Genomic DNA, 224969 nt, shown 5'->3' on the forward strand with positions numbered 1-224969 from the left:
CGGGTGAGATTGTATTGCATTGCCAAAGCCTCATTGTTTCGACTTCGCCTGTCGCTCACGACGGCTCGCAGGCGCCCAATCGAGCGCTCCGATTCGCCACAGGTAGACAAGACCCGCCAACAGAATTGCTATGAAAATGGAGGCTTCCACGAAGCCGGCCCATCCCGATTCACGGATGGAGACCGACCAGGCGAAGAGAAAGAGGGCTTCGACATCGAAGATCACGAAGAGCATCGCGACCAGGTAGAACTTGGCAGAGAGACGGAGACGGGCACCCCCGGTGGGGACGATGCCGGACTCGAAGGGATCGTTCTTGCTACGACCTACGGCTTTGCTGCCGAGGAGGCTCGAGACTCCAAGCATGAAGGCGATCAGACCGACCACGCCCAGGAGGAATACCGCAAAGCTCCAGTTGTGGGTCAGTAGGCTGATCGGCTCAGACATGCTTTGAATCCTTAATTATGGGTATCAGGCGCTATCAGTGCGACACGGTGTCGCAAGACAGACAGATTTTATGCTCTATCGATTCATTCTGTAAATTTATTGGCTTAAAAAGATTCTATTGGACTGCTTTGAATCAAACTAAACAGAACTTCAAAGTTATTTGAGAATGAATATAAGAATTATTCTCAAATAACTTTTCATTGTCTGGTGAAACCTAGATTGCCAGGCGCCGCGAGAGTTCTCCCGTTCGCCGGTTGGTTAGTCGATGAGATCGGCGCGAATGCTCAACTGACGGTCGTCACGACCCTCGGTCGAGTAGTAGCGGGTGAGACCACTCTGGTCGCCTTCGATCTGTTGACGAAATCCTCCCAGGTCAAGCCACTGCCCCAGGGGGCCACTGATCCGGGTCGCGGCGCTCTGGGTCTGTAACGTGCCCGGATGGTGGGCAGCCGCGCGGTCGTCGACGCTGTTTATGTCCAGATGCACCAGATTGCCGCTCAGACGGGCGGTGACCTGGAAGCCGCGTTCGAGGCGGCGATAGTCGGTCTGGGCATAGCTCTGGCCATAGGGCGAGGTCTGGTAGGTGGTCACGGGGACGTCTTCGCCGAAGCGAATGAAGGCAGGGTAGCCCTCGGTGACCTGAACGCGTTGGGCGCCATCCTCGTGCCGGTCGGTGCTGTCCTCGATGATGCGCACCTGGGGTGAACGCACGTTGCCGCCTGCGGAATAATCCTGGCTGGCCCCTGAACTGCCTGCGCGGGTCGCCAGGGTGATAAGCAGGCGCCGCGGCTGGGTATCCAGCTGGGTCAGCAGATTCTTGATCTCGGTCAGCTTGGCCGGCTCGGCGTTGACGATCAGCTGGTTGCCGTAGACGTTGACCTTGCCTTCGCCGCCGAGCACGGATTGCAGGGTGGGCAGGAGGTCCTCGGCCGTGCGGTACTGCAGCGGGATGACTTCGGTTCTGGGGGTGGCCCAGGTGGTGGCGGTCAGTAGCAGCAGCAGCCCAAGCAATCGTCTCACAGCACCATCCTCCGTAGTTCCTGATCCGGCTGGCTGATGGCCCAGAGGCGATCGAAACGCTGTTGCTGGACCTTGACCGCTGCACGGTCGCCATAACGGACGAAGCCATTGGGGGCGTTGCCCGATCGGCGCAGCAGGGCCTGGTCGTCGACGATCAGGCAGGCGCCTTCCGGTTGCTGGTCGGCTGGTGGTCGCCGGATCAGCAGGTTACTGGTCAGGCGCTGCGCCAGGGCGATGAGGCGATGGCCCTGGCGCACGGCGAGGGCGCTGTCGTTGATCAGAATGCGTACCTGATGTCGCGGATTGCCCAGCAGCAGGCGCTTGATCGCCGCCTCGACGTCGAAGTTGTCGTAGAAGGGCGCTTCCAGGTTAGGGGTCTGGATACACAACTGGCGGCTGGCTTGAGCGATGAGGCGGACACCGTGCTCACGCAGGGCGTCCAGGCCTTCGAGGCGCAGGGCGAGGTCCTGGCCGAGCTGGGGTTCGGGCAGGGCGCCCAGGGTCAGATCGGCAAAGGACTCGTCCACGGCGGCTCCCTATCACTCGTCGTCGTCTTCTCCGGCGAAGATCAGGCTGCCCTGCTGGAGCAGTTCGCGGATCAGGCGCATGGCATCGTCGTCCTGCAGCCAGGTCGCGAGATTGGCCTCGTGCAAGACGTCCGCCGAGCATAGCAGGTCGAGCAGCGGTTGCAGCCGTATGGGCAGCAGGCGGCTCTGGCCGCTGGCAAAGACCATCACCTCGTCCTCCAGGCGGCTCCAGGCGATGCGGCCACTGGGGTTGCGCATCAGCAGCGCGCCTTCATCGAGTTCCTTGCGCAGCTGCTTGGCGCTGAGGTTTTCCCCAGCGACTCGCTCGGGATAGCGCGGCTCGGTCATGTGCTGGCCGAACCAGGCCAGCAGCAGACGATCGTCACTTAGATGGCGCTCCATCAGCCCGCGCACGCGCTCGATGGCTTCGGGCGGGATCTCGGCGGGGTGCTCGCTGGCCGGCGCGCAGCCGGCATCGCTGTAGCGCTCGTCCTCGGGGATGAACTGGGCGAGGAAGTCGGTGAAGTGGGTGAGCACCTCGCCGGCACTGGGGGCGCGGAAGCCGATGGAGTAGGTCATGCACTCGTCTTCGGCGATGCCGTCATGGGCCAGGCCCGGCGGCAGATAGAGCATGTCTCCCGGCTCCAGCACCCATTCGTCGGTCTGCTGGAAATCGGCGAGGATCTTCAGCTCCAGGCCGTCGATCAGCGGGCTGTCGGCGGTGCATTGCTGGCCGATGCGCCAGCGGCGGCGGCCATGGCCCTGCAGCAGGAAGACGTCGTAGTGATCGTAGTGGGGGCCGACACCGCCACCGGGGGCGGCATAGCTGACCATGATGTCGTCGACGCGCCAGTTGGGCAGGAAGCGGAAGGATTCCAGCACCTCGGCCACCTCGGGAACGAACTGATCGACCGACTGCACCAGCAGGGTCCAGTCCCGCTCGGGCAGCCCGGCGAAGGTATCTTCCGGCAGGGGGCCGCGGCGCAGCTCCCAGGTCTGGTCCTGGCCGATGATCAGGCGGGATTCGATTTCCTCTTCCAGCGAAAGGCCGGCCAGTTCGTCGGGTTCCAGGGGATTCTGGAAGTCCGGGAGGGCCTGGCGGATCAGCAGCGGTTTGCGCTGCCAGTAGTCGCGCAGGAATTCACGGGCGGTCAGGCCGCCGAGTAGTTGCAGGGGTTGATCCGGGTTCATGCACACCTCGCGCAATGAAAAACGCCCGGCGAGGCCGGGCGTAGAAAAAGGATGATCTTCAGACCCGACGGGCCTGTTCGGCAGCGTTGCCGATATAGCCGGCCGGGGTCAGCTGGCGCAGTTCGGCCTTGGCGGCCTCGGGGATCTCCAGGCCGTCGATGAAATCCTGCAGGGCGCTGGCGCTGATGCCCTTGCCACGGGTCAGCTCCTTGAGCTTCTCGTAGGGGTTGGCCACGCCATAGCGGCGCATCACGGTCTGCACCGGCTCGGCCAGGACTTCCCAGCAGGCGTCCAGGTCTTCGGCGATGCGGGCGGCGTTGAGTTCCAGTTTGCCGATGCCCTTGAGGGTGGCTTCATAGGCGATCACGCCGTGGGCCAGGCCGGTGCCCAGGTTGCGCAGCACGGTGGAGTCGGTCAGGTCGCGCTGCCAGCGGGAGATCGGCAGCTTGCTGGCGAGGTGCTGGAGGATGGCGTTGGCGATGCCCAGGTTGCCTTCGGAGTTCTCGAAGTCGATGGGGTTGACCTTGTGCGGCATGGTCGAGGAGCCGATCTCGCCGGCCACGGTCTTCTGCTTGAAGTAGCCGAGGGAGATGTAGCCCCAGATGTCCCGGTCGAAGTCGATCAGGATGGTGTTGAAGCGGGCGATGGCATCGAACAGCTCGGCGATGTAGTCATGCGGCTCGATCTGGGTGGTGTAGGGATTCAGGGTCAGGCCGAGGTCGTCTTCGATGAAGGTACGCGCATTGGCTTCCCAATCGACGTCCGGGTAGGCGGACAGGTGAGCGTTGTAGTTGCCCACGGCGCCGTTAATCTTGCCCAGCGGGCGGATGGCGGCGATCTGCTCGATCTGGCGCTCCAGGCGATAGACCACGTTGGCCAGTTCCTTGCCCAGGCTGGTGGGGGAGGCGGGCTGGCCATGGGTGCGCGAGAGCATGGGCACGTCGGCGAAGCGATGAGCCAGCGCACGGATCTCGCCGGCGATCTGGCGCATCAGCGGCAGCAGCACCTGGTCACGGCCTTCGCGCAGCATCAGCGCATGGGACAGGTTGTTGATGTCCTCGGAGGTGCAGGCGAAGTGGATGAATTCGCTCACCGCAGCCAGTTCCGGCAGGTCGGCGACCTCTTCCTTGAGCAGGTACTCGATGGCCTTGACGTCGTGGTTGGTGGTGCGCTCGATGTCCTTGACCCGCTGGGCTTGCTCGACGCTGAACTCGGTGGCCAGCTTGTCCAGCAGGGCATTGGCCTCGGCGGAGAAGGGTGCGACCTCGGGAATGCCCGCGTGGGCGGCCAGGCGCTGCAGCCAGCGGACCTCGACCTGGGCGCGGAAACGGATCAGGCCGAATTCGCTGAAGATGGGGCGCAGGGCGGCGGTCTTGCCGGCGTAACGGCCGTCGATGGGCGATACGGCGGTGAGCGAGGAGAGCTGCATGGGCATTCTCTTGGTAGCGGGGGAGAAAGGGGCGGAATTCTACACGCAAAGGCCGGCGCTGTAGTACCGCCGCCGGCCTGGGATCAGACGTTGCGCAAGGGGTAGAGGTTGTCGAGCAGCTTGCGACGATTGAGCACCAGCTGCCAGCGGTGGCCGCCGAGCTGCCGCCAGAGGCGTGCGGAGCGAATGCCGGCCAGCAGCAGGGCGCGCACCCGCGAGGCGGTGGCGGACTGCTGCAGGTAGCGCATTTCGCCGTGCACCTGGATGCGCTGCTTGAAGGTGCTCAGGGTGTCCTCATAGAGGCCGCCGCAGGCGGCGATGACGTTCTCGTGGGCCACGCCGAAGTGCTCGACCTGGGACTGGATCTGGGTGAGGCGGCGACCGATGAGATCGAGCAGGTCGCCACGCTTCTCCAGCTTGCGCTCCAGGGCGGTCATCGCCAGGGCATAGCGCAGGGGTTCGCGCTGCAGGCTGTTGGGATTGCGCTCCAGGGTGCTGGACAGGGCGCCCAGGCCCTCGCGCAGCGGCTCGACGCTGCCGCCATAGACCTCCAGGGTGCTGCCCGGATCGCGTACCAGCAGGCTACCGAGCAGACAGGCCAGAGGTTCTTCCGCGACTTGCCCGGTACGCGCCAGCTGGTCCACCAGCAGGGCGGCCTGGAAGACGCCGCCCAGGGCGATGAGTTGTTCCTGGGTAGGGTTCATGCGGCGGGCGCCTCGGCGCAGGCGGGTTGGTAGTGTTCGATCACGCCGCCGCCCAGGCAGACGTCGCCATCATAGAAGACCACCGATTGACCCGGGGTCACGGCGCGCTGGGGTTCGTCGAAGACCACCCGGTAGCCGGCGCCCTGGCGTTCGATCTGGCAGGGCTGATCCTGCTGGCGATAGCGGACCTTGGCGGTGAGACGGCGCGGCTGGGTGAGGTCCAGGTCGTTGACCCAGAACATCTCGCTGACGGTCAGGGACTCGGCGAACAGCCAGGGGTGGGCATTGCCCTGGCCAACGATCAGGACGTTGCGGGTCAGGTCCTTGCTCAGTACGTACCAGGGATCGTCACCGGCATCCTTCATGCCGCCAATGCCCAGGCCCTGGCGCTGGCCAATGGTGTGGTACATCAGGCCGTGGTGGCGACCGATGACCTCGCCGGTGGTGGTCTCGATGTCACCTGGCTGGGCCGGCAGGTATTGCTTGAGGAAGTCGCTGAAGCGGCGTTCGCCGATAAAGCAGATGCCGGTGGAGTCCTTCTTGCGCGCGGTGGCCAGGCCGTGCAGTTCGGCGATGGCGCGGACTTCGGGCTTTTCCAGTTCGCCCACCGGGAAGAGGGTGCGGGCCAGCTGCTCACCGCCCACGGCGTGGAGGAAGTAGCTCTGGTCCTTGTTGGCATCCAGGCCCTTGAGGAGCAAGGTCTGGCCGTCGACGTCGCGACGGCGCACATAATGGCCGGTGGCGATCAGGTCGGCGCCCAGGGCCAGGGCATAGTCGAGGAAGGCCTTGAACTTGATCTCGCGGTTGCAGAGGATGTCCGGATTGGGCGTGCGGCCAGCCTTGTATTCAGCGAGGAAGTGCTCGAATACATGGTCCCAGTACTCCGCGGCGAAGTTGGCCGTGTGCAGGGTGATGCCGATGCGGTCGCAGACCGCCTGGGCGTCGGCCAAGTCCTCCTTGGCGGTACAGTACTCGGTACCGTCATCCTCGTCCCAGTTCTTCATGAACAGGCCCTCGACCTGATAGCCCTGCTCCTTGAGCAAGAGGGCGGAGACCGAGGAATCCACTCCGCCGGACATGCCGACGATGACGCGGGTGCCGTTCACTTCAAAAACCTCTCATATCTACGATCATCGACAGGGGATAGCGGTGTCCATCCAGGTACTTTTCGATGGCATCGAGTACCAGGGGGCTGCGTAGCCGAGCCTGCTCGGCGCGGATCTCGTCGAGCGTCAGCCAGACCGCGCGGGTGATGTCGGCGTCCAGGGGACGCTCGCTTTCATGGACCAAGGGCCGGGCATGAAAGGCGGTGCGGTAGTAGGTGACGCCATTGCCCGGCGCGACATAGAGGCCGATGCCGATCACGCCCTGGATCTCCACCTGCCAGGCGGTTTCTTCCAGGGTCTCGCGGCGTGCCGCCTCGATCAGGCTCTCGCCCGGTTCCAGATGCCCGGCCGGCTGGTTGAGGACCAGGCGACCCTGTTTCTCTTCCTCGACCAGCAGGAAGCGGCCGGCGTCTTCCACTACGGTGGCCACGGTGACGTGGGCGTGCCAATCCATCTCGGACTCCGCTATCGGTAATCGCGCAGTATACGCCTTAAGCTTTGTCGGTCCCAAATGCAGCGAACCCCGGCCGGGGCCGGGGTTCGCGGTCAACGCAGGAGCTGATCTCAGCCCTTGAGCTGGGCCAGGGCGGCATTGAGCGTGGCGCTCGGACGCATCGCCTGGCTGGTCTTGGCCTGGTCAGGGTGGTAGTAGCCACCGATGTCCACCGCCTGGCCCTGGACGCCGTTCAGCTCGGCGACCACCTTGGCCTCATCGGCGCTCAGCGACTTGGCCACCGGTTCGAACTGGGCCTTGAGCTGGGCGTCTTCGCTCTGCTCGGCCAGGGCCTGGATCCAGTACAGTGCCAGATAGAAGTGGCTGCCACGGTTATCCAGTTCACCCGTCTTGCGCGACGGCGACTTGTTGCTGTCGAGGAACTTGCCGTTGGCCTGGTCCAGAGTCTTGGCCAGGATCTTGGCCTTGGCGTTACCGGTGGTCTCACCCAGGTGGTTCAGGGATTCGGCCAGGGCCAGGAATTCGCCCAGGGAGTCCCAGCGCAGGTGGTTTTCCTGCACCAACTGCTGGACGTGCTTGGGCGCGGAGCCGCCGGCACCGGTTTCGAACAGGCCGCCGCCGTTCATCAGCGGGACGATGGACAGCATCTTGGCACTGGTACCCAGTTCCATGATGGGGAAGAGGTCGGTCAGGTAGTCGCGCAGGACGTTGCCGGTCACCGAGATGGTGTCCTCGCCCTTGCGGATGCGCTCCAGGGACACGCGAGTGGCTTCCTCGGGCGACAGGACGCGGATGTCCAGGCCGTTGGTGTCATGGTCCTTGAGGTAGCGCTCGACCTTGGCGATGACCTGGGCGTCGTGGGCGCGGTTCTGGTCCAGCCAGAAGATCGCTGGGGTGCCGCTGGCGCGGGCACGGTTGACGGCGAGCTTGACCCAGTCCTGGATCGGCGCGTCCTTGGTCTGGCACATGCGCCAGATGTCACCGGCCTCGACCGGGTGCTCGAAGACCACCTTGCCCTGGTCGTCGGTCACGCGCACGGTACCGTCGGTGGGGATCTGGAAGGTCTTGTCGTGGGAACCGTATTCCTCGGCCTTCTGCGCCATCAGGCCAACGTTGGGTACGCTGCCCATGGTGCTGGGATTGAAGGCGCCGTTCTTCTTGCAGTCCTCGATCACCACCTGGTAGACGCCGGCATAGCAGCGGTCGGGGATGATGGCCTTGGTGTCCTGCAGGTTGCCTTCGGCGTTCCACATCTTGCCGGAGTCACGGATCATGGCTGGCATGGAGGCGTCGACGATGACGTCGCTCGGCACATGCAGGTTGGTGATGCCCTTGTCGGAGTTGACCATGGCCAGCGCCGGGCGCTCGGCGTACTGGGCGTCGAAGTCGGCCTTGATGGCGGCCTGGGTGGCTTCCGGCAGGCTGGACAGGCGGGCATAGAGGTCGCCGATGCCGTTGTTGCGGTCGAAGCCGGCTTCCTTCAGGGCGGTTTCGTGCTTGGCCAGCAGGTCCTTGTAGAACTCGCCGACGATGATGCCGAACATGATGGGGTCGGAGACCTTCATCATGGTGGCCTTCAGGTGCACGGAGAACAGCACGCCCTTGGCCTTGGCGTCTTCGATCTGGGCGGCGATGAAGCTCTGCAGGGCCTTGCGGCTCATGGTCGAGGCATCGACGATCTCGCCGGCCTTGACCGCGGTCTTCTCTTTCAGGACCTTGCTGCTGCCGTCCTTGCCGATCAGTTCGATCTTCAGGCTGCCGGCGTTCTCGACGGTGGCCGAGCGCTCGCTGCCATAGAAGTCATGGGCGTCCATGTGGGCGACGTGGGACTTGGAGTCGGCGCTCCAGGCACCCATGCGATGGGGATGCTTGCGGGCGTAGTTCTTGACCGACAGCGGGGCGCGGCGGTCGGAGTTGCCTTCGCGCAGGACCGGGTTCACAGCGCTGCCCTTGACCTTGTCGTAGCGCGCCTTGACGTCCTTTTCCTTGTCATCCTTGGGCTCATCCGGGTAGTCCGGCAGGGCGTAGCCCTGACCCTGCAGTTCCTTGATCGCGGCCTTGAGCTGCGGAACCGAGGCGCTGATGTTGGGCAGCTTGATGATGTTGGCTTCGGGAGTGGTGGCCAGTTCGCCGAGTTCGGCGAGGTGGTCGGAGATACGCTGCTCTTCCTTCAGGTACTCGGGGAAGAGGGCGATGATGCGGCCGGCAAGGGAGATGTCACGGGTTTCGAGGGCGACGCCGGAGGAGGCGGTGATGGCCTCGACGATGGGGAGCAGCGAATAGGTCGCCAGGGCGGGCGCTTCGTCGGTCAGGGTGTAGATGATCTTCGACGTGGTGGACATGTCTTGCTTTAACTCCTCTTTATCACAGCTGTGGCGCGAAGCCGGGCGAGCGAGGATCGACCCTTGAGTCGATAGACGCCCCAAGAAGGCGTTATCGGGCCGCGCGACAGGCGCGGCGGCGATGGACGTGCGATGCGACAAAGCGTCGCTGCGGAAATTGCGGGATCGGCCGATACAGCCAGCGGAACCGGCAGGGTCCGCAGCGACCCGTCAGTCGCGGGAGTATACCAGCGCGGCGCCAGGCGTGCATTCGTGCCGCCGCAGGTTGGCGATGGCGAGGTGCTGGCGACCCGGGTAGGCCTCTAGATGAGAAGCCCCTGGGTACCGAAGTCAGGTCAATGGAGTTGACCAATCGACGACTGGCCCTGCACGGGACTTGCTTAAGGGACTAAACTATTGCCCCTCTAAATTTCACGAGGTCGTTATGAAAACCAAGGACAATGCGTCCAAGAGTCGGTCCTGGGCTATCGTCGGGCTGGAAACGCTCGTCATCGTCGCCCTGTCGCTGTACGTCGCCTTTGGCGCCGGGCTGTTCATCAAGCACCACTGCTGGGACACCCTGACCCCGCAGCAGCAAGACCAGATCCTCGAGCAGATGAGCCGCAGCGCTCAGGAAAATACCCTGCTCACCTGATTCGCTCGAATCACGTCCCTTCAAATAACGATAAGAATCCTCTCTTTTCTTCCGCGCGCTCCCTGAGTGTCGAGGTGGCCTCGTCACGTCCGGCCAATCAGCACGCCAGGTGTTTGCGCGTGCTCACGGGGGAGGCCGGCGTCGCTCTGGGTAGCAATCTGGTCGAAGGCGTCGCCAAAGGGCGAGCGCGGCGTGCCAGACGTAGCATTGCCCAGAGTATGGCTAGCGACAGGGCCAGCCAGCCAAGTACAAGAAGAAGGATATAGGTCGCAGGAGTCATTGACGTTCACCGTACGGCTGTCTCGGAAAAAGTGTCGCTGCTGGACACATTTCACTAGACACGTCAATAGCTATCCTGTTCAGGCTTTCCCGACGAGGGGCTTGCCCGGGCGACGTCTGAGCATCGCCCGGGTGGCAGGGATTACAGGAACAGGTGGGCCAGCCAGAACAGGCCGGCGGAAAGGGCCATGGAGGCGGGCAGGGTGAGTACCCAGGCCATGAGGATGTTGCGCACCGTACTGCCTTGCAGGCCGCTGCGGTTGGCGACCATGGTGCCCGCTACGCCCGAAGACAGCACGTGGGTCGTGGAGACGGGCAGGGCGAAGACGTTGGCCATGCCGATGGCGGCCACGGCCGTCACCTGGGCACTGACGCCCTGCGCATAGGTCATGCCCTGGCGGCCGATCTTCTCGCCCACGGTGAGAACCACGCGACGCCAGCCGACCATGGTGCCGATGCCCAGGGCCAGGGCGACGGCGATGATGACCCAGAAGGGCGCGTATTCGGTGGTGCTGGTGAGGTCCTTGCGCAGCCGGCTGAGATCGTCACGGTCGCGCGCGGTCAGTACCGGCAGCTTGCTGACTTTCTTGGCGGTGTCGTCCAGGCACAGCAGGTAGCGACGCACCTGCTGGCGATGATCGTCACTCATGGCGCGGTAGTCGGTGATGCCTTCCAGGTCGGCCAGCAGGGCCTGCAGGGTGGGCAGGGTCATGTGCGGGGCGCAGCGGAATTCCTGGGGCAGGTCGCGATTGCCGCGCACTTCGGCGAGGAAGTCCTTCAGGTTGTCGCCCTGGCGCTCGTAGAACTGGCCCAGGTGGATGGCGGCGTCGCGGGTGCGCTCGATCTGGTAGGTCGTGCTGTCCAGGTCCAGGACGAACTTGGCCGGGACGATGCCGATCAGCACCAGCATGATCAGGCCAATGCCTTTCTGGCCGTCGTTGGAGCCATGCACGAAGCTCATGCCCATGGCCGAGAGAACCAGCATCAGACGATTCCAGAAGGGCGGATGCTTCTTGGCGTCCACCTCACGGCGCTGCTCGGGGGTCTTGTGCATCTTGGACAGCGGCCGCCAGCGCTTGAGGGCGAGCAGCAGCAGGCCGGCGACGGCGAAGCCGGCCAGCGGCGAGAAGATCAGCGACAGGCCGATGTCGATCGCCTTCTGCCAATTGACGCCTTCGCTCATCGGAATGCCGGTCAGCAGGGCGTTGGTCACGCCGACGCCGAGGATGGAACCGATCAGCGTATGGGAACTGGAGGCGGGGATGCCGAAGTACCAGGTGCCCAGGTTCCAGGTGATGGCCGCGGCGAGCAGGGAGAACACCATGGCCAGCCCGTGGCCGGTGTTGACGTTGATCAGCAGTTCCACCGGCAAGAGGTGGACGATGGCATAGGCAACGCCAACGCCGCCGAGCAGCACGCCGAGGAAGTTGAAGATGCCAGAGAAGAGCACTGCGAGGTGCGGTGGCATCGCCTTGGTGTAGATCACCGTGGCGACGGCATTGGCGGTGTCGTGGAAGCCATTGATGAATTCAAAGGCCAGCACAAAGGCCAGGGCCAAGACGAGGCTGATGGCGACCCAGGCGTGGAGTCCGCTGAAAAGTTCGAACATGGGGATACGTCGACAGTTGGCAGGCGCGAATTATGGCAGAAAAATGACTGCCACCATCGCCGCCTTGAATGGGAGAGGCGAATTAGTCGCCGCGGTAGATGCAGCCACAGGTACAGGTCTCATGGACGCGAACCTGGCTGAGCTCGGGCAGGAGCGGCTTGAGCTGTTGCCAGATCCAGCGCGCGAGGACTTCGCTGGTCGGGTTCTCAAGGCCCGGGATGTCATTCAGATAATGGTGGTCGAGACGCTCGTACAGGGGTTTGAAGGCGGCCTTTATATCGGCGAAATCCCGTACCCAGCCGGTATGAGGGTCGACGGCGCCCTCGATATGCAGGCCTACCTTGAAGGAATGCCCATGGAGACGCCCGCACTTGTGGCCCGGCGGAACGTTGGGCAGGAAGTGTGCGGCTTCGAAAACGAATTCTTTGAAAATTTCCACGATAACCACTCGCGTTGGGCCACGGTGTGTGGCGGCTGCGGGGCGGCAGTCTATCAGCTCGACACGGCCTTGCCGAACCTCGCGGTCACCGGCGGTGATCGGCTGCTAGCCCGGCATCGACCAGGGTTCGAGGGCGTGGCCGTCGCGTGCCAGTTCCAGGCGGGTCTGTTCGATCAGCGCCGCGAGGTGTCCGGCGTGGCTGTATTGACTGCGCGCGACGTGGGCGATCGAGGCCAGTACCTGGCTGCCGTCGGTCACGGTCAGGGCAAAGCTGGCGTCGCTGGGATCTTCGCGGACGTTGCCGCGCAGCGGTAAAAAGGCTTTTTCAACGATGTGGGTAGCGCGGTCAAGATCGATGGACATGGACGGGTTCCTCAGGCGGATGCCTTCAATAGAGCACAGGAGCAGGGCAGAATTCTGATTTGCCTTCGCCGGCGGGCTTAGGCAGTCTCCCGGTCTTTGTCTGGACGATTGCCCATGCGCAGTACCAATCCTCGTACCTTCTGGGCCCTGGTGGGCCTGGCCGTCGCCTTCGGTCTTGCCGGTCTGATCGGTAATCGGGTGGGCTGGGAGCGGCTGGAGATCGGCTATCGGACGGTGCCATCGCCCAGCGGCCTGGATATCGGTGTGGCCGGCCAGGTCATCACAGGCTTGCCGTCGCTGTGCATCGCCCTGGCCCTGGTCACGGTGGTCACCGCGCTGATCATTCGCGGCGGACGCCGCTTTCGCTCGCGATTGCCCTTGCCGCTGACCGCGGCCATTCTCTGGGTGCTGCTGGCCTCCCTGCTGGTGCTTTTCTATCCTAGTACTCTGGCGTTCCAGTGGGAGAATCATCGCAGCGCCGCGGAAATCGACTTCTATCTGCTGCAGGATCGTCCGGGTACTTTCAAGGGTACGGCACAGAAGAGCCAGCAGCTGACCTACTACCGTGACTGCGGGCAGGCCGGGCAGGCGGCCTGCCCGGTGTTCGAGTGCGTGGTGGAGCGGCGCAGCTGGCTGGGTGGCTTCCAGAAGATCCAGGGCTTCTATCCCGGCCTGGACCAAGAGCATCAGCTTGAGCTGCTGCGCACCCGCTGCCTGCCCGGTACGCCGTGACCGACGAAGCCACCGGTCTGATGGCGCCATAGGCGGGCATAGAGACCGTTGTAGGCGATCAGCTCGTCATGGGAACCCATCTCGACGATCTGGCCGCGTTCCATGACCACCAGGCGGTCCATACGCGAGATGGTCGACAGCCGGTGGGCGATGGCGATCACCGTCTTGCCTTCCATCAGGGTTTCCAGGCTCTCCTGGATCGCGGCCTCCACCTCGGAGTCGAGGGCGGAGGTGGCTTCGTCCAGCAGCAGGATGGGTGCGTCCTTGAGCAGGGTACGGGCGATGGCGATGCGCTGGCGCTGGCCGCCGGAGAGCTTGACCCCGCGTTCACCCACCTGGGCATCCAGCCCGGTGCGGCCATGGGCATCGGTGATGCGCGCGATGAAGTCATCGGCCTTGGCCTTGCGCAGCGCGGCGTGCAGCTCCTCATCGGTGGCCTCGGGGCGACCGTAGAGCAGATTCTCGCGGATCGAGCGATGCAGCAGCGAGGTATCCTGGGTGACCACGCCGATCTGGCATCTCAGGCTTTCCTGGGTGACGTGGGCGACGTCCTGGCCATCGACCAGGATACGACCGCCTTCCAGGTCATAGAGCCGTAGCAGGATGTTGATCAGCGTCGACTTGCCCGCCCCGGAGGGGCCGACCAGACCGATCTTCTCGCCGGGAGCCACGTCCAGGGTCAGGCCTTCGATGATGCCCGCCCCCTTGCCGTAGTGGAAGGCGATGTCCTCGAACAGCACCGCGCCACGGGTCACCTGCAGCGGCTTGGCGTCCGGGGCGTCGCCGACCTGGCGCGGCTTGGCGATGGTGCTCATGCCGTCCTGCACCATGCCGATGTTCTCGAAGATGCCGTTGACCACCCACATGATCCAGCCGGACATGCTGTTGATGCGGATCACCAGACCGGTGGCCAGGGCGATGGCGCCGACGCTGATGACGCCCTGGTGCCAGAGCCAGAGGGCCAGGCCCGTGGTGCCAGCGATGAGGAAGCCGCTGAGGATGGCGATGGTCACGCCCATGGCGGTGATCAGGCGGGCGGCGCTCTCGGCTTTCTCGGTCTGCTCTTCCATGGCCTGGCGGGCGTATTGCTCCTCCTGGGCCGAATGGGAAAAGAGCTTGAGGGTGGAGATGTTGGTGTAGCCGTCGACGATGCGCCCGGAAAGCTGCGAGCGGGATTCCGAGGCGATGGCCGAGCGCTCCTTGGTCTGGGGCACGAAATACCAGAGGGCGATGACGTAGCCGATGATCCACAGGATCAGGGGCACCATCAGCCAGACATCGGCCTGGGCGAACAGGATCAGCGAGGTGACGGCGAAGATCAGCACGTGCCAGATGGCGTCCACCGCCTGCACGGCCGAATCGCGCAGGGAGACGCCGGTCTGCATGATGCGGTTGGAGATGCGTCCGGCGAAGTCGCTGTGGAAGAAGCCCAGGCTTTGCTTGAGCACATAGCGATGGTTCTGCCAGCGGATCAGGGTGGTGAGGCTGGGGGTGATGGTCTGGTGCACCAGCAGGTCGTGCAGGCTGATGAACAGCGGGCGGATGACCAGGGTGACCACGGCCATCCAGATCAGGGTGCCGCCATGCTCCTGGAAGAACACGGTGCTGTTGGGCGCGCTGCCCGCCAGGTCGACGATCTGGCCGATGAAGTTGAAGAGGGCGACCTCGACCAGGGCGCCGATCAGGCCTACCACCAGCAGCAGGGCGAAGGCGGGCCAGGCTTGCTTGAGGAAATGCAGGTAGAAGGCACCGACCCGAGCGGGCGGCATTTCATCGGGAGCATCCCGAAACGCATCGATGATGCGTTCGAAGCGGCGAAAGATCATGCGGGGTCCTTGTAGAGGGGAGACAGCGTGTCGCGTCGCCGAAAGGGGGACCTCGCCGTTGGGACTGGATGATCGGCACAGATCATCCAGTCGGACGGTTCGGCTTACAGCCGTTTGGCAGCGAGAATCATGACCGGTTCACGAGGAATGTCGCGCAGCATGCCCTGGCGGGTGGTCTGGACCCCGGCGATCTGGTCGACGACTTCCATGCCGCGCACGACCTTGCCGAATACCGCGTAGCCGAAGTCTCGCGAGCCGTGGTCGAGGAAGGCATTGTTCTCGACGTTGATGAAGAACTGACTGGTGGCGGAGTTGACGTCCGAAGTACGTGCCATGGCCAGGGTGCCGCGCAGGTTCTTCAGGCCATTGTCGGCTTCGTTCTTGATCGGTGCCTTGGTGCGCTTTTCCTGCATGTCGCGGGTGTAACCGCCGCCCTGGATCATGAAGCCGGGGATCACGCGGTGAAACAGGGTGCCCTTGTAGAAGCCGCTGTCGACATAGGCGAGGAAGTTCTCGGTACTGACCGGTGCCTTGGCCGCATCCAGCTCGACCTCGATGTCACCCTTGTTGGTGCTGATGAGCACGTGCGGATTGTCCGCGGCCCAGGCGGTGGAGGCGACGAACAGGGCGCAGGCGGCAAGCAGGGCTTTGAACATGATGGATCCTTGAGTGGCGGAGACGACTGGCGAACGATAGCAACCCGGCTGGCCCCCCGCCACGGTCAGCGTGGCAGGGCGTGCTTGCGCAGGAGGTTCATGAGGATCTGCGAGGCCGGGCCCAGCTCGTGCTGGCGGGTCTTGTAGAGCTGGAAGGGATGGAAGCGGTGCGCGCCCTGTTCCAGCGGCAGCGGCTTGAGCAGCCCGGCGTCGAGGTCGGTCTGGATGGCATCCCGTGGCAGCCAGGCGAAGCCCAGGCCGTCACGCAGGAAGGTGGCCGCGGTGCTGATGCTGCCTACCGTCCAGCGCTGCTCGGCGGCCAGCCAGCCGGCATCGCGCGGCTGGGCGCGACCGCTGTCACGAATGACGATCTGCAGCTGCTCTTCCAGATCAGCGGTCACCAGGGTGCGCTGCAATTGATGAAGCGGATGCTCGGGATGGGCGACCGCGACGAACTCGACATTGCCCAGGGAGGCGCCCAGGTGGGCCGCGATCACCAGGCCGGTGATCGCCAGGTCCGCCGAGCCATCGAGCAGGGCTTCTTCCACCCCGGACAGGACCTCTTCGCGCAGACGCACCCGGCAGCCGCGACTCTGCGGCATGAATTCGCGCAGGCACAGCAACAGCGAGCGAGTCGGATAGGCGGCGTCCACCACCAGGCGCACCTCGGACTCCCATCCCTGTTCCATGTGGTAGGCCAGCTCTTCCAGCTGGCTGGCCTGCTGCACCAGCCGGCGCGAGCGGCGCAGCAGCACGGCGCCGGCGTCGGTCAACACGGCGCGACGGCCCTCCAGGCGCAGCAGCGGCACGCCGAGCTGCTCCTGCATGCGGGCGACGGTATAGCTGATCGACGACTGGGAGCGGTGCAGCACCTCGGCGGCCTGGGCATAGCCGCCGTGGTCCACCACCGCCTGCAGGGTCCGCCACTGATCGAGGGAAACGCGAGGAGTCTTCATCGAGCGCTCTGGAGCCACGAAAGGGCGCATGGTAGTGCCTGAGGGGGCAATGGGAAAACGCGGTGTCCATCACGGGATGAAAAAAAGCGAGACGCAGGAGCAAATGTCCTGCCGGCGTCACGCTCCAAGCTTGCCGATGAGTTTCCACTCTAGGCAAGACAAGGATTCTCCATGTCGTCATTCAAGGCGTTGCTGGGTTGCTGTCTGCTCGTCGCTCCGCTGCTGGTCCATGCCGAAGAGCCGGTATCCACGGCCAGTGCGCCCCTCGATATCGATGGCATGAACATCAGTCGCACCCTCGACTGCGAAGGCCGGGACGTGTCTCTGTCCGGCGAAGGCAATACCCTGACGTTGAAAGGCCAGTGCGGCACGGTGACCGTCTACGGCAGTCATCATCGGCTGGTGCTCGACAGCGCCCAGGCCCTGGCCATCCATGGGCTGGGCAGCGTCACCACGGTCAAGGGCGCGGTGGCCAGCCTGAGCATTGGCGGTGGCTACCAGCAGGTGCAGGCCAATGTGCGCGGCAGTGACGGCCTGGCCAAGGTCGATGCCTATGGCTACGGCGCCAAGGCGCGCCTGACCCTGCTCAGCCAGGCCGACATCGCCGTGGGTGGTTCCAACCAGCAGGTGTACTGGTCCCGGGCCGCGGGCGTGGGTGAGCCAAAGACCCTGGTCTCCGGTGCCGACAATGTGCTGCAAGCCAACCAGTCGGTCGCAGGCCTTTCCGGCGGCGATCCCTCGGGCCTGAACGCCACGCGTTGAGCGGCTGCCAGCGAGGGGTTTCCCTCCGGCGGCGGGCACGTTAAGGTCGCGCACCTTTTTCGTGCGTCGTCGCCATGCCTTATCTCCTGCTCGTCACCCTCATCTGGGCGTTTTCCTTCAGCCTGATCGGCGAGTATCTCGCCGGTCGGGTCGACAGCGACTTCGCCGTGCTGGCCCGTGTTGCCATCGCCTTCGTGCTGTTCCTGCCCTTCACCCGCTGGCGCGGGGTCCCTGGACGCTTCGCCCTGGGGCTGATGGCTGCTGGTGCCCTGCAGTTCGGCATTACCTATCTGTGCCTGTATCGCAGCTTCGCCGTCCTGACGGTCCCGGAGGTCTTGCTGTTCACGGTGCTCACGCCCATCTATGTGACCCTGCTGGACGATGCCTGGCAGCGCCGCTTGCGCCCCTGGTCGCTGCTGGCCGCCGTGGTGGCGGTCGGGGGCGCTGCCCTGATTCGCTTCCAGCCACTGGCCGGCGACTATCTGCTGGGCTTCCTGCTGTTGCAGGTGGCCAACCTGACCTTCGCCGCCGGCCAGGTGCTGTGCAAGCACCTGGGGCACGCCTATGCCGGGCAGGGCGCCTTGCATCGCTACTTCGGCCTGTTCTTTCTCGGTGCCTTGCTGGTCGCGGCGCTGTCCTTTCTGCTGTTCGGCAATCCGGCGCGCCTGCCCAGCACCGGTCTGCAATGGGGCGTGCTGGTCTGGATGGGCGTGTTCGCCACGGCACTTGGCCTCTACTGGTGGACGCTGGGCTCGCTCCGCGTCAATGGCGGCACCCTGGCGATCATGAACGAGGCGCATGTGCCGGCCGGTCTGCTGGTCAGCCTGCTGATCTGGCAGCATCCGGCCGATCTGCCTAGGCTGTTGCTGGGCGGCGGCATCATCCTGCTCTCGCTGTTCATCAACCGTCAGGGGCGTCAGTCATGAATGTGCTGTCGGGCAAGGGGCTGGGCCTCTCGGTGCTGTCTTCGGTGCTGTTCGCACTGATGCCGGTGTACTTCGTCTGGCTGGCGCCGCTGGACGGCCTGCAGGTGGTGGCCCTGCGGGTGGTCTGGTCGCTGCCGATGGTGCTCCTGCTGGTGGTGGTCCTGCGTGAGGGCAAGGCCTTGCTGGCTACGCTCAAGCGGCTGGTGCGCGAGCCCCGGCTGTGCCTGGCCATCCCGGCGGCGGCGCTGTTGATGGGCATCCAGTGGTGGGTGTTCGTCTGGGCGACCATGAACGGCGAAGCCATGGCCATGTCGCTGGGCTATTTCCTGCTGCCCCTGGCCATCGTACTGACCGGGCGGCTGGTCTACGGCGAGCGCCTGAGACCGCTGCAGCGCCTGGCGGTGGGTTGTGCGCTGCTGGGGGTGATCAACGAGGTCTGGGTGACCGGGGCGCTGTCCTGGGTCAGCCTGTTGCCGGTGGTGGGCTATCCGCCGTATTTCGTCCTGCGCCGCTGGATGGCGGTGGATGCGCTGTCCGGCTTCGTGCTGGAGATGTGCTGCCTGCTGCCCTTCGCGCTGCTCGCGCTGCACTGGTTTTCGCCCAGCCTGATCCTGCAGCAGACACCCTGGCTGTGGGCACTGCTGCCGGGGCTGGGCCTGCTCAGCGCCATCGCCTTCGCCGCCATGCTGGCCTCCAGCCGCATGCTGCCACTGAGTCTGTTCGGTATCCTCAGTTACGTGGAGCCGGCGCTGCTGGTCTTCGTCGCCCTCTATGTGCTCGGTGAGCAGTTGCCGGAGGGCGCCATCTGGACCTATGGTCCCATCTGGCTGGCGGTGGCCTGGGTCTGCCTGGACAGTGCGCGCCTGCTGCGCAAGCAACTCAGGCGCGCACCGGCTGCGCCCTAGAGCGCCAGGGTCGGGCATTCACCTGCGGCGAAGAAGAACTCGTCGCAGTCGGGCAGGGTACCGGCGCGATCGACGATAAGGAATTCGTCCTCGTCGCGCAGGGCCAGCACCGGGTGGTGCCAGACCCCGGCGTGGTAGTTGATGCCCTGGCGGCCATCGGTGCGAAAGACGCGGATGGCGCCGGCATCCGGGGCTGCCGCCGGCGGCGCCACCACCACCAGAAAGGGTTCGCCGCGTAGCGGGACGAAGGCCTGGCTGCCGTGGGGATGGCGTTCGAGCATGGCGATGGTCAGCGGATAGTCCAGGCGCCGGGCGCGAAAGATGCTGATGATCGCCGCACCGTCCGCTGGTCCTGTCTCGACCCGCGCCAGGGCGTGGTATCTCTGGGTCGAGCCATTGTTGATGGGAAACCAGTCCCGGCCTGCCGTCTCGATGACCTCGCCGAAGGGCGCGAAGCCCTCGGCGGTCAAGGGCTCGATGCGCAGTTGCCGGTTCATGCCTGGCCCCGCGCCACCTTGCCGAACAGCCGCAGTCGGCTGACGCCGCCATCCGGGAAGATGTTCAACCGCACGTGGGTGATGGGGCCAAGGTCACGGATCTGCTCACGGAAGCTGTGCTCCTGGTGCATCTGCAGCTTCTGCGGTGGCAGCAGTTCCTTCCAGTAGAGGCTCTGGGTTTCGATCTGGCCATCGGTGCCGCCGCGTACGTAGGCGCCCTGGATCTGGCAGCTGTCCGGGTAGTTGCCCTTGAAGTGCAGGGTATCCACCAGGATCTCTTCGACGATGCCGGCATGGCCCAGGGCGATGATCACCCAGTCGTTGCCGGGGGTGCGGCGGCGGGCGGTTTCCCAGCCATCGGCCATGCTGTCGGCGCGGCCCGGATTCAGGATGTTGCTCATGCGGCCATAGTGTTCGTCGTTGCAGGCCAGGGCGCGACCGCCATTGAGGGCGGCGGCCAGGTCCAGCACCTCGTCTTCGGCCTGGGCCGACCAGTCGCGATGGGGAATGCCGTAGACCCGCAGGCGGGCGACGCCACCGTCTGGATAGATGTTCAGCCGCAGGTGGGTCCAAGGGCGGTCGTCACCGATGACGTGATAGTGATGGCTGTTGCCCTGCAGTTCCACGGCCGGCAGCACCTCGGTCCAGGCGGCGTCGGCGGCCGGGTCGCCCTCGGCACAGAAGCAGGCTTCCAGGGAGGCGGAGGGCGGATAGTTGCCGGTGAACCAGCGGGTATCGATGTCGACGCCCTTGATCGAACCGGGCACGCCCAACCGGATCACCGCGTGGTCGTAGCCTTCGAAACGCTTGCGCCGTGATTCCCAGCCATCCATCCACTTGCCGTTGTCGTCGTAGACGCCTTCCTTCCACTCCGGCTCGTGGGGCTGGAGCATGCGATCGGCGGCAGCGAACCAGTCATCGGTGACGCTGATGACCTGGGTGCCGAGGCGAGCATCGGCGAGGTTGAGGTACTTCTCGAAGGGCGCGGCGTAGGTGCGTTTCATGGGCGGACTCTTATGCGGAAGGGGTCAGAGGGTCTGCAAGCGGAAGAGGGCGATGCGGTCGATCTCGGCCAGGGCGCGCTGGAATTCCTGCTCCGGGGTGTTGGGCAGGCGTTCTTCGAAGGCCGCCAGGATCAGGTGCCGGTTGCTGCCCTTCACCGCCATGATGAAGGGGAAGCTGAACTTGGCGCGGTAGGCCTCGTTGTAGCGGGTGAAGCGCGTCAGCTCGTCGGGGCTGCACTGGTCCAGGCCAGCGCCGGCCTGTTCGCCACTGCTGGCCGCGGTCAGCTCCCCGGCCAGGGCGGCACGACCGGCGAGGTCAGGGTGTGCCTGGATCAGCGCCAGTTGCTCGGCCTGGCTGGCCTGGGCGACCTGCGCGGCGAGGTGCTGGTGCAGGGCTTCGATGGTGTCCGGCAGCGGCATGCCCTCATCGAAGACACGCTCGGCGACCCAGGCGGAGTGCTCGTAGACGCCGCCGAAGGCCGCCACGAAGGCAGCACGATCCAACTGGCTGGGCGTGACGGTCTGGAAGGCGCTCATGCCGGCGGATGCTCCCTGTGCCAGTGACGGGCGATGTCCACGCGGCGGGCGAACCAGACCCGCTCGTGGCTCTGGGCGTACTCCAGGAAGCGCTTCAGGCCCACCAGGCGGCCGGGGCGGCCGATCAGCCGGCAGTGCAGGCCGATGGAAAGCATCTTGGGCGCGGTGGCGCCTTCTTCATAAAGGGTGTCGAAGGCGTCCTTGAGGTACTGGAAGAATTGCTCGGCGGTGTGGAAGCCCTGGACCTGGGTGAATCTCATGTCGTTGGTGTCCAGGGTGTAGGGGATCACCAGGTGTGGCTTGCCGGCCGGGGCCGTGGGTTCCCAGTAGGGCAGGTCGTCGTCGTAGGTGTCGCTGTCATAGAGAAAGCCGCCTTCCTCCATCACCAGGCGTCGGGTGTTGGGCCCGGTGCGCCCGGTGTACCAGCCCAGCGGACGCTCGCCGGTGAGTTCGGTAAGGATCTCGATGGCGCGCTGCAGATGGGCGCGCTCCTCGGCTTCGTCCATGTACTGGTAGTCGATCCAGCGGTAGCCGTGGCTGCAGATCTCGTGGCCGGCCTGCACCATGGCGCGGATGACCTCGGGATGGCGCTCGGCGGCCATGGCCACGGCAAAGACGGTCAGGGGTACCTGATGCTTGGCGAACAGCTCCAGGATGCGCCAGACGCCCGCGCGACTGCCGTATTCGTAGAGAGACTCCATCGACATGTTGCGCACCCCTGGCAGGGGCTGGGCGGCGACCATCTCGGACAGGAAGGCTTCGGATTCCTTATCGCCGTGCAGGATGTTGCGTTCGCCGCCTTCTTCGTAGTTCAGCACGAAGGACAGGGCGATGCGGGCATCACCTGGCCAGCGGGGGTGGGGCGGCTGAGCGCCATAGCCGATCAGATCACGGGGATAGGTCATGGAAGGGGCATCCTGGCAGTCGAGATGTTTTGTATACAATGTTTGGAGGCCTTTGCCGAGTCCCAGCAAGAATCCTGCCTAACTGGTCTGACCGGTCTGAAGACTCCGGACGCCCTGGAAAGGCGCGATACCGCTGGCAAAGCTCTGGTGCCAGCGCTGTATACAATCGATGGGCGGAAAACTGCTAGGCTGGAACATCCCCCTTGCAGGAGTCCACCGATGCCCGCTTCGTCCGCTACTGGATACCTGACGACCCATGTCCTGGACACTACCGGCGGCTGTCCTGGCGCCGGTATCGCCCTACGCCTGTACCGGTTGCAGGCCGGTGTGCGGGAGGCCCTGGGCGAGCTGTGCACCAATGCCGATGGCCGTGGCGACGGGCCGCTATTGCAGGGGGCGGCCTTCACGGCCGGATGCTATGAGCTGGAATTCGACGTGGGCGACTACTATCGGCAACGGGGCGTGCTGCTCGATGAGCCCGCCTTCCTTGATACGGTGGTACTGCGTTTTGGCATCGCCGATGCGGCCTCGCACTACCATGTGCCTCTGCTGGTCTCGCCCTACGGTTACTCGACCTATCGCGGCAGCTAGTTTTCCCTGCTCTGCCACGGTGCGCCTCGGCGAGCGCCGGCACCAGGACAGGGCGCTGCGCTAGTGGACGGTCGGTGCGTTCGGAAGGTGGGCGTTTGCCAGCAGTGGCTTGTCCGGCACGGCGCTGTCGGGCCAGGTCTGGGCGATGCGTTCCAGTACCACCTGGGCCAGCATGCTATGGGTGCGGCTGGCGAAATGACCGCGAGCGCCAAAGATATAGGCCTGGTCGGCGCCGGGCTCGACGTAGCTGTCCGGGTCGCAGAATTCCCGGCCGGGCAGGCAGGCGTCGCCTTCGGCATGGGTGAAGCCATAGTTGCCGTAGTGGGCGAAGACTTCTTCCATCACCCGATAGGCGTCCACCAGCAGTAGCCGGTCACCGGCTGGCAGATTGGCCTGCAGGGTCTCGTTGTAGAGTCGCACCAGCTCGTGATTGCGCTCGGCCAGGGCGGGCGTCCAGGGTTCGAGATAGGGCGCCTTGCCATAGTCGGTGTTGTTGAGTACCACCAGGCGTTGGGCACCCAGGCCCAGCAGATAGCGCAGCAGCTTGACCTCGTTCAGCGCGGTATGGCGGATCCGGCCCTCGATCTGCTCGCGCACGTCCTGGGGTAAGGGGGCATCGGCCATCAGCGCGGCCTTGAGTCTCTTGTCATAGAAGGGGCCGATGATGTCGTTGCCGCCGATCTGCACCAGGACCAGATCCTGCTGGCCGAAGCGGCCGTGTTGCAGCTCGAAGTTGCGGATCTGCTGGGAGAAGGCCAGTGGCGCCTCATTATGGTCGAAGCCTGGTTCGGTGAAGCTGCCGGTCACGGCGCCGCCTTCGGCGTAACAGAGCCCATCGGGATAGGTCGGGCCTTCATGGCCATAACCTTCCACCTGGCGATTGGGGCTCAGGTCGATACCATAGGCATCGGCGATTTCCTGGGGATAGGTGCGGCCAGGGTTGGTGGCATAGATGTGGCCGAAGGTGCCGCAGTCCATGAGGCTGTCGCCAAAGGCGATGACGCGCTGGATGCCCCAGGCTTCGGCCACAGGCTCAGGGCTGGGTACGAGTGCGAACAGTGCGGCGACCCCTGCGAGCGCGGTCGCCAATCCCCAATGCCTGCCCATCACCCACCTCCCGACAGCATCCAGCGGCTGTGCTGCCAACGTCTTGTGCAACCTTCATACCCGGAAGAGCCGGGAAGGGGGGGGCGAGTTCCCTGGCGTCGGGCGGGGCGAGTCAGCAGCCGATGACCAGCATCAGGGGACACGGTGGCTGAGCGAGCGACCGCGCAATCTGCGCGGGTCAACCTGGAGGGTGCGCATGATTCGCCCGTGATAGGCGAAGAGACTCAAGGCAAGGGATAGCGCCGTTTCAGTCGGCCTTGCCGACCGGATCGGAAGACTGCGCCAGGATGGCTGCCATCAGGCCAGGAAAGCGCTGATCCAGGTCGTCACGGCGTAGCTGGTTCATGTGCGTGGTGCCGGCATTGCGGGTATGCACCAACCCGGCGTCGCGCAGGACGCGGAAGTGGTGCGACATGCTGGACTTGGGGCGGCCACCGTCCAGTTCGCCGCAGGTGGCTTCGGCTACCCGCGCGAGATAGCGGACGATATCCAGGCGCACTGGATCGCTGAGCGCATGGAACAGGCGCTCAAGGGAGAATTCGTCAGGACTGGGATGTTTGAAAGGGCGCATGAGCTAATCATACACCGGGGGTTGGCGATTATGTTATGTTCGATTAATATCGAAATAACGAACCAGCTGCTACCTCATGGGAGACCGCTCAGATGTCCGCATTGTTCCAACCCTTTACCCTCAAGGACGTGACGCTGCGTAATCGCATCGCCATCCCGCCCATGTGCCAATACAGCGCCGTCGACGGCGTGATCAACGACTGGCACCAAGTGCACTATGCCGGCCTGGCGCGCGGCGGTGCCGGCGTGGTCATCGTCGAGGCCACCGCTGTATCGCCGGAAGGCCGCATCACCCCCGGCTGCGCCGGTATCTGGTCCGACGCCCATGCCCAGGCTTTCGTGCCGATGGTGCAGGCGATCAAGGCCGCCGGTTCGGTGCCCGGTATCCAGATTGCCCATGCCGGTCGCAAGGCCAGCGCCAATCGCCCCTGGGAAGGTGACGATCACATCGCCGCCGACGATGCCCGTGGCTGGGACACCATCGCCCCGTCGGCCGTGGCCTTTGGCGCCAACCTGCCTAAGGTACCCAAGGCCATGACCCTCGAGGACATCGCCCGGGTTCGCCAGGACTTCGTCGACGCCGCCAAGCGTGCCTATGAAGCCGGCTTCGAGTGGCTGGAGCTGCACTTCGCCCACGGCTACCTGGCGCAGAGCTTCTTCTCGGTGCACTCCAACCAGCGCGACGACCAGTACGGTGGCGATCTGGCCGGCCGTAGCCGCTTCCTGCTGGAAACCCTGGCCGAGGTGCGCAAGGTCTGGCCGGAGCATTTGCCGTTGACCGCTCGTTTCGGCGTGATCGAATACGACGGCCGCGATGAAGAAACCCTGGCTGAATCCATCGAGCTGGCCCAGGGCTTCAAGCGCGAAGGTCTCGACCTGCTGAGCGTCAGCATCGGTTTCTCCACCCCAACCGCCAACATCCCCTGGGGCTCGGGTCTGCTGGCGCCCATCACCGAGCAGGTACGCAAAGCCACCGGCCTGAAGGTCGCCTCGGCCTGGAACATCGACACCCCGGTGCTGGCCAACCAGGTAGTGGCCGACGGGCAGCTGGACCTGGTCATGGTGGGCCGCGCCCACCTGGCCGATCCGCACTGGCCCTACTATGCGGCCAAGGCCCTGGGCGTCGACAAGCCGTCCTGGGTGTTGCCGGCGCCCTACGCCCACTGGCTGGAGCGTTATCGCACCAGCTGAGTCGGCTCAGGCTGAACGCGAAAGCCGCCCCTCGGGGCGGCTTTTTTGTGCGTCTCGGATGAGGGCAGTTTGTTGGGCTTCGCTGTGCTCAGCCCAACCTACGTTGATGGGTAGGCTGGGCTGAGGCAGCGCGCTTGCCGAAGCCCATCAAAGTCAGGCGTCGCGACTGTGTACCCGGCGACCCGCGGCATGGGTTTCCCGTACCACGCGGTCGTCGCCAAGGGTGGTGAGGACGAACAGGGTTTCCTCCAGGCTCTTGGACTGCTGCAGGCGGTAGTCCAGCAGTGGGGTGGCCTTGAGATCGAGCACCACGAAGTCGGCGTCGTGGCCGGGGGCCAGGCTGCCGATGCGGTCGTCCAGGCGCAGGGCGCGGGCGCCGCCGAGGGTGGCCAGGTACAGCGACTTGAAGGGGTGCAGGCGATGGCCGCGCAGCTGTTGCACCTTGTAGGCCTCGCCGAGGGTCTGCAGCAGCGAGAAGCTGGTGCCGGCGCCGACGTCGGTACCCAGGCCGACATTGACCTTGAAGGCTTCCATCCGCTCGAGATCGAACAGGCCGCTGCCGAGGAAGAGGTTGGAGGTAGGGCAGTGGGCCACGGCCGAACCGGTCTCGTGCAGGCGCTGGCATTCGGCAGCGCAGAGGTGGATGCCATGGGCGAACACCGAGCGCGGGCCGAGCAGCTGGAAGTGGTCGTAGACATCCAGGTAGTTGCTGCGCTCCGGAAACAGCGCCTTCACCCAGTCGATCTCCTTGAGGTTCTCGGAGAGATGGGTATGCAGGTAGACGTCCGGGTGCTCGGCCAACAGGCGTCCGGCTGCTTCGAGTTGTTCCGGGGTGCTGGTCGGCGCGAAGCGCGGGGTAACCGCATAGTGCAGCCGACCCTTGCCGTGCCAGCGCTCGATCAGCGCCTTGCTATCCCTGTAGGCGGACTCGGCCGTGTCCTGCAGGTAGTCCGGGGCGTTACGGTCCATCAGCACCTTGCCGGCGATCATGCGCAGATCGAGGTGCTCGGCGACCTGGAAGAAGGCGTCCACCGACTGCGGATGGACACTGCCGAACACCAGGGCGGTGGTGGTGCCATTGCGCAGCAGCTCCCCGACGAAGACCTGGGCCACCTCGGCAGCCGTGGCCGGATCGGCGAAGGCGCCCTCGGTGGGGAAGGTGTAGGTGTCCAGCCAGTCCAGCAGCTGCTCGGCGTAGCTGGCGATCATCCCGGTCTGCGGATAGTGGATATGGGTGTCGATGAAGCCGGGGGTGATGAGGGCGTGGGGGTGCTCGATCACCGGGGTACCGGCGGGCAGGGTGGGCAGCAGCTCGGCAGCCGGGCCCATGGCCTGGATACGGCCGTCTGCGACCAGCAGCAGGCCGTCGGCGTGATATTCGTAGGAGGCGTCCAGCCCGACCTCGGCCGGGTCGGCGAGGCTGTGGAGCAGGGCGGCGCGGTGGGCGATGGCAGTCATGGCGATCTCGGATAGGTAAACGACTAGCTTGGGGTGGCGGTGACCAGCCGCAGCGGCTGATCTGCCTGTTGGGTCGGGCGCCCGTAGTGGGCGATGACCTCGCCGGCCACGGCGATGGCGATCTCCAGCGGCAGCTTGCCCTTGACCTCGGGCAGGCCCAGCGGGCAGCGCACCGTGGCGAGGTGTTCGGCGCCGTGGCCGCGGGCCGCGAGGCGGTGGCGGAACTTGGCCCACTTGGTCCGGGAGCCGATCAGCCCGAAGTAGCCATGGTCGCCGCGAGCGAGGATGGCGTCGGTCAACTCCAGGTCCAGGGGGTGATTATGGGTCATGACGATGTAGTAGGCACCCGCCGGCATCCGCGCGATCTCGTCGAGTGGCTCGTCGGTCAGGATCTTCTCCACGCCGGCGGGGAGCACGGCGGGAAATTCCTGGGCCCGTGAATCGACCCAGCGCACGGCGCAGGGCAGGCCGGCCAGCAGGGGCACCAGGGCGCGGGCGACATGGCCGGCACCAAAGACGATCACCGGTACATCCTGGGCCAGCTGGGGTTCGAACAGCAGGGTGGTGACGCCACCGCAGCACTGGCCGAGGCTGGCGGCCAGGGAGAACCGCTCCAGGTGCGGCTGGCGGGTACCGGCGGCGAGCATCTCCCGGGCGATCTCCACCGCTCGGTATTCCAGGTGGCCACCGCCGATGGTCAGGTGCTGTTCCTCCCGGCCCACCAGCATCTTGGTCCCGGCGTCGCGCGGCGTGGAGCCCTGCTCATCGGCCACGGTGACCAGTACGCAGGGTTCGCCTCGCGCCTCGAAGTCGGCCAGGATGGCCAACCAGCCACGTCTCGTGTTCATGCCGGCTCCTCCGTGGTGATGGCCGAGGCTGTCTGGGCTTCGGCGGCCAGGCGCCGCATCCGCTCCACGCCCCAGAGTACCCGTTCGGGGGTGGCCGGGGCGTCCAGTGCCGGATGGAAGCGATAGTCGGCCACGCTGGCCACGGCATCCTGCAGGGCGCACCACACCGAGATGCCGAGCATGAAGGGCGGCTCGCCCACGGCCTTGGAATGGAACACCGTCGCCTCGGGATTCTTGCGATTCTCCACCAGCCGCACCCGAAGGTCGGGCGGTACGTCGCTCACCGCCGGGATCTTGTAGGTGGACGGGCCAGCGGTGAGCAGCTTGCCAGCGTCGTTCCACACCAGTTCTTCCATGGTCAGCCAGCCCAGGCCCTGGACGAAACCGCCTTCCACCTGGCCGATGTCGATGGCCGGATTCAGGGAGGCGCCGACGTCGTGGAGGATATCGGTGCGCAGCAGCCGGTATTCACCGGTGAGGGTGTCGATCACCACCTCGGAGCAGGCGGCGCCGAACGCGTAGTAGTAGAAGGGCCGGCCACGGGCCTGGTCGCGGTCGTAGTGGATCTTGGGCGTGCGGTAGTAGCCGGTACTGGAGAGCGATACCTGGCCGACGTAGGCCAGTTGGATCAGCTCCTCGAAGCTCAGCAGCCGCTCGCGGACCCTGACGTGGCCGTTGCGGAATTCCACCTCTTCAGAGCCGACGTGGAAGTGCCGGCTGGCGAAATCGATCAGCCGGTCCTTGATGGTCTGGGCCGCGTTCTGGGCGGCCTTGCCGTTGAGGTCGGTACCGCTGGAAGCCGCCGTGGGTGAGGTGTTGGGTACCTTGTCGGTATTGGTGGCGGTGATCTGGATGCGACCGATGTCGACCTGGAAGACCTCGGCCACCACCTGGGCGACCTTGGTGTTCAGGCCCTGGCCCATCTCGGTGCCACCGTGGTTCAGGTGGATGCTGCCATCGGTGTAGACGTTGACCAGGGCACCGCCCTGGTTGAGGAAGGAGGAGGTGAAGGAGATGCCGAACTTGACCGGGGTCAGCGCCAGGCCCTTCTTCAGCACCGGGTTGGCCCGGTTGAAGGCCTGGATGGCTTCGCGTCTGGCCTGGTAGTCGCTACTGGCCGCCAGGTCCGCGGTCATCTCTTCGAGCAGATTGTCTTCCACTACCTGGTGGTAGTGGGTGACATGGCGCGTCTCCTTGCCGTAGTAGTTGCGCCGCCGCACCTCCAGCGGATCCAGGCCACGGTGGCGGGCGATGGCGTCCATGACGTTCTCGATGGCCAGCATGCCCTGGGGCCCGCCAAAGCCGCGGTAGGCGGTGTTGGACGCCAAATGGGTCTTGCATCGGTGGCCAGTGATCTGGGCGTTGCCGAGAAAGTAGGCATTGTCGGCATGGAACATGGCGCGGTCGATGATGGCGTTGGACAGATCCGGCGAATACCCGCAGTTGCCCGCCAGCTCGAAGCGGATGCCCAGCAGGCGCCCGTCGTCATCGAAGCCAACGTCGTATTCGACATGGAAGGGGTGGCGCTTGCCGGTCATATGCATGTCTTCAAAGCGCGGCAGGCGCATCTTCACCGGGCGCCCGGTAAGACGGGCAAATACCGCGCAGAGCGCCGCAGGCATCCCGGCCTGGCTCTCCTTGCCGCCAAAGCCGCCGCCCATGCGTCTCATGTCGACGGTGACCCTGTTCATGGAGACGCCCAGCACCTCGGCCACCTGCTTCTGTACCTCGGTGGGATTCTGGGTGGAGGAATAGACCAGCATGCCGCCGTCTTCGGTGGGTAGCACCGAGGCCACCTGGGTTTCCAGATAGAAGTGCTCCTGGCCGCCGATGGCCAGCTCGCCCTGCAGACGATGGGGCGCGGCGGCGAGCGCGGCGGCGGCATCGCCGAGCTTATGACTGTGGCTGGGTGAGATGAAGTGCTCGCGCCTCAGCGCCTCCCTGACATCGAGGATGGCTTCCAGCGGTTCGTATTCGATGAGGGCGGCCTGGGCGGCGCGGCGGGCGGCGTCCAGGCTGGTAGCGGCCACCGCCAGTACCGGCTGGCCCAGGTACTGCACCTTGCCATCGGCCAGCAGCGGATCACCCGGCAGCACGGCGCCGATGTCCAGTTGGCCGGGCACGTCGGCGGCGGTGATGGCCAGGGCCACCCCGGGGATCTGGTAACAGGGCGCGAGATCGATACGCAGGATGCGCGCGTGGGCGTGCTCGCTCATCCGCGCATAGACGTGCAGCTGGTTGGGGAATTCCAGGCGATCGTCGATGTAGACGGCTTCGCCGCTGACATGCTTGTCGGCACTCTCGTGCTTGAGCGGCTTGCCGACGCCGGTGGCCAGGCCGGCAGCGAAGGCGGCGGCCATTTCCTCGGGGGTACGGACGGGGAGGGTGCTAGACATGGGCGGTGACCCTCGTAGCGAGCGCGGGCTGGGTGGTCTCCAGATGACATTTGCGCAGCAGATTCTGCGCCGTCAGCAGGCGGTATTCGCGGCTGGCACGGAAATCAGACAGCGGCGCGAAGTCCTCCGCCAGGGCCTGGATGGCGCGCTCGATGCTGTCGCTGGTCCACGGCTGGCCCAGCAGGGCCTGCTCACAGTGACTGGCTCGCTTGGGCGTGGCCGCCATGCCGCCATAGGCGATGCGCACGGTGGCGATGCGATCCTGCTGCAGTTCCAGCGCGAAGGCGGCGCAGACCGCGGAAATGTCGTCGTCCAGGCGCTTGGACACCTTGAAGGCGCGGAAGACCAGCCCCTCATGGGCGCGCGGCACCCGCACCGCCTGGATGAATTCGCCCGGCTCCAGGGCCGTCTTGCGGTAGTCCAGAAAGAAATCGTCCAGGGGCAATTCGCGCAGCCGTTCGCCCTGGCGCAGCAGCAGGCGTGCCCCTAGTGCCAGCAGCAGCGGCGGGCTGTCGCCAATGGGCGAGGCATTGCCGATGTTGCCGCCCAGGGTGCCCTGGTTGCGGATCTGCAAGGAGGCGAAGCGCTGCAGCAGGATGCCGAAGTCCGGGTAGTCGGCGGCCAGGGCGGCGGCGCAATCGGCGAGCGGGGTGGCCGCGCCGATCTCGATGCCGTCCGCGCGAACGGTCACGCCGCGCAGTTCGGGGATGTTGCCCAGGTAGATCAGGGTTTTCAGGCGGCGATGCTGCTGGGTCACTTCGAGCGCGAGATCGGTGCCGCCGGCCAGCAGTCGCGCCTCGGGATGGGCCTGGTAAAGGCGCGCCAGTTCGCTCAGGGTCGTGGGGCTGTGGCAGCGCCGCCCGGCACCGTCGAGCCGGGTCTCGGCTACCGGGGCGAGGGCCTTAAGGCGCGCCAGGGTCTGCTGCTCCCGGGCATCGAACTGATCCGGCTGGCGCTGGGTGCAGGCCTGTTCGGCGGCGGCCAGGATCGGCCGGTAGCCGGTGCAGCGGCAGAGATTGCCGGCCAGGGCTTCGTGGGTGGCGGCGCTGTCCGCTGATTCCACGTTTTTCTGCAAGGCAAACAGCGACATGACGAAGCCCGGGGTGCAGTAGCCGCACTGGGAGCCGTGGCAGTCGACCATGGCCTGTTGCACCTGATGCAGGCGACCCTGATGCTTCAGGTCCTCCACACTGATCAGTTGCCGGCCGTCCAGCGCCGCGACAAAGGTCAGGCAGCTGTTGACCGTGCGATAGCGCAACCGCTCGCCGTCGGGTTCGGCCAGCACCACGGTGCAGGCACCACAGTCGCCCGAGGCGCAGCCTTCCTTGGTGCCGGTCTTGCCGCTGCGCTCGCGCAGGTATTGGAGCACGGTGAGGTTGGGGTCGAGCTGCTCTTCGACGCGCAGCTCCTGGTCCAGCAGAAACCTGATCACGGCCGCTCTCCACCTGGGTTCGGATAATTCGATGGTGGGTAAAGCTGACCATTAGGTCAACAATCGTCCGGGCGAGCGGACCATCCCTGTCGTTTTTGAGCAAGCGGTAAGGGTGTGGCTGCGCCGTCCCGGCGCACGGGGAAGGCGGCTGCCCAGTGACGGTGCAAAACGAGCCCGTCTGAGCCGGCCCTTTGCAGAATCTTTAGGCGACGGCTTCAAGCCATTGGCGCCGTTGCCGATATATAGGCAGACGATTACGGCCAGGCCGTCAGCCGTCGGTACCCTCGACCAACCCGCTCCGACAGGTCACTGCCTTGCCTACCCAACTCAACCGTGTCGCCCGTCAGGCTTCCCTTGGTTTCTTCGCGCTGGTCACGCTCATCTTTACCCTGGCGGGGTGGATGCTGTTCGACCTGTGCGCGCGCATCGACGCGCAGCAGCGCGAGCACAGCGAGGCGGACGCCCAGCGGGCGCTGGAAACGCGCCAGGACAAACTCGGTCGGGTCTTGACTGACTATTCGTTCTGGATGGAGGCCTATGCACGGACCAGCAACAAGGTCGACGTGAACTGGGCCTATGAAGAAGACAACGTCGGGCCCTCGCTCTACAGCGACTATGGCGTGAATGGCGCCTTCATCCTGGCGCCCAACGGCATCACACGCTATGCGGTGGTCGGCGGCGGACGGAGCAAGATGCAGCTGGAGACCTGGCTGGGTGATGATCAGGCCAGGCTGCTGGCGCTGGCCCGCGAGCGCTCGTCCAAGGATGGCTATGCCCAGGGCTATTTCCTGGTCGACGGCAAGCCAGCCAGTGTCATGGTCGCGGTCATCCGTCCGGATGCCACCTACCAGGACTTCAAGCGGCTGTCCTACATGGTGTTCGTCGACATCCTGACGCCGGACAAGCTCGCGCAACTCGGGCAGGCCTTTGAATTGCACGGGCTGACCGCACAGCCGGGTGAGCTGCCCACCATCGGACAGCGGCCAACGCTGGTGGTAAGGTCCGATCCCGGGATCGCGGTGACCTTCAACTGGACCGTCCATGGCATGGGCCATCGGCTGCTGGCGCAGTTCCTGCCGCTGCTGGCGCTGATGTGCGGCCTGGCCTTGCTGCTGGTCTGGTACCTGCGCCGCCGGATCGCCCTGGCCGCCCGCCAGACCGACCTGGCCGAGGATGCCCTGAGGCACAGCGAGCAACGCTTTCGGACGGTCTCAGAGGCCTCGTCCGACTGGATCTGGGAGGCCGACGCCGAGCAGCAGCTGGTCTATCTCTCCGAGCGTTTCGTCGCCGTCACCGGCTTCAGCCGCGAGGACTGGCTGGGACGCCCCCTGCACGAATTGCTCGACTATCCGCCAAGCCAGGTCGACGAGGTAGCCAGGACCCCCTTGGCGGCCGGTCGCGTGCGTCGGCCCCTGCGGTGCGAGATGCATGACGCCCAGGGCAAGCTCAGATTCTGCCAGCTCTCGGCTCAGGCCATCGTCACCGGTGGTCTGCTGGCGGGCTTTCGCGGCACCGTGTGCGATGTCACCGAGGAGATCGAGGCCAAGGCGCGCATCGAACACATCAGCCAGCACGACGCCCTCACCGGGCTGGCCAACCGTCATCAGCTGCACCGCTACCTGGCGCAGCGCTTCGCGGAGGGCGTCAACGCCGGCCAGCCGCTGCATCTGCTGACCCTCGACCTGGACCGCTTCAAGCCGGTCAACGATTCCCTCGGCCACGGGGCCGGTGACAAGGTGCTCTGCCAGGTCTCCCGGGAATTGCGCGCCAGTGTGCGGGAGGATGATCTGGTCGCCCGCATCGGGGGCGACGAATTCGTGGTTGCCGTGAATGGCTGCCAGAGCGCCGAGCAGGTCAGCGTGCTCTGTAGCCGGATCCTGGACGGCATCGGCCGTACCATCCGCATCGACGAGCATGACATCAACATCGGCGCGAGCATCGGCATCGCCACGGCACCCCAGGACGGCCACAGCGCCGAGGATCTGCTGCGCTACGCGGACATCGCCCTGTACGAAGCCAAGGCGGCGGGACGCAATACTATGAGGTTCTATGAGCCCAGCATGAACCAGCGCATCCTGGAGCGGCGCCAGCTGGAAACCGAATTACGCCAGGGGTTGCAGCGGCTGGAGTTCGAGCTGGATTTCCAGCCGCGCTTCGATGCCAGCAGCCAGCGACTGCTGGGCGCCGAGGCGCTGGTGCGCTGGAACCATCCGACCCGGGGTCGGTTGGCACCGGCGCAGTTCATCGGGGTGGCGGAGGAGACCGGTCTGATCCTGGGCCTTAGCGACTGGGTCCTGCGGGAAGCCTGCAGCCAGGCGGTGGCCTGGGCGCCGGATTTGATCGTGTCCATCAACCTGTCGCCGCTGGAGTTCCAACGCGACGACCTGGTGGCGCGGATCCGCACGGTCCTCGAATGCACCGGCATAGCACCCGAGCGGGTCGAGCTGGAGCTGACCGAGAACGTGCTGCTGGACGATGCCGACGGCGCGCTGGAGTTGATGAAGAAACTCAAGGATCTGGGCGTGCGGCTGTCGATGGACGATTTCGGCACCGGCTATTCCTCGCTGAGCTATCTGCGCACCTATCCCTTCGATTGCCTGAAGATCGACCGCAGCTTCGTCTCCAACATCGAGGTGAGCGAAAGCAACGCGGCCATCGTCGAGGCCATCGTCAGCATGGGACGGGCGCTCTCGCTCACGGTGGTGGCGGAGGGCATCGAGACCGCTGGCCAGCTGGCGCGCATCGCCGATCTCAAGTGCGATCAGGCCCAGGGCTTTCACCTGCAGCGGCCGCTGTCCCAGGCGCGTTTCGCGGCGCTCAGGAGAGGACAGTTGCAGGGGACGGACGAGTCATCCTCAGGCCCGCGCGCCGTGTTCGCTGAGGAGTGAGCCCAGGCTCGCGCCCAGCAGCAGTATCGCGAACAACAGAAAGATCGCGCCAGCGATCTGGTTCAGGCGCGCAAGCCTGGTGCCTGTGCTCAGGCGGGTACTCAGCGCCGTCGCGATGCCCGCATAGCTGCAATGAATGACGAGGCTCAGGACGCAGAAGGTCGTCACCAGCAGCAACATCTGCGGCAGCACGGGCCGACTGGTCTGGATGAAGGGCGGAAAGAGCGCCATGAAGAAGACGATCAGCTTGGGATTGGTGATGGACACCAGCAGCCCTTGCAGGAGGCGTCTTCCCGCGCTGGCTGTTCGTTGAGCATGATCGGTGACCTGGCCCTGGGGCGAAGGGGCGCGCAGCCGACTCACGCCCAGCCACCCCAGGTAGATCGCACCGATCAGCTGCAGGCCCAGCAGCGCCCTGGGCGAGGCGCTGACCAGGGCGCCGAGCGCGGTGCTGGCCAGGCTGGCCACCACCAGCATGCCCAGTACCACGCCGAGGATGCCCGGCAGGGCGCCCCGCAGCTGCAGGAGCAGGGCGTTGTTGATGGTCAGCAGGACGCCCGGACCGGGACTGGCGATGGTGAGACTGCTCAGCAGCACATAGAGGGCGAAGGCGTCCATGGCATTCCCGGATAGTCTGGCGGCCGGTCCTCGGTTGGCCGGTTCCCGCTGCCAGGTCCTAAGACGTGACAACCCTCCCTAGTCTAGTGGAGCGATCGCCGGCGTTGCCATCCAGAGTGACGGCTTTCCAACCGTACAGAGGCGGATGGCAAGCCGCATGCGACTGTTTCCGGCCCGTGGATCACGCCACCCGGAAGCGCCCCACCAGGCCTTGCTGCTGCTCGGCCAGGCGCGCCAGTTCTCGACTGGTGACGGCGGTCTGCTCGGCGCCAGCGCTGACCTGGATCACCAGATCGTTGATGTCGTTGACGTTGCGGCTGATCTCTTCGGCGACTTGGCTCTGCTGTTCGGCGGCCGAAGCGACCTGGATGTTGCGGTCGTTGATGAGGGTGACGCCCTCGGCGATCTCGCCGAGCAGCTCGCCGGCGCGGACCACGTTGCTGGCACCGGTCTGCACCTGGCTGAGGGTCTCCTGCATGGCCTGGGTGGCACGGTCGGAGCCGCTCTGCAGATGGCTGATCATCTGCTGGATGCTGCCGGTGGATTGCTGGGTCTTCTGCGCCAGGGAGCGTACCTCGTCGGCCACCACGGCGAAGCCACGCCCGGCTTCGCCGGCGCGCGCGGCCTCGATGGCGGCGTTGAGGGCCAGCAGGTTGGTCTGCTCGGCGATGCCGCGGATCACGTCCAGCACCGAGGAGATGGCGTCGCTTTCCTGTTTGAGCTCGGCGATGATCTCCGAGGTCCGCTCGGCCTGTACCGACAGGCCCTGCACCAGGCCGATGGTGGCCTGCAATTCACGACGACCCTGGCTGGTGTTGGCCTCGACCTGCCGCGAGCCTTCGGCGGCTTCGGTGGTGCTGCGGGCGACGTCCTTGACCGTGGCGCTCATCTCGGCGATAGCGGTGGCGACCTGGTCAGTGCCCAGGCGCTGCTGGGCGACGTTCTGGCTGGTCTGGATGGCGACCGCCGAGGCTTCTTCGGCGGCGGTGGCGACCTGCACGGTGGCGGCGCCGATCTCCTGGATCACCTGACCCAGCTCCTGGCTCATCAGGTTGAGATTACCGGTGATGGTGCCGAACTCGTCCTTGCCCTGGTAGGCGCAGCGGGCGGTGAGGTCGCGGGTGGCCAGGCGGGTGAGGGTGCCGTTGACCTGCTCGACCGCCTGCTTGATGTTGCGGATGATCACCCAGGCCAGCGCCGAAACGGCTACCAGCACCAGCAGTACCAGGCCGAGGGTGATCCAGAGATCGCGGCTGGCCTTGGCACGGGCCTGTTCGGCCTGGGCGCCGACACTGGCACCCAGGTCCGCCTCCACCTTGCCCATCAGGTCGATACGCTGGGTGGCCAGGTTGAACCAGTCCTCCGGCTTGATGCCCAGGGCATCGCCGAGGGGGACGGTGAAGGCCAGCTGTTGCAGGCGGCTGACTTCCATGGCGCTGGGCTGCTTGAAGGTGTCGTCGAGCTGACGGATGAATTCAGGCGTGGCCTTGCGCTGGAAGGCGTCGGCGTAGGCGGAGAATTCGCCCAGGTTGCGGGCGAAGCGCGACAGCAGGCCGGCATCGAAGCGATTCTGGTTGAAGGCCAGGCCCAGCAGTACGCGCTCGCGCCCGGCGCGTTCCTTCATCTCGACGAAGAGATTGAGGGCGCCCAGGGCGCGCAGGATCTCAGGATCATCGACACCCGCTTCGAGGGCATGGGTGTAGCCGATCAGTGCCTTGATCAGGTCGGTGTAGGCCGTGCCGGATTGGGTGCTGTTGAGCGCCAGGCCATCGACCTTGCTGCGCAGGTCACGCAGGCTGTCCAGGGCGCGCATGGCAGTCTGGATGGCGGCGTCGTTACCGGTTGCCAACGCACTTAGGTCCTTCTGGGCCTTATCGCTGTCTTCGCGGAAGGTCTTGAGCTTGTCCTGCATCGACTTGCCGCCACTGCCGAGGAACACGCCGCTGGCACCGCGCTCGCGCTGCAGGCTGGTGACCAAGGCACTGACGCGCTCGGCCGTGGCACTGGCGGTCACGGTGTGCTCCATGTTCTTGAGCGTTTCGTAGCGATCGGCGGTGTAGAGACCCGAGATCACCAGGAAGCCGGCCAGGGGCAGGAGCAGGATCAGCAGGAGTTTGGTACTGAGGGGGGCATTCCTGAGCATCGTGGCATTCTCTGAGGCGTTCAGCGGGTACGCCGGCGGCAAGCGAGGAGCCGGCACGGGCAAGATCGATTCCGGTTATGTCGGCACCCGCAGACGAACCTTGATAGTCAGATTATTCATCGACGGGAGTGAGGCGGCGCGAGTAGCGCGGCCAGGCGGTACGGCGGCTGATGAAGAAGGCGCCCGGGAAGTCCGGGCGCTATTGTCAGGCTCCGTCAGCCGAGCTGCGCTCTGATGAGCAGGGCGTAACCCAGCCCCAGCAACGGCCAGCCCACCAGCGGCCCGAACACCAGGCGCCACAGCCAGAGCCGCGGCACGAAACCGACGCCGTGGACCAGGCCGGCGGAGACGCCCAGCATCACTCCCATCAGCAGCGGATGGCTGTAATGCCCGCTGGCATCGAGCATCAAGCCCGGGTGAATCATCAGCAGCAGCGCCAGGGGCGCCGCCAGCAGCAGGGACAGCGTCCGTCCTAGTGGGTGGACGCGGGGCAGGGCCTCAGCACTCGGCATCGTCATGGACGTCCAGCTCCCGGGTACTTTCCAGCCAGAGGGCGTTGATGATGCCGAAGCTCGCGGCGAGCAGGACACCAAGGATCCAGGTGAAGTACCACATGAAGGAGTCTCCTTGAGATCGGTGATCAGTAGAGGCCGTGGGGGTTGGCGTCGATGAAGCGGTCGTCGACCTTGCCCCACATGCGCACGTAGCTCCACAGGGTGTAGGCCAGGATGAGCGGCACGAAAATGGCGGCGGCGACGAACATGATGCCCAGCGTCTTGTGGCTGGAGACGGCGTCCCAGATGGTCAGGCTGGAAGCCGGGTCCAGGCTCGACGGCAGCACGAAGGGAAACAGCGCGCAGCCGGCGGTGGCGAGGGTGCCGACGATGGCCAGGGACGTACCGGTGAAGGCCAGGCCGGCCTGCCGCCAGCTGCTGCCGAGCAGGGCCAGGACGCTGCCGAGCGCGGCCAGCACCGGGGCGAGCAGGGTCAGCGGCTGGGTATGGTAGTTGGCCAACCAGCCCGGATTGCCGGCGGTCACCACCTTGTGCAGCGGATTCAAGGCGCTGCCCGGATCGCCCTGGCTGACCAGCACGTAGCCGTCGAAGCCGTAGGCCAGCCAGACACCGGCCAGACCGAAGGTGACGAGGTGGAGCAGGGCGCACAGGCCGGTGGCACGTCGGGCGCGCTCGCCCAGGGCGTGGTGGGTACGCAGCATCAGCCAGCTGCCGCCATGGGCGCAGAGCATGGCCAGGCTGACCGCGCCGCTGAGCAGGGCGAAGGGGTTGAGCAGAGCGAAGAAGCTGCCGCTGTAGGTGGATCTCAGGGTGTCGTCGAGCTGGAAGGGCACGCCCTGGAAGAGGTTGCCGAAGGCCACGCCGAACACCAGGGCCGGCACCAGGCTACCGGTGAACAGGCCCCAGTCCCAGGCGTTGCGCCAGCGGGTGTTGTCGAGCTTGCTGCGGTAGTCGAAGCCCACCGGGCGCAGGAACAGGGCGAAGAGCACCAGCAGCAGGGCCCAGTAGAGCCCGGAGAAGGCGGTGGCATAGACCATCGGCCAGGCGGCGAAGAGGGCGCCACCGGCGGTGATGAACCAGACCTGGTTGCCGTCCCAGTGGGGCGCGATGCTGTTGATGGCGGCGCGGCGTTCCTTGTCGGTCTTGCCGATCAGGGGCATCAGGATCATGGCGCCCATGTCGAAGCCGTCGGTGAGGGCGAAGCCGATCAGCAGGACGCCGATCAGCACCCACCAGGTGAGCTTGAGCACTTCGTAGTCGAACATGACAGTCTCCTCAGGCGTTGGCCGGTGCGACGGGCTTGGCGGTGGCGGCCTGGCGCAGGGCGTCGCCGACCTGGGCAGCCCGTTCGTGGAAGTAGCGGCCGGTGTACAGGCTGCTCGGGCCGAGGCGGGCGAAGCGGATCATCAGGTACATCTCCACGATCAGGAGCAGGGTGTAGAAGGTCACCAGGGCGCCGATCGAGCCCCACAGATCGGCCGGAGCCAGGGTCGAGGCCGACAGGTGGGTGGGCAGGACCTCGCTGATGGTCCAGGGCTGGCGACCATGCTCGGCCACCCACCAGCCGGTCTGGGTGGCGATCCAGGGCAGCGGCAGGCTGAACAGGGCCCACTTCAGCAGCCAGGGCTTCTTGAGCTCGTTGCGCCGGGTCGAGGCCCAGAAGGCGCAGATGAACAGCGCCAGCATCAGCACGCCACTGGCGACCATGATGCGGAAGGTCCAGAACAGGCTGGCGACCCCAGGGATGGTGTCCCGCGCGGCCTGCCGGACCTGCTCGGGAGTGGCCGTGGCGGGATCGTTGACGTATTTCTTCAACAGCAGGCCATAGCCCAGGTCCTGCTTGTGGGCGTCGAAGGCGGCGCGGGTGGCGGCGGAGTCGTCGCCGGCGCGCAGTCGCTCCAGCAGGGCGTAAGCCTGGGCGCCGTTGCGGACGCGGGCCTCGTATTGGCTGACCAGATCCTTGATGCCGGTGACCTGTTCGGTGGTGGAGCGGGTGGCGATCAGGCCCATCAGATAGGGGATCTTCACCGCGTAGTCGGTGCGCATCTCCTGTTGATTGGGGATGCCGAACAGGGTGAAGGAGGCCGGGGCTTCCTCGGTGTTCCACTCGGCTTCGATGGCGGCCAGCTTGACCTTCTGGACCTCGCCCACGCGATAGCCGGATTCGTCACCCAGCACGATCACCGAGATGACCGCGGCGGTACCGAAGGCGGCGGCCACGGCGAAGGAGCGCCGGGCGAAGCCGATGTCGCGACCCTTGAGCAGGTAGTAGCTGGAGATCGCCAGCACGAAGATGGCGCCGGTGACATAGCCCGAGGCCACGGTGTGGACGAACTTCACCTGGGCCACGGGGTTGAGCAGCAGGGCGCCGAAGTCGGCCAGCTCCATGCGCATGGTCACGTAGTTGAACTCGGCGCCGACCGGGTTCTGCATCCAGCCATTGGCCACCAGGATCCACAGGGCGGAGAGGTTCGAGCCCAGCGCCACCAGCCAGGTCACCAGCAGGTGCTGGCCCTTGGACAGGCGGTCCCAGCCAAAGAAGAACAGCCCGATCAGGGTGGATTCGAGGAAGAAGGCCATCAGGCCCTCGATGGCCAGGGGCGCGCCGAAGATGTCGCCGACATAGTGGGAGTAGTAGGCCCAGTTGGTGCCGAACTGGAACTCCATGGTCAGGCCGGTGGTGACGCCCAGGGCGAAGTTGATGCCGAACAGCTTGCCCCAGAACTTGGTCATGTCCTTGTAGACCTGGCGGCCGGTCATCACATAGACCGATTCCATGATTCCCAGGATCACCACCAGCCCCAGGGTCAGGGGCACGAAGATGAAGTGATACAGCGCGGTCATGCCGAATTGCAGGCGTGACAGGTCCACGACGGATTCCGAGATCATCCCGGCAATCTCCTCAAGCTAAAGGAAGGGGTACTAGTCCAGCAGGTGGGCGCTGACCGCCTGGGTGGCGTCGGGCGGAACCGTGGGGGCGCTGAACCAGAGGCTCTTGATCACCATCAGCAGCGCCAGCTTGATCAGCAGGATGACCAAGAGTTCTTTGACCAGGCGTCCGTTCATGGCGACCTCGCGAGCCGTGGCGCCCCTCCAGGGCGGAGTGGCGGCTGCATGCAGGATGCGCCTGCTGGCCCTGGGCAAAACTGATCCAGATCAATTGGCCAGTGGCCATCGCCTGGGGCAGGTTGTCGCAGCCGTTCAGGTCGGGTTCAGAGGGGTTAAGACAGCGTTAAGACGCCAGGGCGCAAGGTAGCACCGTGACTGACGCCGGACCGCCTTTGCGCGGTGACGCCAGCCCCCATGTTCAAGACAGGAGAATCCACCATGAACGTCTTCAACAAGATGGCCGCACTCGCCCTGCTCAGCACCGCCAGCTATACCGCCATGGCCGCCGAGATCAACGAAAGACGCGCCCAGGCCGTGCCGCAGCCCAAGGTCGCGCAAACCGAGGTCGCACCGGTCCAGGAGGTAGCCGCCAGCCGCTGGGACCAGGCGCTCGATCCCAAGGCCTATGGTCAGGCCTCGGTCCGCTACCGGGCCCGAAGCGTGGATCCGGCGCTGCTGCGGGGCGTCAGCCTCGGCTAGGCCGCCGCCGACGCGAAGTCGGGCCTACCTGGCGACGGGATCTCCGTCGCCAGGCCGTCCTTTGAGTCTGCGTGCTATGGTGAGCCCCTCCGGAGACGTGGAGAGGGGAGAAGACCTTGGAAACGATGGCGCCCAGGCGCGAACGACCTCTGCCGCTACGTTGGGACGCCCATGCTTGCCTGCCCCTCGTGCCGGGGCAGGACATGTCTGCCTTGAGTCGCTATCGCGACGCCGGCTTCCATCACGTGTCGATCAACGTCGGCATGGACATGACGCCCTTCACGACGGTGCTGCAAACCCTCGCCGGCTTCCGCGCCTGGCTTGGTAGGCATCCTGAGCACTTCTGCCTCGCCGGCGAGGTGGCCGACCTCTACCGTGCGCGCGAGCAAGGCAAGCTGGCCATTTCCTTCGATCTGGAAGGCTCGACCATGCTGCTCGACGACCCGGCGATGGTGGGTCTATACGCCTCTCTTGGGGTACGCCAGATGCTGCTCGCCTACAACCGCGACAACGCCTGCGCTGGCGGTTGCCATGGCGAGGGTGGCGGCCTGACGGCGCTGGGCCGAGCGATGGTGGCAGCCGGCAATGCAGCTGGCATCACCCTCGACTGTGCCCACGCGAGCGAGCGTGCCAGCCTCGAAATCATGGCGGTCTCGACGCAACCGGTGGTCTTCTCCCATACCAACATCAAGGCGCTCCACGATCATCCCCGGACGGTGAGCGACCGGCAGATCCAGGCCTGTGCCGAACAGGATGGCGTGATCGGCCTGACGGGACTGGGCATCTTTCTGGGTGATCCCGAGGCATCAGTGACCAGCTATATCCGCCAGATCGACTACCTGGCGGAACGGGTCGGGACCCGTCATATCGGCATCGGGCTCGATACCGAGTTGTGTCCTGACGACCATGACCTTCCCGCGGGAGTCGACGTGGAAGACTGGTGGCCGGCGCGCCATTATGGACAGCCTCACGGCCATACCCAGCTGCAACCGGAGGCGCTACCCGAGCTCAGGCAGCAGTTGGCCGGCAGGGGTTACGGCGACGTCGATATCGATGCCATCCTGGGCGGTAATTTCCTGCGCATCGCGAGTCATACCTGGCCGTCTTCGGCTGCCTGAGTCCTTGCATAGACGGCGGAACGTTCGGCGCGGCGGTGTGCCCAGCGCAGGCAAAGCACCTTGGTGGTGATCCCTGGGTTAGACGTATTGCGCCGCCGCGTAACCCGAGGCCCAGGCCCACTGGAAGTTGAAGCCGCCCAGGTGGCCGGTGACATCCAGCACCTCACCGATGAAGTACAGGCCAGGTGACTTGAGCGACTCCAGGGTCTTGGACGAGACCTCGCGGGTGTCGACGCCGCCCAGGGTGACCTCGGCGGTGCGATAGCCCTCGGTGCCCGCCGGGACCAGTCGCCAGTCGTGCAACCGCGCGGCGATGGCCTTGAGTTCTTCGGGGGTGTACTGCTTGAGCGGCCTGGACTGGAACCAGCTGTCGGCGAGCAGGGTGGCCATCTTCTTGGTGAACAGCTCGCCCAGCAGCGTCTTGAGTTCGCTGTTGGGGCGCGCCTGGCGCTGCTCGGCGAGCCACTGCACCAGGTCGAGATGAGGCAGCAGGTCGATGCTGAGCGTATCGCCCGGTTGCCAGTAGGAAGAGATCTGCAGGATCGCCGGACCGCTGAGGCCGCGATGGGTGAACAGCAGATTCTCGACGAAGATCTGGCCGTTGCAGCTGATCCGGCAGTCTTCCACCGCCGTGCCGGACAGCGCGCTGCAGAATTCCTTCAGCTGGGGATCGGTGATCGTGAAGGGCACCAGGCCGGCCCGGGTGGGCAGGAGCTGATGGCCGAACTGGCGGGCGACCTGATAGCCGAAGCCGGTGGCGCCCAGGGTCGGGATCGACAGGCCACCGGTGGCGATCACCAGGGATTCGCCACGCACCGGGCCCAGACTGGTCTGCAGCTGGTAGCCACCCGGGTCGAGGCGGGCTATCTCCTGCACCGAGGTATCGAGGCGGATGTCGACGCCGCCCTGTTCGCACTCGTCCAGCAGCAAGGCGAGGATGTCGCTGGCCTTGTTGTCGCAGAACAGCTGGCCCAGCTTCTTCTCGTGATAGGGCACGCCATGCTTGGCCACCAGGGCGATGAAGTCCCACTGGGTGTAGCGGGCCAGCGCCGATTTGCAGAAGTGCGCATTCTGCGAGAGGAAGTTGGCGGGCTCGCAATAGAGATTGGTGAAGTTGCAGCGGCCACCGCCGGACATGAGGATCTTCTTGCCGGCCTTGTTGGCATGGTCGATTACCAGCACCCGGCGGCCGCGCGCGGCGGCGCTCAGGGCGCACATCAAACCTGCGGCGCCTGCACCGATGATGATGACCTGGGTATCGAACACGCTGAACTCCTCGCCTACTGACAGCGGGTCATTGGCCCGCGGCGGCGCATGTTACCCGATCGGTCGAGCCGGGTGGATGGCCGCCGTCGCGCCACCGGTCGCCGGAGCTGACCGGACAGGAAAGGCAAGGAACCCCGCCATGTCGCATCCGCCGCAGACGGTACCGGGTGCGGCGGCGAGGTCTGCCTTGCGCGGGTCAACGGTGAGCCGCGGCGTCCTCGAGAATCTTCTGCAGGCGGCGCGACAGCTCTTCCACCGAATAGGGCTTGTGGATCAGCTCGAACCCCTGGGCGCCGTTGGTTGCCAGGACATGGCTGTAGCCGGAGGTCAGCAGGATGGGCAGGCTGCGATACAGCCGTCTGATTTCGATGGCGAGGGCGAGGCCGCCCATGCCAGGCATGACCACATCCGAAAAGACCACGTCGTAGTGCTCTGGCCTTTCCGCGAGCAGGATCAGGGCCGCCTCGGCGTTGGGGGCCAGGACGGGGTGATAGCCCAGATCCCGCAACGAGTCGGCCGCGAAGGTGCCGACGTCGGGATTGTCTTCCACCACCAGGACCGAGGTGCCTCGTCCATCGGCCACGGCCAGGGTTTCGTTCGCCGCCAGGGGCTGCACCGCACTGGTCGCCCGCGGCAGGTAGAGCTGAAAGGTGGTACCGCGGCCGACTTCGCTCGCTACCCGGATTTCGCCGCCGGATTGCTTGATGAAGCCGAACACCTGACTCAGGCCCAATCCCGTGCCCTGACCGACGCGCTTGGTGGTGAAGAAGGGTTCGAAGATCTGTGCGAGGTGCTCTCGGGCGATGCCGCTGCCGGTGTCGGTGATCGAGATGACTATCGCTGGAATCGCCAGGGCGGCGTGTGAGGGGCTCTCCGGAATCGCCTCGACCGTCGTGACGGCTATGGTCAGCTGGCCCGCGCCGTCCATGGCGTCGCGGGCATTGACCGCCATGTTCACCAGGGCGGTATCGAACTGGCCGGGGTCGGCGTAGACCAGGCAGGGATGATCGGGCAGATCGAGCGCGACGCTGATTCGCGAGCCCAGCAACGTCCCCAGCATGTCGTTCAGGGCCTGGACGTTCGAGCTTGCCGAAAATACCTCGGGGGTGAGCGCCTGGCGCCGGGCGAACGCCAGCAGCTGACCTGTCAACTTCGCCGCCCGGTCGATGGTGGTGGAAATCGCACCGATGTAGCGGTCGCGTCGCTCCTCGCTCAGGTTGGGTCGCTTGAGCAGGTCGCAGGACGACTTGATGACGGTCAGCAGGTTGTTGAAGTCATGGGCCACCCCGCCGGTGAGCTGACCGATGGCCTCCATCTTCTGCGATTGCCGCAGGGCATCCTCGGCCGTTGCCAGGTCCAGCGCCTGCTGCCGTTGGTGGGACACGTCGCGCACCGTGGCGTAGATGAGGTCATCGCTGCGCACGGCATTCCAGGACAGCCAGCGGTAGGAGCCGTCACGATGGCGATAGCGGTTCTCGAAGCTGACCAGCGGCGTCCCCTGCTGCAGCTTCCAGAACGCCTGGCGGGTGGCCGTCAGGTCGTCGGTGTGGACGAGGGCCATCAGCGGCTGGGCCTTGAGTTCGCTGATCGTCCAGTCCAGGGTCACCACCCAGGCCGGGTTGAGACTTAGGAAGAAGCCGTCGAGGCTCGCCACGCAGAGGGGATCGTTGGAGCACCTCCAGATCTGGTCACGCTCGGCGGTGCGCGCCGAAACCTGGCGTTCCAGGTCGTCATTGAGGGCGGAGATGGCCTCGGCCCGGGCCTGGAGCGCCTGGTCCGCGAGGACACGCCTGCTGATGTCGCGCGAGATGCAGACGATCTTGGGATGCCGGGTACCCGCCACCTCGAAGGGCGAGCAGGACACCTCCCACCAGCGCGGCTCCCCCTGGGCGGTCGGGCAGAAGCCCTCGACCCGGGTGGCCTGCCCCTGGCCCGCCTGTTCGACGGCCTTGCGGATCTTCCAACGTTCGTCTTCCGGCCATAGCGCGGCATATTCCTGCCCTATGACCTGATCCTCGGTGTGGAGCTGGATGAGTTCCAGGCCCTGGGCGTTGACGAATTCGATGTGGCCATCGGTGGACAGCACCTTCACGCAGTCCAGGCTGGCCTTGAGCAGACTGCGGGAGAAGGCCTCGCTGTGCAGCACGTTGCGCGCCGCGACGAAGCGCCGCTGCGCCGTGATCTCCAGCGCGATCATGCTGGCGAACAGCTCGAAGGTCGTGAGGACTTCGGGGCGACTCGGTCGGGCGGGTTCGGGGTCTATGGCGCACAGGGTGCCGAAGAAGGAGCCGTCGTCCAGCACAATGGGGACGGAAATGTAGCTGCGGAAACCATACTGCCGGGGCGTGTGGTGGTCGCGGTAAAGGGCATCCTGCTGCACGTCATCGATCACCACGGGCTGGCGGTGATCGCGGATCTCATCGCAGATCGTCGACTTGACCACCAGCTCCCCGCCAGGCGCGAGACCGAAATTGATGTGGTCGAGGGTGCTGCAGGCGATCCAGCGGTCATCGGTCACCCGGGCGACGGCCGCGAAGCCCATGCCGGTCAGTTGGCATATCACTGCCAGAATCCTGGGTACCGCGGCTATTTCGGCAACGAGATCGAGGTCGTCGGTGAGGACGTACGAAGGAATTGGGGTCGAGGTCAGGGAGCTCATCGGGCCACTCGTACGTTGCCCCGCCCAGAACAGCAGGGAAAATGGCGAGCGACAGGCGGGCGCCCTCAGGCCGAGCACTGGAAACGTCCGTCGCGCGCCGTGCCCGGCCAGTATAACGACCCGCCAAGCGAAGCGGGCGATAGGATTATCGTTGCAATGTGATGCCCATCGCCCGCTTCTTACGCAATCCGCTGTACGTCTGTCCTGCCGCTCCCAGGCCTCAAGCCGGTCGCAGGATCCCGCACAGCGGCGGCCGCCGTCCGGCCCAGGGCTGGGCGCGCTCCAGCTGGGCGGCTATGGCCAGCAGGGTACCTTCCTCGCCAAAGCGCGCGGCGAAATGGCTGCCCAGGGGCAGGCCATTGGCGGTCCACCACAGGGGCACCGACATGGCGGGCTGGCCGCTGGCGTTGAACAGGGCGGTGAAGGGGGAATAGCTGTGGAAGGCGGCGATGGCCTCGGCCAGCGGGCGTTCCTCGTGCCCGCCATCCAGCTCGCCCAGGCGTGGCGGCTCGCGGGTCAGGGTAGGGGTGAGGATCACATCATAGTCGGTGAGAAAGCGCGCCAGAGTCCGGCCCAGGGCATGCAGGCCCTCCACCGCGGCGGCATAGCGATGGGCCGGGATGTCGCCCCGCTCGCGCAGGATCACCCGCGTGCGGGCATCCAGCTCCTCGTCGCTGACCGCGGCGCCGCGCAGGGCGCCAAGGACCTGCAGGTAGTGGCGGGTGCTGGGGCCGATGATGTCGAAGACCTGGTCGAGAAAGCCTGGCAGATCCACCGGCAGGGTCGCCGGCTCGACGTGGTGGCCGAGGCTTTCGCACAGCCGGGCGGTGTGGCGCACTGCGGCCAGGGCGTCGGGTCCGCTCGGCCAGGGCGCCAGATGCTCGACCAAGGCGATGCGCAGGGGGCGCGGATCGCGCTCCAGCAGGCTGGCGAAGGGGACGTCGTGGGCCGGTGCGGCATAGGGCGCGCCGAGATCGGCACCGGCGGTGGCATCCAGCAGCAGGGCGTTGTCGCGTACCGACAGGCTCATGGCATGGGGTGTGCCCATACCGGCCCAGCCTTCACCGACCATGGGCCCGGAAGGCATCCGGCCACGGCTGGGCTTGAGGCCGAAGATGCCGCAGCAGGAGGCCGGCACCCGCAGCGAGCCACCGCCGTCGTTGCCATGGGCGAAGGGCACCACCCGCGCGGCGACCAGGGCTGCCGCGCCGCCACTCGATCCCCCGGCACTGTGGGCGCGATTCCAGGGATTGGCGGTGGCGCCGAAGCGGCGCGACTCGGTGCTGTAGGAGGTGCCGAATTCCGGTGAGGTGGTGGTGCCGACGAACAGGCAACCGGCCTGGCGCAGGCGGGTCACCAGTTCGCAGTCGAAATCCGGTCGGGCTTCGCCCAGGGCCAGGGAGCCATTGGTCATGCGGGCACCGGCCAGCGGGGTGAAAAGATCCTTCACCAGGGTCGGTACCCCGGCGAAGGGGGCCGACAGGTCGAGTGGTGCTTTGGCCGCCGCGCGGGCCTGGTCGTATAGCCGTTCGCTGACGGCATTGAGGTCGGGCTCCACGGTGTCCAGGCGGTCGATGACGGCTTCGAGCAATTCGCTGGCAGTGATTTCTTTTTGTCGCAACAGCGTTGCCAGGCCGTGGCCATCTTGGGTGTCCAGCAGGGGTTGCAGGCTTTGCATGGAAGATCCTCGAGCAGAATTCAGGAAGAGCGCGACGGGGTCGGCAGGGCGGCCTTGCGCCGCAGCAGGCCGACGGCGGCCCAGGCGAGTGCGGCGACCAGGGCGGCGATGGCCAGGGCGCGGATGGCCAGGTGCAGATCGCCGGCAAAGGGCAGGATCACGGCGATCACCAGGGGGCTGGCGAACTGGCCCAGGTAGAGGCAGCCGGTGTAGCCACCCATGCCGCGACCCCGTGCTCGGGCGCTCAGGGCGCCCATCACCGGTGCCATGGTGTTGGGTACCAGCATGCCGACACCGAGACCATGCACCGTCACCGCAACCAGCACGGCTTCATAGCTGCGGGCGTTCACCAGCAGCCAGAGGCCGATGCCCATGCTGGCCAGCAGCACGGCGTTGCAGCCGGCCAGGCCCCACCAGCGACGCAGCAGCGGCCACAGCAACGGCCCGCCCAGGGTCGCCAGCAGCCCCAGGCCCGCCGAGGCGCCGATCAGGGTGCTGGAGGTGATGCCCAGCTGTACCAGCAGCAGCGGACTCTGGATGGGCACCACCACGCTGAGCACCATGCCGGCGAAGACCAGCAGGTAATTGACGATCAGGGGCAGCGGCGCACTGTGCTGGGGGCCTTCGTCGGCGCCGATGGAGACCTTGGCGCGGACCGGTTCCCACAGCAGTCGCAGCATGAAGGGCACCAGCAGCAGCGGCAGCAGATAGAGGTAGAAGGGCGTGCGCCAGGAGTGCTCGCCCAGGGCGCCGCCGACCACATAGAACAGCGAGCCCACCAGGCTGATGGCGATGACCTGGCCGTTGACGTAGGCCAGGCGCTTGCTGCCCTGCCAGTAGTCGGCGATCAAGGTCACGCAACAGGTCATCACCGCCGCCTCGGCCAGGCCGAAGACCAGGCGGGTGAGGGTGATGGCCGGTAGCGACTGCAGCAGCGCCGGCAGCATGCCGAGCAGGGCGTAGCAGAAGGTCGCCAGGATCAGCAGGCGCTTGCGGCCCAGGCGGTCGGCCAGCCAGCCGGCCAGGGGCGCGAAAAGCGCAATGGCCAGGGCGGGACCGGTCATCGCCAGGGGGATCAGCAGATCGGCGCGGGGTTCGATGGGGCCGAATTCGGCGCCCAGCTTGGGAATGATCGGGGCGACCATCACCGAACCCATGATGGTCAGGCTACTGCCGAGCAGGAGCACGGCGCCCTGGCGTCGGCCGGCCGTGGGGCTGGAGGAGGCTGTGAGTGTCATGCGCGATTCCTCAGAAGCTGTGGGAGAGCCGCACGGCGAGGGTGTAGCCCTCGGCGCGGTTGCGGGCGTCGATGTCCTTGTAGAGGTGCACCCAGACCGGCGGCAGGCCAGGCTTGAAGAAGCTCAGTGCCGGGCCCAGCGCCAGTACCCGGGCACGATTGCCGCGGCTGAGGCCGGGGGCGTCGTCGTCGCTGAGCTGGCGGTAGTAGTAGCCGCCCAGGCCCGCGGTCCAGGGGCCGAAGTGCTGACCCACGGCGAATTCGTGGCGGTATTCCGTGCCGCTGCGGTAGTCGGTGGCGTGGTTGCGGCTGTTGAAATCGGCCTGGAAGCTGGACGACACCTCGAAGCCCGAATCGGTGATGTAGCTCAGGTTGAGCATCGGCGAGACGGTCCAGTGGTTGGTGCCCGGATTGACCAACCGATTCTTGTCGTAGTCACCGGTGGGCGCCTGCACCTGGAACCAGAAGTTCACCCCCAGGTTGCGCGAGGGCTCCCACTGCAGGATCAGCGGAATCACCTGGAAATCGGCCTGGCGGAAGAGGTCGGCGCTGTCGGAAAACACCGGGACGCCGTTGGCCTTGATGGTGAGGTCGGCGTCCATCTTGAAGAAGGGCGCCACCCCGCCGAAGCCGTAGCGGGCGCCGAGCACCCGGGTATCGGTCATCTTCAGGTAGGCCAGGCCCAGGGACAGGACATCGATGGAAAAGTCGTTGCCGTTGTCGCGGCCATGACTGTCGCGGATGGACGTCGCCCGGTAGTAGTTGGCACGCAGGCCAAGGGTGCCATGGGGCGTGGGCGGCGGGGTGAAGCCGGCGCCGAAGTTGTAGACACCGAAGGCGGTGGTGGGGGAGCCGTTCTCGGTGGCAAGGCTGGCTGCGGTCATCCCCAGGGCGGCGAGGCCGACGGCGAGGACGTGAAACGGACGGGTAACGTTCATGGAGTTCCCTCTTCTTATTGGCCAGTCGAGCCTGAGGGAAAGCCGTTACCCGCCGTTAGCCAGATTCAGCATTTCTGCGCGGCAGGCGCTGGGCTGCTTCCTTGAGGGTGGCGGAGGGCAGTTGCCCGAACAGCGCCTGGTAGTCGCGGGCGAAGCGGCTGAGATGGCAGAAGCCCCACCGGGCGGCGACGTCCTGCACCGATTCGCCTTCGCCCCGGCGCAGGGCGCGGTGCGCCGCATTGAGGCGCAGGGTGCGCAGGTAGGCGACCGGGTTGATGCCCAGGGTCTCCTGGAAGCAGTACTGCAGCTTGCGGCGGCTGGCGCCGACGCGATTGCACAGCTCCAGAATGCTGGGCGGCTGGTCAGGATGGGCCAGGGCGTATTCCCGCGCCCGCCGCACCATGCGCAATCGCGCGCTGGGCGCCAGCTCGTGGGGTTCGCTGGTGTCGAGCAGATCGAGCAGGTGCATCAGCACGGTGTCGCGCAGGGCGGCGCGGGCACGCGGGTGGGCCAGCCAGGTCTGGATCTCCGCTTCCGGGGCGAAGAGTTCATGAGCCAGGGCGGCCAGCTCCCCATGGGCACAGCCGGTAGGAAGGCGATAGCAGCCGGACAGGTCGCGCACGTCGAGCGCGCTGTGCTGGCAGGCCAGCAGGCGCGCCATCTCGGCTTCCTGCAGATTGATGCAGAGCAGATCGAGATTGGCCGGAGTACGCAGCTCCGGCAGATTGTCGCCACGCGCCACCAGCAGCTGGGCCTCGTGCAGGGTATGGCCGCCGCAGTGCAGGGCGCCCGCGTCACGCATGGGCAGGCTGAAGGTCAGGGTATCCCCCTGGGCCTCGCCGCTCTTGAGCATGGCCTGGTTGGAGCGATCCCGCAGCAGGCTGAGGTCGTCCAGCCAGAGGTCGCTGAGCTCGCCCTGAAAACGACCCGACGACAGCTGATCGTATTGCATGTGCCAGCCCTCGACGCAGAGCGCATGCTCGTCGATGTCACCGGTATACCGATGCCGGACGCGCGGCGGTAACGCAACGGAGCCGTCTTGGTGCATTTAGGAAACCTTTTGGGTAGCAAAGGGCCGGTAGGCGAGGGACTACAAGTTTCGTACCTCAAGGCAGGGTTTAGCGGCAAAGGTGCCAATTTTGGCTAGTGCGCCAGCCAAGGGGTTGTTCTTGGAAGCACGCTCTCACAGGATTGGTCGGTGGCGTCACCGGTCGGGTTCAAGGTGGGCAAGAGCCGGGTGTGCTGCCCTTGTCGTCTGGCCTCTGTGCCTCACAAGTGCTTACCAAAGGCCCCCTCGGTTCCATGGCCTGCCCTATAGTGGATCGGCCAAGTCTCGCAAGCGCAGTGGTGACTGGCATGGCCAAATGAAAAAGGATTGAACCCGATGCGCTACCTTTCCAACGAATTCTTTCGTCGCTCCAGTAAAGGTTTGCTCGCCGCCGTCGCGTGCTTTGCCTGCACAGCGGCTATCTCGGCAGCGCCGCCCGCGACCGATATTCCGGCGCGGCAAGAGGTATTGACCTTCAGGTCCCTGACGCTGACCGATCAGCAGTTCCTGACGGGTGCCAAGGGAGGCGCCGAGGTCTTGCTGGGCGGTGTGCTGTCTTTACCGCCAAGCACGGAAAAGGTCCCTGTGGTCATCCTCCAGCATGGCTCGGGCGGCCTGGGCTCCAACATTCCGTACTGGGAGCGGCAGTTCAATCAGGCAGGCATCGCGACTTTTGCAGTCGACGGCTTCTCGGGACGAGGCATCACCAGTACCGCTGCCGATCAGTCCCAGCTTGGACGGCTCAATTTCGTCCTGGATGACTATCGTGCTGGCGCGCTCCTCGCTCACCACCCACGGATCGATCCAGGCAAGATCATCCTGATGGGCTTTTCCCGCGGTGGACAGGCCTCGCTCTACGCAGCAATGGAGCGCTTCGACAAAGGGTGGAAAAGTCCGGATTTCCAGTTTGCCGGCTACCTGTCGTTCTATCCCGACTGCTCGATCACCTTCCGTGATCAGGACAAGGTCGTCGCCAAACCGATGCGGGTCTACCACGGTCTGGCCGACAACTATGATCCCTATTCTCGCTGCGAAGGCTACTTCGCGACGCTCAAGAACAAGGGCGCCGACCTCAGGGTGCACACCTATGAGCATGCCGAGCATGGCTTCGACACGCCCTATGTCTGGAGTCCGGTCCGGGTCGTAGCGGATAGCCAGACCGTCCGTGACTGCCAGATCGCCGAGAACGCCAAAGGCGAGCTGATCAACGAGCAGACGCGCAAGGTCTTTTCCTACCAGGACAGCTGTGTCGTGCTGGGTCCCAGGGTAGGGCCCGACGCGGAAGCAACCAGACAGGCCACGGCCGATGTCCTGGAGGCGGTCAAGGCGATGGTGAAGTAAGCGCGATCCAGGGTCGGCTGGAAATCGAGAGCCGACGCCCGAGTGGTCAGCGCGTTGGCTGGCCGCTCAACATAGCGGATGTCGGCCAAGCCACTCGGCAGGAGATAGCGGTTTGGCTGCTCATCAGGGCCCCGGCGCAGAGCCACTCGTAGCCTCTGAGTGACACTTTTGGAAGAGACATCCAGTCGTACTTCAGACCTCGCCCGGCCGCTGAATCGGCCCTGTGCCTCTGCCAGGAGCTAAATCGCTGTCGTCACTGGACCTGGCCTGTGACGACAGCGATGGCGCGTTCGACGCACGTCAAGAAAGAACGAGGTCAGGCTAGCCGTCAGCCCTTTCCAACCAGGCACGGGCGATCTCTTCGCGGGTCGCGAACCAGACACCTTCGGACTGCTTTGCGTATTCGATGAAGCGCTTGATCGCCCGGACTCGTCCGGGACGCCCCACCATGCGTGGGTGCAGTCCGATCGACATCATGCGAGGTCCGCTTGCGGAGTCCTCATAGAGGACTTCGAAGCTTTCCTTCATGTATTCAAAGAAGTCCGATGCCTGGGACAGGCCGGGTGAATTCCAGTAGCGGAAGTCGTTGACGTCGGCGGTGTAGGGCACTACGAGATGGCGCTTGCCCTCGACCTCGACGAAGTAGGGGACATCATCGTTGTAGGCGTCGGAGTCGTAGAGAAAGCCGCCTTCCTGCGCTACCAGGCGCCGAGTGTGGATGCTGGCACCGTAGCGGCAATACCAGCCCACCGGCCGCTTGCCGCAGGTTCGCTCGAACGACTCGATGGCAAGGCGGATGTGCTCGCGTTCCTCTTCTTCACTCAGGCGAAAGACCTCCTCCCAGCGATAGCCATGACTACAGATCTCATGGCCACCAGCGACAGCAGCGCGCGCGACTTCAGGATTCTGTTCAAAGGCCACGGCACAGGCATGGAAGGTCGCGCGCACCGACTGCTCGTCGAGAATATCGAGAATCCGCCAGATCCCGACGCGTGAGCCGTATTCGTACATCGATTCCATGGCCAGGTTACGCGTACCGGCGGGTATGGCGTAGCTGCCCCATTCGGTCATCGATTCTTGGTCCGGATCGCCCATGGCGAGCGAGCGCTCGGATCCTTCCTCGTAGTTGATCACCAGGCTGATAGCTAAGCGGGCGCCGTTTGGCCAGGTACCTTGCGGGCGTTGTCTTCCATAGCCCACCAAATCGCGTGCAGGTGACAGCATCGGGATCTACTCCTGAAGTGATTGTTTTTAACTACAAGGTGAGCGCGGCGGCTCAGCAGTCGATGTCCTTCAGTCGCTCATGATCGAAGGTGCCATCGGTATTCCCCTGGCTGAAGGCGAGCCCCATGGCCAGGGTCTGGGCGATGCAGAAGGAGGCAGTGAGGGAGCGAAAACCCAGCAGCTCCGCATCGTTGACCTCTATCACCGTCTCGGCCATTTTCCCAATGGGGCTCAGCACGGTGTCGGTGATGGCCACCAGCGTCACGCCCGCCTGGCGCGCCTGACGACAGGCCTCGACGGTATCCTTGGCGTAGGGCGGAAAGCTCACGGCGATCAGAAGATCGTCGTGAGCAATGGCGCTGACCTGTTCCGGCAAAGTGCCGCCGCCGCCACTGATCTGCACGGCTCGCCGGCCCACCCGGCTCAGGGCGTAGCTCAGGTAGGCGGCCACCGGAAAGGCCCGGCGCAGACCGATGACGAAGGTGGTGCGCGCCACCTGCAGGTGGGCGATGGCAGCTTCCATGTTGGCCTGCTGGTCGCCTTCAGCCAGATGCTCCAGGGACACGATATTGGCCTGGCTGAATTCCCGCAGGATCGCCCCGACGTCACTGGGGTCATCCAGCAGTTTTTCACCACCGTAATGCCGGATGCGTTCGCTGTGGGTATCGGCGGCCTGTTGCAAGGGCGCGCGAAACAGTCGCTGCAGATCCTTGAAGCCCGCAAAGCCCAGCGCCTGTGCCAAGCGGATATAGGCAGCAGGAGCGATGTTGGAGCGCTTGCCCAGTTCGGCAACCGTACTGAGGGCGATCTCGTGCGGATTGTCGATCAGGAACCGGGCAGCGTCTCGCAGCCGCTCCGACAGGTGTTCGTGCTGGGCGGTTATGCAATCGCGCAGCTCCGCAAGGGTTTCCGGTAAGGCCATGAAAAACGCTCGGCAGGTGAAAGGATAGGGCGCCAGTCAGCGCAATTCAGTGATGGCCTGATCCAGCGCGGTGATGAGACGGTCGATTTCCTCGAGCGTGTTGTAATGCGCCAGCGACACGCGCACCACACCGCCCAGGGGCGCCAGGCCCAGGGCTTCGATCAGGCGTCGCGCATAGAAGTCGCCAAAGCGAATGCCGATGCGATGCTCGTCGACCTTGAGCACTACGGCTTCCGAGCGCACGCCTGCCACCACGAAGCTGATCGTGGGCACGCGATCAGGGGTGCTCGTCTTGCCAATGATACGAACCCCGGGGCATTGACGCAGAAAGGCTAGCAGCCGCTCGGCGAGCGCATCTTCCTGTACCTCGAAGGCGTCGAATGCTGCCTGCATCCGCTCGCGCTCGCTACCCTGTGCGCCCAATCGTTCGCCGATGTCGAGCAGATAGTCGGTGATGCCGATGCAGCCGAAGGACAACTCGTAGTTGACGTTGCCTGGCTGCAATTTGTAGGGCACCACCTCCTGGCCGATGAAGAAGTGGTTAAGGCTGGGAAATTCCAGTAGCAGGTCGCGACGCCCCCAGAGCACCGCGAAGTGCGGTCCAAAGGTCTTGTAGAAGCTGTAGACATAGAAGTCGGCACCGCTGGCCTGAACATCGACCAGCCGGTGCGGCGCATAGGCTACCGCGTCCACGCACAGCTTCGCCCCTACGGCATGGACGCGCCGGGCGATTTCGGCGACGGGATTGATCGAGCCAAGGATATTGGAGGCATGGGTCACGGCCACATAGCGGGTTTTCTCACCGAGCAGCGCCTGCAGGTCATCTAGTTCCAGCTCGCAGCTGTCTGGGGCGACCTGCCAGACGCGCAGGGTCGCGCCGCGGTCTTCGCAGAGCCTGACCCAGGGGCCGATATTGGCCTCGTGATCGCAATTGGTGACGATGATTTCATCACCGGGCCCGATCGAGGGCGCGATGGCGCGACAGAGTATCTGCAGCAGATGGGTGGTCGAGCCGCCCATGATGACTTCTTCGGGGTGGGCGGCGTTGATCAGTTGCATGACGGACCGGCGTGCCTGCATCACCCGCTCGCCGGCCTCGACCGAGGGTCGATAGGAGGCGCCCAGTTGGACGCTGCTGTTGAGCAGATAATCAGCCACCCGGTCGGCGACCGCTTGCAACACCATGGAACCACCGGCGTTGTCCATGAAGGCGTAGCCACCGGCCAGACCGGGAAATTGCTTGCGAACGTAAGCGATATCGAGAGAATTCACGCGACTTTCTCCAGCCAGGATCAGTGGTGCAGGATGGCCTGCAGGAAGGCCCGCGTACGGGGTTCCTGAGGAGCGGTAAAGAAGGGTTCCGGTCTGTTCTGTTCGACGATGCGTCCGCTTTCCATGAAGATCACCCGGTCGGCGACACGCCGGGCGAAGCCCATTTCGTGGGTCACCACGACCATGGTGACGCCGGAGCGGGCAAGGCTTTGCATGACGTCGAGCACCTCGCCGACCATTTCCGGGTCCAGCGCCGAGGTGGGCTCATCGAACAGGATCGCGCGGGGTTCCATGGCCATGGTTCGGGCGATGGCCACCCGTTGCTGCTGGCCCCCGGACAACTGGCTTGGGTACTTGTGGGCGTGATCGCCCATGCCGACCTTGACCAGCAGCTCCCGCGCGCGGGCATGGACCTCGCGCTTGTTCAGGCCACGCACTCGGATTGGCGCCAGCGATACGTTGTCGAGGACGGTTAGGTGGGGGTAGAGATTGAAGCTCTGGAAGACCATGCCGACTTCGCTACGGATGCTGGCGAGTCGCGGTCCGGTTTCGACCCGTTCCCCAGCCACGCGGATATGGCCCTGCTGGTAGTTCTCCAGCAGGTTGATGCAGCGAATCAGGGTCGACTTGCCGGAGCCGGACGGGCCGAGGATGACCACGACCTCGCCTTCCTCGACCTGCAGGTTGATGTCGCTGAGCGCCTGGAAATTGCCGTAGTACTTGTCGAGATGTTCGATGTCGATCAGGGTGCTCATACGGTCTTGCCTCCTGCGACATTGCGCCGTTCGACCCAGCTGACCAGTTGCACCATAGGCAACAGCAGCAACAGGTACAGCAGGGCGGCGCCCACCAGGGGGGTAGGATTGGCCGCCAGTGCCTGGGCTTGAGTGGCTTGCTTGAGCAGGTCGGGCATCGCCACCACCGAGGCGAGGGCGGTGTCCTTCATGACGTTGATACAGTTGCTGGTCATGGGCGGCATCACGATGCGGATCGCCTGGGGCAGTACGACATCGCGCATCGTGTTGAAGAAACTCATGCCCTGAGCGGCTGATGCTTCGAACTGACCGCGGGGAATGGCCTCGATGCCCGAGCGGAAGATCTCTGCGCTGTAGGCGCATGAGACGAGAGATAGCGCGCTGGCCGCTGCCGCGAAGGAGGATAGTCGAATACCAACGAAGGGCAGGGCGTAATAGATCAGGACCAGCAGGACCAGCAGCGGTATGGATCTCATGATATCGATGTAGATACGCGCGAGTAGCCGGATCGGCGCGTAGGAATACAGTCGCAGCAACGCCAGGAACAGCCCGCCGACCAGGCCCAGGACGATGCTGACTATGCCTAGAAGTACAGTCACGCCCAGGCCGCGAATCATCAGCGGAAGGGACTCGACGAGTACGTTCCAATTAAAGAAGGTTTGCAATAGATCCATGGGATACCTCGATCAATGCACGGGGCGAACGGATGCCGCCCTGTGCATGCAGCATCGGCAGGGCTTATTTGGGTACCGCGGAGACCTTCAGGGTGCTCGAATCCTTAGCGGCTTCAGTGCCAAACCACTGTTTGTGAATGGCGCCCAGGGTGCCGTCTTCTTTCATCTTGCTGATGATGTCGTTGACCTGATCACTCATGGCCCAGCCCTTGGCGTGCATCAGCGAATAGCGCTCACCCGTGGGAATGCGGGCGACGATGGTGAATTGCGGCTTGTCCTTGATGTAGTAGAGGACAGCGGGGATATCGCTCAGGTAGCCGTCGATGCGCCCGGAGCCCAGGTCCAGCATGGCCGGAGACAGCCCTTCGTAACGCGAGACATCGGCGAACTTGTACTCGCTCTTGTGCTGGCCGATCCACATGTCGCCCGTGGAGCCGGTATCGACGCCGACGACCTTGCCATTCATATCGGCGAGGCTTTTGACCTGGGACTTGGTCAAGGCGGTGAGCGACTGATCACTGTCGAAATAGGGTTGGGCGAAGGCAACCGATTCCAGCCGTTTGGGCGTGATGGTGATTGACGAAATGGCGATATCGACGCGTTTCGACTGCACCGCGCTGAACAGACCATTGAAGGGAATGTTCACGAAATCGACGGTCTTGCCCGCACGCTTCGCCACTTCCTTCACCACATCGACCTCAAAGCCGACGAAGTCTCCCTTGGCGTCCTGAAACTCCCAGGGCACGTTGCCGACGTTGGCACCTACCGTCCAGTCGGCCGACCAGGCTGGCAGTGCTACCGCGGCGGTCATGAGCAAGCCCAACGCTATCTTCGCTTTCATGTTCACTCCCTATTTTCAGATGCTGTCAGTGGCTATTTCCTTACGACGTCGGATCGAGAGTAAGGCAGTGAATTTTTTTATTCAACGATAAATTTTATTGGAGTTTTTGCTCCAAAATTGTGCGAAGGCCTGCTGTCGATGACATTTTCGCAGGGGCCGAAGGCACGATTTGATGGAGTAGTGCATCTGCGAGACGCTGAGCTAGACGCTCGCCGACACCAGCAGCCTTCATGCCTGAAAATGATGCACGCGGCGCCTGGCATTGATGCCGATGCGTGCCGACGCGCTGCGAAGACACAAAGCAGGTCGTCAAATGCCCGAAGTGGGTCCTATGTCCGAGAACAGAACGGCGGCGGTTGAGGTTCAGCAGCGATCAGCGGCGCGGCCGGCGCACCGGACTTGTGGGGAATCTGAGTGCGACGTTTCGACGTTGGGAGTTCAGACGTACTTCTGGCAGGTCTTCGCATTACTGAGCCGTGTTTCGCTAGCCTCTAGGCCCTAGCAATCTCCGCCCTACAGCCTTTCCCTCGTTGAGCAGGTTTCCAAGACGCGTCTAAGGCTGATTAATCATCCAGATTTGCCCCCTATACATCAGGAACAAGGCCAGGCGCCTCTTCTGCCTGGCCTAGAGCTCAGCTCGGGCTTGCCGCGAACGTATCGAGGCCGTTGCTACGAGTCAGGCCGCAATGAGTGGCACCGTTCGTTCCTCATCGACGCCAACCAAGGCGGTCCGGTTCGTGAGTAAAGGGGAGCGGCCTATGGCTATGTCGTCAGCGGCGTAGGGCAAGGCTGACGACGGAGCCTTGGCTGGCGAGGAGGTCAGAAGCGAAATGCCTGACGACCGATCAATAGCCACTGGCCGTTCTGCTTTTGCCAGATCTGAAAGTTCTCGATTTCAGTGGGCACGACTTTTCCGCTGTTTACCGCCTGAGCCGAGAAGTGATTGCGGACCAGCGCGACATCCCCGGAAAGGGTGATCTTCTGGTTGAGCATCTTCAGTTCATTGAAGGCGCTCTTGCCCGTCTCGATGTCGGCAATGAATGCCTGCTTGTCCTGAATGTTGCCGCTCGAATGCCCATACGTCAGGTTATCGGCGGTCAGTGCCTTGAGTTGCGCTATGTCCTTGTGCCACATGGCTTGGGTGAGCTTGTCCACGGCGGTAGCCACGTCACTTTCGTCATGGGTCGCAGCGGCGACGTAGCCGGTGAACAGGCAGAGGAAACCTACCAGCAGTTTCAGCTTTTTCATGCTCAGATTCCTTTGTTGTAGTTGTTGGAACGAATACGAAGTGAAGGTCGCAAATGAAGGTATTTGTCTGTCATCGTACAACCATCCTGATTCTGCCTGCCTGATGAGCGCGAATGCAACCCGTTGTAAAATCCGAATCGAGGCGCACGCCAGGGTTGAAAGGCTCCCTTTTGGAACGGGTCGGACTCCATCCGAATCATTACCCTTTGGCGAATCTTATCTTTGGGGGCAATACCTTGCTTACTTTTGCAGGGGGCATTCACGTGGGGCCTGTCGGGTATGCCAGTGTTGACGATGGTTGACAGCCCTTGCGCCGGCTCACCGGGATCCATTCAAGGTTTCCTCTGGCCAGGCAATCCGTAATCGGTAGCGCGGCCTTACCACTAAGGGTCCAGGACCAGGACACCCTGACACTACGCTCGCGGAGGATACTGTTATGACGCGCTACCTGGATGAGGTTGTCGACCTGCACCTGCTGATCGAGGCCTTTTTCTCGCGGGGTGAGGGGGACGTGGCCTCCCTCATCGAGCGGTTTCATCCTGACTTTTCCATGATTACCACCACGGGTAATCATATTGACCTGTCGCATTTAGCGCAGATGTTCGGCAACCGTATCGGCACGCAGCCAGGATTGACGATCGAGCTTTCGGAGTTCAAGACCTTGGCCGAGTGGGGCGATGGCTCTTTGGTAGGTTATCGAGAAACGCATCATGTAAAGGGCGGCGATTCGCGATCACGTCTTTCCACGGCGTTATTATTGGTTCGGGAAGGGCGAGTACTTTGGCGCCACCTTCACGAAACCTGGTCTGCCTGAATCAAGACGTCTACCAAGTTAGATAAAAATTCGATTTTGATAGGTAGCGTTTTCGATACGCGGTCGGTGAAGGAAGACCAGCAAAGGCGCGGGTATAGGGCTTCGTGATTCTTGACTGTATTGATTGAAAGTGGATTTGGTGAAGAGCTGGATATGCCTGCGGTGCTTATCCAGCAGTGGCATGCGCACTTGGCAAGACATCATTGTGCCAAGCCCTGCTAAAGATTTCGTTCCGGTAGCCGATAACCTCAAGGTTATTTTGCCAGCCTTGCTTTGCTTCGACCTTCTCTTTTGGTTCTTATGGTGTTTGCCCATTTTATAGTGGTCGGAAGAGCGAATGATGAAGCTTGAGCAATGAAGGATTAATGCGCTTTTTAGATGTGTCAGTACGCCGCTCGGTCTTGTCGGCAACAAAGGTCATAATCGTCTATGAGCACTGTGAGTGAGCCGGTTTATTCTGCCGTTTGGTCAACTGACGCCAGAGGTATCTGCATTTCCAGCCTCGAAAGCCCGGCTGGCCTTATCCCCCTGATGAAAGGCGTGTCACTCAGCGCCTGGTTGGGGGTAGTGCAGGCCGATGATGACGCAAGGATTGCCATGGAGCTCGCCGCAGCCTTGGAGCATGTGGCACCTTTCAATATCGAGGTACCCATTCAGTGTACGGATGGAGCTACGCGGCGAGTGATGTTTTCGGGGTTGCCGAGTCTCTCTTCGGGCACTGCGCAGGGGCAATACAGCGGGTTTATCCTCGATATAACCGGGCAACGCAGGGCGTTGGAAGACGCGCTGCGAGCTGCAGCGGAATACCGCCTGTTGGTGGAGAACAGCACGGATCTGATCGCCCATTGTGATACCAATGGCCGGTATATCTCGGTATCTCCCTCCTATAGCAAGATGATCGGCTGGTCGGCGGAAGAAATGGTAGGTCGATTGGTCGTAGAGTTCCTGCATCCTGACGACCAAGGCCCTGCAAAGGATGCCTTGGCTCACCTCTTCAATGGCGGCGTGGTGCCCGATGTCGTCGAAGTACGCAAGCAGCATCGTGACGGTCACTTCATCACCCTCGGTACCAAGGCTTGTTGTGTCAGCGATCCAAGTACCGGCCATAGCATAGGGGCGGTACTGGTATCGCGTGATATCACACGCGAAAAGTTAAGACTGGTGGAGCTGGAAAAGCTGGCGTCCTGTGATCCCTTGACCGGGTTGTCCAATCGCGCCTGCATCAGCGAGCGAGTGCATTCGATGCTACTGCAACGCGAGGATCATATTGAAACGGCAGTGCTGTTCATCGACCTGAACGGATTCAAGGCAGTAAACGATTCCCTGGGGCATGCGGCGGGGGATGCCTTGCTGCTGAAGGTGAGTCAGCGACTTCAAGGCTGTATGCGTTGTGGTGACGTGATAGGGCGCATGGGTGGCGATGAATTCGTCGTTGCTTCCAAGTGCGGCGATCGCAATGCTGCGACGGTAGTGGCCCAGCGTCTGCTCGATAGCCTGAAGGCGCCATTCGATATTCACGGCGCGAAGGTGCAAGTGGGCGCCTCTATCGGTATAAGCCTCTCGGGGCCCAGCGTGACGACCCCCACTGTATTGTTCGAGCATGCGGATCTGGCGATGTATCGAGCCAAGGCGCGACGTGACGGTTCGTATGAGGTTTATGAGCCGGCGACAGGACCCATAACCTGACCGGGTTATGCTGGCGTTTTCGCCTCGCTCGAACGACTGTCGATTTTCCAGGTTGTGAATGGAGGTTTCGGCAGAAGCCTGCTCGATCCGTTACCTCCAGATCGAGCAGTCCACGTTCAAGCGTTAGCGCGCTTGCCCCTTAGTGTGAGCAATTGCCGGCCTTGGTGAAACCTGCCGCCTTTGCCTCGGCTTCGGAGGCGAAGCTGACCTGGTTCTTGGGCGATACCTGGGTATAGCTGGGGCAGCCTTCGGGCAGGTGATAGACATGGCTGTTACGGTTGCCGATGATCACGCCCTGGCCAGCCTTCACGGGGCTGGCGCTCTTCGTCGGCGCAACCGGCGCCGGCTTCGGGGCTGGCAGGGGGCTGACGATGCCGTCACCGACCTGCTTGTAGCCCAGCGTCCAATGGCGCTCACCGGACACGAACGGGTTGCCATAACCCATCACGGCGGCGATCCGCTGATCGCGTTCGCGTTCCCAGGCGGTCACCGGATGCTGCTTGTCCCAGGCCATGAGCAGTTGCTGCTGCTGACGGGACATGTTCAGCGCGTATCGATCGAACATGTAGAAGGTGACTCGGGCCACCAGGCCCTTGACGTCATCGCGGGGCTCAGTGGTGCGCCCCTGGAAATCGACCTTGGTCGAGCACTGGCCATATTGCGACGGTACGCCCTGAGCCATGCCGTAGTTAAAGTTGGCCCGGTCGCCATTCACCTCGCCCACGGCGGGGTAGAGGTTGAAAAGATCAGCCTCCATGGCGCGGAATACGGGATCGTCGGCGACACAGTGTTCACGTCCCCCGTTTTGCCAGCACTGGCGCTGATGGCCGAAGGTCCAGGCCGGCACGATGTGCTCCCACTCGGTACGCTCGCCCCGGGTCTCCTGCTTGCGGGCCTGGAAGCCGCACGACGAGGCATCGAGTCGGCCTCCGGACTTGCCTACCCACTCCCATTTGCAACCGCAGTACAGATCACCCTGCGCGCTCGTGTTCTGGTCGAAATAGACTTTCTGTTTGGCGATCACCTTGGCTTCAACGAAGGTGTCAGGTGGCGCGGCGTAAGCGGAGGTAACCAGCAGCGGAGCGGCGAGGAGCAGCGAGAGCAAAAGGCGCATGAATCTTCACAGGTCAAATAGGGCGCCGAATTGTATAGCTTTTGCCCGGAGCACGGCGGGCGTAGTCAGCTAGATCCTTGTCGATTCGAGTAAAGGGCGCTCCTTTGGCTTCAGGCGCGGGTTCGATCTCGCTGCCCAGCCCGCCGTTCGCGGCGCCGCTGCGCCAGGCAAGCGTGCGCGTCTTGAGTGACGGTCGGCGATCGCCTTGCCCATCAAGGCTGGTGGGTGAGGATCCTTTCGACGTCAGTGAGCTTCTGGTTCATCGCGTCCGCATCCGGCCGGCTGATGGTTCCGTTGCGCGTTTGCAGATGCCCCGCCAGGGTCTGCACCTGCTCCACGGCCAAATGCAGCTTCGCTGCCTCTGGCTTGGAGACTTGGCGCTCCTTCACGGCAGTGTCTATGCGCTCATTCAGAGAGGCGGCGCGCTGCTGAAGGTAGTCGCTATCCGTTTCCAACGCCTGGTGGCCGAACGCGGGAGTGCCAAACAGAATCGCGGGCGCTAGCAGCAGGGGTAGCAACAGAGGGCGCATGGCAAGGTTCTCGTGGTGAGGAAGGGGGCTGACCGCTGTGTCAGCACCTCAGAGGTGGCGCCCTACAACCGTCATCGTGCGCTTTCGCTAGACAAAAAAAGCCCCGCGCTAAGGCGGGGCTAAAGTCAATGAGGGTTGGAGCACTCATGCTAACTATGATCGCGATGTCTAATGAGAGTTCCTGTCGCGGTCTGGCGCCGGTGCATTCTCGCGGCCGTTTTCGCGCGTTCAAGCCTGCCGTACATCGCCAGCGAATCCCTCCCGCAAGCGCAAGGGCTGGACATAAGGGCATACGAATCAGGGACGAATAAAGCGGGCGGCGATGCCTGCCAATCATTCAGACGTGGTCCAAGGTACCTGTTGGTCGAGCCTACTCAGAGCGCGGGTAAGGGAACGAGCAGGGACGCTTCTACCACCAGCGTTGCTGCGAGTTCATTGAGGGTGTTGATCGCGTCGATCATGGCGCGGGCGCCTGAATCCTCGCAATCGATGCTACCTAGCTGGGCGACGTTTTCCTGCAGCTGACGATGCAGGGCCAGCAAGGCTTCGCGGACTTGGGTGTCGTTATCACTGGACATGCACGCACTCGAGATCTGGGTTTGGCAGGTGGCGTATGGCCACTATGCCTCCGCGAATTAGGTGGTGCAATAATCATTAACGCATAAAGGTCCTTGGCTGATAGACGGTTTGTCCGCCCAAAGCCAGCGTCAAGCAAGCGGACAGCGAGCTAACCCGCGGCGTATGACAGCGGCCCCAGGGGCGTCCGTTCGACCAAGTCGAGAGCTGGCGGTAAGCGACTGTAGATGGGCATCACGGTGGGAAGGCAAGGCGCTCGATCCAGGCAGGAGCGCTATCCCTGACCGGGCACCCCCTTGCTGCGCAGGACGGCAGGGGAGCCTGGACAGGGCCCACCGCCGTCCCGCTCGTTCAGTTTCCAGGATCAGGCCGAGTAGTCCAGGGCCTTGCCAGGCACTTTGCGCCGCCCGAACGACAGCATGACGACCATCAGGACGCAGCCGATCAGGATGGCGCCCGAGGAGAGGACGAAGAGGCTGCGCCGGTCGTTGCCTTCGATGAACAGGCTCAGCAGGGTCGGCGCCGCGGCGGCCGAGGCCACTTGGACCACGCCGACCAGCTTGGTCAGGCGACCGGTCGGATCATGGGTCACCACCGAAGACATGTAGTAGGACAGCGCCAGGTTCCAGCCGAAGTTCATCAGGAATACCGCGATCATCAGGTCCGACGCCGTGTGGATACGTGCCGCCAGCAGGTAGATGGCGCCGAGCACGGCCAGGGAGCCCGTGAGGATCATCGGTACCCGGCCCAGGTGCCGGCCTGCCACGCTGGGCAGGGCCGCTCCGGGCAGGCCGCCCAGCAGCCCGATGCTGATCGCCCAGCCGATCTCCACCGGCGCCACGCCAGCATCGCTGGCGATGCCTTCGACGAAGCCCCACAGCGAATAGATCGACAGCTGCAGGAACAGCATGCCAAGCAGGGAGCAGACGCCGACCAGGGTCAGCCCGGACAGCAGTGGCTCGCTGGAGCGGTGCTGCTGATCCGCGCTCTGCTTGACCGGCAGGCAGAAGCACAGCAGGCAGACCAGCCCGAACCAGCCCGACAGGTAGTAGATCGCTCCCGCGAAGCCCCGCCATTCGGCGATCATCGGCATGAACACCGCGCTGCTGGAAAAAAGCGCGGTCTGCACGAACAGCAGGATGCCGAAGGACCTGTCCTGCCCACTCATGCTGCCCAGCCAGTAGATGGCATAGGAATAGAGCACGCCGGAGCAGAGGCCCGACAGGCAGCGCAGCACAAGGAGCGGATCGAGGGCGGTGATGCTGGCGGTGGCGGCGTTGGCGAACAGCAGCAACAGCGCACTGCTGAGGGCGATGGCGCGTGGCCCGAGGTAGCGGATCATCGGCAGGTACAACAGCGTACCGACGATGGAACCGCACATTTCGACGGACATGGTCCAGCTTTGCTGGGCCAGGGTCAGGGTCAAGCGCTCGGTCAGCAGCCCGATGAAGATCGGCTGCACGCCTATGACGAGAATGGAGGCCGCGGCGATGAGGATGCACGCGGCGCGCACGACGGTTTGCTTGGCGAGGGTCATGATCGATACCTGCCGGCCTGGCCACGGGGTGGCGGCCGCTTCAGTGGAAAGCATGCCTGGGGATAGGGGAGGCCGGTCAGGCGAGTCGATAGCAGTGAATGGCGACCTGGTCGGCGGCGGGATAGCTCACCTTGCCTATCAGCACGCTGCGGGTCAGCCAGTCGAGCCGCCCGCGCGCCACCTGGAAGCGTGGAGAGCAGTGGCAGCGGTATTCCTCTTCGGCGATGGGCCAGATGCCCTGAGCCTCCAGCTCCCGTCCCTGGTCGCTGAGCACGATCAGGCCGGTATTGTGGATATTGATCCACTCGCCTCGGTCGCTGAGCAGGCTGTAGCGCGCGTCCAGCTCACCCACGCCATCGCTGCGCTGCAGATAGAAGTCGGCGCCGCCGGCGACCACCTCGCCACGAACGTTCAGGCCTTCGAAATGCCCACCCAGTATCCGGTAGTTGCGGCGCTGGCCATCCGTGCAGGCGCCCAGTCCATCGCCGGCGGCGATGGCGACATGGATGCTCATTACCCATTCCAGAGTCGGCACGCCGAGTCCGGTTTGCGTTGTCGTTGTCATCACGCACTCCTGTGCCCCCGAGGGGCGTCTGTGACTCGGGTTCAATAGCGATAGGTGAAATACAGCTCGAGGGCGCTGAAGCGGTCGTTATCGCCGAACGCCTGCTTGGCGGCGGACTTGGCCTGCACCCAGTTGTACGAGAGCGAACTGTAGAAGTGCTTGTTCGGCGTCCAGTCCAGGTACACCACGGTCTCGTCGGCGAAGCGTCGGTCGCTCACCGCGGCGCCGCGAAAGTTCTTCTCGTCGAGCCAGAACTGATAGTGAATGGCGCCCAGCGTGAAGGTGTCGGTCAGGCGGTTCTTGATCGAGAATTGCTGGACGCGCTCGTTGCTGTTGAACAGCAGGTAGTTGCCCACCACGTCACCGACCAGCCAGTTGCTCCAGTCCGTGAAGCCCTTGCTGAGCGGGTCCCAGGCCTTCTGGCGGTTGTCGGTAGGGTTGTCGTCGCCTGAGAACACGGCGTAGCGGTAGCCCAGCGTGGGGGTGAGCGGCAGGTCCTGGAACTGGTAGTCGGCCTGGGCGTACCAGGCGTTGGCGTCGTAGGTGAGGGGGCCGTCGCCGCCGCGCTGCACGGCGTATTCGCCATTCAAGGTCAGGTTCGGCACGCCCGGCAGGTGGCTGCGCAGGGCGCGCAGGTTATAGACCTGCATGCCATCGCGGCGCACGGCGGTACTGCTCCTGTTGGCCAGGGTGTCGACGGTCATGGCCATGGCACCGAGCGTTACCTGGCCGTCGAGGTCGTAGTCCAGGTTGACGCCACTCAGGCGGAAATCGCCGTAGTGGTCGTCGGTGCGCAGGGTGAAGGCCTGTGCCTGGATCGGTCCGGGATTCCACGCCAGAATCGCCGAGTCCCTGAAGGCGGTACGGGGGCCGAGCCAATAGGCGCCATCGCCGAACAGATCGAGGTTGCCGTCCATGACGATGAACCCGGTGCCGATGAGGTAGTTCTGGCGGCCAACGGTGAGCGTCCAGTCACCCGCTTGCACTCCGGCATAGAGTTCTTCAGGTGCCACGCGGCCGTCGGAGCTGCGCGTGAAGCCACCGGCATCGCCATCACCGAAGGTGGTGGCGGCGACCACCGAACCACCCGCGAGCAGCCGGACGGTATCGCTGAGCGAGTAATCGAGGGTAACGCTGGGTTTTACGTAGAACTCCTGCCAGCCGATCTTGCTGCCGTCGTTCTCGCCGCTACGCACGTCAACGCGGCCGGTGCCGAAGTTGACGCCGCGGGTGGTGATGGAGGCGCCGCCAACCGTCAGGTTGACCTCGCCTGTGAGGTTCTCGTACTGGAACGGATAGCCCGCCAGGGCCGGCTGGCTGGCCAGCGGAACGCCGAGCGCGAATAGCGCGCGGAAACAGCGCTTGAGTCCGTACATATGAAGCTCCTGTCTAATTTTTTTTATTACAGGGCAGTGAAGGGCGGCCAAGGCGGCCACCTGATACCTGACGCAGCAGGTAGGAGCGCTGGCGAGCCGGCGCTCCTGGATCTTGTAGTGTCGGTCAGCCGTGCAACTGGGCAGCGATGGCCCGCAGCAGGCGCACGGTGTCGATATCCAGTTCGGTGACCGCCTCGGGCAGTGACGACTGCTTGACGATCACCACGTCCGAGGTGAAGTCGACGAACAGGTATTGGCCGTGGATGCCGCTGGCCATGATGGCCGGGCTGTGGTCGTTGAAGACGTACCACTGGCTGCGATAGGAAGCGCCCGGCGTCCACTCGGAGAAATCCTTGTGCACGCCGTAGATGGCAGGGTCCGCGCCGGCTGCGATGGCGTCGATCACCGCCTGGTCGATGACCTGCTGGCCCTCGACCAAGCCGCCGTTGGCGAGCATCAGGCCGAAGCGACCCATGTCGCGCAGGGTGGCGTTGAAGCCGGCGCCGGCGACGCTGCGGCCCCAGGGGTCGGCCATGAAATGGCCGTCGCGCTCGCAGCCCAGCTGCTGCCAGATCGCCTGCAACTGCTCGGCGCAGCTCACGCCGCTGGCGCGCTCCATCACCCAGGCCAGCACCTCGGTGGTGGCCGTCACGTAATGGAACAGCCCGCCATGTTCGCAGCGTTTACGCAGCGCCGGCAGGTACTGGTACAGGGATTCGTACTGGGCGTACTCGGGGGGTGCCGGCTTGAAGCCACAGGCGTAGCCATATTGGGAGCTTTCCGACGTCGGATCGTCGTACAGCTCGGTGTAATGGACGCCCACGGCCATGTCGAACAGCTGACGCACGGTGGCGTCGCCGAAGGCACTGCCAGCCAGCTCCGGCACATAGTGCCGGGTTTGCGCCTGGGGATCGAGGACGCCCTGGTGGACCAGCTGTTCACCGAGTACGCCGATCAGCGACTTGGTGACCGAGAACATGATGTGGCGGTCAGTGGCGACCTGGCCATTGAAGTAGCGCTCGTACACCACGCGCCCCTTGTGCAGCACCAGGAAGCCGTCGGTCTTGCTGGCCAGCAGATGGTCGAGGGCGGTAACGCTGCGGCCGCAGGAACTCTCGAACGTCAGACCTTCCAGGGCTACCGGCGCATAGGTCAGCACCGCGTCGGGGCGTGGGCCGGCGGCGACGTCGATGGTAGGGCGCAGGCGCGCCAGGTTGCGGAAGCCCCAGCGATTGAACGGCGGCGACATCCAGTTGGCCCAGGTCACGCGCTGTTCCGGCTCGGCAGGGAAACCCTGCATCAGTACGGGCTCTTGTTCTTGTTGGTCGTACATCTCGCTGACTTCCCGATTTCGGGAAACCAGGGAGCGGTCGAGGATCTGGTTCATCAGACTCATCCTGGCAGTTGCCCTGCGTCGAGCAGGTACGGGAAAATAATTAACCCTGTTAATTTCTTTAGTCAATAAAATATTTTTTCGACCAAACCGGGCCAGCTATGCTTTCCGCTACCCCAGAAATCAGGAGCGACGGTGAGCGGCTTACGCGAACGTCAGAAGGCATTACGCCGAAGCGCCATCTCGGCAGCGGCGGTGGCACTGTTTCAACGCCAGGGTTTTCGCGAGACCACCGTCGAGCAGATCGCTCGTGATGCCGGTGTCTCGGCACCTACGGTGTTCAAGTATTTCGGCAGCAAGCACGAGATCATCCTGGAGATGATCAAGGAGTCCGATCGCCGGGCCCTGATCGATGTGCGCAAGCGCATCCGCGAATTCGATGATCCCGTCGATGCGCTCTGCCACCTCGAACACCTTCTCGTCAGCTATGCCCTCGAGGTGCTGCCCGCCGCGCTCTGGCGTGAGCTGCTGCCACTGGTGCTGGTAGGTGGCAACAGTGGTCTGCCCGAGGCCTACCGGCAGATGAATCGAGGGCTACAAGGCGAGATCGCCAACGTGTTGCGTGAATTGCAGGCCGCCGGCAAGCTGCGCGCCGACCTGGATGTGGAATTGGCCGCCTTCCTGCTCAACGACTACTCCCATCTGCAGCTGCTTCGCCTGACGGCCAGCGACCAGATGGATCGACAGGGGCATGCCGCCAACGTCCGCAACACCACGCGCCTGATGTTCGAGGGCATGCGTGCGGTTCCAGCATGACGGGCAAGGGCGCTTGGCTTGCCAGGCGTCTGAGCGACGCTAGCGGGTCGAACGGGGCAGGCGAGCTAGGATTCGCCTGCCACTGACGAACAGCGATGCAATGCCTAGGGCGACAGCCCTAAGCCAGCTACCGACTGAGGTTCAGTCATCATTCTCGAAACTTTTTGCGATAACCAATGCCGGCCGGCTACTTTCCTAGTAGATGATGGCAATAGGCCATTCGGCAATCGGCAGCCGTGCTTCTAGGAACAGACGTCCTCGCATGGAAGACAATGAATTTCAGGCTCCTCTCCAGCGGCTCGGTCAATTGAACCTGAACAGGATCATCGATCAGGCTCGCGCTGATCGAGCCTTCATGAATCGGCTAGTGGCCGTGCTTGAGGAATCTGGTCCAGACGATCGTACTGATGAAGAAAATGATCTGCTCGAATGGGCGCGTACTTTCCAGCGCCCGCCAGGTACCGACGCTGGCGGATGAGCGTCTTCGTACCCCATAACATTTGACTACAGTGTGGATTGCCCAGCTCTCAAGGGACGCTGGCTCGTCGCCATTCGAGCAGATGAGCTAGGTCTCTTCACCACGGGACGCTATGCAGTGAAAGCGATAGCGATGAGCTGATAGCTCCTGTCCGGCCGCGTACGCCGTACTGGACAGACTGATCGAGGCGCGGACTGCGAGCGATATGCAACCTCTGCGCTAGCAATCCTGTAGTGCTCGACGCAACCCGGCATTGCCCAGCGATACGGCCATGCAATCCTCGGCCACGCCAAGACCCGCATTGAGCCAGGCGTTGGTGCCGTAGCGCTTGCGCAGATCGATCGCAACCTTGGCGGCGATACAGGCGGCGGTCGCCCCGATCAGTGCCGGCAACATTATCGGTTGCCGCCGCGCACTTGCCAGTGCTGCCGCGCTGACACCACCCGATACGGCACGGACCAGCATAGATGGCGCGATGGTACGGTCTGGAGCGAAGGGCATCTTGTCGCCCAATAGCTCCCCGGCGGCCAGGGGCATCACGTAGCGTCGTACGCGGTGCGACGCAAGGGTGCGGGCGGGTTCGCCGGCGTCCGCTATGCCTGCACGCTCGGCCAGCGCCTGGCTGACCATGGTCGGCGCCAACATGCTGCGCATGCCAGTCACCACGCCAATCGCCACAGCGCCCCACAACAGATTGCTGGCTGTCGTCATCGTCGATTCTCCCGGTGGTTGTTCCCATACGGACCGGGTGTGCACGGGACTGTTCAGCTTGATGGCACCGAAGGTCCTATCCATGAGCCAGAACTCGTGCAGGAGCACCGCTGGCTGAGAACGCTCGGCTTGGCAACGAGATCTTCGGCTCTACCAAGGACCCCGCCCACAAAGACCAGGCGTTCGAAGCGCTTACGCGATGCTACCCAAGTAGGTGGCAAGCGCGCGTGCCGTTGAGCGCCCGGGGTATGAATCCAGAGGCCGCATACATGGCGGCATCTAGCGTTGCCAACAGGTCTCGACGATGTCACGCGTCTCCTGTGCGAGTTCCTTATCCTCTACCGTTCCCCCAGGGAGCCCCCATGGGACCTGCCTTCGCCCACGTAGAGGTCGACCGGAATCTTCGCCTGGCGTAACCGGCGATGCAGGTGCGCCGCATTGGCCAGGAAGAGGTCGCGGGTACCCGTCTGTAGGAAGGTAGGCGGTAATCCCTTGAGCTGGCCGAACAGAGGGGATAAACAGGGGTGGCCGAGATCCGCATCGCTGGCATAGAGCCGATTGATTGGCATGAGGGGGAAGGGAAGCATCACATCCACATGGCGGTTGGTGTGGAGGCGGTCTCCCAATTCGGTCAGGTCGACTTCCGGCGACAGCGGCACCAGTCCGGCCGGCATCGGCAACCCTTCATCGCGGCCGCGCAAGAGCATCGCCAGGGCAAGATTGCCATCCGCCGAGCGGCCGATGAGGACAATATTGGCGGGTGAGTACTGGCCCAGCGCATGCCGATAGGCCGTAAGGCAATCATCCAGAGCGGCTGGATAGGGATGTTCGGGCGGCAGGCGGTAATCCGCCGAAGGCATCCTGCCGAGCGAGCCGACGCACAGGTTGATCGATACCCGCTGGAAGGTCGAGCAGCTGGCGGACGCTAATCAGATCGCTCGGGCCGCCAGGCGGCGTCCTGTGTAACAAGGGTGTGTCCGTCACTGGGCCCGAGGGTCTTCTGGCTGGTCTTCCGACGCTCAAAGGGCACCACGCGACTAGGAATGGTGGCCGGACGCTACCGGCTCAACTCATAGGCGCACATGTTCACCGTCGCCGCCAGATTCAGGGACTCGATGGCTCCCGAGCCGCCGATGGTGAAGGGCTGAGCGTTCAGGGCGGTGAGTTGTTCACGAGGAACGCCGCGGGCTTCGTTGCCGAACAGGTAACAGTCGAAGGCCTTGAACTGGGCCGACTGCACGGGCTCGCCGTGCATGTCCAAGCAGGCGAGGCGAGGGAAGCGTTCCTGCAAGCCGTCGAGTTCGACGTCGAGCTCCAGCGGCGTATGGAAGATGGCGCCCATGCTGGCGCGGACGACCTTGGGGTTGTAGGGGTCGACGCTGCCGGGGCTCAGCAGGCAGCGAAAGCCACCGAACCAGGCCAGGGTACGCAGGATGGTGCCCAGGTTGCCCGGGTCCTGGATCTCGTGCAGATAGACCGCGCGTTCGCCTTCGGCGATTGCCGGCGCGCTGGTCAGAGGCACGGGCATTGGCACCACTGCCAGGATCCCTTGCGGGGTCTTGGTGTCGGCGAGCTGCCCCATCTGCCGGTCGCTGATCAGGTGCGTCCGGAACGGACTCCGCCAGTGTTCGTAGGCACCCGTCACATAGAGTTCGGCACGTTGCAGCTGGGGATTCTGCAGCGCGGCCTTCTGTAGTTCGAGTGCCAGATGTTCGCCCTCCACCAGGAAGTGGCCGAATTCGGCGCGGTACTTCTTCTGGTGGAGTTTCTTGAGGTCGTCGAGCTTCATCAGCCAGCGGCTCGGGCCAGCGGGGCATGCTGCTCGTCGGCATCCGCAAGCATCGACTTGGCCAGGGCCTCGGCCACCTTGATGCCATCCACGCCCGCCGACAGGATGCCGCCGGCATAACCGGCGCCTTCACCGGCCGGATAGAGGCCGCGAAGGTTCAGGCTTTGCAGGCTGTCGTTGTCACGGGTGATGCGCACCGGCGAGGAGGTGCGGGTTTCGATGCCGGTCAGGATGGCGTCATGGCGGTCGAAGCCGCGGATCTGCTTGCCGAAGGCGGGCAGCGCTTCGCGGATGGCCTCGATGGCGTAGGCGGGCAGCGACGGCGCTAGGTCGCCCAGGCGTACGCCGGGCTTGTAGGAAGGTTCCACTTCACCGAATTCGGTGGAGGGCACGCCGCGAATGAAGTCTCCAACCAGTTGGCCGGGTGCGGAATAGTCGCTACCGCCCAGCTCGTAGGCGCGCGACTCCAGTCGCTCCTGCAGCTCGACGCCCGCCAGCGGATCGCCGGGGAAATCCTGCTCGGGATTGATGCCCACCACGATGCCGGAGTTGGCATTGCGCTCGTTGCGCGAGTACTGGCTCATGCCGTTGGTCACGACCCGGCCCGGCTCGGAGGTGGCGGCCACCACGGTACCGCCCGGGCACATGCAGAAGCTGTACACGGCGCGGCCATTCTTGGCGTGGTGCACCAGCTTGTAGTCGGCGGCGCCCAGTTCCGGGTGGCCGGCGTACTTGCCCAGGCGGGCCTGATCGATCATGCCCTGGGGGTGTTCGATGCGGAAGCCGACAGCGAAGGGCTTGGCTTCGATATATACGCCCTGGCGGTGCAGCATGCGGAAGGTGTCGCGGGAGCTGTGGCCCAGGGCGAGGACCACATGGCGGCTGTGCAGGGTCTCGCCATTGGCGAGCACCACGCCTTCGAGCTGGCCATCGTTGATCACCAGATCCGTCACCTTGCTCTCGAAGCGGACTTCGCCGCCGAGCGCGATGATTTCCTCGCGCATGGCTGCCACCACCCCAGTGAGGCGGAAGGTGCCGATGTGCGGTTTGCTGACATAGAGGATTTCCTCAGGCGCGCCAGCGCGGACGAACTCGTGCATCACCTTGCGGGCGTAGAACTTGGGATCCTTGATCTGGCTATAGAGCTTGCCATCGGAAAACAGGCCAGCACCGCCTTCGCCGAACTGCACATTGGACTCGGGCGTCAGGACCTTCTTGCGCCACAGCGCCCAGGTGTCCTTGGTGCGGCTGCGCACATCCTTGCCGCGTTCGAGCACGATGGGCTTGAAGCCCATCTGGGCCAGCAGCAGGGCAGCGAACAGCCCGCAAGGGCCGAAACCCACCACCAGCGGGCGCTCGGTCAGGTTCGCCGGCGCCTGGCCGACCGGGTAATAGCCGGTGTCCGGGGCGGGACGTACGTGCAGGTCATTGGCGAAGCGCGCCAGCACCGCTGCCTCGTCCCTTACCTCTAGGTCAATGATGTAGATGAACAGGATGACGCTGTTCTTCTTGCGCGCATCGTAGCTGCGCTTGAACACGGTGAAATTCAGGAGATCGGCGTCGCGCAGGTTCAGGCGGCCAAGGATGGCCTGGCGCAGTTCGTCGGGGGTGTGATCAAGCGGCAGCGACAGTTCGTTGATGCGAATCATGACAATAGTCCTGGCCGGTGACTCCGGCAAAGGAAGGGAGGAGGAGGGGTAGGGCGGCGATTGTACCCGGCGGTATCGGCGCTGTCAGGCCAGGACGATGGGCGCTCGATTCGGCGGTCTAGCGGTCGCCACGGCGATCCCTGATTCGTGCCAGGGCGTTATCGGCTTATAATCGCCGCCTCTTTGCGGCCGGCCAGGTTTGGCGTGCGTCCGCTTCTCACCCGATTTCCCGTGGTAGCTCCAACATGAAACGATCCAAAAGCAGCCGTCGCTGGCTGGACGAACACGTCAACGATCCCTTCGTAAAGCGCGCTCAGAAAGACGGCCTGCGTTCACGCTCCAGCTACAAGCTGATCGAGCTCAACGAGAAGGACAAGCTGATCCGCCCCGGCATGCTGGTCATGGACCTGGGCTCGGCCCCTGGTGGCTGGTCGCAGGTGGCCGGTGGCATCGTCGGCGAGAAGGGCCGGGTGGTGGCGACCGACATCCTGCCGATGGGCGCACTCGATAACGTCGACTTCGTCCAGGGTGACTTCACCGAGGACGCCGTCTTCCAGAAGATCCTCAGCATGCTCGAAGGCCGGCAGCCCGATCTGATCGTCTCCGACATCGCGCCCAACATCAGCGGTGTCGCGGCGGCCGACCAGGCGGCGGCGATGTACCTGGTGGAGCTGACCCTCGACATGGTGCGCCAGGTGCTCAAGCCCGGCGGCAACTATGTGGTCAAGGTCTTCCAGGGTGAGGGCTCCGACGAATTCCTCAAGGATGTGCGTACCTCCTTCGAGAAGGTCTCGATCCGCAAGCCCGAAGCCTCGCGTCCCCGCTCGCGTGAGGTCTATCTGGTCGGCAAGGGCTTCAAGGGCTGAGCCGTCCAGGCGCCAGCGCGCGCTTTTCAATCTGTTCGAAGGTCCGCGGAAACGCCTGTTCGCCACGGGGGTAACCGCGACCGTAAGCAGGGGTAGGTGCGCTTCTGGCCATTTGGTCAGGGTCATTTGCCGCTTATCGCGCGGAAATCGTTGGCTAGGCGTATCCGCTGTCTGCCGTCGTTCGTTGCCATCTTCAAGGGTCCAGGCGTTAGCGGGTCTTTGTAGCACCTCGCCACCTGGCGATTGGGGCGCTACGACGTACCTGTCGCGCGTTTTGTGCAGCATCCCTGACAACTGTGAGGGGATATGTCCGTCAGGAATTAATTCCTTACCTGCTGCTAAGGTTTTTCAATCAACTGTATCCAGGCAGTTGTGGCGGCCGTCGTTCGCTTGAAAAACAGGGAGCAGGATAGATGGATGCATATGTGTTCGAGACGGCTAGGCGCCTGTTGACCGATATCTATGGGGCCCTCTACGAGATGGAGAGTGGCAGTGGCTTCAGGTGCGTGAAAGTCGAGAAGGGCCAGATCTTCTTGTACCGGCCAGGCGCTGGAGCAGCCGATGGCAATCTTGGCGAAATTGCTTTTGACGTCGAATCCCATGCGCGCAGGGCGGGGAGGGGCATTGCTGAAAGCAAGAAGTTCTTTGCGGAGCTGAAGGCCATGAATGGCCAGGCCACGGCGCGCGATAGCCGATACGACTGGCCGCGAGTGGGTTTCTCCACGAAGGAAAACGTCGAATGCATCGTGCTGAGACTGAAGCAGTTTCTTCGCCTGAACGAGTGAAAAGTTGAGGCGGGCGGGTATTCACGTGCTGTGGCGTCGCCTCGATACGCGGCCATCCCGTTCGATTGAAAGCGGCGTTAGCGAGACGCTAGGTGCCGGCTATCAGCCGGCACCAGAGCCCATTGGCTGCGCTCAGAAGCCATCAACCGGTCAGGCAGTCTCTTCGAAACGAGCGAAGCCAGCCGGCACGCCGCCATGGGGTCCGTGACGCTGGGTACCGATCAACGCCGACGTACGCTTGGCCAGGCCTGGGTCTGAACGCTTGGCGGTAGAGCGTGGCGCCTCTTGGTCTCCCGCGGCGCCGTTCAGGGTAAAGAACTCCATCAGTTGCTGAAGCTGTTCGGCCTGACTGCTCATCTCTTCTGCCGTGGCGGCCAATTCTTCGGAGGCCGAGGCGTTCTGTTGGGTGACCTGGCTCAATTGCAACATGGCGCCATTGATCTGTTCGACACCGGACGTCTGCTCTTCAGACGCTGCGGTAATCTCCTGGACCAGGTCGGAGGTCTTGCTGATGGACGGCACCATCTCGTCCAGCAGGGCGCCGGCTCGCTCGGCCAGGGCCACGCTGCCTTGGGCGACGTTGCTGATCTCCTGGGCCGCCACCTGACTGCGTTCGGCCAGCTTGCGTACCTCGGAGGCGACCACTGCAAAGCCCTTGCCGTGCTCGCCGGCACGGGCTGCCTCAATGGCGGCGTTAAGGGCTAGCAGATTGGTCTGGTAGGCGATGTCGTCGATGATGCTGATCTTGGTCGCGATGGTCTTCATGGCAATCAAGGTATCTTTCACCGCTTGCCCCCCTTCGCTGGCCTCGCGGTTCGCCTTGCCGGCCATGCCGTCGGTGACCTTGGCGTTTTCGGTATTCTGCGCGATGGAGGCCGACATCTGCTCGACGCTGGCGCTGGTTTCCTCGACCGATGCCGCCTGCTCGGTGCTGGCCTGGCTGATGCTCTGAGCGGTGGCCGATATTTCTTCCGAGGCGCTGGCCAGTCCATCGGACGCGCTGCGCACGTCACTGATGATCTGCGACAGCCGCTGGTTCATGCCGTCCATGGCGCGTAGCAGAGCGGCCGTCTCGTCGCGACCTTCGGCCTCGATGCGCTGGGTGAGGTCGCCAGCGGCCAGGCGATCGGCAATCTCGACGGCGGCCCGCAGGGGGCGGGTGATGCTGCGACTCATCAAGAAGCCCAGCAGGATGCCGAAGGCCACACCCACGGAGATGATACCGATCAGCATCACCCGGCTGTGTTCATAGAGCTGGTCGGTGAGGTCGTTGGCGTCGCTGGCATTCTGCTCTTTACGCTTGGACAGCTCGGCCATCAGCGCGCCAACCTGATCACCATAGCGACGGACACTGGCGAGTTGGTTGTCCAGTACCGGATCTGCCTCGCGCAACGCACGGTCACGAGCGAGCGTCATGGCCTGATCCAATTGGGTGGTATAGCTGGTGAGCAGGTCGTCGATTTGCCGGAAGTTGTTCGCCGACGCTTCGCTGTTGAACAGAGGGCGGGCTTTGGCCAGATTTTCCCTTACGTTGGCGAGGCCTTGTTTGACTTCCGCCTGGGCGCGACTCCGGTCCTCGTCGCTGGCTGCCAACAGGTAGTTACTGCGCGCACGACCAATGAAAATAAGATTCAGGTTGGCGTCCTTGATGTATGACAACCCCAGCAGTTCGTTTTCATAGAGTTGAGTTGCCAGATCATTGATCTGGCTGCTGTTGTTCAGACCCGCGACCCCAACCACCAGGCTGATGGCTGCGACGGCAATAAAGGACACGATAAGGCGGGTGCCGATCCTGAAATTCTTGAACATGTGAAGCTCCTGCTAAAAAGGGCGGACGGTAAAGTCCAGCCCGCAACTAAGAGGGAGTAGTGACGCCATTAGTCAGGCTTTCGGATGGGTCGTGTAGAAATTTATAGTGGCGCTAAGCCATGGAGATGAGTGGTTCGGGTTATTAGCTAGGCCGTCGCGCATATATTTAACGCGCAATTGGTTGTTGCCATTCCAGTTATCCCGATAACTATATAGTAAGGGTAATCTCCTGTAGAAAGGGTTTGGTAGATCGAAGAGTGGCGTCGTGGAGAGCCGCGTGGCGGATGGCGACTCTAGCGGTCGAATGCACTATAAGGACTTTTCAACGTCGCGGATTATAATAGAAAACTGGTGCCGCTCAACTTTCCGGCAAGTATCGAGCTAGCTGCGCTTCAACGAGCAGACGGTCAATAGTCGCTCCAGATTCCACGGTTTTGGCAGCAAGGTCATCTCGGAGAGGTGCTGGGCAGGGCCATCGAAGTACCCGGATGAGACGACGATGGGTAGCGTCGGTTGGAGCCGCCGCGCACTGAGCGCCAGATCAAATCCGGTCTTCGAGCCTGGCATCCTTACATCGGTGAACAGCAGGTCCAATGGCGGATGATTCTGTTCCAGATAGCGACAGGCGTCATCAGCGGTACTAAAGACCAATACTTCGCATTCATGCTCTTCGAAGATATCTCGGAGCATCTCAGCAAGTAGCCTTTCATCTTCAGCAATAAGGACAAGGCGATTCAAGGATGGACCTGGCTATCGTAGGACGTCGTTAGACAGGGACCGCCATGTCGGCTGCTGTTTCCGCGTTGTACGACGAGCTGGTGCCTGTACATGTTTTGTACAGTCGGCAATAGAAGACCCTTTCTGGGTGCTGGCCTGTGCCGCACAACAACTATCGTCGCTGGGATCCATGAAAAGAATAGCTTTATAAAAGGCTAGCTCAGTTAGCGAGTCCTTGTTCGATTGATCAAGCCGCTTCAAGCCTCGCGAGGATGACCCCAGGCGTTCCCCTAACGCTGCTGTCGCCCAATTGACTTGGCTGAGGGCGGGCGTCGCGGTACTCAGCCTATACCGGGTCGGTAGAATGGGGAAAGTATCCGTCATTACATAACCCGCGCCTGGCGCGCAGTGCGATTGCGGAGCAATGACGCCTGTCCTGATCGCCCCCATCCAAGGCGCCTTACCACTAGCCCTCAGGCAGACGGCGCACCGGAGCGTAGGCAGGGCAGCACATGGGCCACATAGTCGGCCTTGCCCAGCTCCACACCCTGGGCCCGCAGGATGGCGTAGGCGGTCATCACATGAAAGTAGAACTGCGGCAGCGCCCAGTCACGGACGAACTGTTCGGCGGTGAAATCGAACACCAGCCCCTGGGGTAGTTCGTGCGCGACGGCCGCTCCTTCCGTGAGGGGAGAGCGGTCGGCCGGAATGGTTTTTACCCTGTCCAGGGTTTCCTGGATTCGGGTCTGTGCCTGGGCGAGGGTGCCGGGCTGTTCCGCCCCATTGCGTCCCTCGTCGAGCAGAACTTTCAGCTCGGGTGGAAAGCTCTGGCCGTATAGGCGCAACAGGCCTTCCTGGGCCTGGACGCAGGCGAAGCGAATTTGAGTCGCCAGGGGAAACATATCGGGCGCCAGTCGTGCGACCAACAAGGCTTCGGCGGCGCCGTCCGGCCGCTGGACCTCCGCCTTGTCGAGCCAGGCCGACAAGGCCTGGAGCATGTTCACGTAGGTGGGGACGAGGATATCCGTGAAGTTCATGGTGAGGTCCTTGAGGGTTGTCGCAGGGAGACGAGGGCACTCGGCGCGTGAGCTGAGAGGGCGGTGGCAAACAGACCTGGTCTACCAGCACGCACTAGTAGAGCGTACTGGCGATACGCTGTGGCAAGGCTTGATCGTAGGCGTCTCCATCCACCTTCTCGGGGCAGAGGCTTTTTAGAATCGCGCCAGGAGTAGGCAGCGCACTGCGCCCCAAGTGTTTGGACGCATCCCACAGACCGGCCCTGATGACCGCGCGGCTGCATTGGAAGTAGACGCTGGAGACCGTGACTTCCAGAACGGTGCGGGGACGCTGGCCGTTGACTTCGAAACGCGCCAGCAGCGCCGTATCGACCGCTATCCGGGCGGTTCCATTGATGCGCAAGGTTTCGCCGATGCCGGGAATGAGGAACAGCAGGGCTACCTGAGGATCCTGAAGAATATTGCGCAGCGTATCCAGGCGGTTGTTGCCACGGCGATCTGGCAGGTAAAGGGTTTTCGAATCGTGGACATGGACGAAACCCGGTGCGTCGCCTCGTGGCGAGGCATCGAGCCCCTCGGGCCCTGAAGACGCCAGGATGACGAAAGATGCTGCCTCTATGAAGGGGCGATAGACCGGGTGGATATGATCGACTTCCTTGAGAATCGACGGTGCCGCGACCTGGCCATAGAGGCTTTCCAATGCCTGGATCGTGGAGATGTAGTCCTGGTTGTCGTCGTTCTGCGCCATGCCCGGCTCCTTGCTCTAGGTGGTTTGCGCTAGCCCACGGCTTTCGCAGCGGATAAAGGTTCTTGGTGAACTGTAGCCGATGTCCATGGGGCCTTCGCCCGGCGGAGGACACGCTCCTGCCTCATCCGCCTGGCCGGCTTCGTTCGTCAGCAAAGTTACCATTCGATAGGAAGCGGGTAGCGCCTTCAGCTGATGCTAGGTCAATGCGAGCTGAAGAAAGGCAGTCGATTCGGTGCTGATGGACCGTTGTCGCTGTCTTAAGAGACCCGGCGTACAACGGCTATCGCCTGGAACACGCCCATTGACCGACTAACGAGAGAACCACCAATGACCACTCCGCTACGCCTGTACGAATTGGCTGGTGCCGACGACAGCTGCCGCTTCAGCCCCTATTGCTGGCGCGTGCGCCTGGCGCTGGCTCACAAGGGCCTACCGGTCGAAACCGTCGCCTGGCGCTTCCACGAGAAGGAGGCCATTGCCTTCTCCGGGCAGGGCAAGGTGCCTGTGCTGGTCGACGGCGAGCACTGCGTGAGCGACAGCTGGGCCATCGCCGAGTATCTGGATCACCAGTACCCTGATCGGCCCTCGCTGCTGGGCGACGCTTCGCTCAAGGCGCTGACGCGTTTCGTCAGTCAATGGGTGGCGGACAGCGTGCATCCGGCACTCGCCCGGTTGATCCTGCCTGATGTCCATGCCGTGCTGGACGAAGCCGACAAGGACTATTTCAAGCAGACCCGCGAAGCGGCGTTTGGGGTATCCCTGGATGAGCTGGCTAGCAAGCGCGAGGCATCGCTGCAGGCCTTTCGGGCGATCCTGAAGCCGTTGCGTAGCACCCTGGCCCAACAGGATTATTTGGCGGGTGACGCGCCGGCCTACGCCGATCACATCGTATTCGGTGCCTTCCAGTGGGCCCGGGTCGTCAGCACCCAATCGCTATTGGCCCAGGACGATCCCCTCACGGCCTGGTGCGAACGCATGCTCGACGCCTACAACGGCCTGGCTCGACAGGCGCCGCAGGCCGCGTGAAGACGTAGCGGGCGACCCATGCTGAATTGGTGTCCGGTGAGCATGGGTCGACTCGTCTTTTCCCGTATCGAGCCGCCAGCGGCTGGATACGGTGCTCCGCAGTGGGTCAGTGCCGCTCCTGCGATGGGGTTGCGGCAGGATTGCATACCGTTTTCGCAACCTTGCCGATGGTCAGGCCCTGACCCAATATCGAGCAGATCACCACCACGTACGTCAGGGTGAGGATTACGTCGCGCTCGCCGCCGATGGGCAGGGAAAGGGCCAGCGCTACCGAGATCCCTCCGCGCAGGCCACCCCAGGTCAGAATCCGCCAGGAGCCGGGGACCAGCCGAAATTTCCTGCCCAGCAGCCCCACGGGGATTCCCACCGTGACCAGGCGCGCCAGTAGCGTCAGCACCGCGACCATAACCCCGCCCAGCAGCAGCGGAGGGGCCAGGTCGATCAGGATGATTTCCAGTCCGATCAGCACGAACAGCACGGCATTGAGGATCTCATCCAGGGCTCCCAAAAGGCGTCGATCCGTTTGCGTGTGGTGTCCGACATCGCCAGCGCCCGGCCATGGTTGCCGATGATCAAGCCGGCGACCACCATTGCCAGCGGACCGGATACGCCCAGGCGGTTGGCCAGGGTGTAGCCGCCCAGGACCGTCGCCAGGGTGATCAGGATCTCTTCCGGATAGCTGTCGATGCTGCGCAGCATGACAAAGGCCAGATAGCCCACGACCAGCCCCAGCAGGATGCCACCACCCGCTTCGTGGGCGAAGATTTCCAGGGTGCTGGTCACGGTGATGGGTTCGTCGTTGACCAACGTCGCCAGGAGCACCGAAAAGAGCACCACACCCACGCCATCGTTGAACAGCGACTCGCCCGCGATGACCAGTTCGGTGTTCTTGGGCGCTCCGGCCGTCTTGAGGATGCCCATGACGGCGATGGGGTCCGTCGGTGAAATCAGCGCACCGAAGATCAGGCAGTGGATCAGCGAGAGCGAGACATGGGTAAATGACAACAGATAGAACAGCGCAAATCCGACCACCAGGGTGGATACGGTCGTGCCCACGACCGCCAGCAGCGACACCTGCCAGCGAAAGGCTCTGAGCTCGCTCAGATCGATATGCAGGGCCCCGGCGAAGAGCAACACGGACAGCATCCCCTGCATCAGCAGTTCGGAGAAGTCGATGGAGCTCAGCAGGTTCTGCTCGTAGTCGCGGACCAGAGGAAACCCGAGCCAGTCCAGCCCGATGCACCCGAGGGAAAGCGCCAGGGCGATGGCCATCACGCCGATCGCTGAGGGAAGCCCGACATAGCGACGGTTCAGAAAAGCCAGAACCGCCGTTATGAAGAGAATGATCGCTGCCAGTTACAGCACGGGTCGTCTCCGAGGGGGATCTATTGGATGCCGTGTTGCGTCCAGGCATCCCGCTGAGTGTCATCCTGGCGATCCTTTTCCAGCGGAAAGTCCGCGGGCAGGGTTTCGACATAGAGACTTCGGCTGGAGAGGGCGAAACGCACGCCGATCTTGGCGAAGGCTTCCATCATCTCGATATTGATCGCCTGCTGGATGTCCATGTACACGTTGTAGCTGGCATCCAGCACGATGTAGACGACTTCGAATTCCAGCGAACTGTCACCAAAGGTCAGCAAGTGGGCGCGGTCGAAGCGCGTCTTGTCCTGCCGTTGAATGATCTCCTTCAGGGCCGTGGTGACCTGTTTGATCTGGTTGGGCTGGGAGGCGTAGGTCAGTCCGAACTTGAAGACGATACGGCGCTCTTGCAGCTTCTTGTAATTCTGGATGGTGCTGCCGATCATCTCGGCGTTCGCCATGACGATCTGCTCGCCGCCCAGGCTTCTGATCCGGGTGGTCTTGAGGCCTACGTGTTCGACCGTGCCCGCCAGGGAGCCCACGACGATGAAGTCGCCGACCTCGAAGGGTTTGTCCACCGCAATGGAGAGGGATGCGAACACATCGCCCAGGATGTTCTGCACGGCCAGGGCGATGGCGATGCCGCCGACGCCAAGGCTGGCGACGAAGGCAGTGATGTTCACCCCAAGGTTGGACAGCATGGCCAGGCCGACCACGGCCCAGAGCAACACCTTGGCCCCCCAGAGCGACAAGGTGGCCAGGGCGCTGCCCTGGTAGACGTCCGCCTGGCTATGCTTGACGAAGTAGTGGTGCACCGCCAAGGCCACCGCCCGGTTGGCCCATAGCCCGACCTGCAGCGCCGCCACCACGAACCAGAGGCTGCTGACCCGGGTCAGCCAGCGTTCGGGCAAGTCCAGTATCCCTACGCCGATCAGAATGGCGGCCAGCAACAACAGCGTATTGCTGGTGCTGGACAAGACCTGAATGGCGATATGGCTGACATGGGCACCCGGTTTCTCTGCGCGGGACCGCAGGTTTCTCAGGACGAAGCCGATGACGGTTCGGGCGAGGGTGAAGCTGAGCAGGATGGTGCACAGCATGGCGAACCAGTTGGCCAGCGAGATGCCGAGCAGACTGGTCGATAGCATGACATTGAAAAATCCTAGATCCATAAAGCAGGGGTCTTCTAGCTGATTTAAAAATAATCACGACCAGCCCGCTCAGGCGTTGTCGCGACTCGTTTTATCCAGCGCTCTCTTGGCCAACTGGAACACAGGACGCAGTCCGCCAGTTCGCCGTTCTATCAGGAACCTGCGGATCGCATCAGCCGGGTTTGAGTCCATTGAGCCGGTGCCGTGCCATTTTTTTTCGCTTTTTGGCGCATGCAACCAGTGGCAAAGCAGCCGCGATCAATAGTGAGCGCCTTTGGCCTGGGCGTTCTGGCGGGGGTGCGGACTGGCTGAATAGAAGGGGTCGTCCACCCTCGATAGGGCGGTCCGACGCTCGAGCGCAGGGTGATGAGCGCACAGCAGCGCCGGCCGGGATGGCCGTGCGCCGATAGCGAGAAGGTAAGGAGGGCAGCGGAGGTTTCGCCAGCCTGCCAAGGTCATGGCGACCAGGCGGGCTCCCGAATCGATCAGCTGACGTGGGGGACAGTCCGGATCAGATCCTGGTAAGCCCGCGTGGCATCAGTGGCTATAGCCGGTCGGCTTGTGGCGGATGGTCTTGAGCAGGTCTTCCGGGCTGATGCTGGCGACCGCTTTGGCGGCGGCCTGGCTGCCGGGCAGCGGCAGGTCGAGGATATGACCCTTCATCTTGCCCACCACGTGCATCTCGCAGGGCTTGCAGTCGAACTTCAGGGTCAGCACCTCATCACCGTGGACCAGCTGCATCGGCGCGACCTTGGTGCGCACGCCAGTGACGCCCTTGGCCTGCTTGGGGCAGAGGTTGAAGGAGAAGCGCAGGCAGTGCTTGGTGATCATCACCGGCACCTCGCCAGGCTCCTCGTGGGCCTCGTAGGCCGCGTCGATCAGTTGCACGCCATGGCGGTGGTAGAAGTCGCGGGCCTTCTGGTTGTAGACGTTGTAGAGAAACGACAGGTGCGACTCGGGGTACACCGGCGGCGGGCTGGTCTCGGCCTTGCGACGTCCACGCGGATGGGCGGCGACGCGCGCGGCGGTTAGCTGTTCGATGGCCTCGCGGCGCAGCGCCTTGAGTTGCGAATTGGGTACGAAAAAGGCCTGGGGTGCATCCAGCGTCACGTCCAGGGCGTGGTACTCGGTGGTACCCAGCTGGGTCAGTAGATCGCGCAGGCCGTCCAGCGCCTGTTCCGGCTTGTTGGCCACGCCGAAGGGGCCGTCCAGAGCGACGGTGGCGCTGACGCCTTCCTCACTGGTGGCGGTCAGCTGCAGCCGTTGCTCGCGCAGCTCAACCTGCCAGCGCACACCGATGCGGCGCTCGGCGCTGGTCTTGAGCAGGGCCTGCTGCCAGTTGTGATCCAGGTTGCGTGACAACGGGTGATTCGGGCGCAGGCGATACAGCCCCTCGGGCATCTCGTTGGGTTCGACGCGATAGCGGTAGCGCTTCGCACCGTCTTCCTCGAATTCGTTCTTGAGCTCGGCGACATTGGCGCGAAAGCCCACCACCTCGCGCTTGACCAGCACATTGAGGCCGTCGCCGTTGGACAGGGGCTCCTCGGTCACGGCGATGAAGTCGCGCTTGTTGACCTTCTCCACCTGACCCACCGGCAGACCGGTAAAGGTCGGCGAGTCGAAGGCGCCGATGTCCACCTTGCGGTCGGTGACGAAATAGTCGGTGCTGCCGCGGTGGAAGGTCTTGTCCGGATCGGGCACGAAGAAGTGCGCGGTGCGGCCGCTGGAGGCGCGGGCCAGGTCGGTGCGGTCTTCGAGGATCTCGTCGAGCAGCTGGCGGTAGTAGGCGGTGATGTTCTTCACGTAGCCCATGTCCTTGTAGCGCCCCTCGATCTTGAAGGAGCGCACGCCGGCCTCGACCAGGGCGCGCAGGTTGGCGCTCTGGTTGTTGTCCTTCATCGACAGCAGGTGCTTCTCGAAGGCCACTACCCGGCCCTGGTCATCCTTCAAGGTGTAGGGCAGGCGGCAGGCCTGGGAGCAGTCGCCACGGTTGGCGCTGCGGCCGGTCTGGGCATGGGAGATGTTGCACTGGCCGGAGAAGGCCACGCACAGGGCGCCATGGATGAAGAATTCGATGGCGGCGTCGGTCTCGGCGGCGATGGCCGAGATCTCCTGCAGATTCAGCTCGCGCGCCAGTACCAGCTGGGAGAAGCCGGCCTGGTCGAGAAACCTGGCTCGTGCCAGGGTGCGGATGTCGGTCTGGGTACTGGCATGCAGCTCGATCGGCGGGATGTCCAGCTCCAGCACGCCCAGGTCCTGCACGATCAGCGCATCCACTCCCGCGTCGTACAGCTGGTGGATCAGCTTGCGGGCCGGCTCCAGCTCGTCGTCATGCAGGATGGTGTTGATGGTGGTGAACACCCGCGCGTGATAGCGCCGGGCGAACTCCACCAGCGCGGCGATCTCGCTGACCTCGTTGCAGGCATTGTGCCGTGCACCAAAGCTCGGCCCGCCGATGTAGATGGCATCGGCCCCATGCAGGATGGCCTCCCGTGCGATACCGACATCGCGGGCAGGGCTGAGCAATTCCAGATGGTGCTTGGGCAGGGACATGGCGGGTCTTCTCGATCAGGCGTGGCACGACAAGGCGCGCATTGTAGCGGGCGAGGGGGAGGAGGGCACCTCTGGGGTGCTGGGTGGTTGATCCTGGAACCTTGGGTGTTCGCCGGTAAAGGTGGCGCCTGGGAGTTATTTCAGTACTGACAAATAGCACAGCCTGCGCCGTGAACATTCCATAGAGGAATGGTTCTATGTGCCTATTTATCGCTTTTTTCACCTACAAGACCGCCGTACAACGTCGTCTATTCCTGATAAGCATAAAAAACTGGAGGACCCATGAGCGAATCTTTGGCTTCGAAGGCAGCGCCTGGCGCGGCGGAGCGGGCGGCAGGGAAGACCGCGTCCATGACCCGCTATCGCTGGGTGGTGCTGGCGGTCATCGTGGTCGTATACATGCTCGCGGCGGCCGATCGGGCCAATATCGGCATCGCGCTGCCCTATATCCAGAAGGAGTTCGGTGCGACCAATGCCGAGGTAGGCCTGCTGGTCAGCGCCTTCTTCCTGTTCTATTCCCTTGGCCAGATACCCGCCGGCTTTCTGCTCAGCAAAGTCAGCGTGCGTGTAGTCGCTCCCGCCGCGATTGGGCTCACCTCAGTCGTCACGCTGTTGATAGGTACCTCCCACAGCATCGGCATGCTCAAGCTCTATCGCTCCGCCCTGGGCGTGGCGGAGGCTGCCTTGCCGCTCTCCATGCTGAGTACCATCAATCGCTGGTTTCCGCCGCGGGAGAAGGGCATGGCTACCGGAGCCTTTTTGTCTGCAGCGAAGATGGGGGCGGTCATTGCGCCGCCGGTAGGCGCTGCGCTGATCCTGCTGGATGGCTGGCGGACCATGTTCATCGCCTTCGCCGTTCCTGGGGTACTGCTGGCGCTATTGTGGTGGTGGCTGGTCCCGAACGATCCGCGGACCTGCAAGCGGGTGAGCGACGCCGAGGCCGAGCATATCGAGGATCAGACGACCACGCAGAATGGGGCGGTCCGCACACACAAGGACTTCGGCACCTTCGACCGGGTTCTGCGTTATGAGCGTACGCCCACCCTGGAGACGTCCCAATCCGTCTTCAGATCCTGGAACGTGTGGGGCTGCGGTCTGGGCTATCTGCTCATGACCGGGGTGGTGAACGTGCTGCTGGCCTGGCTTCCCAAATACCTGGGCGAGGTAAAGCACTTCGAGCTGATGCAGGTGGGCTTCGTGGCTGCGCTGCCCTTTGTCGGTGGCGTGCTGGGCAACATCGTCGGCGGCTGGCTATCGGACCGGATCCTGGACCGCCGCCGCAAACCCACGATGATGATCAGCGCGGTCGCCACCTGCCTGATGATGATCGCCCTGGTCTATGCGCCCAACGGCCTGCTCGCGGTCAGTCTGTTGCTCTTCGGTACCGGCTTTCTGCTCAACATCGGCTACTCGTCGTTTTCGGTCTATTCGATGAGCCTGACGACTCGCAAGACCTATCCGGTCGCCGCGTCGGTCGTCAACAGCGCCGGCCAGGCGGGCGGGGCCATGGCGCCGCTGATCACCGGTTTTCTGTTGGACAGCTATAGCTGGACGGCGGTGTTCATCTTCCTCGGTGTCTGCTCCCTGGCGGCGCTGGCCTTCGTGCTGACCATTTCCGAGCCTGCTACCACGCCCGCCGAAGCCGCTGCTGCCTAGCCGGAAGGGCCTGGGGCGCCAGGGCCGCGTCCGCGGCGTGATCAGTCCCACCGACCACGCTGCCGTTCCCGGGACGCCAGAGCCGCCAGGCGGTCCGGGGCTAACGCTGCAACTGTTTGGTGAAGTCGCAGAGCTGCGTAGCCAAGGTCGCGATCTCGGCCACGAAGGTCGAAGGCCGATCATTGCGATACATGGCCATGTAGGGGACCGGAGGCAGTTCGGGATCGGTCCCGACGATGGCGAGCTTCCCTTCGTCGACCAGCGGCCGGAAGCACTCGCGCGGCAGATAGGTGACGCCCAGGCCCGCCGAGGCCAGTCCAAGCATGGCGGTGAGGCTGTCGGAGGAGAGAATCCTGGGCAGCTCGATGCCCCGTGCATGCAGCCAGCGATTCACGAACAGCCCCGATCCAGACTTCTTGCCCTGCATCAGCATGGGATACCTGGCCAGTTCTGCCAGGCTCACCACCCCTGAACTGCGGACCAGCCCCGGCGCCGCCATCCAGGCATTCTCCACCGTCGCCAGCGGCACGCTGGTGACCTCGGGTGCCGTGAAGGTATCCGGGATCACGATAAGGTCGACCAGGTCGTCCATCAGGCGTTCATGGAGGTTGCGACTCATGTCGACCTCGGGCTCCACGGTAAGCCCGGGAAAATCCTCGACCAGGCGCGTGACCAGCCGAGGTAGCCAGGTCCAGGCGGTGAGCTCCGTGACGCCGAGCCGCAGCCGGCGCGTGGTGACGTGCTTGCCGTCCTTGAGCGAGCTGATGCGCTCGCTCAGGTCGAGCATCTCCCGCGCAATGACCAGGAGCTCTTCACCCTCGGCGGTGAAACGGGCACCCCGCTGCGAGCGATCGAACAGCTGCAGGCCGGTGGAGGACTCCAGCTCCTGCACCCGTTTCGAGATGGCCGACTGGGTTGTGTTGAGGTGCTCGGCGGCTCTTTCGAACGTACCCAGGCGTTCAATCCAGTGCAGCGCCAGCAATTGCCGAAGCGTGACCATTAGCATTCCTTCCAGGCATGAATAACCATACCTTAATATCGCTTTTTCTATTTGGCTACAGGCCTATCCTCGACGTAATCCAACAAGAGGAGCCCCCATGACCGTCATCGCTTCCAGTCCAACCGCCCTGGTCGAAGCCTTCGCCCGCACCTCCACCTCGATCATCAGCGATTGTCTCGATCGGCTTCCTGGCGCCCCGTTGCGGCCCTTTCACCGTATCGAAGGCACCATGGCCGGCCTTGCACTCACCGTCAAAGTACCCGCCGGCGACAACCGCGCCATCCACCAGGCGCTGGAACTCCTCGTGCCTGGTCAGGTGCTGGTGGTCGATGGCGGTGGGGACCTGAGTCGCGCCCTGATGGGCGACATCATGGCCGCTATCGCGGAAAAGCGCGGTGCTGCGGGAGTGGTGGTCGACGGGGTGATTCGCGACCTGGCGACGATCAGCAAAGGCAGCTTTCCCATCTTCGCCCGCGGCGGCTATCACCGTGGCCCCTACAAGAACGGCCCTGGCGAGATCAACGTGCCGGTGAGCATTGGCGACATGATCGTCTCCCCGGGTGACCTCGTCGTGGGCGACCATGACGGCATCGTCGCCTTTCCCATCGCCCAGGCCGCTGAGCTGCTCGATCGGTGCCTGGCGACCGAACGCAAGGAAGCGGACATGCTGGCGCAAATTGCCGCTGGAACCTACCGGGGCGCCTACGCGGCCCATTGATTACGGAATAGCAAATGAAGATAGCGATTATCGGCGCAGGCGAAGTGGGCCTCACCTATGCGAACCCTTGGGTGGCAGCGGGTCACGAGCTCATATTGTGTGATCTCAAGCCGTCACCCAGAGCCCAGGATTTTGCCAAAGAGCATGGCCTGGCCCTTTTCGCCTCGATAGAGGAGGCGGTACCCGACTGCGACATCGTCGTTTCGTGCGTCTTCGGTACCGTCTCGCTTCAGGTCGCCGAACAGGCGCTCGCCCCTATGCAGGCGGGTGCGCTGTTCATCGACATGACCACCGCGGATCCGCAGCAGATCAGGCAGGCTGCGGCCATCGCGGCCGAGCGCGCGATACCCTACGTGGACGTGGCGATCCTGGGTGCCATCGCGCTGACGCAGGCCAGGACCAACCTGCTGGGCGCGGGCGTGGGCCTGGAGCGCGCGGTTGCCCTTTTCGCCGAAGCCGGCGCACCGCTCAAACCGGTCGAGGGGGGCGCTGCAGGCGATGCCGCCGCCTTGAAGATCCTGCGCAGCGTCTTCACCAAGGGGTTGGAGGCCCTGACCATCGAGTGCTTCATGGCGGCGGAAAAGCAGGGCATCACGGAACAGCTCCACGATGCCCTGAGCGACATCGACCAGGCGTCGCTCAGAGACTTTCTCGGCGCCCTGATCAGAACGCATGTCGTGCATGCTCCGCGTCGTCTCAAGGAAGTCGAAGAGGCCGAGCGCCAACTGCGGGTAGCCGAGATGCCGGTCGCGGTGTTGCCGGGGGTCAGGGAGGTATTCGCGCGTACCTCCGACCAGCTGGCGAAGGAACCTCTCGAAACGGCTTCGCCCACCCTTGACCAGACCTTCGACTGGCTGTTCAAGGTGAATGGGGTCGTCAGGTAGGGAAGCATTCGACGCAACGCCGAGCGAAGATCGCCCGCTCGGCGCTCTCGCTCACCTAACCGCGCCGCCTCCCGTCGTGCTAACGAACGCCCAGTTCGTCCAGTAGCCATTTCTTGAACACCTCTGCCGCTTCGTTGCGAGTGCGGCTTTTGGGATAGGCGAGAAAGTGGCCGACGTACTGGATGTCGTGGGTCAGGCTGCGCAGGGGGGCCACCAGGCGGCCTTCCTGCAGTTCCCTTTCAGCCAGAAGCGTGGACTCCAGGACTACCCCCATGCCATTGACCGCAGCGGCGATGGCCATGGCGCTGCGATCGAAGCGCAGGGAGTAGTGATGCACCGGCAGCAGGTGATTGGCTTCGAACCAGCCCTTCCATTGCAGCATCTGCACATCGCACTGGATCAGCGTGTGCTGGTGCAGATCCTGTGGCGTCTTGATGGCCTCGGCCAGCGCGGGGGAGCAAAGGGGCGTGAGATGCTCGACGGCCAGCGGGACGTGTTCGCAGAAGTCCTGGCGGGGTTCGCCGTAGACGATGTCGAGATCGAAATCGTCGTTCTCGAACCGCGCATAGTCCGTGCTCGCGGAGAAGCGCAGGTCGATGTGGGGATGCTTCTTCACGAAATCCGGAAGCCTGGGCAAGAGCCACTGCGTCGCGAAGCTGGGGGCGGTGTGCAGGCGGAGCGGGGGCGGTTCGCTCGCCTGGATGAGTGAGAGCCCTCTGTGCATCTCGCCCAGTCCACGCTGAACGTGCTCGAGCAAAAGGCGGCCTTTGCTGGTGATGCGAACCTCGCGTGTGCTGCGCTCGAACAGGACGAGCTCGATGGATTCTTCGAGCTTGCGAATGGAGTGGCTGACCGCACTGGAGGTGATGCCGAGTTCCTGGGAGGCCAGGGCAAAGGATTCGGTTCTGCCGGCAGCCTCGAAGACCTTGAGGGTGGTCAGGGGCACACGCCTGAGCAGGTTGATACGTGAATTGGATTCATCCATTGCTGTTAAAAACTCCTTTGTCCGCCTAGTTTTCCCGATGGTAGCGTGGTTTCCAGGCCGCTCACTGTGCTTTGGATGAATTTGAAGCACCTGTCCTGAGCAGGCCTGCACATCGAGGAATTCATAATGACAATAAATTCCGTGGCCGCTGCTCCGGCGGTGGAACCACTCGACCGCCTGGCCTATCACGCCTGGCGAATCCGCCGTTTTGCCCTGCGCATGGGTGAAGTCCAAGGCAGGGCTATGTAGGCCAGGCCCTCGGTTGGGCCGATGTCCTGGCCGTCGCCTATTGCCACGCCATGAATCTCGACCCTGGCGATCCCGAGTGGGATGGCCGGGATCGATTTCTGCTCTCCCATGGCCATTACGCGATAGCGCTCTACGCCGCGCTACTGGAAGCGCAGGTGATTCCCGAGAGCGAGCTGGAGAGCTATGGCGCGGATGACAGCCGGCTGCCGATGTCGGGAATGGCCACCTACACGCCGGGAATGGAGATCTCCGGTGGATCGCTTGGCCAAGGGCTCGCCATAGGTGTGGGCATGGCGCTCGGATTACGGCTCAAGAGCAACCCGGCGTGGGTCTTCAACTCCATGTCCGATGGCGAACTGGACGAAGGGGCGACCTGGGAGGCCGCGATGTCGGCCGCGCACCACAAGCTGACCAATCTCATCGCATTGGTGGACCTGAACAAGCAGCAGGCCGATGGCGATTCCAACGACATCCTTGGCTTCGAGCCCCTGGTTGATAAATGGCAGGCGTTCGGTTGGCACGTACAGCGCGTGGACGGCAATGACCTGGCCGCCGTGCTCGCGGCGTTCGATACCGCGATGGCGCTACCCGAGCCCAAGCCGCGGGTCATCCTGTTCGACACCCTGATGGGCAAGGGCGTGGACTTTCTCGAAGCCCGGGAGAAGAACCACTTCATCCGCGTCGAGCCCCATGAATGGCAACAGGCGCTCGACGTGCTCGATGGCAACTATCAGCAGGAGGCGCAGTGACATGAGTGTCGACACCTTGAAAAAGCCGCGCCTCACGACCTCGGCCATGATCGCCTCGATTGCCAGTGAAGGGCAGCGTACCGAGGCTGCACCCTTCGGGCAGGCGCTCATCGCGGCGGCCGCGCGGGATTCGCGCATCGTCGGCATGACTGCGGATCTTTCCAAGTACACGGACCTGCATCTCTTCGCCCGGGAGTACCCGGATCGTTACCTGCAGATGGGGATGGCGGAGCAGCTGTTGATGGCCGCGGCCGGCGGCCTGGCGAAGGAAGGCCTGGTGCCGTTCGCCACGACCTATGCCGTGTTCGCCACCCGACGGGCGTATGACTTCATCCATCAGGTCATCGCCGAAGAGAACCTGAACGTCAAGATCTGTGCGGCCCTGCCAGGCCTCACCACCGGCTACGGCCCCAGCCATCAGGCAACCGACGACCTCGCGCTGATGCGCGCGATACCCGGTCTGACCGTGGTCGACCCCTGTGATGCCCTGGATACCACCCAGGCGGTCGCCGCCATCGCCGCCCACGACGGGCCGGTCTACATGCGCCTGCTGCGGGGCAAGGTGCCGATGGTCCTGGATCAGTACGACTACCGGTTCGAATTGGGTAAGGCCAAGTTGCTGCGTGACGGACGCGACGTGCTGATCATTTCCAGCGGCATCATGACCATGCGGGCGCTGGAAGTTGCCGACGCCATGGCCGATGGCAGTGCCGACGTCGCGGTGCTGCATGTGCCGACGATAAAGCCGCTGGACGAGGCCACCCTCATCGAGCAATGCCGCCGTAGCGGACGCCTGGTGGTGGTCGCCGAAAACCACAGCACGGTGGGCGGGCTGAGCGAGGCGGTCGCCCTGACCCTCCTGCGCGCGCGCGTACACCCTGAGTTCCGGCAGATCGCCTTGCCTGATCGGTTTCTCGACGCTGGCGCCTTGCCGACGCTGCACGACCGTTACGGTATTTCCACGGCCGCCATGGTCGCCCGCATTCAAGGCTGGTTGGGTTAGGAGGCAGCATGAACGTAGCTTTCGTAGGGTTGGGCGCCATCGGGTTGCCCATGGCGGTACAGATCCAGCGCGCCGGGCACCGAGTCATCGGCATCGAATTGGCAGAGGTGTCCCGTGAGCGGGCGGCAGCGGAGGGCTTGGAGGCGGTCGCCGATTGGCGGGCGTTGATCGATGCCGACGTCGTCGTGGTGATGGTGGCGACGCCGGCGCAGTTGGTGTCCCTGGTCAGCCAGTGCGACGGGCTTCGTGCCGGCCAACACTGGATCGTCATGAGCACCGTGGGGCCGGCATCCGTTCGCGAGCAGGCCAATCGCCTTCAGGCGCAGGGTATCCGTGTCGTGGATGCGCCAGTCACTGGCGGGGTGGCCCGCGCCCTTACCGGAAGCCTGCTGATCTTCGCTTCGGGTTCGGCGGAGGCCGTAGCCCATTGCGAACCCGTCCTGCGGGCGATGGGAGAGGTCAAGAATGCCGGCGTCCAGGTGGGCGATGGGCAGGCCATCAAGGTGGTCAACCAGCATCTGTGTTCCGTGCACCTGGTAGCCGCCGCCGAGGCGCTGAGTCTTGCCCAATCCCTGGGGCTTGACCCCGCCCAGGTTCTGGAGCTGGTCGAGAAGGGCGCTGGTGGTTCCTGGATGCTCAGCGACCGGGGCCCGCGCATGCTGGAGGGAACGGCTACCCGCGTGACCAGCATGGTGGACATCTTCGTGAAGGACAGCGGCCTGGTCGCCGAGGCCGCCCAGGCCTGTCGGGCCGCGGTGCCCCTGCTCGACACCGCCCATGCCCGTTTCACGGCGGCGGCTGCGGCGGGGCTCGGCCAGCGGGACGACAGTCGCGTCATCGAGACCTGGCGCTAGCCAAGACGGATTACAGCTTCTCGGCTTCACCACCAGAGGCAGACACCTGCCTCATTACAACAACAATAGGTAGCGGAGTTATCCATGCATCCTTCAGATAGCAAGGCCATGCCGGCTCGGGACAATGCCGGAAAAGTCTCTTTCGCCTCCATGATCGGCTCGGCGGTCGAGAGTTACGATTTCTTCATCTACGGAACCGCGGCCGCCGGCTGGTTCGGCAGCGTGTTCTTCCATACGACCGAACCCATCGTTGGCATCCTCGCGGCCTTCGCCACCATGGCGGTCGGCTTCTTCATGCGCCCGCTGGGCGGCTATCTTGCCGGCCACTACGGTGATCGCATCGGGCGCAAGGCCATCCTGCTCTGGTCGCTCATCGCCATGGGCGGCGCCACGGTATTGATCGGCGCCTTGCCGACCTACGAGCAGGCCGGGGTAGTCGCGCCGTTGTTGCTGATCCTGCTCCGGATGATCCAGGGGATCGGCTTCGGTGCCGAGTGGGGCGGGGCGGTGCTGATGGCCTGCGAGCATGCCCCGCCGCAGCGGCGAGGCTTCTTTGGCGCCGTTCCGCAGATCGGCATTCCGCTGGGCCTGTTGATGGCCAATGGCGCCTTCCTCGCATCCGGCGCGCTGTTCGAGGGCGACTGGGTCTGGCGTGCGCCCTTCCTGGCATCGGTGGTGATGGTCGGCGTGGGCATGTACATCCGGATGGGAGTCAGCGAATCACCGGAATTCGAGAAGATGAAGGCGGAAAATACCCTGGTCAAACAGCCGGCGCTCGAGGTGATCCGTAACGACTGGAGAAAGATCCTGCAGATCATCGGCCTGCGGCTCGCCGAAACCGGGGGCTACTACCTGGCGACCAGCTTCATGCTTTCCTACGTCCTGCTGGCGGGCGTCGCGACCAAGGAAAACGTGCTCTGGGGGACCATGATCGGGTCGGCACTCGGGCTGCTCAGCCACCTGCTGTTTGGTGCCCTGAGCGATCGAGTCGGGCGCAAGCCGGTGTTCCTGCTGGGATCGCTGTTCACCATTGCATTCGGCATACCCCTGTTCCTGCTGATCAACAGTGGCGTGTTCGTCATGGTCATCGTGGCGGTGGCGCTGTCCCTGCTGCTTAGTCACGATCCGATCTTCGCCGTCGAAGCCAGCTGGTTCACCGAGCAGTTCCCGCCCAATGTGCGTACCTCGGGCATTTCCCTGGGCTACAACGGCGCCTCCATGATCGCGGGCCTGCTGCCGTTCCTCGCGACCGGGCTGTTTGCCGTGGTGGGCTGGATGGGACCCGCGCTGCTGTTCAGCTCGCTCGGAGTCATTTCCACGCTCTGCGCATTGCGGATGCCCGAAACGGCGCCTGCGGTTGCCGGTACCAAGCGCGAGCCTATCCTGGCGCGGCGGTCCGTCACGCTGGGTTGAGTTCGCTTTCGGTCGTGACCTCGGGCCGGCTGGGCTGACCACCACGACGCCTACGCCCGGCTCAGCTGGCGCTGCCAGGTCATGCAGCGCCCTGGCCCTGCCGCAATGGCAGGGCCAGGGAGGTCATCCCTCGCGGCAGAGCAGTCATACGTTGGTGGTCAGGTCGCCGCTTGAGCGGGCTGACCGAGCAGTTCATCCAGAATGCTCAGCCTGAACTGCCGCTGCAGCGTCACCGCATAGAAGCACTCGGCGATCTCCGGCAATTCGGCGTATAGCTGCAGCGCACCGCTGCGCAGTTCGTCCTGGACCACCACGGCGGGCAGCAGCGCCATGTCGCCGGAGTCGCGGGCGAGCAGGCGCAGCATGGCCATGTCGTCGACCTCGGCGCAGATCAGCGGGCTCAGCCCCTGGCCGCTGCAATAGACCTCGAACTGGCTGCGCACGTCACTGCTGCGACCAGGCACGATCAGCCGCGCCTGTTGCAGGTCGCGGTGCACGTCGAAGGGGCGGCTGTCCTGGCGAGGTGGGCCGATCAGGCACACCGGCTGGCGATGCAGCAGGCGACATTGCCAGGTGCGCTGGCTGTCGGCGCTGACCGCCTGGTTGGTCAGCACCACGTCCAGCTTGTGCAGGGCCAGGCGTTCCAGCAGCGCGTCCACACCGCCAGATTCCAGGGTGAGCACCAGATCCTCACGGCCGAGAAAGGGGCGCAGCAGGTTTTCCTGGAAGTTGCGCGACAGGGTCGCGACGGAGCCGATGCGCAGCGTCTGGTTCGCCTCCTGAGCGTTCTGCAGGGTGTTCTGCAATTCGCTGCCCAGGGCGAAGATGGTTTCGGCATAGTCCAGCACCAGTTGCCCGGCTTCGGTCAGCCGCAGGCTGCGTCCGGAGCGGAGGAACAGGGGATGGCCGAGCTGGTCCTCCAGCACACGGATCTGGGTGGAAAGCGCGGACTGGGAAACGTGCAGTGCCTCGGCGGCACGGGTGAGGTTGCCTTCCTTGGCCACGGCCCAAAAGTAGTGCAGATGATGAAAATTGAGTCGGCGCATGCTTCGTTCTTCAGAAGTGAACGTTAGGTTCTTATCAATCTATTTTAAATAATTCGTACACATCCCGACACTAGTGACCTCTGGTGTTCAAGGAGCGTGCACGATGTCTAGCCTGCTGTTTTCCCTGGCGCCGCTGTTGCCCTGGGTCTATGCCCTGGCGCTGTTGCCGGTGGTCGCTTCACCTCGTCGCTTCTGGTGGCCAGCCCGGATGGCGGGTTATCTGGGCTTTTTCCTGATCCTCGCCGCCTGGCTGCAGGCCGTGTTCGCCGGGCAGCACCACGACCGCCTCGGCCTGGCGATGGCGGGGCTGATCGGTCTGCTGGCACTGGTGATCATCGAGTATTCCCAGCGCTATCTGGAGGGTGAACCAGGGCAAAGGCGGTATGTGCTTGCGCTGCTTGCCACCCTCGCGGCGGTGGCTACGGTAGTGACCAGCGCCAATCTGTACCTGCTGGTCGGTGCCTGGATCCTGTCCAGTCTGTGCCTGCATCAGTTGCTCACCTTCTACCCCGACCGCCCTCAGGCCGTGGTAGCTGCCCACAAGAAATTTCTCGCCAGCCGCCTGGCCGATGTCTGCCTGCTGCTGGCGACCCTGCTGTTGGTACAGGCGAGCGGTGACAGCCAGATCACGAAGATCCTCGCTGCCGTGACCGCCCAGGTGCAGGCCAACGGTCAGCTCGGCTGGGAACTGCAGGCGGCGGCGCTGCTGCTGGCCCTGGCGGTGATCCTCAAGTCGGCCCAGTTGCCGGTGCATGGCTGGCTGATCCAGGTGATGGAAGCCCCGACGCCGGTATCGGCCTTGCTGCATGCCGGTGTGGTCAACCTGGGTGGCTTCCTGCTGCTGCGCTTCGCGCCGCTGTTTTCCGTCGCCGTGCCGGCGCAGAGCCTGCTGGTGCTGGTGGGGGGACTGACGGCGGTCCTCGCGGCGCTGGTGATGATGACGCGGATCAGCATCAAGGTCCGCCTCGCCTGGTCGACCTGCGCGCAAATGGGGCTGATGCTGCTGGAATGTGGGCTGGGACTGTACGAGCTGGCCCTGGTGCACCTGCTGGCCCACTCGCTGTACAAGGCGCATGCCTTCCTGGCGGCCGGGGATACGGTGGCGCACGCGCGGCAACGGGCGCTGCAGCCGCCAACGCCGGTCCCCGAGTTGGGTGGCCTGGTGCGTGCGCTGCTGCTGGCGGTCCTGGCCCTGATAGGGGTCAAGGGACTCTGGGCCTGGCTGCTACCGGACCTTGCGCTGCCCTGGGTGGCCCTGACGATCCTGGCCATCGGCCTGGCGCCCTGGTGTCTGGGTCGCGGACAGCGGGTCCATGGGCTGCTCATGTTCAGCCTGCTGCTGGGCGCCTACCTGCTCTGGCACCAGGTGGCCGGCTGGCTGCTCGACCAGCGCCTTGCCGAGGCACCGCTGCCATTGAGTGGCTTGGCGATGGGGTTGCTGCTCGGCCTCTACCTGCTGCAAGGCCTGCTTCTGGCCCATCCCCATGGCGCCCTGGCCCGGCGACTCTATCCGCTGGCCTTCGCCGGCTTCTACCTGGATGAACACGTCACCCGTCTGACCTTCCGCCTGTGGCCGGCGCGCACGCCGCAGCCCGTTATGGCACCCTCCGGAGCCCGCCCATGAGTGCCTTCGAACCCACGCCCGACCTCGAATACCAGGCCCTGCACGAAGTGGCGCGGCAGGCCTGCGCGCGCATTGCGCCGACCTGGCCGCTGGACCGAATGATCGCGGTCAGCCCGCTATGGGAACGTCGCGATCAGGCCTGGCAGACCGTTGCCGCACAACTCTGGCAGCGCGCCGGTAGTCGCCTCACCCTGAGCGCCGCCGACTATCGCCAGGCCTGGCAAGACGGCCGTATTGCCGAACGCCATCTGCAACAGGCATTGGCCGAACAGGGCGAGTCCTGCAAGCCGGCACGGCTGCTGGAGGCACTGGATGCCTCCGCAGAGACCTGTCCGGGGTTGCCGCTCCTGGAGGATCTCGCCGAGCCAGGCAATTCACTCCCGGGTTGGCCGACCCTGATCACCCAACAGATTGGTCAGAGCTGCGCGGCCTGGTTCGATCACGAGCAAGCGGACTGGCGTCCCGCAAACAGTACCGGGCTCTATCAGACCTGGCGCGCCAGCCTGCTGGCCGACCGGGGCCTGACCGTCCTCAGCGCCTGTCGCGACCTGCACCAGCGCATCGCCGAGTTGCCCGCCGAGCCCCGGGCGGTCCTGGAAGCGGCGGTGCAGCGACTGGGCTTGGCGGCGGAAGACTGGGCGCCCTGGTTCGATTGCCTGCTGCTGCGTAGCCTGGGTTGGGCGTCCTGGTGCGCTTACCAGCGCTGGCAGGCCAGGCTGGAGGGTGGGGATGACCAGACTTTGCTCGACTTGCTGGCCATCCGCGCCGCCTGGGAATGCCTGGTGGATGATCGTCGGCGCGACGCCGATAGCCGCTGGCAAACCTGGCGCTCGGCCTGGCAGGCCCGGCTGCAGCAACCCCCCTCGGCCAACTGGCAGGCGCTGCAACTGTGGCAGCGGGCCGATGAACTGGCCTGGCAGGAGCAACTGCAACAGGCCCTGTGCCAGAGCGCCCCGGCAGCCTTGCCCCAGGCGCCGCTGGCCAAGCTGTTCTTTTGCATCGACGTGCGCTCCGAACCGCTGAGGCGTGCGCTGGAGCAGGCGTGCCCTGAACTCGAGACGGGCGGCTTCGCCGGTTTCTTCGGCTTGTCCATCGCCTACACCCCCCTGGGCACCAGCGCCACGCGCCCGCAGTTGCCGGGCCTGCTCGCACCGCAGCTGCAGGTCAGCGAGAGCAGTGGCGATGCCGTCCAGGATCGGCAACTGGCGGCGGTGCGTCAGGATCGTCTGGCGCGCCAGGGCGGTTGGCGTTTGTTCGAGCGGTTGCCGGCTTCCACCTTCACCCTGGTCGAGAGTATTGGCCTGGGCTACGCCGGCGCCTTGCTGGGACGGACCTATGGGTTGAGTGAGGGTGTGCCGCAACCAGAGCGCAGCGCCTGGCGCCGGGGCGAATGGCAACGCCTGCACCCCCAACTGCCTGCCATGGCAGTGCAACAGCAGGTCGATCTGGCCGCACGTATCCTCAAGGGCATGGGGCTCAGCGGGCCCATGCCGGCGCTGCTGGTACTGCTCGGACACGGCAGCCAGAGCGCGAACAATCCCCAGGCGGCCGGCCTCGACTGCGGCGCCTGCTGTGGTCAGAGCGGCGAGGTCAATGCCCGTCTGCTGGCACGCCTGCTCAACGACAGCGAGGTCCGCGCGGGACTGCGCGCACGTGGGCTCGACCTGCCGCCGCACTGCCAGGTCCTTGCTGGCCTGCACAACACCACCACCGACGAGGTGCAGGTCTTCGCCCACGAGGAATTGCCCGCCGCCCTGCGGCCCGGCTGGCAGCGTCTGCGAGCGGCGCTGGACGTTGCCAGCCGTGAGGTGCGTCGTCAGCGGGCCGCCGCCCTGGGCCTGGCGCCGCTGCGTGAGCAGCCGGACAAGCTGCTCGGGCGGCTGCGGCGGCGTGCCCGTGACTGGGCGCAAACCCGGCCCGAATGGGGGCTGGCCGGCAATGCCGCCTTCATCGCCGCGCCGCGTGCCCGCACCCGTGGCGTGGACCTGCAGGGGCGTGCCTTCCTGCATGACTACGACTGGCGGCAGGATGGGGACGGCCGGGTACTGGAGCTGATCATGACGGCGCCCATGGTGGTGGCGCACTGGATCAACCTGCAGTACTTCACCTCGACCACCGACAACCTGCGCTTTGGCAGCGGCAACAAGCTGCTGCACAACGTGGTCGGCGGTCATATCGGGGTGTTCGAGGGCAACGGTGGCGACCTGCGTATCGGTCTGGCCCGCCAGTCGCTGCACGATGGCCAGCAGTGGGTGCATCGCCCGCTACGCCTGCACGTGGTGATCGAGGCGCCCCGTGCGATGATCGACCAGGTGATCGCGGCGCACGCGGTGGTCCGGGATCTGGTGCGCAATGGCTGGTTGTACCTGCTGCGTCTCGATGGAGCGCCGGCCTGCCTGGAGCAGCGCACGGCGGGGGGCTGGCAGCCCTTGCCAGAGGCCGGGGTGGGCGGCCAGCGGGCGCACTAAGGCGCTACCGGGACAACAGCTGCTGCCTGAGCAGAGGAAAGATCACCTCGCAGGTGAGGGGGGCCAGCGCCAGATCACAGGGCTCCAGCACCGACGCCCACAGCGCCTCCTCGATTTCGGCGGCAGGAATAGCGCGGTCGTCCGGCTTCATCGCCACCTGATACAGGGCGCAATCGACGATGAAGCCGGGTTCGTTGGCGGCGGGTGCCTGGTAGCTGCCGAGAAAGGTTGCAGCGTCCGCGGTGATGACCAGGCCGAGTTCTTCTTCCAGCTCGCGGATCAGGGCCGCCAAAGGGAGCTCACCCTGATCCACCTTGCCTCCGGGTTGCATGAAGGCCGTGGTGCCGCGCTTGCGCACCAACAGCATCTGCTGGCGGTGATTCAGGAGGATGGCGGCGGCGATCTTGAGGGTAGTGGTCAACGTACGGGTACCGGTCGAGAGGGGCGGATCACCCTGCAGCCAGGAGGTCGAAAAGGCAACTGTCGTCGATCCGGCCGTTGCCCTGAGAGGAGGCGCTTGAGGCGAGTCACAGGTCGAGGGCGTCGAGCAGGACCTTGAAGGGATCACGCCGGGGCCTCACCTTCTCGGGTAAGTCGGCGTCTTGAAACCAGGATTCATCCGCCTCGGGATGGGGGCCGCTCAAGACCACGACGCCGGCTCCGAAGCGATAGCGCGCAGCGGCGATATCGCCGTTGCCATAGACCCCTATCACGCGAAAACCGGTGCCGGACGTTTTTGGCAGATAAGGGCCATCCTGGAAAAACAGCCGATTCTTCTTACCACCCCATCGCACCCGCACCACGCTGTCTTCAAGGGAGGTGATCGGAAAGCCTGGACGACCGACCTCCGAATCCAGTTCCTGATTAATCAAGCCAAGATTGGCGGCGTCGGCCAGATAGGCGCCCATGCAGATCCCCAGGTATTGACCGCCACTTGCGACATAGGCGCGTATGGCCTCGATTCTGTCCTTGCCCAAACTGTGCAGGGCCGCCGCTATATCCTGACCACCGCCTGGCTGAACATAGGCCTCGTAGCGCACCAGGTTTGCAATGGAAACATCCAGGCGCTCAGTTGGCCCCAGGAAATCGACCCTATACGCCGGACCACGTCGTTCTATGGCACCTTTCACCGCTTCGGCGCAGCCCGCACAGGCGGCAGGGCCGCGATAGACGGCGATCCGTATCAGGTCAGGCGCATCGAGATCGACCAGGCACAGTGCGGCCGATAGGCAGGTCAGCAGGAGAGCCGCCGCTAGGCCGAACACGCGCATAGGCAAAGGCTCGTAGCATCCGAGTGGTGAGCGAAGAGGTGAAGGCTGCGTCCAAGACGGCAGATGGCTGCCGTTGTGCGGTTGGCCGCGTGCCTGGCAGCACGGCAACGAACGTCGGCTGAACGGTCGGCGTTCGCGGCAGGGACCAGGCCGGGGTCAGAGATCGGTATGCAGCGAATAGCCATTGAACCCTGCGGCAAACAGTATGGTGCCCCAGAGGAAGAAGTCGGTTTGCAGGAACTCTCGCTTTATCGAGACCAACTTTATTCCGTTGTTCAAGGATATGGTGGGATCAATAAGCCAGCCGAAAAGGACTGCCGTGACGCCTGCTATCATGGAGATTAAGCCGATGCTTTTTACCAAGTGCCTCACCCTGAGCCCCTCTTTTGCAAACATACTGCTTGGTGAATTAGCGTTGGACCAAGAGTAACTATCGAGAAAGTAAGCCGTGTAAAACTCTCTGTGCGGCTGTAAATGATTGTTAAATCGATATTGCGCACATGATTCCGAGTTATCTGGTTCCTGGACGTTGGCCAGTCCGCCTCACGACTCGGGGCTCCACTCGCCACCCAGCGCGCGGAACAGTTCGACCTGGGAGACCATCAGCTGCAGCCTGGTCTCTATGAGGGCGTTGTCGGCCTGATAGAGGCTGCGCTGGCTGTCTAGCAGGTTCAGGTAGCTGTCCAATCCCTGGCGATGGCGTTCGGTGGCAAGCGCCAGGCTGTGCGCGGTCGCCTCGCGCAGGCGTCGCTGGGCGGCGAGCTGGCGCGTCAAGGGACCATTGGCGACGAGCTGATCGGCCACCTCGCGAAAGGCGACCTGGATACTCTTTTCGTAGCGCGCGACATCCTGGTCTCGCCGCACCTCTGCCAGCTTCAGGTTGGCGCGGTTACGCCCTCCATCGAACAGCGGTACCTGAAGCTGGGGTACGAAGCTCCAGACCTTATTGCCCACGCTGAACAGGCCGTCCAGGTCGGAGCTCAGGTAGCCCGCATTGGCCGTCAAGGTGATGCGGGGAAAGAAGGCCGCCCACGCTGCACCGATGTTGGCGTTGGCGGCGCGCAGGCGATACTCGGCCGCGCGGATATCGGGGCGGCGCTCCAGCAGATCGGAGGGCAGGCCGACAGGTATCGGCTGGTCGAGACCCTGACGGGCGAGCGGCAGGGGTGCCGGCAGATCAGCGGGCGGATCTCCGCCTAGCAGCAGGCGTAGGGTGTTGTCGGCCTGGGCCCGGTTGCGCTCCAGCGCGGCAAGGTCGGCTTCAGCCAGCTCGACGCTGCTTTGCGCCTGCGCCAGATCCAGCGCCGAACCCAGTCCGGCGGCATGCCGCTGCTCGACGAGGGCGAGTCCGCGTCGGCGACCCTCCAGGGTGCTACGGCTCACGTTCAGCCGCTCTTCCAGGGCGCACTGGTTCAGATAGGCCGTCGCTACCTCCGCGGTCAGCGACAGCTCCACGGCACGGCGTGTCTCGTCTTGGGCAAGGTATTCGTCCAGCGCCGCATCCCGCAGGTTTCCCAGCCTGCCAAACAGGTCTATTTCGTAGGCACTGGTTCCGAGACCGACGCTGTATCGATTACCGGTCTGGAGGGCGGATTTCTCCTCGTCGGATCGGGAGCCTTGGCTCTGCGTACGCTCCCGTGTCCGACTGGCAGTGGCGCTAACTTCCAGCATGAGGTCGGCACGGCTGATGCGATAACGGGCTCGGGCCTGCTGGATATCCAGCACGACCAGGCGCAGGTCGCGGTTGCCATTCAGGGCTTGGTCCAGCAAGGCACGCAGATGCGGGTCCGCGAATAGCCGCTGACGGTCAGTGGGGATACCAGCGGTGTCGCTGGCCAGCGGATAGCGCGCCGGTATGGGCGCTGGCGGCCGCTCGTGGGGCGGTGCCAGGGAGCAGCCGGCAAGCAGGACGCTCAAGGCCAGGGCGATGCTCTTAGCCATGCTGGCACCGCTTCCAGGCCGCGCGTGCCGCACGAGTAGGCAGGGGCAGAGCGACTGGGACAAGGGTGGTATCGAGGGCCGCGGGCCCCTGATTCAAGGGTGGGCGCAAGCCTGGGTGCTGATGGCGAAACATGGGTCATCCTCGTGGAGAACGCCATGGTAGGCGGCTCCCGTGGATCGCCTTGTAAAGGTCTGTAGGTCTCTTGTGAAAGAGTGTTAAGGCCTGGGCTTGAGCGCTCGGCGCTCCGTTATGCTCCGCGCTTTATTGCTGGGATGACCCCTTGTGATGCCCTTGCTTATCGCCGAAGACGACACTGCCCTGGTCGGCCCCAGCGCCCCCTGCCTGGCGCGGCAGGACTACGCCGTGACCATCATCGGGCGTGTTGAACAGGACCTGATCGAGATGTTGTGCCTGGGTCCGCAGCAAGAGGGGCTCGATACCCTGTTGCCGGGTCTGGACGGCCGGCAGGGTCGCCTGCCCAGCCGGGTGGAGAAGGTTAGATGCTCAAGATCCTGATCCGACTCTATCTCGTTCTGTTGGCGACCTATGGCGCCGCCAGCTATCTGGTGCCCGAGGCGCTGGTGCAGATGTTCAGCGATCGCTATAGCCGATACAGCCTGGAGCAGATGAATGGCCCGCTGAAGCTGGTCGAGCGCACCTTTGTAGAAGCGCCGCTTTCCCGGTGGCCCACGCTGCTGGCCGATCTGAATACCGAGATTGCGCCTCTCGCCTTGCAGTTGGGGCTGCAAACCGATCCCCGGTTGACCCGCAGCGAGCGCCACGGCTTGGCGAAGGGCGAACGGCGGGTGCGCCTTGGCGACGACGGTGATCCCAGCATCGCCCTGGTACCGCTGCCTGGCGGGCAGGTGCTCTGGGTAGCCTTTCCCGAGGCGCCCACCGACATAGCGCTGACTTATTGGGCGATGAATGCCCTTATTGGCGCGGCGCTGCTGGTCTGCCTGTATTTCTGGTTGCGGCCCCACTGGCGGGATCTGGAACGGCTCAGGCGTACCGCGGCCCGCCTGGGCAAGGGGCATCTGCAGGAACGTACCGCCATTTCGCCGCGCTCGGACATCGGCCAGCTCGCCCGGGCGTTCGATGACATGGCGCAGGACCTCGAAACCCTGATCGTGCAGCAGCGTGACCTGCTCAATGCCGTCTCCCACGAACTGCGGACGCCACTCTCGCGCCTGGAATTCGGCCTGGCTCTGCTGCAAGCCGATCCGCTCCCTGCCGAGACGCAGCGCCGGCTCGAACAGCAGATTCGCCATGTGCGCGAGCTGGATGCGCTGGTCAACGAGCTGCTTTCCTACGCCCGCCTGCACGCCAGCCATGAGGCTCCCGAGCGCCAGTTGCTCAGGCTCGACGAGTTTCTGGACAGCGTCCTGGCGGATTTCAACGAGGAACAGGAAAGGCGGGGGGTCACCTTGAACCTGAGTGTCGACCAGGCGCCGGAACGGGTGGTCCTGGCGCCGCGGCTCACTGCCCGGGCCTTGCAGAACCTGGTCGGCAACGCCCTGAGGTATTGCCAGCAGCAGGTATGGCTGACCGTTCGCCGCGAGTCCGAAGGTTTGCTGATCCTGGTCGAGGACGACGGCGAAGGCATTCCGGCGGGCGAACGGGAGCGGGTATTCGAGCCCTTCTATCGGCTGGATCGCAGTCGGGATCGGACCACGGGAGGCTTCGGCCTGGGTCTGTCGATCAGTCGTCGGGCGATAGAGAAGCAGGGAGGACGGCTCACCCTGGCCCAGAGCGAAAAGGGAGGGGCGCGTTTCGCCATCCTCCTGCCCGACCACCTCCTGGCTGACGTTGAAACACCATCGCGCGCTGCTGCGCGTTACGCGGCGGACCGCGGTCCGCGCTTTTCTTCACCTTCCTGAATCAGTGACATGTCCAGTTTCCGTTCTTCCGCTCAGCCGCATGACGATCCCGCGACCCCTGACCACTATGGCGACCTCGCCGAGCGTCACGTCTCCGCCGCCCGGGTCTTCACGCTCCTTGCTCCCCATCGGGCCGCGATCATCCTGGTGGTGCTGCTGATCGCGGTCGCCGGGATGACCGGCGTCGTCAGTCCGTTCCTGATACGCAGCATCGTCGACGATGCCTTGCCGGCGAAAGACCTCAGGCTCCTGGGGTATCTGGCGGGCGGCCTGGTCGGGGTCGCGATGTTCAACGCCATCGCCAACCTGACGCAGACCTACGTCTCGATCCGGGTCGGCCAAAGTATCATGCACGCGCTGCGGACACGCCTCTACCAGCACCTGCAGAGCCTATCGCTGAGCTTTTTCTCCGGCACCCGCGCGGGCGAAGTCCAGGCGCGCCTGTCCAGTGACATCGCCGGTCTGCAGACCCTGCTGACCAACTCCGCCACGGATCTCGCCAAGCACCTGAGCGTGGTGGCTGCAACCCTGGTAGCGATGCTGCTGCTGGATTGGCGACTGGCCTGTGCCTCGCTGGCGGTCATTCCGCCGCTGGTCTGGATCAATGGACGCGTCGCGCAGTTACGGGAGCGCGTGACCTACCAGCAACAGGAGCAGGTGGCGGACCTGTCGGCCAATATCGCCGAGTCCCTGTCGGCCGGCGGCATCATCCTGTCGCGCACCATGGGTCGCGTGCACTACCTCGTGCACCGTTTTCAGCGGGATTCGGCAACGCTCGCCCGCCTGGAGACCCAGGCCAGCACGGCGGGGCAGTGGGAGTTCGCGCTCGTCTTCCTGGCGCTGGATATCCTGCCCGCGCTGACGTTCATGGGCGGCGGCCTGTTCATCGGTCTGGGCCTGGAGGTATCCATCGGGACCCTGGTGGCCTTCATCGCTCTGCAGGAACAGCTGCTCTGGCCGCTGATCGAGATATTCGAAACCCGCATCGAGTTCGCCAAGGGCCGTGCCTTGCTGGCGCGTGTGTTCAGCTACCTGGATACGCCGGCGACGGTCACCGAGGCTGCATCGCCGGTGAGCCTGGCGCGCCAGGACTTCACGCAGGGCATCCGCTTCGAGGACGTCAGCTTCGCCTATGGCGACCGGGTCGTGCTCAAGGATCTGACGCTCGAGATACCGGCCGGCAAGCACACGGCGCTGGTTGGCCCGACCGGCTCTGGCAAGACCACGGTGTCCTACCTTATCGCGCGGCTGTACGACGTCGATCACGGTCGTATCACCTATGACGGTATCGATGTCCGCGCGCTGAGCTTCGAAACCCTGGCCAACCTGGTAGGCATCGTGACCCAGGATACCTTCCTGCTCAATGCCAGCATCGAGGCCAATCTGCGCTTCGCCAAGCCCGAGGCGAGCGAGGAGGAGTTGTGGTGGGCACTGGAGCGGGCGCAGTTGGATGCGACGGTGCGTGGGCTTGCCGACGGGTTGCAGGCGGGCGTCGGTGACCGGGGTTATCAGCTGTCCGGCGGCGAGCGCCAACGCCTGTCGCTGGCGCGCATGCTGCTGCGCGATCCGCCGATCATCCTCCTCGATGAAGCGACCAGCGCCCTGGATGCCAAGACGCAGGCCGCGATGGCCAGCGCCCTGGCTTCGCTGCAGGGCCAGCGGACCTTGATCTCCATCGCGCATCGCCTGAGCACCGTCAGGCAGGCCGATCAGATTCTCGTCATTCAGGCGGGGCGGCTGGTGGAGCAGGGTACCCACGACGAGTTGGTGAGGCAGGAGGGACTCTATGCAGCCATGGCACTGAATGCCTGAACGCCTCTTAGTGGAGGAGCTGACCTCAGCGCATTGTCCGAAAGGCTTCCCGCAGGTGCGCCACGAATGCTTGCGGATCCTCCATCGCCGCGAAGTGCCCACCCCGATCGGCTTCCGCGAAGAACCGCAGATCGGCGAAGCGCCGCTCTGCCCAGCGGCGGGACAGGCGCAGCTGCTCGCCGGGAAACATGCTGACGCCAGCGGGTAGGGGTAGCGGGGCGGTGGGCATGCCATTCGCCATCTCGCGCATCGCTTCCCAGTAGAAACGCGCCGAACTGGCGCCGGCATTGGGCAGCCAATAGAGCATGATATCGTCGAGCAGATGATCCAGCGCCAGGACGCGCTCGGGCTCGCCTGCGGTGTCCGATACATCCTGGAACAGGGCGTAGATCCAGGCCGCGAGCCCCACGGGTGAGTCGGCCAAGGCAAAGGCGACCGACTGCGGCCGGGTCGCCTGTACCTTCATGTAGCCCGAGTATTCGCGTTCGTAGCGGGTGGCATCCGCGAGCATCCGTTGCTCGTCCGGCGTAGCCTCGGCCACTTCCTGGTCGGTGGGCTGGAACATCACCATGTTCAGATGCACGCCTGCCAGGCCCGCCGGGCGCAGGTGCGCCAGGGCCGTTGTCACCGCAGCGCCCCAGTCACCACCCTGCGCCAGCCAGTGATCGCCGTAGCCGAGCCGGCGCATGAGCTCGATCCAGGCCATGGCGGTGCGGCCAACTCCCCATCCGGATTCGCGCGGCTGGTCCGAGAAGCCAAAGCCGGGCAGGGAGGGAATCACCAGGTGGAAGGCGTCGCCCGCATCACCCCCATGGGCGACCGGGTTGGTGAGCGGGCCTATCGCCTCGCGAAACTCCAGCACTGAACCTGGCCAGCCGTGGGTGAGCAGCAGCGGTGTGGCCTGCGGCTCGGGAGAGCGCACATGCAGGAAATGAATGCCGAGCCCGTCGATTTCGGTGCGGCTACTGCCCCAGCTGTTCATCAGGGCCTCAGCCGCTCGCCAGTCATAGCCCCCGCTCCAGCGCTCCACCAGGGCCTTCAGACGCTCCAGTTGCGGTCCCTGGCTCCCATCGCGGACGGTCTCGCGGTCTGGCCAGCGGGTCCGCTGGAGTCTTTCGAGCAGGTCGTCGAGCTGGGCTTGGGGCACCTGGATAGGAAAGGGCTGGATGAGATCGGTCATGGAGAGCCTCGCAGTGAAGGGCGCAGTCGCATAACTGAACGTTATCGTTCAGTTTACAGCCGCTGTCAATCCGCTTAAGGTTCGGCCATGAGCGAGATGACCAAACCACGAGGCGGGCGACCCCGTCGGGAAGAGGCAGGCGATGTCGATCGCCGATTGCTGGACGCCGCGTTCGAGCTGTTCCTGGCGCAGGGCTTTGCCGGTACCTCTTGCGAGGCGGTCGCGCGGCTCGCGGGGGCAGGCAAGGCCAGCCTCTATGCACGCTATGCCAACAAGGATCAGTTGTTCGAGGCCGTGATTCGCCGCCACTCCGGAACGCTGCCGCAGATCGAGCCCCTACCCACGGGCCTGCCCCTGGCAGAGCGGTTGCGGCTGGCCGGTAAGGACATGCTGGAGCACGCCTCACGGTCGGAAACCCTGGCCATGATGCGTCTGGTCATCGCGACGGCCGATCGTTTCCCGGCGGTCGCGGCCGAGGCGACCCGCATCGGCTGGGAAGCCGGGCGCCTGCGTGTGCGGCAGGCGATCGAAGCGGGCCCGGATCGGCCGGACGACATCGATCACCTGCTGGAGGCGTTCATCGATCTGGTGTTTGCCCCGCATCAGCTGCGGGCGCTGCTGGGTGATGACCCCCAGTTGCTACAGGCTCAGGCGGCGGACCGGATCGAGAAGGCGATCCGCCTCCTGGTCCGCTGAGCGCACCTGGCGGCTGAACGGGCCACCTTAGAGCTGTGGCCGGCCTTTTAGGGCACGTTAGCCAGGTAGCCCCTCGTGCTTGAGCGCGGAATATCCAAGGGGATGGACGTACTCCCTCAGCCCCGATCCCGCCGCTGCGGCCTGCCGGCCAGTTGTCGGGCCAGGGCGATGAAGTTCTGCAGGGCGGGCGAAGGGTTGAAGGCGCGGCAGGCCAGGGTGATCGGGGCGGCCAGCCGGGGGCGGGCGTCCAGGATGGGGCAGTAGAAGATGCTGGATCTGTGCAACTCGGTCATGGAGGCCGGGACCGCCGAGATACCGGCGCCGGCGGCCACTAGGCTGAGGTTGGTGAGCATGCGGTCGACTTCGAAGGCGACCCGGGGCTCGAAGCCGGCATGACGGCAGGCGTCCAGCAGGTTGGCATACATGCCCGGCGCGCCCGGTTTGCGCACCAGGATGAAATGTTCGTCGGCCAGGGTCGCCAGTGGCAGTCCCCGGCGCTCCAGGCTTTCCAGGGCCTCTTCACCGATTCCGGTGATGAGTCGGTGATTGCTCGGCAAGGCCAACAGCATCGCCTCGTTGAGCAGCCGGTGATAGGTGACACCCTCCGGCGCGCTGACGGGGGCGCGCAGGATGCCGATATCCAACCGGCCCTCGGCTACCCGCTGAGTAAGGCCCTGGGCGTTGTCTTCGGCGATGGCGATCTCCACATCCGGGTAACTCTCTCGGTAAGCGCGGATGATGCGTGGGATAAGGGCATGGGCGGCCGCCGAACTGGTGAAGCCGAGGGCCAGGGTGCCGTCGATGCCGCGCGCGACGCGTGCCGCGCGGTGGGCGCCCTGGCCCACCCGGGCGAGGATGTCGCGGGCCTCCAGCAGGAAGGCGGCGCCCCCGGCGGTCAGGGCGACGCCCTTGGGGTGACGCAGGAAGAGGGCGAAGCCCAGCTCGTCTTCCAGGGCCCGGATCTGCTGGCTGAGCGGAGGCTGCTGCATGTTCAACCGCGCGGCGGCCCGGGTGAAATGCTGCTCCTCGGCTACCGTGACGAAGTAACGCAAATGCCGCAGTTCCATTCGCTCGCAGGACCTCGTTGACGCCGGCCAGGGTGACCGATCGGTTAGGATGGGGCGCACGGTGTCTGGCGCCACCCGCACAATAATAACAACGGCAGGAGTCCGGATGATCGCGCGGATCGCTCGCAATGGCAGTGTGCAGATAGGCGTGGCCCTTGCCTGCGGTTTGCTGCTCGGACTCTGGCGTCCTGACCTGGGCGCTGCCATGAAGCCGTTGAGCGATCTGTTCCTGCGCACCCTGGGCCTGGTGATTCCCCTGCTCATGTTCGCGCTCATCGTCGCGGCCATCGCCCGGTTGGGTCGGGGTGCCGGCGCCATGGCGGCGCGCATGGTTCTCTATTTTCAGCTCATGTCGTTGCTGTCCCTGCTGGTCGGCGTACTGGTTGGCCTGCTGATCCACCCGGGTACCGCCACCGGGCTGGGCCCCGTACCCATCGACTGGAGCGGCGCGGAACCCGCGGACCCGCTGCTGCCGAGTGCCGCCACGCCCTTGCCGAGTCTGCTCGACAGCCTGCCAGGTACCCTGGTGGGCGCCTTTACCCAGAGCGCCATGCTGCCCATGCTGTGCCTGGCCATCGCCCTGGGGCTGATGCTGCGCGGCCTGGGCGAACGGGGTATGCCGTGGCTCGCCGGGATCGAACAGGTCCTGGCGCTACAGTTGCGGCTGCTGCGCCTGTTTCTCCGCCTGGCGCCCCTCGCCGCCTTTGGTGCCATGGCCTTCACCGTCTCACGTTATGGCGGCGCTTCCCTATGGCCCCTCCTGAAGTTCCTGGTCGCGGTCTATCTCGCCGCGCTGTGTTTCGTCTGCGGCGTGCTGGGGCTGGTGGCGCGGCTCTGTGGCTTTTCGCTGCTGCGCCTGATCGTCTGGTTGAGGCGCGAGTTGCTGCTGGTGGCGGTCACCGGCTCCTCGGTCGCGGCCTTGCCGTTGCTGATCGGTCGCCTCGAACGCGCCGGGTGTCCGACGGAGCTGGTGCGGCTTTCGCTCACCACCGGCTACACCTTCAACCTGGCGGGCTCGAATCTGTATATCGCGGTGGCACTGCTGTTCCTGACCCAGTTCGCTGGCGTGGAGCTGTCAGCCGCGCAACTGGCGATTTTCATCGTCGTCGGTTTGATCACCACCCTGGGTTCGACCAGTGTCGCCGGTTCGGCTTTCCTGACCTTGGCGGCGACCCTGTCGATCCTGCACTTCGTGCCAGTGGAGGCGGTCGGCCTGTTGCTGGGCGTCGAGCGACTGATGAAATGCCGGTCGCTCACCAATGTGCTGGGTAACTGCGTCGCCTGCCTGGCGCTGGCGCGCTGGCAGGGGACGCTGGACCGGCCACGACTGGCGGCCGCGCTCGCCTCCTGAGTCGGGCGAGTCGATCAGTTCTTCAGCAGCTTGCCGAAGGCCTGGTCGAGGGCGGTATCGGCCTCGGCCAACCGCTGACGCCGGGCCTTGGTCCAGTCGACATCGGCCTGCAGGGCCTGCTTCGCCTCGCCGAGCATACGTTGCACCTCGGCCGGTTGCGGACCACCGGTACCGACCCGCGTCTTGACCATGTTGGTCGGAGAGATCGCGTTGCGGAATTCGGCTTCCTGCAGCGGCAGGCTGGTCTCCTTCCACTGGTATTTCTCGGCGGCCTGGGTGTAGAGCTGCCGGGCCTTGGCGAAGGGAAAGGTCTTGGGCGTGTAGCCTTCGTTGCGGGCTTCCGTGACGATTAGCGAGGCGAAGCTGTGACCGATGCGGAAGGGCACCTTGTGCGCCCGCTCCAGGGTATCGGCCAACTCCATCGAGGTGGTCCATTCGTTCTCGAGTTCTTCCAGGGCGCGTTGCGGATTGACCTTCAGGGCGTCGAGCACGCGGTCCATGCTGGTGAACATGCCGATGGCCGAATCGTAGAAATTCAGGTCATCGAAGGCGAACTTGTAGTCCGTCATCCCGGTGGTCACGTTGTGCGCGCGCAGGGTGATGGTCTGCGCCAGGCCGATGGTGTCCGAGGCGGCTTCCCGGGTGCGCATCAGCAGCCCCGGATTGCGTTTCTGCGGCATGGCGCTGCTGGTGTAGGTGGAGCCTTCCTCCAACAGTAGCCAGGGGCGGATCTGGTGGTACTGGGTGTGGATGTCACCGATCATCGCGCCGAGACGGATCGCCGAGGAAGCGGCGATATCGGCGGCTTCGATGGGGATGTCGTAGGTGGAGACCTGGCTGGAATCCAGCGAGTTCTGGCGCACGCCATCGAAGCCGAGCAGGCTGGCGAGGCGCTCGCGGTTGAGCGGGTAGGCGGAGTTGGCCAGTACGGCGGTACCCATCGGGCTGAGGTTGAGGCGCTGATAGAGCTGGGCGATGCGCTGGGCGTCGCGGGCGAAGGAATCGGCGTAGGCGAGCAGATAGTGGGCGTAGGAGATCGGCATCGCCTGAACGCCGTTGGTATAGGCCGGCACCAGGGTATCGACGTTGGCGGCGGCGAGGGTCAGCAGGCGCTGACGGGTCGCGTTCACGGCGTCGCTGTAGGCCAGCACCTGGCTACGCAGGGACGCCAGGCGGTAGGTGGCATAGATGTCCTGGCGACTGCGGCCCGAGTGGATCAGCGAGGCTTCCGGACCGATCTTGTCGGTCATGATCTTTTCCAGCTGGAGCACGTCGCTGGGTCGCTTGCCGTCCGGCCGAGCGCCCTGGTCGATGGCGAATTCGACCCCGCCGGCGATCTTGCGTCCCATCTCCGGGGTGACGATGCCTTCCTCGGTCAGCATCACGATGGACGCCTTGTTGATGCGGTTCAGTCCGTCGAACTGGTCTTCGACGCCTCCAACGCGGGCGCCGCTGTGGGTGACGGTGCCGCCGATCCTGGCGACCTCGGCCTTGCACTCGGCGGTGGTCTTGCAGGGCGAGTCGGCGGTGTTGGCGGCCAGTGCCGGATTCCCGGCGGCCAGGGCGATGAACAGGGCAAGCGGCAGTAAACGCGGGGTAGCGAGCATGGTCGATGGTCCTTTCGGGGCGGGATCGGGGCCGGTGCGGAGGCGCAGCCGGCCGTGGCGTCAGAGCAGGGGCAGGGTGTAACTGAGGATCAGGCGGTTCTGGTCGAGGTCGGTATCGTTGCGGCTGCGGTAGCTGCCGTTGCGCCAGCGCACCTTTACGTTCTTCAGGGCACCCGTCTGGACGGTGTATTCCAGCTCGGTATCGCGCTCCCACTCCTTGCCGGCGATCCCGCCGGGTCCGTCGAAATGGTCGCCCTTGAGATAGCGGGTCATGAAGGCGAGCCCCGGGAGGCCCCAGGCCGCGAAGTCGTAGTCGTAGCGCACCTGCCAGGAGCGCTCGCCCGGATTGGCGAAGTCCGGCGACAGCATCACGTAGTTGACCAGGTACGAATCGGTGCCGTTGAGATGGGGAAAGCCGGTCTCACCGTGCATCTGCTGGTAGGCGGCGCCGAAGGCATGATGGCCGAGGTTGTAGGTGAACTTGGCTCCATAGGCATCGTTGTCGACGTTGGTGCCGCCGTCCTTGCGCGAGCGGGCATAACGCAGATCCGTCTCCAGCGACTGGTTCTTGCCGAGCGGCAGGACGTGCAGCACGTTGAACATATGCTGTTCATAGTTCTGGTCGAGATGACCGTAGTCGTAGACGGTGGTGAGCTGCTTGGTCCATTTGTAGCTCAGCCCGGCGAAGTCGAACTGGTCACTCGGTCGGCCGCCGCGAATGCCGCTGCCCGACACGGTCATGTCCTCGTTCGCGCTGTCGTTGCGGACCCGGTTCTGTGTCAGGCGCCCGGCGTTGAAGGTGAGAGTGTCCAGTTCCTTGGACACCAGCTGGGCGCCCTGGAAGGTCTGCGGCAGCAGGCGCGAATTGCTGCTGCGGATGGTTTGCAGCCGGGGAATCAGGGTGCCGACCTTCAGGGTGCTCTTGGACACCCGGACCTTGCCGGTCAGCCCGAGCTTGCTGTAGTCATCGGGCGCTCGCTCATCGCCCACCGGCAGCAGACCGGTGTTCTGCCGGTCCGGCCCCGAATCCAGCTTGAGGCCGAGCATGCCCAGGGCGTCGATACCGAAGCCTACCGGGCCCTCGGTGAAGCCGGATTCGTAGTTGAGAATGAAGCCCTGGGCCCATTCCTCCCGCTTGGATTGCCGAGCGCCGGATTGGCGATAGTCGCCGTTGAAGTAGAAATTGCGCAGCTCCAGGTCGGCCTTGCTGTCGGCGAACAGCTCGGCGGAGGCATCGAGGGGAAGGAAGGAGGCGAGGGCGGCGGTACCGACCCCGAGTGCTAGCGGTGACAGGCGCATGGTGGGTTCCTTGACGCGTTATTGTTATTGGGCGCGTTTCATCGTGAGGCGATAGCCGCTCACGACGGGAACCTTAAGGACTTTGCTGAAAGATTAAAAATATATGAAAAGTCGTAGGTGAATACTTTTTGAGTATGGCCCTGAGGGGCGAAAAGGGTGTCATTGCTCAGCCGCTGATGGCCGAGTCGAGGTCCTTGCCAAGTCTTGCTGGATGCGGGGGTAGCGATCCGCGCTGGGTATCAGCGGACGATGGCCGGCGAAAAGGCTGGCGCGGCGCCTGCTGAAAAGAACCGGTGCTCTCTGATCGTCAAGAGTTGGCTCAGACGGCAGATCCGCCGGTCACGGGTGCGACGCTGCCGTCCTCAATCCTCACTGGAGGCGAAGCCCTCGAGCCAGCGCGCTTCCGAACAGAGCAGGTGGTGGCGCATGGCGGTCTGGGCACCGATCAGGTCGCGGGCTTCCACCGCGCGCAGGATGGCTTCGTGTTCGGCCACGGCGACGCCCCAGGTCTTCTGGCTTTCGGTCTGCTCGGCGACGTGGGTGGAGAGGGGGCTATGGCGCTCGTCGAACAGCGAGGTGATGATGCGTACCAGCGTGGAGTTGCCGCTCATCCGGGCCAGGCGGCAGTGGAACTTGCGATCGTCCTCCATGGGCGAAAGTCCCTGGGCGATCTTGTCGCTCATGTTGTGGATGCACTTCGCCAGGTAGCGGTAATCGGCCTTGCCGCCCAGGGAACAGGCCAGCACGATGGTCGCGCCCTCGATCATGGCCCGGGCGTGCATCAGCTCCGAAGGACTCTCGCCGAGGGTGGAGGTACGTGCTCCGGTGTTCAGCAGGGCCGCGTTCACATAGATCCCGGAGCCCTGGCGGACCTCGATGTTGCCTTCGATTTCCAAGGCGATAAGGGCTTCGCGCAGCGATGGCCGGGAGACGCCCAGCAGCTGGGCCAGATCGCGCTCCGGCGGCAGACGGGTACCGGCTTCGATGGCGCCCTCGCGGATGTGCTGGCGCAGGCGATCCGCGATCTTCTGGTAGAGCTTTCTTTCGGTGGTGGCAGTGGGCAGCGTCATTGATGAAACCTGCATCTTCAAGGGCTTCAGTATCTCATGGGCTACCCGGTTCGGCGCCAGCGGCTCAGGGCAGGGCGGCCAGCTCGAACAGCGGCGTCGCCAGCTGCCACTTCTCCGATCCCGCCTCGGGTGAGGACAGCTGATAGCGTGCCATCAGGGTTTCCCATTCCTGGATCCTGGGATTGCGCTGCTCCAGCGCCTGCATCCGCGCAAAGGAGAAATCCGGCCCGGCTTCGAGCAGCATGGTCAGCCGACAGCCGAGGCGCCAGATGGTCATGTTGGCGACGCCGGCCTCGCGCAGATGGGCGATGACCTCGGGCCAGACCGCCGCGTGCTGGCGTTCGTATTCGGCGATGAGCTCGGGGTCGTCCCGCAGGTCCAGCAGCAGACAGTAGCGTGTCATGTTCTCGCTCCTCGGCCGGTGCCGGCCGATCAGACCCGTTCAGATTTCGACGATGGCTTTGACGACGCCGCGGGCCGGGTCCAGCAGCTCCGCGAAGCGGGTGGGCAGCTCGGCCAGTTGCAGGCGATGGGTATTGAGTGCCGCGTCCGGGATCAGGCCCTCGCGCAGGCAGCGCTCGACATGCTGGAAATCCTCGGCGGTGGCGTTGCGACTGCCCAGCAGGGTGGTCTCGCGCTTGTGGAACTCGGGATCGGCGAAGCGGATGTGGTCCTTGACCACCGAGATCAGCACATAGCTGCCGGCATGGGCGACGAATTCGAAACCGCGCTCGATGGCGCGGGCGTTGCCGGTGGCGTCGAACACCACGTCGAAGAAGTCGCCATCGGTCAGCCGCGCCAGTTCGTCCTTGTCGCCGTCACCGACGGTCACCGTGGCCGCGACCTGCAGGTGCTGGCGACAGAATTCCAGGCGATCGGTGCGGGTGTCGAGGACGGTGACCTGGGCCCCGGCGATGCCGGCGAAGATCGCCGCCGCCATGCCGATGGGGCCGGCGCCCACCACCAGCACGCGCTGGGCCTGGCCCAGCCCCGAACGGCGCACGGCGTGGGCGCCGATGGCGAGAAATTCCACCATCGCCGCCTGGTCGAGGGTGAGGCCCTCGGCCTTGAAGACGAAGCGGTCGGGCAGACTGAGGTACTCGGTCAAGGCGCCGTCACGATGCACGCCCAGGACCGCGATCCTGGTGCAGCAGTTGGTCTTGCCCTGGCGGCAGGCGATGCACTGGCCGCAGGACAGGTAGGGCACCACGTAGACGATGTCCCCCGCCTGCAAGCGCCCGCTGTCGTCGGTTTCCTCGACGATGCCGGAAATCTCGTGGCCCATCACCCGCGGGTATTCCAGATAGGGCTGGTTGCCTTCGTAGATGTGCAGGTCGGTCCCGCAGACGCCGACCCGCCGGATGCGGATCAGGGTTTCGCCTTTGCCCCGCGCGGGCTTGGGAGTATCGCGGGAGACCAGCAGGCCGGGTTTTTCACAGATGACGGTCAGCATGATGAAACTCCGCATCGCTCGGGATGCACGTTGGATTCGTGGCGATGCTTTCGCCGGGAATGACCGCGAGCGGTCGGCTTCGTCGGTAGAGGGCGGCGGTGGCGCCGATGGGGAGATGGACCTGGCAGGGCAGTCTCATGCCGGGTTTCCTGGCACGGGGGCAGCATCGTCCAGCAAGCCGCGTTGCTTGAGGGTGTTCCAGAAAGCCACCGGGATCGGCGTCTGCAGCCAGGCAACGTTGGTGCTGACCTGCTCGGCGCTGCGGGCGCCGATGACGCAGGACACCACCGCTGGGTGCGCCAGAGGAAACTGCAGGGCCGCCGCTGCTAGGGGTATCGCGAATTCGGTGCAGACCTCCTGTAACGCTCCGACCTTGGCCACCACCGCCGCCGGCGCGACGCCATAGTCGAAATGCTGGCCACCGGCGAGAATCCCAGAATTGAAGACGCCACCGGCGACGATGGCATTGCCGCCAGCAACGCAGCGGTCGAGCAGTGGGCGCAGGCTCTGCTGCTCCAGCAGGGTGTAGCGGCCCGCCAGCAAGGTACAGTCCAGCTGGCATTCACCCATGCTTTCGACGACGATTTCCCATTCGTTTACGCCCAGTCCGATCGCTCGGACCTGGCCACTGCTGCGCAACTGCTCCAGTGCCCGAAAACCTCCGCCCTGGGTTAGGGCCTGCCAGTGCAGGTCATGCCGCTCGCCATGGGTGCGGCGACCGATGTCGTGCACATAGAGGATGTCGATGCGTGACAGCCCCAGCCGCTGCAGGCTGTCTTCATGGGATCTCAGGATGGCGTCGTAGCTGTAGTCGTAGACTGGCTTGAAGGGCAATGGACGGGCCCAGCCGTCGTCGTTCGCGCGCTCGCTGCCGTTGGGGGCGAGCAGCCGGCCCACCTTGCTGCTGAGCACGAACTCATCGCGCTCCTGTTCGTCGAGAACGGTCCCGAGGCGATGCTCCGAGCGGCCATGGCCGTAGAAGGGCGCCGTATCGAAGTAGCGGATACCCTGCTGCCAGGCGTTCGCCAAGGTATCGACAGCCTGCTGCGCCGGCATCTCCTGATGCAGCCCGCCCAGCTGGGAACAGCCGAGCCCGAGTACCGGGAGCGCCAGGGGGCTTCCGGCCAGGTGTCGCCGCTCAGAGAGGTTCATCGCCAGGCCTCCGTTCAATACAGCACGTTGCGGGCGTCGGCGCTATCCAGGTTGGCCTTGTCGATGAGCAGGACGCCGGTGTCGATGAACTTGGGCACCTTCTGCTTCTCGATCACCTTGATCACCGTGGCGACCGATTCCAGGCCCATGCGATAGGAACTCTGCACCACGATGGCGTCCAGGGTGCCGTCGCGCACGAAGCCCTGCAGGTCCTCGTTGCCGTCGAAGCCGATGGCCTGCAGCTTGCCGGCCTTGCCGGACTGGGCGATGGCCCGCGCCATGCCGACCGCGGTGGGTTCGTTGGCGCCGTAGATGCCCTTGAGATCGGGATTGGAGGCCAGGACGTCGGTTGTCTGGTTGAGGGCGTTGGCCATCTGCGACTGGGAATAGAAGGGGCCCACCACGGTCAGCTGCGAATGCTGCTCCAGGTATTTGCGGAAGCCGCCGACCCGGCCCACTTCCGAACCGGTGCCCGGCACATAGGACATGATGGCAATCTTGCCGGTCTTGCCGACCTTCTCGATCATGCGCTGGGCGGACAGCTCGCCGGCCTTGTTGTTGTCGGTGGAGAGAAAGGACTGGTAGTAGGGCGCGCCGCTTTCCGCCACCGAGGAGTCGATCAGCACCACCGGGATATGGGCTTCCCAGGCCTGTTTGATGGCCGGGACCAGGGCGTCCGGGTCGGACGGCGCCAGCACGATGCCCGAGACGCCGCGGTTGACGGCATTGACCACCATGTTCACCTCGTCGGCGATCGCCGATTCCGAGGCCGGTCCCTGGAAGGTGACCTTGTAGCTGGTGTGCTGCTTGGCCGTTTCCTGCACGCCCTTCTGCACGTTCTGCCAGTAATTGGAGTTGGCACTCTTGACGATGACGGCGATCTCGCCGTTACCGGCCAGCGCCAGGGAGGTCGCGGCGGAGAGGGCGACACCCAGGACCACTTTCTTGAAGTTTTTCATCGGTCGTTCCTTGTTGTTGTTATCGAGGGTTCACTTCTTGCGGTTGCGGAGCTGGTCGATACAGACGGTCAGCAGGATTACCAGGCCGATGATGATCTGCTGGGTGAAACTGGAGACGCCGAGCATGTTGAGGCCGTTGCGCAGCACGCCGATGGTGAAGGCGCCGATCAGGGTGCCCGACACGCTGCCGATGCCACCGGAAAGGGAGGTGCCGCCGATCACCGCGCTGGCGATGGCGTCCAGTTCGTACATCACCCCTTCGTTCGGCTGGGCGGTGACCAGGCGCGACATCAGCACCGCGCCGGTCAGGCCGGCCAGCACGCCGGACAGCACATAGGTGAAGAGCGTGACCGCGCGCACCTTGACCCCGGAGAGCCGGGCCGCTTCGGCGTTCGAGCCCACGGCATAGATGTGGCGGCCCAGGCGGGTACGGCTGAGCACCAGCCACAGGGCGATGGCCAGGACGATCATGATGATCACCGGGTAGGGGATGCCCGGAAAGATCACGTTGGGAAAGCCGTCGTCGCCGATGCGCTCGATGCGGCCCAGGGTGCCGTTGCCGAGCACGCCAAAGGCCGCGCCGAGTCCGGAAATGGGCTGGGCATCGGTCAGTCGCAGCGCCAGGCCGCGGGCCACCAGCATCATGCCCAGGGTGGCGATGAAGGGCGGCAGCTTGACCAGGGTCACGAACAGACCGTTGATCGCGCCGCAGATCCCGCCGACGATCAGACCGACCAGGATGCCCACCTCGATGGACGCGCCGGCCTTGACTGCCATGGCGTTGGCCACGCCGGCCAGGGCCAGCACCGAGCCCACCGAGAGGTCGATGCCGCCGGTGATGATCACCGCCGTCGCACCGAGGCCGAGAAAGGCGATGGAGGTGACTTGCAAGGCCACGCTCATGCCGTTGCCCATGGTGAGGAAGGCACTGCTCATGGAGGAAAACACCGCGATCAGGGCCAGCAGGCTGACCAGGGCGCCAAACTTCTGCAGAAATTCTTTTTGTTTTTCGGTCATTTCTTTGTCTCGCTCGACACGCGTGGGCGACCTGCCGTCAGTGCGACGTGCAGCCAGAGGCGTAGTGCATGATCTGGTCCTGGGACGTGGCCTGGGTCTCGACGTCACCGGTCAGGCGGCCTTCGTGAAAGACCAGGATCCGATCGCTCATGCCCAGCAGTTCGGGCAGCTCCGAACTGATCAGGACGACGCCGATACCCTGGGCGGCCAGTTGGTCCATCATTTCGTAGATGGCGTACTTGGCGCCGACGTCGATGCCCCGGGTGGGCTCGTCGAAGAACATGATCCTGGCATCCCGGAACAGCCATTTGCCGATGATGATCTTTTGCTGGTTGCCGCCCGAGAGGTAGCGGGTGACCTTGTCGATCGAGGGCGTGCGAATGTCCAGCCGCCGCACGTAGTCCTGGGCGACCCGCGTCTCCTCGCCGAAGCGGATGAAGCCCAGCGGCCCGCAGAGAGCATCCAGATTGGCCAGGGTCAGGTTGTGCGCCAGGGTCATCTTGACCGCCAGGCCGTCCTTCTTGCGGTCTTCGGACAGGTAGGCGATGCCTTCATCGATGCCGTCGCGCGGCGTGCGGATAGTGACCGCGCGGCCGTTGATCTCCACCTCGCCGGCATCCAGCCGGTCGGCGCCAAAGATCGCCCGGGCGATCTCGGTGCGCCCGGCGCCCATGAGACCGGCGAAGCCGAGGATCTCGCCGCGGCGCAATTCGAAGCTGATGTCCTGGAAGACCCCCTTGCGGGTCAGGCCTTGCGCCCGCAGCAGTACCTCGCCGGTAGGCACCGAGGTGCGCGGCGGGAATTTCTCGTCGAGGGAGCGCCCGACCATGCCCGCCACGATGGCGTCGACACTGGTGTCGGCAAAGCGCTGGGTGGAGACGTAGCGGCCGTCGCGCAGAATGGTCACCCGGTCGACGATGTGGCGCATCTCGTCCAGCCGGTGGGAGATGTAGAGCATGCCGACGCCGCGCGCCTTGAGGTCCTGGATGACCTTGAACAGCGCTTGAGTCTCGCTTTCGGTCAGCGAGGAGGTCGGTTCGTCGAGGATGAGTACCCGGGCGTCCAAGGACAGCGCCTTGGCGATCTCCACCATCTGCTGCTGGGCCACCGACAGCTTGGCCACCGGGGCGCGGGGGCTGATGGCCACGCCCAGGCGGGCTAGGCAGGCTTCGGTGTCCGCCTGCATCTTGCGTCTGTCGATCAGGCCGAAGCGCACCGGCTCGCGGGCCAGGAAGATGTTTTCCGCCACCGTGAGGTGGGGCACCAGGTTGAGTTCCTGGTGAATGATGGCGATGCCGACATGCTCGGCTTCCGACACGGACTTGAAGTGCCGCTCTTCGCCGAGGTAGCGGATCCGACCCTCGTCCGGCGGCTGCTGGCCGCTGACGATCTTCATCAGGGTTGACTTGCCGGCGCCGTTCTCGCCGCAGATGGCGTGGACTTCGCCCGGGTAGAGGCTGAGGCTGACGTCGTCGAGGGCCACGACGCCGGGAAAGCGCTTGGAAATGTTTTCGAGCGTCAGGCAGGGCGAGGGCGCGGGCGGTACGGGGCCGCCACCTTCGCCGCGGGGCGATGGGGTATCCAGCATGGTGCTCTCTCTTGTTGTTGTTTTAGGGTCGTTGCCCTATGTGAGATCCATGGCAGGGAAGCTACACCCCCGTTCGGATATCTGGCAAGACCAATTGGATTTTTTCAAATTGGTCTTGCCAAATTGCAGCTTGGTTGGTGAAAGCCTTGTTGCGCAGGGCAGGCGATGGGTGACGGATGGACCAGGCGTTCAGGACGGCGCGGCTTGGTGGAGGACTGGCGCTGGAGGGAGACGGGAAAGGTAGACCAGCAGGCGTAGCGTCTGGTCCATCTGAAGTGTCTGGGGAAAGGCGCTTTGGGTGGCCCGCGTTATTCAGGCCGGGCCACCGACCGAGATGTCCTAGCGCACCGGCGCAGCCGCCGCGGCGCGCCCCGGGCGGGCGTCGCGGAAGGTGACCAGAAAGGCCAGCAATACACCCAGGGAGAACACCGCCGGGAACAGCCAGATGCCTTGCCAGTCATGGCCGGTGCCGCTGGCATAGTGATCCGAGACCATCCCGGCGACCCAGAAGCCGACCAGCATGCCCACGCCATAAGTGGCCAGGGTGATCAGGCCCTGGGCGGCGCTCTTGTTCGCCTCGCCGGCCTTGGCATCGGTGTAGATCTGGCCGGAGACGAAGAAGAAGTCGTAGCAGACGCCGTGCAGGGCGATGCCCAGCAGCAGGTAGGCGAGGGCGTCACCTTGGGCGCCCAGGGCGAAGCAGCCATAGCGTACGGCCCAGGCGAGCATCCCCACCAGCAGGGTCCGCTTGAGGCCGAAGCGGCGGATGAACAGCGGCAGCAGCAGCATGAAACCGACTTCGGACACCTGGCCCAGGGTCATCATGCCGGTGGGGTTGGCGACCCCCAGTTCGGCCAGGAAGAGGTTGGCGTTCTGGTAATAGAAGGCCAGCGGGATACAGATCAGCACCGAGGCGGCAAAGAAGACGGCGAAGCTGCGGTCCTTGAGCAGGCGCAGGGCGTCCAGGCCGAGCATCGCGCCCAGTCCGCCACGGGTGGCCGGCAGCGGCGCGGTGCGCGGCAGGCTGAAGCTGTAGAGCCCGAGGATGAGGGAGGCGCCAGCACCGAGCAGGAAGGTGTTGCGCAGGGCGCCGGCGGCGATGCCGGTGCGGCTGTCCCAGGCGAAGACAAAACTGATGGCCAACCCCGCGGCGATCCAGCCCAGGGTGCCCCAGACGCGAATCTTGGCGAACTGGCGGGCCGGATCGGCCAGATGACGGAAGGCCACCGAGTTGGCCAGTGCCAGGGTCGGCATGTAGCAGAGCATGTAGGCCAGCACCAGCGGATAGAAGGTGGCGAAGTCGGCGGCCGCATAGAGCTGGTAGAGCAGGACCGCACCGACCAGGTGCAGCAGGCCGAGGATGCGCTCGGCATTGAAATAGCGATCGGCGATCAGGCCCACCACGAAGGGCGCCAGGATCGCCCCCCACGACTGGGTGGCGAAGGCCTGGCCGATCTGGCCGCCATTGGCGCCGAGGGTGTTGCCAAGAAAGGTGGCGAGGGTGACGAACCAGCTGCCCCAGATAAAGAACTGCAGGAACATCAGGGTGCTCAGGCGTAGCGAAAGTGCGTTCATCGTCGATTCCTTGTTGTGGGTTATGTGACGAAAAAACGAGGTGGGGCTGCTACTGCAGGCCAAGCATCCGCCGATTGCGCGCCGGATCGGCGTCGCTGCCGGCGAAGTCGTCGAAGGCGCGAGTGGCCGGCTGGATCAGATGACGCTCGATGAAGGGTGCGCCTTCGGCAGCGCCCTGGGCCGCATCCTTCAGGCAGCACTCCCATTCCAACACCGCCCAGCCGTCGAACCCGTACTGGGTGAGCTTGCTGAAGATGGCGCCGAAATCGATCTGGCCATCCCCCAGGGAGCGGAAGCGACCCGGGCGCTCGGCCCAGTCCTGGTAGCCGCCATAGACTCCGCTGCGGGCGTCGGGACGGAATTCCGCGTCCTTGACGTGGAACATGCCGATGCGCGCGTGATAACGGTCGATGAACCCCAGGTAGTCCAGCTGCTGCAGCAACAGGTGGCTGGGGTCATAGAGGATTCGCGCCCGGGGATGGTCGTCGACCGCCGCCAGAAAGCGCTCGAAGGTGGCGCCGTCGTGCAGGTCCTCGCCCGGATGCAGTTCGAAGCACAGGTCCACGCCTTCTTCGCCGTAGACGTCCAGGATCGGCCGCCAGCGCTGTGCCAGCTCGGCGAAGCCTTCGTCCACCAGGCCGGCCGGACGCTGAGGCCAGGGATAGACATAGGGCCAGAGCAGGGCGCCGGAAAAGGTCGCCACGGCCTTGAGGCCGAGGCGCCGGCTGGCCTTTGCGGCCAGCTTGAGCTGCTTGACCGCCCAGGCCTGGCGTTCATCCGGTCGGCCGCGCAGGGCCGGCGGGGCGAAGCCGTCGAAAGCCTCGTTGAACGCCGGATGCACCGCCACCAGCTGCCCCTGCAAATGGGTGGACAGCTCGCTGATAGCCACGCCTGCCGCGGCGCACTGGCCAAGTAGCTCGTCGCAGTAGTCCTGGCTGGCGGCCGCGCGTTCGAGGTTCGGGCATTGATGGCCCAGCGTCGGCAGCTGGATGCCCCGGTAGCCCAGGTCTGCCGCCCAGCGCGCGAGATGGGGCAGGGTGTCGAAGGGCGGCTGGTCATCGAGGAACTGGGCGAGAAAGATTGCCGGGCCCTTGAGCCCTGGGCGAGAGGTAGCGGCCATGGTCAGGCTCCTAGGGTCGGTAGTGGCGTCCAGGCACCCTGGCGCTGATGGCTGGCCAAGGCGGTTTCGATAAAGGCCAGGCCGCGCCAGCCGGTGGTGATGCCGGGCAGCCCCGCGGCGGGATCCGCCGGATCGCGGATGGCGGCGGCCAGGTCGCGGTAGAGATTGGCCAGGGCTTCCAGGTAGCCCTCCGGATGGCCGGCCGGCAACCGCAGCCGCTGCTGGGCACTGGCGCTCAGCCAGGGCTGGCCGAGACCCGCGCGCAGCGTGCGGGGCGGCTGGTCGAGACTGCGCTGCAGGAGGCTGTTGGGCTCCTGCTGATGCCATTCCAGGCTGCCCTGCTTACCATAGAGCCGGATGCGCAGGCCGTTTTCCTCGCCTACACAGACCTGGCTGGCCAGCAGACTGCCGCTGGCACCCTCGGTGGTCTCGAACAGCACCATGACATCGTCGTCCAGGCGCCGGCCGGGCAGGTGGCTGCGCAGGTGGGCGCTGAGCCGGGAGATGCGCTGGCCGCTGATGAACTCGGCGAGACTGAAGGCGTGGGTGCCGATGTCGCCCAGGCAACCGCCCGGGCCGGACGCGGCCGGATCGTCGCGCCAGGTCGCCTGCTTGTTGCCGGTGGCGGCAAGGTCCTGGGCGAGCCAGCCCTGCGGATATTCCACATGGATCTTGCGCAGGGCGCCCAGCTCGCCGCGGGCGACCCGCTCGCGGGCTTCCCATACCAGGGGATAGCCCAAATAGGTGTGGGCCAGGGCGTAGCGCAGGGGGAGCGCGGCCAGGGTCTCCGCCAGGTGCTGCACCTGCGCCAGCGAGGTGCCGGCGGGCTTTTCGGAAAAGACGTGGAAGCCCGCGGCCAGGGCGGCCTCGGCGATGGGGACGTGCAGGTCGTTGGGCGTGACGATCACCAGCAATTCGACGCGCTGCTCGGCTGGCAGCTGGCGTTCTCCAGCCAACAGCGCCTCCCAGGACGCATAGACCCGTTCAGGTGCCAGGCCCAGCTCGCGGCCCGAGGCGGCATTGTTGCCGGCATCGCGGCTGAAGGTGCCGCAGACCAGCTCCAGCGCGCCATCCAGCGACGCCGCGCGACGATGGGCGGCGCCAATGAAAGCGCCCTGGCCGCCGCCGATCATGCCGTAGCGAATCCTGTGGCTGGTATGAGGCTGCATCCCCTGATCCTCTGGCTGCTATCGCACTAGGTGTAACCGGTTACATTTTTTCGGCATTTGGCGGCCGTTGGCGGATTTAGTCAAGTGCCGCTCAGGCGTATGGCTTGCCTGGCGGATCGCCTTTGCGCACAGTGGCAACCTTTCCATCGCTTACCGAGGCTGCATGTCCAATATTCGCCGGGTTGCCGAATTGGCCGGGGTATCAGTGGCGACCGTGTCGCGCACCCTGAAGAATCCCGACGTCGTGGCGCCTGCTACCCGCGAGCGCGTGCAGGCCGCCGTGGCCGCTGCCAACTATCGGCCCAACGGGATGGCCGTGCAGTTTCGCTCCCGCCGCACCAGCAACCTGGTGGTGCTGGTTCCGCTGATCGCCAACAGCTTCTTCGCCCGGGTCATCGCCGGCATCCAGCACGCGGCCCAGGCGGCCGGTTATCGGGTGCTGCTGTGCGATACCGCTGGCGACGAACGCCGCGAGCGCGAATACGCCGAACTGGTCTATGCGCGTCAGGCCGATGGGGTGATCCAGCTCCGCGCTTTCGATCCCTTTGCCGGCCAGGGCGACATACCGCCGGTGGTGAATGCCTGCGAAGTGCTCGCCGAGCACACCTGGCCCAAGGTCCGGCTGGACAATCGCGCCGCCGCGCGCTGCCTGACCGAGCATCTGCTGGCGCTCGGACACAGGCGCATTGCCCTGATCAAGGGGCCGGAAGACAGCCCGCTGACCCTGGAACGGCTGGCCGGCTACCAGGAGGCGCTGACGCAGGCTGGCATCGCCCTGGATCCTGGTCTGCTGCACGAAGGCGACTTCACCCTGGCCGCGGGCGCCGCCGCGGCCAAGGCACTGCTGGCGCTACCCGAGCGCCCGACCGCGCTGTTCTGTTGCAGCGACGAGATGGCGATCGGAGCGCTGCAGGTCCTGCGGCGCTCCGGGTTGCGTGTCCCGGAAGACATCTCCCTGGCGGGGTTCGACGACATCGCCTTCGCCGCCTACACCGAGCCGCCACTGACCACCATTGCCCAGCCGGCGGAGGCCTTCGGCCAGCGCGCGGTGGCCATGCTGCTGGAGGTGCTCAACGGGGGCACGCCGGCTGCGCGAGAGGTGGTGTTGCCCTTCGAACTGAAGGTGCGGGGAAGCACCGGTGTATGTGGGTGAGCGCAGCTCTCCACCCATTGGGCGCTTGCCAGCAGTAGGCGTGAGCGAAGGCGGGCGCCGTCGCGGAACAGTCCTGGGCCGACCGGAGCAGTGAAGGCCGTCCGCAGGGCTTGCCATGCCTAGGCGGGATCACTCCGGATGCCGCAGCACCTCCGCGATAGCCGAGGCGACATGATCAACCCGTTCAGCGGTCAACCCCGCCACACAAAGCCGGCCATTATCGACCAGATAGATGCCGAAATCCTGCCGCAGGCGTTGCACCTCGGTCCTGCCCAGACCTGTATAGGAAAATAGCCCGCTGTGGCTGCGAATCCGCTCACCGAGTGACCGGTCCGCGTGACCAAGGGCAGTCGCGAGCAGCTCGCGCATGGCGGAGGTGCGCTGGCGCATGTCATCCACGTCGGCTCGCCAGAGATCGGCGAGCTCGCTGCCCAACACCAGGTCCACCAGTTGCGCGCCATGCCGCGGGGGGCTCGAGTAGTTTCGTCTCACCGTGGCTTGCAGCTGGCCCAGCGCCCGGGCTGCCATTACCGCCGAGGCGCAGACCACGGACAGGGTGCCGACCCGCTCGCCGTACAGCGAAAAGTTTTTCGAGCAGGAATAGCTCACGAGAAAGGTCAGGCCCGCGCGCTCCATTTCCCTGATGACGAAGGCATCTTCTTCCAGCCCAGTGCCGAAACCCTGATAGGCGCAGTCGACGAAGGCGATGAGCTCGCGCTCGGCCAGCACCTGGATGACCTTCCGCCATTGGGCGGTGGTGAGATCCAGGCCCGTGGGATTGTGGCAGCAGGGGTGGAGCAGGATGATGCTCCTGGCAGCGAGGCCGCTGAGGGTGTCGAGCATGTCCTGGAAGGCAAGCTCGGCGGAGGACGGGCAGTAATAGGGGTATCTGCTGACCGCGAAGCCAGCGCCTTCGAAGAGGGCGACATGATTGTCCCAGGTGGGATCGCTCACCCAGACGCCGGACCCCGGAAACCACCGCCGCAGGAAGTCCGCGCCTATCTTGAGCGCGCCCGATCCGCCGACGGTCTGGATGGTAGCCACGCGGCCATCCGCCAGTGCCGGGCTGGCATCGCCGAACTGCAGGCGCTGAGCATTCAGTCGAAAACCTTCGTGGCCCTCCATGGGCAGGTACATCGACGGGGCCAGCGCTGTTTTTCGCAGATGCTGGTCGGCTGCCGCCACGGCCCGCAGGACCGGTAACCGGCCGGATGCGTCCGTGTAGACCCCGACACTCAGATTCACCTTCTCAGGTCGGCGGTCCTGCTGATAGGTCCTGATCAGGGAGAGGATGGGATCGCCCTGGTACTCGGTCAGGTGTTCGAACATCGTTATCCATTACCTGATCAATGAGATTTCCGGTCTCGCCGCCGCCAGTACCTGGCGCCACGCCGAGCGGCGGCCTTCGCTCGTCACATGCCAAGTCGCTGGAAGACATGGACGTTGCCTTTATCGACGCGAAGGGTAGCACCGCTCCGAATGGAGCATTCGGAGCAGGCAGGCCTAAAAAAACCATATCAGCAGCGATCTCGATCTTCAGGCAGCGGCTGCCCAGGACACGCCTCATTGCGGAAGCCTGTAGTCAGTCAACTGAAATCCAGTACGCTGTGGTGCCACGGTAAAACGAACAACAACGAGGAGGGGGCATGAACATAACGGGCATGCTGGTACTTGCAGGCTGCTACCTGTTGGGGTCCTGTATTGCCGGCTATGTGAGTGGCATCCCGGCCAGTGTCATCGGGATATTCATTCTGTTCGGCATGTTATTGCTGCTGCGAAGAGTGCCCGAAGGGGTGGATGCCATGGCTGGCAGTCTGCTTCGCTACCTTCCGTTGATGCTCGTGGTGCCGGCTGTTGGAATCATCGATGTCGATACGCTGGAAGTGACGGTCTGGCTGCGTCTGCTGCTGGTGATCGCGTTGTCCCTGGTGGTGACTGTTCCGCTGTGCGGCTTGCTGCTGCAATACCTGATAAGAAGAAAGACCGATGCCTGATCCCTATCTGGCGCCGTTACTGGCGTTGTCCGTGACGCTTGCTGCCTACCAGATGGCGTTGCTGCTGCAGCAGCGCCTGCGTCTGGTGATGCTGCAACCGGTGCTGATCACCACGGCGCTCGTCGCGAGCCTGCTCTGGGCTGCCAGCGTGCCCTATGAGCACTATCGCAGCGCGAGTGGCACGCTTTCGCTGTTGCTGGGGCCTACGACCGTAGGGCTGGCCGTGCCCCTCTACCGGAATATCCAGCGCGTGATCTCCCTATCCGGGCCGCTTTTGATCACGCTGTCCGTGGGTGGCATCGTGGGGGTGACCTTGACCCTGGCCTTGGGTTGGCTGTTCGGTTTGTCCCCGACCCTGTTGATGAGCCTGGCGCCGAAATCGGTGACCATGCCTATCGCCTTGCCCCTGTCCGGACATTTCGGCGGGCTGGTGTCCTTGACCGCCGTGATCGTCATGCTGACCGGCGTCATCAGCACGACGCTGGCCCTGCCGCTGCTCAAGCTGTTCAAGGTTGAAGATCCAGCGGCCAGAGGCCTGACCCTGGGCATGAACGGACACGCCATAGGCACGGCGCATGCACTGCGCGAAGGCCAGGAAACGGCCGCCTTTTCGGCACTCGGCATGATTCTCCTGGGGATAGCCACGGCGGTCCTGTTGCCGGTCGCGCTCGCGGTCTGAACACGGATCTCCCGTTGCGGATTCGCGAGCGATCTCGATGTGCGGCTGACCAGCAGGCCGGATCGGCGTTGCGCCCTCGCAACGACGGTCAGGGCCGCGACCGGCCGAGGCTCAGGTGTGGCAGGCCGCTTCGATCCGCGCCCTGAGCAGCTCTGCCAACTGGTCGAAGAGGATCTGCACCGAGCGCAGCGACAGGTTGTCCGGGCGGGTCAGCAGCCAGATGTCGGTGTCGCAGTTGTCGAGCGCGGCGCTCAGGCGCTCGACGCCGTCCAGGCTGCTGATCATGAAGTCGGGGAGGGCACCCACGCCGAGCCCGGCGCCGACCAGGCTGCCCACCGAAGACATGCTGCTGCAGCGATAGCGGGGCGTGAGACTGGGATAGGCCTGGCGCAGCCAGGTGACCGATACATGATCGGCCAGGGAGTCATCGGGGTTGATCCAGGGCAGTTCGGTGGCGGCCCGGCCATAGCCGGCGCGATAGCGCTCATGCCCACAGACGAAATAGGAGCTGCGACCGAGGCGCCGCCCGATCAGGTGCTCAGGCGGCGCGTTCGACAACCGGAGGGCGATGTCCGCATCCCGTCTGCTCAGGCTGGCGAAGGTGTTGGAGGTGGCGACTTCCAGGGCGACCGCGGGATAGCGTGGCATGAGTTCGGCGAGCCCCGGCAGGAGCAGGCTGCGCAGCACCGCATCGGTGCAGGTCAGGCGCACGGTACCACTGATGACGTTCTCACCCTGGGCCAGGGCGATCCGCGCCGCGTCGAGCGCCTGTTCGGCGCGCTCGGCCTGTTCGGCGAGGGCCTTGGCGCTCTGGGTAGGGGTATAGCCGCGACGGTTCTTGTCGAACAGCGCGACCTGGAGATTGGCTTCGAGCTTGCGGATGGCGCGAAACACCGTGGAGACGTCCACCTGCAACTGCTCGGCCGCTCTGGCCAGGGTCCTGCCGCGCACCAGGGCGAGAACCAGCTTGAGATCGGCATGGCCTATCTGATATTGCATCGGTGCATTGTTCCTTTGCCGATTCGCCGATATGGGTTGCGCTTATGCCAATTTATACTGGCCCAGCCCCGCAAGGGCAATCAGGTGGAAGGGCGGACCTTGGCAGACAGGGTCGGCGCCTGCAGCAACCACCACCCACAGCCACGCTGCCAGACCCGCACGAGCAAGCACAACGAAGCGGGCCAGCGTCAAGGATGCCCCTCATGAATTCGATATCCCCCCGCGTCGTCCAGCTCACCGAAGCCAACGGCTTTCTCAAGGAGCACCCCGAGATCCAGTACGTCGATCTGTTGATCACCGACATGAACGGCGTCATCCGGGGTAAGCGTGTCGAGCGGGCCAGTCTGTCCAAAGTCTATGAGCGCGGCATCAACCTGCCGGCCTCGCTGTTCGCCCTGGACATCAACGGCTCCACGGTGGAAAGCACCGGCCTGGGGCTGCACATTGGCGATGCCGACCGCACCTGCTTTCCCATCCCCGGCACCCTGAGCTACGAGCCCTGGCAGAAGCGCCCGACCGCGCAGCTGCTGATGACCATGCACGAGCAGGACGGCTCGCCGTTCTTCGCCGACCCGCGCGAAGTGCTGCGGCGGGTGGTGAAAAAGTTCGATGACCTGGGCCTGACCATCTGCGCCGCCTTCGAACTGGAGTTCTACCTGATCGACCAGGAGAACGTGAACGGCCGGCCGCAGCCACCGCGCTCGCCGATCTCCGGCAAGCGGCCGGTCTCCACTCAGGTCTATCTGATCGACGATCTGGACGAATACGTGGATTGTCTGCAGGACATGCTCGAAGGTGCCAAGGAGCAGGGGCTGCCGGCGGATGCCATCGTCAAGGAATCCGCGCCGGCGCAATTCGAGGTCAACCTGCATCACGTCGAGGACGCCATCAAGGCCTGCGACTACGCGGTGCTGCTCAAGCGCCTGATCAAGAACATCGCCTACGACCATGAGATGGATTCCACCTTCATGGCCAAGCCCTATCCCGGTCAGGCCGGCAACGGCCTGCACGTGCACATCTCGCTGCTGGACAAGCAGACCGGGCAGAACATCTTCGCCACCGACGATCCGGAGCACCACGCGCCGCTGCGTCACGCCATCGCCGGCATCCTCGAAACCCTGCCGGCGTCGATGGCCTTCCTTTGCCCCAACGTCAATTCCTACCGGCGCTTCGGTGCCCAGTTCTATGTGCCTAACGCGCCGAGCTGGGGCCTGGATAACCGTACCGTGGCGGTACGCGTGCCCACCGGCAGCAGCGAGGCGATCCGCATCGAACACCGGGTGGCCGGTGCCGACGCCAATCCCTATCTGATGATGGCCTCGATCCTGGCCGGCATTCATCACGGCATGACCCAGCACCTGGAACCCTGCGCGCCCGTCAGCGGCAATTCCTACGAACAGCTCGAACAGAGCCTGCCCAACAACCTGCGCGACGCCCTGCGCTGCCTGGACGACAGCGCGGTGATGAACCAGTACATCAGCCCCGAGTACATCGACATCTTCGTCGCCTGCAAGGAAGCCGAGCTGGAGGAGTTCGAAACCACTATTTCCGATCTCGAATACAACTGGTATCTGCATACCGTCTGAGGAGCGTGACCATGACAATGCTGACGCAGCAGGACTGGGAGCAGCGCTACCAGCGGTTGACCGTCGAGTCCCGTGCCTTCATCGGCGGGACCTACCGCGATGCCCTGGGTGGCGCGACCTTCGAGGATTCGAGCCCCGTGGATGGTCGCCATCTGGCCCAGGTGGCCAGTTGCATGGCCGAGGATGCCGAGGCCGCTGTACAGGCGGCGCGGGCCAGCTTCGCCCGAGGCGACTGGGCGCACCAGGCACCGGCGCAGCGCAAGCGGGTACTCATCGCCTTCGCCGATCTGTTGCTGGCCCACGCCGAGGAACTGGCGCTGCTGGAAACCCTGGACATGGGCAAGCCCATCAGCGATTCCCTGGGTATCGATGTTCCGGCGGCGGCCAATGCCATCCGCTGGAGCGCCGAGGCCATCGACAAGGTCTATGACGAGGTGGCGCCGACCCCGCGCGATCAGCTCGGCCTGGTGACCCGCGAACCCGTGGGTGTGGTGGCCGCCATCGTGCCCTGGAATTTTCCCCTGATGATGGCCTGCTGGAAGCTGGGTCCGGCGCTCGCCACCGGCAACTCGGTGATCCTCAAGCCGTCCGAGAAGTCGCCGCTGACCGCCATCCGCATCGCCGGTCTGGCGCTGGAGGCGGGCCTACCCGCAGGGGTGTTCAACGTGCTGCCCGGCTACGGTCATACCGTCGGCCAGGCGCTGGCGCTGCACCCGGACGTCGACACCCTGGTCTTTACCGGCTCCACCCGTATCGCCAAGCAGCTGCTGGTCTATGCGGGGGAGTCGAACATGAAGCGGGTGTGGCTGGAGGCGGGCGGCAAGAGTCCCAACCTCGTCTTCGCCGATGCCCCGGATCTGGCCGCCGCCGCCGAAGCGGCCGCGGCGGCGATCGCCTTCAACCAGGGTGAGGTCTGCGTGGCTGGCTCCCGACTGCTGGTCGAGCGCTCGATCAAGGAGCGCTTCCTGGCGCTGGTGGTGGAAGCCCTGCGGGGCTGGGCGCCTGGCCATGCGCTGGACCCCAACACCCGCGTCGGTGCCCTGGTGGACGCAGGCCATCTACGTACCGTGCTGGGCTTCATCGAGGCGGGCCGCGCCGAGGGCGCCCGACTGGTGAGCGGTGGCGGCCAGGCCCTGGCGGAGACTGGCGGCAGCTACGTGACCCCGACCATTTTCGAGGGCGTGGACAACGCCATGCGTATCGCCCGGGAGGAGATCTTCGGCCCGGTGCTCGCCGTGATCGAATTCGACAGCGAAGAAGAAGCGGTGCGCATCGCCAACGATACCCCCTATGGCCTGGCCGCTGCCGTCTGGACGCGCGATATCTCGCGTGCCCATCGCGTGGCGAGGGCCTTGCGCGCCGGCAGTGTCTGGGTCAACCAGTATGATGGCGGCGACATGACGGCGCCCTTTGGCGGCTTCAAGCAGTCTGGCAATGGTCGCGACAAGTCGCTCCATGCCTTCGACAAATACACCGAACTCAAGGCGACCTGGATCAAGCTCTGAACAGGCGCGGCGACCCTGGCGGCGACGTCGGGGCGCAGGCAGAGGAATCACACCATGCAACAACACGTCGGTAGCTACTACGCAGCCTCCAGCAATCAGCCGGCTCCCTATCCCAGGCTCGAAGGCAGCGTCGAAAGCGACGTCTGCATCATCGGCGCCGGTTACACCGGGCTTTCCACCGCGCTCTTCCTGCTGGAGCACGGCTTCAGCGTGACGGTGCTGGAAGCGGCGCGGGTCGGCTTCGGCGCCTCCGGGCGCAACGGCGGCCAGATCGTCAACAGCTACAGCCGCGACATCGATGCCATCGAGCGACAGTTGCCCGCCAAGCAGGCGCAACTGCTGGGGGAGATGGCCTTCGAGGGCGGACGGATCATTCGCGACCGTATCGCCCGCTACAACATCCAGTGCGATCTCAAGGATGGCGGGGTGTTCGCCGCGCTCACGGGCAAGCAGCTGGGCCATCTGGAGGCCCAGAAAAAGCTCTGGGAGCGCTATGGCCATACCCAGCTGGAGCTGCTCGACGCGCGTGGCATTCGCGAGGTGGTCGGCACCGATCGCTATATCGGCGGCATGCTGGACATGAGCGGCGGTCACATCCACCCGCTCAACCTGGCCCTGGGCGAGGCGGCGGCAGTGGCCTCTCTGGGCGGCAAACTCTATGAGCAGAGTGCGGCCATCCGTATCGACCGCGGCGCCAACCCCGTGGTGCATACCGCCCAGGGTCAGGTGAAGGCGCGCTTCGTGGTGGTGGCCGGCAACGCCTACCTGGGCGGGCTGGTGCCGGAACTGGCCGCCAAGTCCATGCCCTGCGGTACCCAGGTGCTCGCCACCGAGCCGCTGTCCGAGGAGCTGGCGCGCAGCTTGTTGCCCCAGGATTACTGCGTGGAGGACTGCAACTACCTGCTCGACTACTTCCGCCTGAGCGCCGATCGGCGGCTGATCTATGGCGGCGGCGTGGTCTATGGCGCGCGGGATCCGGCCGACATCGAGGCCATCATCCGGCCAAAGATGCTGCAGACCTTCCCGCAGCTCAAGGACGTCAAGATCGACTTCACCTGGACCGGCAACTTCCTGCTGACGCTGTCGCGGCTACCGCAGGTGGGCCGCCTTGGCGACAACCTCTACTACTCCCAGGGCTGCAGCGGCCACGGCGTCACCTACACCCACCTGGCGGGCAAGGTGCTGGCCGAAGCTCTGCGCGGGCAGGCGGAGCGCTTCGATGCCTTCGCCGGCCTGCCGCACTATCCCTTCCCGGGCGGCCAGCTGCTGCGGGTGCCCTTTACCGCGCTGGGCGCGACCTACTACCAGTTGCGCGATCGCCTCGGTATCTGACCCTGTCCGCCCGCCTGATCCAGGCGGGCACTCTGGAGAATAGCCATGTTCCCTATGCCCCTGATCGGCGTGACGGCTTGCCGGCAGACGCTCGGCAAATACGATTCCCATACCGTCGGCGACAAGTACGTCGAGGCGGCAGGCCACGCCGGGCTGCCGGTGGTACTGCCGGCGCGCAGCGTGCCGAGCGATCCGCAGGCGCTACTGGAGCACCTGGACGGCCTGCTGTTCACCGGCTCGCCGTCGAATGTCGAGCCCCATCACTACCACGGGCCCGCCAGTCTGGCCGGCACCCACCACGATGCCTCCCGTGACGCCTACACCCTGCCGCTGCTACGGCTGGCCATCGATCGCGGCATTCCGGTGTTCTGCATCTGCCGGGGCTTTCAGGAGCTCAACGTGGCCCTTGGCGGCAGCCTGCATCAACGCGTGCAGGAGTTGCCCGGCCATGACGATCACCGCGAGCCCCAGAGCGAGCTGCTGGCCGAGCAATACGCATCCAAGCATCCGGTCCAGGTGCCGCCGGGCGGGGTGTTCGAGCGCCTGGGGCTGCCGGCGAGCTTCCAGGTGAATTCGCTGCACAGCCAGGGCCTCGATCGGCTGGCCAGTGGGCTGCGCGTCGAGGCCCGGGCACCGGATGGTCTGGTGGAGGGTGTGTCGCTGGCGGACGCTCCCGGCTTCGTCGTCGGGGTGCAGTGGCATCCCGAGTGGAATTTCCGCGAGAACCCCGAATCCCTGACGCTGTTGAACGCGTTCCGTGACGCCTGCCAGCGCCATGCCGCGTCGCGTTAGGCACCTTGCCGCGCACGCCGGACTCTGAAAACAATTCCAACAGCAGGGCAGAGACGCATGACTGAACAGAGCAAGGGCGCACCTGTAGGCGCCCCGGGCAACACCGGGCCGGAAGCCCTGACCGACCCGTCCGCCAAGGGCCTGGCCGCGGGGTCCCTGGGCCTGCTCGCCTGTGTGGTGCTGGGCATTTCCACCATCGCCCCCGTCTACACCCTGACCGGGGCCCTGGGGCCGACCGTGCGCGAGGTGGGTGTCTATCTGCCCGCGGTCTTTATCGTCGGCTTCCTGCCGATGCTGCTGGTGGCCCTGGGATACCGCGAGCTGAATGCCGTCGACCCGGACAGCGGCACCTCCTTTACCTGGTCGACCCGGGCCTTCGGTCCCATGATCGGCTGGATCGGTGGCTGGGGGCTGGTGACGGCCACCACCATCGTCCTCTCCAATCTCGCCGGGGTGGCGGTGGACTTCTTCTATCTTTTCCTCGCCCAGCTCAGTGGCCGGGCGGAGCTGGCCGCGCTGTCGCAGAACCTGCTGGTGAACATCGTCACCTGCTGCGTGTTCATCGCCATCGCGGTCTGGATCAGCTGCCGTGGCATCGGCATGACCATGAGCATCCAGTACGGTCTGGTCGCCCTGCAACTGCTGGTGCTGGTCGGCTTTTCGCTGGCGGCCTTCAACGCCGCGCCGCAGGTGGCGCCGGTAGTCTTCCACCCCGAATGGTTCAACCCCTTCAACGTCGAGTCCTTTTCCGCCTTCGCCGCGGGCCTGTCGCTGTCGATCTTCATCTTCTGGGGCTGGGATGTCTGCCTGACGGTGAGCGAAGAATCCGTGGGCAGCCAGAAGGTGCCGGGGCGCGCAGCGACCGTCACGGTGCTGCTGATCCTGATGCTGTACCTGTTCACTGCGGCGGCGACCCTGCAATTCGCTGGTATCAGCGATTCGGGTCTGGGATTGGGCAATCCGGAGATCCAGGAAAACGTCTTTGCCCATCTGGCCGGACCGGTGATGGGACCGCTGGCGATCCTGATGTCCATCGCCGTGCTGGCCAGCACCGCGGCCTCCCTGCAATCCACCTTCATCTCGCCAGCTCGCACCCTGTTGGCGATGGGGCACTACGGTGCGGTCTCTCGCCGCTTCGCCCACATCTGCCCGCGCTCGCGCACGCCGCGCTACGCCACCATCGCCGCCGGCATCGCCACCGCCACCTTCTATGTGGTGATGCGCACCCTCAGCGACAACGTCCTGGCAGACACCATCACCGCTCTGGGCATGATGATCTGCTTCTACTACTCGCTGACGGCCTATGCCTGCGTCTGGTACTTCCGCCGCAGTCTGTTCGGCAGTCTGCGCCACGCCTTGCTGCGCGGCCTGTGCCCGCTGCTCGGCGCGCTCATCCTCTCGGTGATCTTCTGGCAGACCGCTGTCGCCAGCCTGTCACCGGACTTCGGTAGCGGCTCGCACCTGGGCGGTATCGGTCTGGTGTTCATCATCGCCGTGGTGATCCTGCTGCTGGGCCTGGTGCTGATGCTGTTCACCCGCTGGCGCGCCCCGGCGTTCTTTCAGGGCGCCACGCTGGAAGCGCTGCCGCATCAGGGCTGAGCCGGGCCTGCTGCCTCCCGTCTGCGACGTTCCTATTCAGCAGACGGGATGGTCAGGTTGGACGCTACTGCCTCTTGCGGCGGGGAAGGGTGGCTAGTGGCCCAGAACCGGCGCGCCGGTCGCGCGGGCACCAGCGGGAAAGCCGTGGTGACGCGCCGCCGTCGCGATGGCGAGGGCGGCCAGCGACAGCACCAGCACGGCCCAGATCAGGGCCTGTGGGCCCGCCGTTTCCAGCAGCACGCCGCCCAGAACGCCGGCACCGGCGATGGCACTGTTCCAGGTCACCACGTTCATCGCCAGCGCCGCGTCCGCGCCTGCGCCCGCCGTGTCGGCCAGGGCGGTCTGTAGCAGGGTGGCGGCGCCGCCAAACGTCAGGCCCCAGACGAAGATCCCCAGGTACTGCGCCGTCGCGGAGTCGTGGCTCAGGCCCAGGATCACGGCGATCGAGGCGAAGGTGGCCAGACTGATCAGGACGGCCCGACGCAGACTGTGATCGACGATGCGGCCGGTTATCCAGATGCCCAGCAGCGAGGCAGCACCAAACGTCAGCAGTACCAGATCGACTCGGTCACCGAGCCCCGACTGGGCGACGAAGGGGGCGATGTAGGTGTAGAGAACGTTGTGGGCCAGCATCCAGGTAAAGACCACGGCGAGAATGGCGCGGATACCGGGCGTGGCGAGCACTTGGCGAAGCGGTAGCCGCTGGCCTTCCGTTTGCCCGGGATAGTCGGGCACCTTCGCCACGACCCAGACGATCAGGCCGAGTGTGAGTGCGGACATGGTGGCGAAAGCCAGTCGCCATCCCAGCAGACCGCCCAGCCAGGTGCCCAGGGGGACGCCCAGGGACAGGGCAATGGGCGTGCCGATCATCGCCATGGCCATCGCCTTTCCCTGCAAGCGCGGCGCCACCATGCGCCGGGCATAGCCGGCCAGCAGGCTCCAGGCGAGCCCGGCCGCGGCCCCCGCCGCGAAGCGCGCGACCAATGTCAGGAGGTAGTGGGTCGAGAGCGCGGTGAGGGTATTGAACAGCAGGAATCCCAGGATGGTGGCGAGCAGCACGCGCCGTCGCCGCCAGTGAGCCGTCGCCATGGTGAGGGGAATCGCGGCCACCAGCGAGCCGGCGGCATAGGCGGTCACCGATTGTCCGGCCAGGGCGTTCGATACCCCGAGTCCCTGGGCTATCTCGGGGAGCAGCCCAGCGGGCAGGGTCTCGGTCATGATGCAGATGAAACCGGTCATCGCCAGCGCCAGTAGTGCCGCCACGGGTAGGCGTTCGGGATCGGGTGTCGAGGTCACGGGAAGATTCCTTAGATATGTATCGGTCGGTACATATCTAAGCAGCCGCGGCTTCGCGTGGTCAATGATTTTTGTATCGGTTAGTATATAAAGCAGGCAAGACAGGAGATTCGCTATGGCTCAACTGGGACGTCCGCGGTCGTTCGATCGTACTCAGGCTATTGACGAGGCCATGCTGTTGTTCTGGCGCTACGGCTATGAGGCCACCTCGCTGAATCGGCTGAAAGCGGCGATCGGAGGCGGTATCACGGCGCCCAGCTTCTACGCCGCCTTCGGTTCGAAAGAGGCGCTGTTCAAGGAGGTAGTCGCCCGCTACATGGAAACCCATGGCCGGGTGAATGATCCCCTGTTCGACGAGGCCCTGGCGCCCCGGGAGGCGATCGCCTCGGCCCTCAGGCGGTCCGCGCGGATGCAGTGTGACGAGCAGTTGCCCAAGGGTTGCCTGGTGGCGCTCGGCACCCTGGGCTCCTATGCGGAAGAAGACTCCAGCATTCCACTGCCGCTGCGCGAAGCCCGCGCCCGGATCCGCAAGGGCCTGTTGGCGTGCGTCAGCCGCGGTATCGCCCGTGGCGACCTCGCGGAAGGCACCGACGCTCGCGCCCTGGCGACAGTGTTCGAAGGCTTGCTGCTGGGCATCTCACCCCTGGCGCGGGATGGGGTGGCGTTGGCCGTCATCGAGGGCGCCATCGCCCAGGTGATGACGCTATGGGATGGCAACGCGCGCTCGACCGCAACAGGTCGACCAGACGCCTGATAGCCGTTGCGGATCAGGCGGATGCCTCTGGTCGATTAGCTGAAACGCACCTGGCCAATGTCATAGATACCTCGTGTCGCCCCTGGGAGAGACGACACCCGCACCCTCATCCCACCAGCGGCGGCGTCCGTGGCGGCACCACTCGCTTCGAACCGGTGGCCTCGTAGGCGGCGGCGAGCCTGAGGAGATTCGAGTCGTCATAGGCCCGCCCGGCAAAGGTCAGGCCCACCGGCATGCCGATGTCGCTCATCACGCCCATGGGTACGGTAACGGTCGGTACGCCCAGGTGGCGAATGGCGAGGTTGCCATTGGCGACCCAGACGCCGTTGCTCCAGGCGATGTCGGCGGAGGCGGGATTGATCTCGGCATCGGCTGGCGCCACGTCGGCCACGGTGGGGAAGAGCACGGCGTCCAGGCCCTGGGCCTGCAGCCAGTCCTCCAGGTCGATCCTGCGCGTGTGTTCAAGACCGCGCAGGCCGTCGGCAAGGGTGGCGATCTCATCCCAGGCTTTCAGACCTCGCTCGGCCATGCGCACGTACTCGGCCATCCCGGCGGCCAGGTCGCCCTCGCGATTGGGCAGGGTGCCGGGTTCGTGGGGAAAGATCAGCTCGCCTTCGACGTCCACCAGCCGGTTCAGGTTGGGGTCATTGTTGTCGCGCAGGAAGGTGTCGAACCCCCAGGCGGAGAGATCCCAGAGTTCATCATGGAGAAACGCCTGGGAGACGATGCCACGGTTGAACACCGTCGGCGCGCCGGGGCGGTCGCCTTCGCAGTTGGAGACCAGAGGGAAATCCACCTCGACCACCGTGGCCCCGGCCGCTTCCAGGACCGCGCGCGCCTGTTCCCAGAGCGCGATGACCGAATCGCGGGTATGGATGCGCTGACCGGTTGGGCCGCCGATGCCAGGATTCTCGCTGGTGCCGGCGTCCGGATCACGGTTGATGAACATGCGCGGCACGCCAAGGCGCTTGCCGGCCAGGGCGCTGGTATCGACGGCGAGGTCGCCATAGCGGGCCGGGCGGACCTCCGAGGCCTTGGGCAGTGGCACCCAGGGCTGCAGGCGCCAGAGGTCGCCGGAGGTATCGGGATCGTCCGCCACCACCACGTCGAGCACTTCCAGCAGATCGGCCATGGTGCGGGCATAGGGCACCACCACGTCCATGGTCGGCGTCAGCGGCCAGTTGCCGCGCACCGAGATGACCCCGCGCGAGGGGGTGTAGGCGCAGAGACCATTGTTGGAGGCTGGCCCGCGTCCGCTGGACCAGGTTTCCTCGGCCAGGCCGAAGGCGGCGAAGCTGGCCGCGGTGGCGGTACCGGCGCCGTTGGACGAGCCGGAGGCGAAGGGCGCGGTGAGGTAGCCGGCGTTGTAGGGGCTTTCGGCGCGCCCGTAGACGCCACGCTGCATGCCGCCGTTGGCCATGGGCGGCATGTTGGTCTTGCCCAGGCAGATGGCGCCAGCGGCGCGCAGCCGTTCGATGGTGAAGGCGTCGCGCTGGGCGACCAGCTCCTTGAACGCCGGACTGCCGGAGGCGGCGGTCAGCCCCTTCACCAGATAGCTGTCCTTGGCGGTGTAGGGGATGCCATCCAGCGGCCCCAGGCTCTCACCCCGGGCGCGGCGGCGGTCGGACTCGGCAGCTTCGGCCAGGGTGTCGGGATTGCGCACCACCACGGCATTGAGCGCGGTGGCGCTGGTGGGGGGGTCGTAGGCATCGATACGGGCCAGGTAGGCCTCGACCAGCTGCACCGCAGTGGTCTGGCCGGTTTCGAGTGCGCGACGCAACTCGGCGATGGAGCGTTCGGTAACTTCGATCATGGTGGGGTCGCCGTTGAGGATTCCGCTATACGGGAACGGCTGCTGACAGCCATCCCGGAAGAAAAAAGCACCGGTGCAGTGTACACCCGAAGCTTGCGGGGTTTTGATTGCGTACACGCATGGACGCCTTGCCGGACCGCCCATGCGGGGCGGCCGGTCGAGCTCTATCATGGGAAGGATTGCCGGGGTTCGGCGCTGCCGGGCCGATCCCTTTCCTTGGAGTCAATGATGCTGCAACGCCTATACAACGAGCGGACGGTCCTGCGCTGCTCCATCTTCGCCACGGTGCTCGTCGCGCTGGTGGGCATCGCCTTCGGGGTGCATTCCGGCTCCTACGCCATCGTCTTCGATGGCTTCTACTCGCTGATCGATGCGCTCATGAGCGGCATGGCCCTGCTGGTGGCCATGCTCATCCATCGACACGGCCTGGAGCTGGAGGGTGATCGCAAGCTCGCCGAGCGTTTCAACATGGGCTTCTGGCACCTGGAGCCCATGGTGCTGGCCCTGAACGGCAGCGTGCTGTGCATCGTCGCCTGCTATGCGCTGGTCAATTCGATCATCAGCCTGATGAGTGGCGGCAAGGAGCTGGAATTCGGCGTGGCACTGCTCTATGCGCTGGTGGCCGCGCTGGTCTGCTACGGCGTGGCGGCGCTGGAGCTGCGTATGAATCGGCAGATCCAGTCCGACTTCCTCAAGCTCGACATCAAGAGCTGGATCATGTCGGGCAGCATTTCCGCGGCCCTGGTGCTGGCCTTCCTGGTTGGCGCCCTGGCCCAGGGGACGGCCTATGCCTGGATCACGCCCTATATCGACCCCATGGTGCTGTCGATCATCTGCGTGCTGATCATCCCCGTTCCCTTCAAGACCGTCTGGCAGGCCTTCGCCGAGATCCTCATGGTGACTCCGCCGCAGCTCAAGCAGCAGGTCGATGAGGTTGCTCGCGGGATGGTCGCGCAGTTCGGTTTCCTCGACTACCGCGCCTATGTGGCCAAGGTCGGACGGGCGCGGCAGATCGAGCTGTACTTCATCGTGCCGGTCGGCTGGCCGGCCAAGACCCTGGACGAGTGGGACGCCATCCGTGACCAGATCGGCGAGGCCATCGGTGGCGAAGGCCCGGATCGCTGGCTGACCATCGCCTTCACCACCGATCCGGCCTGGTCGCGCTAGCGCCGCCTGGCTATCGCGGGGTGCACAGGCGCTCGACGTCCGCCGCAAGCTGCTGGAGGACGACACGGTCCTCGGCCTGGCCGAGACTGGCCTCCGCCCGGGAGAGGGCCAGGCGGGAATGCCGCAGGCACTCGCGCCTGATGCGTGCATCGCCCTGAACCGCCAGGCGGGCGAGTGACTTCTGCAGGCGCATGCCCACTTCCACCAGGGGCGCGGCGTCGCGGCCCACGGGCAGGAAGAAATCGTCGAACAGGTCGTCCAGCGACAGTTCCGGCACCTCGATCTGCGGATAGCGAGGCTCGACCGGGTCGCGGGCGACGGTGAGTTCGGTCAGCAACCGTTGGGCACGGCCCAGGATGGCGATGGCGGTACCCGAGTCGCTGCGCGACGGTACCAGGGCCCCGGTGGCGATCTCGCCCAGGACCGTGAGCCCGAAGCGCGGATCCTGGTCATGTACACGCCGCGCATCCAGGCTGAAGGCCGTCCGTAGCTGGTCATCCTTGTCGGGTGGCAGGCCTTCGATCCAGAGCAGCGGCTGCGCCGGATCGAGAAAGGCGCCGGGCAGGGCGGCCAGACGCAGGCGGCCCCGCTTGCCGCAGAGGTCGGCCAGCAGAGACATGTCCACCCGTTGCAAGTAACCCGTGCGATCGGCCATTACCGGTCGGCCGGGCGGCGGTTCGTCGACCGGCGCCGCGCGACCGCCGAGATAGGGATTCGCCAGCCAGCGCTTCAGGCTGTGCTGGGCGGCGGCTTCGATACTGTCGCTGGTGGCATCCAGCTGGCCCAGCCGCGAGAGATGATCGATCCAGCGCAGGAGCGTGAAGACGATCAGCAGGATCACCACCAGGGTCACGGTGAAAAGCACCACGCGGCCGTTGTCGCCATAGAGCCCGGTACTCAGGGCGATGATGCCCACCAGGCTGAACAGGAAAGAGCCGAGAAAGGTGGCCAGGGCGTTCTGCGTGGTGCTGTCTTCGAGCAGCAGTGGATAGGCGCGGGGCGTCACGCTGCTGGCAGCGGCGTTGTAGGCCGTCACCATGGTGCTCAGCGAGAAGGTGGTCACCGCCAGCATGCTGCTGGCGATGATGGTGAGGATCTTGTCAACGGCATCGGCACCGACCTTGGTCGGCAGGCCGGCCGGAATGTGGTCGCGCAGCAGCAGGGCGAGGAGGGCGGTCGCCACGCCGGCGACCGAGAAGAGCGTGGCGCGAAACCACAGGCGGCGCTGCAGGCCGCGCAGGACCCAGCCCAGTCGAGCCAGCATCAGCCTCAGCCCATCGTCTGGGGAACGGGAGTGGCGCGCAACTGGGCGAGGCGCTGGTCAGCCTGTTGCTGGAGTTTGTCGCGCATCTGCCGGGCGGCTTCGCGGGCGTCGCCGGATTTCAGCCCATTGCGGTCGGCATCGACGGTGGTCAGCACCGCACCGAGGGCGCCGTGCAGCAACCGGCCACCGGCCAGGGCATCGCTGCGCAGCGGTTCGATGGTGAGGGGCGTGGCAGTGACCGCGAGATCCAGCGCTTCCAGGCACAGCTGGGCGGTAGCGATGGGAATCTGCACGGCATTGGCCGCGGCCAGGTTGAGCGCCTGCTTGCGGCGCTCGCCTTCTTCGGTGGCACCGCTGGCCTGGCGATCGGCTTCCAGGTAGTTGGCGAAGGCCTGGACATCGGCGTCGGCGCAGGTGCTCAGGGCTTCCTGCAGCCGCTCGCCCAGGGCGATCAATTCGGCATGGCGGGTCACGGGCTGGCGCTGCTGGCTGAGCTTGAGGCCCTTGAGAATCAGCGCCACACCCAGGGACGCCGCCACACCGGCCACCGCGCCGCTACCAGGGGTTGGCAGGGTAGAGCCGGTACCGTCGCGGAATTGGGCGAGGGTCTGCTGCCAGAGAGTAGAGGTTTCGTTCATGCCAACCGCCTGCAAGCAAAGGGTAAGGGAATCGGTCATGACCGACCGGTAATAGGATCGTCCGAAACGGCCGAGGTTCGCTGGCTAAGTGCAATAAGCGACCGGTCCCCGGGCCGCCATCGTTCGATTCCTGTCGTACTGGCGAGGGGCCTTCAGGTATGGTGGGCTTGAAACAATAAGTTACAAGGAGCTTGATGTGGATCCTGCTGCGCTCGCCTGGGTCGCCCATGACACCCGGCTGATCTTCTGTTGCCTGGCCGCCATCCTGGCCATTGTCCTGCTCATCGCCGTCACCCGGCTGCCGCCCTTTCTGTCCATTCTCATCGGCACCTTCATCGCCGGCCTGGGCGCGGGGCTGCCCGCCGAGGCCGTCGCCAAGGCCTTCAGCAAGGGCGCCGGCAGCATCCTGGGCGAGGCCGGTATCATCATTGCCCTGGGCTCGATGCTGGGTGCCGTGATGGCCGAATCGGGCGCCGCCGATCGCATCGCCAGCACCCTGCTGGGGCTGGGCAAGGGCCGCAGCCTGCCATGGGTGATGGCCCTGGTGGCCATGGTGATCGGTTTGCCGCTGTTCTTCGAAGTCGGCCTGGTGCTGATGGTGCCCATCATCTTCGTCATGGCGCAGCGCTCGGGCCAGCCGCTGTTGCGCATCGCCATTCCGGCGCTGGCGGGCATGACCACCCTGCATGCCCTGTTGCCGCCACACCCCGGTCCGCTGATCGCGGTGGGGGCGCTGCATGCGGATCTCGGCCTGACCATGCTGCTAGGGCTGGTGATCGCCATCCCGGCGGTGATCCTGGCCGGGCCGCTGTATGGCGGCTGGCTGTCGCGACGCATGGTGATCGAACCGCCAGCCGCGCTGGGCGAGCTGTTCAGCGCCCGTGACCAGAGCGCGCAACAGCCGGGTTTTGGTCTGTCACTGCTGGTGATCCTGCTGCCAGTGCTGCTGATGCTGGGCAGTACCTTCGCCAAGGTCGCCCTCGACCCGCACAGCGGTCTGGCGGAAGGCCTGAAATTTCTCGGCGAACCCTTGATCGCCCTCGGTCTCGCGGTGCTGGCCGCCACTGTGCTGCTCGGTTGGGGCAGCGGCATGCCCCGCGAGCGGGTCGGCGGGGTACTGCGCAAGAGCCTGGCGCCCATCGCGGCCTTGCTGCTCACCATCGGCGCCGGCGGCGGCCTCAAGCAGACCCTGCTCGACGCCGGCGTCAGCCATACGGTGGCCAAGGTGGCCGAGGGCGCCCATCTGCCCTACATCCTGCTGGCTTGGCTGATCGCCGTGGCCCTGCGCCAGGCGACCGGCTCGGCAACGGTCGCCACCACCACCACGGCCGGTATCCTGGCGCCGGTGGTGGCAGGGCTCGCCGGTCCCCAGGCCTCGCTGATCGCCCTGGCCATCGGCGCCGGCTCGGTGTTCTTCTGCCACGTCAACGATGCCGGTTTCTGGATGGTGCGTGAATACTTCGGTCTGGAGCTCAAGCAGACGCTGTGGGTCTGGTCGGTGCTACAGACCCTGGTTTCCGTCACCGGCCTTGCGGGTACGCTATTGTTGTCGCTCTGGATCTGACGAACACCTGCCCATGCATAACGACTCCACCTCGAACCGGCCGCGGCGCCGCGATCTCTTCCTCGGCTTCTTCGGCCTGGGCATCACGGCCTTCGGTGGGGTGCTGCCGCTGGCGCGGCGCTACCTGGTGGAGAAGCGGCGCTGGCTGTCGGGGGAGGAGTTCACCGAGTTGCTCGGCCTCTGCCAGTTCCTGCCAGGCGGTAACATCATCAACCTTTCGGTGGCGGTGGGCATGAGATTCGCCGGCTGGAGCGGCGCCCTGGCCGCTGCCGCCGGGTTGCTGGTGGGGCCGACCCTGGTGGTGGTCGGCCTGGGCGTGCTCTACGACCGCTACCATGACGACCCCTTGGTGAGCCGCGCCTTCGCCGGTCTCGCGGCCGCGGCCGCCGGCCTGCTGGTAGCCATGGCGGTCAAGCTCATTCAACCCTTGCGCGGTCGCTGGCTGGCCCTGGGCATCGCCTGCCTGGCCTTCCTCGCTCTGGCGCTACTCAAGTTGCCGCTGCTCTGGACCATGCTGGTGCTCACCCCGATCAGCGTCCTGCTCGGCTATCGGCAGGGCCTATGAGCGCGACCCTGCTGGCCCTGGCGCTGATCTTTACCCAGCTCTCGCTGCTGGCCTTCGGCGGTGGCAACTCGGTGTTGCCGGAGATGCAGCGCCAGGTGGTGACGGTGCACGGCTGGATGAGCGCCGCCGACTTCGCCGCCCTGTTCGCTCTGGCCCAGGCGGCGCCCGGTCCCAACCTGATGATCGTCCCGCTGATCGGCTGGCACGTGGCCGGCTGGCCGGGTCTGCTGGTGACCTCCCTGGCCAAGTTCGTGCCGTCCTCGCTGCTGACGTTGGGCGTGCTGCACCTCTGGCAGCGCTTCGCCGACCGCCCCTGGCGTCGCCATCTGCAGGCCGGACTGGTGCCGGTCACCGTCGGCCTGGTAGCCGCCAGTGCCTGGCTGGTGGGCGTGAGCGTGGCCACCACGCCGCTGTGGGTGCTGATCCTGGCGGCGGGTGCTCTGGGGTCGCTATTTACCCGCTGGCATCCGCTGTGGCTGCTGGCCGGCGGGACACTGGTCGGGATAGTGTTTGGTAGCTGAGCCAAAAAAGCTGGGCAAGATCGTCTAGCCATCGACCCGAGGACATCACCTTGCAGCTAAGCCATCGGCCGGTCCAGGACAGTGACCTGCCCGCCCTATGCGAATTCTCCAAAAACCCCACGGAGCTGATGTTCTGGTTTCCCCGTGCCCACTTCCCGCTCACCCCGGTTCAGTTGCAGGCCGCCATCGCGGAGCGTCGCGACAGCCGCGTCGTGGTGGCGGGTGGGCGAGTGGTGGGATTTTCCAACTTCTGCAGGTGGGCGGATGAGGTGTATGCGATTGGCAATGCCGTCGTTGATCCCGCCTACCGGGGGCAGGGGGTCGGACGTTACCTGCTGAAGATGATGATAGAGCGCGCGTTCGAGACGCACGGCGCTCGTGAAGTGGTCCTTTCCTGTTTCAACGCAAACGTGGCGGGGCTACTGCTCTACCAAACCTTGGGCTTCACCCCCTATGCCATCGAAGAGCGACGTTCGGTTGCCAATGAGCGGGTGGCGCTGATTCATCTCAGACTGCCACGGCCTCGCCGGTGATCACCCGTCCCCAGAATCCCTCGCTGCGCGAACTGCTGTTCACGGTACGCGGGTCCATCGTCCAGGCCATCTGGCGCAAGCTCCTCTACGTGGTGCTGCTGAGCCTGGCGGTGACCCTCAGCCATGGCGTCATCCTCCGCTTCGACTTTGGCCTGACGACCACGCCGCTGACCCTCTGGGGTCTGACCCTGGCGATCTTCCTCGGCTTTCGCAACACCACGGCCTACCAGCGCTTCTGGGAGGCGCGCGGCCTGTGGGGCGAGCTGCTGATCGCCGGACGCAATCTGGCGCGCCAGGTCGAGACCTTGCTACCCGGCCTGAACGCGGCCGAGCGCCGCCAGCTGCTGGCTCCACTGTTGGCCTTCGGTTATGCGCTGCGTGATCACCTGCGTCGGGAAGCACCGTCTGCTGATCTGCAGCGCTTGCTGGCGGGGGAGCAAACCCTGCTCGCGGCCCCTCACCGACCCAGTGCGCTGATCCACCGACTTGGCACGACGCTGGTTGCCCGCGCGCGACAGGAAGGGCTCGGTGACCCTCTGATCGCCAACGTCGATAACCAGCTGGACCGGCTGACCACGGTGCTCAGCGGCTGCGAGCGCATCCGCCAGACCCCCATTCCCTATCCCTACATCCTGATGCTGCACCGGGTGGTGCACGTCTATTGTTTCCTGCTGCCGTTCTGTCTGGTGGACAGCCTGGGCTGGTTCACGCCCCTGGCGGTGCTGGTGCTGGCCTATACCTTCTTCGGCCTGGACGCCCTGGGCGACCAGATCGCCGACCCTTTCGGCACCCAGCCCAACCATTTGCCGCTGGACGCCTTGAGTCGTGGTCTGGAAATCGCCGTGCTGGATCTGCTGGGCGAGCCCACCCCCGAGCCGATCCGGGCGGAGGAGGGGTTGTTGCGGTAAGGCGCGAAGATTCGCGTTGATGCGATCGCGGCCATGGGCCGCTCCTACAGCAGAGGTGTATCTGTAGGAGCGGCCCATGGCCGCGATCAGAGTCTGCCTCAGGGTGGCCGCATCGGCGGATCACCCTGGCCATGGCCGCGCCTTGCCTTGCTGTCAGGTGTCTTGAGCTTCTTTCGCTCTCCGCCGCGGACGCCTGACCAACTCCCCGCGACAATTCGGACACTGCTCCTGCAGTGGGCCAGCCGCGCACTCCACGCAAAAGGTGCATTCATAGGAGCAGATCACCGCGCCCTCGCTTTCCATCGACAGGGCCTTGGCACAGTGTTCACACGAGGTACGCATTTCAAGCATGGCTGTCTCTTCCTGATCAGGCGCCGAAGCGCGCCGCATAGTCCTGGGGGCTGACCGCCAGGTGTTTGTGAAAGGTGCGCCGGAGATTTTCCGGATGGCCGAAGCCACACAGGCGCGAGACCGTGGCGATGGAGGCCTGGCCGTCCTGCAGCAGTACTCGCGCGGTCTCCAGCCGGACCTGCTCGACATAGCGGCCCGGGCCCATGCCCACCTCGCGACTGAACAGCCGCGACAGGGTGCGGGGCGCCATATGGGCGCGTTCGGCCAGGCGTTCCAGCCCGAGGTCTTCACCCAGGTGCCCAGGAATCCAGTCGAGCAGAGCCGCCAGGCGCGGCGTCCGCCCCGGATCGGGCGCCAGGCAGGCACTGAATTGCGCCTGGCCGCCGGGGCGCCGCAGAAACATCACCAGCCGGCGCGCCACTGCCAGGGCCAGAGGTCGTCCCAGATCGGCCTCTACCAGCGCCAGGGCCAGGTCGATGCCGGCGGTGACGCCGGCCGAGGTGAAGACGTGAGGGTCGCCATCACGCCCCAGCGGGTCATAGGTGTGCAATCGGTCGCCCTGTACCTCGATGGCAGGAAAGGCCGCGAGCTCGTCGACATAGGCCCAGTGGGTGGTGGCACGGCGGCCGTCCAGCAGACCGGCACTGGCCAGGAGCAGGGCGCCGGAACACACTGAGCCGACCCGTCGCACCCGGGGTTCCAGGTCGCGCAGCCAGGCCTGCAGGCCGGCATCCAGACGCAGCGTCTCGATGCCTATGCCACCGGGGATCAGCAGGGTATCCACCTCGCTCACCTCTAGGTCATACCAGCCCTGTTCGGCCTGGATGCCGATGCCGGCCGACGTCCTGACCAAGCCCTCGGCGGCACCCAGCAGGCGCAGCTGATAGTAGGCGGGCAGACCCTGGCGTTCCCGTTCCAGGTTGGCCGAGGCAAATACCTGCAGCGGGCCGGTGACGTCCAGGCTCATGACGTCGGGGTAGAGCAGCGCAGCGATCAGCGGCATGGATGGCTCTCCGTAGCGGTTTGGCAAGCATGCCTTGGCGTCCATGTAGGCGACAAGGTCAAGGACCCCACGGATCTCGCCATCCGGTGGCAGGTTGGATTTGGCGTGACCCGCGCCCGGCCTTATCATCGCCGCCCATGAACTACACCGATCCCAAGCAACTGGCGCCCCTGCTGGAAGCCATCCTGCTCGCTGCCGGCCGACCCCTGACCCTGGAGCGCCTGGCCGAACTCTTCGAAGAGTACGAACGTCCCGAGCCCGCGCATCTGCGCGCCGGCCTCGCCGTGCTCGGCGGCTCCTGTCGCAAGCGCGGCTTCGAACTCAAGGAAGTGGCCTCCGGCTACCGCCTGCAGGTACGCGAGAAGTACGCGCCCTGGGTCGGACGCCTCTGGGAGGAGCGCCCGCCGCGCTATTCCCGGGCCATGCTCGAGACCCTGGCGCTGATCGCCTATCGCCAGCCGATCACCCGTGGCGAGATCGAAGAGGTGCGCGGCGTGGCGGTCAACAGCCAGATCGTCAAGACGCTGCTGGAGCGCGACTGGATCCGTGTGGTGGGCTATCGCGACGTGCCCGGCCGTCCGGCCATGTTCGCCACCACCAAGACCTTTCTCGACTACTTCGACCTGCGCAGCCTCGATCAGCTGCCGCCCCTGGCCGAGGTCCGCCAGCTGGAACCCGAGCCGGCCTCGGTGCTGGAAGACCCCGAGCTGAGCCTGGCGGCGCTGGGGGTAGGGGAGCCGGAGGAAGAAGAGGACACCCTGGTGATTCCCGAGCGCACCAGCTTTCGCACCCTGCTTACCGAGCTGGACGCCATGGAAACCGGTCTCAAGACCGATTTCGACGACCTGCGCCAGGCGGCGGACGAGGAGGATGAGGGTTGAGTCAGGCCTGTTGGGCTTCGCGCTGCTCAACCCAACCTACCCGCTGAACCGCCCTTTTCCGCGTAAGGACCACCTCGCTCGAACAGCTCCCTCTCCCTCAGGGAGAGGGTTGGGGTGAGGGCACGCTTCACGATGAATGCCAAGCGGAAAAGGCTGCGCCGTTTTCCACGCTACGGTGCTCCCCTGACTACGGAAGATCACACCTCGCTCGAATAACCCCCTCTCCCTAGGGGAGAGGGCCGGGGTGAGGGCACGCTCAGGGTGAATGCCCAAGCGGAAAAGGCTGCGCCGTTTTCCATGCTACGGTTTTCTAGTTATCTGATGCGTATCGCGGGCATGGCGTTGCGCCGTAGCGACCGCTCCTACAGCAGCCGGATCTTCTGTAGGAGCGGCCCATGGCCGCGATAAAGACAGTTGCCCTTATCTTCGGAACTCCCCGAAGGAGCCGCCACATCTGTGGACCGACCTTGCCGCAACTGAAAACGAAAAAAGCGCCCGAAGGCGCCTTTTTTCCATCAGGTCCTACAGATCTCAGGCCGGTGCGTTGACCAGCGCCTTGCAGGTATCGAGCATACGGTTGGAGAAGCCCCACTCGTTGTCGTACCAGGCCATGATCTTCACCAGCTTGCCGCTCACCTTGGTGTGGTTGGCGTCGAAGATCGACGACAGGCGGTTGTGGTTGAAGTCGATGGAGACCAGCGGCTTGTCGTTATAGCCCAGCACCGGCGAGGCTTCGGCCGCCGCCTTCATGAAGGCGTTGATGGTCTTGGCGTCGGTTTCCTTGGCGGTCAGGATGGTCAAATCGACCAGCGACACGTTGATGGTCGGTACGCGCACCGCCATGCCGCTAAACTTGCCTTGCAGCTCCGGCAATACCAGGCCCACAGCCTCGGCGGCACCGGTCTTGGTCGGAATCATCGACTGGGTGGCCGAACGCGCCCGGAAGGGGTCGGAGTGGTAGACGTCCGACAGGTTCTGGTCGTTGGTGTAGGCATGGATGGTGGTCATCAGACCATTCTCGATGCCCAACTCGCGCTGCAGCACCTGGGCGACGGGCGCCAGGCAGTTGGTGGTGCAGGAGGCGTTGGAGATGATCTGGTGCGACTGACGCAGGATGTTGTCGTTGACGCCATAGACGATGGTGGCGTCCACCTCTTTGCCCGGTGCCGAGATGATCACCTTGGAGGCGCCTGCTTCCAGATGGGCGGCGGCCTTGTCGCGGTTGGTGAAGAGACCGGTGCACTCGAACACCACGTCGACCTTCAGGTCCTTCCACGGCAGCTCGGCCGGGTTGCGGATGGCCGTCACGGCGATGCGATCGCCATTGACCACCAGCTTGTCGCCCTCGACGGACACCTCGGCAGGGAAGCGGTCATGAACGCTGTCATACTGTAGGAGATGCGCATTGATGGCGGCGTCGCCCAGGTCGTTGATCGCGACGACCTCCAGGTCCTGGCGATAGCCTTCGGTATACAGCGCCCGCAGCACGTTGCGGCCGATGCGTCCAAAACCATTGATGGCAATACGAATACTCATTGAGAGAAACCTCGCGATAGCTGGGTTTTGTTGTAAAAAACATTACACATGACGCGTGCTAAGCGGAATAATAGCGCCAATTTGGCTGTGAATGTTTTAAATAACAACAAATTTAGCCCGGTGGAGAATCGAAACCATGCATCCTCGCGTCCTCGAAGTCACACAGCGGTTGGTGGAACGCAGTCGTCCGACCCGTGAGCGTTACCTCGCCATGATCCGGGCCGCCGCCAGCGACGGTCCGCAGCGCGGCAAGCTGCAATGCGCCAATTTCGCCCATGGCGTCGCCGGGTGTGGATCCTCGACGGATAAGCAGCGCCTCCGTTTGATGGACCAGGCCAACGTCGCCATCGTTTCCAGCTACAACGACATGTTGTCGGCTCATCAGCCCTACGAGCACTACCCGGAGCTGATCAAACAGGCCCTGCGCGAGATCGGCTCCGTCGGTCAGTTCGCCGGTGGCGTGCCGGCCATGTGCGACGGCGTGACCCAGGGTGAGGCCGGCATGGAGCTGAGCCTGGCGAGTCGTGAAGTCATCGCCATGTCCACTGCGGTGGCCCTGTCGCACAACATGTTCGACGCGGCGCTGCTGCTGGGCATCTGCGACAAGATCATTCCCGGCCTGATGATCGGCGCGCTGCGCTTCGGCCATCTGCCGATGATCTTCGTCCCTGGCGGCCCCATGCCATCGGGCATCTCCAACAAGGAGAAGGCACGCGTGCGCCAGGCCTTCGCCGAGGGCAAGGCCACCCGCGAAGAGCTGCTGGAATCGGAGATGAAGTCCTACCACAGCCCCGGTACCTGCACCTTCTATGGCACCGCCAACACCAACCAGGTGGTGATGGAAGTGATGGGCCTGCACCTGCCGGGTTCTTCCTTCGTCAATCCCTACACCCCGCTGCGTGACGAACTCACCCGCGAGGCGGCGCGCCAGGTGACCCGCATCACTCACCAGGGCGGCAACTTCATGCCGCTGGGCGAGATCGTCGATGAGAAGTCCATCGTCAACTCGGTGGTCGCCCTGAGCGCCACCGGTGGCTCGACCAACCATACCCTGCACATCCCGGCCATCGCCCAGGCCGCCGGCATCCAGCTTACCTGGGACGACATGGCCGAGATCTCGGCGGTCACCCCGACCCTGGCGCAGGTCTATCCCAACGGCAAGGCCGATGTGAACCATTTCCACGCCGCCGGTGGCGTCAACTTCATGGTGCACACCCTGCTCGAAGCCGGGCTGCTGCACGAAGACGTCAACACCATCATGGGCCATGGCCTGTCGCGCTACCTGCAGGAGCCCTTCCTGGTGGACGGCAAGCTGGAGTGGCGCACCGGGCGCGCCGAGAGCCTGGACGAAGACATCCTACGTCCGGCCAGCCGCCCGTTCAACGAAGAGGGTGGCCTGCGCGTCATGCAGGGCAACCTCGGCCGCGGGGTGATGAAGGTGTCGGCCGTGGCGCCCAAGCACCAGCTGGTGGAAGCGCCGGCGCGCGTCTTCCACGACCAGAGCGAATTGGCAGAGGCCTTCAAGGCCGGCCAACTGGAGCAGGATTTCGTCGCGGTGGTACGCTTCCAGGGACCCAAGGCCCTGGGCATGCCCGAGCTGCACAAGCTCACTCCCTATCTTGGTGTGTTGCAGGACCGTGGTTACAAGGTGGCTCTGGTCACCGACGGCCGCATGTCCGGCGCCTCGGGCAAGGTTCCGGCGGCGATTCACGTCTGTCCGGAAGCCATCGATGGCGGTCCGCTGGCCAAGGTCTGTGACGGTGATCTCATCCGCGTCGATGGGCGTACCGGGGAACTGAAGATTCTGGTTCCGGCGGACGAATGGATGGCCCGCCAGGCGGTCGAAGCGCCCCAGGGCACCGGGGTAGGCTGTGGTCGTGAGTTGTTCGCCTTCATGCGCGGCGCCATGAGCACGGCTGAATCGGGTGCCAGTGCATTCACTTCCAGCCTGGAGGCGCTGAAATGAGTTTGGCTTTGGTTGGCGACATCGGGGGCACCAATGCCCGCTTCGCCCTGTGGCGCGACGGTCGCCTGGAGGCCATCGAGGTCTTCGCCTGTGCGGATTACGCCTGTCCGGAAGACGCGGTACGCAAGTACCTGGCGCAGACCGGCGTGGCGCTGGATGACATCACCGCCGTGTGCCTCGCCTGCGCGGGCCCGGTTGGCGAGGGTGACTTCCGCTTCACCAACAATCACTGGGTGATCAAGCGCGAGCAGTTCTGCCGCGAGCTGGGTCTGACCCATCTGCTGCTGATCAACGACTTCACGTCCATGGCCTGGGCCATCGCCCGCCTGGATCCGGCCGACTCCGTACAGGTCCGTGACGGCATCGCCTTGCCGACCCGTCCGCGCCTGGTGATCGGCCCTGGCACCGGCCTGGGTCTCGCCAGCCTGGTGCCCAGTGGCAAGGATCGCTGGATCGTGCTGCCGAGCGAGGGCGGTCACGTCGATCTGCCGATCAACACCCAGCGTGAATTCGATATCTGGAAGATCCTCAAGCGCCAGTTCGGCAATCACGTCTCCGCTGAGCGCGTGGTGTCCGGCAGCGGCCTGGTCAACCTCTATCATGCGAGCTGCGAGCTGGACGGCCGTACCGCCGCCCTGCACAGCGCGGCGGACATCTGCGAGCTGGCGCTCAAGGGCGATCCCTATGCCGACGCGGTGCTGGAGCAGTTCTTCATCTGGCTGGCGCGGGTGGCCGGAAACGCGGCCCTGACCCTGGGCGCCCTGGGTGGCGTCTATATCGCCGGCGGCATCCTGCCGCGCTTCGTCGAGCGCTTCCAGAGCGGGGCCTTCGCCCATGCCTTCGCTGACAAGGGCAAGACCAGCAGCGCCTATCTCAAGGACATCCCGGCCTGGCTGGTGACAGCCGAATATCCGGGACTGTTCGGTGCCGGCGTCGCCCTGGATCAGACCATCGCCGAAGCGCGGCAGGCCTGATCCACCCCGGGGTCAGGCGACTACTCAAGGTCGCCCGGCCCCGGTATGCTGCCGGCACTACCGGTAGCTGGCCTCTGGCCAGAACAACAAGAGCGAACATCGCCATGTCCACCCTGGGCAAATCTCTCCTGATCGTCGACGACGACGGGGAAATCCGTGAGCTTCTCGACACCTATCTCACCCGTGCCGGCTATCTGGTGCGTACCGTTGGCGACGGCCGGGAGCTGCGCCGGGCGCTGGGTGACTTCGTCCCCGACCTGCTGATCCTCGACGTCATGCTTCCCGGCGAAGACGGCTTCGCCCTCTGCCGCTGGATGCGCGAGCAATCGAGCTGCCGCCAGGTGCCCATCATCATGCTCACCGCCAGCTCCGATGAAGCCGACCGGGTCATCGGCCTGGAACTGGGCGCCGACGACTACCTGGGCAAGCCCTTCAGCCCTCGCGAACTGCTGGCGCGCATCAAGGCGCTGCTGCGCCGCGCCGGCTTTGGCGAAACGCGTCCGGTGGCTACGGGTTTGCTGACCTTCGACGACTGGCGCCTGGATCCGGTCAGCCATCGGCTGTTTCACCGCGACGGCGAGGAGGTCATCCTGTCCGGCGCCGATTTCACCCTGCTCAAGCTGTTTCTCGATCATCCCCAGCAGATCCTCGACCGCGACACCATCGCCAATGCCACCCGTGGGCGTGAGGTGCTGCCGCTTGAGCGCATCGTCGACATGGCGGTGAGTCGCCTGCGCCAGCGTCTGCGGGATACCGGCAAGTCGCCGCGGCTGATCCGTACCGTGCGGGGTTCCGGGTATTTGCTCGCCGCCGAGGTCAGCGGGCTGGTCGCCGATGCGGTGTAGCGGCTCACTCACTCGGTTGGTGCCACGTTCCCTGCTGGCGCGCATGCTGCTCCTGACCTTGCTGGCCGTACTCCTGGCCCAGGGCGCCTCGGCGCTGTTCTGGTCCGCGTCCCTGCGCAGCGACCGCAACCAGGGCCTGCAGACGGCGGCCCGCAGCCTGGGCTATTCCATCGCCGCCAGCGTGCGCTATTTCAGCCTGCTGCCGCCGGCCTATCGCCCGCTGGTACTGGAACAGCTGCGCAACATGGGCGGCACGCGCTTCTTCGTCTCCCTGAACGAAAAACCACTGACCATGCAGGCGTTGCCGGCGACCCCGGGGCGTCGCGCGGTGCTGCAGGAGGTCGAAACGGTGCTGCGTGAGCGCCTGGGCGCCACCATGCCCATGTACGTGGAATTCATCGGCCCGCAACAGCTGCGCCTGTTCAACGGCGCGGTGGCGCTCGACGACCTGCCGCGCTCCTGGGCGCACTATGCGCTAAGCCTGGAACCCCTGGAGCCACCGGTTCTGGTGACCCAGATCCGCATCGGTGAAGGGGAGTGGGTGTACCTGGCGACCCTGATGCCGGCGCCTTACTACAGCCTGGACGAATCCTGGCTGCCCTTGCAGCAGCTGCTGTTCATGGTCTTCAGCAGCGCCTTCCTGCTGTTGTTCATCGGCCTGCTGATCCGCTGGCAGAGTCGCCCGCTCAAACGCCTGTCGCGCGCCGCACGGGAGCTGTCGCTGGAGGTCCATACGCCGCCGGTGCGGGAAGAGGGCGCCCAGGAGATCCGCGAGGTCACCCGCGCCTTCAATGCCATGCGTGAACGCATCGCCCGCTATCTGGACGAGCGCGCCCAGCTGTTCAGCGCCATCTCCCACGACCTGCGCACCCCTATCACCCGGCTGCGGCTGCGTGCCGAGCTGGTGGACGACGAGGTGATGCAAGCCAAGCTGGTGCGTGACCTGGATGAGCTGGACCTGCTGGTCAAGGGCGCCCTGCAGTGCGTCAAGGACACCGACATCCACGAGAACCTGGAGCCGGTCGATCTCCAGGCATTGCTGCTGCAACTGGTGGAGCCCTTCACCCAGGAGCAGCCGCCGCGGGCCCGTCTCACCGGCGAGGCCCAGGGCACTCTGTTGGGCAAGCCCCTGGCGCTCAAGCGCTGCATCGGCAACCTGCTGGACAATGCCCTCAAGTATGGCCATCGCGCCCACCTGCAGGTGGAAGACGACGGCCATGTCTTCGTCCTGCATGTCGACGACGAGGGGCCTGGCGTGCCGGAGCAGGAGCTGGAGCAGGTCTTTCAGCCCCATGTAAGACTGGCTACCGATCGCCATGGTTACGGCCTCGGCCTGGGCATCGCCCGCAACCTGGCCCACGCCCATGGCGGCGAGGTAGAGCTGCGCAATCGCCGCGAGGGTGGTCTGCGGGTGACCCTGACGCTACCTCGTAGCTAGTGTGGTGGTCCAGAAGCCGACCGCACAATCTGGTGGCGCTTTTTTTGCCCAGGTGGCGTTGCCACTACTTGCCATGGCGCTGTTAGGACTCGGCGCGGCGCCTGGCCTGAGCAAAAGAATCACCTGCCAATTCTTGCTCGAACTCTAAAACACCACGCTAGACACTGGTCGGCCGCTATGTCACCAGTCCGTGACAAAACTCCTTCCCTTCGTTACCCACGGCCGCAGTCGTCTGACTAGACTCGGCCCAGCTCCAATAAAAAAACAACAAGGAACGACCCCTCATGAATGCGTTGAATCGTCTCGCTCTCGCCGTTTCCCTTTCCTGCGCCGCCGTCGTCGCCCCCCTGACCGCCCATGCCGGTGAGGTCGAGGTGCTGCACTGGTGGACCTCCGGTGGCGAGGCTCGCGCTGTCGATGTCCTCAAGCAGCTGATGCAGAAGCAGGGCGATACCTGGAAGGACTTCGCCGTGGCCGGTGGCGCTGGTGAAGCCGCCATGACCGTGCTCAAGACCCGCGCCGTATCCGGCAACCCGCCGTCCGCTGCCCAGCTGAAAGGCCCCGACATCCAGGAATGGGCCAGCATGGGCTTCCTGGCCAACATCAGCGACATCGCCAAACAGGGTAACTGGGACACCATCCTGCCCAAGCGCGTGGCCCAGACCATGCAGCATGACGGCGAGTACGTCGCCGTGCCGGCCGGCATCCACCGCATCAACTGGCTGTGGATCAACCCCGCCGTCTTCAAGAAGGCCGGCGCCAAGGTCCCCACCACCCTGGACGAATTCTTCGAAGCCGCCGACAAGCTGAAGGCCGCTGGCGTCGTACCCCTGGCCCACGGGGGTCAGAACTGGCAGGACGGCACCATCTTCGAATCCCTGGTCATGGCCATCATGGGCCCGGAAGGCTACGACAAGGTCTTCGTGCAGACCGATGCCGACACCATCCGCAGCGACAAGATGGTCGAGGTCTTCAAGACCTTCAAGCGCATCAAGGGCTACGTCGATCCCAACGCCGCCGGTCGCGACTGGAACCTGGCCACCGCCATGGTCATCGAGGGCAAGGCAGGCATGCAGATCATGGGCGACTGGGCCAAGGCGGAATTCACCGCTGCTGGCAAGAAGCCGGGCGTCGACTACGAATGCGTGGTCATGCCAGGCACCCAGGGCGACTTCATCTACAACATCGACTCCCTGGCCATGTTCAAGATCAAGAACAAGGACAACCAGAAGGCCCAGGACGATCTGGTGCGCACCGTCATCGACAAGCCCTTCCAGGAGGTCTTCAACCTCAACAAGGGTTCCATCCCGGTGCGTAACGACATCGACCTGTCCAAGTTCGACAGCTGCGCCCAGCAGTCCGCCAAGGACTTCCAGGCGGCCAACGCCGATGGCAAGGCCGAGCCGAGCATGGCGCACAGCATGGCCAACACCAGCTACGTGCAGGGCGCGATCTTCGACGTGGTGACCAACTTCTTCAACGACGCCAACGCCGATCCGAAGAAGGCCACCGAGCAACTGGTCGCCGCCATCCAGGCCGCGAAGTAAGCGCAAACAGCCATCGGTGAGGATTGTTTATCGCGGCCGTAGGCCGCTCCTACAGGCCAACCATCGGCTGTAGGAGCGGCCCATGGCCGCGATCATCCAACTGCCTGACGCCAAGATAATACCACCCCTGGGAATGCCTCCATGGCTCTTACCGAAACTCTTCCCGCGACGGCGGTCACCCGGCGTCCGGACCGGCTGCAGCGCCTGCTGCCCAAGCTGGTGCTGGCGCCCACGGCCATCGCCATGGTCGTCTGCCTCTATGGCTACATGCTGTGGACGGCGGTGATCTCCTTTACCAATTCGCGCTTCCTGCCCAGCTACAATTTCGCCGGTTTCGCCCAATACGCGCGGCTGCTGGAGAACGACCGCTGGCTGGTTGCCTGCAAGAACCTGGCGATCTTCGGCGGCCTGTTCATCCTGCTAAGCCTGGCCATCGGCGTCTTCTTCGCCATCCTGCTGGACCAGCGCATCCGCCGCGAAGGCTTCATCCGCACCATCTATCTCTACCCCATGGCGCTGTCGATGATCGTCACCGGTACCGCCTGGAAATGGCTGCTCAACCCCGGCATGGGCTTGGACAAGCTACTGCGCGACTGGGGCTGGGAAGGCTTTCGCTTCGACTGGCTGGTGGACCCCGACCGGGTCATCTACTGCCTGCTGATCGCCGCCCTCTGGCAGGCCTCGGGTTTCGTCATGGCGATGTTTCTCGCTGGTCTACGTGGTGTGGATTCCTCCATCCTGCGCGCCGCCCAGGTCGACGGGGCAGGGCTGCCCACCATTTACCTGCGCATCGTCCTGCCGAGCCTGCGGCCGGTGTTCTTCAGTGCGGTGATGATCCTCGCCCACATCGCCATCAAGAGCTTCGACCTGGTCATGGCCATGACCGCGGGTGGCCCCGGCTACGCCTCGGACCTGCCGGCGGTGTTCATGTATCAGCACACCTTCACCCGCGGCCAGATGGGCCTGGGTTCGGCCAGTGCGGTGCTGATGCTTGGCGCGGTGCTGGCGGTGCTGGTGCCCTACCTCTACTCGGAATTGCGGAGCAAGCGAAATGGCTAAGGCTCTGAACGTCAATCGCGTGGCCATCCACGCCACCCTGATCATCGCCTGCGCGGTCTATCTGGTGCCGCTGCTGGTGATGCTGCTGACCAGCTTCAAGACCCCGGACGATGTCCGTACCGGCAACCTGCTGAGCCTGCCTCTGGACTGGACGGTGATCGGCTGGCTCAAGGCCTGGGACGTGGTGCACAGCTACTTCTGGAACTCCTTCATGATCACCGTCCCAGCGGTGCTCATCTCCACCTTCATCGGCGCGCTCAACGGCTACGCCCTGTCGAAGTGGCAGTTCCGTGGCTCGAACCTGCTGTTCAGCCTGTTGCTGTTCGGCTGCTTCATTCCCTTCCAGGTGATCCTGCTGCCGATGTCCTTCACCCTCGGCCAGCTGGGCCTGGCCAACACCACCGCCGGCCTGGTGCTGGTGCATGTGATCTACGGCCTGGCCTTCACCACGCTGTTCTTCCGCAACTACTACGTGGGCATTCCCGACGCCCTGATCAAGGCGGCGCGGCTGGACGGGGCGGGCTTCTTCACCATCTTCTTCAAGATCCTGCTGCCGCTGTCCACGCCCATCGTCATGGTCAGCCTGATCTGGCAGTTCACCCAGGTGTGGAACGACTTCCTGTTTGGCGTGGTGTTCGCCAGCGGCTCGTCACAGCCCATCACCGTGGCCTTGAACAACCTGGTCAACACCAGCACCGGTGCCAAGGAATACAACGTCGACATGGCCGCCGCCATGATCGCCGCGCTTCCGACCCTGCTGGTCTACATCTTCGCTGGCAAGTATTTCGTCCGGGGCCTGACCTCGGGCGTGGTCAAAGGATAAGGAAGGCCACCATGGCAGCTCTCGAACTCAAAAGCGTACGCAAGACCTACGGCAACGCCGCCCAGGAAGCCCTCAAGGGCATCGATATCCGCATCGATGCCGGTCAGTTCCTCATCCTGGTCGGGCCCTCCGGTTGCGGTAAGTCCACCCTCATGAACGCCATCGCCGGCCTCGAAGACATCAGCAGCGGCGCCATCTGCCTGGATGGCGAGGACGTCACCCAGGTCGAGCCCAAGGACAGAGACATCGCCATGGTGTTCCAGTCCTACGCCCTGTATCCGACCATGACCGTGCGCGAGAACATCGCCTTCGGCCTGAAGATCCGCAAGACCCCCAGGGAGCAGATCGACGCCGAGGTGGCGCGCGTCGCCAAGCTGCTGCAGATCGAGCACCTGCTCGAGCGCAAGCCGGCGCAGCTCTCCGGTGGCCAGCAGCAGCGGGTGGCCATGGGTCGCGCCCTGGCGCGCCGGCCCAAGCTTTATCTGTTCGACGAGCCGCTGTCCAACCTCGACGCCAAGCTGCGGGTGGAGATGCGCACCGAGATCAAGCTGATGCACCAGCGCCTGCAGACCACCACCGTCTACGTCACCCACGACCAGATCGAAGCCATGACCCTGGGCGATCGGGTCGCGGTGATGAAGGATGGCGAGGTGCAGCAGTTCGGCACCCCCGAGGAGATCTACAACAACCCGGCCAATCTCTTCGTCGCCAGCTTCATCGGCTCGCCACCGATGAACTTCGTGCCGGTGCGCCTGGAAGCGCGCGAGGGCAGGGTGGTCGCCCGCGTCACCGGCGATACCGGCGACAGCCAGGTGGATTTGCCCGATCTGGATCCGGCGCTCGCGGGGCGAGAGGCTATCCTTGGGGTGCGTCCGGAGCAGATCCAGTCGGCGCATCCGGCGGACAACGCGGTGCCAGGCATCCTGACGCGGATCCAGGTGGTCGAGCCGACGGGTCCCGACACCCTGCTGTATGCCGAATGGAACGGCACCAAGGTCTGCTGCCGGGTCGCTCCGGGGGAAGCGCCGCGGGCCGGCGACCAGGTGCTGTGGCGGATCGATTCGCGACGGGCGGTGCTGTTCGATCCTGCGAGCGGTCGCCGACTTTCTTGAACGTAGCTCATGGCTGAAACGTTACAGCAATGGTAAGGTCCGCCCGCCGCCGCGCCTGAGGTCGGGTTGCGGCCTTACCAGAGGCCCGGGATTGACCCCCGGCTGCCGTGACAGACAGGAGAACAGGAATGGCACTACCCCGAGTCGTGGTCTTTGGCGAAGCCCTCACCGACATCGTCCAGGGCAATCCTGGCGAATGGCGGGGTTACCCGGGTGGCGCCCCCTGGAACGTGGCGCGCGGCCTGGCCCGGCTGGGTGTGGACAGCGCCTTCGGCGGCGCCATCAGTCAGGACGGCCTGGGTGACGAGATCGCCTGGCAATCGGAAACCGCCGGCCTCGATACCCGCTTCCTGCAGCGCGTCGCCGCCGACCCCCTGGTGGCCATCGTGCCATCGAGCCGCCCACCGCGCTATTTCTTCGCGGGCGAAGCCGATCTCCAATTCGATCCGGCGCTGCTGCCCGAAGGCTGGCTCGACGCTGCCGAAGTCTGCCATTTCAGCTGCATCAGCCTGGCTCGCTATCCGCTGGCCGACACCTTGCTGGACCTGGCGCGCAAGGCCAAAGCCGCCGGCAAGCGCCTGAGCTACGACCCCAACTGGCGCAACCTGATGGATGACCGCTATCGCCAGCAGACCTTCCCCGAACTGGTGCGCCTGGCCGACGACATCAAGCTGTCCGACGAAGACATCCGCCAGATCTACCCCGGGCTGGACGAGCGTGCCGCGCTGGACGAGTTGCGCGCCCTCAATCCCCACGCCCGTATTCTTTTCACTCGCGGCGAGCACGGTCTGGTGCTCTATACGCCGGAAGGCGAGTGGCAGCAGGCTGCCATCGCCGTGGACGTGGCCGACACCGTGGGTGCCGGTGACGCCTGCATGGCCGGCTGGCTGGCCTCGGGCCTGCTGGGCCTGACCGATCCGCAGCAGCGCCTGAGATTCGCCGCCGCCAGTGCCTCGGTGTCCTGCCGTCACGCCGGCGCCTATGCGCCGACTCGCGCCGACGTGGAAGCCCTGCTGCAGGTGAGTCCCCACTGAGACGTTTTCCCACAACAATAATAGCCGCCAAGGAAACCCGATGGACTTCCCCGATTTTCGTCGTCGCGACACCCTGCTGGAGCACGTACGCCAGACCCTGGCGTTCTACCATCCCCGCTGTGTTGATCCGCAAGGCGGCTTCTATCATTTCTTTAAGGACGACGGGACGGTCTATGACCGCCAGACCCGTCACCTGGTCTCCAGCACCCGTTTCGTCTTCGATTTCGCCATGGCCTATCGACACTTCGGCGACCCGGCCTATCTGGACGCGACCCGTCACGGCCTGAGGTTCCTGCGCGAGCGGCATCGCCAGGCCAATGGGGGCTATGCCTGGCTGCTCGACGGCGACACCGTGGTGGATGGTACCAACCATTGCTATGGCCTGGCCTTCGTGGTGCTGGCCTATGCCCACGGCCTGCTCGCCGGAATCGAGGAAGCCCGTGGCTGGCTGAGCGAAGCCTGGGAATCCCTGGAAACCCATTTCTGGCGCGAAGCCGACGGCCTCTATGTCGACGAGATCAGCGCCGACTGGCAGACCGTTTCATCCTATCGCGGCCAGAACGCCAACATGCACGCCTGCGAAGCCCTGCTGGCCGCCTTCGAGGCCAGCGGCGAGACGCGCTATCTGGATCGCGCCGAGACGCTGGCCCGCAACATGACCCAACGTCAGGCGGCCTTGACCAAGGGGCAGGGCGGTGTGGCCGACCAGGTCCCCGACGGCCTGATCTGGGAGCACTACCACAGCGACTGGTCCATCGACTGGGACTACAACCGGGATGATCCGGCGAATCTGTTCCGGCCCTGGGGCTTCCAGCCTGGGCACCAGATCGAATGGGCCAAGCTGCTGCTGATCCTTGAACGCCATCGCCCTCAGCCCTGGCTGCTGCCCCGTGCCAAGGAGCTGTTCGACGTGTCCTGGCGCCTGAGTTGGGATGGCGAGCACGGTGGCCTCTACTACGGTTTCGCCCCGGATGGCTCGCCCTGCGATCCGGACAAGTATTTCTGGGTGCAGGCCGAGGCCCTGGCCGCCGCGGCGCTGCTGGCGGAGCGCAGTGGCGAGGCCCGCTATTGGGAACACTATGAGGCGCTCTGGCGCTACAGCTGGACGCATTTCATCGATCACGAGCACGGCGCGTGGTGGCGCCTGCTCGACCGTCGGAACCACAAGTACTCCGACGACAAGAGTCCGGCCGGCAAGGTCGACTACCACACCATGGGTGCCTGTTACGAAGTCCTCAACGTCCTGCCGTAAGTATTAGAGACGCGGGTTTCGGGCCCTGGGTGTCATCACTTCAATAAAAAGGGATCTCAGTAATGAATAGTCAGAATCACAAGAATCGTTCGGGGCTCGCACTGCCCCTGGTGTCGCTGCTCGCCCTGGCGGTCTCCGCCGGTGTCCAGGCGGCGCCCCAGGCCAACCCGGGTGGCAACTTCAGCGGCGTCAACAACACCGAGGCCGCCTTCGAGCCCCTGGGCAACACCATGACCGGTGACTGGGGTGGCGTACGCAAGGACCTGCGCGACAAGGGCTGGGACATCAAGCTCGAATACGTGGGCGAGGGCGCGACCAACCTGCGTGGCGGCTACGACGACGATCGCACCGGGCGCTGGAGCTCGCAGTACATGTTCGGCCTGTGGGGCGACATGAACAAGATCGCCGGCTGGGAAAACTCGGTGTTCAAGCTGGCCATCACCTCCCGTGACGGCCGCAACCTCACCGACGACCGCATCACCGATCCGCGCGTGGGCGGCTACTCCTCGGTACAGGAAGTCTATGGCCGTGGCCAGACCTGGCGTCTGACCCAGCTGTGGCTGTCCAAGGGCTTCTTCGACGGTCGCCTGGACATCAAGGCCGGTCGCTTCGGCGAAGGCGAGGACTTCAACTCCTTCGAGTGCGACTTCCAGAACCTGGCGTTCTGCGGCTCCCAGGTCGGCAACTGGGAAGGCGTCTGGTACAACTGGCCGGTCAGCCAGTGGGCCCTGCGCGTCAAGTACAACCTGACCCCCGAGCTGTTCGTCCAGGTCGGTGCCTACGAGCAGAATCCGTCGCTGCTGGAAACCGGCAACGGCTTCAAGCTCAACGGCAGCGGCACCAAGGGTGCGGTCCTGCCGGTGGAAATGGTCTGGTCGCCCAAGGTCAACGGCCTGCCGGGCGAATACCGCGTCGGCTACTACTACAGCACCGCCGATGCCAACGACGTCTACGAGGACGTCAACGGCAACTCCGCGGCCCTCACCGGGCTGGACTACAAGGAACACTCCAGCAAGCACGGCTACTGGGTCGTGGCCCGTCAGCAGATCACCGCTCACAATGATGACCCGAGCCGTGGCCTGTCGGTGTTCGCCAACTTCACCGCCCATGCCAAGGACGTCAACAAGGTCAGCAGCTACGTCCAGGCCGGCCTGGTCTACAAGGGCCCCTTCGATGGCCGTCCCAAGGATGACATCGGCTTCGGTGTCGCGCGCATCACCACCAACGGTGACTTCCGCGACAACCAGCGCGCCCTCAACCAGGCCGCCGGTGCCACCGACTACAACGATCCGGCCTTCACGCCGCTGCAGCACAACGAGTACGACGCCGAGATCTACTACGGCGTGCACGTGACCAACTGGCTCACCGTGCGCCCCAACCTCCAGTACATCAAGAACCCGGGTGGTGTGCGTGAGGTCGACAATGCCGTGGTGGGTGGCCTGAAGGTTCAAGCGGTTTTCTAAATCGCCCCCATAGCCTGCCATCCTGCCCGATGGCGCTGGTCAGGGCCCTGCAGTGGTTATACTGCAGGGCCTTTTTCATTTCCGAGGTTGCCGTGGGTAAGGTCGAAAGTCCCTGCATCAGCCAGTGCAAGATCAAAGACGACGTCTGCCAGGGATGTGGCCGCAAACGCTCTGAGATCAAGGGATGGAAAGAGCTGAAGGACAAGGAGCGCAAGGAAGTCATCGACAAGTCGAAGAAGCGCCTGAAGAAGCTCAAGAAGGGCTAAGCGCTCTTCGCTCGGAGTCGTATTGTAGGTTGGGCTGAGTGCAGCGAAGTCCAACGTTGGCCAGGTCACCGCCGCATTGTTGGGCTTCGACGATAAAGCCGTCTCAGCCCAACCTACGCCTGATGGAGCTGAACGCCTGCTCGGCCGGCCCCTCTCCCCGCGGGAGAGGGTTGGGGTGAGGGCGCTTCTTGCCACCTAACACCGAGCGCCCTGGTCGGCACTTCCCGTAGGTTGGGCTGAGCGCAGCAAAGCCCAACAATGCCAATCCAGCTCCCCACTGTTGGGCTTCAACGATAAAGCCGTCTCAGCCCAACCTAGGCCTGATGGAGCTGAACGCCTGCTCGGCTAGGCCCCCTCTCCCCTTAAGAGAGGGTTGGGGTGAGGGCGCTCCTTGCCACTGAATACCCGGGCGGAAAAGGCTGCGCCGTTTTCCACGCTACGGCTAACCGGGCATCGAACAGCTCTCGCTACGCCCGCTCCACCTCATCCAGCAACCCCATGAACGCCTGAGCCGCATTCGAATGGGTACGCTCGGTATGCAGGATGTAGCCCAGCCGCCGTTCCAGCTGAATCCCCGGTAGCGGCAGCCGGCGGACCTGATCGTCAAGCAGGGTACGCGGCAGGACGCTCCAGGCCAGGCCAATGGAGACCAGCATCTTGATCGTCTCCAGATAGTTGGTGCTCATGGCGATGTTGGGTGTCAGTCCCTGGGCATCGAAGAGGCCATGGACGATCAGGCGGGTAAAGGTATTGCCGCCGGGAAACACCGCCGGGTGCCGCGCCACATCGGCCAGGCTGACCTCCTTCTGGTTTGCCAGCGCATGCTCGGGCGCCGCTACGAAATCCAACGGATCGCTCCACACCGGCACCGCCTTGATCGGGGCCGCGGTCTGGGGCGCCAGGGTGATGATGGCCAGCTCCACCCGCCCATGCAGGATCTCGTCGTAGGCCGCTTCCGAATCCAGAAAGCGGATGTCCAGGGCGACCTCGGGATACTCCCGAGTGAACCGTCTAAGGATCGGCGGCAGCCGGTGCAGGCCGATGTGGTGACTGGTCGCCAGCGTCAGCCGGCCGCCGATGGCACCATTGAGATTGGTCAGGGCGCGTCGGGTGTCATCGATCACGCCTAGAATCTGATAGGCGCGGGGGAGCAGGGCGCGTCCGGCCTCGGTCAGGCTGACCTCGCGCCCGATGCGGTCGAACAATCGCAGCCCCAGTTGCTGCTCCAGCGCGGCGATGCGTTTGCTGACCGCAGGTTGGGTAAGGTGCAGACGCTCGCCGGCGTCGGAAAAGCCGCCCAGTTCCGCGACGGCCACGAAGGCATTGAGATTGGCGAGGTCCACAACTTCGAATTCCTGTTGGTTATGCGGTTCATGACAAAGATGAATTTGTTTCATGCGAGCCTAGCGCGGTATCTTTGACCCCACAAGCACCAAGGGCATGCAAAGGCCCGTGCCGCTCCACGCCTGATGAGGAATCCACCCATGGCTGGCAAGACGCTCTACGACAAACTCTGGGATATGCACCTGGTCAAGCAGCGCGACGACGGTTCCGCGCTGCTCTACATCGACCGCCACATCATCCACGAAGTGACCTCGCCCCAGGCTTTCGAAGGCCTGCGTCTGGCCGGCCGCAAGCCCTGGCGTCTGGACGCCAACCTGGCGACCCCCGACCACAACGTGCCGACGACTCCCGATCGCAAGGAAGGCCTCGACTCCATCAAGGACGAGATCTCGCGCATCCAGGTCCGCACCCTGGACGAGAACTGCGACGACTTCGGCGTCACCCAATTCAAGATGAACGACGTCCGCCAGGGCATCGTCCACGTGATCGGCCCGGAGCAGGGCGCCGTGCTGCCCGGCATGACCGTGGTCTGCGGTGACTCCCACACCTCCACCAACGGCGCCTTCGCCGCCCTGGCCCATGGCATCGGCACCTCCGAGGTCGAGCACGTGCTCGCCACCCAGTGCCTGGTGGCCAAGAAGATGAAGAACATGCTGGTGAAGGTGGAAGGCGACTTGCCCTTCGGCGTTACCGCCAAGGACATCGTCCTCGCCATCATCGGCAAGATCGGCACCGCGGGCGGTAATGGCCATGCCATCGAATTCGCCGGCAGCGCCATCCGCGCCCTGTCCATGGAAGGGCGCATGACCATCTGCAACATGTCCATCGAGGCCGGTGCCCGGGTCGGCATGGTGGCGGTGGACCAGACCACCATCGACTACGTTGAGGGTCGTCCCTTCGCGCCCGCTGGTGCCGTCTGGGAAGCTGCTGTGGCCGAATGGCGTGGCCTGGTGTCCGATGCCGATGCCCGCTTCGACACCGTGGTCGAGCTCGACGCCGCCCAGATCAAGCCGCAGGTCAGCTGGGGCACCTCGCCCGAGATGGTCCTGGCCGTCGATCAGCAGGTGCCGGATCCGACCCGCGAAGCCGATCCGGTCAAGCGCGGCTCCATCGAACGCGCCCTGAAATACATGGGGCTCAAGGCCAACCAGCCGATCACCGACATCGTGCTCGATCGCGTCTTCATCGGCTCCTGCACCAACTCCCGTATCGAGGACCTACGCGCCGCTGCCGCCGTAGCCAAGGGCCGCAAGGTCGCCGCGACCCTCAAGCAGGCGCTGGTGGTACCGGGCTCCGGTCTGGTCAAGGCGCAAGCCGAGCGTGAAGGCCTGGACAAGGTATTCATCGAAGCCGGTTTCGAATGGCGCGAGCCGGGTTGCTCAATGTGCCTGGCGATGAACGCCGACCGCCTGGAGAGTGGCGAGCACTGCGCCTCCACCTCCAACCGCAATTTCGAAGGCCGGCAAGGCGCCGGTGGCCGTACCCACCTGGTGAGCCCGGCGATGGCCGCCGCTGCCGCCATCGCCGGTCGTTTCGTCGACGTCCGCGACTTCGCCAACGCCTGAGGAGCCTGACCATGCAAGCCTTTACCCAGCACACCGGTTTGGTCGCTCCCCTGGACCGCGCCAACGTCGACACCGACCAGATCATTCCCAAGCAATTCCTGAAGTCGATCAAGCGCACCGGCTTCGGCCCGAACTTGTTCGACGAGTGGCGCTACCTGGACGTCGGCCAGCCCGGCCAGGACAACAGCAAGCGCCCGCTCAACCCTGACTTCGTGCTCAACCAGCCACGCTACCAGGGCGCCAGCATCCTGCTGGCGCGGGAGAACTTCGGTTGCGGTTCCAGTCGCGAGCACGCGCCCTGGGCGCTGGATGGCTACGGCTTCCGCTCGGTGATCGCGCCGAGTTTCGCCGACATCTTCTTCAACAACAGCTTCAAGAACGGTCTGTTGCCGATCATCCTCAGCGATGCGGACGTCGACGAGCTGTTCCGCCAGGTCGAAGCCAACGAGGGCTACCAGCTGGTGGTCGATCTCGAAAGCCAGACCGTGCGCCGCCCCGATGGCGTGGCGCTGCCCTTCGAGATCGATGCCTTCCGCAAGCACTGCCTGCTCAACGGCCTGGACGACATCGGCCTGACCCTGCAGGATGCCGACGCCATCGGGAGTTTCGAAGCCCGCTATCGCCAGAGCAGTCCCTGGATGTTCCCCAGCGCCTGAACCCAGTCGCCGGCCCTCGGGGTCGGCGCTCTTTCCGGAGGCTCCATGAGCGGTGAACACGAGCAACACGTACAGCAGCAATTCGGCGCCACCGCCGAGGCCTACCTGACCAGCGCCGTCCATGCCCAGGGCGCCGAACTCGCCGAGTTGCGCGACGCCGTGGCGCAGCGAGAAGGCGCCAAGGTGCTGGATCTCGGGTGCGGTGGCGGTCACGTGAGCTACAACGTGGCGCCGGTGGCCGGGCAGGTGGTCGCCCTGGATCTGGCCGAGGAGATGCTGTCGGTGGTCAAGCGCACCGCGGCCGAGCAGGGCCTGGACAACATCAGCGTCCAACCCGGCATGGCCGAGCATCTGCCCTTCGGCGATGCCAGCTTCGACTTCGTCTTCAGCCGCTATTCGGCGCACCATTGGCGCGACATCGGCGCCGCCCTGCGCGAAGTGCGCCGGGTGCTGCGGCATGGCGGCGAGATGGCCATCATCGACGTGATCTCGCCGGCCAACCCGCGCCTGGATACCTATCTGCAGACGGTGGAGATCCTGCGCGACATCAGTCACGTGCGTGACTACTCCTTCGCCGAGTGGCATCGCCTGCTGGACATGGCGCGCCTGGGCGTGACCCGCTGCCGCCGCCAGCGCCTGCGCCTGGACTTCGCCAGCTGGACCGAGCGCATGCGTACCCCCGAGCCGCAGTGCCAGGCCATCCGCAGCCTGCAGAGCAAGATCGGCCAGGAAGTGCGCCAATATTTCGAAATCGACCGCGACGGCTCCTTCAGCGTCGACGTCATGGTTCTCTGGGCCCAGCCCATCTGATGTGAGACAGGAAAAGACAATGAGCAAGCAGATCCTCATCCTGCCGGGCGACGGCATCGGTCCGGAAATCATGGCCGAAGCGGTCAAGGTGCTGGAAACGGTCAACCGCGATCATGACCTGGGCTTTGAGCTGGTCCACGACGACCTGGGCGGTGCGGCCATCGACCGCTACGGCGTTCCCCTGGCCGATGAGACCCTGGAGCGCGCCCGCGCCGCCGCTGCCGTGCTGCTGGGCGCCGTGGGTGGCCCCAAGTGGGACAAGCTCGAGCGTGACATCCGCCCCGAGCGCGGTCTGCTGAAGATCCGTTCCGCCCTGGGTCTGTTCGGCAACCTGCGTCCAGCCATTCTCTACCCGCAGCTGGCCGAGGCCTCGACCCTCAAGCCGGAAGTGGTCTCCGGCCTGGACATTCTCATCGTCCGCGAGCTGACTGGCGGCATCTACTTCGGCTCGCCGCGCGAGACCCGGGTGCTGGAGAACGGCGAACGCCAGGCCTTCGATACCCTGCCGTACAGCGAAGGCGAGATCCGCCGCATCGCCCGTGTCGGCTTCGACATGGCGCGCCTGCGCGGTAAGAAGCTGTGCTCGGTGGACAAGGCCAACGTCCTAGAATCCAGCCGCCTGTGGCGCGAAGTGGTGGAGGAGGTGGCCAAGGACTATCCGGACGTCGAACTCAGCCACATGTACGTCGACAACGCTGCCATGCAGCTGGTGCGCGCACCCAAGCAGTTCGATGTGATCGTCACCGACAACATGTTCGGCGATATCCTCTCCGACGAAGCCTCGATGCTGACCGGCTCCATCGGCATGCTGCCCTCGGCGTCCCTGGACGCCCATAACAAGGGCATGTACGAACCCTGCCACGGCTCGGCGCCCGACATCGCCGGCCAGGGCGTGGCCAACCCCCTCGCCACCATCCTTTCGGTGGCCATGATGCTCAGGTACACCTTCGGCGCCGCCGAGGCAGCCGAGGCCATCGAGACCGCGGTGGGCCACGTTCTGGACCAAGGCCTGCGGACCGGGGACATCTGGTCGGAAGGCAAGCAGCGGGTGGGTACCCGCGAGATGGGCGAAGCAGTGGTCGCCGCCCTCGTTAGGCGTTAATCTGATCGGCCGCCAGGGGAGGCGGCCGTCCTCAAGACAATAAAGGTGCAGTAGCGATGAAACGTGTAGGTCTGATCGGTTGGCGTGGCATGGTGGGCTCCGTGCTCATGCAGCGCATGCTCGAAGAGCGGGATTTCGACTTGATCGAGCCGGTGTTCTTCACCACCTCCAACGTCGGCGGTGAAGGCCCTGTCATTGGCAAGGGCGTGGCGCCGCTCAAGGATGCCTACAGCATCGACGAGCTCAAGACCCTCGACGTCATCCTCACCTGCCAGGGCGGCGACTACACCAGCGAGGTGTTCCCCAAGCTGCGCCAGGCCGGTTGGAAAGGCTACTGGATCGATGCGGCTTCCAGCCTGCGGATGCAGGATGACGCCGTCATCGTGCTGGACCCGGTCAACCGTCGCGTCATCGACCAGGCCCTGGCCGATGGCCGCAAGGACTTCATCGGCGGCAACTGCACCGTCAGCCTGATGCTGATGGCCCTGGGTGGGCTGTTCGAAGCCGGTCTGGTGGACTGGATGAGCGCCATGACCTACCAGGCCGCGTCCGGTGCCGGTGCCCAGAACATGCGCGAACTGATTCGCCAGATGGGCGCGACCCACGCCGCCGTCGCCGACAGCCTGGCCGACCCGGCCAGCGCGATCCTCGACATCGACCGCCAGGTCGCCGAGACCCTGCGCAGCGAGGCCTTCCCCACCGAGCAGTTCGGCGTCCCGCTGGCCGGCAGCCTGATCCCCTGGATCGACAAGGAACTGCCCAACGGCCAAAGCCGCGAGGAATGGAAGGCCCAGGCCGAGACCAACAAGATTCTCGGACGCTTCAAGAATCCCATTCCCGTGGATGGGATCTGCGTGCGCATCGGCGCCATGCGTTGCCACAGCCAGGCGCTGACCATCAAGCTGAACAAGGACGTGCCGCTGTCCGACATCCATGGTCTGATCAGCCAGCACAATCCCTGGGTCAAGCTGGTGCCGAACAACCGCGACGTCAGCATGCGCGACCTGACCCCGGCTGCCGTTACCGGCACCTTGAGCGTACCGGTTGGCCGCCTGCGCAAACTGAACATGGGCTCCCAGTACCTGGGCGCCTTCACCGTGGGCGACCAGCTGCTGTGGGGCGCCGCGGAGCCGTTGCGCCGCATGCTGCGGATCCTGCTCGAGCAGTGAGCCGACGGTTAAACGTTTGCCTATAGAGGAGGGCCGCCAGTAAAGTGCGGCCCTCTTTCGTTGCGGACCGTCCTATCATGACTGCCAGAGATATCGCCCTCATCGGCGCCACCAGTGCCTATGGCGAAGCCATTCGTGAGCTCCTCGACGAACGTGACGTGCCGCTCGGCAGGCTGCACCTGCTCGCCAGCGGTGAATCGGCGGGTCAGAATCTGCCCTTCCGAGGCAGCAATCTGCGCGTCGCCGGTCTCGAAGGTTTCGATTTCGCTCAGGTCGGCCTTGTCATCCTCGCGGTGCCGGCAGCCGTGGTGGAAACCCTGAGGCCACAACTGGCCGCCGCTGGTTGCGCCGTACTGGACCTCAGTGGTGCCTCCGCCGCGGCGTCCGTACTGCCGCGCATCAATGGCGAGACGCTCGATAGCCTTCCCGCTGCCGCCTGGCTTGGCGTACCGCTCGCGGCGGCACAGGCCGCTGCCAGCGTGGCAGCCGTGCTGGCTCGCTTCAATACGCTCAGCGATGCGTCTCTGACCGCCTGCCTGGCCGCGTCCGGCGCCGGCCGTGGCGGTGTCGAGGAGTTGGCGCGGCAGGCCACCGAACTGCTCAACGGTCGGCCCGTCGAGGCCCGGCTGTTCGAAGGCCAGCTGGCCTTCAATCTGCTCGGTCGCACCGGTGCTCCCGCTGTGGGTGGCTATACTGCCCAGGAACATCGCTTGCTGGACGAATGTCAGCAGGTGCTGGGCGAGACCTTGCCGGTACTGGACGTCACCGCCGTACAGGCGCCCGTATTCTTTGGCGACAGCCTGGCGCTGAGTCTGCGGGGTAGGGAAGCCTGGCAGCTGGAGCAGGTGCTGGAAGCGCTGGGTGATGAGCCCGGGCTGGCACTCGACGAAGACGTTGACTGTCCGTCGGCGGTGGGCGATGCCCTGGGTCGCGAAGAGGTGCTGGTGGGACGGGTAAGGCTGCATCCGCGGGATGCGCGGCGGCTGGAGTGCTGGTTGGTGGCGGACAACGTCAGATTGTCGGCGCTCACGGCCGTTCAGCTGGCCGAATTGTTGCTTAAACAGTCGGCCTAAAAGATACTTCGTGAAATGCTTCGCCCTTTTGGCTTGAGCGAAAGGGCAGTAGACGTGGCACGCAGCGATGGACACAGGCGCCCGCACGGTGGCGCGATCGACAGCTTCTAAAAAGGGACGGTCATGGTTCGAGTTCAGAAACTGGTGCGGGCAATTGCAGCGGCGAGCGCCTTGATGTCTGGCGCGGCCCAGGCCCTCAGCCTGGGGGAGATCCATCTCAACTCCGCGCTCAATCAGCCCTTCGATGCCACCATCGATCTGTCGGACCTGCGTGATCTTGGCACCGCCGACCTGCGACCCAACCTCGCGTCCGCCGAGGACTTCGGCAAGGCCGGCGTCGACCGTGCCTTCTTCCTCAACGATCTCAAGTTCGCGCCGGAAGTGCGCAATGGGCGGACCGTCATTCGCGTGACGTCGGCGCGCCCGGTGCGCGAGCCCTATCTGAACTTCCTGCTCGAGGTGAATTGGCCAAGCGGGCGTATCCTCCGCGAGTACACGGTGCTGTTGGATCCGCCGCTCTACACCCCCCAGGCTGCGGCAGCGCCCTTCGCCCCCCAGGTTCCGGCCACGCCGCGTGCACGCAGCACCACGTCGAACGCTTCACGTCCGGCCACGCCGCCCGCCGCGCCAGCGCCGAGCGCGACCCAGACGCCTGGTACCTACACCACCGAGCCGCGTGACACCCTTTGGGAAGTGGCGGCGCGCAATCGCCCGGCGTCCACTGTAAGCGTCGATCAGACCATGCTGGCGATTCAGGATCTGAACCCCAACGCCTTCATCGATCGCAACATCAACCTCATGAAGAGCGGCCAGGTGCTGCGCCTGCCCGACCAGGCACAGGCTGGAGCACGTCCCCAGCGCGAAGCCGTAGCGGAGATCGCGCGTCAGACCCGAGCCTGGAGGCAGGGTGGCGACAGTGCTCCGACCGGTACGCCGCGTCGGCAGGTGGATGCCTCCGCCCAGCCGAGTGGAAACGAGGCGCCGGCGACCGCCGCACCCAAGGACAACCTCAAGCTGCTCTCTGGCCAGTCATCCGGTCGTGGAGGCGACTCCGCAGGTGGAAAGGGCAGTGATCAGGCCCTCGCCGACAAGCTGGCGGTGACCCAGGAAAGCCTGGACACCACCCGGCGCGAGAATGAAGAACTCAAGGGCCGGCTGGGCGACCTGCAGTCGCAGCTCGACAAGCTGCAGAAGATCATGCAGCTCAAGGACGCCCAGCTGGCCCGGATGCAGGCCAACATGGCCAATCCGCAGGTGGCAGGTCAGCCCGCCGCACCGGCCACGCCCGAGACGGCGACCCCGGGCACGCCTGCTCCCGCCGAGAATCCCAGCACGCCAGTGCCTCAGGATCCGGCGGCGACCGCGCCTGCTACGCCGCCGGCCGAGGCTGCACCGGCTCAACCCGCCACGCCGCCGGCCAGCGAAGCCGCTACCGGTAACGCGCCGCCCGCGGCGAGTGCCAACGAGCCGAAGGTCATTCCGGTCACCCCGAGCAGTCCGGCGACCGAGCCTACCGAAGCGACCAACAGCTTCCTCGACGAGATTCTCAGCAACCCGCTGTGGCTGGGCATCATCGGTGGCAGCGCATTGCTGGCTCTGCTGGTGCTGCTGATGATCAACTCGCGCCGCAATGCAGTGAAGGAGGCCGAGCGCGAACGCGAAGCCGAAGCGGCGCGCACCGATACCGTCTTCGATGCCGATCCCGAGCTGGGCGATCACCACGGCCTCGCGGGCCTTGAACTGAGCCAGGCCGGCCAGGATACCTCCCGTGACGCCGACGCCCAGGACGATGCCCTGGGGCAGGCGGACATCTACATGGCCTACGGCCGCTTCAGCCAGGCGGCCGAGGTGCTCAAGAAAGCCAGCGACCAGGAGCCTCATCGCGCCGATCTGCGCCTCAAGCTCATGGAAGTCTATGCCGAGATGGGCGACAAGGACGGTTTCCAGCGCGAGGAGCGTGAGCTCAAGGAGATCGGTGGTGCCCAGCCAGAGGTCGAGCACCTGAAGTCACGCTACCCTGCCATGGCCACCGTGGCCGTGGCGTCTGCCGCGGTCGGCGCTGCCGCCCTGGCCGCCGCTCATGAGTTGAGCGAAGAGCAGGCCCGGGATCAGGGTTTCTCGGCAACCGAGGACAGCCAGGATTTCGACCTGTCCCTGGATGACTTTGGCACCGAAGATAACCATGCGACCCAGCCTGCCGGCCCGGCCGAAGAGCCGCTGTTCGGCGAAGCCTTTGCCGAGGCCAAGGCCAACGCGGCCGACTCCCGGGACGATTTCGACTTCGATCTCAACTTCGATCCCGAACCCGCCGCTGCTCCCGGTACCACCCCGGCGGCCAAGGATGACGACTTCGCCCTCGACTTCAGCGAGTTCGAGCGGCAGGGCGACCTGGCAAGCGACGAGGTACCGAGCACCGCGGCATTCGATGAGCCGCTGACCACGCCGGAGGAGCCGGCCGCCGATGCCGAGTTGCCAGCGCACTTCGATCTCGCCGACTTCGAGGAGCAGCCTGCGGCCAAGCGTGAGAGTGACGAGGAGTTCGCCGCACGTCTGCAGGAGGCTTCGCGTCAGTTCGATGCGGAAACCACCAGCGGGTCGTCGAAGGAAGATGGGCTGGACGACTTCGATTTCCTGTCCGGCGAAGACGAGACTGCTACCAAGCTGGATCTGGCGCGTGCCTACATCGACATGGGCGATCCTGAGGGTGCCCGGGACATCCTCGACGAGGTACTGGCCGAGGGGAATGCCGGGCAGCAGCAGGAAGCACGGGCGATCATCGCCCAGCTCAGCTGACGCCGGTCGGGCTTGGCAGAGGAGGGGAGGCGCTATAAGCTGCCACCCCTTTTTTTTGCCTGGCCGCCGCCTTGGATTTTCTAGATCCCACCATCATCGTTCCCCCGCAACGCATCGCGCTTGGCGTCGAGTACAAGGGTGCTCGCTATCGCGGCTGGCAGCGCCAGCAACCCGGTGTGCGCTCCGTTCAGGAGACGCTGGAAGACGCCTTGTCCGAGGTAGCCGCGGCACCTATCGCGTTGCACTGCGCGGGGCGGACCGATTGCGGCGTGCATGCTACCGGCCAGGTGGTGCATTTCGAATCCCCTGTCGCTCGACCGCTCAAGGCCTGGGTGATGGGCACCAACGCCAATCTGCCGTCCGACATCAGCGTCACCTGGGTCAAGCCGGTCAGCAATGAATTCCATGCCCGTTTCAGCGCCATGGCCCGGCGTTACCGCTATGTGATCTACAACGATCCGATCCGGCCTGCCCACCTGGCCGAAGAGGTCACCTGGAATCATCGGCCGTTGCGGATCGAACCGATGCGTGAAGCCGCCCAGGTGCTGCTCGGTACGCACGATTTCACCTCCTTTCGCGCCAAGGCCTGCCAGGCCAAGTCGGCGATCAAGACGATCCACCATCTGCGTCTCTGGCAGAGCGGACGGCTGATCGTGCTGGACATCCGCGCCAATGCCTTCCTGCATCATATGGTGCGCAACATCGCCGGGGTGCTGATGGCGGTGGGCTGTGGCGAGCGGCCGGTGGAATGGGTCGCCGAGGTCCTGGCCGCGCGTGAGCGGCGCCTGGGCGGCGTTACGGCCCATCCCTACGGCCTCTACCTGGTGGACGCCGAATATCCCGAAAGCACGCCCGTACCGAAGCGGCCGCTGGGTCCGTTGTTCCTGGGGCATATCCCCGAGCTGGATGACCCCCAAGGCTGACGCTGGGCAGGTGGTCTGCTAACATCCATCGATTTGGAACGAGGTCATTCCGGTTTGGCTAACGTTCGAGTGAAGATCTGCGGCATCACCCGGGTCGAGGATGCGCTGGCGGCTGCGGCAGCCGGTGCCGATGCCATCGGCCTGGTGTTCTATGCGCGCAGCCCGCGGGCGGTCACGGCCGCTCAGGCACGGCAGATCGTCGCGGCGCTGCCGCCCTTCGTGACCAGTGTGGGGCTGTTCGTCGATGCCTCGCCCTGCGAGATCGAAGAGACGCTGGATGCCGTGGCCCTGGATCTCCTGCAATTCCACGGCGACGAGTCGCCGGCCCAGTGTGCCCGTTATCGCCGTCCCTATATCAAAGCCCTGCGCATGCGCGAGGACATCGACCTTGCCGGCATCGCCCGGGACTATGCGGACGCCCGCGGTCTGTTGCTCGATACCTATGTCGCTGGCGTACCCGGAGGTACCGGCCAGGCGTTCGACTGGACGCGCGTGCCTGCTGACCTCTCGCTGCCATTGATCGTGGCGGGTGGGCTGGACGCGGACAACGTCGTCACGGCCATCGCCGCATCCCGGCCCTATGGCGTGGACGTGAGCGGCGGCGTAGAGCAGGCCAAGGGCATCAAGGATGCCGCCGAGATCGCGCGCTTCATCGCCGCTGTGCGGGGTGCGCCGGTCGCCTGATGTGACCCTCGTGGGCCGATGGCCGTCCACACCTGCGACATATTCGACAGGCCCGCCTCGCGCGGGGCTGAAGTCCGGCTCCCTTGGAGGCGGCATGAGACAAGAGGGTAGCGGCCCGGGACGTAGCGGGCGTTACCGAACCTATTACAGATGCTCAAGGAAGGCGTGGCCTAGGCCGCGCTGGGAGCCCATGCAAGTGGAGAGAGATGCATGAGCAATTGGCTGGTCGACAAACTGATTCCTTCCATCATGCGGTCCGAGGTGAAGCGCAGTTCGGTGCCGGAAGGTCTTTGGCACAAGTGTCCGGCCTGCGAAGCGGTCCTCTACCGTCCGGAGCTGGAAAAGAATCTGGACGTGTGCCTGAAGTGCGGTCACCACATGCGTATCAATGCGCGTCGCCGCCTGGACATCTTCCTCGACGCCGAAGGTCGTGAGGAATTGGGTACCGAGCTGGAGCCGGTAGATCGGCTGAAATTCCGCGACAGCAAGAAGTACAAGGATCGCTTCACCGCAGCGCAGAAGGAAACCGGCGAGAAAGACGCCCTGATCTCCATGCGTGGCACCCTCAAGGGCATGCCGGTGGCGGTCTGTGCCTTCGAATTCTCCTTCATGGGCGGCTCCATGGGCGCCGTGGTCGGCGAGCGCTTCGTGCGCGCGGCCAATGTGGCCCTGGAACAGCGCTGCCCGCTGATCTGCTTCTCCGCCTCCGGTGGTGCGCGGATGCAGGAAGCCCTGATCTCCCTGATGCAGATGGCCAAGACCTCCGCGGTGCTGGCACGCCTGCGCGAAGAGGGCATTCCCTTCATCTCCGTGCTGACCGATCCGGTCTACGGTGGTGTCTCCGCCAGTCTGGCGATGCTGGGTGACGTCATCGTCGCCGAGCCCAAGGCCCTGATCGGCTTCGCCGGTCCGCGCGTGATCGAGCAGACCGTGCGTGAAAAGCTGCCGGAAGGTTTCCAGCGCAGTGAGTTCCTCCTGGACCACGGCGCCGTCGACCTCATCGTGTCGCGCAAGGAGCTGCGTGACCGCCTGGCGCGGTTACTGGCGACCTTCCAGCACCAGCCGGTTCCGGCGGCCTGATGGCTTCGCGCAGCCTCGCGCAGTGGCTGGCCTATCTCGAGCAGCTGCATCCCTCGGCGATCGACATGGGCCTGGACCGGGTGCGCGAGGTCGCGCAGCGGCTGGGACTGACCCGGCCGGCCCCGCGGGTGGTGACCGTGACCGGCACCAACGGCAAGGGCTCCACCTGTGCCTTTTTGGCCAGCCTGCTGCGCGCCAGCGGGCGGCGGGTGGGCGTCTATGCGTCGCCCCATCTGGTGCGCTACAACGAGCGCGTCGATGTGGATGGCACTCTTGCCAGCGATAGCGAGCTCTGCACCGCCTTCGCCGCGGTGGAAGCCGCCCGTGGCGAGATCAGCCTGACCTATTTCGAGGTGGGCACCCTGGCGGCCTTCTGGCTGTTCGAACGCGCCGACCTGGACGTCGCCGTCCTCGAGGTCGGTCTGGGTGGCCGCCTGGACGCGGTGAACCTGATCGATGCCGATCTGGCCTTGGTCACCAGCATTGGCCTGGATCACGCCGAATGGCTGGGCGACACCCGCGAAAGCGTCGCCGTGGAAAAGGCCGGCATCTTCCGCGCCGGCAAACCGGCTCTCTGTGGTGACCTGCAGCCTCCGGCGGAGCTGGCCGAGGCTGCCGAGCAGCTGGGAGCACCGCTGCTGCAACGCGGCGAAGCCTTCGACCTGCAGATCGAGAGCGCCAGCTGGTTCTGGCGCGGTCGGGATGCCCAGGGCAACGAGCGGCTCCTGCCTGGCTTGCCGTTGCTCGATTTACCCATGGAGAACGCGGCGTTGGCGCTACAGGCCTATGCCTTGCTCGACCAGCCCTGGCTCCCCGAGCAGATCGCTGCCGCCTTGCTGGCCACCCGTATGACCGGTCGGCTGGATCGTAGGCAGGTTGAGCGGGCAGGGGAGGCGCGTCACATCCTGCTGGACGTGGCGCACAATCCGCATGCGGCCGAGTACCTGGCCCGCCGCCTGGCGATGAAGCCGATCGCCGGCGTGCGTCGGGCGGTATTTGGCGTGCTGGCGGACAAGGATCTGGACGGGATCCTGGCACCGCTGGAAGGGCTCTTCGCCAGCTGGGCGGTGGCCACGTTGCCGACCGGACGCAGTCGCGATGGCGCCGAGGTGGCGGGCATCCTGACCGCACGCGGCGCCCAGGCCGAGGTCCATGCCTCGCTGCTGGTCGCCTTCGAGGCGCAACTGGCGGTCAGTGCGGCGGCCGACGAGGTGGTCGTGTTCGGCTCCTTCTACAGCGTTGCCGAGGTCGTCGCGCAGCTTTCTTCCCCATCCGAATCCGCGGAGGCATAACCCATGCTCAAGCAACGAGTCATCGGAGCGCTGGTGCTGCTGGCGCTGATCATCATTTTCGTACCCATGCTCTTCAATCGCCAGGATGACGCTCGCAAGGTGGTGGTCGAGGCACCGCCCCAGCCGGCGGCGCCCACCGTGCCCAGCACCGAGGTACAGGCGGTGCAGACGCCTGAGGCACCGCCGGTGGTGGTGGTCCCCGACGAGCCGGCCAAGCCGCTCGGCAAGCCGCAGACGCCTATCGCCGGTACCTCCGGTCAGGCGCCGGCACAGAACGCTCCGGTAACGGCGCCGCCGCAACCCCAGGCTGCACCTGCCGCCCCGGTTGCCAAGGCGCCTGCCGCCAGCGTCCCTGCCGCTCCGGTCGCTACCCCGGCACCGGCCGCCAAACCTGATTCGCGCCTGGGCGCGGCCAACCTACCGAACAGCTGGTCGGTCCAGCTGGCCAGCCTGTCGTCCCGGCCCAGTGCCGATGCGCTGCAGGCCAAGCTGCGCAGCCAGGGCTACAACGCCTATGTGCGGACCGCCGACGGCATGAATCGCGTCTTCGTCGGGCCGGTGATCGAGCGCAGCGAGGCGGATCGCCTGCGCGATCAGCTCAACAAGCAGAATGGCGTCAAGGGCTTCGTCGTACGCTTTCAGCCAGAGCGCGGTTAACCCGGTCACAAGGCTCTGCTAGAATGCAGAGCCTTTTTGTTAGTGGACCTTGCCGTGGGCTTCACCTGGGTGGACTGGGCGATCGTCGCCGTTGTCATCGTTTCCTGCCTGATCAGCCTCAGGCGCGGCTTCGTCAAGGAAGCGCTGTCACTGGCCACCTGGATCGTTGCCGGTGGGGTAGCCTGGGTATTCGGCGGGGCGCTTTCCACCTACCTGGTGGACTATATTCAGGTGCCTTCCGGACGGGTGATCGCCGCCTGTGTCATTCTCTTCGTGCTGACGCTGCTCGTCGGCGCTCTGGTGAGCTTCTTGCTTGGCGAATTGATCCGCGTCACCGGATTGTCGGGCACCGATCGCTTTCTCGGCATGGCGTTCGGCGCCGCGCGGGGCGCCCTGTTGATCACCGTGGCCGTGGGCCTGTTGAGCCTGGGGCCAGTCCAGCAGGACGGCTGGTGGCAGCAGTCGGTGCTGGTGCCGCATTTTCTCCTGGTAGCCGATTGGTCGAAGAATCTGCTGTTGGGCTTTGCCGGTCAATGGCTGGGCGCGACGCCCATGCCGAGCCTGCAACTGCTGCCACAGCTGGGGCCCAAGGCCCCGTGAACCGTTTTCCAGGCCTCGCTCTGCCGGGGTCATCCTGCGATGGTTCGCCGTCGCATCACTTGAAACAGTGGGGTCGCGTCACATGTGTGGCATCGTAGGTATCGTGGGCAAGACGAACGTCAACCAGTCGCTATACGACGCGCTCACCGTCCTTCAACATCGCGGTCAGGATGCCGCCGGTATCGTGACCAGTCGGGACGGTAAACTCTACCTGCGCAAGGACAACGGCCTGGTTCGCGACGTTTTCCAGCAACGACACATGCAGCACCTGATCGGCCACATGGGTATCGGTCACGTGCGCTATCCCACGGCCGGCAGCTCCAGCTCCGCCGAGGCGCAGCCGTTCTACGTGAACTCGCCCTATGGCATCACCCTCGCGCACAACGGCAACCTGACCAACGTCGAGCAGCTGTCCCGCGAGATCTACGAGTCCGATCTGCGCCACGTGAACACCACCTCCGATTCCGAGGTGCTGCTCAACGTCTTCGCCCACGAACTGGCGGTGCGCAACAAGCTGCAGCCGACCGAGGACGACGTCTTCGCCGCCGTATCCGAAGTCCATGAGCGCTGCCGTGGCGGTTACGCCGTGGTGGCCATGATCACCGGCTACGGCATCGTCGGCTTCCGCGATCCCAACGCCATTCGTCCCATCGTCTTCGGCCAGCGCCACACCGAATACGGCGTGGAATACATGATCGCTTCCGAAAGCGTCGCCCTCGACGTGCTCGGCTTCACCCTGATCCGCGACCTGGAGCCGGGCGAAGCCGTGTACATCACCGAAGACGGCCGGCTCTACACCCGTCAGTGCGCGCAGAGTCCGCAGTACGCCCCCTGCATCTTCGAACACGTCTACCTGGCCCGCCCGGATTCCATCATCGATGGCATCTCGGTCTACAAGGCCCGCCTGCGCATGGGCGAAAAACTCGCCGAGAAGATCCAGCGCGAGCGTCCGGATCACGGCATCGACGTGGTCATCCCGATCCCGGACACCAGCCGCACCGCGGCCTTGGAACTGGCGAACCACCTGGGCGTCAAGTTCCGCGAGGGCTTCGTCAAGAATCGCTACATCGGCCGTACCTTCATCATGCCCGGCCAGGCCGCGCGCAAGAAATCGGTACGCCAGAAGCTCAATGCCATCGAGCTGGAATTCCGCGGCAAGAACGTGATGCTGGTGGACGACTCCATCGTCCGCGGCACCACCTGCAAGCAGATCATCCAGATGGCCCGCGAGGCGGGCGCGAAGAAGGTCTACTTCTGCTCGGCCGCCCCGGCAGTGCGCTTCCCCAACGTCTACGGCATCGACATGCCCAGCGTCCACGAGTTGATCGCCCATGGTCGTACCACCGAGGAAGTCGGTGAACTGATCGGCGCCGACTGGCTGATCTACCAGGACCTGCAGGACCTGCAGGAGGCCGTACGGACCCGCAAGGCACCCAAGGTAGAGCAGTTCGATTGCGCGGTGTTCGATGGCGAGTACATCACCGGCGACATCGATGCCGCCTATCTGAACCGGATCGAACAGGCGCGCAACGACTCGGCCAAGGTCAAGCACCAGGCGGTCAGCGCCATCATCGATCTCTACAACGACTAAGGAGCTGCACATGAGCCAAGACTGGGATGCCGGACGCCTGGACAGTGATCTCGAAGGCGCGGCCTTCGAGACCTTGGCGGTGCGGGCAGGGCAGCAGCGCTCGCCTGAAGGTGAGCACGGCGAAGCCCTGTTCCTGACCAGCAGCTACGTGTTCCGTACCGCCGCGGATGCGGCGGCGCGCTTTGCCGGCGAAGTGCCGGGCAATGTCTATTCGCGCTATACCAATCCCACGGTCCGTACCTTCGAAACCCGCATCGCGGCGCTCGAAGGGGCGGAGCAGGCCGTCGCGACCGCCTCGGGCATGTCGGCCATCCTGGCCATGGTGATGAGCCTGTGCAGCGCTGGCGACCACGTACTGGTCTCGCGCAGCGTGTTCGGCTCCACCATCAGTCTGTTCGAGAAGTACTTCAAGCGCTTCGGCATCGAGGTGGACTACCCGCCATTGGCGGACCTGGACGCCTGGCGAGCGGCCTGCAAGCCCAACACCCGGCTGTTCTTCGTCGAGTCGCCGTCCAATCCGCTGGCCGAGCTGGTGGACATCGCCGGCCTGGCCGAGATCGCCCATGCCCAGGGTACGCTGCTGTCGGTCGATAACTGCTTCTGCACCCCGGCGCTGCAGAAGCCGCTGGCGCTGGGCGCGGACATCGTCATCCATTCGGCGACCAAGTACATCGACGGCCAGGGCCGTGGCATGGGCGGCGTGGTCGCTGGCCGGGCCGAGCAGATGAAGGAGGTGGTGGGCTTCCTGCGCACCGCCGGGCCAACCTTGAGTCCCTTCAATGCCTGGCTGTTCCTCAAGGGGCTGGAGACACTGAAGATCCGCATGCAGGCGCACAGCCAGACCGCGCTGGAACTGGCGCGCTGGCTGGAAGCGCAGCCCGGTATCGAGCGTGTTCACTACGCCGGCCTGCAAAGCCATCCGCAGCATGAGCTGGCCTGCCGCCAGCAAACGGCCTTTGGCGCCGTGGTGAGCTTCGAGGTAGCGGGTGGGCGTGATGCTGCCTGGCGCTTCATCGATGCCACCCGGATGATTTCCATCACCACCAACCTGGGCGATACCAAGACCACCATCGCCCACCCGGCCACCACTTCCCATGGGCGGCTGTCGCCGGCCGAGCGCGCCAGCGCCGGGATCAGCGACAGCCTGATCCGCATCGCCGTCGGTCTGGAGGACCGCGGTGATCTGCAGCAGGACCTGGCTCGCGGACTGGCGGCCCTATGAGTCTGACCTTCGCACCGGTAGAGCTGCGCGTGGCCCTGGTCACGGGCGCGGCGCGTGGCATTGGTCTGGGCATTGCCGCCTGGCTGGTGGCCGAGGGCTGGCGTGTGGTGGTGGCTGACGTCGAGCAGGAGCGGGGCGCCAAGGTGGCCGCTGCCCTGGGTGATCGCGCCTGGTTCGTGGCGGTGGACGTGGCCGACGAGACCCAGGTCGAGTCCGCCGTCGCCCAGGTGATCGGCCAGTTCGGGCGGCTGGATGCCCTGGTCAACAATGCCGGCCTCGCCAGCGCCCAAGGCCAGCCGCTGGAAAGCCTGGCACTGGGCGAATGGCGTCGGGTGCTGGGAGTGAATCTGGACGGCCCCATGCTGATGGCCAAGCATTGCGCGCCCTATCTGCGCGAGCAGCAGGGCGCTATCGTCAACATCGCCTCGACTCGTGCTCAGCAATCCGAGCCGCACAGCGAAGCCTATGCCGCCAGCAAGGGCGGGCTATTGGCGCTGACCCATGCGCTGGCGATCAGCCTCGGGCCGGAGGTGCGGGTGAACGCCCTCTGTCCCGGCTGGATCGATGCACGGGATCCCCATGTCCGGGACGCCGAGCCGTTGTCCGCTACCGATCACGAGCAGCATCCGGTTGGGCGGGTGGGGACGGTGGAAGACGTGGCGGCCTGCGTGGCCTGGCTGCTGGGTGGTAATGCCGGCTTCATCAGTGGTGAAGCCATCACGCTGGATGGGGGCATGACGCGCAAGATGATCTACGTCGAATAGTCGCGAGCAGAAAAAATAAATTGGAAAAATCCTTGACGGATCAAGGGGCTACGAGCAGAATGCGCGTCACCCGAAGGGGATGGCTGATTAGCTCAGCTGGGAGAGCACCTGCATCACACGCAGGGGGTCGGCGGTTCGATCCCGTCATCAGCCACCAAACTCTTCGGGAAGTGTTCCGCAAGGTACACGCAATGCGCAGCGGTAGTTCAGTCGGTTAGAATACCGGCCTGTCACGCCGGGGGTCGCGGGTTCGAGTCCCGTCCGCTGCGCCATATAGAAGTCGTTCCGGGTCCTCTGAACTGCCCGAACGACGCAAGAGAAGCTGCCCTAGGGCAGCTTTTTTTGTGCCTGTAGAAAAGGCCTGCTGACAATTCAGCTGGCAGGCGCCAGGTCAGCGCGCTTCGCGACCAGCGTCAGGATGTCGTAGCTCGCCACCAGCACCTGGTCCTGATTGGTGACCTCGACATCCCAGGCGACCACGCCCTGGGGCTCACCTAGAGGACTCAGCTTGCCCTGGTCGATCTTGCGCTTGCAGGTGAGGCGGGCCTGGATGGTGTCGCCGATGCCGACCGGATTGACGAAGCGCAGGGTGTCCAGGCCGTAGTTGGCCAGCACCGGGCCGACGCCGGGAGAAACGAACAGCCCGGCCGCGGCGGAGAGCACGAAGTAGCCATGGGCGATGCGCTTGCCGAATTGCGACTGCCGCGCGGCCAGTTCATCAAAGTGCATGTAGAAGTGATCCCCCGACAGGCAGCCGAAGTTGACCAGATCGGCTTCGGTCACCGTGCGTCTATGGGTAAGCAGGGATTCACCGATCCGCAGGTCATCGAAGTGGCGGCGGAAGGGATGAACCTCGCCTTCGTGTAGGACGGCGCCGCGGACGTACTCGCCGGTGATACCCATGAGCATGCTCGGGGAGCCCTGGACTGCGGCGCGTTGCAGATAGTGCTTCACCGCGCGCAGGCCGCCCAGCTCTTCACCACCACCGGCGCGACCGGGGCCGCCATGCTTGAGCATGGGCAGCGGGGAGCCGTGGCCGGTGGATTCGGCGGCGGCTTCACGGTCGAGGATATGCAGGCGGCCATGCAGGGCGGCCATGGTCGGTGCCATCCGCGCGGCGATCTGCGGCGCGCGGGTGACCAGGGTGGCTACCAGGCTGCCCTGGCCGCGGGCCGCCAGTACCAGGGCTTCGTCCAGATCGTCGTAGCCCATCAGGGTGCTGACCGGGCCGAAGGCTTCGATGTCATGGGCGCCCCCGGGGGCATGGGGATCGCGGCTGCGCAGCAGGGTCGGGGCGAAGAAGGCGCCGTCCCGTACGCCGTCACCACGGGGCTCGAAGCCGTCGCGGGCGCCATGGATGAGCTCGCTGGAGGCGAGCAGGGCCTGCACGCGCTCCGCGACATCGGCTTGTTGGGCGTGGGACGCCAGGGCACCCATCTTCACCCCTTCCACCGCCGGATCGCCGATCACCAGCTTGGCCAGGCGGGCGCTCAGGCGTTCGGCCACGGCATCGAGGTACTGGTTCGGGACGATGGCGCGGCGAATGGCGGTGCATTTCTGCCCGGTCTTGGCGGTCATCTCGCGCGCTACCTCGCGGACGAAGAGCTCGAATTCCTCATCGTCGGGTGTGACGTCAGGGGCGAGGATGGCGCAGTTCAGCGAATCCGCCTCGGCGTTGAAGGGAATCGAACGCTGGATCAGGTTGGGCGTGACCCGCAGCCGGGCAGCGGTGTCCGCCGAGCCGGTGAAGGTGACCACGTCCTGGCCTTGCAGCTGATCCAGCAGGTCGCCGGTGCTGCCGATGATGAGTTGCAGACTGCCGGAGGGCAGCAGACCGGATTCCTGCATCAGGCGCACAGCCGCCTCGGTCACGTAGCTGGTAGCAGTGGCCGGCTTGATGATGCAGGGCATGGCGGCGAGAAAGCTGGGTGCGAATTTCTCCAGCATGCCCCAGATGGGGAAGTTGAAGGCATTGATATGCACCGCCAGGCCCCCGCGGGGGACCAGGATATGGGTGCCGGCGAAATGCCCAGCCTTGCCCAGGGGGAAGGCCGGGCCTTCGTGAATAAGGTTGCCGGAGGGCAGCTCGCGGCGGCCGAGGCCGGCGTAGGCGAAGAGGGTGCTGGCGCCGCCCTCGACGTCGATCCAGCTGTCCGCGCGGGTCGCGCCGGTGTGGCGGCTGATCTCGTAGAGGCACTCCTTGTGTTCCAGCAGATAGAGCCCCAGGGCCTTGAGGCACTGGGCGCGCTGCTGGAAATCCAGCGCCATCAGCGCCTGCTGCCCCTGGGTGCGGCCATGCCGGAGGGCTTCGGTGAAGTCCAGGCGTTCCTCGTGGGTATGGGCGACCGGTCGACCATTCACGGCGCTGCGCAACGGCTGGGCACCGTGCTGGCCGATCCAGCGGCCGCCGATGAAGCTTTGCAGGACGGGGACGTTGTTCATGGGACTTCTCCTGGAGCGCGTCCTACACCGGGCGGCGGCTCTCGTTATCGTTCTTGGTTTCGCCCTGGGCGACGGTTTACCGCTGGTCGAAGTCGAGCACCACCCGGTCGCTGAGGGGGTAGGCCTGGCAGGCGAGCACATAGCCGGCCTTGACCTCGTAATCTTCCAGGGCGAAGTTGCTGTCCATTTCCACCTCACCCTCGATCACCCGGCATTTGCAGGTGGAGCAGACGCCCGCCTTGCAGGAATAGGGCAGTTCAGCCCCTTGGGCGTTGCCGGCATCCAGCAGGCTGGCGCTGTTGCGTGGCAGATCGAATGCCAGAGCGCGACCATCGTGGATGACGGTGATCTGGCTGGTTGCGGTGCTGCCGGTTTCGATGGTCTGACGCGCCTCCGATCGCTCGCTTCCCGCGGCGGCAAAGAGCTCGAAGTGGATGCGCTCAGCTGGCAGGCCCCTGGCGGTGAGCTGCGCCCGTACCGTTTCGGTCATCGCCTGGGGACCGCAGATGAAGGCGGCGGTGAGGGAAGGGACGTCCAGCCAGCGACTGAACAGCTGCGCGCATTTATCGGCGTCGATACGACCGTTGTAGAGGTCCACGTCCTGTTGTTCGCGGCTGAAGACGAAGATCAGGTTCAGACGCTGCAGATAGCGATTCTTCAGGTCCTCCAGTTGCTCGCGAAACAGGGCGGCGTTGCCCGAGCGATTGCCGTAGAGCAGGGTGATCTGGCTGAGTGGTTCGGTTTCCAGGGTGGTCTTGATGATCGACAGGATGGGGGTGATGCCGCTGCCTGCCGCCACGGCCAGGTAGTGGCCCTGGCGCTGGGGATCAAGGGGAGTCTGAAAGCGGCCCGCGGGCGGCATGACATCCAGCGGGCTGCCGACCTTGAGCGCCTGGTTGGCGTGGGTGGAGAAACGGCCGCCGTTGACCTGCTTGATGGCCACCCGCAGCTCGCCATCGTTGACGCCGCTGCAGATCGAGTAGGAGCGGCGTAGCTCCTCGCCCTCCACCCGGGTGCGGATCACCAGGTGCTGGCCTTGGGTGAAGCGAAAGCGTTCTTGCAGTTCGACGGGGATGTCGAAGGCGATGGACACGGCATCGCGGGTTTCGGGACGGACGTCGCGGATGGTCAGGCGGTGGAATCGGCTCATGGTCGACCTCGTGCGGCGCCGCCGCTCAGATGCACTTGAAGTAGTCGAAGGGTTCGCGGCATTCCAGGCAGCGATACAGCGCCTTGCAGGCCGTGGAGCCGAATTCGCTCAGCCGTTCGGTGTGGCGGCTGCCGCATTGCGGACAGCTCACTTCCGGCGCCTCGCCCAGCAGGCTGCGCTTGCTGCCACCGGGGGCGGGGGGAGCGATGCCGTAGGCGCTCAGCGCCTGGCGGCCGGTGGCGGTGATCCAGTCTGTGGTCCAGGCCGGGTCCAGGCGGCGCTCCAGGCGCGGGGCGGCGAAGCCGGCGGTCTCAAGAGCCTGCTGGATGTCCTGCTCGATGACCTCGGTGGCCGGGCAGCCGGAGTAGGTCGGGGTCACCACCACATGCAGGTGGCCCTGCTGCCAATCCAGGTCGCGCACGATACCCAGGTCGACCACGCTGACAACCGGCACCTCGGGATCCATCACCGCGCCGAGCACCCGCCAGGCCAGGTCGAGGTCGGCGGCGGTGCCTGGACGGGCGCCATGACTGCCGGCGATCAGCTCACCAGGTCGCATCGGGATGGGCTCGTTGCAGGAACTGCATTTCCGCCAGCAGGGTGCCCAGGTGTTCGCTGTGCAGGCCACGGCGGCCGCTGAGGTAGAAGTTCACCGCAGGTGCGGGCACGGGCAGGGTGGCCCGGGCGAAGGTCTCCTCGACCTGCGCTTGCCAGGCGCTGGCAATGGCCAGCGGATCCGGGCCGATACCTGCCTCATGCAGCGCCTGCTCCACCTCGTCGCCCTGGGTCAGCTCCACGGTAAAGCGCCAGACCTGGGGCAGGGCAGCCAGCATCCGTGCGTGACTCTCTTCGGTGCCATCGCCCAGGCGCTCGACCCATTCGCCGGAGCGGCGTAGGTGGTAGGTGACTTCCTTGACCGCCTTGGCGGCGATACCGGCGATGCGGGCGTCGCCGGACTCGCTCAGGCCGTGAAGCACGGGCAGGTGCCAGGCGTCGTAGAGGAACTGCTTGGTCAGGGTCACGGCGTAGTCGCCGTTGGGTTGCTCGACCAGCAACAGATTGCGGAAGGCGCGCTCGTCGCGGCGAAAGGCCAGGTGATCGGCATCGCGGCCGTCGGCCAGCAATTCCGCCGTGTAGTCGTACCAGTTGCGCGCCTGGCCCACCAGGTCCAGGCCGACGTTCATCAGCGCCAGCTCCTCTTCCAGCGCCGGGGCCCGGCCGCACCACTCGCACAGCCGCTGGCCCTGGATCAGGGCGCTGTCGGCCAGCCGCAGCAGGTACTCGATCTTGGCGTGATGCTCACTCATGGCAGGGCTCACATATGGCCGACTTCAGGGGGCAGCTCATAGAAGCTGGCATGCCGGTAGACCTTGTCGTCGGCGGGGTCGAAGAGAGGCTCCTTCTCGTCCGGCGACGAGGCGGTGATCTGCGCCGAGGGCACCACCCAGAGGCTCACGCCCTCACTGCGCCGGGTGTAGAGCTCACGGGCGTTCTCCAGGGCCATGGCGGCATCGGCCGCATGGACGCTGCCGACGTGCTTGTGGTTGAGACCGTGCTTGCTGCGCACGAAGACTTCGAACAGGGCCCATTCAGCCATGGCGGCGATCTCCCAAGGTCAGGCGGCGCTAGTGCGTTGTTGTTTCTTGCGAGCGTGGGCGACCGCGGCTTCGCGGACCCAGGCCCCACCGTCGATGGCGTTGCGGCGGGTGGCCAGGCGCTCGGCGTTGCAGGGGCCGTTGCCCTTGAGCACCTCGTAGAATTCCTCCCACTGGATGGCGCCGAAGTTGTAATGCCCGCGAGCCTCGTTCCACCGGAGCTCCGGGTCGGGCGCGGTGCAGCCGAGCAGCTCCAGCTGCGGCACGGTCTGGTCGATGAAGCGCTGGCGCAGCTCGTCGTTGCTCTGCCGCTTGATCTTCCAGGCCAGCGACTGGGCGCTGTTGGGGGAGTGCGCGTCGTTCGGGCCGAACATCATCAGCGCCGGCCACCAGAGCCGGTTGATGGCGTCCTGCACCATGTCCCGCTGGGCCTGGGTACCCTGGCGCATCATCGTCAGCAGCAGCTCGTAGCCCTGGCGCTGGTGGAAGCTCTCCTCCTTGCAGATGCGGATCATGGCGCGGGAATAGGGGCCGTAGGAGGTGCGCTGCAGGACCACCTGGTTGACGATGGCGGCACCATCCACCAGCCAGCCCACCGCGCCCATGTCGGCCCAGTTCAGCGTCGGGTAGTTGAAGATGCTGGAGTACTTGGCCTTGCCCGTGTGCAGCTTGGCGATTTCCTCGTCACGGTCAGCGCCCAGGGTCTCCATGGCGCTGTACAGGTAGAGCCCGTGGCCGGCTTCGTCCTGGATCTTGGCCATCAGCTGCAGCTTGCGCTTGAGGGTCGGCGCGCGGGTCACCCAGTTGCCCTCGGGCAGCATGCCGACGATTTCCGAATGGGCATGCTGGGAGATCTGCCGGATCAGCGTCTGGCGATAGGCCTCGGGCATCCAGTTCTTGGCTTCGATCTTGATCTCGTCATCGATCTTCTGTTGGAACGCCCGCTCCTCGGGTGACATCTCTTCGAGCGACTTGACACCCTTGGTGCCGGTCTCGACCAGTTGCGCGTACATGAGTCGGCTCCTGTGCAGTGGAGGAAAGAGATATCGCCTCCCAGGTCTTCAGTTCTAAACGATACAAAAAGCAATGTACAGTGCAATTTATCTGTGTCTGGTTATGGGCGCCTGAAGGGCCGCTGGTGGATGTCACCTGTGGCCATGACATCCGTTAGAGGCGCTGCTTTGCGGGGAACCCACGGTTGGCAAGCGCCTGTCCGGCCCGTGATCCGATCGATTCACGCACTGCGTAGGCGAGAAAGACGGCTTTCTAGGCGGGCACCGAGGCGCCGCCCTCGCGTCTGGAGAGTGGCGGTGGCTCAGGCGTGCTGACGACGGTCGTAGACGTGGCAGGCCTTGCCTTCCGAGCGCTTGAGGCTGTGGCAGGGCTGCAACAGGACCCTGGTACTGATGCCGACGTGGGTCTTGATCTGCCGTGCCAGTTCCTGGGCGATCTGCGCCTGTTCTGTGGCGGCCAGGTGCTGGAGTTCGTGCCGGAGTTCCACATGCACCTCGATGCAGTCCAGGTTGCCCTGGCGGGACAGGTGGAGCTCATAGACCTCGGCCAGGATGCCGGCCTTGAGCACCTGCTCCTCGATCTGGGTCGGAAAGACGTTGACGCCCCGGATGATGAGCATGTCGTCGCTCCGCCCGGTGATCTTGTCGATGCGCCGCATGGGGCGGGCGGTACCCGGCAGCAGGCGGGTCAGGTCGCGGGTGCGATAGCGGATCATCGGCAGGGCTTCCTTGCTCAACGAGGTGAAGACCAGCTCGCCGTATTCACCATCCGGCAGCACGGCACCGGTGACCGGATCGATGATCTCCGGATAGAAGTGGTCTTCCCACACCGTGGGGCCGTCCTTGGTTTCGGCGCACTCCATGGCCACGCCAGGCCCCATGATCTCGGAGAGGCCGTAGATGTCGAGGGCGACGATGCCCAGGCGCTCTTCCACCACACGGCGGAGTTCGGCCGTCCAGGGTTCGGCGCCGAAGATGCCCAGGCGCAGCCGCAATGCATGCGGGTCCACGTCCTGGCGTTCGATCTCGTCCGCCAGGTTGAGCATGTAGGAAGGGGTGACCATGATGATGTCAGGTTGCAGGTCGCGGATCAGCTGGACCTGCTTCTCGGTCTGGCCGCCCGACATCGGGATCACGGTGCAGCCCAGGCGCTCGGCGCCGTAATGGGCGCCCAGCCCGCCGGTGAACAGGCCGTAGCCATAGGCGATATGCACCCGGTCACCCTTGCGACCGCCCGCGGCGCGAATCGAGCGGGCCATGACACTGGCCCAGGTGTCTATGTCCCCCTGGGTATAACCCACCACCGTCGGCTTGCCGGTGGTGCCGCTGGAGGCGTGCAAGCGCACGATCTCGTGCTGGGGAACGGCGAACATGCCGTAGGGATAGTGATCGCGCAGGTCGCTCTTGCCGGTGAAGGGAAAACGCGCCAGATCGTCCAGGGAGTGCAGGTCGTCCGGGTGCACCTGGGCCTCCTCGAAACGCCGGCGATACAGGGGTACGTTCTCGTAGGCGTGCTTCAGGCTCCAGCGCAGCCGGTCCAGCTGATGCTGGCGCAGGCTGTCTAGGCTGGCGATCTCCAGCGGGTCGAGCAGGGCATGATTGGCGTCGAGGGGCAGGTTCATGGCGTCACTCGAAGGTTGTGTTGGGGGCTGCGGGCGGCCTTTGGGCAATGCCTGGGCGTTGCTCAGGCGTCCGGGTTCAGAGGGCATCACTCCTCACGGGTCTCCTGTACCAGCACCGGGCCATGCACGCGGTAGGCCCTGCCGCGGAACAGGGCGATCAGCTGGCCCTGCTGGTTGTCGATACGGACGTCATAGAGGCCGGTGCGACCGCGCCGGCTCTGCTCGACGGCGGTCGCCACCAGGTGGTCTCCCGCCTGGGCCGGGGCCAGAAAATCGATGCTGCAGCCGCTCGCGACCGTGGCCTGGTCGTAGGTGTTGCAGGCGACCGCAAAGGCCGAGTCGGCCAGGGTAAAGAGCAGGCCGCCGTGGCAGGTGCCGTAGCCCTGCAGGTGGTCTTGCGTGACCAGCATGCTCAGGCGGGCGCTGCCGGGGCCGACGTCGAGCAGCTGGATGCCCAGCTGGCGAGAGGCGCGGTCGCGACTGAGCAGGGCTTCGGCGCAGGCCTCGGCCAGGGGCTGCGAATGGGCGTCATTCATGCAGGCGACCTCCTTCGGCCAGGGTCCGGCGCAACAGCAGTGAGGGTCGATACCTATCCTCACCATAGCTGCGCTGCAGGTTTTCCAGGGTGGTCAGTACCGGTCCCAGGCCGATCGCCTCCGCCCAGGCCAATGGCCCAAGGGGGTAATTGACGCCAGCGCAAAGGGCGAGATCCACGTCCGCGGCGGACGCCACCTGATGCAGGACGGCATCGGCCGCTTCATTGGCCAGCATCGCCACCGTGCGTAGCACCGGCAGACCGGGCAGGTCGCGGATCGGTGTGACCTTGAGGCCGGCGTGGCGCAACAGGGCGATGGCCTGATCACGGGCCAGGGGGGTGGTGTCGGCTGCCCAGCTGATGGCCAGGCGGCTAGCCGTGCCGTAGTCCAGCGCCAGATCGAACAGGACCAGATTGCGCAGGCCCTCTTGCCGGGCGCGCTCGCTCGCCAGGCGCCCGTCGCTCAGGGCCAGTACCGCATCGCCCACTCGCAACAGGCCGCTACCGGCCCGCTCGGTGACGGCGATCCCCGTGGCCTGCAGGCGCTGCACCAGGGGCCGGGCCACGCCGAGGTCGCCTTCCAGCACGCAGCCGTCGACGGTGGCGGCGCTTTCCAACTCGGTTGGAGCCGGACGGGTCGCGCCTTCGCGATAGTCATAGAAGCCCTGGCCGCTCTTGCGGCCCAGGCGGCCGGCATCGACCAGCTCCTTCTGGATCAGCGAGGGCCGAAAGCGCGGATCGCCGTGATAGGCGTTGAACACCGAGCAGGTGACGGCATAGTTGATGTCCTGGCCGATGAGGTCGGTCAGCTCGAAGGCGCCCATGCGGAAGCCACCGGCCTCACGCAGCAGCGCATCCAGCGAGGCACAGCTGGCGGCGCCTTCCTGCAGCAGGCGCAGGCTCTCGGCATAGAAGGGGCGGGCGACGCGATTGACGATGAAGCCGGGGGTTGAACGGGTGCAGACTGGGCGCTTGCCCCAGCGACGGGCGGTGTCCAGCAGCGTCTCCACCACCGCCGCGTCGGTGGCCAGGCCGCTGACCACCTCGACCAGCGCCATCAGCGGCGCGGGATTGAAGAAGTGCAGGCCGGCCAGCCGCTCGGGTCGCTCGAGACCCGCGGCCAGCGCCGTGATGGACAGCGAAGAGGTGTTGCTGGCGAGGATGCAGTCAGGGGTGCAGAGGGCTTCGAGTTGCGCGAAGAGCGCGCCTTTGACCGCAAAGTCCTCGACGATGGCTTCGATCACCAGGCTGACCTCGGCGAGGGCGTCGAGGGACGTTGCGGGCCGCAGACGACTGAGGATGGCGTCGCGCGTGGCGCCCTCCAGCTTGCCCTTTTCCACCAGGCGACCGAGTTGCCAGGCGATGCCATCGATGGCCCGGACAGCAGCGCCGGGGCGGTTGTCGTAGAGCTGCACCTCGTGGCCGGCCTGGGCCGCGACCTGGGCGATGCCGGCGCCCATGGCCCCGGCGCCGATGACCGCGATCCGCGCCGTCTCCGGCAAGGCAACCATCTCAGCGGCCCCTGAAGGTGGGGGAGCGCTTGGCCATGAAGGCGCTGACACCCTCACGATAGTCGTCGCTGCGCCCGGCCAGGCGTTGCAGGTCGCGCTCCAGGTCCAGTTGCTCGTCGAAGCTGTTGTCGAAACTGGCGTTCAGGCTGCGCTTGATCAGCGCCAGTCCGGACGTGGGCTGGGTCGCGAGATGGCGGGCAAGTTTGAGGGCTTCGCTGCGCAGTTTGGCGTCGTCCACCACCCGGTAGATCAGCCCCCAGTCGGCGGCCTGTTCGGCGGTGAGACGTTCACCCAGCAGGGCGAGCGCCTTGGCGCGGGCCATGCCGATGAGGCGTGGCAGCATCCAGGTACCGCCCGAGTCGGGTATCAGGCCGATCTTGCAGAAGGCCTGGATGAAACTCGCCGAGCGTGCGGCCAGGACCAGGTCGCAGGCCAGGGGGATATTGGCCCCGGCGCCGGCGGCCACGCCGTTCACGGCGCAGATGACCGGCATGGGCAAGTCACGCAGGGCGCGGATCAGGGGGTTGTAGTAGGTCTCGATGGAGGCGTCGAGATCTGGCATCGCCGCCTCGGGTGCCACATTGCGATCGGAGAGATCCTGGCCGGCGCAGAAGCCGCGCCCTTCACCGGTCAGCAGCAGCACCCGCACCTCGGGCGTCTGGCGCACCTGCTTGAGGGCCTCGCGCAGCTCCAGGTGCATCGGCGGGGTGAAGCTGTTGAGCTGCTCCGGCCGATTCAGGCTGAGCAGGGCGACGCCGTCTTCGACGGAGAACAGCAGGTGTTCGAAGGTCATGGGACTGGCTCCAGGGCAGAGGCGGAAAGGAGGGCTCAGCGGCCGACGAAGCGCGGCGGGCGTTTTTCCCGGAAGGCGCGAAGGCCCTCGTTGCGGTCCGCGGTGCCCGCCAGCATGACGAAGGCCTGGCGCTCGATGTTCAGGCCGCTGGCGAGATCCACGTCTTGCGCCTTGAGCAGCACCTCCTTGGCGAGGCGCACCGCCAGTGGCGCCTTGGTCGCGATGAGTCGGCCGATCTCGAGGGCGCGCTCGACGGTGAGTTCGGGTTGGGTGATCTCGCTGACCAGGCCGACGCGCTGGGCCTGGCGAGCATCGATGGCCTCGCCGGTGAGCACCATCTGCATGGCCTGGGACTTGCCGACCGCACGCAGCAGGCGCTGGGTACCACCCGCGCCGGGGATGATGCCGAGATTGATTTCCGGTTGGCCGAAGCGGGCGTCGCGGCCGGCGATGAGGATGTCGGCATGCATGGCCAACTCGCAGCCACCGCCCAGGGCGAAGCCGTTGACCGCGGCGATCAGGGGTTTGGAAAAGGCGGCGATGCGTTGCCAGTGGCGGACCCGGGGGTCTTCGAGGGTACCGATCAGATCCCGTTCGGCCATCTCCTTGAGATCGGCGCCCGCGGCGAAGGCCTTGCGGCTGCCGGTGAGGACCACGACGCGGACCTCAGGCTCCCGTTCGGCTGTTTCCAGGGCTTGCGCCAACTCGCCCAGCAGTTCGGTGGAGAGGGCATTCAGCGCCTCGGGGCGCTGGAGGGTGATCAGGCAGACACCTTTCTCCGGCGGCAGCACATTCAGGGTGCGCGGCATGGACACTCCTTTGCAGCAGGCGCGGCTCAGGGCCGGCGTCTTGGTGTTGTTCTGGTTCTGCAGCAGGGTCTCGTGCTGGAACGGGCACTCGACAGCTTCAGTATAGGCACTAAACGATACAAATAATCAATGTTATGGTTTTAATTTGTGTCTCTTTGGCGTATTGGTTGCGTTCGTCAAGGATGGCTGAGGGAGCTTGGGCTCGACCTACCGTCGTCCCTTGCCAGCCCTTGAGTGCAGCCCTGCCTGGCGAGGCTGCCGCGTGTTTCGTTCAGTCGGCTTGCCAGGGCGGCCGCGTAGAGGAGATCGCCAGATGCCTTGTTATCGGCTCGACGGCCTGGTGCCGGTCGTGGATCCCAGTGCCTTCGTGCACCCCACCGCCGTACTGATCGGCGACGTCATCGTCGGACCGAGGTGCTATGTCGGCCCCCTGGCCGCCTTGCGGGGCGACTTCGGGCGAATCCTGCTGGAGGAGGGCGCCAATGTGCAGGACACCTGCGTTCTGCACGGCTTTCCCGCCAGTGACACCGTGGTGGGGTCGAACGGCCATATCGGTCATGGCGCCGTGCTCCATGGCTGCCATATCGGCGCGGACAGCCTGGTAGGCATGAACGCCGTGGTCATGGACAACGCGCGGATCGGCGAGCGCTGCCTGGTAGCGGCCACCGCCTTCGTCAAGGCTGGCTTTGAGTGCCCGCCGCTAAGCGTGGTGATGGGCTCGCCGGCCAAGGTGGTGCGCACCCTGAGCGCCGAAGAGCTGGCTTGGAAGCAGCGGGGCACGGCGGAATACCAGTTGCTGGCACAGCGTTGCCGGCAGGGATTGGCGGAGTGTGCGCCCCTGACCGCGGTGGAGGCGAATCGGCCGCGGCAGGTGGATGCCGGTTTCCGCCCCAAGACGCCTTCGCCGTCCTGAACAGCCCTGCGGAGGGGCGTGGTCAGCGCCGCGGCCGCGCGGGTATAGTCGCGGCTCCTTTTCCATGCGTTCGCCCATGAGCAGTCAGCCGCAACTCGATCAACTGATCGCCCGCTTCCAACAGAACGGTCCCGTCCGCGCCAGTTCGCTGATCATTACCCTCTATGGCGATGTGATCGAGCCCCACGGCGGCACGGTCTGGCTCGGCAGCCTCTTCACCCTGCTCGAACCCATGGGCATCAACGAACGCCTGGTGCGCACCTCGGTCTTTCGGCTGGCCAAGGAAGAGTGGCTGATCGCCGAGAAAGTTGGTCGTCGTAGCTACTACAGCCTCACTGGCTCCGGGCGGCGCCGCTTCGAGAAGGCCTTCAAGCGCGTCTACAGCGGGGCGCCCGCGGCGTGGGATGGTACCTGGCTGATGGTGTTGCTGTCGCAGGTTCCCGCCGAGCAGCGCAAGCGCGTCCGCGAAGAGCTGGAGTGGCAGGGCTTCGGGGCGCTGGCGGCCAATACCCTGGCCTGTCCGCGCAGCGACCGCGCCGATGTCACGACCACCCTCAAGGAACTGGGCGTGCTGGACGACAGCCTCATCTTCGAGACTCGTGGCCAGGAGGTGCTGGCGTCCAAGGCCATGCGCCTGCAGGTGCGGGACAGCTGGCGGCTGGACGAACTGGGTGAGCACTACCGCGAATTCATCGCCCTGTTCCGGCCCCTGTGGCAGGCGCTGAACGAGAAGACCGTGCTCGATGCCCAGGAATGCTTTCTGGTGCGACTGCTGCTGATCCACGAGTACCGCAAGCTGGTCCTGCGCGATCCCCAGCTGCCAGATGAATTGCTGCCTGCCGACTGGGAAGGCCGTGCGGCCCGGCAACTCTGTCGCAACCTCTATCGACTCACCGCGTTACCGGCTGAAGGTTACCTGGCCCAGGTGTTGGAAACCGCTGATGGTCCGCTGCCGGAGATGAACGACGGCTTCTATCGGCGCTTTGGCGGGTTGCGCTAATCCAGGGCGGTACCTCAGGGGACCTTGAGTCCACTGGCTAGATCACGAACTCGGCCACCACCAGCTTGAGGCCCGCGGCCAGGCGCGAGACCTCGTTGCTGGCCCCAGAGGTCTGACTTGCGCCGGCGGCGCTCTGATCGGACAGGTCCTTGATGCTGATCAGGTCGCGGTCGATGTCCTTGGCGACCAGCGCCTGTTCTTTGGCGGCCGTGGCGATCAGGGCACTGCGTTCGTCGATGCCGCCCATGGCCTCGGCGATGGCCAGCAGCGCGCCGTTGGCGTCCCGGGCCACGGCAAGGGAGGCGGCGGCCGTCTGGCTGCTCTGCTGCATGGCCTTCACCGCCTCCGTGGCGTCGTGTTGGATGGTGGTGATCATCGTCTCGATCTCTCGCGTCGACTGCTGGGTACGCTGGGCCAGCGCCCTGACCTCATCCGCCACCACGGCGAAGCCGCGTCCCTGGTCGCCTGCCCGGGCGGCCTCGATGGCGGCATTGAGGGCCAGCAGGTTGGTCTGCTCGGCGATGGCGCGGATGACGTCGACGCCGTTGCTGATGTCCTGGGCCCGGCTCGACAGGGTCTGGATCTGGCCGCTGCTCTGGCCAACCTGGGCGGTCAGCTGTTCGATGGCGGCGAGGGTGGAGCCGACGTGCTGCAGGCCGGCCCGGGTGAAGGCGCTGCCCTGTTGCGACGCGCCGGCGCTTTCCTCGGCATGGCGCGCCATCTCGTCCACGGCGGCACTCATTTCCCTCACAGTGGGATTGATTTGCGATGGGCGTCACACGCTATAGGCGGTGTCTTAGCGATGCCTTGAGAAGGTCCCAGGCCGCCTGGTCATTCTTCTGGCGAGGACCACCGGGCTGGAAAGGCACTGCCAGAGGTGCCCTAGAGCCCTCGGTGATCGCCTGCACCAGGCACTCTTGGGTGCAGGCGCAGGGCGCCCGGCGATCCGCATGCACCGGACGCTCAGAAATCGCTAGCGCGCTGGTGCACCGAGCTGGGCGGAGATCCGTGCCGTGGTGGTGAGCATTTCCCGGACGTAGTCGGCCTTGAGTTCCTCACGGAAGCGAAAGCACGGAAAGGACACGCTCAGGCCGGCGACGACCTGGCCGAAACGATCGCGGATCGGCGCGGCCAGGCACCTCATGTTGTCCTCGAATTCCTCGTGATCTTCGGCAAAGCCCAGATCGCGGACGCGCGCCAGTTCCGCAAGGTAGGCGTCCAGGCTGTCGAGGGTATTGGGCGTGCGGCGAACAAAGGTTTCCTGGGCCAGAATCTGGCGGACCTCGCCCTCCGGGCGCCAGGCCATCAGGACCTTGCCGATCCCGGTGCAATACAGCGGCGCCCGGCGGCCGATGCGCGAGTACATGCGCAGGGTGTAGCGCGAATCGAGCTTGTGCACATAGACGATGGCGCCTTCGTCGAAGATGCCGAGATGCACGGTTTCCCCGGTGAGATCGTTGAGGTGACGCATCCCCGGTTCGGCCTCACGGACCAGGTCCAGCTGGGGCAGGGCGCGGGCCCCTAGCTCGAACAGCTTGACGCTCAGCCGGTAGCGGTCTTCGGTGTCTTGGACCACATAGCCCAGTGCCTTGAGCGTCTGCAAGAAGCGGTGAACGGTGCTCTTGGACAGGCCGAGCTGCTGCGCCAGCTCGGAGACGCCACAGTCGTCCTCGCGCTCACCAAGGGCTTCCAGTACCGCCAGGGTGCGGCCGACCGCGCTAATCATGTCGTTGCCGAGCGTCGCTGTTTTTTCCATAAGACCGCCTGTCGTCTGGTTGACGGAACACTGTTCCATTCTGATTGACGGATGCGGGAAATGCCAGCGACACTGGATTTAGCGAATGGAACAACGTTCCACACAATTTTGCTAAGGGTCGGTATCCCAGCGCTGGCGGTCGCCAGCGAAGCGGACAAAAACAACAACGGGACCTGCGACGATGAAATCCACTACCAAAGCGCCGGGCGCCGTGGCGCCTGCCGGTCGTGCCTCTGGTTGGCTACCCCGGGCTCACCCGGTCTCCTGGCAGATGCTGGGCGTCACTACCCTGGCGATGCTGATGATTTCGGTGGATCGCCAGCTCCTGCCGACGGTGCTGCCGGCGATCATGCAGGAGTATGGTCTGGACGCCGCCCAGGGCGGCTGGCTCAGTTCCCTGAGCTTTGTCGGTACCCTGATCGGGGCCCTGGTGGTGGGGGTGCTGGCCGATAGCGTCGGCACCGGCCATCGCCGTGCCTGGAGCTGGGTGGGCGCCTGCGCGCTGACCATAGGCTCGGCCTTCGCCACCGTCTATGCGCGTTCGCTGGGCGCCTTGCAGGTGCTGAGATTCACCATGGGCCTCGGCACTGGCGCCATGGAGCCGGTCAACATCGCGGTCGCCAGCGAATTCTGGCAGAAGGAGAATCGCGGCTTCGCCCTGGGTGTCCATCACACCGGCATGCCGCTCGGCCAGTTCGCCGGTCCGGTATTGATGGGATTGATCCTGGCCAATGGCGATTGGCGCGCCACCTTCCTGTGGATTCCCCTCATCGGCCTGCCGATCATCCTGCTGCAGCTGTACCTGGGGCGGCGTCGCAACGAGGAGCAGGTCTATGCCTGGATTCGCCAGGCGCAGCTTACGGTTCCCGTCGATGCTTCGGCGCCGGTTTCGCGCAATCCGTTGACCAACCTGCGCCAGGCGTTCGCCGAGCGCAATGTGCGCCTCTGCCTGGTGATGAACTTCCTGTTTCTCTGGACCGAAATGGGCGTGGCCACCTTTCTGACCTATCAGCTGACCAGCCAGCTGGGCCTGACGCTGGCCGAAGCCGCGGTGATTTCGGGCGCCTCGGGCCTGGTGGGCTGGGCAGGGCAGATCTTCTGGGGAACCCTGAGTGACCGCCGCGGCCGCAAGTTCGCCCTGGGTATCCTGACCGTCGGTTTCTCCGTGTGCGTCGCCCTGTGCATGTTCATCGACAGCCGCGCCATGGCCTGGACCCTGTTGCTGGCCTGGGGCCTGTTCCGCAATTCGCCCTATGTGGTGCTCTACTCGCTGGCGGTGGACTCTTCGCCACGCGCGGCCGGCAGTGGCCTGGGCCTGCTTATCGGGGTCGGCCTAGGCCTCGCGGGCTTTCTGGTGGGACCGGTGGCCGGTTATGTGATCGAGCATTTCGGCTGGCACTGGAGCTACGCCATGCTCGCGCTGAGCTGCCTGCTGGTGCTGATTCCGCTGCGCTTCGTGGAGGAGACCGGTCATGGCGCAGCCTGAGTGTCTGTTCGATCACCAGGATGAGCTGGGCGAAGGGCCGGTGTGGGACGCCCGGCAGCGGGCGCTACTGTGGGTCGATATTCTCGCCGGCCGGCTGTTGCGGGCGGCGCCGCACCAGGCCGCCGTGGTCGATGTCCTGGGCTTCGGGCGACCGCTGGGCTGCGCCGTTCCCCATGTCGATGGCTCCATCTGGCTGGCCTTGAGCGATGGCATCTGGCGCCTCGCCGCCGGTACCTCGCAACCGGTGCGGATCACGACGCCGCCCCAGGCGGTACATGGGGCGCAGCATCGCTTCAATGATGGCAAGTGTGATGCGCTGGGACGCTTCTGGCTGGGTACGACGCTGCTCGACGAGGCGCCAGGCGGTGGACGACTGTATTGCCTCGACCTCGACGGCCGCCTGCACCAGGTGCTCGACGGCGTCACCGTCTCCAATGGTCTGGGCTGGAGCCCGGACAACCGTACCTTCTACTACATCGATTCGCCTACCCGCCGGGTGCAGGCCTTCGATTTCGATCTCAGCAGTGGCCAACTCGGTCGGACGCGAACCTTGATCGACTTCGGTGATCAGCCCGGCGTGCCTGATGGGCTCGCGGTGGACAGCCAGGGCGCCCTGTGGATCGCACACTGGGACGGCGCTCGGCTGAGTCGCTGGGATGCCCAGGGGCACCTGCTCGACTGGCTGGATTTCCCGGTGGCGCGGGTGACTTCCTGCGCCTTCTATGGCGAGCGTCTGGAGCAATTGCTGGTGACCACCGCCTGCGTGGGACTCGACGACCGTGCGCGCCTGGCCCAGCCCCTGGCCGGCCGTACCTTCCATCTTGATCCCGGGGTACCCGGCCTGGCGATTTCCGCCTGCCGCGTCCGGGTACCGGAATAACCAAAGGAATCTGCATGACGCTGCCCCTCGTTTCGTCCCCGCTGACCCGCATCGGCCTCATCGGCGAGTGCATGGTCGAGTTGCGTACCCAGGCGGATGGGCAACTGGCCCAGGCCTTCGGCGGCGATACGCTCAATGCGGCCGTCTACCTGCGGCGCCTGCTGGAGGATGGCGAGGTGCAGGTGGATTACCTGACCGCGGTGGGCGACGACACCCTGAGCCAGGCCATGCGCGCCCGTTGGCGCGAGGAGGGCGTGAGTGACGAGCGGGTGCGGGTGCTACCCGGGCGCCTGCCGGGCCTCTACCTGATCCAGACCGACGCCGATGGCGAGCGGCGCTTTCTCTATTGGCGGGGCGAGGCGGCGGCACGCGAATGTTTCGACGGCGCCGACGCCCAGCCCCTGCTGGCGGCGCTGGCCGGTTATCAGGTGCTCTATCTCAGTGGCATCAGCCTCGCGGTGCTGACCGATACCGGGCGCGAGCGGCTGTTCGCCGCCCTGCGTGAAGCACGCGCCACAGGTACCCGCCTTGTGTTCGACAACAACTACCGGCCACGGCTGTGGGCAGGCGTCCAGGCCGCGCGCACGGCTTACCAGCGGCTGCTGCAGCTCACCGATCTGGCGCTGGTGACCTGGGAGGACGACGCCGCGCTGTTCGGCTTCGCTGACGAAGCCGCGCTGTTCGCCCAGTACGCCGAGTGGGGGGTGGCCGAGGTCGCGCTCAAGCGGGGTGCGCGCAGTTGCCTGGTGCAGGAGCGCCAGGGGCGCCAGGAGGTGGATGGCGAAGCGGTCGCCCGGGTGGTCGACACCACGGCCGCCGGCGATTCCTTCAGCGCTGCCTACCTGGCCTGCCGCCTCCAGGGTGGTGCGCCCGACGTGGCCGCCCGCTGGGGCCATCGCCTCGCCGCCACGGTCATCCAGCATCCTGGCGCGCTCATCCCGCGCGCGGCCATGCCGGCAATGCCGCCCCTGTCTCTTTCTCTCACTGCCCAGGCTTGAACCCATGAAGATCACCGAAGCCCGCGTCATCGTCACCTGTCCAGGCCGCAATCTGGTCACGCTCAAGATCGTCACCGACGAAGGCCTCTACGGCCTGGGTGACGCCACCCTGAATGGCCGCGAGCTGGCGGTGGTGGCCTACCTGGAGGAACACGTGCTGCCGGCGCTGATCGGCCGCGACGCCCACCGCATCGAAGACATCTGGCAGTACCTCTATCGCGGGGCCTACTGGCGGCGCGGCCCAGTCACCATGACCGCCATCGCTGCGGTGGACGTGGCGCTCTGGGATCTCAAGGCCAAGGCCGCCAACCTGCCGCTGTACCAGCTGCTTGGCGGCAAGAGCCGCGAGCGGGTGATGGTCTATGGCCACGCCACCGGCAAGGACATCGAGAGCTGCCTGGACGAGGTGGCCCGCCATGTCGAGCAGGGCTATCGCGCGGTACGGGTACAGTGCGGGGTACCGGGCATCCCCACCACCTACGGCGTGGCCAAGCGCGAGGGCGAGCGCTACGAGCCGGCCGACAGCGATCTGCCGGCGGAGCACGTCTGGGACACCGCCAAGTACCTGAACCATGTTCCCAAGCTGTTCGCCGCGGTGCGGGAGCGCTTTGGTGACGACCTGCATCTGCTGCACGACGTGCACCACCGGCTGACGCCCATCGAGGCGGGCCTGCTGGGCAAGCGTGTCGAGGAATACAACCTGTTCTGGCTGGAAGACTGCACCCCGGCGGAAAACCAGGAGGCCTTCCGGCTGATTCGCCAGCACACCACCACGCCGCTGGCGGTGGGCGAGGTGTTCAACTCCATCCACGATTGCCGCGAACTGATCCAGGAGCAGCTGATCGACTACATCCGCGCCACCCTGGTGCATGCCGGCGGCATCACCCACATGAGGCGCATCGCCGACCTGGCGGCGCTCTACCAGGTGCGCACCGGCTTCCATGGCGCTACCGACCTGTCGCCGGTGTGCATGGGCGCGGCGCTGCACTTCGACACCTGGGTACCCAACTTCGGCATCCAGGAGCACATGCCCCACGAGGCGCGCATCGACGAGGTCTTTCCCCATGCCTATCGCTTCGAGGACGGCCATTTCACCCCGGGCGAGGTGCCCGGCCACGGCGTGGACATCGACGAAGACCTCGCCGCCCGTTATCCCTACAAACGCGCCAGCCTGCCGGTGAACCGGCTGGTGGACGGCACCCTGTGGCATTGGTGAGCGAGGAATCCAGGATGAAAGCCTTTCAGGTCAGAGCACCCCACGAATTCAGCATCGAAGAGGTTGCGGTGCCCGCGCTGGCGCCCGGCGAGGTCCGCGTCGGGGTGGCCTATGCCGGCATCTGCGGCTCGGACATGCACATCATCCACGGCCAGAACGCCTTCGTACGCTTTCCCCGCGTCACCGGCCACGAATTCGCCGGCGTGGTGCGCGAGGTGGGCGAGGGCGTCAGCGGCCTGGCGGTGGGCGATCCGGTCTGCGTCGATCCGGTGATCGCCTGCGGCAGCTGCTATCCCTGCCGCATTGGCCGCCCCAACGTCTGCAGTCGCCTGCAGGTACTGGGCGTGCACCGCGATGGCGGCTTCAGCGAAGAGGTCTGCGTACCCGCGGCCAATGCCCATCGCCTGCCGCCCGGTTTGCCGCTGGCGCAGGCCGCGCTGGTCGAGCCCTACAGCATCGCCCTGAATGTGCTGGAGCGGATGCAGGTCTTTCCCGGCGATTCATTGCTGATCTACGGCGCGGGTGTGATCGGCCTGACCCTGGTGCAGATGGGCAGAGCGTTGGGCATCGAGGACATCACCGTCACCGACGTACTCGATGATCGCCTGGCCACTGCCCGCGCCCTGGGGGCGACGCGGACCCTCAACGGCCGCGATACCGACGTGGAAGCGGCGCTGCGCGAGGCCACCGGTGGCGAGGGCGTACCCCTGATCGTCGATGCGGCCTGCCATCCGGCCCTGCTGCCAGAGATCGTTCGCCTGGCCTCGCCGGCGGGGCGCATCGGCCTGCTGGGTTTCAGCGCCACGCCCAGCGAGCTGGTGCAGCTGGAGATCATCAAGAAGGAATTGACCCTGGTGGGTTCGCGGCTCAACAACGGGCGTTTTCCGCGGGTCATCGAGCTATTGGCGGCAGGCAAGCTGGATGCCGCGGCGCTGATCAGTCACCAGGTGGCCAGCCAGGAGATGCCGGCCGCCATCGATCTGATCGAAAAGCACCCCGAGCAGACGCGCAAGGTGCTGGTGCAGTGGGGCGGTAACGCCTGAAAAACACGCTCCCCCCTCGGGGAGTTCTCTGATGCCTTACCGAATAAAGACAATGAGCGGGAGGTAACAAATGGCTGGACAAGGTCGTGGACTGGTACTCGTCATGCTGTTCCTGGCGGGGGTCGTCAATTATCTGGATCGCTCGGCGCTGTCGGTGGCAGCGCCGCTGATCCAGAAGGACTTCGGGCTGGGCGCCGGGGAGATGGGGCTGCTGTTCAGCGCCTTCTTCGTCGGCTATGCGGCGTTCAACTTCATTGGTGGCTGGGCCGCCGATCGCTACGGCGCCAAGACCACGCTGCTGCTGGCGATGGTGCTCTGGTCGGCGTTCAGCGGCCTCACGGTGCTGGCCTCGGGCTTCGCCGCGCTGATCGTGATCCGGGTGCTGTTCGGCATGGCCGAGGGTCCCTTGAGCGTTTCCACCAGCAAGATGGTCAACAACTGGTACGCGCCCCATAACCGCGGACGCACCCTGGGCCTGTCGATGTCGGGCACGCCCCTGGGCGGTGCCATCTCCGGCCCCATCGTCGGGGTTATCGCGGTGACCTACGGCTGGAAGGTGTCCTTTGTCGTCATCATGCTGATCGGCTTCGTCTGGGCGGTGGTCTGGTACCTCTGGATCAAGGACAAGCCGACCGGCCAGCTGGCCGCCGACATCGCCGCCGAGGAGCGCGCCGTGGCCGTGGTGGATACCGAGGTGCGGCCGCTCAAGTACTACCTGCGCCAGCCCACGGTGCTGTTCACCGCCCTGGCATTCTTCGCCTACAACTACACGCTGTTCTTCTTCCTGACCTGGTTCCCCAGCTACCTGATCCAGGCCTACGGCCTCAACGTGAAGGACATGAGCATCGCCACGGTCATTCCCTGGGTGCTGGGCTTCATTGGCCTGGCGGTGGGTGGCTACCTGTCCGACTGGGTATTCCGCAAGACCGGCCGGCTGATGTTCTCCCGCAAGGTGGTGCTGGTGACCTGTCTCCTGGCCTGTGCCCTGTGCATCGCCGTGGCCGGCTTGGTCAGCACCCTCTATGCCGCCGTGGCGCTGGTCGCGCTCTCGGTGTTCTTCCTCTACCTGACCGGCGCCATCTACTGGGCGATCATCCAGGACACGGTGCCGGCGGCACGGGTGGGCGGGGTGAGTGGCTTCATGCACTTCCTGGCCAACACCTCGGGCATCATCGGCCCAGCGGTGACCGGCTACCTGGTGCAATTCACCGGCGCCTTCACCAGTGCCTTCCTGCTGGCCGGCGCCCTGACCGTGATCGGTTCGCTGTGCGTGGCGCGCTTCGTCAAGCCACTGGCCGAGCGGCCGGCTGACGCACCGGCCGAGCTGGCGGCGGGAGGCGTCCGATGAGCGATTTCGAATGCATTCCCTCGCGCTATCCGGTGCCGGCCATCGGCATCGTCCACCTGGGGTTGGGCGCCTTCCATCGCGCCCACCAGGCGGTCTACCTGGAGCGCAACCTGGCCCGCCACGGTGGCGGCGTCTGGGGCCTGTGCAGCGCCAACCTGAGATCCGGGCGGGCCCTCGTGGAGACCTTGCAGGCCAGCGGCGGTCGCTATCATGTGGCGGAGTACCGCAACCAACGCGAGGGGGTGCTGCGTGAAATCGGTGCCCTGCGCGAAGTGCTCTATGCCGGTGACGGCGGAGCCGACCGCGAAGCCCTGCTGGCGCGCCTGGCCGATCCCGAGGTGCGCATCGTCACCCTCACGGTGACGGAGAAGGGCTACTGCCTGAGCCCGGCCAGTGGCGCCTTGCGTCGCGACGATCCGGGCATCGTCCACGACCTGGCCGAACCGCGCACCCCGCGTACGGCGCCCGGCCTGCTGGTGGAGGGGCTACGGCGTCGCCGTGCCGCGGGTATCGCTCCCTTCACCGTGCTCTGCTGCGACAACATGCCGGACAACGGCCAGCGCACCCGTCAGGCGGTGATGTCCCTGGCCGAGGCCCAGGACACCCACCTGGCGGCCTGGATCGCCACCGAGGTGGCCTTTCCCTGCAGCATGGTCGATCGCATCGTGCCGGCCATGGACGAGGCCGCCTTCGCCCGCTTGCGCGACCTTGGCTGTGACGATCCCGCTGCGGTGGTGGGTGAGGCTTTCAGCCAGTGGGTGATCGAGGATCGCTTTCCCCAGGGACGCCCGGACTGGGAGCACGAAGGGGTGCAGATGGTGGCGGACGTCCGTCCCTTCGAGACCATGAAGCTGCGGCTGCTCAATGGCAGCCATTCGCTACTGGCCTATGTGGGCAGCCTGGCCGGCCACGGCACCGTGGCCGAGGCCATGTCCGACCGCCAGTTGGCCGCCCTGGTGCACCGCTACATGAGTCGCGAGGCGGCGCCGACCCTGGACATGCCCGACGGTGTCGACCTCGATGCCTATGCCGAAGCCCTGGTCGCACGCTTTCGCAACGATGCCCTGCAGCACCGGCTGCGGCAGATCGCCATGGACGGCTCGCAGAAGCTGCCCCAGCGCTGGCTGCTGGGGGCCCAGCGGCTGCTGGAGCAGGGCGGTGATTTCTCCTGTACCGCCCTCGGCGTGGCGGCCTGGATTCACTTTGGTGAAGGTGAGGGCGAGGCGCTGGACGATCCCCTGCGCGCCACCCTGGCCGCCTTGCCTACCGGCGTGGCGCGGGTGGATGCCGTCCTGGCGCTGGCCGAGGTCTTTCCGCCAGCGTTGGCCGAGCAGGCCGCCTTCCGCGAAGCGGTGCAGCGGGCCCATCGGCGCATCGCCGAGGCGGGCATAGGCGCAGCCATCGCCGACTTGACCGATCAAGGAGTCTGACATGGAACATACCTGGCGCTGGTTCGGCCCGCGCGATCCCATCTCCCTCGCCGATATCTGCCAGACCGGTGCCACCGGCATCGTCACGGCGCTGCACGAGATTCCCAATGGCGAGGTCTGGCCGTTAGCGGCCATCGCCGAGCGCAAGGCGCTGATCGAGGCGGCGGGTCTGAGCTGGTCGGTGGTGGAAAGCATCCCGGTGCACGAGGACATCAAGCGTGGCCTGCCGGGGCACGAGCGCTACCTGGACAACTACCGGCAGAGCCTGCGCAACCTCGCCCAGTGCGGCATCGACGTGGTCTGCTACAACTTCATGCCGGTGCTGGACTGGACCCGCACCCAGCTGGCCCATCGACTACCCGACGGCGGCTGGGCGCTGAGATTCGATCAGGATGCCTTCGCCGCCTTCGACCTTTGCATCCTGCAGCGGGACGGGGCCGAAGCGGATTACTCCGCCGCAGAGATCGAACGTGCGCGCCGCTATCATGACGGTCTCGACGCGGCCGGTCGCGAAGAGCTGGTACGCACCCTGATCGCCGGGCTGCCCGGTGCCGAGGAAGGCTATTCGGTCGCCGACCTCCGACAGTTGCTGGCCACCTATGCCGGGATCGACGCCACGCGCCTGCGTGAGCACCTGGCGGTCTTCCTGCAGGCCGTGGTGCCGGTGGCGGAGGAGGTGGGGATCCGCCTGGGGGTGCATCCGGACGATCCGCCCCGACCGCTGCTGGGATTGCCCCGCGTGGTCTCCACCGCCGCCGACGTCCAGTGGCTGCTGGAGGCGGTGCCCAGTCCCGCCAACGGCCTGACCTTCTGCACCGGCTCCTATGGCGTGCGCGCCGACAACGACCTGGTAGCCATGGCCCGCCAGTTCGCCTCGCGCATTCACTTCGTCCACCTGCGGGCGACCCGCCGTGAGGAAGATCCACGCAGCTTCCACGAAGCCCATCATCTGGATGGCGACGTGGACATGGTCGGGGTGATCCGCGAGTTGGTGCGCGAGGAGCGTCGCCGCGAACGCGAAGGCGGTGCGCGCCTGCCGATGCGACCGGATCACGGTCACCAACTGCTGGATGACCAGGGCCGACGGACCAATCCGGGTTACTCGCTGATCGGCCGGCTCAAGGGCCTGGCCGAATTGCGCGGCGTGGAACAGGCCGTGCGGCGCCTGGAAGAGGAGAGACACTGATGTTGACCATCGTCTGTCAGGAGCCCGGTCTGCTGCGCGCCGAGCAGCGGGAGAAGCCCTCGCGTCGCCCGGGCGAAACCCTGGTGCGCATCGAGCGGGTCGGGGTGTGCGGCACCGACCTGCACATCTTTTCCGGCAATCAGCCCTACCTGAATTATCCGCGGGTCATGGGCCACGAGATCTCCGCCACGGTGACCGAGACCGAAGCCGACTCGGGCCTCGCCGAGGGCGATCTGGTCTATGTGATGCCCTATCTGTCCTGTGGCGACTGCGTGGCCTGCCGCCAGGGCAAGACCAACTGCTGCACCCGCATCCAGGTCCTAGGCGTGCATTGTGATGGCGCCATGACCGGCTACCTGAGCCTGCCTCACAGCGCACTGTTCCGTGCGGATGGCCTGGATGCCGACCAGGCGGCCATGGTGGAGTTTCTCGCCATTGGCGCCCATGCGGTGCGGCGTGGTGAGGTGGCCGCCCAGCAGCAGGTGCTGGTGGTGGGCGCCGGTCCCATCGGCATGGCGGTGGCGCTGTTCGCCCGCCTGCGCGGGGCGCGGGTGACGGTGCTGGACGGCCGTACCGATCGCCTGGCCTTCTGCGCCGAGCATCTGGGGGTGCAGGCCACGGTCGCGCTTGGCGAGGATGACGAGGCGCGCCTGCGCGACCTCACCGGCGGCGATTTCTTCGATGTGGTGTTCGACGCCACCGGTAATCCCCGCGCCATGGAGCGCGGCTTCGCCTTCATCGCCCATGGCGGCAAGTACGTGCTGGTGTCCATCGTCCAGGGCAACCTGAGCTTTGCCGATCCGGAATTCCACAAGCGCGAGGCGACCCTGCTCGGTAGCCGCAACGCCACCGCCGAGGATTTCCGCCACGTGCACGATTGTCTCCGGCGCGGGCTGGTGCCCACCCAGGCACTGAATACCCACCGACTGCGCCTGGAGGACGTGCCCGAGGCTTTCCCACCCTTGCTCGATCCTGCCGAGGGCGTGGTCAAGGCCCTCATCGAATGCTGAAGCGGAGACGGACATGGAACTGATCACCCGTAGCGGCGCTGCGGCGGCCACCCGCGCCACCCTGCGCCTGCATCCCCAGGACGATGTGCTCATCGCCCGCCAGCCACTGGTGCCGGGCCTGGAACTGCCGGAGGAGGGGGTGCAGGTTCGCGAACCTGTGCCTGCCGGTCACAAGGTTGCCGTGCGCCCTATAGCAATGGGCGAGCCGGTACGACGCTATGGTCAGATCATCGGCTTCGCCCGGGAGGCCATCACCGCGGGCAGCCACGTCCACGTGCACAACCTCGCCATGGGCGACTTCACCCGGGAGCATGCCTTCGGCATCGAGGCCCGTGGCGCGCCGGTGCCGATCGAGCGCAGCTTCCGGGGCATCGTCCGTGCCGATGGTCGGGTGGCGACCCGCAACTACATCGGTATCCTCACCTCGGTGAATTGCTCGGCGACGGTGGCGCGGGCAGTGGCCGACCACTTTCGGCGCGACGTCCACCCCGAGGCGCTGCAGCCCTATCCCCATGTCGACGGCGTGGTAGCCCTGACCCATGGCGTCGGTTGCGGCATCGATACCCAGGGAGAGGGCATGGCGGTGCTGCGCCGGACCCTGGGCGGCTACGCGGCCCATGCCAATTTCGCCGCCGTGCTGTTCATCGGCCTGGGCTGCGAGGCCAACCAGATCCCCACGCTGCTGGCTGACCAGGGTCTCGCCGAGCATGCGGGGCTGCGCAGCCTCAACATCCAGGACAGCGGCGGTACCACCGCCACCGTTGCTCGCGGCATTGAAGCCGTAAAAGCCCTGTTGCCTGCGGCCAACGAGGTGGAGCGCGAGCCGGTCAGCGCCCGGCATCTGATCCTTGGTCTGCAATGCGGCGGATCGGACGGCTATTCAGGCATCAGTGCCAATCCGGCGCTGGGCCGCGCGGTGGATCTGCTGGTGGCCGCCGGCGGCACCGCGATCCTTTCGGAAACCCCGGAGATCTACGGCGCCGAACACCTGCTCACCCGCCGCGCCGCCAGCCCGGCGGTAGGCGAGCGACTGGTGGAGCGCATCCGCTGGTGGGAGGACTATTGCGCCCGTGCGGGCGCCAGCCTGGACAACAATCCGTCGGCGGGCAACAAGGCGGGTGGTCTCACCACCATCCTGGAGAAATCCCTCGGCGCCGTGATCAAGGCCGGCTCCACCGATCTCATGGCGGTCTATGGCTACGCCGAACCGGTGCGCACCCCCGGCCTGGTGTTCATGGACACCCCCGGCTACGACCCCGTCTCGGCCACTGGCCAGGTGGCGGGCGGTGCCAACCTCATCGCCTTCACCACTGGACGCGGTTCCGCCTATGGCTGTGCACCGACGCCATCGCTCAAGATCGCCACCAATACCCGGCTCTGGGAGAGCCAGCGTGATGACATGGACGTGGATTGCGGCGGCCTGGTCGATGGCAGCACCACCCTGGAAGAGCGCGGCGCCTTCATCTTCGAGCGATTGCTGGCCCTGGCCTCGGGAGAGCGTAGCCGTAGCGAGCTACATGGCTATGGACAAAACGAGTTCGTGCCCTGGCAGCTGGGTGCGGTGACCTGAAGGGTGCCGCACTCGCCTGATAGACAGCGGGCCACCTGCATCCCCTGGGTGGGTGAAGGGCGCCGCCCATTCGAGGCCGAGGCTGTTGCGTGGAGGCGGGTGCTCGACGTCATGGAGTGACGCGATGAAGCCTATCAGGCTCGGCCATCCCGGCTGCGGGGCAGGTGCCAGACTTCGGCCCCGCAGCGAACGCTGCAAGGATGAAAGGGGTGTGGCGACGGGGATAGCGACCACCAGATGGCCGCGCCAGTCGCGAACGTTACCGGAGAAGTAGCCTGGCTGCTGTAACAGCAGCCAGTCGTCGAGTAGCGCGCCGCCCAGGGCGGCGCGCCATCGGCGTCAGGCCGATTCGCCGTCCGCGGGAGCGGCGACGGGTTCGGTGGCTTCGGTCTCGGCGGGCGAGGCCGTTTCAGCCTTGGCCTTGGCCTGCTCGCGGCGGGCCTGGGCGCGCTGGCGGCGCGCCTGCTGCTTGGCATAGACCGCCTGGGAAGCGGTCACGCTGCCGGCCGGCTGGCCATTCAGGTCCAGACGAGGCGCGTCCTCGGTCATGGCCGCCCAGTAGCGAGTGCCGCGACACCAGGTGGCGATGGCCTGCTTGAGCTGGTCACCGGTGATGCCCAGCCGCTCCAGGTGCTGCTCGGCGTCTTTCAGGATACCTTCCTTGAGCGGCACCTTGGGCGCAGGGTTGACCGGGAAGGCCAGCGGGAAATGCTTTTGCAGGCGGCGGATGCCCTCGACCACCGGATCCTGCTCGCGGGGCTTTTGCTCGCGGGGCTTGGCTTTCGGTGAAGGTCTCCGCGCCGGCCGCTCTTTGCTCTCGGTCGTTACCTGCGCTTTCTCGGCCCGCAGGCGGTCGCGTAGTTCAGCTAGTTGCTCAAAGCCCATCGTTCAGCTCACCGCTCCAAATAGAATTCACGTGCAAGGGTAACCCATGCCGGGCTTGGACCGCGCCCTTTGCAAATCGGCACGGCCAAACCGGTTAGCTCGTCATTCTAAAGGCTGGCCTGCCGATAAGGCATCCTTGAAAGTGTCCTTCCCGGCGGATGGTGGTCCTGACGGGCGTTTTCTAGCTACCACCGGTCAGGCGCGATACCTACTGCGTCTTTGGAAAAAAGTCCGAACATCGGCTGGATAATACCTGCTGCGTGGGGCCGACCCTGTCGAGCCGGTACCTGAGGCTGCGGCGCGACGGCTGAAATTCCTCGCCGGCCTGGGCAACCTTTCGCCAGCGCCTTAGCCGGCGAGATAGGCGTCGGTGGATTCCAGGCTCGCATAGGCAAAGGCCAGCGCCGCCATCAGGGCGGCATGCACCTGGGCAGCCGGCACCCGGACGCCTTCGAATTCCAGATCGAGGGTGGCGCAGGCATCGTGGATCACCGTCACGGCGTAGCCCATGTCGGCCGCGGCCCGGACGCCCGCATCGATGCACATATGGCTCATGGCGCCCACCACGACGAGCGAGCCGATACCCCGCTCGTCCAGCAGCTGCTTCAGGTTGGTTTCCCGAAAGGCATTGGGATGATGCTTGACCACCACCGGCTCGCCAGCCTGGGGCGTGACGGCCGCCTGGATCACGACGCCCTCGCTGCCAGGCACGAAGATCGGTGCCTCGCTGCTGAGCGACTGATGCTGCACATGGATCACCGGGACGCCCTGGTCGCGGGCGCTGGCGATGATCCGGGCGGCGTTGGCGACCGCGGCCTCGATGCCGTCGAGAGGCAATTTGCCGGTGGGGAGGTATTCGTTCTGCAGATCGATGACGACGACGGCGTGCTTGCTCATGTCCAGCTCCTCGGAAGATGCTTCAGGTCTTGGGTCCGGTCATGATTGGCCAGCCGCGCCGGCAGGCGAAGGGGCGTGACCGACAACATCAGGGGTGCCAGCGACACATGCACGATCAACCACCGGTCGAACTCGGTCTGCTGCTCTATCCCGGCGTACAACTGGCGACGGTCCACGGCCTCACGGATCTGTTCGAGATCGCCGGGCGCCTGACCGGGATTGCGGAGGATGCCGAGCGCCCTCAATTGCGCGTCAGCCACTGGCGGCTGGAGGAGGGCGAAGCGGCACCCAGGCGGGTCTACGACTCGCTGCCCACAGCGAGCGGCTCACCCAGCGTGCTGATCCTGCCACCCAGTCTGGCTGAGCCGATCACACCGGAGGCTGCTGCGCCCTATCGCGAGTGGCTACGTCGCCAGCACCAGAGCGGCGTGCGTCTGGCCTCGATCTGCGCCGGCGCCTTTCTGCTGGCGGAAACCGGCTTGCTCGACGGTCGCACCGCCACCACTCACTGGTTCTATGTCGAGCGCTTCAATGCGCGTTTCCCTGCCGTCCGCCTGGATGCCGACCAGCTCCTCATCGATGGCGAGGATCTCGTCACCGCGGGCGGCCTCATGGCCTGGACCGACCTCGGCCTGCGCCTGGTCGATCGGTACCTGGGCGCCAAGCGGATGCTCGATACCGCGCGCATCATGGTCATCGACCCGCCGGGTCGACAGCAACGCTACTACAGCGCCTTTTCGCCGCGCCTGAGCCATGGCGACAGCGCCGTCCTCGCCGTTCAGGAGTGGCTGCAGGAAACCGGCGCCCAGGACATTGCCCTGGCTACCCTGGCCCAGCGCGCCGGACTCGAACAGCGCACCTTTCTACGCCGCTTTCGCCAGGCGACTGGCATGACGACCACCGCCTACTGTCAGCAATTGCGCGTCGGCCGCGCCCGGGAGCTGTTGCAGGCCAGCCGTCTGCCCCTCGAACGCGTCGCCTGGGAGGTGGGCTACAGCGATCCGGGCGCCTTCCGCAAGGTCTTCACCCGTGTCGTGGGACTGAGCCCGGGGGATTACCGGCGGCGGTTCGGGGGTGTGGTGAGGGCAGGGCGGTGAGGCCCGCTCTCCCTGCAACTCGCGCTCATCCGCGAGTCTAGCCAGCACCAGACAGCCGTCTGCTTCTCTCACCCGAACCCATCAGGCCTGCTGGATCGGCAGGCTTCATGGCTCCACCAAAGGCGTCTCGTCTTGTCGGTTGAACCGAGCGCTGGCGATCGGCCTCCACTGAAGGAGACATGACAGGGGTGTCTGGACTAGACCAGGCATCGACTCGCTTCACGACGACCGACTCCGCAGGTGCCAATGCGTCAGTATCCAGACTTCCAGTTGCTGTTCGAAGGACTTCCCCATCTGGTGCTGGTGCTCTCTCCAGGTCCTGACTTCATCATGGTGGCAGCCAACGAAGGACGCCTGCGCGGCACCAATACCCGCCGCGAAGACTGCATGGGCCGGTCGATATTCGAGGTGTTCGGCCGCAATCCCGACGGCAGGTCGGAATTCGGCGCTGGGGTGTTGCGCGCTTCGCTGGAGCGGGTGATGCAGAGCCGTGAGCCTGATCGCATGGCGGTGACCCAGTACGACATTCCGCGGCGGTCCAGCGAAGGCGGCGGCTTCGAGGTGCGTTACTGGAGTCCGTTGAACGTTCCGGTGCTGGACGACCAGGGTGAGGTGATCTACATCATCCACCAGACCGAAGACGTCACCGAACAGGTGCTGGCCCAGCAACATTCCCGCCCGAGTCTCAAGCTCGCCGACGAACGCTTTCGGGCGGCGCTGCTTGCCTCCGAAGCCGGTATCTTCGACTGGTACCTCGACGAATGTCGCTTCTATTGCGATAGCGCCCTCCAACAGCTTTTCGGCCTGCCCGATGTCCTGACGACGAATCCCGTCGAGCGCTTCCTGGACTTCGTGCATGAGGGCGACCGGGACGTGGTACGCGGATGCCTGACCGATTGCCTGCAGGGGAAGGATTTCGCTGTCGAGTTTCGGCTCCACCGCGGGGCAGGAGAGCAGTGGCTGCTGAGCAAGGGCAAGGTCTTTCACGATGCTGCTGGCCAGCCGTCCTATGTGACCGGCACCTGCGCCGACATCACCGCCCGCAAGCGGGCCGAGAAGGCGCTGTTCGAACTCAACGAGACGCTGGAAGCGCGCGTCGCCGCCGAGGTGGCCGAGCGTTCTCGGGTGGAAGACACCCTGCACCAGGCGCAGAAGATGGAGGCAGTCGGTCAGCTCACCGGTGGTATCGCCCATGACTTCAACAACTTGCTCACGGGCGTCATTGGCAGCCTGGAGCTGATGCAACGGCGCCGACGCGGTGGCGATGCGAGTGAGGACGAGCGCTACATTAACGCGGCGGTCACCTCGGCCCAGCGGGCGGCGGCGCTTACCCAGCGGCTACTGGCGTTTTCCCGCCGGCAGACCCTCGATCTCAAACCGCTCGAGGTCAATCCACTGGTGGCCTCGCTGGAAGACCTCCTGCATCGCACGACCCGGGAAAACATCGCCATCCGGACGCAGCTGGCCGCCGGCCTGTCGCTGGTGCGGATGGATGCCAACCAGTTGGAAAGCGCCATTATCAACCTGACCATCAACGCCCGCGATGCCATGCCCGATGGCGGCACCATTACAATCGCCACCTCAGCCGTGCACCTCACCGCAGAGCAGGGCGCGGCCATGGAGCTCAAGGAGGGCGACTACGTGATGCTCTCCGTCGCCGATACCGGTCTGGGCATGACTCTCGATGTGCTGGCCAAGGTCTTCGAGCCCTTCTACACCACCAAGCCGATCGGGCAGGGCACGGGCCTGGGGTTGTCCATGGTGTATGGCTACATGCGCCAGGCCAATGGCGCCGTCCGTATCCTTTCGCAACCGGGGAAAGGGACAAGGGTGCAACTCTACATGCCGTGCCTGGGTGGGGAGGTGGGCATCCTCGCGGTCGAGGAGCGGAAGGCTGCGCCTCTGGGAGGCGGCGAGGTGGTCCTGGTCGTCGAAGATGAGGCCGTGGTTCGCTCCCTGATCCTGGAGGTGCTGGGTGAACTGGGCTACCAGACCCTGGAAGCAGCGGATGCCCAGGAGGCCATACCCTTCCTGGAGAATCCTCAACGCATCGATCTGATGATTTCCGATGTGGGTCTGCCTGGCATGAATGGCCGCCAACTGGCGGACCTGGCCCAGGCCAATCGTCCGGAGCTCAAGGTGCTGTTGGCGAGCGGCTATGCGGAAGGCTCGAACGTGAGTGGTTATCTCGCCGCCAACATGGAGATCATCACCAAGCCCTTCGCCATCGATACCCTGGCCAACAAGATCAGCGAGATGCTGAATCCGGAGGGTTGAGGCCGGGTCTTCGTTGAAGCAGGGCTGCCGGGCTTGCGTCTGGCGGCGCCCACGAGGCGTAAACACCGTTCCGGCGCTCTGGCAAAGAACCGCAAAGGGGAACGTTACCCGTTCTTGGTCAAAGACGCTTACCGAAGACGGCTTCACCCTGCCTTTTCATAGACGGCAACGCTCCAGTAGCCACTACCGCTATTGCCTGTTGCGGCCCAGCCGCCACGCTGCAGCTGCCTGGCGATCAGGCGGTTCATGAAGCCGTGTCCCAGCAGCAATACGCTTCCCGGGGTGCGCCCGGCCAGCGCGGCCAGCTGATCCGCCGCCTGGTGCGCCCGCTCCTTTGCCTGGGCATAAGACTCCAGCTCCTTCGCCAGCCCGCAGAGCCAGAGCAGACGAAAGACGAACGCCCAGGTGAAGGGCGACAGGCGCAGAATCGGAACGCTCAACACGGGCAGCGCTGCCTCGCAGAAGACCGAATCCCTGATGGTTGGTGCTATGCCCAGCGCGGCGAGAGAGGTCAGGGCGCGTGGGGCAGTGCTAGTGGCTGTCAGGCCGATATCCCTGACTGCGGCTATTGCCTCCGAAGTGGGGGTATCCGTGCCTATTTCGGACCGATCATAGTCCGCGATCCAGCGCGCCATGGCAGAGGAGGCCATGGCGGGACAGCTCTTCAGCGCCGGCTTGCCATGGCGCATCAGTATGATTTTCATCGAGCTTGGCCATTTAACGAAGATGATACGGTTGGAGTCATGGGTAAGTCGCTGGAATCATGCTTCGGCCGGCGTCATCCATCCTTCTGGCGATAATTTTCTATAAGTTTACTGACGTGGTTCTAGGTTGTTACAAAGAGCGGCTGCAAGCTTATGATCTTCAGGGAAAAAACATCGCAATTTGGAGATGTACTTTGACGTCAATGGCTTATAAGCGTTGATAGTGCGTTCGTAGTATTATTGTTGTTTGTTCCTCATGATATACACGCGCTCGTTTATTTGGTCTTAATTGTTGTTTGGCGTTCTGGAGTATTTATTTTGCAAGGGATGTTGATGAGGCTGGGAGTGGGGTTGTCGTGTTTTGGGGGGCTCCTGTTGAGTTCGGCAGTAGCGGCCACCTGCGTCGAGCATCCGCCAATACAATTGCAGATCGTGGGCGACAGCGCCCTGGACAGCCAGGCCCAACTGGTCTGGAAGCGTTGTCTGCTGGGAACGACCTGGAACGCACGGACCAAGGGTTGCGAGGGTGTGGCAAAGGGGTACTCGCAGAAGGAGGCCCAGCGCGCCGCTCAGGCTGTTCTCGGCGAGTGGCGCCTGCCCACGGAGCCTGAGCTGGAGACCCTGTTGGTGGAAAGCTGCGCGGGCCTGAAGCTTGATCGACGCGTCTTTCCCAATGTCGCAGCGGCGGATTTCGGCGAAGGCGCGAAGATCTGGACGAGTTCGGAAGCCTTGCCGGGAATGTTCTACTTCCTCAATTTCAGCGTTGGCGGTCTGGACATGCACTCCGCTGGCTTCGGTCTTGGCGTCTTGCTGGTCAAGGATGCCAAGGGCAAGAGGCAGTAAGGGCGGACCACGGGCGCGGCGGTCTGGATGCCAAGGCTCACGCTGATCGCGCCTACACCAGCGGCTCGGCGATCCGCTCCAGCAGTTCAGGCCCATCGTTCTTCACGCTGCCCACGGCCTTGCCGACCGGATACCAGTGGAAGGCCTCCACCGGCGTTCCTTCGATCTCACCAATCTCGGCGGCGCGCTCCATGGACAGCTCGGGATCCAGCCATTCGCGGGCAATGGTCGGGGGCAGGACCAGGGGGCGGCGGTCATGGATATCGACCATGCCGGCGTCGGAAGCTGCGGTGACGATGACGAAGCCATCATCCTCCTGGGGCGCGTGGTCTGCCGGCCGGAAGTGGCCGATGGCGGCGAAGAACAGCGGCTCGCCGGATCTCAGCTGGATGAAATAGGGCTGCTTGCGCTTCGGGTCCTCAGGATCCTTCTTCCATTCGTACCAGCCGTCCGCGATCACCAGGGCGCGGCCCCTTTGCCAGAGGCCGCGAAACATCCGGCTGGTGGCCGCCGTTTCGACGCGGGCATTGATCACGGGTGGGCGCTTGGCCTGGCGCGCCCAGGCGGGCTGGTAGCCCCAGAGCACCGGGTCCAGGTGCAAGCCATCCTCCTGCTGATTGAGCAGCAGCACCCGGGTGCCGGGTGCCACGTTGTAGCGGCCCAGGGCGCGAGGCTCCAGGCCGGTGCGGATGTTAGCCGCATTGGCGCCCAGGGCGTCCAGATAGTCGAGAGCGTAACGGTACTGGGCAAAGCGGCCACACATGGGCGCCTCCTGGGGCAAGGGATGAAGGAGAGTGGCGCCCTTGGCGCTGGCCTGGACGGTCCGCAAGCGGAAGTCCACTGCCCGCTGTTCACCGAGGCAACCCGTCAGAGGCTTGGACAGTGACGTTTGGCTGAAGTACCCGCAGCGTCAGCGCCGGCCTCATCATGAAAACGAGACAGGTGGTGGCTGATCGGGGGGAGGGCCTCTGCACAGTTCGTGGCCAGGCAATGCCCGTAGTGAGGAAGGGCCACGGCGGTCCAGCTCGGGCGATCTTCAGGCGAGTGAGCCTGCAGGTAGGCAGAGCAAGGCTAGTTCCACCTCTCGCCATCTTTGAAATTTCTTGCAAAACATTTGAACACCAGCCGGTGGTGCCTAGTCTGCCAGTGGAGAACAACAAACCTGGCGGATAAGACGCATGAAGTCCTGGCTCCTGACGAAACCCCGGTTATCCGGCGTGCTCATCCTGCTCCTCGGCATACTGCTGGCCGCTGGCGGGGCCTGGCTGCTGCTGTTGGGCGGCAGCGCCTATTACTTGGTTGCCGGCATAGGCCTCTGCCTGACCGGCGGCTTGCTGATGAAGGGGCGCCGGCTGGCGCTGTGGGTATACGGCCTCGTCTGGCTGGGCAGCGTGCTGTGGGCGTTCTGGGAGGTTGGCCCCGACGTCTGGAAGCTCGAACCCCGACTGATGCTACCGACCCTGCTGGGGCTCTATCTGCTGTTGCCCTTCATCCGTCGGCGCCTGGATGGCAACCGCAGGGTGTCGGGGGCAGGCTATGTGATCGTTCCCCTGGCCGCCGCGGTCCTGGTCGGCGGTCTGTTCTTCGCCCATCCCTATCCGCCAGACCAGCCTCTGGCAGCCGTCGCGCCAGGTAGCCAGGTGACTACCAATGCCTCGGGTGTCGCCGAGGGTGACTGGAATTTCTATGGACGCACCGCCGAAGGCGAGCGCTGGTCGCCGCTGGCGCAGATCACGCCTGACAATGTCAGCCAGTTGCAGGAGGCCTGGACCTACCGCACGGGCGATCTGCCCAGGGGCGACGAAAACAAGCACGGCTACGAATTCAACTTCGAGGCCACGCCGATCAAGGTTGGCGACACCCTCTACTTCTGCACCCCGCACCGGGAAGTCATCGCCCTCGATCCGGACACCGGCGAGCAGCGCTGGCGCTTCGATCCGCGCGCCGATACCTCGAACAATGCCTACCTGGCCTGCCGTGGCGTGGCCTACTACAAGGCCCCCGAAGGAACGGCGACGGCCTGTCCGGAGCGCATCATCTCGTCGGTGGGCGATGCCCGCATCATGGCCCTCAATGCTCGTACCGGGGAGCTGTGCCAGGACTTCGGCAAAGGCGGTTATGTCTCGCTGCGGCAGTATCTGGGCGAGGTACCCAAGGGCTTTCACTTCGTGACCTCGCCACCCCTGGTGATCCACGACCGCGTGGTGCTCGGGGGCTGGATCTATGACGGCCAGAAGACCAACGAGCCATCAGGCGCCGTGCGGGCCTTCAACCCCATCAATGGCGAGATCGTCTGGGCCTGGGATATCGGCCATCCGGACGATCCGGTGGTCCATCCGGCGCCAGACCAGACCTTCACCCGGGGCACGCCCAACGCTTGGGGCGTCTATACCGCCGATGTAGCGCGCGGGATCATCTACCTGCCCACCGGCAATGCGGTGCCCGACTACTATGGCGCCGAGCGCAGACCTTTCGACGAGAAGTATTCTAGCTCCCTGGTGGCGCTGGACGTGGACACGGGTGCGCCGCGCTGGAGTTTCCAGACCCTGCACCATGACCTCTGGGACATGGACGTACCCATAGGGCCATCGCTGGTGGACCTGCCGGACGGCAAGGGCAACAGCGTCCCCGCGCTGGTGCAGACCACCAAGCGCGGCGAACTCTTCATGCTCAATCGGGTGACCGGCGAACCCATCGCCCAGGTCGAGGAAAAACCGGCCCCCCAGGGCGGGCTGCCGGAGGAGCATGTCGCGCCGACCCAACCCTATTCGACGGGCATGCCCACCTTCGCGCCGCCGGAGATCAAGGAGTCCGACACCTGGGGCGTGTCGCCCCTGGACCAGTTGCTGTGCCGGATCGAATTCCGCCAGATGAACTACAAGGGCGCCTTCACGCCCTTCGAGCTGGACAAGACGACCCTGGTGTATCCGGCGTTCGACGGCGTGATCGACTGGCATGGCGCCTCCATCGACCCGGAGCGCAAGCGCCTCTATGCCAACCTCAGCTACATCCCCTTCAAGGCCGAGGTCTATGCCCGGGCGGATGCCGAGCGCGAAGGGCTGGTGGAGCCCTGGGACGGCAAGGGCACACCGCCGCGGCCGAAGAAGTTCGCCATCAACCCGCAATACGGCACGCCCTATGTGGTCAAGGTCGATCCCTGGCTCGGCCTGCTCGGCGCGCCCTGCAAGGCGCCGCCGTGGGGACAGCTGGCGGCCGTGGACCTGAAATCCCGCACCCTTGCCTGGCAGCATGACGTGGGTACCACTCGCGACATGGGCCCTCTGGGCCTGCACATGGCGCCGCCGTTTCCCACCGGCATGTTCAATATCGGCGGCCAGATCAATACCCGCTCGGGGCTGATCTTCATGGGCGCCACGGCGGACAACTACCTGAGGGCCTTTTCCGCGGCTAGCGGCAAGGAGCTCTGGAAGACGCGCCTCCCCGCGGGGGGCCAGGCGACGCCCATGACCTATACCGGGCGTGATGGCCGCCAGTATGTGGTCATCGCCGCAGGTGGTCATGGTGGTCTGGGCACCAAGGCGGGGGACTACCTCAAGGCCTACGCCTTGCCTGGGAATGCCCACTAGCGCGGCGGTCATGCAGCACCATCCCCAGGACCATGGCCACGACGAAACCCTGGACCTTGGCGATACCCAACCCCAGGCCCGCCAGCGCGGGCCCGGGGCATAGCCCGACCAGCCCCCAGCCAAGGCCGAAGATCAGAGCGCCCAGTAGCAGGCGGCGGTCGACGGGTACGGTGGGCGGCAGGTGAAAGGCGCTGTCGAGCAAGGGCCGCGCCAGCCGGCGCTGGAGCTGGACCGCGGGCAGCGCCACCAGCAGGGCGCCGCCCAGCACGAACAGCAGGCTAGGGTCCCAGTGTCCGCTGGCGAGATCGAGAAAACCCAGCACGCGGGCGGGATCGAGCATCCCCGAGAGGGCCAGGCCGCTGCCGAAGAGCAGGCCAGCCAGCAGCGCTACGACCAGTCGCCCCGATTTCATCGCAGCAGCCCCAGCAGGGTGGCCATGGCCAGGCCGCAGGCCAGGAAGACGGCGGTGGCGGCCAGCGAGCGGCGCGAACCGCGGGCCACGCCGAGGATGGCATGGCCCGAGGTGCAGCCCGAACCCAGCCGCGTCCCGAAACCGACCAGCAGCCCGGCCAGTAGCAGTTGAGGCCAGGTCGCGTCCACGGTCAGGGAGGGAGGCGCGTGCAGGCCACTCACCAGCAGCGGTCCCAGCACCAGGCCCAGCACGAAGACCAGGCCGGTGCCGGCCTGCTGTCCGCCGAGCAGCCGGCCGAAGATCCCGCTGATGCCGGCGATCCGCCCATTGACCAGCAACAGCAGGCTGGCGGCCAGGCCCAGCAGCAGGCCGCCACCCAGGGCGGGCATATAGGAGACGAGGATCATGGTGTCTGGCTCTCGGGCTGGCAGAAGATCTGGTAGAGCGCCTGCAGCAGCTGGGCGGCCTTGTCTTCGGTGAGCCGGTAGAAGATCTGCTTGGCCTCGCGGCGGGTGGCGACCAGACCAGCCTCGCGCAGCACGCCGAGTTGCTGGGAAAGGGTGGGCTGGTGGATGTCCAGGCGGGCTTCCAGTTCGCCGACCGCGTACTCACCTTCGGCGAGGGCGCAGGCCAGCAGCAGGCGCACCGGATGCGCCAGGGTCTTGAGCAGGGCGGCCACCTCCCGGGCGCGGGTCTGCATGTCCTGGGGGGAGAAGACCGCGCCTGGGTTGGGTCGGGTAGGTGGAGTGG

Annotated in this window: 203 protein-coding genes, 2 tRNA genes and 3 pseudogenes (2 of these 208 running past the window's edge); 94 read left to right on the forward strand and 114 right to left on the reverse strand. The window is 65.1% G+C overall.

What is annotated here, in order from left to right; translation table 11 throughout:
- The 10 genes from ACUCV0_RS08890 to ACUCV0_RS08935 form a co-directional block, all read right to left on the reverse strand.
- Positions 1-20, reverse strand: the 5' portion of a protein-coding gene (locus ACUCV0_RS08890; protein ID WP_059315327.1) for a NuoB/complex I 20 kDa subunit family protein. 655 nt of this gene lie to the left of the window's left edge; the window shows 20 of its 675 coding nt (coding positions 1-20); its start codon is at positions 18-20; its stop codon lies off the left edge, out of view.
- A gap of 10 nt (positions 21-30) precedes the next feature.
- Positions 31-444, reverse strand: coding sequence for an NADH-quinone oxidoreductase subunit A (locus ACUCV0_RS08895; protein WP_059315326.1), 414 nt, complete (start codon positions 442-444; stop codon positions 31-33).
- Positions 445-702: 258 nt separating this feature from the next.
- Positions 703-1464 carry a secretin N-terminal domain-containing protein gene (locus tag ACUCV0_RS08900; protein WP_313647237.1) on the reverse strand — a complete coding sequence of 254 codons (762 nt, stop codon included), beginning with the start codon at positions 1462-1464 and terminating at the stop codon, positions 703-705.
- Positions 1461-1991 (reverse strand): DUF7931 domain-containing protein, encoded by a 531-nt coding sequence (locus ACUCV0_RS08905; RefSeq protein ID WP_482212513.1) that lies wholly within the window; start codon positions 1989-1991, stop codon positions 1461-1463. The genes ACUCV0_RS08900 and ACUCV0_RS08905 overlap by 4 nt, the downstream gene beginning before the upstream one ends.
- A 12-nt stretch (positions 1992-2003) precedes the next feature.
- Complete coding sequence (locus ACUCV0_RS08910) at positions 2004-3182, reverse strand: JmjC domain-containing protein (protein ID WP_313647239.1); 1179 nt, start codon at positions 3180-3182, stop codon at positions 2004-2006.
- A gap of 58 nt (positions 3183-3240) precedes the next feature.
- Positions 3241-4611, reverse strand: a complete 1371-nt coding sequence (purB, locus tag ACUCV0_RS08915; RefSeq protein ID WP_313647240.1) for an adenylosuccinate lyase — start codon at positions 4609-4611, stop codon at positions 3241-3243.
- Positions 4612-4694: 83 nt separating this feature from the next.
- Positions 4695-5315: a high frequency lysogenization protein HflD gene (gene hflD, locus ACUCV0_RS08920; protein WP_482212514.1), complete on the reverse strand. Its 621-nt coding sequence runs from the start codon at positions 5313-5315 to the stop codon at positions 4695-4697.
- Complete coding sequence (mnmA, locus tag ACUCV0_RS08925; protein ID WP_156428961.1) at positions 5312-6421, reverse strand: tRNA 2-thiouridine(34) synthase MnmA; 1110 nt, start codon at positions 6419-6421, stop codon at positions 5312-5314. Before mnmA ends, hflD begins: the two co-directional genes overlap by 4 nt.
- A 1-nt stretch (position 6422) precedes the next feature.
- Positions 6423-6875, reverse strand: coding sequence for an NUDIX domain-containing protein (locus tag ACUCV0_RS08930; RefSeq protein WP_313647242.1), 453 nt, complete (start codon positions 6873-6875; stop codon positions 6423-6425).
- Between the two features lie 110 nt (positions 6876-6985).
- Complete coding sequence (locus ACUCV0_RS08935) at positions 6986-9217, reverse strand: NADP-dependent isocitrate dehydrogenase (RefSeq protein ID WP_313647243.1); 2232 nt, start codon at positions 9215-9217, stop codon at positions 6986-6988.
- Between the two features lie 424 nt (positions 9218-9641).
- On the opposite strand from ACUCV0_RS08935, the gene ACUCV0_RS08940 reads away from it, so the two are divergent.
- Entirely contained in the window at positions 9642-9851 is a 210-nt protein-coding gene (locus tag ACUCV0_RS08940) for a hypothetical protein (RefSeq protein ID WP_007158876.1), read from the forward strand.
- 421 nt (positions 9852-10272) lie between these two features.
- Here the strand turns inward: ACUCV0_RS08940 and ACUCV0_RS08945 are convergent, their stop codons facing one another.
- From ACUCV0_RS08945 to ACUCV0_RS08955, 3 genes are all read right to left on the reverse strand, one after another.
- Positions 10273-11739, reverse strand: a complete 1467-nt coding sequence (locus ACUCV0_RS08945) for an inorganic phosphate transporter (protein ID WP_313647244.1) — start codon at positions 11737-11739, stop codon at positions 10273-10275.
- Positions 11740-11821: 82 nt separating this feature from the next.
- Positions 11822-12178, reverse strand: a complete 357-nt coding sequence (gene queD, locus ACUCV0_RS08950) for a 6-carboxytetrahydropterin synthase QueD (protein WP_082696356.1) — start codon at positions 12176-12178, stop codon at positions 11822-11824.
- A 105-nt stretch (positions 12179-12283) separates the two neighbouring features.
- Entirely contained in the window at positions 12284-12541 is a 258-nt protein-coding gene (locus ACUCV0_RS08955) for a DUF1652 domain-containing protein (protein WP_313647245.1), read from the reverse strand.
- A 114-nt stretch (positions 12542-12655) separates the two neighbouring features.
- On the opposite strand from ACUCV0_RS08955, the gene ACUCV0_RS08960 reads away from it, so the two are divergent.
- Positions 12656-13273, forward strand: a complete 618-nt coding sequence (locus ACUCV0_RS08960; RefSeq protein ID WP_271655245.1) for a hypothetical protein — start codon at positions 12656-12658, stop codon at positions 13271-13273.
- Here ACUCV0_RS08960 and ACUCV0_RS08965 read toward each other — a convergent pair.
- From ACUCV0_RS08965 to ACUCV0_RS08975, 3 genes are all read right to left on the reverse strand, one after another.
- A complete protein-coding gene (locus tag ACUCV0_RS08965) occupies positions 13228-15099 on the reverse strand; it encodes an ABC transporter ATP-binding protein (RefSeq protein ID WP_059315314.1) in 1872 nt (623 codons plus the stop codon). The two genes, ACUCV0_RS08960 and ACUCV0_RS08965, sit on opposite strands and share 46 nt — an antisense overlap.
- 104 nt (positions 15100-15203) lie before the next feature.
- Positions 15204-15755, reverse strand: a complete 552-nt coding sequence (locus tag ACUCV0_RS08970) for a peptidylprolyl isomerase (protein ID WP_059315313.1) — start codon at positions 15753-15755, stop codon at positions 15204-15206.
- Positions 15756-15820: 65 nt separating this feature from the next.
- Positions 15821-16711 (reverse strand): LysR family transcriptional regulator, encoded by an 891-nt coding sequence (locus tag ACUCV0_RS08975; RefSeq protein WP_059315312.1) that lies wholly within the window; start codon positions 16709-16711, stop codon positions 15821-15823.
- 171 nt (positions 16712-16882) lie between these two features.
- On the opposite strand from ACUCV0_RS08975, the gene ACUCV0_RS08980 reads away from it, so the two are divergent.
- The 3 genes from ACUCV0_RS08980 to rarD all read left to right on the forward strand — a co-directional run bounded on the left by ACUCV0_RS08980 (position 16883) and on the right by rarD (position 19304).
- Positions 16883-17473, forward strand: a complete 591-nt coding sequence (locus tag ACUCV0_RS08980; protein WP_059315311.1) for a DUF3060 domain-containing protein — start codon at positions 16883-16885, stop codon at positions 17471-17473.
- A 74-nt stretch (positions 17474-17547) separates the two neighbouring features.
- On the forward strand, positions 17548-18399 hold the full coding sequence (locus ACUCV0_RS08985; RefSeq protein ID WP_271655241.1) for an EamA family transporter: 852 nt from the start codon (positions 17548-17550) through the stop codon (positions 18397-18399).
- Positions 18396-19304 (forward strand): EamA family transporter RarD, encoded by a 909-nt coding sequence (gene rarD, locus ACUCV0_RS08990; RefSeq protein ID WP_059315309.1) that lies wholly within the window; start codon positions 18396-18398, stop codon positions 19302-19304. The genes ACUCV0_RS08985 and rarD overlap by 4 nt, the downstream gene beginning before the upstream one ends.
- On the opposite strand, the gene ACUCV0_RS08995 is transcribed toward rarD, so the two are convergent.
- From ACUCV0_RS08995 to puuE, 4 genes are read right to left on the reverse strand one after another with little or no spacing between them, the layout of a single operon-like run.
- Complete coding sequence (locus ACUCV0_RS08995) at positions 19301-19801, reverse strand: ureidoglycolate lyase (protein ID WP_482212515.1); 501 nt, start codon at positions 19799-19801, stop codon at positions 19301-19303. The two genes, rarD and ACUCV0_RS08995, sit on opposite strands and share 4 nt — an antisense overlap.
- Positions 19798-20805, reverse strand: a complete 1008-nt coding sequence (gene alc / locus ACUCV0_RS09000) for an allantoicase (RefSeq protein ID WP_059315307.1) — start codon at positions 20803-20805, stop codon at positions 19798-19800. Before alc ends, ACUCV0_RS08995 begins: the two co-directional genes overlap by 4 nt.
- A 24-nt stretch (positions 20806-20829) precedes the next feature.
- Positions 20830-21342: a 2-oxo-4-hydroxy-4-carboxy-5-ureidoimidazoline decarboxylase gene (gene uraD, locus ACUCV0_RS09005; protein ID WP_313647246.1), complete on the reverse strand. Its 513-nt coding sequence runs from the start codon at positions 21340-21342 to the stop codon at positions 20830-20832.
- Positions 21339-22247, reverse strand: a complete 909-nt coding sequence (gene puuE / locus ACUCV0_RS09010) for an allantoinase PuuE (protein ID WP_313647247.1) — start codon at positions 22245-22247, stop codon at positions 21339-21341. The genes uraD and puuE overlap by 4 nt, the downstream gene beginning before the upstream one ends.
- A gap of 219 nt (positions 22248-22466) precedes the next feature.
- On the opposite strand from puuE, the gene uraH reads away from it, so the two are divergent.
- Positions 22467-22838 (forward strand): hydroxyisourate hydrolase, encoded by a 372-nt coding sequence (gene uraH / locus ACUCV0_RS09015; RefSeq protein ID WP_313647248.1) that lies wholly within the window; start codon positions 22467-22469, stop codon positions 22836-22838.
- Between the two features lie 60 nt (positions 22839-22898).
- Here uraH and ACUCV0_RS09020 read toward each other — a convergent pair whose 3' ends face one another.
- Together ACUCV0_RS09020 and ACUCV0_RS09025 are read right to left on the reverse strand one after the other, a co-directional pair.
- On the reverse strand, positions 22899-23927 hold the full coding sequence (locus tag ACUCV0_RS09020) for an SGNH/GDSL hydrolase family protein (RefSeq protein WP_313647249.1): 1029 nt from the start codon (positions 23925-23927) through the stop codon (positions 22899-22901).
- A 265-nt stretch (positions 23928-24192) separates the two neighbouring features.
- On the reverse strand, positions 24193-24516 hold the full coding sequence (locus ACUCV0_RS09025) for a metalloregulator ArsR/SmtB family transcription factor (RefSeq protein WP_313647250.1): 324 nt from the start codon (positions 24514-24516) through the stop codon (positions 24193-24195).
- A gap of 92 nt (positions 24517-24608) precedes the next feature.
- Here ACUCV0_RS09025 and ACUCV0_RS09030 point away from each other — a divergent pair, with 92 nt between their 5' ends.
- Entirely contained in the window at positions 24609-25706 is a 1098-nt protein-coding gene (locus ACUCV0_RS09030) for an NADH:flavin oxidoreductase/NADH oxidase (protein WP_482212516.1), read from the forward strand.
- Between the two features lie 153 nt (positions 25707-25859).
- On the opposite strand, the gene guaD is transcribed toward ACUCV0_RS09030, so the two are convergent.
- Genes guaD through xdhA form a run of 4 tightly spaced genes read right to left on the reverse strand, consistent with a single transcriptional unit; the run spans position 25860 to position 31840 of the window.
- A complete protein-coding gene (guaD, locus tag ACUCV0_RS09035; protein WP_482212517.1) occupies positions 25860-27164 on the reverse strand; it encodes a guanine deaminase in 1305 nt (434 codons plus the stop codon).
- 23 nt (positions 27165-27187) lie between these two features.
- On the reverse strand, positions 27188-28012 hold the full coding sequence (gene xdhC, locus ACUCV0_RS09040) for a xanthine dehydrogenase accessory protein XdhC (protein WP_271655233.1): 825 nt from the start codon (positions 28010-28012) through the stop codon (positions 27188-27190).
- Positions 28009-30408: a xanthine dehydrogenase molybdopterin binding subunit gene (xdhB, locus tag ACUCV0_RS09045; protein WP_313647251.1), complete on the reverse strand. Its 2400-nt coding sequence runs from the start codon at positions 30406-30408 to the stop codon at positions 28009-28011. The genes xdhC and xdhB overlap by 4 nt, the downstream gene beginning before the upstream one ends.
- Positions 30401-31840, reverse strand: a complete 1440-nt coding sequence (xdhA, locus tag ACUCV0_RS09050) for a xanthine dehydrogenase small subunit (protein ID WP_482212518.1) — start codon at positions 31838-31840, stop codon at positions 30401-30403. The genes xdhB and xdhA overlap by 8 nt, the downstream gene beginning before the upstream one ends.
- Before the next feature lie 314 nt (positions 31841-32154).
- Between xdhA and ACUCV0_RS09055 the strand changes: the two genes are divergently transcribed.
- Positions 32155-34728, forward strand: coding sequence for an EAL domain-containing protein (locus tag ACUCV0_RS09055; protein ID WP_313647253.1), 2574 nt, complete (start codon positions 32155-32157; stop codon positions 34726-34728).
- Here the strand turns inward: ACUCV0_RS09055 and ACUCV0_RS09060 are convergent.
- The 7 genes from ACUCV0_RS09060 to cydP form a co-directional block, all read right to left on the reverse strand.
- The gene (locus ACUCV0_RS09060) at positions 34696-35346 is read right to left on the reverse strand and encodes a LysE family translocator (RefSeq protein ID WP_482212519.1); all 651 of its coding nucleotides are present in this window, start codon (positions 35344-35346) and stop codon (positions 34696-34698) included. The two genes, ACUCV0_RS09055 and ACUCV0_RS09060, sit on opposite strands and share 33 nt — an antisense overlap.
- Positions 35347-35527: 181 nt before the next feature.
- On the reverse strand, positions 35528-37489 hold the full coding sequence (locus ACUCV0_RS09065) for a nitrate- and nitrite sensing domain-containing protein (protein WP_313647255.1): 1962 nt from the start codon (positions 37487-37489) through the stop codon (positions 35528-35530).
- A 215-nt stretch (positions 37490-37704) separates the two neighbouring features.
- A complete protein-coding gene (locus ACUCV0_RS09070; RefSeq protein WP_059315294.1) occupies positions 37705-38001 on the reverse strand; it encodes a cyd operon YbgE family protein in 297 nt (98 codons plus the stop codon).
- On the reverse strand, positions 37988-38104 hold the full coding sequence (cydX, locus tag ACUCV0_RS09075) for a cytochrome bd-I oxidase subunit CydX (RefSeq protein ID WP_007158843.1): 117 nt from the start codon (positions 38102-38104) through the stop codon (positions 37988-37990). Before cydX ends, ACUCV0_RS09070 begins: the two co-directional genes overlap by 14 nt.
- A 25-nt stretch (positions 38105-38129) precedes the next feature.
- Positions 38130-39269, reverse strand: a complete 1140-nt coding sequence (gene cydB, locus ACUCV0_RS09080) for a cytochrome d ubiquinol oxidase subunit II (RefSeq protein ID WP_271655228.1) — start codon at positions 39267-39269, stop codon at positions 38130-38132.
- A gap of 10 nt (positions 39270-39279) precedes the next feature.
- Positions 39280-40893 carry a cytochrome ubiquinol oxidase subunit I gene (locus tag ACUCV0_RS09085; RefSeq protein WP_313647256.1) on the reverse strand — a complete coding sequence of 538 codons (1614 nt, stop codon included), beginning with the start codon at positions 40891-40893 and terminating at the stop codon, positions 39280-39282.
- A 33-nt stretch (positions 40894-40926) separates the two neighbouring features.
- Entirely contained in the window at positions 40927-41070 is a 144-nt protein-coding gene (gene cydP, locus ACUCV0_RS09090) for a cytochrome oxidase putative small subunit CydP (RefSeq protein WP_017641416.1), read from the reverse strand.
- Positions 41071-41331: 261 nt separating this feature from the next.
- On the opposite strand from cydP, the gene ACUCV0_RS09095 reads away from it, so the two are divergent.
- Together ACUCV0_RS09095 and ACUCV0_RS09100 are read left to right on the forward strand one after the other, a co-directional pair.
- Positions 41332-41592, forward strand: a complete 261-nt coding sequence (locus ACUCV0_RS09095) for a hypothetical protein (RefSeq protein ID WP_313647257.1) — start codon at positions 41332-41334, stop codon at positions 41590-41592.
- Between the two features lie 203 nt (positions 41593-41795).
- Positions 41796-42710: a membrane dipeptidase gene (locus ACUCV0_RS09100; protein ID WP_482212520.1), complete on the forward strand. Its 915-nt coding sequence runs from the start codon at positions 41796-41798 to the stop codon at positions 42708-42710.
- A 78-nt stretch (positions 42711-42788) separates the two neighbouring features.
- On the opposite strand, the gene ACUCV0_RS09105 is transcribed toward ACUCV0_RS09100, so the two are convergent.
- From ACUCV0_RS09105 to ACUCV0_RS09130, 6 genes are all read right to left on the reverse strand, one after another.
- On the reverse strand, positions 42789-43976 hold the full coding sequence (locus ACUCV0_RS09105; protein WP_313647258.1) for an aminoacetone oxidase family FAD-binding enzyme: 1188 nt from the start codon (positions 43974-43976) through the stop codon (positions 42789-42791).
- Between the two features lie 196 nt (positions 43977-44172).
- Positions 44173-46635 (reverse strand): PAS domain S-box protein, encoded by a 2463-nt coding sequence (locus tag ACUCV0_RS09110; RefSeq protein ID WP_313647259.1) that lies wholly within the window; start codon positions 46633-46635, stop codon positions 44173-44175.
- 220 nt (positions 46636-46855) lie between these two features.
- Positions 46856-48313, reverse strand: coding sequence for an amidase (locus ACUCV0_RS09115; RefSeq protein WP_482212521.1), 1458 nt, complete (start codon positions 48311-48313; stop codon positions 46856-46858).
- Between the two features lie 20 nt (positions 48314-48333).
- Positions 48334-49551, reverse strand: a complete 1218-nt coding sequence (locus ACUCV0_RS09120; protein WP_313647261.1) for an MFS transporter — start codon at positions 49549-49551, stop codon at positions 48334-48336.
- 10 nt (positions 49552-49561) lie between these two features.
- Positions 49562-50488 (reverse strand): transporter, encoded by a 927-nt coding sequence (locus tag ACUCV0_RS09125; protein ID WP_313647262.1) that lies wholly within the window; start codon positions 50486-50488, stop codon positions 49562-49564.
- Between the two features lie 55 nt (positions 50489-50543).
- Positions 50544-51536 (reverse strand): helix-turn-helix domain-containing protein, encoded by a 993-nt coding sequence (locus ACUCV0_RS09130; RefSeq protein ID WP_313647263.1) that lies wholly within the window; start codon positions 51534-51536, stop codon positions 50544-50546.
- 336 nt (positions 51537-51872) lie between these two features.
- Between ACUCV0_RS09130 and ACUCV0_RS09135 the strand changes: the two genes are divergently transcribed.
- On the forward strand, positions 51873-52877 hold the full coding sequence (locus tag ACUCV0_RS09135) for a dienelactone hydrolase family protein (protein ID WP_313647264.1): 1005 nt from the start codon (positions 51873-51875) through the stop codon (positions 52875-52877).
- A gap of 321 nt (positions 52878-53198) precedes the next feature.
- On the opposite strand, the gene ACUCV0_RS09140 is transcribed toward ACUCV0_RS09135, so the two are convergent.
- The 7 genes from ACUCV0_RS09140 to ACUCV0_RS09170 all read right to left on the reverse strand — a co-directional run bounded on the left by ACUCV0_RS09140 (position 53199) and on the right by ACUCV0_RS09170 (position 59813).
- Positions 53199-54101 (reverse strand): polysaccharide deacetylase family protein, encoded by a 903-nt coding sequence (locus ACUCV0_RS09140; RefSeq protein ID WP_313647265.1) that lies wholly within the window; start codon positions 54099-54101, stop codon positions 53199-53201.
- 52 nt (positions 54102-54153) lie between these two features.
- Positions 54154-55023, reverse strand: a complete 870-nt coding sequence (locus ACUCV0_RS09145; RefSeq protein WP_313647266.1) for an SIS domain-containing protein — start codon at positions 55021-55023, stop codon at positions 54154-54156.
- A 36-nt stretch (positions 55024-55059) separates the two neighbouring features.
- The gene (locus ACUCV0_RS09150) at positions 55060-56295 is read right to left on the reverse strand and encodes a cysteine desulfurase-like protein (RefSeq protein WP_313647267.1); all 1236 of its coding nucleotides are present in this window, start codon (positions 56293-56295) and stop codon (positions 55060-55062) included.
- A 20-nt stretch (positions 56296-56315) separates the two neighbouring features.
- Positions 56316-57050 (reverse strand): amino acid ABC transporter ATP-binding protein, encoded by a 735-nt coding sequence (locus tag ACUCV0_RS09155; protein ID WP_313647268.1) that lies wholly within the window; start codon positions 57048-57050, stop codon positions 56316-56318.
- Positions 57047-57724, reverse strand: a complete 678-nt coding sequence (locus ACUCV0_RS09160) for an ABC transporter permease subunit (RefSeq protein ID WP_313647269.1) — start codon at positions 57722-57724, stop codon at positions 57047-57049. The genes ACUCV0_RS09155 and ACUCV0_RS09160 overlap by 4 nt, the downstream gene beginning before the upstream one ends.
- A 64-nt stretch (positions 57725-57788) precedes the next feature.
- Positions 57789-58565 carry a transporter substrate-binding domain-containing protein gene (locus ACUCV0_RS09165; protein ID WP_313647270.1) on the reverse strand — a complete coding sequence of 259 codons (777 nt, stop codon included), beginning with the start codon at positions 58563-58565 and terminating at the stop codon, positions 57789-57791.
- Positions 58566-59384: 819 nt separating this feature from the next.
- A complete protein-coding gene (locus tag ACUCV0_RS09170) occupies positions 59385-59813 on the reverse strand; it encodes a nuclear transport factor 2 family protein (protein WP_313647271.1) in 429 nt (142 codons plus the stop codon).
- Between the two features lie 436 nt (positions 59814-60249).
- On the opposite strand from ACUCV0_RS09170, the gene ACUCV0_RS09175 reads away from it, so the two are divergent.
- On the forward strand, positions 60250-60627 hold the full coding sequence (locus tag ACUCV0_RS09175; RefSeq protein ID WP_313647272.1) for a DUF4440 domain-containing protein: 378 nt from the start codon (positions 60250-60252) through the stop codon (positions 60625-60627).
- A 429-nt stretch (positions 60628-61056) separates the two neighbouring features.
- Positions 61057-62313, forward strand: a complete 1257-nt coding sequence (locus tag ACUCV0_RS09180; protein ID WP_313647273.1) for a diguanylate cyclase domain-containing protein — start codon at positions 61057-61059, stop codon at positions 62311-62313.
- Between the two features lie 139 nt (positions 62314-62452).
- On the opposite strand, the gene ACUCV0_RS09185 is transcribed toward ACUCV0_RS09180, so the two are convergent.
- The 7 genes from ACUCV0_RS09185 to ACUCV0_RS09215 form a co-directional block, all read right to left on the reverse strand.
- Complete coding sequence (locus tag ACUCV0_RS09185; RefSeq protein ID WP_482212590.1) at positions 62453-63418, reverse strand: endonuclease; 966 nt, start codon at positions 63416-63418, stop codon at positions 62453-62455.
- Between the two features lie 221 nt (positions 63419-63639).
- A complete protein-coding gene (locus ACUCV0_RS09190; RefSeq protein WP_482212522.1) occupies positions 63640-63957 on the reverse strand; it encodes a hypothetical protein in 318 nt (105 codons plus the stop codon).
- A 374-nt stretch (positions 63958-64331) separates the two neighbouring features.
- On the reverse strand, positions 64332-64535 hold the full coding sequence (locus ACUCV0_RS09195) for a hypothetical protein (RefSeq protein ID WP_313647276.1): 204 nt from the start codon (positions 64533-64535) through the stop codon (positions 64332-64334).
- 362 nt (positions 64536-64897) lie between these two features.
- Complete coding sequence (locus tag ACUCV0_RS09200) at positions 64898-66070, reverse strand: MFS transporter (protein ID WP_482212523.1); 1173 nt, start codon at positions 66068-66070, stop codon at positions 64898-64900.
- Positions 66071-66146: 76 nt separating this feature from the next.
- Entirely contained in the window at positions 66147-66635 is a 489-nt protein-coding gene (locus ACUCV0_RS09205; RefSeq protein WP_271655203.1) for a DUF3237 domain-containing protein, read from the reverse strand.
- A gap of 41 nt (positions 66636-66676) precedes the next feature.
- The gene (locus tag ACUCV0_RS09210) at positions 66677-68011 is read right to left on the reverse strand and encodes an alginate export family protein (protein WP_313647278.1); all 1335 of its coding nucleotides are present in this window, start codon (positions 68009-68011) and stop codon (positions 66677-66679) included.
- A gap of 124 nt (positions 68012-68135) precedes the next feature.
- Entirely contained in the window at positions 68136-69398 is a 1263-nt protein-coding gene (locus ACUCV0_RS09215; protein WP_482212524.1) for a serine hydrolase domain-containing protein, read from the reverse strand.
- Between the two features lie 141 nt (positions 69399-69539).
- Here ACUCV0_RS09215 and ACUCV0_RS09220 point away from each other — a divergent pair, with 141 nt between their 5' ends.
- Both ACUCV0_RS09220 and ACUCV0_RS09225 read left to right on the forward strand, forming a co-directional pair.
- Positions 69540-70160: a TetR/AcrR family transcriptional regulator gene (locus tag ACUCV0_RS09220; protein ID WP_059315264.1), complete on the forward strand. Its 621-nt coding sequence runs from the start codon at positions 69540-69542 to the stop codon at positions 70158-70160.
- A gap of 262 nt (positions 70161-70422) precedes the next feature.
- Entirely contained in the window at positions 70423-70638 is a 216-nt protein-coding gene (locus tag ACUCV0_RS09225) for a hypothetical protein (protein WP_313647279.1), read from the forward strand.
- Positions 70639-70857: 219 nt separating this feature from the next.
- Here ACUCV0_RS09225 and ACUCV0_RS09230 read toward each other — a convergent pair whose 3' ends face one another.
- The 4 genes from ACUCV0_RS09230 to ACUCV0_RS09245 form a co-directional block, all read right to left on the reverse strand.
- The gene (locus ACUCV0_RS09230; RefSeq protein ID WP_313647350.1) at positions 70858-71349 is read right to left on the reverse strand and encodes a DUF4126 domain-containing protein; all 492 of its coding nucleotides are present in this window, start codon (positions 71347-71349) and stop codon (positions 70858-70860) included.
- 338 nt (positions 71350-71687) lie between these two features.
- Complete coding sequence (locus ACUCV0_RS09235) at positions 71688-72209, reverse strand: alpha/beta hydrolase (protein WP_059315262.1); 522 nt, start codon at positions 72207-72209, stop codon at positions 71688-71690.
- 197 nt (positions 72210-72406) lie between these two features.
- A complete protein-coding gene (locus tag ACUCV0_RS09240; RefSeq protein WP_059315261.1) occupies positions 72407-73138 on the reverse strand; it encodes a TrmH family RNA methyltransferase in 732 nt (243 codons plus the stop codon).
- On the reverse strand, positions 73138-74787 hold the full coding sequence (locus tag ACUCV0_RS09245; RefSeq protein ID WP_271655190.1) for an NAD(P)/FAD-dependent oxidoreductase: 1650 nt from the start codon (positions 74785-74787) through the stop codon (positions 73138-73140). The genes ACUCV0_RS09240 and ACUCV0_RS09245 overlap by 1 nt, the downstream gene beginning before the upstream one ends.
- Before the next feature lie 245 nt (positions 74788-75032).
- On the opposite strand from ACUCV0_RS09245, the gene rlmE reads away from it, so the two are divergent.
- Both rlmE and ACUCV0_RS09255 read left to right on the forward strand, forming a co-directional pair.
- Positions 75033-75653: a 23S rRNA (uridine(2552)-2'-O)-methyltransferase RlmE gene (gene rlmE / locus ACUCV0_RS09250; RefSeq protein WP_313647280.1), complete on the forward strand. Its 621-nt coding sequence runs from the start codon at positions 75033-75035 to the stop codon at positions 75651-75653.
- A 413-nt stretch (positions 75654-76066) separates the two neighbouring features.
- Positions 76067-76438, forward strand: coding sequence for a hypothetical protein (locus ACUCV0_RS09255; RefSeq protein WP_059315258.1), 372 nt, complete (start codon positions 76067-76069; stop codon positions 76436-76438).
- Between the two features lie 150 nt (positions 76439-76588).
- Here the strand turns inward: ACUCV0_RS09255 and ACUCV0_RS09260 are convergent, their stop codons facing one another.
- From ACUCV0_RS09260 to ACUCV0_RS09275, 4 genes are all read right to left on the reverse strand, one after another.
- The gene (locus ACUCV0_RS09260; RefSeq protein ID WP_313647281.1) at positions 76589-78247 is read right to left on the reverse strand and encodes a methyl-accepting chemotaxis protein; all 1659 of its coding nucleotides are present in this window, start codon (positions 78245-78247) and stop codon (positions 76589-76591) included.
- A 381-nt stretch (positions 78248-78628) separates the two neighbouring features.
- The gene (locus tag ACUCV0_RS09265; RefSeq protein WP_059315256.1) at positions 78629-78985 is read right to left on the reverse strand and encodes a response regulator; all 357 of its coding nucleotides are present in this window, start codon (positions 78983-78985) and stop codon (positions 78629-78631) included.
- A 452-nt stretch (positions 78986-79437) separates the two neighbouring features.
- Positions 79438-80001: a DUF1993 family protein gene (locus ACUCV0_RS09270; RefSeq protein WP_313647282.1), complete on the reverse strand. Its 564-nt coding sequence runs from the start codon at positions 79999-80001 to the stop codon at positions 79438-79440.
- A gap of 94 nt (positions 80002-80095) precedes the next feature.
- Positions 80096-80728 carry an MSMEG_1061 family FMN-dependent PPOX-type flavoprotein gene (locus ACUCV0_RS09275; RefSeq protein ID WP_313647283.1) on the reverse strand — a complete coding sequence of 211 codons (633 nt, stop codon included), beginning with the start codon at positions 80726-80728 and terminating at the stop codon, positions 80096-80098.
- 327 nt (positions 80729-81055) lie between these two features.
- Between ACUCV0_RS09275 and ACUCV0_RS09280 the strand changes: the two genes are divergently transcribed.
- Complete coding sequence (locus ACUCV0_RS09280; RefSeq protein WP_313647284.1) at positions 81056-81754, forward strand: glutathione S-transferase N-terminal domain-containing protein; 699 nt, start codon at positions 81056-81058, stop codon at positions 81752-81754.
- A 106-nt stretch (positions 81755-81860) separates the two neighbouring features.
- Here the strand turns inward: ACUCV0_RS09280 and ACUCV0_RS09285 are convergent.
- The 3 genes and pseudogenes from ACUCV0_RS09285 to ACUCV0_RS09295 form a co-directional block, all read right to left on the reverse strand.
- Positions 81861-83110, reverse strand: a pseudogene (locus tag ACUCV0_RS09285) (cation:proton antiporter).
- 29 nt (positions 83111-83139) lie between these two features.
- On the reverse strand, positions 83140-84285 hold the full coding sequence (locus tag ACUCV0_RS09290) for a mechanosensitive ion channel family protein (protein WP_271655182.1): 1146 nt from the start codon (positions 84283-84285) through the stop codon (positions 83140-83142).
- A gap of 516 nt (positions 84286-84801) precedes the next feature.
- A complete protein-coding gene (locus tag ACUCV0_RS09295) occupies positions 84802-86817 on the reverse strand; it encodes a peptidase U32 family protein (protein WP_482212525.1) in 2016 nt (671 codons plus the stop codon).
- A 282-nt stretch (positions 86818-87099) separates the two neighbouring features.
- Between ACUCV0_RS09295 and ACUCV0_RS09300 the strand changes: the two genes are divergently transcribed.
- On the forward strand, positions 87100-88473 hold the full coding sequence (locus tag ACUCV0_RS09300) for an MFS transporter (protein ID WP_482212526.1): 1374 nt from the start codon (positions 87100-87102) through the stop codon (positions 88471-88473).
- A gap of 100 nt (positions 88474-88573) precedes the next feature.
- Here the strand turns inward: ACUCV0_RS09300 and ACUCV0_RS09305 are convergent, their stop codons facing one another.
- Positions 88574-89473: a LysR substrate-binding domain-containing protein gene (locus ACUCV0_RS09305; RefSeq protein ID WP_313647288.1), complete on the reverse strand. Its 900-nt coding sequence runs from the start codon at positions 89471-89473 to the stop codon at positions 88574-88576.
- A gap of 97 nt (positions 89474-89570) precedes the next feature.
- On the opposite strand from ACUCV0_RS09305, the gene ACUCV0_RS09310 reads away from it, so the two are divergent.
- Both ACUCV0_RS09310 and ACUCV0_RS09315 read left to right on the forward strand, forming a co-directional pair.
- Entirely contained in the window at positions 89571-90191 is a 621-nt protein-coding gene (locus ACUCV0_RS09310) for an RraA family protein (protein WP_313647289.1), read from the forward strand.
- A 14-nt stretch (positions 90192-90205) separates the two neighbouring features.
- Positions 90206-91075, forward strand: a complete 870-nt coding sequence (locus ACUCV0_RS09315; protein ID WP_313647290.1) for an NAD(P)-binding domain-containing protein — start codon at positions 90206-90208, stop codon at positions 91073-91075.
- A gap of 79 nt (positions 91076-91154) precedes the next feature.
- Here ACUCV0_RS09315 and ACUCV0_RS09320 read toward each other — a convergent pair whose 3' ends face one another.
- Entirely contained in the window at positions 91155-92060 is a 906-nt protein-coding gene (locus ACUCV0_RS09320) for a LysR substrate-binding domain-containing protein (protein ID WP_313647291.1), read from the reverse strand.
- Positions 92061-92186: 126 nt separating this feature from the next.
- On the opposite strand from ACUCV0_RS09320, the pseudogene ACUCV0_RS09325 reads away from it, so the two are divergent.
- The 4 genes and pseudogenes from ACUCV0_RS09325 to ACUCV0_RS09340 all read left to right on the forward strand — a co-directional run bounded on the left by ACUCV0_RS09325 (position 92187) and on the right by ACUCV0_RS09340 (position 96328).
- Positions 92187-93058, forward strand: a pseudogene (locus ACUCV0_RS09325) (transketolase).
- A 1-nt stretch (position 93059) separates the two neighbouring features.
- Positions 93060-94061, forward strand: a complete 1002-nt coding sequence (locus tag ACUCV0_RS09330; protein ID WP_271655176.1) for a transketolase family protein — start codon at positions 93060-93062, stop codon at positions 94059-94061.
- 8 nt (positions 94062-94069) lie between these two features.
- Positions 94070-94915 (forward strand): NAD(P)-binding domain-containing protein, encoded by an 846-nt coding sequence (locus tag ACUCV0_RS09335; protein ID WP_313647293.1) that lies wholly within the window; start codon positions 94070-94072, stop codon positions 94913-94915.
- Positions 94916-94999: 84 nt separating this feature from the next.
- Positions 95000-96328, forward strand: coding sequence for an MFS transporter (locus ACUCV0_RS09340; protein ID WP_313647294.1), 1329 nt, complete (start codon positions 95000-95002; stop codon positions 96326-96328).
- A 158-nt stretch (positions 96329-96486) separates the two neighbouring features.
- Here the strand turns inward: ACUCV0_RS09340 and ACUCV0_RS09345 are convergent, their stop codons facing one another.
- Complete coding sequence (locus ACUCV0_RS09345; RefSeq protein ID WP_313647295.1) at positions 96487-97374, reverse strand: LysR family transcriptional regulator; 888 nt, start codon at positions 97372-97374, stop codon at positions 96487-96489.
- 103 nt (positions 97375-97477) lie between these two features.
- Between ACUCV0_RS09345 and ACUCV0_RS09350 the strand changes: the two genes are divergently transcribed.
- Entirely contained in the window at positions 97478-98998 is a 1521-nt protein-coding gene (locus tag ACUCV0_RS09350) for an NADH-quinone oxidoreductase subunit L (RefSeq protein WP_313647296.1), read from the forward strand.
- Positions 98995-101466 carry a DUF2309 domain-containing protein gene (locus ACUCV0_RS09355; protein WP_313647297.1) on the forward strand — a complete coding sequence of 824 codons (2472 nt, stop codon included), beginning with the start codon at positions 98995-98997 and terminating at the stop codon, positions 101464-101466. The genes ACUCV0_RS09350 and ACUCV0_RS09355 overlap by 4 nt, the downstream gene beginning before the upstream one ends.
- A gap of 4 nt (positions 101467-101470) precedes the next feature.
- Here the strand turns inward: ACUCV0_RS09355 and ACUCV0_RS09360 are convergent, their stop codons facing one another.
- The 3 genes from ACUCV0_RS09360 to ACUCV0_RS09370 form a co-directional block, all read right to left on the reverse strand.
- Positions 101471-101887, reverse strand: a complete 417-nt coding sequence (locus tag ACUCV0_RS09360) for an NUDIX domain-containing protein (RefSeq protein ID WP_313647298.1) — start codon at positions 101885-101887, stop codon at positions 101471-101473.
- Between the two features lie 106 nt (positions 101888-101993).
- The gene (locus ACUCV0_RS09365) at positions 101994-102737 is read right to left on the reverse strand and encodes a BPL-N domain-containing protein (protein ID WP_313647299.1); all 744 of its coding nucleotides are present in this window, start codon (positions 102735-102737) and stop codon (positions 101994-101996) included.
- A 543-nt stretch (positions 102738-103280) separates the two neighbouring features.
- Positions 103281-104678 carry an efflux transporter outer membrane subunit gene (locus ACUCV0_RS09370; RefSeq protein ID WP_313647300.1) on the reverse strand — a complete coding sequence of 466 codons (1398 nt, stop codon included), beginning with the start codon at positions 104676-104678 and terminating at the stop codon, positions 103281-103283.
- Positions 104679-104964: 286 nt separating this feature from the next.
- On the opposite strand from ACUCV0_RS09370, the gene ACUCV0_RS09375 reads away from it, so the two are divergent.
- Genes ACUCV0_RS09375 through ACUCV0_RS09385 form a run of 3 tightly spaced genes read left to right on the forward strand, consistent with a single transcriptional unit; the run spans position 104965 to position 108371 of the window.
- Positions 104965-105195 carry a hypothetical protein gene (locus ACUCV0_RS09375; protein ID WP_313647301.1) on the forward strand — a complete coding sequence of 77 codons (231 nt, stop codon included), beginning with the start codon at positions 104965-104967 and terminating at the stop codon, positions 105193-105195.
- A complete protein-coding gene (locus tag ACUCV0_RS09380; RefSeq protein ID WP_313647302.1) occupies positions 105180-106559 on the forward strand; it encodes an ATP-binding protein in 1380 nt (459 codons plus the stop codon). Before ACUCV0_RS09375 ends, ACUCV0_RS09380 begins: the two co-directional genes overlap by 16 nt.
- Positions 106560-106568: 9 nt before the next feature.
- On the forward strand, positions 106569-108371 hold the full coding sequence (locus tag ACUCV0_RS09385) for an ABC transporter ATP-binding protein (protein WP_482212527.1): 1803 nt from the start codon (positions 106569-106571) through the stop codon (positions 108369-108371).
- A gap of 25 nt (positions 108372-108396) precedes the next feature.
- On the opposite strand, the gene ACUCV0_RS09390 is transcribed toward ACUCV0_RS09385, so the two are convergent.
- Complete coding sequence (locus ACUCV0_RS09390; RefSeq protein ID WP_482212528.1) at positions 108397-109551, reverse strand: epoxide hydrolase family protein; 1155 nt, start codon at positions 109549-109551, stop codon at positions 108397-108399.
- Positions 109552-109638: 87 nt separating this feature from the next.
- On the opposite strand from ACUCV0_RS09390, the gene ACUCV0_RS09395 reads away from it, so the two are divergent.
- Complete coding sequence (locus tag ACUCV0_RS09395; protein ID WP_313647305.1) at positions 109639-110247, forward strand: TetR/AcrR family transcriptional regulator; 609 nt, start codon at positions 109639-109641, stop codon at positions 110245-110247.
- A gap of 116 nt (positions 110248-110363) precedes the next feature.
- On the opposite strand, the gene ACUCV0_RS09400 is transcribed toward ACUCV0_RS09395, so the two are convergent.
- Entirely contained in the window at positions 110364-111314 is a 951-nt protein-coding gene (locus ACUCV0_RS09400; RefSeq protein ID WP_313647306.1) for a LysR substrate-binding domain-containing protein, read from the reverse strand.
- A gap of 106 nt (positions 111315-111420) precedes the next feature.
- Between ACUCV0_RS09400 and ACUCV0_RS09405 the strand changes: the two genes are divergently transcribed.
- Positions 111421-112665, forward strand: coding sequence for a cation:dicarboxylate symporter family transporter (locus ACUCV0_RS09405; RefSeq protein ID WP_313647307.1), 1245 nt, complete (start codon positions 111421-111423; stop codon positions 112663-112665).
- Positions 112666-112679: 14 nt separating this feature from the next.
- Here ACUCV0_RS09405 and ACUCV0_RS09410 read toward each other — a convergent pair whose 3' ends face one another.
- From ACUCV0_RS09410 to ACUCV0_RS09465, 12 genes are all read right to left on the reverse strand, one after another.
- Positions 112680-114272, reverse strand: coding sequence for a lyase family protein (locus ACUCV0_RS09410; RefSeq protein WP_313647308.1), 1593 nt, complete (start codon positions 114270-114272; stop codon positions 112680-112682).
- Positions 114273-114332: 60 nt separating this feature from the next.
- Positions 114333-115571: an OprD family outer membrane porin gene (locus tag ACUCV0_RS09415; RefSeq protein ID WP_313647309.1), complete on the reverse strand. Its 1239-nt coding sequence runs from the start codon at positions 115569-115571 to the stop codon at positions 114333-114335.
- 362 nt (positions 115572-115933) lie between these two features.
- On the reverse strand, positions 115934-116641 hold the full coding sequence (locus ACUCV0_RS09420; RefSeq protein WP_313647310.1) for a FadR/GntR family transcriptional regulator: 708 nt from the start codon (positions 116639-116641) through the stop codon (positions 115934-115936).
- A gap of 64 nt (positions 116642-116705) precedes the next feature.
- On the reverse strand, positions 116706-117044 hold the full coding sequence (locus ACUCV0_RS09425) for an L-rhamnose mutarotase (RefSeq protein WP_313647311.1): 339 nt from the start codon (positions 117042-117044) through the stop codon (positions 116706-116708).
- 39 nt (positions 117045-117083) lie between these two features.
- Positions 117084-118094, reverse strand: coding sequence for a zinc-binding alcohol dehydrogenase family protein (locus tag ACUCV0_RS09430; protein ID WP_059315227.1), 1011 nt, complete (start codon positions 118092-118094; stop codon positions 117084-117086).
- 135 nt (positions 118095-118229) lie between these two features.
- Positions 118230-119246 (reverse strand): aldo/keto reductase, encoded by a 1017-nt coding sequence (locus ACUCV0_RS09435; protein ID WP_313647312.1) that lies wholly within the window; start codon positions 119244-119246, stop codon positions 118230-118232.
- Positions 119247-119260: 14 nt separating this feature from the next.
- Positions 119261-120205 (reverse strand): ABC transporter substrate-binding protein, encoded by a 945-nt coding sequence (locus tag ACUCV0_RS09440; RefSeq protein WP_059315225.1) that lies wholly within the window; start codon positions 120203-120205, stop codon positions 119261-119263.
- A gap of 30 nt (positions 120206-120235) precedes the next feature.
- Complete coding sequence (locus tag ACUCV0_RS09445; protein WP_027602020.1) at positions 120236-121222, reverse strand: ABC transporter permease; 987 nt, start codon at positions 121220-121222, stop codon at positions 120236-120238.
- 37 nt (positions 121223-121259) lie between these two features.
- Positions 121260-122810, reverse strand: coding sequence for an ATP-binding cassette domain-containing protein (locus ACUCV0_RS09450; protein ID WP_313647313.1), 1551 nt, complete (start codon positions 122808-122810; stop codon positions 121260-121262).
- Between the two features lie 339 nt (positions 122811-123149).
- The gene (locus ACUCV0_RS09455) at positions 123150-124385 is read right to left on the reverse strand and encodes an MFS transporter (protein WP_313647314.1); all 1236 of its coding nucleotides are present in this window, start codon (positions 124383-124385) and stop codon (positions 123150-123152) included.
- Between the two features lie 49 nt (positions 124386-124434).
- Positions 124435-125505 (reverse strand): sugar phosphate isomerase/epimerase family protein, encoded by a 1071-nt coding sequence (locus tag ACUCV0_RS09460; protein WP_271655154.1) that lies wholly within the window; start codon positions 125503-125505, stop codon positions 124435-124437.
- 2 nt (positions 125506-125507) lie between these two features.
- Positions 125508-126674 carry a Gfo/Idh/MocA family protein gene (locus tag ACUCV0_RS09465; protein ID WP_313647315.1) on the reverse strand — a complete coding sequence of 389 codons (1167 nt, stop codon included), beginning with the start codon at positions 126672-126674 and terminating at the stop codon, positions 125508-125510.
- Positions 126675-126837: 163 nt separating this feature from the next.
- On the opposite strand from ACUCV0_RS09465, the gene ACUCV0_RS09470 reads away from it, so the two are divergent.
- On the forward strand, positions 126838-127827 hold the full coding sequence (locus tag ACUCV0_RS09470) for a substrate-binding domain-containing protein (protein WP_313647316.1): 990 nt from the start codon (positions 126838-126840) through the stop codon (positions 127825-127827).
- Positions 127828-127956: 129 nt separating this feature from the next.
- Here the strand turns inward: ACUCV0_RS09470 and ACUCV0_RS09475 are convergent, their stop codons facing one another.
- Positions 127957-129156, reverse strand: coding sequence for an amino acid aminotransferase (locus tag ACUCV0_RS09475; protein WP_482212529.1), 1200 nt, complete (start codon positions 129154-129156; stop codon positions 127957-127959).
- 317 nt (positions 129157-129473) lie between these two features.
- Here ACUCV0_RS09475 and ACUCV0_RS09480 point away from each other — a divergent pair, with 317 nt between their 5' ends.
- Both ACUCV0_RS09480 and ACUCV0_RS09485 read left to right on the forward strand, forming a co-directional pair.
- Entirely contained in the window at positions 129474-129821 is a 348-nt protein-coding gene (locus ACUCV0_RS09480) for a CidA/LrgA family protein (protein ID WP_313647318.1), read from the forward strand.
- A complete protein-coding gene (locus ACUCV0_RS09485; protein ID WP_313647319.1) occupies positions 129814-130500 on the forward strand; it encodes an LrgB family protein in 687 nt (228 codons plus the stop codon). Before ACUCV0_RS09480 ends, ACUCV0_RS09485 begins: the two co-directional genes overlap by 8 nt.
- Positions 130501-130611: 111 nt before the next feature.
- On the opposite strand, the gene ACUCV0_RS09490 is transcribed toward ACUCV0_RS09485, so the two are convergent.
- Positions 130612-131499, reverse strand: a complete 888-nt coding sequence (locus ACUCV0_RS09490; RefSeq protein ID WP_313647320.1) for a LysR substrate-binding domain-containing protein — start codon at positions 131497-131499, stop codon at positions 130612-130614.
- Positions 131500-131702: 203 nt separating this feature from the next.
- Between ACUCV0_RS09490 and ACUCV0_RS09495 the strand changes: the two genes are divergently transcribed.
- Genes ACUCV0_RS09495 through ACUCV0_RS09515 form a run of 5 tightly spaced genes read left to right on the forward strand, consistent with a single transcriptional unit; the run spans position 131703 to position 138313 of the window.
- Positions 131703-133085, forward strand: a complete 1383-nt coding sequence (locus ACUCV0_RS09495) for a glutamine synthetase family protein (protein ID WP_059315215.1) — start codon at positions 131703-131705, stop codon at positions 133083-133085.
- An 11-nt stretch (positions 133086-133096) separates the two neighbouring features.
- Positions 133097-134590 (forward strand): aldehyde dehydrogenase family protein, encoded by a 1494-nt coding sequence (locus tag ACUCV0_RS09500; RefSeq protein WP_313647321.1) that lies wholly within the window; start codon positions 133097-133099, stop codon positions 134588-134590.
- 54 nt (positions 134591-134644) lie between these two features.
- A complete protein-coding gene (locus ACUCV0_RS09505) occupies positions 134645-135922 on the forward strand; it encodes an FAD-dependent oxidoreductase (protein ID WP_313647322.1) in 1278 nt (425 codons plus the stop codon).
- A gap of 45 nt (positions 135923-135967) precedes the next feature.
- Positions 135968-136714: a gamma-glutamyl-gamma-aminobutyrate hydrolase family protein gene (locus ACUCV0_RS09510; RefSeq protein WP_313647323.1), complete on the forward strand. Its 747-nt coding sequence runs from the start codon at positions 135968-135970 to the stop codon at positions 136712-136714.
- 57 nt (positions 136715-136771) lie between these two features.
- Positions 136772-138313, forward strand: a complete 1542-nt coding sequence (locus ACUCV0_RS09515; protein ID WP_313647324.1) for an APC family permease — start codon at positions 136772-136774, stop codon at positions 138311-138313.
- A gap of 93 nt (positions 138314-138406) precedes the next feature.
- Here the strand turns inward: ACUCV0_RS09515 and ACUCV0_RS09520 are convergent, their stop codons facing one another.
- Positions 138407-139552 (reverse strand): MFS transporter, encoded by a 1146-nt coding sequence (locus ACUCV0_RS09520; protein WP_313647325.1) that lies wholly within the window; start codon positions 139550-139552, stop codon positions 138407-138409.
- 172 nt (positions 139553-139724) lie between these two features.
- Here ACUCV0_RS09520 and ACUCV0_RS09525 point away from each other — a divergent pair, with 172 nt between their 5' ends.
- A complete protein-coding gene (locus ACUCV0_RS09525) occupies positions 139725-140363 on the forward strand; it encodes a TetR/AcrR family transcriptional regulator (RefSeq protein WP_313647326.1) in 639 nt (212 codons plus the stop codon).
- Between the two features lie 106 nt (positions 140364-140469).
- Here the strand turns inward: ACUCV0_RS09525 and ACUCV0_RS09530 are convergent, their stop codons facing one another.
- On the reverse strand, positions 140470-142176 hold the full coding sequence (locus ACUCV0_RS09530; RefSeq protein WP_482212530.1) for an amidase: 1707 nt from the start codon (positions 142174-142176) through the stop codon (positions 140470-140472).
- 228 nt (positions 142177-142404) lie between these two features.
- Between ACUCV0_RS09530 and ACUCV0_RS09535 the strand changes: the two genes are divergently transcribed.
- Positions 142405-143343, forward strand: a complete 939-nt coding sequence (locus ACUCV0_RS09535) for a cation diffusion facilitator family transporter (protein WP_313647328.1) — start codon at positions 142405-142407, stop codon at positions 143341-143343.
- Between the two features lie 10 nt (positions 143344-143353).
- On the opposite strand, the gene ACUCV0_RS09540 is transcribed toward ACUCV0_RS09535, so the two are convergent.
- A complete protein-coding gene (locus ACUCV0_RS09540) occupies positions 143354-144607 on the reverse strand; it encodes a DUF2254 family protein (protein WP_313647329.1) in 1254 nt (417 codons plus the stop codon).
- Between the two features lie 5 nt (positions 144608-144612).
- Entirely contained in the window at positions 144613-145245 is a 633-nt protein-coding gene (locus ACUCV0_RS09545) for a cyclodeaminase/cyclohydrolase family protein (protein ID WP_059315206.1), read from the reverse strand.
- Positions 145246-145441: 196 nt separating this feature from the next.
- Here ACUCV0_RS09545 and ACUCV0_RS09550 point away from each other — a divergent pair, with 196 nt between their 5' ends.
- From ACUCV0_RS09550 to ACUCV0_RS09570, 5 genes are read left to right on the forward strand one after another with little or no spacing between them, the layout of a single operon-like run.
- A complete protein-coding gene (locus tag ACUCV0_RS09550; protein ID WP_482212531.1) occupies positions 145442-146809 on the forward strand; it encodes a GntT/GntP/DsdX family permease in 1368 nt (455 codons plus the stop codon).
- A 13-nt stretch (positions 146810-146822) separates the two neighbouring features.
- Positions 146823-147374 (forward strand): chromate transporter, encoded by a 552-nt coding sequence (locus tag ACUCV0_RS09555; protein WP_482212532.1) that lies wholly within the window; start codon positions 146823-146825, stop codon positions 147372-147374.
- Positions 147371-147895 carry a chromate transporter gene (locus tag ACUCV0_RS09560; RefSeq protein WP_059315203.1) on the forward strand — a complete coding sequence of 175 codons (525 nt, stop codon included), beginning with the start codon at positions 147371-147373 and terminating at the stop codon, positions 147893-147895. Before ACUCV0_RS09555 ends, ACUCV0_RS09560 begins: the two co-directional genes overlap by 4 nt.
- Before the next feature lie 50 nt (positions 147896-147945).
- Positions 147946-148428 (forward strand): GNAT family N-acetyltransferase, encoded by a 483-nt coding sequence (locus tag ACUCV0_RS09565; protein WP_313647332.1) that lies wholly within the window; start codon positions 147946-147948, stop codon positions 148426-148428.
- A complete protein-coding gene (locus ACUCV0_RS09570; protein ID WP_313647333.1) occupies positions 148425-149336 on the forward strand; it encodes a bestrophin family protein in 912 nt (303 codons plus the stop codon). Before ACUCV0_RS09565 ends, ACUCV0_RS09570 begins: the two co-directional genes overlap by 4 nt.
- A 153-nt stretch (positions 149337-149489) precedes the next feature.
- On the opposite strand, the gene ACUCV0_RS09575 is transcribed toward ACUCV0_RS09570, so the two are convergent.
- Positions 149490-149726, reverse strand: coding sequence for a DUF1272 domain-containing protein (locus ACUCV0_RS09575; RefSeq protein ID WP_313647334.1), 237 nt, complete (start codon positions 149724-149726; stop codon positions 149490-149492).
- Positions 149704-150690, reverse strand: a complete 987-nt coding sequence (locus ACUCV0_RS09580) for a DJ-1/PfpI family protein (RefSeq protein ID WP_313647335.1) — start codon at positions 150688-150690, stop codon at positions 149704-149706. Before ACUCV0_RS09580 ends, ACUCV0_RS09575 begins: the two co-directional genes overlap by 23 nt.
- 137 nt (positions 150691-150827) lie before the next feature.
- On the opposite strand from ACUCV0_RS09580, the gene scpB reads away from it, so the two are divergent.
- A complete protein-coding gene (gene scpB, locus ACUCV0_RS09585) occupies positions 150828-151571 on the forward strand; it encodes an SMC-Scp complex subunit ScpB (protein ID WP_271655134.1) in 744 nt (247 codons plus the stop codon).
- 531 nt (positions 151572-152102) lie between these two features.
- On the opposite strand, the gene gap is transcribed toward scpB, so the two are convergent.
- Positions 152103-153107 carry a type I glyceraldehyde-3-phosphate dehydrogenase gene (gene gap, locus ACUCV0_RS09590; RefSeq protein WP_313647336.1) on the reverse strand — a complete coding sequence of 335 codons (1005 nt, stop codon included), beginning with the start codon at positions 153105-153107 and terminating at the stop codon, positions 152103-152105.
- A 136-nt stretch (positions 153108-153243) separates the two neighbouring features.
- Here gap and edd point away from each other — a divergent pair, with 136 nt between their 5' ends.
- The 12 genes from edd to ACUCV0_RS09650 all read left to right on the forward strand — a co-directional run bounded on the left by edd (position 153244) and on the right by ACUCV0_RS09650 (position 166886).
- On the forward strand, positions 153244-155073 hold the full coding sequence (gene edd / locus ACUCV0_RS09595; RefSeq protein WP_313647337.1) for a phosphogluconate dehydratase: 1830 nt from the start codon (positions 153244-153246) through the stop codon (positions 155071-155073).
- Positions 155070-156047 carry a glucokinase gene (locus tag ACUCV0_RS09600; protein ID WP_007158679.1) on the forward strand — a complete coding sequence of 326 codons (978 nt, stop codon included), beginning with the start codon at positions 155070-155072 and terminating at the stop codon, positions 156045-156047. The genes edd and ACUCV0_RS09600 overlap by 4 nt, the downstream gene beginning before the upstream one ends.
- Before the next feature lie 104 nt (positions 156048-156151).
- Positions 156152-156892 (forward strand): response regulator, encoded by a 741-nt coding sequence (locus ACUCV0_RS09605; protein WP_059315196.1) that lies wholly within the window; start codon positions 156152-156154, stop codon positions 156890-156892.
- Positions 156882-158330, forward strand: coding sequence for an ATP-binding protein (locus ACUCV0_RS09610; RefSeq protein ID WP_313647338.1), 1449 nt, complete (start codon positions 156882-156884; stop codon positions 158328-158330). Before ACUCV0_RS09605 ends, ACUCV0_RS09610 begins: the two co-directional genes overlap by 11 nt.
- A gap of 284 nt (positions 158331-158614) precedes the next feature.
- Entirely contained in the window at positions 158615-159877 is a 1263-nt protein-coding gene (locus ACUCV0_RS09615) for an ABC transporter substrate-binding protein (protein ID WP_059315194.1), read from the forward strand.
- Positions 159878-160018: 141 nt separating this feature from the next.
- Positions 160019-160936: a carbohydrate ABC transporter permease gene (locus ACUCV0_RS09620; protein ID WP_059315193.1), complete on the forward strand. Its 918-nt coding sequence runs from the start codon at positions 160019-160021 to the stop codon at positions 160934-160936.
- Positions 160929-161759, forward strand: a complete 831-nt coding sequence (locus ACUCV0_RS09625) for a carbohydrate ABC transporter permease (protein WP_058772994.1) — start codon at positions 160929-160931, stop codon at positions 161757-161759. The genes ACUCV0_RS09620 and ACUCV0_RS09625 overlap by 8 nt, the downstream gene beginning before the upstream one ends.
- An 11-nt stretch (positions 161760-161770) precedes the next feature.
- Positions 161771-162871, forward strand: a complete 1101-nt coding sequence (locus tag ACUCV0_RS09630; RefSeq protein WP_158895354.1) for an ABC transporter ATP-binding protein — start codon at positions 161771-161773, stop codon at positions 162869-162871.
- A gap of 128 nt (positions 162872-162999) precedes the next feature.
- Positions 163000-163905 (forward strand): PfkB family carbohydrate kinase, encoded by a 906-nt coding sequence (locus tag ACUCV0_RS09635; RefSeq protein ID WP_313647339.1) that lies wholly within the window; start codon positions 163000-163002, stop codon positions 163903-163905.
- Positions 163906-163945: 40 nt separating this feature from the next.
- Positions 163946-165157: an AGE family epimerase/isomerase gene (locus tag ACUCV0_RS09640; RefSeq protein WP_313647340.1), complete on the forward strand. Its 1212-nt coding sequence runs from the start codon at positions 163946-163948 to the stop codon at positions 165155-165157.
- Between the two features lie 62 nt (positions 165158-165219).
- Complete coding sequence (locus ACUCV0_RS09645; protein WP_059315189.1) at positions 165220-166620, forward strand: carbohydrate porin; 1401 nt, start codon at positions 165220-165222, stop codon at positions 166618-166620.
- Between the two features lie 92 nt (positions 166621-166712).
- Entirely contained in the window at positions 166713-166886 is a 174-nt protein-coding gene (locus ACUCV0_RS09650) for a DUF1289 domain-containing protein (RefSeq protein ID WP_082696425.1), read from the forward strand.
- Between the two features lie 467 nt (positions 166887-167353).
- Here ACUCV0_RS09650 and ACUCV0_RS09655 read toward each other — a convergent pair whose 3' ends face one another.
- Positions 167354-168229 (reverse strand): LysR family transcriptional regulator, encoded by an 876-nt coding sequence (locus ACUCV0_RS09655; RefSeq protein ID WP_271655125.1) that lies wholly within the window; start codon positions 168227-168229, stop codon positions 167354-167356.
- Positions 168230-168370: 141 nt separating this feature from the next.
- Between ACUCV0_RS09655 and leuC the strand changes: the two genes are divergently transcribed.
- The 18 genes from leuC to ACUCV0_RS09745 all read left to right on the forward strand — a co-directional run bounded on the left by leuC (position 168371) and on the right by ACUCV0_RS09745 (position 186483).
- Complete coding sequence (leuC, locus tag ACUCV0_RS09660; protein WP_313647341.1) at positions 168371-169795, forward strand: 3-isopropylmalate dehydratase large subunit; 1425 nt, start codon at positions 168371-168373, stop codon at positions 169793-169795.
- Positions 169796-169806: 11 nt separating this feature from the next.
- Positions 169807-170451 carry a 3-isopropylmalate dehydratase small subunit gene (gene leuD, locus ACUCV0_RS09665; protein ID WP_482212533.1) on the forward strand — a complete coding sequence of 215 codons (645 nt, stop codon included), beginning with the start codon at positions 169807-169809 and terminating at the stop codon, positions 170449-170451.
- Between the two features lie 45 nt (positions 170452-170496).
- Entirely contained in the window at positions 170497-171261 is a 765-nt protein-coding gene (locus tag ACUCV0_RS09670; protein WP_059315184.1) for a class I SAM-dependent methyltransferase, read from the forward strand.
- A 19-nt stretch (positions 171262-171280) separates the two neighbouring features.
- Positions 171281-172363: a 3-isopropylmalate dehydrogenase gene (gene leuB / locus ACUCV0_RS09675; protein WP_482212534.1), complete on the forward strand. Its 1083-nt coding sequence runs from the start codon at positions 171281-171283 to the stop codon at positions 172361-172363.
- Positions 172364-172419: 56 nt separating this feature from the next.
- The gene (gene asd, locus ACUCV0_RS09680; protein ID WP_482212535.1) at positions 172420-173532 is read left to right on the forward strand and encodes an aspartate-semialdehyde dehydrogenase; all 1113 of its coding nucleotides are present in this window, start codon (positions 172420-172422) and stop codon (positions 173530-173532) included.
- Between the two features lie 77 nt (positions 173533-173609).
- Complete coding sequence (locus tag ACUCV0_RS09685) at positions 173610-174605, forward strand: aspartate-semialdehyde dehydrogenase (protein ID WP_271655120.1); 996 nt, start codon at positions 173610-173612, stop codon at positions 174603-174605.
- Between the two features lie 123 nt (positions 174606-174728).
- A complete protein-coding gene (locus ACUCV0_RS09690; RefSeq protein ID WP_482212536.1) occupies positions 174729-177398 on the forward strand; it encodes a motility hub landmark protein FimV in 2670 nt (889 codons plus the stop codon).
- Between the two features lie 71 nt (positions 177399-177469).
- Positions 177470-178321, forward strand: coding sequence for a tRNA pseudouridine(38-40) synthase TruA (gene truA / locus ACUCV0_RS09695; protein WP_007158660.1), 852 nt, complete (start codon positions 177470-177472; stop codon positions 178319-178321).
- 54 nt (positions 178322-178375) lie between these two features.
- Complete coding sequence (locus tag ACUCV0_RS09700) at positions 178376-179005, forward strand: phosphoribosylanthranilate isomerase (RefSeq protein WP_482212537.1); 630 nt, start codon at positions 178376-178378, stop codon at positions 179003-179005.
- A 210-nt stretch (positions 179006-179215) separates the two neighbouring features.
- Positions 179216-180085, forward strand: coding sequence for an acetyl-CoA carboxylase, carboxyltransferase subunit beta (gene accD, locus ACUCV0_RS09705; protein WP_059315178.1), 870 nt, complete (start codon positions 179216-179218; stop codon positions 180083-180085).
- On the forward strand, positions 180085-181377 hold the full coding sequence (gene folC / locus ACUCV0_RS09710) for a bifunctional tetrahydrofolate synthase/dihydrofolate synthase (protein ID WP_482212538.1): 1293 nt from the start codon (positions 180085-180087) through the stop codon (positions 181375-181377). Before accD ends, folC begins: the two co-directional genes overlap by 1 nt.
- 3 nt (positions 181378-181380) lie before the next feature.
- Positions 181381-182034 (forward strand): SPOR domain-containing protein, encoded by a 654-nt coding sequence (locus ACUCV0_RS09715; RefSeq protein ID WP_482212539.1) that lies wholly within the window; start codon positions 181381-181383, stop codon positions 182032-182034.
- A 54-nt stretch (positions 182035-182088) separates the two neighbouring features.
- Positions 182089-182634, forward strand: coding sequence for a CvpA family protein (locus ACUCV0_RS09720; protein WP_271655117.1), 546 nt, complete (start codon positions 182089-182091; stop codon positions 182632-182634).
- Positions 182635-182716: 82 nt separating this feature from the next.
- The gene (purF, locus tag ACUCV0_RS09725; protein ID WP_482212540.1) at positions 182717-184225 is read left to right on the forward strand and encodes an amidophosphoribosyltransferase; all 1509 of its coding nucleotides are present in this window, start codon (positions 182717-182719) and stop codon (positions 184223-184225) included.
- A gap of 10 nt (positions 184226-184235) precedes the next feature.
- Positions 184236-185447 (forward strand): O-succinylhomoserine sulfhydrylase, encoded by a 1212-nt coding sequence (locus ACUCV0_RS09730; protein WP_482212541.1) that lies wholly within the window; start codon positions 184236-184238, stop codon positions 185445-185447.
- On the forward strand, positions 185444-186211 hold the full coding sequence (locus tag ACUCV0_RS09735) for an SDR family oxidoreductase (protein WP_059315172.1): 768 nt from the start codon (positions 185444-185446) through the stop codon (positions 186209-186211). The genes ACUCV0_RS09730 and ACUCV0_RS09735 overlap by 4 nt, the downstream gene beginning before the upstream one ends.
- 81 nt (positions 186212-186292) lie before the next feature.
- Positions 186293-186368: transfer RNA gene (locus ACUCV0_RS09740), tRNA-Val, on the forward strand.
- A 38-nt stretch (positions 186369-186406) separates the two neighbouring features.
- Positions 186407-186483, forward strand: a tRNA-Asp gene (locus ACUCV0_RS09745).
- A gap of 100 nt (positions 186484-186583) precedes the next feature.
- Here the strand turns inward: ACUCV0_RS09745 and paaZ are convergent.
- The 11 genes from paaZ to paaF all read right to left on the reverse strand — a co-directional run bounded on the left by paaZ (position 186584) and on the right by paaF (position 197681).
- The gene (gene paaZ, locus ACUCV0_RS09750; protein ID WP_482212542.1) at positions 186584-188653 is read right to left on the reverse strand and encodes a phenylacetic acid degradation bifunctional protein PaaZ; all 2070 of its coding nucleotides are present in this window, start codon (positions 188651-188653) and stop codon (positions 186584-186586) included.
- 76 nt (positions 188654-188729) lie between these two features.
- Positions 188730-189803, reverse strand: a complete 1074-nt coding sequence (gene paaE / locus ACUCV0_RS09755) for a 1,2-phenylacetyl-CoA epoxidase subunit PaaE (protein WP_482212543.1) — start codon at positions 189801-189803, stop codon at positions 188730-188732.
- 25 nt (positions 189804-189828) lie between these two features.
- Complete coding sequence (paaD, locus tag ACUCV0_RS09760) at positions 189829-190362, reverse strand: 1,2-phenylacetyl-CoA epoxidase subunit PaaD (RefSeq protein WP_313650013.1); 534 nt, start codon at positions 190360-190362, stop codon at positions 189829-189831.
- Positions 190349-191110, reverse strand: a complete 762-nt coding sequence (gene paaC, locus ACUCV0_RS09765) for a 1,2-phenylacetyl-CoA epoxidase subunit PaaC (RefSeq protein ID WP_482212544.1) — start codon at positions 191108-191110, stop codon at positions 190349-190351. The genes paaD and paaC overlap by 14 nt, the downstream gene beginning before the upstream one ends.
- 8 nt (positions 191111-191118) lie before the next feature.
- The gene (gene paaB, locus ACUCV0_RS09770; protein WP_059315167.1) at positions 191119-191400 is read right to left on the reverse strand and encodes a 1,2-phenylacetyl-CoA epoxidase subunit PaaB; all 282 of its coding nucleotides are present in this window, start codon (positions 191398-191400) and stop codon (positions 191119-191121) included.
- 18 nt (positions 191401-191418) lie between these two features.
- The gene (gene paaA, locus ACUCV0_RS09775; RefSeq protein ID WP_482212545.1) at positions 191419-192411 is read right to left on the reverse strand and encodes a 1,2-phenylacetyl-CoA epoxidase subunit PaaA; all 993 of its coding nucleotides are present in this window, start codon (positions 192409-192411) and stop codon (positions 191419-191421) included.
- A 302-nt stretch (positions 192412-192713) separates the two neighbouring features.
- Complete coding sequence (gene paaK, locus ACUCV0_RS09780) at positions 192714-194033, reverse strand: phenylacetate--CoA ligase PaaK (RefSeq protein WP_482212546.1); 1320 nt, start codon at positions 194031-194033, stop codon at positions 192714-192716.
- 86 nt (positions 194034-194119) lie between these two features.
- Entirely contained in the window at positions 194120-194569 is a 450-nt protein-coding gene (gene paaI / locus ACUCV0_RS09785) for a hydroxyphenylacetyl-CoA thioesterase PaaI (protein ID WP_482212547.1), read from the reverse strand.
- Positions 194562-196079, reverse strand: coding sequence for a 3-hydroxyacyl-CoA dehydrogenase PaaH (paaH, locus tag ACUCV0_RS09790; protein ID WP_482212548.1), 1518 nt, complete (start codon positions 196077-196079; stop codon positions 194562-194564). Before paaH ends, paaI begins: the two co-directional genes overlap by 8 nt.
- A 1-nt stretch (position 196080) precedes the next feature.
- A complete protein-coding gene (gene paaG, locus ACUCV0_RS09795; RefSeq protein ID WP_313649887.1) occupies positions 196081-196872 on the reverse strand; it encodes a 2-(1,2-epoxy-1,2-dihydrophenyl)acetyl-CoA isomerase PaaG in 792 nt (263 codons plus the stop codon).
- 35 nt (positions 196873-196907) lie between these two features.
- Positions 196908-197681, reverse strand: coding sequence for a 2,3-dehydroadipyl-CoA hydratase PaaF (gene paaF, locus ACUCV0_RS09800; RefSeq protein WP_313649885.1), 774 nt, complete (start codon positions 197679-197681; stop codon positions 196908-196910).
- Positions 197682-197994: 313 nt separating this feature from the next.
- Here paaF and paaY point away from each other — a divergent pair, with 313 nt between their 5' ends.
- Positions 197995-198594, forward strand: a complete 600-nt coding sequence (gene paaY, locus ACUCV0_RS09805; RefSeq protein ID WP_482212549.1) for a phenylacetic acid degradation protein PaaY — start codon at positions 197995-197997, stop codon at positions 198592-198594.
- A 76-nt stretch (positions 198595-198670) separates the two neighbouring features.
- The gene (gene paaX / locus ACUCV0_RS09810; protein WP_271655836.1) at positions 198671-199594 is read left to right on the forward strand and encodes a phenylacetic acid degradation operon negative regulatory protein PaaX; all 924 of its coding nucleotides are present in this window, start codon (positions 198671-198673) and stop codon (positions 199592-199594) included.
- A gap of 37 nt (positions 199595-199631) precedes the next feature.
- Here paaX and ACUCV0_RS09815 read toward each other — a convergent pair.
- A pseudogene (locus ACUCV0_RS09815) lies at positions 199632-200198 on the reverse strand (methyl-accepting chemotaxis protein); the annotation flags it as partial.
- A gap of 369 nt (positions 200199-200567) precedes the next feature.
- The gene (gene kdgR / locus ACUCV0_RS09820) at positions 200568-201350 is read right to left on the reverse strand and encodes a DNA-binding transcriptional regulator KdgR (RefSeq protein WP_482212550.1); all 783 of its coding nucleotides are present in this window, start codon (positions 201348-201350) and stop codon (positions 200568-200570) included.
- A gap of 181 nt (positions 201351-201531) precedes the next feature.
- Here kdgR and ACUCV0_RS09825 point away from each other — a divergent pair, with 181 nt between their 5' ends.
- The 10 genes from ACUCV0_RS09825 to ACUCV0_RS09870 all read left to right on the forward strand — a co-directional run bounded on the left by ACUCV0_RS09825 (position 201532) and on the right by ACUCV0_RS09870 (position 213517).
- The gene (locus tag ACUCV0_RS09825; protein ID WP_482212551.1) at positions 201532-202836 is read left to right on the forward strand and encodes an MFS transporter; all 1305 of its coding nucleotides are present in this window, start codon (positions 201532-201534) and stop codon (positions 202834-202836) included.
- On the forward strand, positions 202823-203716 hold the full coding sequence (locus ACUCV0_RS09830; RefSeq protein ID WP_434774356.1) for an SMP-30/gluconolactonase/LRE family protein: 894 nt from the start codon (positions 202823-202825) through the stop codon (positions 203714-203716). Before ACUCV0_RS09825 ends, ACUCV0_RS09830 begins: the two co-directional genes overlap by 14 nt.
- Positions 203717-203730: 14 nt before the next feature.
- Positions 203731-204714 (forward strand): sugar kinase, encoded by a 984-nt coding sequence (locus ACUCV0_RS09835; protein WP_482212552.1) that lies wholly within the window; start codon positions 203731-203733, stop codon positions 204712-204714.
- 4 nt (positions 204715-204718) lie between these two features.
- Positions 204719-205930: a D-mannonate dehydratase ManD gene (gene manD / locus ACUCV0_RS09840; protein WP_482212553.1), complete on the forward strand. Its 1212-nt coding sequence runs from the start codon at positions 204719-204721 to the stop codon at positions 205928-205930.
- Positions 205931-205944: 14 nt separating this feature from the next.
- Complete coding sequence (locus ACUCV0_RS09845) at positions 205945-206973, forward strand: Zn-dependent oxidoreductase (RefSeq protein ID WP_482212554.1); 1029 nt, start codon at positions 205945-205947, stop codon at positions 206971-206973.
- A 70-nt stretch (positions 206974-207043) separates the two neighbouring features.
- Positions 207044-208321: an MFS transporter gene (locus ACUCV0_RS09850; RefSeq protein ID WP_313649580.1), complete on the forward strand. Its 1278-nt coding sequence runs from the start codon at positions 207044-207046 to the stop codon at positions 208319-208321.
- Entirely contained in the window at positions 208318-209751 is a 1434-nt protein-coding gene (locus ACUCV0_RS09855; RefSeq protein WP_482212555.1) for a mannitol dehydrogenase family protein, read from the forward strand. The genes ACUCV0_RS09850 and ACUCV0_RS09855 overlap by 4 nt, the downstream gene beginning before the upstream one ends.
- A 1-nt stretch (position 209752) precedes the next feature.
- Positions 209753-210937, forward strand: a complete 1185-nt coding sequence (gene uxuA / locus ACUCV0_RS09860; RefSeq protein WP_482212556.1) for a mannonate dehydratase — start codon at positions 209753-209755, stop codon at positions 210935-210937.
- The gene (locus ACUCV0_RS09865) at positions 210937-211947 is read left to right on the forward strand and encodes a zinc-binding alcohol dehydrogenase family protein (RefSeq protein WP_059315149.1); all 1011 of its coding nucleotides are present in this window, start codon (positions 210937-210939) and stop codon (positions 211945-211947) included. The genes uxuA and ACUCV0_RS09865 overlap by 1 nt, the downstream gene beginning before the upstream one ends.
- A 13-nt stretch (positions 211948-211960) precedes the next feature.
- Positions 211961-213517: a UxaA family hydrolase gene (locus ACUCV0_RS09870; protein ID WP_093251857.1), complete on the forward strand. Its 1557-nt coding sequence runs from the start codon at positions 211961-211963 to the stop codon at positions 213515-213517.
- 339 nt (positions 213518-213856) lie between these two features.
- Here ACUCV0_RS09870 and ACUCV0_RS09875 read toward each other — a convergent pair whose 3' ends face one another.
- On the reverse strand, positions 213857-214402 hold the full coding sequence (locus ACUCV0_RS09875; RefSeq protein WP_482212557.1) for a ProQ/FinO family protein: 546 nt from the start codon (positions 214400-214402) through the stop codon (positions 213857-213859).
- Between the two features lie 348 nt (positions 214403-214750).
- Positions 214751-215299: a cysteine hydrolase family protein gene (locus ACUCV0_RS09880; RefSeq protein WP_482212558.1), complete on the reverse strand. Its 549-nt coding sequence runs from the start codon at positions 215297-215299 to the stop codon at positions 214751-214753.
- 107 nt (positions 215300-215406) lie between these two features.
- Between ACUCV0_RS09880 and ACUCV0_RS09885 the strand changes: the two genes are divergently transcribed.
- Both ACUCV0_RS09885 and ACUCV0_RS09890 read left to right on the forward strand, forming a co-directional pair.
- Positions 215407-216396: a GlxA family transcriptional regulator gene (locus ACUCV0_RS09885; RefSeq protein ID WP_482212559.1), complete on the forward strand. Its 990-nt coding sequence runs from the start codon at positions 215407-215409 to the stop codon at positions 216394-216396.
- Between the two features lie 246 nt (positions 216397-216642).
- Entirely contained in the window at positions 216643-218673 is a 2031-nt protein-coding gene (locus tag ACUCV0_RS09890; RefSeq protein ID WP_482212560.1) for a hybrid sensor histidine kinase/response regulator, read from the forward strand.
- 143 nt (positions 218674-218816) lie between these two features.
- Here ACUCV0_RS09890 and ACUCV0_RS09895 read toward each other — a convergent pair whose 3' ends face one another.
- Positions 218817-219377, reverse strand: a complete 561-nt coding sequence (locus ACUCV0_RS09895; protein WP_482212561.1) for a hypothetical protein — start codon at positions 219375-219377, stop codon at positions 218817-218819.
- A gap of 375 nt (positions 219378-219752) precedes the next feature.
- Here ACUCV0_RS09895 and ACUCV0_RS09900 point away from each other — a divergent pair, with 375 nt between their 5' ends.
- On the forward strand, positions 219753-220220 hold the full coding sequence (locus ACUCV0_RS09900) for an Lcl C-terminal domain-containing protein (protein WP_482212562.1): 468 nt from the start codon (positions 219753-219755) through the stop codon (positions 220218-220220).
- A 52-nt stretch (positions 220221-220272) separates the two neighbouring features.
- Here the strand turns inward: ACUCV0_RS09900 and ACUCV0_RS09905 are convergent, their stop codons facing one another.
- Entirely contained in the window at positions 220273-220983 is a 711-nt protein-coding gene (locus ACUCV0_RS09905; protein WP_482212563.1) for an SOS response-associated peptidase family protein, read from the reverse strand.
- A gap of 415 nt (positions 220984-221398) precedes the next feature.
- On the opposite strand from ACUCV0_RS09905, the gene ACUCV0_RS09910 reads away from it, so the two are divergent.
- On the forward strand, positions 221399-223807 hold the full coding sequence (locus tag ACUCV0_RS09910) for a membrane-bound PQQ-dependent dehydrogenase, glucose/quinate/shikimate family (RefSeq protein WP_482212564.1): 2409 nt from the start codon (positions 221399-221401) through the stop codon (positions 223805-223807).
- Here the strand turns inward: ACUCV0_RS09910 and ACUCV0_RS09915 are convergent.
- The 3 genes in view from ACUCV0_RS09915 to bigR are tightly spaced (each overlapping or abutting the next) and all read right to left on the reverse strand, a layout consistent with a single transcriptional unit that may run on beyond the window.
- Positions 223773-224219, reverse strand: coding sequence for a DUF6691 family protein (locus tag ACUCV0_RS09915; RefSeq protein ID WP_482212565.1), 447 nt, complete (start codon positions 224217-224219; stop codon positions 223773-223775). The genes ACUCV0_RS09910 and ACUCV0_RS09915 overlap by 35 nt on opposite strands.
- Positions 224216-224626, reverse strand: coding sequence for a YeeE/YedE family protein (locus tag ACUCV0_RS09920; protein ID WP_482212566.1), 411 nt, complete (start codon positions 224624-224626; stop codon positions 224216-224218). Before ACUCV0_RS09920 ends, ACUCV0_RS09915 begins: the two co-directional genes overlap by 4 nt.
- Positions 224623-224969, reverse strand: partial view of a sulfite-sensing transcriptional repressor BigR gene (gene bigR / locus ACUCV0_RS09925; RefSeq protein WP_482212567.1) — the 3' portion only. It continues 4 nt past the right edge of the window; the window shows 347 of its 351 coding nt (coding positions 5-351); its start codon lies beyond the right edge, outside the window; the stop codon is at positions 224623-224625. Before bigR ends, ACUCV0_RS09920 begins: the two co-directional genes overlap by 4 nt.

Source organism: Pseudomonas sp. VMV1 (assembly GCF_056790235.1).

What these genes read in the sequence shown, in the direction of transcription:
- paaX (WP_271655836.1), top strand. Translation starts at nt 198,671, where the DNA reads ATGAGCAGTCAGCCGCAACTCGATCAACTGATCGCCCGCTTCCAACAG.
- xdhB (WP_313647251.1), bottom strand. Translation starts at nt 30,408, where the DNA reads ATGTCTAGCACCCTCCCCGTCCGTACCCCCGAGGAAATGGCCGCCGCC.
- ACUCV0_RS09170 (WP_313647271.1), bottom strand. Translation starts at nt 59,813, where the DNA reads ATGAAAAAGCTGAAACTGCTGGTAGGTTTCCTCTGCCTGTTCACCGGC.
- ACUCV0_RS09085 (WP_313647256.1), bottom strand. Translation starts at nt 40,893, where the DNA reads ATGATCTCGGAATCCGTCGTGGACCTGTCACGCCTGCAATTCGGCATG.
- ACUCV0_RS09275 (WP_313647283.1), bottom strand. Translation starts at nt 80,728, where the DNA reads ATGGCGCAGAACGACGACAACCAGGACTACATCTCCACGATCCAGGCA.
- paaI (WP_482212547.1), bottom strand. Translation starts at nt 194,569, where the DNA reads ATGAATGACGCCCATTCGCAGCCCCTGGCCGAGGCCTGCGCCGAAGCC.
- ACUCV0_RS09445 (WP_027602020.1), bottom strand. Translation starts at nt 121,222, where the DNA reads ATGACCGAAAAACAAAAAGAATTTCTGCAGAAGTTTGGCGCCCTGGTC.
- uxuA (WP_482212556.1), top strand. Translation starts at nt 209,753, where the DNA reads ATGGAACATACCTGGCGCTGGTTCGGCCCGCGCGATCCCATCTCCCTC.
- ACUCV0_RS09885 (WP_482212559.1), top strand. Translation starts at nt 215,407, where the DNA reads ATGCACGATCAACCACCGGTCGAACTCGGTCTGCTGCTCTATCCCGGC.
- ACUCV0_RS09880 (WP_482212558.1), bottom strand. Translation starts at nt 215,299, where the DNA reads ATGAGCAAGCACGCCGTCGTCGTCATCGATCTGCAGAACGAATACCTC.
- ACUCV0_RS09190 (WP_482212522.1), bottom strand. Translation starts at nt 63,957, where the DNA reads ATGCGCCCTCTGTTGCTACCCCTGCTGCTAGCGCCCGCGATTCTGTTT.
- uraH (WP_313647248.1), top strand. Translation starts at nt 22,467, where the DNA reads ATGCCCGCTTCGTCCGCTACTGGATACCTGACGACCCATGTCCTGGAC.
- ACUCV0_RS09490 (WP_313647320.1), bottom strand. Translation starts at nt 131,499, where the DNA reads ATGCAATATCAGATAGGCCATGCCGATCTCAAGCTGGTTCTCGCCCTG.
- paaB (WP_059315167.1), bottom strand. Translation starts at nt 191,400, where the DNA reads ATGGCTGAATGGGCCCTGTTCGAAGTCTTCGTGCGCAGCAAGCACGGT.
- ACUCV0_RS09400 (WP_313647306.1), bottom strand. Translation starts at nt 111,314, where the DNA reads ATGGAACTGCGGCATTTGCGTTACTTCGTCACGGTAGCCGAGGAGCAG.
- ACUCV0_RS09505 (WP_313647322.1), top strand. Translation starts at nt 134,645, where the DNA reads ATGCAACAACACGTCGGTAGCTACTACGCAGCCTCCAGCAATCAGCCG.
- ACUCV0_RS09625 (WP_058772994.1), top strand. Translation starts at nt 160,929, where the DNA reads ATGGCTAAGGCTCTGAACGTCAATCGCGTGGCCATCCACGCCACCCTG.
- paaK (WP_482212546.1), bottom strand. Translation starts at nt 194,033, where the DNA reads ATGAACCTGCCCCTCGACGCCAATCATGCCCTGCTCGACCCGCTGGAG.
- ACUCV0_RS09215 (WP_482212524.1), bottom strand. Translation starts at nt 69,398, where the DNA reads ATGAACCAGATCCTCGACCGCTCCCTGGTTTCCCGAAATCGGGAAGTC.
- paaZ (WP_482212542.1), bottom strand. Translation starts at nt 188,653, where the DNA reads ATGAACAACGTCCCCGTCCTGCAAAGCTTCATCGGCGGCCGCTGGATC.
- ACUCV0_RS09895 (WP_482212561.1), bottom strand. Translation starts at nt 219,377, where the DNA reads ATGAAAATCATACTGATGCGCCATGGCAAGCCGGCGCTGAAGAGCTGT.
- ACUCV0_RS09350 (WP_313647296.1), top strand. Translation starts at nt 97,478, where the DNA reads ATGTCTAGCCTGCTGTTTTCCCTGGCGCCGCTGTTGCCCTGGGTCTAT.
- ACUCV0_RS09690 (WP_482212536.1), top strand. Translation starts at nt 174,729, where the DNA reads ATGGTTCGAGTTCAGAAACTGGTGCGGGCAATTGCAGCGGCGAGCGCC.
- ACUCV0_RS09555 (WP_482212532.1), top strand. Translation starts at nt 146,823, where the DNA reads ATGCATAACGACTCCACCTCGAACCGGCCGCGGCGCCGCGATCTCTTC.
- ACUCV0_RS08970 (WP_059315313.1), bottom strand. Translation starts at nt 15,755, where the DNA reads ATGTTCAAAGCCCTGCTTGCCGCCTGCGCCCTGTTCGTCGCCTCCACC.
- ACUCV0_RS09320 (WP_313647291.1), bottom strand. Translation starts at nt 92,060, where the DNA reads ATGGATGAATCCAATTCACGTATCAACCTGCTCAGGCGTGTGCCCCTG.
- ACUCV0_RS09425 (WP_313647311.1), bottom strand. Translation starts at nt 117,044, where the DNA reads ATGACACGCTACTGTCTGCTGCTGGACCTGCGGGACGACCCCGAGCTC.
- ACUCV0_RS09605 (WP_059315196.1), top strand. Translation starts at nt 156,152, where the DNA reads ATGTCCACCCTGGGCAAATCTCTCCTGATCGTCGACGACGACGGGGAA.
- ACUCV0_RS09515 (WP_313647324.1), top strand. Translation starts at nt 136,772, where the DNA reads ATGACTGAACAGAGCAAGGGCGCACCTGTAGGCGCCCCGGGCAACACC.
- ACUCV0_RS09450 (WP_313647313.1), bottom strand. Translation starts at nt 122,810, where the DNA reads ATGCTGGATACCCCATCGCCCCGCGGCGAAGGTGGCGGCCCCGTACCG.
- ACUCV0_RS09025 (WP_313647250.1), bottom strand. Translation starts at nt 24,516, where the DNA reads ATGCGCCCTTTCAAACATCCCAGTCCTGACGAATTCTCCCTTGAGCGC.
- ACUCV0_RS09065 (WP_313647255.1), bottom strand. Translation starts at nt 37,489, where the DNA reads ATGCTCAGGAATGCCCCCCTCAGTACCAAACTCCTGCTGATCCTGCTC.
- ACUCV0_RS09875 (WP_482212557.1), bottom strand. Translation starts at nt 214,402, where the DNA reads ATGGGCTTTGAGCAACTAGCTGAACTACGCGACCGCCTGCGGGCCGAG.
- ACUCV0_RS09920 (WP_482212566.1), bottom strand. Translation starts at nt 224,626, where the DNA reads ATGATCCTCGTCTCCTATATGCCCGCCCTGGGTGGCGGCCTGCTGCTG.
- purB (WP_313647240.1), bottom strand. Translation starts at nt 4,611, where the DNA reads ATGCAGCTCTCCTCGCTCACCGCCGTATCGCCCATCGACGGCCGTTAC.
- ACUCV0_RS09345 (WP_313647295.1), bottom strand. Translation starts at nt 97,374, where the DNA reads ATGCGCCGACTCAATTTTCATCATCTGCACTACTTTTGGGCCGTGGCC.
- ACUCV0_RS09370 (WP_313647300.1), bottom strand. Translation starts at nt 104,678, where the DNA reads ATGGCTAAGAGCATCGCCCTGGCCTTGAGCGTCCTGCTTGCCGGCTGC.
- ACUCV0_RS09300 (WP_482212526.1), top strand. Translation starts at nt 87,100, where the DNA reads ATGAGCGAATCTTTGGCTTCGAAGGCAGCGCCTGGCGCGGCGGAGCGG.
- paaE (WP_482212543.1), bottom strand. Translation starts at nt 189,803, where the DNA reads ATGAGCCGATTCCACCGCCTGACCATCCGCGACGTCCGTCCCGAAACC.
- ACUCV0_RS09910 (WP_482212564.1), top strand. Translation starts at nt 221,399, where the DNA reads ATGAAGTCCTGGCTCCTGACGAAACCCCGGTTATCCGGCGTGCTCATC.
- ACUCV0_RS09620 (WP_059315193.1), top strand. Translation starts at nt 160,019, where the DNA reads ATGGCTCTTACCGAAACTCTTCCCGCGACGGCGGTCACCCGGCGTCCG.
- ACUCV0_RS09225 (WP_313647279.1), top strand. Translation starts at nt 70,423, where the DNA reads ATGGAAGACAATGAATTTCAGGCTCCTCTCCAGCGGCTCGGTCAATTG.
- ACUCV0_RS09440 (WP_059315225.1), bottom strand. Translation starts at nt 120,205, where the DNA reads ATGAAAAACTTCAAGAAAGTGGTCCTGGGTGTCGCCCTCTCCGCCGCG.
- ACUCV0_RS09545 (WP_059315206.1), bottom strand. Translation starts at nt 145,245, where the DNA reads ATGAACGAAACCTCTACTCTCTGGCAGCAGACCCTCGCCCAATTCCGC.
- ACUCV0_RS09100 (WP_482212520.1), top strand. Translation starts at nt 41,796, where the DNA reads ATGTCTGCCTTGAGTCGCTATCGCGACGCCGGCTTCCATCACGTGTCG.
- ACUCV0_RS08935 (WP_313647243.1), bottom strand. Translation starts at nt 9,217, where the DNA reads ATGTCCACCACGTCGAAGATCATCTACACCCTGACCGACGAAGCGCCC.
- edd (WP_313647337.1), top strand. Translation starts at nt 153,244, where the DNA reads ATGCATCCTCGCGTCCTCGAAGTCACACAGCGGTTGGTGGAACGCAGT.
- ACUCV0_RS09405 (WP_313647307.1), top strand. Translation starts at nt 111,421, where the DNA reads ATGATCGCGCGGATCGCTCGCAATGGCAGTGTGCAGATAGGCGTGGCC.
- ACUCV0_RS09390 (WP_482212528.1), bottom strand. Translation starts at nt 109,551, where the DNA reads ATGACCGATCTCATCCAGCCCTTTCCTATCCAGGTGCCCCAAGCCCAG.
- ACUCV0_RS08930 (WP_313647242.1), bottom strand. Translation starts at nt 6,875, where the DNA reads ATGGATTGGCACGCCCACGTCACCGTGGCCACCGTAGTGGAAGACGCC.
- ACUCV0_RS09415 (WP_313647309.1), bottom strand. Translation starts at nt 115,571, where the DNA reads ATGCGCCTGTCACCGCTAGCACTCGGGGTCGGTACCGCCGCCCTCGCC.
- ACUCV0_RS09175 (WP_313647272.1), top strand. Translation starts at nt 60,250, where the DNA reads ATGACGCGCTACCTGGATGAGGTTGTCGACCTGCACCTGCTGATCGAG.
- ACUCV0_RS09470 (WP_313647316.1), top strand. Translation starts at nt 126,838, where the DNA reads ATGTCCAATATTCGCCGGGTTGCCGAATTGGCCGGGGTATCAGTGGCG.
- ACUCV0_RS09110 (WP_313647259.1), bottom strand. Translation starts at nt 46,635, where the DNA reads ATGAGCTCCCTGACCTCGACCCCAATTCCTTCGTACGTCCTCACCGAC.
- ACUCV0_RS09230 (WP_313647350.1), bottom strand. Translation starts at nt 71,349, where the DNA reads ATGACGACAGCCAGCAATCTGTTGTGGGGCGCTGTGGCGATTGGCGTG.
- ACUCV0_RS09315 (WP_313647290.1), top strand. Translation starts at nt 90,206, where the DNA reads ATGAAGATAGCGATTATCGGCGCAGGCGAAGTGGGCCTCACCTATGCG.
- ACUCV0_RS09825 (WP_482212551.1), top strand. Translation starts at nt 201,532, where the DNA reads ATGAAATCCACTACCAAAGCGCCGGGCGCCGTGGCGCCTGCCGGTCGT.
- ACUCV0_RS09095 (WP_313647257.1), top strand. Translation starts at nt 41,332, where the DNA reads ATGAACGTCTTCAACAAGATGGCCGCACTCGCCCTGCTCAGCACCGCC.
- scpB (WP_271655134.1), top strand. Translation starts at nt 150,828, where the DNA reads ATGAACTACACCGATCCCAAGCAACTGGCGCCCCTGCTGGAAGCCATC.
- ACUCV0_RS09210 (WP_313647278.1), bottom strand. Translation starts at nt 68,011, where the DNA reads ATGTACGGACTCAAGCGCTGTTTCCGCGCGCTATTCGCGCTCGGCGTT.
- leuC (WP_313647341.1), top strand. Translation starts at nt 168,371, where the DNA reads ATGGCTGGCAAGACGCTCTACGACAAACTCTGGGATATGCACCTGGTC.
- guaD (WP_482212517.1), bottom strand. Translation starts at nt 27,164, where the DNA reads ATGACTGCCATCGCCCACCGCGCCGCCCTGCTCCACAGCCTCGCCGAC.
- ACUCV0_RS09305 (WP_313647288.1), bottom strand. Translation starts at nt 89,473, where the DNA reads ATGGTCACGCTTCGGCAATTGCTGGCGCTGCACTGGATTGAACGCCTG.
- ACUCV0_RS09135 (WP_313647264.1), top strand. Translation starts at nt 51,873, where the DNA reads ATGCGCTACCTTTCCAACGAATTCTTTCGTCGCTCCAGTAAAGGTTTG.
- ACUCV0_RS09155 (WP_313647268.1), bottom strand. Translation starts at nt 57,050, where the DNA reads ATGAGCACCCTGATCGACATCGAACATCTCGACAAGTACTACGGCAAT.
- ACUCV0_RS09145 (WP_313647266.1), bottom strand. Translation starts at nt 55,023, where the DNA reads ATGGCCTTACCGGAAACCCTTGCGGAGCTGCGCGATTGCATAACCGCC.
- ACUCV0_RS09060 (WP_482212519.1), bottom strand. Translation starts at nt 35,346, where the DNA reads ATGGACGCCTTCGCCCTCTATGTGCTGCTGAGCAGTCTCACCATCGCC.
- ACUCV0_RS09245 (WP_271655190.1), bottom strand. Translation starts at nt 74,787, where the DNA reads ATGATTCGCATCAACGAACTGTCGCTGCCGCTTGATCACACCCCCGAC.
- ACUCV0_RS09410 (WP_313647308.1), bottom strand. Translation starts at nt 114,272, where the DNA reads ATGCTCGCTACCCCGCGTTTACTGCCGCTTGCCCTGTTCATCGCCCTG.
- ACUCV0_RS09535 (WP_313647328.1), top strand. Translation starts at nt 142,405, where the DNA reads ATGCTGCAACGCCTATACAACGAGCGGACGGTCCTGCGCTGCTCCATC.
- ACUCV0_RS09290 (WP_271655182.1), bottom strand. Translation starts at nt 84,285, where the DNA reads ATGGATCTAGGATTTTTCAATGTCATGCTATCGACCAGTCTGCTCGGC.
- ACUCV0_RS09730 (WP_482212541.1), top strand. Translation starts at nt 184,236, where the DNA reads ATGAGCCAAGACTGGGATGCCGGACGCCTGGACAGTGATCTCGAAGGC.
- leuD (WP_482212533.1), top strand. Translation starts at nt 169,807, where the DNA reads ATGCAAGCCTTTACCCAGCACACCGGTTTGGTCGCTCCCCTGGACCGC.
- ACUCV0_RS09610 (WP_313647338.1), top strand. Translation starts at nt 156,882, where the DNA reads ATGCGGTGTAGCGGCTCACTCACTCGGTTGGTGCCACGTTCCCTGCTG.
- rarD (WP_059315309.1), top strand. Translation starts at nt 18,396, where the DNA reads ATGAATGTGCTGTCGGGCAAGGGGCTGGGCCTCTCGGTGCTGTCTTCG.
- ACUCV0_RS09375 (WP_313647301.1), top strand. Translation starts at nt 104,965, where the DNA reads ATGCCCTTGCTTATCGCCGAAGACGACACTGCCCTGGTCGGCCCCAGC.
- puuE (WP_313647247.1), bottom strand. Translation starts at nt 22,247, where the DNA reads ATGACCTATCCCCGTGATCTGATCGGCTATGGCGCTCAGCCGCCCCAC.
- uraD (WP_313647246.1), bottom strand. Translation starts at nt 21,342, where the DNA reads ATGAGCGCCTTCCAGACCGTCACGCCCAGCCAGTTGGATCGTGCTGCC.
- ACUCV0_RS09140 (WP_313647265.1), bottom strand. Translation starts at nt 54,101, where the DNA reads ATGCTGTCACCTGCACGCGATTTGGTGGGCTATGGAAGACAACGCCCG.
- ACUCV0_RS09365 (WP_313647299.1), bottom strand. Translation starts at nt 102,737, where the DNA reads ATGCGCGTGTTCGGCCTAGCGGCGGCTCTCCTGCTGACCTGCCTATCG.
- leuB (WP_482212534.1), top strand. Translation starts at nt 171,281, where the DNA reads ATGAGCAAGCAGATCCTCATCCTGCCGGGCGACGGCATCGGTCCGGAA.
- ACUCV0_RS08940 (WP_007158876.1), top strand. Translation starts at nt 9,642, where the DNA reads ATGAAAACCAAGGACAATGCGTCCAAGAGTCGGTCCTGGGCTATCGTC.
- ACUCV0_RS09255 (WP_059315258.1), top strand. Translation starts at nt 76,067, where the DNA reads ATGGATGCATATGTGTTCGAGACGGCTAGGCGCCTGTTGACCGATATC.
- ACUCV0_RS09435 (WP_313647312.1), bottom strand. Translation starts at nt 119,246, where the DNA reads ATGAACCTCTCTGAGCGGCGACACCTGGCCGGAAGCCCCCTGGCGCTC.
- ACUCV0_RS08980 (WP_059315311.1), top strand. Translation starts at nt 16,883, where the DNA reads ATGTCGTCATTCAAGGCGTTGCTGGGTTGCTGTCTGCTCGTCGCTCCG.
- ACUCV0_RS09030 (WP_482212516.1), top strand. Translation starts at nt 24,609, where the DNA reads ATGTCCGCATTGTTCCAACCCTTTACCCTCAAGGACGTGACGCTGCGT.
- ACUCV0_RS09670 (WP_059315184.1), top strand. Translation starts at nt 170,497, where the DNA reads ATGAGCGGTGAACACGAGCAACACGTACAGCAGCAATTCGGCGCCACC.
- ACUCV0_RS09355 (WP_313647297.1), top strand. Translation starts at nt 98,995, where the DNA reads ATGAGTGCCTTCGAACCCACGCCCGACCTCGAATACCAGGCCCTGCAC.
- ACUCV0_RS09455 (WP_313647314.1), bottom strand. Translation starts at nt 124,385, where the DNA reads ATGAACGCACTTTCGCTACGCCTGAGCACCCTGATGTTCCTGCAGTTC.
- ACUCV0_RS09870 (WP_093251857.1), top strand. Translation starts at nt 211,961, where the DNA reads ATGGAACTGATCACCCGTAGCGGCGCTGCGGCGGCCACCCGCGCCACC.
- ACUCV0_RS09685 (WP_271655120.1), top strand. Translation starts at nt 173,610, where the DNA reads ATGACTGCCAGAGATATCGCCCTCATCGGCGCCACCAGTGCCTATGGC.
- ACUCV0_RS09615 (WP_059315194.1), top strand. Translation starts at nt 158,615, where the DNA reads ATGAATGCGTTGAATCGTCTCGCTCTCGCCGTTTCCCTTTCCTGCGCC.
- ACUCV0_RS09200 (WP_482212523.1), bottom strand. Translation starts at nt 66,070, where the DNA reads ATGACCCTCGCCAAGCAAACCGTCGTGCGCGCCGCGTGCATCCTCATC.
- ACUCV0_RS09525 (WP_313647326.1), top strand. Translation starts at nt 139,725, where the DNA reads ATGGCTCAACTGGGACGTCCGCGGTCGTTCGATCGTACTCAGGCTATT.
- cydP (WP_017641416.1), bottom strand. Translation starts at nt 41,070, where the DNA reads ATGAACGGACGCCTGGTCAAAGAACTCTTGGTCATCCTGCTGATCAAG.
- ACUCV0_RS08960 (WP_271655245.1), top strand. Translation starts at nt 12,656, where the DNA reads ATGCGCAGTACCAATCCTCGTACCTTCTGGGCCCTGGTGGGCCTGGCC.
- manD (WP_482212553.1), top strand. Translation starts at nt 204,719, where the DNA reads ATGAAGATCACCGAAGCCCGCGTCATCGTCACCTGTCCAGGCCGCAAT.
- ACUCV0_RS09125 (WP_313647262.1), bottom strand. Translation starts at nt 50,488, where the DNA reads ATGAACGTTACCCGTCCGTTTCACGTCCTCGCCGTCGGCCTCGCCGCC.
- kdgR (WP_482212550.1), bottom strand. Translation starts at nt 201,350, where the DNA reads ATGGAAAAAACAGCGACGCTCGGCAACGACATGATTAGCGCGGTCGGC.
- ACUCV0_RS09865 (WP_059315149.1), top strand. Translation starts at nt 210,937, where the DNA reads ATGTTGACCATCGTCTGTCAGGAGCCCGGTCTGCTGCGCGCCGAGCAG.
- rlmE (WP_313647280.1), top strand. Translation starts at nt 75,033, where the DNA reads ATGAAACGATCCAAAAGCAGCCGTCGCTGGCTGGACGAACACGTCAAC.
- ACUCV0_RS09420 (WP_313647310.1), bottom strand. Translation starts at nt 116,641, where the DNA reads ATGACGCTGCCCACTGCCACCACCGAAAGAAAGCTCTACCAGAAGATC.
- ACUCV0_RS09160 (WP_313647269.1), bottom strand. Translation starts at nt 57,724, where the DNA reads ATGGATCTATTGCAAACCTTCTTTAATTGGAACGTACTCGTCGAGTCC.
- ACUCV0_RS09180 (WP_313647273.1), top strand. Translation starts at nt 61,057, where the DNA reads ATGAGCACTGTGAGTGAGCCGGTTTATTCTGCCGTTTGGTCAACTGAC.
- ACUCV0_RS09845 (WP_482212554.1), top strand. Translation starts at nt 205,945, where the DNA reads ATGAAAGCCTTTCAGGTCAGAGCACCCCACGAATTCAGCATCGAAGAG.
- ACUCV0_RS09835 (WP_482212552.1), top strand. Translation starts at nt 203,731, where the DNA reads ATGACGCTGCCCCTCGTTTCGTCCCCGCTGACCCGCATCGGCCTCATC.
- ACUCV0_RS09715 (WP_482212539.1), top strand. Translation starts at nt 181,381, where the DNA reads ATGCTCAAGCAACGAGTCATCGGAGCGCTGGTGCTGCTGGCGCTGATC.
- folC (WP_482212538.1), top strand. Translation starts at nt 180,085, where the DNA reads ATGGCTTCGCGCAGCCTCGCGCAGTGGCTGGCCTATCTCGAGCAGCTG.
- ACUCV0_RS09335 (WP_313647293.1), top strand. Translation starts at nt 94,070, where the DNA reads ATGAACGTAGCTTTCGTAGGGTTGGGCGCCATCGGGTTGCCCATGGCG.
- ACUCV0_RS09460 (WP_271655154.1), bottom strand. Translation starts at nt 125,505, where the DNA reads ATGGCCGCTACCTCTCGCCCAGGGCTCAAGGGCCCGGCAATCTTTCTC.
- asd (WP_482212535.1), top strand. Translation starts at nt 172,420, where the DNA reads ATGAAACGTGTAGGTCTGATCGGTTGGCGTGGCATGGTGGGCTCCGTG.
- ACUCV0_RS09330 (WP_271655176.1), top strand. Translation starts at nt 93,060, where the DNA reads ATGAGTGTCGACACCTTGAAAAAGCCGCGCCTCACGACCTCGGCCATG.
- ACUCV0_RS09635 (WP_313647339.1), top strand. Translation starts at nt 163,000, where the DNA reads ATGGCACTACCCCGAGTCGTGGTCTTTGGCGAAGCCCTCACCGACATC.
- ACUCV0_RS09260 (WP_313647281.1), bottom strand. Translation starts at nt 78,247, where the DNA reads ATGTTCAAGAATTTCAGGATCGGCACCCGCCTTATCGTGTCCTTTATT.
- ACUCV0_RS09165 (WP_313647270.1), bottom strand. Translation starts at nt 58,565, where the DNA reads ATGAAAGCGAAGATAGCGTTGGGCTTGCTCATGACCGCCGCGGTAGCA.
- paaF (WP_313649885.1), bottom strand. Translation starts at nt 197,681, where the DNA reads ATGCCGCGCACCCTGAATGTGCTGCCGCCGGAGAAAGGTGTCTGCCTG.
- ACUCV0_RS09890 (WP_482212560.1), top strand. Translation starts at nt 216,643, where the DNA reads ATGCGTCAGTATCCAGACTTCCAGTTGCTGTTCGAAGGACTTCCCCAT.
- ACUCV0_RS09070 (WP_059315294.1), bottom strand. Translation starts at nt 38,001, where the DNA reads ATGCCGAGTGCTGAGGCCCTGCCCCGCGTCCACCCACTAGGACGGACG.
- ACUCV0_RS09600 (WP_007158679.1), top strand. Translation starts at nt 155,070, where the DNA reads ATGAGTTTGGCTTTGGTTGGCGACATCGGGGGCACCAATGCCCGCTTC.
- paaG (WP_313649887.1), bottom strand. Translation starts at nt 196,872, where the DNA reads ATGACCTTCGAACACCTGCTGTTCTCCGTCGAAGACGGCGTCGCCCTG.
- ACUCV0_RS09830 (WP_434774356.1), top strand. Translation starts at nt 202,823, where the DNA reads ATGGCGCAGCCTGAGTGTCTGTTCGATCACCAGGATGAGCTGGGCGAA.
- gap (WP_313647336.1), bottom strand. Translation starts at nt 153,107, where the DNA reads ATGAGTATTCGTATTGCCATCAATGGTTTTGGACGCATCGGCCGCAAC.
- ACUCV0_RS09520 (WP_313647325.1), bottom strand. Translation starts at nt 139,552, where the DNA reads ATGACCGGTTTCATCTGCATCATGACCGAGACCCTGCCCGCTGGGCTG.
- ACUCV0_RS09475 (WP_482212529.1), bottom strand. Translation starts at nt 129,156, where the DNA reads ATGTTCGAACACCTGACCGAGTACCAGGGCGATCCCATCCTCTCCCTG.
- ACUCV0_RS09735 (WP_059315172.1), top strand. Translation starts at nt 185,444, where the DNA reads ATGAGTCTGACCTTCGCACCGGTAGAGCTGCGCGTGGCCCTGGTCACG.
- ACUCV0_RS08995 (WP_482212515.1), bottom strand. Translation starts at nt 19,801, where the DNA reads ATGAACCGGCAACTGCGCATCGAGCCCTTGACCGCCGAGGGCTTCGCG.
- ACUCV0_RS09915 (WP_482212565.1), bottom strand. Translation starts at nt 224,219, where the DNA reads ATGAAATCGGGGCGACTGGTCGTAGCGCTGCTGGCTGGCCTGCTCTTC.
- ACUCV0_RS08985 (WP_271655241.1), top strand. Translation starts at nt 17,548, where the DNA reads ATGCCTTATCTCCTGCTCGTCACCCTCATCTGGGCGTTTTCCTTCAGC.
- paaH (WP_482212548.1), bottom strand. Translation starts at nt 196,079, where the DNA reads ATGGTTGCCTTGCCGGAGACGGCGCGGATCGCGGTCATCGGCGCCGGG.
- ACUCV0_RS09430 (WP_059315227.1), bottom strand. Translation starts at nt 118,094, where the DNA reads ATGCTGACCGTCATCTGTGAAAAACCCGGCCTGCTGGTCTCCCGCGAT.
- ACUCV0_RS08910 (WP_313647239.1), bottom strand. Translation starts at nt 3,182, where the DNA reads ATGAACCCGGATCAACCCCTGCAACTACTCGGCGGCCTGACCGCCCGT.
- ACUCV0_RS08945 (WP_313647244.1), bottom strand. Translation starts at nt 11,739, where the DNA reads ATGTTCGAACTTTTCAGCGGACTCCACGCCTGGGTCGCCATCAGCCTC.
- ACUCV0_RS09575 (WP_313647334.1), bottom strand. Translation starts at nt 149,726, where the DNA reads ATGCGGCGCGCTTCGGCGCCTGATCAGGAAGAGACAGCCATGCTTGAA.
- hflD (WP_482212514.1), bottom strand. Translation starts at nt 5,315, where the DNA reads ATGAACCCTACCCAGGAACAACTCATCGCCCTGGGCGGCGTCTTCCAG.
- ACUCV0_RS09645 (WP_059315189.1), top strand. Translation starts at nt 165,220, where the DNA reads ATGAATAGTCAGAATCACAAGAATCGTTCGGGGCTCGCACTGCCCCTG.
- accD (WP_059315178.1), top strand. Translation starts at nt 179,216, where the DNA reads ATGAGCAATTGGCTGGTCGACAAACTGATTCCTTCCATCATGCGGTCC.
- ACUCV0_RS09120 (WP_313647261.1), bottom strand. Translation starts at nt 49,551, where the DNA reads ATGACACTCACAGCCTCCTCCAGCCCCACGGCCGGCCGACGCCAGGGC.
- ACUCV0_RS09510 (WP_313647323.1), top strand. Translation starts at nt 135,968, where the DNA reads ATGTTCCCTATGCCCCTGATCGGCGTGACGGCTTGCCGGCAGACGCTC.
- ACUCV0_RS09540 (WP_313647329.1), bottom strand. Translation starts at nt 144,607, where the DNA reads ATGCTGGCTCGACTGGGCTGGGTCCTGCGCGGCCTGCAGCGCCGCCTG.
- paaD (WP_313650013.1), bottom strand. Translation starts at nt 190,362, where the DNA reads ATGCGACCTGGTGAGCTGATCGCCGGCAGTCATGGCGCCCGTCCAGGC.
- ACUCV0_RS09115 (WP_482212521.1), bottom strand. Translation starts at nt 48,313, where the DNA reads ATGCAAAGCCTGCAACCCCTGCTGGACACCCAAGATGGCCACGGCCTG.
- cydB (WP_271655228.1), bottom strand. Translation starts at nt 39,269, where the DNA reads ATGTTCGACTACGAAGTGCTCAAGCTCACCTGGTGGGTGCTGATCGGC.
- ACUCV0_RS09850 (WP_313649580.1), top strand. Translation starts at nt 207,044, where the DNA reads ATGGCTGGACAAGGTCGTGGACTGGTACTCGTCATGCTGTTCCTGGCG.
- ACUCV0_RS09580 (WP_313647335.1), bottom strand. Translation starts at nt 150,690, where the DNA reads ATGCCGCTGATCGCTGCGCTGCTCTACCCCGACGTCATGAGCCTGGAC.
- ACUCV0_RS09380 (WP_313647302.1), top strand. Translation starts at nt 105,180, where the DNA reads ATGCTCAAGATCCTGATCCGACTCTATCTCGTTCTGTTGGCGACCTAT.
- ACUCV0_RS09295 (WP_482212525.1), bottom strand. Translation starts at nt 86,817, where the DNA reads ATGTCCCTGCCCAAGCACCATCTGGAATTGCTCAGCCCTGCCCGCGAT.
- alc (WP_059315307.1), bottom strand. Translation starts at nt 20,805, where the DNA reads ATGAAACGCACCTACGCCGCGCCCTTCGAGAAGTACCTCAACCTCGCC.
- ACUCV0_RS09530 (WP_482212530.1), bottom strand. Translation starts at nt 142,176, where the DNA reads ATGATCGAAGTTACCGAACGCTCCATCGCCGAGTTGCGTCGCGCACTC.
- ACUCV0_RS09465 (WP_313647315.1), bottom strand. Translation starts at nt 126,674, where the DNA reads ATGCAGCCTCATACCAGCCACAGGATTCGCTACGGCATGATCGGCGGC.
- ACUCV0_RS08895 (WP_059315326.1), bottom strand. Translation starts at nt 444, where the DNA reads ATGTCTGAGCCGATCAGCCTACTGACCCACAACTGGAGCTTTGCGGTA.
- ACUCV0_RS09395 (WP_313647305.1), top strand. Translation starts at nt 109,639, where the DNA reads ATGAGCGAGATGACCAAACCACGAGGCGGGCGACCCCGTCGGGAAGAG.
- ACUCV0_RS08955 (WP_313647245.1), bottom strand. Translation starts at nt 12,541, where the DNA reads ATGTCCATCGATCTTGACCGCGCTACCCACATCGTTGAAAAAGCCTTT.
- paaC (WP_482212544.1), bottom strand. Translation starts at nt 191,110, where the DNA reads ATGAGTGAGCATCACGCCAAGATCGAGTACCTGCTGCGGCTGGCCGAC.
- ACUCV0_RS09270 (WP_313647282.1), bottom strand. Translation starts at nt 80,001, where the DNA reads ATGAACTTCACGGATATCCTCGTCCCCACCTACGTGAACATGCTCCAG.
- ACUCV0_RS09495 (WP_059315215.1), top strand. Translation starts at nt 131,703, where the DNA reads ATGAATTCGATATCCCCCCGCGTCGTCCAGCTCACCGAAGCCAACGGC.
- xdhC (WP_271655233.1), bottom strand. Translation starts at nt 28,012, where the DNA reads ATGAACACGAGACGTGGCTGGTTGGCCATCCTGGCCGACTTCGAGGCG.
- ACUCV0_RS09310 (WP_313647289.1), top strand. Translation starts at nt 89,571, where the DNA reads ATGACCGTCATCGCTTCCAGTCCAACCGCCCTGGTCGAAGCCTTCGCC.
- ACUCV0_RS09905 (WP_482212563.1), bottom strand. Translation starts at nt 220,983, where the DNA reads ATGTGTGGCCGCTTTGCCCAGTACCGTTACGCTCTCGACTATCTGGAC.
- ACUCV0_RS09480 (WP_313647318.1), top strand. Translation starts at nt 129,474, where the DNA reads ATGAACATAACGGGCATGCTGGTACTTGCAGGCTGCTACCTGTTGGGG.
- ACUCV0_RS09640 (WP_313647340.1), top strand. Translation starts at nt 163,946, where the DNA reads ATGGACTTCCCCGATTTTCGTCGTCGCGACACCCTGCTGGAGCACGTA.
- ACUCV0_RS09280 (WP_313647284.1), top strand. Translation starts at nt 81,056, where the DNA reads ATGACCACTCCGCTACGCCTGTACGAATTGGCTGGTGCCGACGACAGC.
- ACUCV0_RS09560 (WP_059315203.1), top strand. Translation starts at nt 147,371, where the DNA reads ATGAGCGCGACCCTGCTGGCCCTGGCGCTGATCTTTACCCAGCTCTCG.
- ACUCV0_RS09500 (WP_313647321.1), top strand. Translation starts at nt 133,097, where the DNA reads ATGACAATGCTGACGCAGCAGGACTGGGAGCAGCGCTACCAGCGGTTG.
- purF (WP_482212540.1), top strand. Translation starts at nt 182,717, where the DNA reads ATGTGTGGCATCGTAGGTATCGTGGGCAAGACGAACGTCAACCAGTCG.
- ACUCV0_RS09235 (WP_059315262.1), bottom strand. Translation starts at nt 72,209, where the DNA reads ATGCCTTCGGCGGATTACCGCCTGCCGCCCGAACATCCCTATCCAGCC.
- ACUCV0_RS09195 (WP_313647276.1), bottom strand. Translation starts at nt 64,535, where the DNA reads ATGTCCAGTGATAACGACACCCAAGTCCGCGAAGCCTTGCTGGCCCTG.
- ACUCV0_RS09385 (WP_482212527.1), top strand. Translation starts at nt 106,569, where the DNA reads ATGTCCAGTTTCCGTTCTTCCGCTCAGCCGCATGACGATCCCGCGACC.
- paaY (WP_482212549.1), top strand. Translation starts at nt 197,995, where the DNA reads ATGCCTTGTTATCGGCTCGACGGCCTGGTGCCGGTCGTGGATCCCAGT.
- paaA (WP_482212545.1), bottom strand. Translation starts at nt 192,411, where the DNA reads ATGTACGCGCAACTGGTCGAGACCGGCACCAAGGGTGTCAAGTCGCTC.
- ACUCV0_RS08965 (WP_059315314.1), bottom strand. Translation starts at nt 15,099, where the DNA reads ATGATCTTTCGCCGCTTCGAACGCATCATCGATGCGTTTCGGGATGCT.
- ACUCV0_RS09855 (WP_482212555.1), top strand. Translation starts at nt 208,318, where the DNA reads ATGAGCGATTTCGAATGCATTCCCTCGCGCTATCCGGTGCCGGCCATC.
- ACUCV0_RS09205 (WP_271655203.1), bottom strand. Translation starts at nt 66,635, where the DNA reads ATGACAACGACAACGCAAACCGGACTCGGCGTGCCGACTCTGGAATGG.
- ACUCV0_RS09485 (WP_313647319.1), top strand. Translation starts at nt 129,814, where the DNA reads ATGCCTGATCCCTATCTGGCGCCGTTACTGGCGTTGTCCGTGACGCTT.
- cydX (WP_007158843.1), bottom strand. Translation starts at nt 38,104, where the DNA reads ATGTGGTACTTCACCTGGATCCTTGGTGTCCTGCTCGCCGCGAGCTTC.
- ACUCV0_RS08975 (WP_059315312.1), bottom strand. Translation starts at nt 16,711, where the DNA reads ATGAAGACTCCTCGCGTTTCCCTCGATCAGTGGCGGACCCTGCAGGCG.
- ACUCV0_RS09130 (WP_313647263.1), bottom strand. Translation starts at nt 51,536, where the DNA reads ATGCACCAAGACGGCTCCGTTGCGTTACCGCCGCGCGTCCGGCATCGG.
- ACUCV0_RS09340 (WP_313647294.1), top strand. Translation starts at nt 95,000, where the DNA reads ATGCATCCTTCAGATAGCAAGGCCATGCCGGCTCGGGACAATGCCGGA.
- ACUCV0_RS09630 (WP_158895354.1), top strand. Translation starts at nt 161,771, where the DNA reads ATGGCAGCTCTCGAACTCAAAAGCGTACGCAAGACCTACGGCAACGCC.
- ACUCV0_RS09240 (WP_059315261.1), bottom strand. Translation starts at nt 73,138, where the DNA reads ATGAAGCTCGACGACCTCAAGAAACTCCACCAGAAGAAGTACCGCGCC.